Origin of the sequence: Candidatus Vicinibacter proximus, assembly GCA_016713905.1 — a bacterium.
GTDB lineage: Bacteria > Bacteroidota > Bacteroidia > Chitinophagales > Saprospiraceae > Vicinibacter > Vicinibacter proximus.
Window position 1 is genome coordinate 1,787,815 of the sequence record JADJOE010000003.1, and the last position, 230,686, is coordinate 2,018,500.

Consider the following 230,686-nt stretch of genomic DNA (forward strand, 5'->3'; position numbering starts at 1 on the left):
TAACCGTATAATTTCCTGCACTATTTATCGAAATACAATTTGTTGTCTGACCGGTATTCCAAATGTACGCATACGATCCAGCAGGTACACAAAGTGGAATGCTTTGGCCTACACAAATAAAATTACTTCCACTAATATTACATGCCGGTGGAATGATTATGATTACACTTTTATTGCAAGTGCTGCTACATCCTGCAGCATCAGTTACCACTACACTGTAATTACCTGCTGAATTTACGATGATACAATTTGTTGTCTGTCCGGTACTCCATAGATAATTAGATGCTCCTGCAGGTGCACAAAGCTCTGTGCTTTGTCCCTCACAAAGGATTGCATTTCCGCTGATGGTACAAACCGGAGCCGGAAGTATTGTTACAACTTTACTACAAATACTCATACACCCTAATGCATCTGTCACGGTTACAGAATAAGTCCCGGCCACACTTACAATGATGCAATTATTTGTTTGACCAGTATTCCACAAGTAACTTGCAGAACCAGCAGGAGAACAAAGTTCCGTAGATTGTCCCGTACAAATTACAGCATTGCCACTGATGGAACAAACGGGCAATGGAAGTTCATTAACAACAATACTGCAAGTGTTTATACACCCTGCCATACTTGTTACTGTAACTATAAAATTTCCAGCAACACTTACTGTGATACAATTAGTAGTTTCCCCTGTGCTCCACAAATAACTTGCAGAACCAGATGGCGCACAAAGTTCCGTGGACTGCCCTTCACAAAATGTTGCATTTCCACTGATATTGCAGGATGGTAATGGCAACAAACTTACAACCTTGTTACACACACTACTACAACCTGAGGCATCCGTAACTGTCACCAAAAAATTTCCGCCCAAACTAACAGGAATACAACTGGTAGTTTGTCCTGTGCTCCACAAATAACTTGCAGAACCAGAAGGGGAACAAAGTTCCGTGGATTGACCATCACAAATTACCGAATTTCCGCTTATTGTGCACACTGGTATTGGTATGGTGGTCACGGTCCTGCTACATGTGCTGCTGCATCCGTTTAAGTCTAAAACTGTAACGCTATAAACTCCAGCATCACGCACCAAAATACAATTCGTTACTGCCCCGGTATTCCAAAGATAACTTGCGGCTCCAGGAGGAGAACAAAGGTTGGTGGACTGTCCTTCACAAATGTCCGATAATCCATTAATGGAACAAACCGGAACTGGATTGGCAATAACTTGAATATGATTTGAAACAGAACTTCCGCATGAATTTATATTGGTTACAAAATAATCTCCTGATATTTTTACAGTTATGGCTAAAACCGTGGAACCGGTATTCCAGGTTCCACCGCAATTGCCTGTTAAAACCACACTATCTCCTACACAAAATGTAGAAGGACCATTTGCAGAAATATTTGATGCCGTAGGTTTGGTATCTATATTTACAACATTGGTATGTAACTCAATTGCACCTGCACGAGAAAGTCCTCTTCCTAACAGACTAGATCCTTGTAAAAGACTGATGGCTCCATTTCCTATTAAAGTTCCTCGAAACACAGAATTGTCACCTAATGAAAAAGCGCCATTTACCTGCCAGTAAACATTACAAATAGATGCAGAATTAATTAAAATAACTCTGGCAGAAACATTCGTAGAAAGTGCACCATCAATCTGGAAAATAAATAATGCATTTGGGTCACACTGACCATCCAAAATGAGATCCCCATTTATCACAGATGCAGCTCCTAAACAATAAATGTTCGGCATTAAAGTTTGATTGTTTCCTAATGTAGTGCCAATCACTGCACCACAAGGTAATCCGTCTAATTGCATATAAGCAGCATCGACATCCACTGCTGCCTGTGCAGTTACAGGATCAGCTACATGAATCTGGCCGGCGACAATTCCAGGAGGAAAACCTGAGAATGCACCTACATTAGTACCAATATCCCCTACTACTGTTGTTGTGCCATTGTTGTTAAAAGCACCTGCTGCAGTGAACAGTGCAAAAGTTGAAGTAGTTCCTAAATTTGGAGCCTGGGTGTATGCTGTACGCGGCAATAAGCTGAGAAGTGTTAGAATAAAAGCGTAGAGAATATAGTACTTCATTTTGAAAGAAATTGATGGATGAAACTATTTTCAACCACCCAAATTTCGTGAGATAAAAATCTAATTCTTTACACCTCTCAAAAATTCTGTTACATAATTAACAGAATTAAATAATCATTCAAATCTCAATATTTAAAAAAGGATTCCACCACTATTTCAATTTCAAAAATAAAAATAAAAAAATTCATATTACAAGCTTAAGCCATGAATTAAATATTATTTTCCACGCAGAAATAATTTGAAACAACAAAATATAAAAAATCAGGTCCTTAAAATTAATCTAAGGACCTGATGAAACCACTAAACATTTTATTTAAAATATACTCTAATTATTACTTATTTTTTACTGTCAAATTACTAAGCGCAGTACCTAATTCATCCATATCTCTGTTGAATTCGGATTTGAAGCTCTCCCATTTTTCTTTACTTTCAGCTTTATATTCATCCAATTTTCTTCTGGTATCGGTGTTTTTTTGCTCCAATTCAGCTATCTTCTTATTATACTCATCTTTGACAGCTTTCTTTTCATTGGCGATCCTGACTTTAAAATCTGATATCAACTGGTCATTCGTGGCGATACGGGTTTCGTTTTCCTTCTTATAATTTAAGATATCCTGTTGATACTCCTGATTGGCCTTTTCCAAATCCTTGTTGGCCTGATTGACTTCCTGCTGTGCAGTATTAACCTTTTCTGCGGGAGACGAGCACATCATAATTAGGCTTGAAATCAAAGCCACCGGCAATATATAAAACAATATTTTATTCATTTTTTAATAATTTTTAAAGTTAATTTTGGTCTCTCAAAGTGTAATGATTCTTTTACAGTTCGGCCATCATCTTCTGCCATTCTTCTTTGGACTTACCAAGCTTTATTTGTAACTTACCAATCATTTCTTCCATCTTACCTTCACCAAACATAAGATCATCGTCAGTCAGTTCAGCAAATTTTTGTTTTAGTTTCCCTTTTTGCTCGTTCCAATTTCCCTTTAACTCTGTTGAATTCATTTTCTAAATATTTATCTTGTGATTGAATTATCACTCCCCAAAGATGCACCATCATTAATTATAATAATTACATCCAAAAATTTATTATTTACATATTTTACTCAATTTCATATAAAACTTAATCCTTCAAAATCTAATTTATTTTCGAGGACAATGAAAATTTTACAAACTAGAAATAGGTATACTAAAAGAGCTACCTATTTTACAATAGGCAGCCCCTCTTGATTAACCCTTCAAATTATACTACCTTTCTTTATTTGGAATAATGTCTATAATTACTGTGCGATTATAGGCTCTTTCTTCTGGAAATTTGTTGCCAAATGGTGCAAACGTATCGTCCTCTCCCATACCCATGGCTTCAAAAATAACATCATTTCTTCCTTCCAATGCCTGACTTGCAGACAATATTGTTTTCACATCCAATGCCCTGGCCAGTGATAATTTTTGATTGTTGGCTTCCTCTCCAATGGCATCTGTGTGACCATGTATGATAACTTTAGCACCTACAGGTATTTTTTTTGCAACCACTTCGGTGAGATATTTTTCATAAATTGAAATTGCTTTTGACTCATTAAATTCATAAATCACACTATATCTAATGCCCTGTTCATTTTCATCCGGTTTCCAAAGGACCATATGAACCTTATTGCTTTGTGAAACAATCTTACCATCTTCCCTTATCCCTTTCATAGTTACCACAAAATCTCCCTCAGGTCTTTCTCCTAAAATGGTTTTACCCGGAATGGTAACCAGATCTTTGTGGTAAGGTCCAAAACTTTGAATTTTGCCCTTACTATCTTTTATTTCTATATTCCATGATGTAAAAGCTTGTGTAGCCCCTTCAACGTTAAATGAAACATAACTATCCAAAGGAGCCTCCTGGATGGAATTAATTTGAATAGGCCTCAACAACATTTCCTTACCACTTTGAAACTCCATCAAAAGTGCCGGAGAATTACTTTCAATGGATACTCTTTGATCCCCTTCACGAAGCAGATCAAGTTCCAAAGTTCCTCCGGGTTGTTCAGATGGTATTTTTGGTTTATCTCGCCCTTCTATGCTAATACGACTCGGATTTAAGGCAAATATATTCACCAAATACTCTTTTACAGATGACGCCATTAACTTACCATGATCAATTCCTTTGATGGAAGAACCAACCAAAATGATATCCGATGAAGGTTCTTTTTGCATTCTGTCTCCTAAGATATTTAGTACATTATAGTACACAACCATCTCACGGTCCGAACGTCCTGACAGTTTTTTAGGTTTAAAAACTTCAAGTTGATCTTCTTTAAAGTCTTTTACTTGATTTTTATTTAATAACACGTATCGATCTGAAATTTCTGTAGACTCTCCATCAAAATAAACATAGTTTAATACAGGAAAAGTCTCTCTCACTCTCCTGGAAACAGGAATATTTTCTGGGGAAATGATGGTGAATTTAAATACAGGATCTTCCATTAAGATAATTGCCGGAAGAGGAATTTTCTTTCCTCTTCCAAATTTTATTGCAGCGCCAACTCTTACCGTTGTCAAATTCCAGGTTTCAATTGATCTAGGAGATTGACCGAAGTAAGGTTGAAACGCAACAAATGGAGAAATCATAGATTGAATCTGATGATTCTGTGAACACATTGGAATGTCATATCCCGCTCCAATTTGCATAGATAATAAAGTCTTGTTTGTATTACTTAAATCCCCCTTTACATCTGGATTGGGCAGTTGATCCGGATAGGCAGGATTAATGCCTAATTTATAAGTAAAAGAATTATCTATTAAGAAAGCAATACGCGGCCCACCAAACAAATAGAAATTTGATTTAAAAGGAGCAAATTTCAAACTAGGTTCCACGGTGATATAACTCAACTTTGTACTCAAGTCCGCAGGACAATCACAGGGTGTGATTACCTGATCGAATTTGCCTTTTCGACTGTCGTACCCTGCCTGAAATCCAAAGCCAAACATTGAGCCGGGCGCCTGATATTCTACTAAAGGAGCCAGAAATAAACCTGCACCAAACCCATTGTGAAAGGCAACTGGTGAGGTAAATTCCGCATTCAACTCTTGCGTAGATCCTCTGTTAAAATTTAAATTTGCACCCGCTGCTGCGCCTATCCACCAGGAAGGTTTAGTGTATTCAAATGATTGTGCGGTTAAGTGTAATTGAAGTGTTGCCATAAACAAAACAATTATTAAAGTAATCTTCATAAGAGTTTGATAGTGCGACCCTGTATTGTAAGGTTTTGTATCTATCATTATAATATTTTTCATCTTTTTAAAATTTAAGGTCTGTTAATTGTATTCGTTCCGGTAAGAACTACTGCACCATTGATGCACAACATTCTTCCATCCACTGAAGCGCCAGTATTCATGGTTATAGAAGTTAACGCCAATACATTTCCTTGAAAAGCAGTACTGTTTCCTATTGTGGCGGAACTTCCTACTGCCCAGAAAATATTTCCGGCTTGAGCTCCTCCTGCAAGTATCACACTGCCACCAGCACCGCCAATAGTGGTAAGACTTGAAGCTATTTGAAAGATCCAAACAGCACTTGGATCGCCTTGAGCATCCAGTGTTAAATCACCGGAAGCAATTTGTAAGGAGGAGGTAGTTTTGTAAATGCCCGGCGCCAAGGTTAACCCTCCTTGATCACCTGATATGGTAACCGGTGGAGGTGAAGAAGCACCCTGAGCAAAATTATAGGCCGCTGTAAGATCAGCTTTCGCCTGAGTCAACAATGCAGCCACTCCTGGAGGTGAAACATCATCCGAACAATAAATTGCACCATTTACTACTATCGCAGGTGGAAATCCGGTAACTGATGATCGCACGCCCGGACTGATACCGACATCCAAATCATTTATGACACTGATACCTGCATTGTTACTAATTCCTACTCCAGCAATAATTCCAAATCTTTCTACGGATTTAAGGTTGACCAATGGTGGGTTGATAAAGGTTCTAGTGGTAAAACTCCAAACATAATCGTTTGTCATGGGAGTACCTGCAAGATTCTTCACACTATTCGTTAAAGTTACTGTATACAAAGTATTCAATTCCAAATCATTGGTAGGATTAAATGTCGCCACAGTTCCGGAATAGGATATGCTTCCAGGAATCAAATTATTCCCCTGCTTTACGAAATAAGTATTACTATTTATAGTTGTCGGATCCATCGGCATACTGAAATTTGCTGTGATCACTTTATTTAAAGCGACACCTACAGCAGTATTATTCGGGTCAGTGGAAATCACAGTTGGTGGAATCCCTGCTATGGTTGTAAAAGTCCAAACGTAATTATTTGCCAATGGAATTCCTGCCAAATTTTTAGCACCGGTAGTAATAGTTCCGGTATAAACAGTATTCGGCAACAATGCACCGGTTGGTGTAAATATTGCTGTCACCCCAGAATAAAAAATGGATCCTGTTACTGTGTTTGTACCTTCTTTCAAGGTGAAGGTATTTCCATTGATGGTCAATGGATCCATGGCCATATTAAAAGTAGCACCAATAGTTTTATTAAGGGCTACTGCGGTTGCTCCATTTGTTGGATCCGTGGAAATAACTGTAGGAGCTAAATTTAAAACAGTAGTGAATGACCAACTATAATTATTTACCATAGGAATTCCCGCAAGATTCTTTACTCCGTTGGTTATAGTTCCGGTATAAACAGTATTCGGCAACAATGCCCCGGTTGGTGTAAATGTGGCAGTGACTCCTGAATAAGAAATAGTTCCAGGAATTATGTTCACACCTTGTTTCAATATAAAAGTATTCACATTGATCGAAAGTGGATCCATGGCCATACTGAAAGTTGCTTTAACTATTTTATTTAATGCAACTCCTGTTTCATTATTGAATGGATCCGTTGAAACTACAGTTGGCGCTGGAACTGTGACAGTAGTAAAAGACCATACATAATTGTTCACCATGGTTACACCTGCGAGATTCTTAACTGCATTAGTTATGGTTACTGTATAAAGTGTGTTGGACTTTAATGAACTGGATGGCACAAAAGATGCCGTGGTTCCCTGGTACAAAACAACACCTTTTACAGAATTTACACCTTGCATCATAAAGAAACTGGTTGTGGTGATGCTTGAAGGATCCATAGCCATACTAAAGTTTGCAGTTACCACTTTATTAGTGGGCACATTAATTGCATTGTTGGTCGGATCAGTAGAAATTATAACAGGTGCTAAATTCAATACAGTGGTAAAGGACCAGACATAATCATTCAACAATGGTGTACCGACAATATTTTTTGCAAGAGTTTTAATAGTACCTGTATAAACTGTATTAGGTTTAAGTGCTTGAGTTGGTGTAAATGTTGCAATAGTTCCGGCATAGGTTACTGTGCCTGGAACCAAATTTACACCTTGCATCAAAATAAAACTCTCTGTTGTAATGGTCAAAGGATTCATTGGTGTGCTGAATCCTGCCCTAACTACTTTGTTGAGCACCACACCTGTTTCTCCATTTGCAGGATCTGTAAAAATAACAGTAGGTGCCAAAATAGAACCGGTGCTAAATATCCAAACATAATCGGATGACATATTTATTCCAGTCGAGCTCTTAACAGAAGCACTTATGGTTCCCGTATATGTGGTATTCGCAACAAGAGGTGAAGTTGGAGTAAATTTCGCGGTAACTCCTGTATAGCTGACCACACCTGAAATAATTGTAGTGCCTTGTCTCAAAATAAAACTTGAGCCATTAATGGTCGATGCATTCATCGATTCACTAAAAGTTGCGCTTACCACTTTAGATAAAACAACATTTGTTTCCTCATTTGAAGGATCTGTAGAAATTACAAAAGGGGAAATATTATTGATGGTCATAAATGTCCACACATAATCATTAACCAAAGGTATTCCTGAGACATTTGTAATGGATGAAGTTAATATTGCTGTATATGTTACATTTGGATCCAACAAGGTGGTTGGTTGAAAATTAACAGTTGTACCATTATAGGAAATTAAACCATCGATCTGGCTTATTCCATCGGTAATAATAAATGAACTTGCTGAAAAAGTCCCAGGATCCATGGACTCACTGAAAGTAGCTGAAATAATTTTATTCAGCACTACATTTTTTTCATTATTGAATGGATCAGTTACGATTACTATCGGGGATAAGGTAATTCCAGTGCTAAACGACCAAACATAATCCACTTGCAAGGCATTTCCTCTGACATCCTTTACACCTCTGGTCACTCTTCCTGTATAGGTGGTGTTGGGTTCTAAATCATTCACTGGATTAAAACTTGCAGTATTACCAGAATAGGTTATAACTCCTGCAATCTGCGATAAACCTGTGATGGATATAGTCCCTGAGTGCATAGTAGAGGGATTCATCTCCTCATTAAATGTAATTGTAATTAACTTATCCAGGGAAACACCGATTTCTCCATTTGTCGGATTGGTAGAAATTACCAATGGGCATACTCCCTTGATATCTACAAAATCATCCTTTTTGCACGAAGCCATCAAGGCTATCGATACTACAGCAAAAAAGGTAAACAACTTCTTCATTTTCATTAATTAAACATTAAAAGTGAACGAATTTCCACTTTGAAAAACAGATATATAATACAACATGATTCATGTTGAAAAAATAAATAATCAAAATATAACTATACCAAATTTATTTTTTCATCTGGAAGAAAATAATCCTTTAAATTCTAACCAGATCAATAGATAGAAAACCCAATAATTTCTTCTAAAATTTTATGCACATGCGATGTGTCAGAAATTAATTATTTTACATTTCGCTTATAACTGATAATTGCTGCGAATGCACTTTTTAAAACAGATCTCAATTGAATTCCAAAATTAATTTCAGATTTCGAAATACCTAAAATCAACACATTAAAAATTATTTTCCTCATGGGTTTCTTCTCCACCCACTTGATGACACAGGAAGATAATTCATCCAAAGCTAAATTGAGCACAACACCCTTAGCCTCCTTTTGCAAACTCTTTGAATTTGAAATTTCACACAGAGACCTTATAATTAAATCTCCAAGACTGACTTGCCCAATCATTTGGGTAAACTTTTCGTTTAGAATAGCCCCTTGTTCTGAATGCTTCAATTCCATAACTTCAATAGCAAGCTTTAGTTCAATTTCGTATGTATTAATTTTCATTATTCTGTCAAGTCGATTTTATGAATTAAAATACTTCCTATGATCCTCTTGATCCATCGGTAACCCAAAAAAGAAAAAACCACTGAAGAAATAAATATTACAAATGACATTATAAAAAAACCGAGATATAAACTATTCAATAATTCTCCTAAATAAATGGACAAGCCTATCGAAAGAAAAAATAAAGAACAGCATAATAACACAATATAAAAAAGCCTGGTGGTTATAAAACTGGCCAAGTCAATGCTCTTTCTTACTGCTTTCAATTGATAAAGCTTATAGGTTGTCTTTACATACTCTTCTGTATATCCAACCAAAGACTTAATTTCCTCTATCTTCAACCCCATAAGACAATTAATTTAAATGGATAATTTATTGGTTATTATTTCTTAATTTAAAAAATCTTGAACTAATAATAAACCTATCAAGATGATACCTTCTGATCATTAGATTTTGGGTTGTGGTTGGTTCCTTCAGGCTTTGAAACCCATGCTTCTGTTATATGGGTAGCACCCTCTTTTATAGACTCATATTTTTTGGATAACAAATTAATAAATTCATCTATTCGATTTTCCAAATCATCCGTTAATTCAACTTGTCTTTCAACAATTTTCCTCCTTGTCTTTGATCCCTTATGTGGTGCAAATAAAACACCTACTGTAACCCCAACAGCAACTCCGGCTGCAATTCCCAATAAAACTTTTCCCAGATTCATAATAGTATTTTTTGTGTTATAAATAAATTTTTACTCTACAAAATTGGTCTTTTATTTTCAATATAAATTACATCCAAATTTTTATTAATTACAAGTTTCACTGATAAATTTAGATTTCTATGATTTCATTCTTTATGCTACTTTTTTAGGAAATAAATTAAAAAGAAATAAAACAAAAAATCCCGTTTCTTTCGAAACAGGATTTAATTTTTCCAAGGTATTACTTCAACTCAAAATGCCATATCCTTAAAATATAAATGATACACCCGCATAAACTGCATTGGTCTTTATATGTGATTTATCCAATAAATAATAAGAATTATTGGCATCTGTTCTGCTGTCATCACTGATGTCAATCAAGCCAACCACGCCACGATATCCTAATCCAAGACGAATATTCTTGGCTGGATTCAATGCGAAGTCAACACCCGCACCATAAGCAAATCCAAGATCTCCACGCTTAACGGAAAGTACTCCGTCAGTAGATCCTGGTGTCCCGCCATCTGCAATAACTAATCTGCTACCAACACTTATGCCCACTTGTGGACCAGCTACGACATTTAAATTCACAAATTTATTCTTGCCTGTGTTTAAAGAAAGCATTAACGGAATATTTAGATACTTTAATCTAATATTACGCTCTACGTCCATCTCCTTATATTTCTGAGATAAAGAACTATAAATAATTTCCGCTTGAATGCCTATGAACCTTGAAAAACTAAAACCAAGAAAGGCTCCTACCCCATATCCCAATGTTACCTCCCCCTTGATGACGCCACCGGATGAATTATTGACATCCAATTTTGAAAATGTTGGCATTAATCGAACCCCTACAACTGCTCTTTGCGCTAATATCTTATCAGGCATACTAAATAAAAATGCAGTTAAAGTGCAAAAAGTAAATAATTTCATTTTAAAGTTAAACATAAATTTAAGATTGATTTTAATTAGGATACAAAGTTCTTACAGTATCCTCATTTATAATTACATTTGGCTGACTTAATGTTACAAACTTCACTTATTACGTGAACACATTAATAAATCAATCTTAAATATTTGATATGATAACGACAAAATTATAAGATGGAATAAGTACTATTTTAAAAAAAATTCAAATAACCATAATTAGATCAAAAATGGAACCTAAAAATGAAATTTAATTAAATAGAAATGATAAATCGGTGATTTTGTCTTCAACCTGCAACTTTTTATTTTTCCCTTTATTTTGAAGCAAAATTGAATTTTGCCTAGCAATAAAATATTTCTCTACAGTGATTCTTGCCATCAGATAACTGATGGTGGATTCTGCACCTTGATTTAAATTCACCTGAGTCTCTTCCAGTCCATCATAACACCCTCCTGTACAAGGATTGTACATTATCTGATGTAAATGATTATTACCCATAAACCAATTAAATGCTATTGCCATTTTATGCAAGTGTTCTTTTTTCTTATAAACCTGATAAAATTGGTCCAACCCAAGAATAGTATAAGCTACATCAATAGGTTGCTCTCCGTGTCGGGCGGTCTTCTTGTCTTTTACCAGCCATGTTTTATTGGAGATTACTTTTATCCCTCCATCGTCAAAAGTCATAGACAATAAAAAATCAAATGACTGCTTTGCAATTTCTTTATAGACTGGATCAGTGGTAACAGACCATGCGCAAAGCAAAGCCTCAGGTATGATGCTGTTCGCATAAGTAAGATAACCCTCATACCAATTCCATCCATTTTCTGCTTCATGACGAAACATCTGAACCAGACGATCTGCCAACTTTTTAATCAAATCAGAAAATTCAACAGATGGTTCCCGCTGAAGTGAATAAAACAATCCTTTTATAATAAATGACATCGATCTGGTCGAATGCATCTTTTCTGCCAATGGCAAAGCTTTAATTAAACATGCTTTTGCTTCATTTATCCATTCTACAGGAAGTACATCATAACAAGACATAAAATATCCCAATGCCCATATTGCTCTTCCGGTTGAATCAGAGCAATTGGTAGACTCATTTTGACTTGTAAAATTTCTTTCAATATCCACATAATTCAAAAAACTACCATCGCTTTGCTGACAGAATTGTATAAAATCTAAATATTTTCTAATCTCCAACAAGTCTTCAGCGTGTGGTGTCATTTTATAAAACATACACATTGCTATCAGTGCACGAGCATTATCATCCAGTGTATATCCACTGCTTAGATCCGGTTGATTGATCAATCCAAATTGGACAATGCCAAAATCATCTGTCATCCGCTTAATATGATTCAAACTTATCACAGGAAGGCGGTATTGCAAATTGATAAACTCTGCCTGATATCCTCCACGTTGTGACCCTGATTTAACTTGTGTATAAGAACTATTGATTTGACAGGCAGTTTCCATAAAAAGCATTGCATGAGAAATTGCAGCATTTTCCCAGGAAGTAGGTACAATTCTTTGAAGTGCGTTCAGACTAAAAGTAGTCCGAAGTGCCTCGTCACTCATCAATCGATTTACCGCATCAGAAAGCTGATGGCTGTTTTGAAAGTCGATCAGAATTCCAGTGTTTTCTCTTAACACTTCTTTAGCATGAGGTATCGGAGTGGAAATAATTGGACAACCACAACTCATTGCATAGGCGAATGTGCCACTTACGGCCTGATGCGGATCATTTGAGGTAAATAAATATATATCGGTTAGTTGTAAATATTCTAATAAATCTTCCAGAGGCAGAAAATAGTTAATAAACTTGACATAATTTTGAAGACCCAGTTTTTCTACTTTGGCCTCCAGCATGTTGCGGTATATTTCTCCATCACTAAGAATAACTCCTGGATGAGTTTTTCCAATGACAAGAAAAATTACCCCAGGATTTTCTTTAACAATTGTTGGCAATGCATCTAAAGTAGTCTCAATACTTTTTCCTGAACTCAATAAGCCAAATGTGGATAAAACCTTTTTGCCCTGAAGTCCATACTTCAATTTTAAGGATTCCTTATTCAGATGGGGTACAAGATGGGTTCCATGTTGAATAACTTCAACTTTATGCGTTTGTATGCCATAAGCGCTTTTGAGAATTTTAGCGGAATTTTTAGTCATCACCACTACTGAAGAACATGCTGAAGCCAACTGGGTTACACTATCCTTCATAAAAGCATCGGGATTAGGTAAAACTGTATGGAAAACCAAAATAGAAGGTTTCTCTACCATTTGAATAAATTGCAATAACACATTATCTTTTCCGGAAGGAAACAGCCCAAATTCATGCTGAATCAACAGCAGTTTTACATTCTTATCTTTATTAATCAGTTGAGCAAGATTAAAAAAATTAGCCTTTTCACTTGGATTTAAAATGTACTTCACCTCTTCAGGATAATTTCTAACTTCTAAATCGGATTGTAATGCACAAACCTTGAGCGAAAATGAATTACTAAATTTATTGTTGAGTGCTTTAATCAAATCCTGTGAATATGTTGCTATTCCACATTCTCTGGGTGGGTAGGAACTAATAAATAGGATTTCAGGAAGTGTTTGCTCCCTGAGTTCTTGTCTGCTCTCATTCATCAATCTAAGATTCGGATGTATGGACAATTCTGAACCATCATGAATTCTAATCAAGCTATTGGTATTCATATTAAATGGAGTTAAGTAAAAGTTCTTTTGTTAGTTCATCCAAACTTATGGTAGCACATGCAATTCTCTCATCTGCCGCACCATAATAAATATAAAGTGTATCGTCAAAAACTGCCGTACCTGTTGGAAAGCATACATTATTTATTTCACCCTTTAGTTCCCAGGACAGCTCAGGACTTATTAATGGATAGGGCAATCTGGCTATTTCTATGGTCGGATCGTTTAAATCCAAAAGGGCTGCACAAGCATTGTAAACGTATCCTTCCGTTGTATCATGCACTCCATGATAAATGATAAGCCAACCATGAAGCGTTTTAATTGGAGGGCATCCCCCGCCTATATAACTCAATTCATGATCATATTTTGGCGCAAGCACTATGTGTTTGTCCAGCTTTCGTAAATAATCTTCCCAATATTGCGGTGTCAATTCGTCCAGACTTACAACACTGAACAATTGAATGTCCGGTTTTATGCGATGCAGGAATGTAAATTTACCCTCGATTTTTTCTGGAAAAAGCACCAGATTTTTATCCCAAATTAAATTTAACTGTTCAGGATGTGACTGATGATTATTCTTTTCATTGTAACGGCAATACTTTTCATTTAACTTTAAATCTTTTGTCAATGACTTAAAAGTCTCATAATCGATTTGCGGAACCACAATCCCCTTCCTTTCAAAATGCACCAGATCAGCTGATGTGGCAATTGCCGCCAACGCATTGGTCCCATCATAGGCAGTATAACACAAATAATAAAGTTCGTCGATTTTAGCAAGTCGGGGATCTTCTAGGCCATGTGATTCATAATTTGTTTCCGGAACCATTAGTGGATGTTCTAATCGGTAATCGACTACGAGTGGATCCTTTAAACATGCATACCCTATGCTGGAAAAATTTCCATCCTCCACTGCCCTATATAACATATGGAGCTTCTCCTCACATTGGTAAACAGCAGGATTAAGAACACCATTCTGTTCAAAAGTTAATTGAGATTTTTCGAGAATAACGCCCCTTTTGGAAATTTTTATCATTTGAATAAATTAGGTTAAACGTAAATTTCTAAACGCAGCAGTTGATCCAATTTTATCTAAATAAAATTGAAAACATAAAATACAATCTTGCATCAAAGAAATCCTGTCTGGTTGGTTTTAGGAGGAGTGGCATAAAATTGAAAATAAGAATCAATCCTTACCCCAGACTAAAAATAACTACAACTTGTATATTGCCTATATCCATGAGAACATCAACTTAACCTATTAGGTTCAAAATACTTTAACCATCATCCGACATTAAGATTCTATACACGATACCAAAGACCAATTTATTCTAAAGTTCGAATCCTGCAAGTACAAAATCCAGCGCTCCATTCTGAACTGAATAAAAAATGGAAGGCAAAACTATTATATCTCACCTTCCAATCAAAAGACAATTTAAACCCGGTATCTAATTATAATTTTAAATTGCAGAAAAGCAAAATGCACCTATGTTGAACTCTTTTTAGACAAGAATAAAAAGGCAACGCCTCCAACCAGCAATACCACGCCAGCAATAGGTGACCATTGAACTTGGTGTTTCTTTTCTCCATCAATTTTAACTGGACCTATGTCCACGATTCTTTCAGTAGTCACATAATTAAAACTTGTATAAGCTATCATGATAACTCCCACAACAATTAAAATAATTCCTATCGATTTTGACGGCATATCTTTAAAGTTTATGATTTAATAGATCAATTTACAGGGATACAAAATCAGCCTACAATAAAATAATCAAAAGTATGATGATTACAATCAATGAACCTATGGACAGATACAATCCTCCTCCAGGTCTTATTTGATGCTTCATAGCTTTTAACTCATTCTTCAGATCTGACTTTTCCTGTGCATTTAGTGTAGATCTGTCCATGCCTCTGATCTCATTTAATCTTTTGACTAAAGCATCTTTCTCTGAAACTCCTGCAATCTCGGTGTGATTTACAAGTATAATTTTCTCAGTACTGTTGGCTTGTGCAAGATTTGGAAACACAGCAGTCACAGTCAATGATAAGAATAAAATAAACACATAATTTTTCATAATCCATTAATTTATTTGGAATAAATTTCCATGGGATAAAGATCTCACACTATTTCATAAAGAATTTACACAATTCCATTTTGTTGTTATATTAATCACATATTAAAAAAATAAATATTCGAATGAAAATAAGTTGGGCTTCGGATATCAAAAAAAGCCTGATAGTGAATTCACCTAATAAAAGAAATATATTCAGCAGTCCCTGAATAATGTTCTATATGTTTTCAAGATAATTCTTCCGTTGTTTTCCAAGCTTCTTAAAAAATGAAGGGGAAAGACCTGTGATTTTCTTAAATTGATTGGATAAATGCGCAACGCTGCTGTAATGCAACTTATAAGAAATCTCGGTCAAATTCAATTCATTATACAGTATAAGCTCTTTAACTCGCTCAATTTTATGCATTATTATAAACTGCTGTATGGTTATACCTTTCACTTCTGAGAAAACATTGGACAGATAAGTGTAATCATAATCCAACTTCTTGCTGATGTAATCTGAATAGGATTCTCTTGGAACTTCATCAGAATAATGGATCATTTCCACAATTACATTTGCAATTTTTTCAATTAATATAGCCCTCTTGTCTTCCAGTAATTCCAATCCGGATTTCATCAGATTATACTTAAGCTGCTGACGTTGCAACTCACTGATGTCTTCCAGTAATTCAACTGTACCCAGTTCAAGATTGATAAACTTTAAGTTTAACTTAAGCAATTCATCTTTCACCACCATTTTGCAGCGCAAACTGACCATGGATCTAATGTATAACATCATTCTTTGAAGAGCGATCGCCCCATTTGAACAAATATAACACAACTTAACTGAAAAACCTAATTTTTGCGTGTTTAAAATAATTTAAATCCTATAAATTAATATACTCAATTGTGAATGGCTCACCAATAAAAACTTTCATAAGTTATGAATTCACAACCAGTAAAATGCGAATTATTTCATATTCATTCAAACCATAATCCTTAGAATCGCTTCATGACATCATCAATAAATAATTGATCAGTTACTTTTCAGATTTCATCCAAGCTTTTGCAATCTTTAGAGGTGAATTCTGTTGCATAATCATATTCCTATAAAAGCAATTTAATTTCGGTTTTACACAGACCACAAAATTAAGTTCTACAATTGTTGATAAAACTCATGCATTCTGATGACCAAGGTCATATAATTGCAGAATGCCGGCTTCTGCCTTAGAGCTTTATTATTTGTTAACCCATTTTTAAACTTTAGAATATGAAATCCAAGTTGATCTATTTTCTCGCGTTTTTATCTATAGGCGCTTTTTATTGGGCTTGTACCCACGATGACGATGTGAATGCTCCAACCGGACCGAAAATAACAAGGGATTCCCTCATATTTTTACCAGGTTTGACAGCCGGAAATGCCAATGAGTGGAAGTTCGACAAGTCCCATTCGAGCGTGCTGTGGCAAACTAAATATGTAGGTGCTGCAGGACTTTTAACTGGCCGCTTTAACCAGTTTGGCATACACGAAGTAACGGATGTGAAAGCTGTAAAATATGCAGTAACGACACAACCATTGCCGGATACTTCCTGGGCCTTTTATGAAAATCAACCTTCAAAAACCTATTTCAATGGCTACGTCCAAATAAACACATCCAATACAGGGGAACCTGGTCGTGATGCAGGTTGTAATGTTGCCGGAATGGGAACTGTAGCCATCGAAGCCGGAACCCAGAATCTCAGCTATCCTAATTTAGCCAAGATCAAAACTAAAGAGGTGAAGTTTGACCCATCCAGTAATGGTTATCTCGTAACTTTAGATCTTACCTATCAGGGAAAATTGGCTGCACCTCTTACCAAAACCATTACTGGTAAAATGAGCTATATTCCAAAACAGAGGGTTCAATTTGGTACCGCTGCTGCTTATGATGTATTTGGCTTGCAATTAAGCTTCCAATTTAACTGTAGGGATTTTGGTATCGTTAGCACAAGTGTTTCTGATGTTATAGAAATTCAGTGCAATGCCAATTTTAACAATAAATAGTTTACCCAAAATCAAGTGTCATGAAACGATTAATTTATAATCTGGTATGGGTTCTGTTTCTTGGGTTGTTCCTGAATTCATGCTACAAAGATGTTATAAGTCCTGAAACAGACCCTGATGGCCCACCACAAGCGGTAAGTTTCAAAGAGGAGATTGCTCCTTTGGTTAAAACGAAATGTGGCTCAGACAAGGGTTGTCATGTTCCCGGTGATCACAAGCCTTATATGGATGATTTAAGTCTGACTTTTAGGAATCTGGTAAATGGTGGCTTTGTAAATACGCTTATACCGAAAGAAAGTACCCTATATATCCAAATCAACGGATCGATGGCGGAATACATTCCTTCAAAAGCGGACAGACAAAAGATTTACGACTGGATCAGAAACGGAGCACCTAATAACTAATTTCAAAAACAAAAGAAATGAAAGCTAATTCAATAATAAAATTCAACATGAGCTTCATCCTCTTTATGTTACTTGCTTGCACTGTTTGCTCAGTCGGTTTAGCGCAAGATGCAGAAGAGACTATGGACAAGCCGGCTAGAAAAGCCGTTAAAAACACTTTTGAAAGTGTTTGGCTCATTGACAATCAATCTGTGATGGTTCCAATAAAGGGTACGTTTGAATTTGATATTCAACACAGATTCGGTACAGTAAAAAATGGATTCGAAGATCTATATGGTCTTTTTGCTCCTTCTAATATTAGATTGGGAGTCAGCTATGTTCCAATAGATAATCTTAATTTAGGTATTGGTTTGACCAAATCCAACATGATTCTGGATGGAAGCGCCAAGTATGCCATCCTTAAACAAACTCAGGACAGTTGGGCCATGCCTGTAAGTGTTAGCTATTTTGGCAATTTATCGTATGACCTTAGAGAAGATGAGGATGGTACGCTTTATAAAAATGAAACTGACCGACTCAGATTTTTTAACCAACTGATTATAGCCCGCAAAATCACAGATAAATTTTCTGTTCAGGTGGCGCCAAGTATATCCTGGCAAAATTTTGTGTATGGTTTTTACAAAGTTACAGGAACAGACAGTTCCGGCTATGAAATCAAAGAGGTAGCGAATGAAATGAAACATGAACATATCGCCATCGCAGTAGGCGGCAGATACAAACTCACAGAAAGCATGTCGCTTATAGCTAACTATGATCAACCAATTACCAAGCATACTGCCAACAATCCAAATCCAAATATTTCCTTTGGTTTTGAATTTGGCACCAGTGGTCACGCATTTCAGATTTTCGCCGGAAACTATTATTACCTGAATCCTCAGAGAAATAATATTTTCAACGCAAACAGTCCACTTGAATATAAAAATGTGAACAACAATACCGTTAAGGGAGGAAATTTCCTGATTGGATTTAATATTACCAGATTGTTCAATTAAATCATCTATTCAGGTTAAACTGAATTATTACGAATCTTATTGATGCCCCGTAGAATTAATTTTCACGGGGCATTTTAAATTATTTAATATCTTTCCATTGGATATCAAATAACTTTATGAAATTTTCTATTCATTTAATTTTTGCTTTGATCATTTCTACATTTGGCTTGTCCTTTCTGAGCAGTTGTGGAAAAAATAATAAAAAAGAACAAACCCAAACCACTGAAAATTCAGGTACTAAAGTTAAGCCACCAAGCAGCAATCAGGACACTCTATACATTATTCCAAATTCCGCTGTCTTTTATAAACCGGATAGCATTCAGCTCCTAAAAATAAAATCACTGACAGAGCAATGGATTTTTGAAGGAAGTATGCATGAATATGAATTCCAGATTCGCAATGCCAAAATAGTACTTAAAAAAGATTGGCCTGAAATCCATATTTTGGACGAAACGGACAGTCGATTTCTGACCTTTCAATATACAAATGGAAGACTAGAAACCATTGACCTAAATCAATATAATGATCCATATGGGATGTTCCTCTATAATGGCCAAAAGCCTCCCGTTTTAGTGGACATGACAAATGTCGATCAGGCAATCTACTTTTATTTCAAGCAATAAATAAAAATTCAGCTTCATTAAATAAATGAAAAAAAAATAAGTTTTTAACTTTTGCTTGTTACCATAAATGTTTCTTGATCCTGAAATATAGAGAAATGAAAGAAATCCAGTCAAAGCCAATTCTCGCAATTATTTCTTTTATTACTCTATTAAGTCTGATTTCATTTAAGAGTTTATCATTTGACTTTCAGATAGAAGACTTTTTTCCAAAACACGATAAAGATGTAGAATTCTATTACAATTTTCAGGATAAATATAATGCCCGTATAGATGAAAATGCCCTAATCATTGCTTTGCAAAATAACAGTGGAATTTTTAATAAACTATTTCTTAAAAAAATAGATAGTCTCACCTTTCTGTTAAATAATTTACCCGACATCTTAAAAGTATACAGTATATCCAATACAAGTAATATTTACTACGTTGGAGAGAATTTAATCATAGAACCCCTTATCCATTTCAATACGCCAGATAAATATATTGAAGACTCCATTAGATTATTTAACGCACCTGAATACCGCAACTTATTCATTGGTAAAAATGGCCCGGTAATAGCCATCAGTGTATTCATTAATGATTATCTCAGCAAGGCCAAACAAATAGAACTCGTAACCCGTATAGATAGTTTAGTTGCCAGATTTAACTTTGATGAAGCCCACTCTGCATGCAAACTTAAAGTTGAAGCAGCATACACTCAGGAAATAAAAAAGAATCTGTTCAAATTCCTTTTCCTTTCCATTCTTTTGGTTTGCATTACCCTATACCTGATTTATAAATCTGCAATAGATACCATAATTCCATTGGGTATAATTTCTATATCTGTAGTGTGGATGTTGGGTGTAATATCTCTTTCAAAACATCCTATTGGTATTTTGTCCAGCCTATTGCCCCCCTTAATCGCGACCATAAGCCTTTCCAATATCATTTACTTGAGCACCAAATACCGAGAACTGATCCTTACCGGATTGTCCAAATCAGAAGCAACAAATCAAACCTTTCGTCAAATTGGTTTAGCGGCCATTCTTAGCTCCTCCACAAGTGCTCTGGGGTTCTATACGCTTTCTCTTTCTCCAATAAATCCTGTCGGAAGTTTTGGCCAATTTGCCGCTATTGGCATTTGCATTTCTTGCATTTTGACCATAACCATTTTGTATTTATTCTTTCAAAGTAGTTTTCAGAATAATTCCAACTCAATAATAAACACCTCCAGATTTTGGCATAGGATTTTGGATAAAACATTCACTAACCTTTTAAAATTCAGAATTACCGTCATTACTACACACTTAATTGCGCTTACAACAGCAATCTACTTCATGAGTAAGGTGGAAGTAAATGGCAGCTTAATCGGAGAAATTCCAAAACACCACCCGATACTTGCAGACAAAGATTTTATGGAACGCGAATTTGGAGGAATGCGTAGTTTTGAAATGGTACTGGACGCTGTGGATCCACAAAAGTCATTTGATCATATTGAAACCTTAACCAATGTCCAGGAAATTGAAAAATTTCTTAAAGACAGTTGTAATTTAGAATTTATCCTCTCGCCAATTCCCATGTATAAAGCAGCAAATAAAGCATTTTCAGGTGGCTCCTCTCAAAATTATATTCTCCCTTCAAAGCAAGATCAATTGGCTATTTATAAAGAAAAAATCAACCAAACCCAATATGGTGAAGATCTGATGAGATATCTGTCCGCCGATGGAAACACCCTTAGGATCAGTGGAAAAATGCCGGATATTAACCTCAAGGATTTTAAAGCTGTAGAAAAAAAAATCGAAAATTACTTTTCCGCAAATCATTTGAATTCAAAGATCAAATACACCCTAACCGGATCTTCTCAAATTTTGGATAAAATACCGGAATACCTGGTTAAGAATATTTTGCCTGGTTTAGTGATTGCATTGATATTACTTTCATGTATCTCTTTATTTTTATTTAGAAATTGGAAAATCATTCCTATTGTGACTTTTACCAACATCCTGCCCCTGGCTTTTGTGGCTGGTATAATGGGAATGTTTGGAATATTTTTAAAGACAGATACAGCCATTATCTTTTCAGTTTCTTTTGGCATGTCCGTGGATAATGCCATAAATTACATAAATCGCTACAGAACAGAAGTAAAGAAAAATCAATCTATAGAGGATGGTTTAAGGGCTGCATTCTTACAAATTGCCAAACCAATGGCCATAAATACTTTTGTCCTGGTGATTGGGTTTATGAGCCTGATGTTCTCTGACTTTGGGAGCATTTTTTATATTGGACTATTGATAACCTTGGTGTTGATTTTTGGACTTATATGTAATTTAAGCCTTCTTCCTGTTCTGGTATCCCTCCTTATTAAAGAAAAAGGAAAATATTAGATAGACATGAAAATCATCGGAACGAATGACCGCAATCATTTGTTGAAACAAATTGTGTTACTACATTGCACTATGTTTCTTGTAATTTCAACCGAAGGTGCTTGAATTCAAGGGTGTGTGTGTTCTAATCATTTTTTATTTTATCACTTAAATCAGAAATCGTGAGAAATTTAGTTTTCGCTTTCGCTTTTATCTTTACTGCATGGATCCTATCGACAAATGCAGTTTCAGCACAAAAGCCATGGGATGCACCTGCAAAATCTGCCTCCATGGCAAATCCGGTTAAAACCAGCCCGGCTTCCGTAGCTGCCGGCAAATCACTTTGGGTTAAACATTGTCAGTCTTGTCATGGTAAAACGGGCAAGGGGGATGGTTCAAAAGCCGCCCAGCTCAAAACCGAACCTGGCGATTTTACCACTGCAAGTTTTCAAGGTCAATCTGATGGGTCTATTTACTATAAAACCGTTACAGGTCGCGATGACATGCCGAGTTTTAAGAAAAAAATACCTGATCAGGATGATTTGTGGAATTTGGTCAATTTCGTAAGATCTCTAAAAAAATAATCATCTTAAACCTCCGTTTGAATCTTTCGATTCGAGCGGAGGTTTTTTTAATCCCCGACCCTACCTCATTTTGTAGTGTCTAAAGATCCGGGATTCATTCTTCAATTTCTATTTGTAGTTAGTTTATTGCTTGTTGTTCGCGCTGTGTCAGCTGCGAGCACGGTTATTCCACTTTAAATTTTGAACAATTATGACAAAAAATATGATCACAAGAAAAAGTTTTATCCTATGGGGGACTTCTGTAATTGCCTTTGCGTCTTTGTTCAAAACAAAACTGTTCAACAAAATGGAGACGCCCGGCACTTCAAAATTTCTAACCCAGGATGGCAGATTGGTTGAAGTAGAAAATAAACATGTAAAGAAAAGTGGCATCAAAATGCTCACCACAGAGCTGCTGCATTGGATTAAAAAATAGTTGACTTCTAAACAAATTTAAAATGAAGGACGAAAAAGATACTTCCAGACGAGATTTTATCGGACAGGGATTACTTACTGTTTTAGCTCTGTCGTCATGCGGAGAAAAAGCTAACCCATTTCATCCCGGCGACGAGGTAAAGCCATCCGGAGAAAAAGTAAAATTACTATCTGTCACAGGAGAGATCATAGAAGTAGATAAAGCATATTTAAAGCCTGTTCCGGATGTACCGCATCTGTCGAACGAAGAAGAAAGAATTGGAATTCCGGGTAAAAAATTTGCGATGGTCATCGACCTTTCCAGATGTAAAAACCTTAAAAAATGTCAAGAAGCATGTAACCATATGCATCATGTTCATCCAGGTCAAAGTTGGATAAAGGTTTATTCCATGCAAGATGCCGATCATTCTGCTCCTTATTGGCAACCAACCACGTGTATGCATTGTGACGAACCTCCTTGCGTAAAGGTATGTCCTGTGGACGCAACTTTCAAACGACAGGATGGGATTGTTCTCATCGATAGCGACAGGTGTGTAGGATGTAGATTTTGTATGGCCGCTTGCCCTTATTCCACAAGGGTTTTTAATTGGGAAGAACCAAAAATTCCATTAGAAATCGCCCAGCAACCTTACCATTGTGAGACAAGTGTTCCACAAAAAAAAGGAACAGTCGGGAAATGTGATTTTTGCCCCGACATGGTAAGAAAAGGTGAATTGCCTCATTGCGTTTCTTCTTGTCCAAACGGGGTGTTTTTCTTCGGTGATATGAACGAAGATTCTGTGACCAATGGCGCCGAAACATTTAAATTTTCTGAACTCATAAAAGATAAAGCCGGGTACAGACTTATGGAGGACTTAGGAACCAAACCAAGTGTTTACTACCTCCCACCGGTGAACAGGAACTTCCCTTATGAAGCAGGATTAGAAAATGAAGCTGCAAGGGAAAAAGAAATGACCAAACATTAAATTCCTACCTATGAACTCTACATCGATTGCTAAATCCGACAAAATAATTAAAGATCTACTTCCAAAAAAATTTGGAAGGATGGGTACGATTTGGGTAGCGTGTTTGCTCTTGATTTGTGCATTTGGAGCATATGCCTACTTTCTCCAATTGAAAGATGGACTTACTGTTACCGCTATGGGAGATTATGTTTCCTGGGGAATATACATATCCAATTTCGTTTTCTTTGTTGCCATAAGTTTGGTTGGTTCGCTAATAACTGCCATCTTCCGTTTGGCAAATATCCATTGGAGTACTCCAATAACTAGAATTGCCGAAATCATTGCGGTGTCTGCAATATTCTTCGCATCCTTGATCATCATTGTGGACATGGGTCGTCCGGAAAGACTCTTAAACTTGTTTTTGCACCCAAGACTACAATCGCCAATAGTTTGGGATGTCGTAGTTATCGGCACCTATTTTTTGATCAGTCTTTTACTACTTTACCTTCCCCTGTTGCCGGATCTGAAAATCATGATCAAAAATAAAAACACCGAACCAGGATGGCTTAACAAATTGTATCGCTTTCTTGGATCTTTTTGGCAAGGGTCCGCAGATCAAAAGAAAATAAACAATCATTCGATTACCATTCTGAGTATTATGATTATCCCCGTTGCCTTTTGTATCCACACCGTGACTTCATGGCTTTTTGCAACAACATACAGACCGGGATGGGACAGTACAAATTTCGGGGCTTATTTTGTATCCGGTGCTTTTCTGGTCGGTGCCGGTGGTGTAGTGACGGCGATGTATGTTTTTCGTAAAGTGTATAAGTTAGAAAAATACATTACAGACATGCATTTTGAAAGAATGGGCAAGGCTGTAGTTTTACTCGCCTTTTTATATCTTTATTTTAACATCAATGAATATCTTGTTCCGGCATTTAAAATGAAAAAGCCGGAAGAGGCGCACTTAACAGAACTCTTTACCGGACATTTTGCACCAATGTTCTGGTTTGCTATTATTGTCGGTATGCTCTTGCCAATAGCCATATTGATCACTAAACAGGGTCGAAAACCAACCTGGGTATTTGCTGCAGGTGTTATGGTGGTTGTGGGTGCATGGTTTAAAAGATATCTGATCGTTACGCCTACCCTACTACATCCTTTTTTACCGATGCAGGATGTGCCCGAGAAATTTATGTTCTATTTCCCTACCTGGCAAGAATGGGCCATAGCCATGGGATCCTTGGCCGGGGCCTTGTTGGTGATTACCATATTCGCCAGGATTTTCCCTATTATTCCTATTCATGAAACAATTACAGGAGAAGATGAAAACGCTGAACAACTTATTTAAATCATACTTACTGCCGGTAGTCATTTTTGCTTTTGCAATCCCTTCATGGGCTCAAAAAGATACTGCGGAAGTCGTAAAGAAAAAACCGTTTCTAAGTCTAAAGTATTTCAACATCCAAAATGAAATTCATTATTTGGTTTTTCAGGGAATGTTAAAATCAAAAACAAACCTGGAACCATTGGCTAAAAGAAATCTGACCGTCTTTCTAAATGATGAAACGGAGGCGTCAAATAAAATTGGAAGTTTTGTAACGGATTTTGAAGGAAGAGCAAACATCCAGATTCCAGTAGCGTTCGCAGACGCATGGAAACAATCCAATCAACATAAATTCATCGCCATCCTGGATTCAGTAGATGAAATGGGCGTTCTACAAACGGAAACCGAAATCACAAAATTCAAATTATTGTTGGACACGCTCAACGAAGAGGATGTTCGTAAAATTAAAATTTCCTGCCTCGAACTTACCGATACCTTGTGGACACCGGTAGCTGACGTGGAAGTACGCGTGGGGATAAAAAGATTGTCTTCCATTTTGCCGGTTGGGGAAGAAGCTACAGCAACGACCGATTCTTCAGGTACAGCCATCGTCGATTTCACCATTGATTCAATACCCGGTGACGCTCAGGGAATGATTTTCATTGCTGCAAAAATAGAGGACAATGATGTTTATGGAAATCTAAGCTATGAAATGAAAGTGCCATGGGGCAATGCAAGTTCCTACACCAATCCTTATGGTAAAAGATCCCTTTGGGCAACAGGAGACAAGGTGCCAATGTGGTTACTTACCTTGGCATGTGGCATTATATTCTCTGTTTGGGGTACATTGATTTATTTGGTTCTTCAACTCTTTAAAGTCCGAAAATTAGGCTTAAAGGCTTGATGGTTTTTGTAAATTAAGACGATCCTATAAAAGAATTTTCTTTATCCTAGAAATTTTTCAATTCAGTGATGAATTGAATGGAGGAGATTGATTTTTTTTCATATGTAGACAGAAAAGGATTTTCGCTTTTTTGAAAGTAATCTCCTTTTGTTTTCCTAAATGAATGGCAAGCTTCAATTTAGGGACATATTTCATTCAGCTTTTTATTAATTTGCCTAATTACTTCAATAAGCGTTAAAAATTGGTGGTGAATGAAGTATTTATTGACCCCAATTTAGAATTCCATAAAACGATTGGTTTATTTTAATCCTATATGATTGAGTACAAAAAGGCCTCTTGATCTCTTTCTATATAAGAGTCCAGGGATTCATATCTTTGTACTTTCCTCTTAGACGATAAACCAATTTATGAATTCAAAAAAGATATCCTTGAAGACATTTGGAGCGCTTGCTCTTTCCATTTACTGCATCCTATTTCCCCTTGCTTACCTTTTGGGTCAAAATAGTGATTTCTATGACATCCATGAGATTCAGGAAATTAAGATATATTTTGATTACGACAATTGGGATTACCGTCTGGATACTGCCAAAGCCGGAAAGGAAGACTACATTCTTGCAAAATCATGCCTTATAAACGGTATTTTGTTTGATAGTGTGGGTGTTAAATACAAGGGCAATAGTTCTTATAGAAATACCTATGTAAAAAACCCTCTCCACATTAAGTTGGACTGGATTTTGGATAAACAGGATTATCAAAATTATTCCAGTATAAAGCTGGGAAACAATTTTTCAGACCCTTCAGCGGTTCGTGAAGCTTTGTCTTACAATATACTTTCCAATTATATGGATTGCTCCAAAGCTAACTTTTCGAAGGTCTATATTAACGACAAATACATCGGCTTGTATACCAATGTGGAGGCTGTTAATAAGAAATTCTGTAGTGATCATTTTGGCAGTGCAGATCACGTATTTGTCAAAGGTAATCCGGATCGCCCCGGAGTAAATTCAACAAGCAATTTGGTGTTTAATACCTATGATAGCACTAAATATTATAGTTATTATGGAATGGAAAATGGATTTGGATGGGCCAAATTAATAGCGTTGATGGACACACTAAAAAATAATTCTACAGCACTCCCTAAAATCATGGATATCGACAGAGCAATATGGATGCATGCATTCAATAGTGTTTTTTCGAATTACGACAGTTATACCGGTTCATTCTCCCAAAATTACTATCTCTATGAAGACGACTATGGTCGCTTTCTTCCAATCATTTGGGATCTCAACATGAGTATAGGCGGCTTTCCCGGTGGCATAGGTGGAGGTGGCGGTACCACAACAGATAAAATCCCTTTTTTCAATGGGGAAACAAACGCAGCCAGACCATTGATTCAAAAAATATTACAGGTTCCTCAGTACAAAAGAATGTATACTGCCCACGTAAGAACATTCTGTAATGAATTTGTTGCCAATAAAGAATTTGAAGTAATTGCTAAAAAATATCAAACCATTGTGGATTCATTGGTTAAAACAGACCCAAATAGTCTGACCACTTATTCTGCTTTTCAAACTTCTTTGACTGCAGCTATTTCATCAGGTGGTGGGCCCGGTGGTGCGGTGCCCGGAATTTCAACTTTAATGAACGCCCGCCTCAACTATTTTAAAACAATATCTGAATTCAACGCGATTCCACCTGCTATTGTAAAAATTAATTGGGATAATGCTTCTCCGAAGATTGAGGATACTGTTTGGATTAACGTTACTTTAGATTCTAAGGCTGAGATTTATCTTGGTTTTAGAAGGAAGAAGAGCCGTCCTTTTGAAAAGAAAATATTATTTGATGATGGTCTTCACCACGATGGACTGGCAGGTGATGGGGTGTATGGGAATTTTGTGATTCCTGATTCCAGAAAAACTCAATATTATATTTATGCAGAAAATACCCAGGCAGGAATTTTCTCTCCTGAAAGAGCCGAATTCGAATACCACATTTTGGAAGCTAGTGAACCATACCCTCTTCTGCAAAAAGGAGAAGTTGTGATCAACGAACTAATGAGCAGCAACCAAAGCTATATCTTGGATATGAGTGATGATAAGTACGAAGATTGGGCGGAGTTATACAACAATACAAACCAGGAAATCGATCTTGGCGGTCTGTATTTCTCAGATGACTTTACCAAAAAAGATAAATGGGAATTTCCAAAAGGAACGGTAATTCCTGCAAAAGGACGACTGGTTATGTGGTTGGATGAAGACAGCTCGGAACCAACTGGACTTCATGCCAATTTTAAATTGTCGGCCGGTGGTGAGGAACTTATTTTATCCAGACCGGATGGAACCATCCTGGACAGTTTGAGCTTCGGGGCAATACCAACAGACAATTCATTGGAAAGATGCCCGGATGGAATCGGTACTTTTGCAATAACCGCAAAACCTACCTATGACAAAGTTAATTGCAATGTTTCCAGTAATGAAGATCAACAGGTGAATGTTCAGTGGAGTGTTTTTCCAAACCCTGCTTTGGATAATTTCAAGGTGCAATTTGATGAATATGTTTCTGGTATTGTTTTTATCCAGGATTTAAATGGAGTAATCAAATTCAGAAAGGAATTCTCTCTTGAAGAACAAATATCTATTTCTCTGAATGATATACCTTCAGGTATGTATTTAGTCCATATTAACCTGGATACCAATCAAAAGTTAGTAAAGAAAATAATTGTCTTGTAGCATTAAAATTTTCAACCACAAAGCAATTGCAAATTGTTTTATCCAATTCTTAAATTCTAAGATAGAAATCTTTGATGTTTAAGAATAAAAATAAATGTAGTATTTACCTCTTTAATGAATTAAAATAAATCTCCATCGGCTTGAAATAATAATCCTGCCAACCTTTAATATATTGGTCATCACTTTCTGGAAGATTTTTGTGTAATAATCTCAATACAGTTTGTCCATCTTCAGTCGGCTCAAGTTGTATTTCGATCAAGCTATCCGCTTGCCCTTCATCAAACTCTGTGGTTCTCCAGAATTGAATAATTTTTCTTCCTTGTTCAAGTTCCACATTCCTACCACTGATATATCCATCCCATGCAGTGAATTCATCACCTTCACGATCTGATACATTTGCCTCCGCCCCGGTCATTTCGGTGTGCGCTTTTGAATCCAGAAAAGACGTAAAAATTACTTCAGGCAAAACATTAAAAACATGAATTAATTCAAATTCCATATTAGATTTCCTGCATTTAAAAAACGAAAAATAACATAAGCCTACTTTACGACACTCAGGTCAATCAGGATCCAAAATATCCTGGTATCGGATTATATCCAAATTTACACTTACAGTTTAATGATCTTTTTCTTGAATACCTTATCCTTTAACTTTACCACAAGTATATACATTCCGGATTTTAGTTCAGACAAGTTTAAGTCAAAGCTTAAGACCTCCCCAGCCCAGGTTCCTCCCCTTGTCTGGTACATCAATTTACCCTGGAGATCATAAACTTGTATAAGCGCCAATTCATTTACATGATCTGAAACCGCATTCAACACAATTTGTATTTGTTCAGTAAATGGATTCGGACTAACTATAAATTGAACATCTTTCTTATCCACTTTCGTGCCTGTACTTGTTTTAGTTTCATCCACACAATTTGGACAGAAATAACTACTGTCTTCAAGACACAAAAAAGCTGTATACAAGCTCATTACTCTGGAATCGATGCTAAGGCTAATCGCATCACTAATTCTGGCAGGATTCTTCCCTCCTGCTGCTTCATAATATTTAATTTGATAATCTGCCCAAATCTGCTCTAATGTTTTGTCTGTCGCCACAAGGTAAGAAGAATCGATCTGTAAAAATTTATTGTAAACCTTGCCTTCTGACTCACCTGTTATATCTATGAAGAAAGGCAGCTCCCCTTTGTATTTTCCAACCTGAAAAATGAATTCATTCAATCCAATTTTATCGTATGTCACTGGATGATACCTGGAATACGTGTAGCCATTTAAGGGCTTTGGATAAATCTGTGGATTGGTCAGGACAGGTACTGAATTTGTCACAGCAATTCCAATGGTACCAATCAAGGATTGTTGCCCTCCTAAAAAAACATTACTGCTTCCCCTGCTTATCCTAGCAAGGTTAGTTAGAAAATACTGGTTATTGCAAAAATACTGGCTTCCATAATTACTGCAATTTACATTTACAGAGCTAACATCCGCTATATGAAATGGCACTCTTTCAAGTCCTTCGGATTTTAGCGCTTCAATAAGTAAATTTGCCGAACTGACATTGTGAAATCCCGCTCCTGATGTAATAAAAAGAATATTTCCACCGGCCCCTGAATTAATCATCCAATGCAAAGTTTCATTCATCAACAATGCTGAGGAAGAAATAGAAGAAATCTGGTTTGAAATATTATTAAATACTTCTTCTATTTTATCATCGGTGGCATTTAACCATTGCGTAGAATATAGTTGATATTGAAACCCCTTGGTGAAACTTACATTAAATTCATCCTTATCTCCAAGTTCTTTCTTTAGATTGGTAATGATGGAACTAAATACAGGAATTTTTCCTACAATATTTGACATGTCCAGATCAAGACAAATCATCAGACTGTGTGTAGGTTTTGATTCCAAAAAAGAATTTGGTTCTATTGCCAGCTGATAATACTGCTCACCGTTTCTTTCAAAAGTGGAAAAAATAACTGGCGATGGTTTTAATACCTGGACTATAAATTCCATATTCTCGCTATAGTCTTTAAACAAACTTATTCCATTATAGTAGATTGCTCCGCTTGGATCGGATTTCCGATATAAACTGACAGGTTCGCCCTTTGAATTGAAAACAGCCGGAGATGTGTAGCCAGCATGCTCAAAATATACAACTTTCAGCAAATCAACTTTACTGAACCCAACATTTAAATAATTACTTACCAGTTGGGAGGATAATTTATCCCGACCTATTGTCGAAGGTATGAGATAGGTGATTTTTATTTTCCTCGAACCCGTACCACTCATTGGAAATATTTTTAATAAATATTGAGTAGCAGATTCTTTAAAAAGCAAAGATGGGTCTCTTCTGCGTTTAACTATGTTTTCATATATGCCGGATGCAGTCCACTTATCATAGAGTTTGCCTTTACTTATTGTGTTTTCATCAAGCCACAACCAGGTATCGGTAACAATTGCACCTGCCGGCAAATCAAACCGATAGCTTATTTCCAATGAATCCGTAACTTTGAATCCCTGTCCTCGCGCAGAAATGGTAAGATACATGCTCTGCTCTGTATATAGCCCTTTCGAACGTACGACCAAAAATGCACTGTCAATACTTCCCGGCCGGACATAATTGGCAAAACGCACATCAGAAACTGTAAGTTGATTGTATGCGCTCAGTATAAACTGTGATCCAATAAAAAATAGGATGAATAAAACGATTTTTTTAGCTGGCTTCATAATAAGTAGGTTTAAATGCAAAACGTTTAAACTCTTAAAATGTGCATTACATTCTTCAAATTAGAGAATCAACTTATAAACTTTTCCCTGCAATTTAGTCAAATAAAAGCAGAATCCAAAATTAAAATAGTAATCATTACACAATTTTGTAGGCTTAATTTTTAATAAATTTAAGACATTCTCCGTTTCCTTTGATGAAATAAATTCCGGGTAATAAATTTAAAATTGGCACATTTTGGTTGGCATCAAAATTAAATAGCTTGTTTCCAAGTGAATTAAATAGTTCCAGTTTCTGATTCCCTGATTCTGATTTCACTATGAATTGATCTGATACTGGATTGGGAAAAATTTTCAATTTTCTAATCGGTTCTTTTCTATAGTTCTCGACTACCCCTACGTTCGCTTGAAATTCAATTGCACCAATACTCCTCGCACCTTTTGAGTATGGCTTTCCATAATAATCAAGGAGAGGCTCTGTTTGATTTTTACCTGCACCTATTGCAGGACTGGATTTAACTAAATTGAAATTCTGTTTTGGCCCATCCACAAAAATTACTGTGGACGATCCAAAATTTAATGGACTTTTATCCTTTATTAAATCCAAGGCAGGGGAATCCCAATAAGGACCATTAAACACGCCTTGAATTATGCTGTAATAGATATTCTTATCAAACACCACAGCATCTGCTGGCTGAGTCCCTCCATTAAAATAAGCAGATTGGTCAAATGCAAAAATATTATTCTCCACTATATTTCCGTAAAGTTGCGGATACAATATACTGGTAGTCAAAAAGCGCAAGGTTGCCTGCCCACATGAATAAAATGTATTGTTGATGACTTTGCATTCTCTTGCAGAGGACAAAGCAACTCCTCTATATCCACCAATAATAATATTCGAAAAGAATTTTAAATTCTTGACTTCAAATCTGTCTTCAGGACAATAAAATTGAGGACTGGTATCGCCTCCCAATTCAAATGCAACCCAACTGGGCTGCGACGCATTGATAAAAATATTGCGTTCCATTAAAATGTTTGAGGAACCGCCTTTAATGTGTCCTCCGGTAAGACAATTCTCCAATCGGTTACCACTTATTACTCCGTTGCGACAAGTGTTGTAGTCCATTGCGCCGCAAACAGGAAAATCTTTAAAAACATTGTTACTCACCACAAAACTATCCACCCCGGCCAACTTAAATGCTACGATTGCTGCGGCATCTGTGGTATTGGAAAAATAACAACTATCCACCTGAATAAACTTGGACTGGGTAATGCAACTGCCTCCATTGTCCACACTAAATAATCGCCCTTTGTTTATTGCGTTACCTCTGAAAACTAAATGTTGAAATCGCAAATATGCACAACTTACAAATTGCCATCCCCCCGAAATATCTATAACATCATTTTGGTATCTGGTTATAACAATCCAACGCATAGGACTACCCTTCAAATTTGTCACTAATTGGTAACCTGAATAAGATCCTTTATGTAAATAAACAGTATCCCCGGGTTTTATTGCACCAACATTCACCGCATCTTTTATGTTGGCATATTTTTGTCCTGGACCTAAATGTACTTGCGCAAAACATGCCCAGTAAGACAAAAACAAAATCCCAAAAGTCAAATGTATTTTTAAAGCCATATAGCAGATATTAGTTCAGCCAAAATTAATAAAAACTAAATTCCCATATAAACTTATGGTCAGTTCGTCCATTGTATGCTCATTAATTGCAGAACGACTTAAACACATGATAAAAAAACTGAAAACACGATTAAGTATTCCAAGATTACCAACCATGACAAAAAATCAACTCGTCATGGCAATCTTCTATGCAAAAGTATCCACCGTTTAGAAAATGAGCACAACCCCTTGGCAACGATAAGTTAACTTGAAAATGGGGTTTGTATGAAAATTGGCGGAGAGTTAGGGATTCGAACCCTAGATACCCTTTTGGGGTATACACACTTTCCAGGCGTGCTCCTTCGACCACTCGGACAACTCTCCAACATCATAGCTTTTTACAAAGCGGGCGCAAGATAAAGATTTTCTAGGATTTAGAGGATACCAATTCGGGGTAAAAGACGGCTTTTGCATTTTGGGTCGTAATTTTGCTTACTTCTTCCAAACTTATGTTCAAAATCTCGCCAATCCTGGTACCTATAACTGGTATATAAGCCGGCTCATTGCGTTTTCCTCTATAAGGCACTGGACTCAAGTAGGGCGCATCTGTTTCCAGTACAATTCTGTCCAGACCCAATTTTATTAACAATCCAGGTAAATCTGTTTTTTTATAGGTAACTACCCCTCCTATTCCAAGATAAAAACCCAACTGAATAAGCCGTTGAGCTTGCTCAAGGGTCCCGCTGAAGCAATGGAATACACCCGTAATCTTGCCATCCTGAAGCTTTTCCAAAATGCTTAGGGCTTCCTCAGTAGCCTCTCTGGTATGCACACTAACCGGCAACCCTGTTTCCCGACTCCATTTTAATTGGATGGTATAAGCATCTATTTGCCGATCAATACTTGTTTTGTCCCAATATAAATCGAGACCTATTTCCCCAATACCTTTGCAAGAGTTTTCTGCTAAAGCTTTTTCAATACAGCTTAATTCTTCAAGATAATTTTCTTTAACAGAACAAGGGTGCAAACCCATCATGATGTCACAATGATTTGGGTATTCACTTTTCATCCTGACAACTTGATCAATAGTATCTGCTTCTATGTTAGGTAACAGTATCTTTTCCAGACCTGATTCAACAGCTCTGTCCATCATCTCTTTTAAATCCTCTTGAAAATCTGAAAGATAAATATGTGTGTGCGTGTCAATCCAATAATTTCTCATAAAATGTTGTGTTGCTGTTCAATAATGTCCAAGATATTCCTGCAGTATAATCACCGCACTAATGCGATCTACAAGTCTCTTGTCTCTTCTTTTCATTTTAGGAGTTCCACTAAGTAGAATAGCCTCTTTCGCTTTGACAGAGGTGAAGGATTCTTCCTGAAAATCAAATTTTACTTGTGGTAACTTTTCGTGTAGATTTTTACAAAACGTTTTTACCTCTTGTGTTAAATGAGTTTCATTGCCATCGGTATGTAATGGTAACCCAAAGACAATTTTTTCTATTTGCTCCAACTTACAATAAGACAATAGGTACTCCTCTATATTCTCTGTATCAATAGTATCCAATGCACTAACAATCATTTGTAATGGATCAGTAACTGCGATGCCACAACGTTTTTTACCGTAATCAATGGATAGTATGCGTCCCATTATAAAATTTAAAACACAAAATTAGATACATTCATGCAGAACCGTTAAAATAACCTCGAAACTGTATAAAAAAAAGAACCCCCCTTAGGTCATTACCTAAGGGAGGGTCCCATCCCAAAAACAGTAAACTCTTTAGAACAAAACGAATTTAGCCTTATTGGATCACTACCATTCTCCTCGTAGCGGTATATCCTTCCGCATCCAACTGATAGTAGAGGACGCCGGTAACACCAAGCTGTGAGTGGTTAATCTGAATACTGTTGTAACCTTTTACAGCCTGAATGTCCGATTTAAGAACAGTTCTGCTGTTGAGATCATAAACAGTCAGTGTGGCTTTTGCAGCACGAGGCATGTCAAATCCGATCACTGTCAGATCAGAGAATGGGTTTGGTTGATTCTGATACAGAACCAGGCCATTCTGGTCGTTAGAACCTTGGCTGTTTCTGTAACCTAATCTGATATCCATACTTTCAAGTGAAGCATTGTAAGCTTCTGCCTGAGTAATGGTCGAATTTAATTGTAGCGTAGTTGATATTTGACCTTTGGAAAGAGCTTTGAATTTGAGCGAGAATAAGTTGTCGTAGTTCTGAAGGGCCGTGATTTCATTACTATTCCAACTGATTGCGAGCAATCCTTCTTCAATTCTGGACAAGCTCATATTCTCTTTTGTGAAACGACTTACTCCACTGATTACATCAACAAGCTCTAACTTTGTTGGATCAAATTGCAGTGTAAACTGATATCCATTGATGGCCTTTGCCTGAGACAACTGAATTGGAACAGTTAATTCCTCATTAGTCGAATAATTTCTTTCCGGAGTCACAAGCGATAACACATCATTAGATCTGGATTGTGTGCTTGATGCATTGGATGCAACAACAGATCCGTTCAAATCTCCAATCTTAATTCCTCTGAAATCAATGATCATACTTTGATTGAAAGGATTGATCACATAATTTCTTGGGAAGTTTTCATTCAAAACTTCTTCATCGGACTCAACGAATTTGTAGTTTTTATCTACGAACGCCCATGAATCATTTTTGCTGAATTTAGAGATCTGACCAAGGATCAATTTTCTTAATTCAATGATATCCGCAGAGGTTACAGTCTTGCTGTTATTTACATCAGCAGCAATGAACAAATACGGATCCTTTAATGGCTCAAGTCCAAGGATGTGTTTTTGAATTTTAATAATGTCCGCAGTCGATATGCCATTTCCATGATCATCGTTTTTAAACGGTGCAACTGTGTAAGTGGCGCCATTCAATTTCATGTCGATGAATGCATACCTTCCATCTTTGGTGGTGGTGTACTTAGGTAAATTACTTCCCTTAAGTTCTACTTCAACTTTATTGATAGGATCCTGAGAATTTCCGGTATTGGCAATAATCAAACCCGAAACATTACCTGAGGTAAGTGTACCTTTTTGACATGCTTTATTGTTATCCTGTACTTCAATAAATGTTCGGCAGAAAGCTTGCTGACCAGTAACTGCATCTGTCACCCAAATTTCTACAGCCTGCTGACCAAGATGTGAACAATTGTAGTTTCTGAATTTATCCGCAGTATCCTTAGAGAAACTCAAAACAATTCTATTGCCACATACTTGATAACTTCCACGATCCAAATCGCTTGCCCAAACCTGGATCATTGCAGTATCCACTACACCATCCTGATTGGTATCCATTGGCATCAAATCTATCGCCACACCATTCAAACAATATGGTGTTGGTTGTTTGCAGTTAATGATGCTGAATCTGCGCTCTCTAGCTACTTTATTTCCGCATTTGTCTTCCACCACAAATTTGATGGTGTGATTGCCTAACTTATATCTTCCGGAAGCATTAATTCTGTTTCCTATTCCTGAACTGACGATATCATAAATACCATTGTTGTCCAGATCAATCAGATATTCCCATGCAAGCTCACTTCCCGGTGTACAATCATCCGATAGATCAGCAGTCAGAACTGCAGGTCCATTGAAACAACTGTCTAATGTACAGAATGTGGTATCTGTAAATACGCCTGTAATCGTTGGATCAACTAAATTATTTACTTTAATGATCTGCTCATGTGTAGCTGTTACATATTCATATTGTCTGGTTGCAGAATTGTAAACAAACTGGCACCAATCAATAGCTTTCCATTTTCTAATGATTTTATAACACGCATCTGATCCATTGACAAATCTGAACACATGATCTTCCCAACTATAACCAAGTAAATCACATTTATCTTCATTAATGGCTTTCGGTCTTCCGGTTCTTTCAGGTGTAAGGATGTTTGGATCAAAACACATGTTGAATGTTGAATCCTTTGGCCAGATAATATCAGAATTTAATCTGAACGGACAATAGTTGAAGAAGGTAATTACCTGCTTACAAGTATCTACACCATTTGCATCTCTTACTTCCCAGTATCTTGTAATGGTTCCAACATTACACTGAGTTCTGTTGTCCACGTACCATTTACTCAAACTAAGATTACAATTGTCGTGGGCGAATCCATCATGTATATTAAATACAGTATCGACTCCACTAAAACAGTTTTTCTTAAACCTAATGGTTCTGGTATTGAAAATCAAAGCAGAGTCTGTTTGAATTTCTCCGAATACATTAAGGTTGTTGATGTCAAAATGATAATCACAAGATACCGTTAAATCAACCGGAGCTTTGCAAGTTGGTTTTAACTTATCCTGAACTTCTATATTTACCATGCAATCGTTATAATTGCCGGATTTATCTTTTACTCTGAAGACTACCAGAATAGATCTGCCTACATCTTCACAACAGAATTCTACAAATGGTCTGAATGGATCAGCTAATCGATCATTGTCGCATGGCCCATCATTCATCCGTCTGACCAACATGGAATCAATATGACAATCATCATAGGATCCATCGTCAAATGTTTTGGCATAAACATGCGCTCTTCCATCGACTGAAAGTGAAACCACCGTTTCTCTATCGCAGATCGCTACAGGAGCAGTTTTATCTAAAACTCTTACCAGAACTATACAAGAATCAACATTGTAACAATCATCATAAGCGCGGTATACAATATTATGTTCGCCAACAGGAAGCTTAACGGTTCCACCATTTTGATTCTTAAGTATTCCTCCAGGATATACAACATCCACACGTACTGGTCCGCCACAACTGTCAAACACAACTGCAGGTGGTAAGTATACTGTTCCTTCACACTTATAGTTACCATCCGTGGTAGCATCAATTGGATATGGACAATGAACATAAGGTGCTTCTCTGTCTACAATTTCAATTAATTGTATACAGGTACGCACGCGCTCACCACTACACCACCATTCACGGATTGACCACATACGCATGTACTTCTGAACACAACCAATCCTTCCAAGATCGATGTCTTCATAAGTTACCGCTATGTTGCAGTAAATATCTCTTACAGGCCAAAGTGCGATTGTATCAAGCACTAATGGACTGCGCAAAATAGTATCGTGGTACAATGGTACTCCAGTATAACTCGGATGGGGATGGCCTTTACTATCAAGTGGAATACGATTATATCTTAGATCTTTGCAATTTAAAGCTCTGCCTGTAGCCAATGATCTGTCTTCCGGACAAATAACTCTTGAAGTGTCGAATCTTTCAAGAAGTGTAGTATCTGTACAAATAGCAGACGTATTGTTATAAGCATCTCTAGCAATGTACTTTTTAATTACACGCTTAATGTAATTAGGATCGCAATTCAGTGGCTGAATAATTTCATCCAACAAAATCAACGTATCCCATGTGCATGCATCGTAGTGATACGGCGTAAATGTTGCCGCTGCAAAACATGGAATTGTATCTCTGCGACACTCAATTACCGGAGGTAATTTATCCTCCACTACCAGAGTGCCCCAACATTTGTTGCCTGAGATTAAATCCTTAATTTCAACCTCAACATGCTGACCGATCTCTGCATCGGTAACCACCGGAGAAGTTGGAATTGGTTTTTTGTACCTTAATACAGTTACCTGATATTGCGCACCAGGACACTGCGTTGCGGTGTCATTCAGAATCATTGCCGCTGTTACCAGTGCACGACAATTCTGATCTAAAGAAATTTGTGTAAGCCCATTACATGCCAATGAACATTGCGCCGAAACTGTCTGTTGGACAGAGGCGAATGTAAAGACAAACAAAGCTGCAATAAATATCCTCACGAGGTGAAGACGTGCAAAGCTTGATGTAGAAATGGGAGATGTAAAAATCGTTTTCTCCATGAGATCCTCTATTTAATGATTAATAAAAATTTTATACCAATTCACATAGCACACGGAGGTCACTCCGAATACACATGCGTTATTCGCAAAAAAATTTTTGTCCTGAATAAAAACTGTTTGGGTAGGTTGTCAAACAGAAATCATATCCCTGGACAAGGATCTAAAATCATTCGTTGGTAAAAAAAAATTGCTGAAATTCTAGCTTGCGCTAAAGAGAGGATCTACTATTACTGGGGTTGGATGTAATAACTACACAAAGGTAATTATTATATTTAAAAATCCTACTATTTGTGATTATTTTTTTTAATTAATTACAAATAGAAAAATCTTTAATACGTGGCAAAGATAACAACATTGTTTTTTAATAAAGAATACCAATATATAAGTATTTTTTCAAATATGTTATTTTTATAATGCATATTTATTTGATTAATAATCTTTTACAAATATAAATATCGAATAATTTAATGGATTTATAACTCAATAACCTCCCCTTAAAAATCCAAAGTAACTTTTGATTCCTTTAGAAAAAGTCATGAATTGGATATAACTTGATTTCAAAAATAACAAAATATACAAGTAATTTATCAATTAAAAATTTTCATCCAACAAGAAATAGATTTTCTTAAATAAGTGAAAAATATTTAATGTTAATTCCTCCAAATTATTTTTTTGATAAAAGCTGATTTGCTTTCAAAAAAATCCACAGACAGAATATCCAAGAAACTAAAGTGATCAGATATATGCTTTCAATGCCATGAAATAAAGTGGAATACGAAATCAATTTATTTTGCCATAGGGACAATGAAACAGGGCTTAAATTTTCGGACTGATTAATTTGTATAATGAGGATGGTTAGAAATCGGAGTAAATTTATTATCTGCAAAAAGAGTAAAGAAAAAAGAAAAAGTAAAATCCTTTTTATAAATAGTATAGGCACTGCAATACTTAAACAAAAAACAAGAATTGATGGCAATAACCAAAGATCCCAATTACTCAATTGAATTTTCTGGTTTTGAACCGGTAACTTTTCTCCGGATACTTTGGATTGCGATAAAATATTTTTCTCATTTAAAAGATTGAGTTGGGTATCATATTTGGAGTCCAGAAGAATGGGTGACAATTTCAGCTGATACATACCTACTACAATTTGACGGGGTTGTTGATCTGCGGTATGTAAATACAAATAAGTGTCTGCAAAAAAATGATCCAGCTTTTGATTTAAGATTCCATTGATGGACTCGATAGCGAGCCATTTAATTTTAGTAAACTTAATTCCGGGAATGAATAGAAAATAACTTATGGTCAATCCCAGTAAAAAAGTAATTATACTTCTATAGCTGAACTTTGGTTGAATCATAATTTGTATTCCGGATAAGCCAATGGATAAAAAGTGCCCCGGAGCTGACTAAAAAAATAAATTGCCAGAATTCTATGTGCAGAAAATCAAATATTTCCGGATAGTACAATTGGCTAAAAACCAAACTCAGGATGCGTACTAAATTGAGTATGGCTAAAACTAAAACAACAAACAAAATTCCCTTGATCTTATTTCGCATCCTAACTTTTGGAAATAATGCTATTGCAAGAGCACTTAAAAATATAGGTGCAATGGCATCGCATCCTTTGGAAATACTTACCACCGCATCACCACAATGAATGTTCATATCTTCAGCCCAGGAATCATACCCGAATAAATTAAGTAGCAAGGCACTGCTTCTGGCAAATAAACTGGAAATGGGCTGTTGGATCAATTGCTCATAGATGCCAGTGGAGGAAAATATAAAAAACATCATTAAAACCAGAACCATTACCAATGCATACTTAATGAGTTCATTCCTCAAGTACTTCTGCATTAGAGTTGGTGTAAAACCTGTCAATTGATGTGGCATAATAATTTTTATCTTTTACAAAAAAATAAGAAGGGCAATATGTGAATATTACCCTTCTTTATTTGTGTATTAAAATTATTCTTCCCTATTGCTGTATTGTATTCCCAGTTGGACAATGAAAGCCAAAACTATACTGGAGAGACTGAATCCCGGAACGTCTGCACCAGTAAGACTATATCCGAATCCAAAAATTGAAATGCCAAACCCAATCAATCCACTTAACCACACTATGGCCAGTGACTTCATGAAAAGTTTTCGGTCAAACACAATTCCTGATGAAAAGCCACCATCTGACTCCATCGACATACCATTGGATAGAACCAATTTTCTTCTGATCATAAATACACCGGCAATGGCAAATAAAACCAATCCCATAAGAATTAGTCCCCACTCACCCATGGTCGGCACCATGCTCAGACAACTGATTCCGAATTCTCCTATGGCAAAACCTGCGGCAGCTGGAGGGAAGGTAATGGTAATTGACTTCAACAAACATTTAGAACCGGTAGCATAAAATCCAATAAATTTAGCCCCAGAATTACCATTTATAGAAATAGGACCTGATGTTGTGCCATCATTAGCTACGGCAGTCGCTGTATACGTACTGAAATTATTGGATTCCGCGTAAAAGTAAAATGATCTGGTTCCAGGGGGTAAATTTATTGTTGTTGATGTACCATAAAATTGATATACATCGCCAGTATAGCCATGACTCCAGGTAGCCCAACCTTGCCCAATTCGACGGTGAGAACCCGGAGTACTGAAGGACAATCCGCTACCGCAAGGTGCCGGAGATGGTAAGCTACTGATGGCTGCCCCAAGAGCAGATGGATCCGGTGCAAATGGCTGCATGGCAAAACTCTTGAATAGTACCGGCGGAGCTCCGGTGCCCGGACCCGGATCAAAATATACGTTGGCAAAAGTTGCTGGTAAAAAGAAACCTAAGGTAAAAAAGAAGGACAGTACTGGCCACTTCTTAAGGTTTGATTGAATGAAATCCATTTGGTAAGTTTTTATGGTTATGAATAATTTTACTTCCAGGAGTTATTCACTACCATTCCCTACCTCTGAATCTTCAAAGGACTTTAGTTGGTTTCGGCACAAATGTATAAAATATTTTTTATATATAAAAAATATTTTTTATATGTGTATATGCTCCTTTGAGCCTGGGCAAGGTTCCAATCTTTCGTATTGAACTTTTGCTTGAGGACGCAACCGGGCAAGTTATGGTCGCCTTTGGTAGGTTATTCCCAAATGAACAATATATGCAATGAATAGGCTTGAAAGTCCAAATCCTGGCACGTCAGCACCAGTTAACTGATAACCAAAACCCAGAATTGCAAGATTAAACGCAAATATCCCTATAAGACCCACCGCAAGCCAAGACTTTAACATCAACTCTTTATGGAATGGTATCATTTGATTAATCGAATGATCCATTTCAGTAGCCATTCCATTCTCAAATACCAACTTCCTTCTAAACATAAATACACCTGCTATGGATAGTAGTCCTAGTCCTAACAATATTAACCCCCATTCGCTCATGGTTGGAATTGCCGGCATACAACTAATCGCAAACTCTGCAATGGCAAACCCACCAGCTGCAGGTGGATACGTAATTTTGATGGTCTTCAGTAAGCATTGTGAGCCAGTAACATAAAAACCAATAAATTTGGCACCGGCATATCCCTGAATCGTTATTGGTCCTGAGGAGGTTCCATCATCAGCAATAGCCTCCGCCGTGTAATTACTATATACATTGGGTTCCGTATAAAAATAAAATGCCCTTGTTCCTTGTGGTAGTAAGATGATGGCCGCCGTTTGATCAAAATAAGTATAAACATCTCCGCTATAACCATGACTCCAGGTTTCCCATCCCTGACCTACCTTAAGGTGCAATGCAGGTGTACTAAACCTCAGACTGTTTCCACATTGTGATGGAGAAGGAAGACTAGTGGTGGGGGTTAACAGTGCAGTTGGATCTGGCTCAAAAGTCCGCATGACGTACTTATTAAAAACTGCAGGAGGTGGTCCTGTTCCCGGCCCCGGATCAAAAACTACTCCGCCAAATAGACTATTTGAAAGAAATGCAAAAAAGAAAAATTGAGCTACAACGAAGGAGCTTCTCAGATGAAATTTACAAAACGCCATTTTATCGGTTTATGGTGATGAATATTTCTCTTAACAGATACTCATTACCATTCTCTGAATCCCAATTTAATCAGGAAACCCGGCTGGAACAGGCACAAATATATTATTAATTTTTATATGTATACTGATTTATTGGAAATATTTTTTTTAATAAGCTCAACTATCTATCACAAATCACTGTATTTCAGTATTTTATAGTTTAAATTAAAATTTAATAAAAAGCCTTTCCGTCTAATTGGAAAGGCTTTTTCAACTACTGGAATATTATTTCAAGAGAACAATCTTTCCTTTTTTTAAGATTTTACCTGCCTGGAGCCGGTACAAATAAACACCGGATCCGCCAAGCATCCCACTTTCTATTTCCCATGTATTAAGACCTTTTTCAATCGACCTCCATTTTCCATACACTACTTTTCCTTCTGTATTCATCAATTCCAAATAGGCATCTACGTTCAGTGATGATTCAAATTCAATTTTGCACCGATCTTTAAATGGATTTGGACGAATTCCCCATCTGTTAATTTCTGATGCACTATCCGCTGAAGAACCAAGGATTCTGATGGAAATAGGAGACGCAAGACTATTGACAAGAAATATTTCATTGTTTCTGTATTCAGTATCTCTCAACAATTCAGATAGCCTTGTGGAGATTTTATTCCGCCAAACTATCCTGAACACCCGCTGGCCTTTTTCAAGTCTTTTAGGCACGCCAAGGCTAAGACTAATTCGTAATTCACGGTCTTTGACATAATAAGAATCCTCCGAAAGGTCCACCCCTCTGCCATCACTGAGGAATTCAACTATCCTGTCAACTTCGGCATATCTTGGATCAAAACTCATATTTATCTGAAGTCCCTCCATAGTTAAATCATCATTGATCATAAAATCGGAATGACTCCTTTGGTTTTCTGGTAATAAATGATCTTCGACACCCAGCTCAAAATATCTTAACCTTGCACCCGCAACTTTTTCCTGGAATCCGGATGAACCACTGACATCCCCAACTTTTATCGACTTAAAGTTGACCGACTTATCCTTCATCAGATGATCGGTAATAAACTCTTCTTCGAACGGTTCACTTAAAGGAAAATCCAGGTCATTAAAGCTATAATCCTCAGCAAGGAATCTCCATGACTTATTGGTAGGAACCTCCTCTACCTTTCCAAGAATTAGTTTCCTTAACCAAACAATATCCCTTGTGGTTACAAATCCATCCTTATCGACGTCCGCTGCAATCCATTGTTCTGGTTTAGTAAAATTTGAAATACCCAGTATATGTTTCTGTAGATACAAAACATCTTGCGTGGATAATCCATCTGTCCAATTTCCAATTGTATATTCCGGCTTTAAATGAACAGGGGATCCCGGCTTTATCTGATCTTTCATATATTTTCCCTGCAAATCAGTGGACACCATTTGACCTGTGCTTTGCTCAAACATCTCTACCTTTTCCATTGGATTTCCTTTGACATCTCTCACAAGTCCTGTGACATGAATGGTTGTTTGGAAATTACTGTTGCAAAAATTATTCGGATCATCCACATCAACCAATGCATTACAACTTCCTGCATTTCCGGATGAATCAATCACAAATACTTCGAAGGTGTAAATAGAATCCACGTTCATTTTGTGAATGCTGCATGGAATATAACGACAAGTATCATTTAGGTTATTTTTGTTAAATGTGATTACCAATTTATGTCGTGGTGTACAATTATCTGAATAAAATTGAAGCAAATCACGGGCTATTACTTTAGCGCTATCATTGGATTGTATGTTGGCTGTATATCTTATGCATCCAATCGCAGGAGCTATCTTGTCTGCTAAATCGACAAAAACTGTATCTCTTCCAACATTATTACAAATATCAGTTGCTGTAAAAATAACTCGAGTCTTACCTAATGGATAAATACCACTGGCATTCGCTCCTCCGTTGTTAAAATCATTGGTAATACTTACTATATTATTGCAACTGGTAACGACAACTGGAGCCAAAACCAGAAATGGATTACATTCAGTAAGCGTTGAACAAAATGCAGTATCTCTTGGACCTTTAAGTCTTGCAGGTGCAAAATCCGAGACATTGATGACTTGGGTATCTCTTGCAATTGCACCATTGCACAATGATCTTGCTTGCCACAATCTTAATATTCTTCTACAGGAATCAGGTGGCCTATTTAAGGTGCTGTCTCTCCAAGTATATGCGATTGTGCCACAACTGTCTCTTGGATTTATCGGCCGCAATCCCAAAGAATCCGGATGATTAGAGCGGCAACCGCGCACCATGGTATCTCTTGCCCAAATAAAATCTCTGGCATCAAAAACATAATTATTTACAATTTCTATTCGTTGTCTGCAACTGCTATCTATCGTACCATTTCTAAAGTTCACCCTCCATTTCCTGATAAAAACACCTCGTCTGCAACTATCCAAGCTACCTGAATCAGAAAATGTTATTCCATTTGTGGCCGTATCCACACAGACTCCTGAAATCGTTAGTCTTCCTGTGAGATTTAGATTATTTTTATTCTGGGTGCAACTTAATGTGATGTTGGCAGGACAATTAATGGAAAAAACATTCTTGTTTTGAATCTCCACTTCTATCATGCAGAAATTCGAATTCCCATTAACATCAATGACTTTTACAACAATCATCTCCCTCATTCCGGCATCTGCACAACAGAAATAAATTTGATCCCTGAATATAGTATCCTGTGGTCTGTTACAACGATTCGTCATTCGTCTGACCAATACTGTATCCACTGCACAGTTGTCTGTGAAAAAACCTATCTTAGAAAAGTAAGCCGCGTTCAAAGTAGATTGTCCTGTTCCATCCAGAGAAAAAATCAACTTTGGTGGACAAATCAGAGTCGGTGGAATATTGTCTACTACCGTAACATAAGAAATACAAGTATCCGAGTTTCCACATGGATCAATGGCTATGTATTGCATCGTATGCTTTCCGGTAGATAATTCCACACTTTGCCCTGGCCTTGCAAGAAAAAATGAATCTATTCTCACCGCGTAAATTATCATAAAAGACGGACTGCATGCATCCGTGGCAGTGACTGTTGGTATTTGATATAGATTTAAACATTTATTTGCTTCTGTAAACAAAGTAACATCCGCGGGACAAATAATTTCCGGTCTTGTAGTATCTGCGATAGTAATGAGCTGAGTTTCCATGCTTGTCATACGTGTGCACCAATTCATTACAAACCAGCGGCGTTGAATTTTTATCATCCCTCCACAAACCGGTATGGTGTCATCCAAATGGGAAGGGAGCAAATCACAAAACGCATCAATGGGTTCTCCAAAAATCGTTGGAACTTCCAAAGTGGAAATATCCGGATTGGGACAATACAAAGTGTCATCTTCAGGAAACACTACATCAATCAAGGATGGTTTTTTGAAATAAACATCTTTTGCACAAGTGGTTTTGTTTCCGTAATCGTCTGTAACGGTATACAACAAATGGCTAATTCCTGAATACTGTAAATCACATTGTAATCTTTCAAATCTTAAATCGTAGAGAATGGAAAGATTTGCATCGCAGTTGTCACTTGCAAAAATCATGGTATCATAACGTAATTCAAACGGATCATAAGTACACAAAACAGTATCTGTTCTACACACCAAAACAGGCATAAGTTTATCTTCTACTTTCAACTCACTCCAACAACTCATACCATTAGTAGTGTCCAAAACAGTTGCAGTCCGCTTTTTTTCCTATATCAGAACAACTTACATAATTAAGTCCTGTCTCATTCACATAAACTTTAAATTTTCCATAAGAAGGCAGTTTATCTGTAATCAACATTTGTGCAGTAAGATATGCTCTGCCGCTCTGATCCACAGAAATCTGCACCAAACCATGACACGGCAAGTTAAAACTCTGAGCATTAAGTTCAACCATTGGCTGCGCTTCAACTCTGTCAGATGAAGGCCAATCCTCAGGAACAGCCTTCATCTCATTACAGAATTGGAATACCAATAATAACAACATCACTTTAGAGGCATTCTTTCTAATGTGACTGGTCCATTTTGGGATGGGTTGATTTATATTTTGTAGATTTTTCATGATCTATGAATTGCAGATATAGTTTTAGAATTATTGTACGACTATCTTTAAAATTTTCTTTGATTGTGCTGTTCGCATTACCAAAAAATAAACACCCGGATGTGACAAAACTTGTGGATCAATCTCTACACTGGTCACTCCATGTATACTGACACTTTTAAATTGATGAATTGATTTTCCTGAAACATCAAAACATTCCAGATTCAATTCTTCCAATCTTTCACTGGAAACCTTAATCAGATACCTACCGTGTGTTGGATTTGGACCAGCTTCCAGAATTTCCAATCCTTGTTCTACGTTGCTTTTATTAGCCGCCTGAAGGACAATATTGTACTCCTTATTTTCTGGTCCATAAATTTCATTTTGGAAATTTTGCGATAAGCTGATTGCTTCAGGACAAATAATTTTAAGCTTGGGTATTTTAAACTCAAATAATATTTCTCCGCTTTTTACGTGAACCGCTTCTTTCAAATTTATGGAAAGCAATATTTCATTTCCCTGCACATGGAGAAAATCTTCAGACCAATTGACGCCTAAAAAATTATTCAACAAGGAAATATTTTCTTGACAATTGTTTTCAAACTGCATGGACAATTGCATCCCATTTATAAATCCTTCTGAACCGGATCTAATAATCAATTTTTGATCTGCAAACTGATAAAGTAATATCTTGGTGTTAAACGCATTTGCTATCCCTTTCTTTTGAAACAGGGATTGATTCAAATCCCCCAATTTAATTCCGATAAAATCAATCTTCCTGCTGGCTTCCATTGCAGGAACAATCATCCATTTATGTTGTTTGTACTCTTCCCATGGGAAAGCCGGATAACTAAATCTGTAATTTTTGTCTATACACAAATAAGATAAATTATTCGGCAATGAGTAAATCCTACCTAAAATTAAATTCCTTAGTACCGAAAGATCCTTTGCTGTTATTGAACCACTTTGATCTACATCTGCAGCCAATAAATCATAGGGATTACTTATTGGATGGATACCGAGTATATGTTGCTGAATCCTTAGAATATCTGCTGTGCTGATTCCTTCCAGATAATTTACATCCCCATAACTTTCCATTCCGACGGATATACCTTTTGGTATATCCGGAAAGCTATATTGGCCCATTTCATCAGTAATGCATTCTGATATAGTGTTGCCATACTGAAGACGCACTTTAGTTTCCGGAATATTCATTCCATAATAACTGCGGACCAATCCAGATACGTTGAGATGGTTAAAAGTTTGTGGACACAGGCTATCCGGATCAGTAACTGCAATATATGTTGTGGCAAAGCTTGAATTATTGCATTCATCCCACACATAAATATTGATGATGTTCTGTCCAATATCATCACAAGTATATATTCTTAAGGTATCGCTTGGATCGGCAGAATATGAAAACCTGAGTCTATCTGAAGCCGTACAATTATCTTCACTTTTTTTGTTTAGCAAGCTTGCTGGAATACTCACCATAACTCCGGCTGCCATTCTCAATAGAGAAGTACTTAATCCATGTAAGAGTAAAACGCTTGGCTTCTTACCATCTTTTATTTCCACCCGCACTAATTTTGTATTTTCATTATGGCATGAATCCACTGCCTTGAAATAAATGCTGTGCGGGCCTATTGGCATGACACCACTGGCATTAGGACCAACTCCTACTTGGTCGATTTTTCCATCACTCCCAAAATCTATTTCATAACTTAAGGATATTGCAGTATTTACTCCACAATCAATAGCAGACACATCTGGAAGCTGAACAAAACTTGGCGTACACTTATCCGAAAAACTGTAAATCAAAGTGTCATTAAAACTCAAAATTTCCGGTGGAATGGTATCCATTATTTTGATTTCCTGAACATAACTGTAATACCCATTTGATGGAATTCTTGGATTAGGGGTTAAGTACGGATTGTAGACACACCAGTTTATTACTTCCCATGTTCTGAGAACTTTTCCACATACGCCCCCTCTGGTAAAATCATAAAGTTCATCTGTCTTTTTGACCAAAACCTGATCGCATTTATCTTCATTAATGATGGGGACTCCTGCTTTTATGGTATCTGGTTTGATTCTGCATGCATAGACAATCGTATGCGCTGGCCACTTGAGTTGATTTGTATCCAGTCCATTAAAGTTTGAATTTTTCAGGAGTGTAACCGTTTGACTACATTCGGACTTTAAACCCAAACCATCTGTTGCTATATATTTTCGCACTATTGTGCCGGAACCACATCCATTCAGGTTCCTGATGATTTGAGAATCCAATCTGACCGCCGAGCAATTATCCGAATAAATGGGACGCTGTTTGGCAAATAAGGAGTCCGTGTCAAAACCGCAACTCACCGTAAGGTTTGAAGGACACAATAAATTGGGACCAATTTTATCTGCAACACTGACCATAACCATACAATCCCTAAAATGTCCTATATAGAGACTATCGGATACAGGCCCTGCTCCAGGATAAACATCATATACTCTTAAGATTACTGGAATTGGCGAAAATCCAATATCCATGCAACAGAATAATATCTCATCATCAAACCGGTAATTCGGATTCTTCCCTAAGGTGCAAGAAAACCCAACCGGAGGGTTCATTCTCTTTATTTTAAAATATACATGCCCACAATCATCTGTTGAACCACCATCCAGACTAACGGCCGGAACGAGTCCCTGACCAGTACTGTTTAGATTAATGACCATTTCCGGCGTACAAATTACATTAGGAGGGGTAGCATCAAAAACAGTAATCTTCATGGTATCTCTTCCTACTGAGCCACAGTTGTCTGTAATTTGATAAATCACCGAATAAACACCAGTTTGAAACCTCATTAAGCCTCCATTTGAATTGAGGTTTCCAAAAACCGTGAGGGTCATACTGGATTGAATCGGCATACATGAGGTATTGATGTTTGCAGCAGGTAAAAGAATGAGGCTGTCACAACTTCCAGGCGTATGTATGCTTACCGTAATGTCGGCAGGTGCCGTAACCGTAATGGCCATTGGCAAATAGAGAGAAGGTGCACTAGAGCCATCCCGGGCTGTTAATCCAGAGGATAAGAATAACAAGGTACCCAGGACGACTCCTTGGGAAAGTTGAAAAAATCTGGATTTAGGAATCCAGGCTAAAGAGTTTGCCGTGCACATAATAGAATATTTGCTAAATCCTAAATAAATCAATTAAGGGAACAGCATGTTGCCGTTCATTCATCGCCGCCTTGCCAAATGATCCATTTATAGAATGAAAACTTCAGCGTCAGAACAGCGACATTATATTATTGTCTTTAGGAAGGGACTTGAATTAGAAGGTGGGATGGGTGATCTTCTATTATTCAATCATATTGCAAAAATATGTAATATGTAAGTAACTACATAATAATTACTTAAAAAAATATTACATTTTTATTTTCTATATATAAAATAGTCTGAATAGTGTATTCATAGTGAATCAGTTAGGGTAAATGATTGACTTTGATATTTAGGAGTCTCATCTATGTGGTGTCGAACTCAAATTATTCCATAAAAAAAGCCCCCCATTTCGCTCTCCTTGCAGAGAGTTGATGAGAGGCCATCCCAAAAACCGATTTTACTTAGACAGGAGACCTCCTCTATTTCTAGAGGAGGCACCTGCTTTGTCTTATCGTCTCATGAAGACTTTAGTCAGTTGATTACTCAACTACTAACATCCTCTTTGTTGCGGTGTGGTTTGTTGCATCCAACTGATAGTACAACAGTCCTGTAGCATTCAAATCGCCTTTGCTGATCTGGTAGCTGTTCAAGCCTTTTTGTCCTTTCAACTCGTATACTCTTACTACTTTTCCAGTAACATCGTATACGGTCAGTTTTACTGCACTTGCTTCAGGTAAACGGTATCTTACTACAGTTTCTTTAGAGAATGGATTTGGCTCGTTTTGATACAACTCAAATACTCCACCTTCCACAACTCCTCTGTCGGTGCGTACACCCATTTTTACCTCTTTCACTTCTTCTGATGCATTGTAAGCTTGTGCTTTGGTCACATCACTTGTGATTGCAAACATCTGGCTTACTTTTCCATTTCTGGTTGCTTTGAATACCAAGGTAAACAATTCTGCATCTTTTCCGAAGCTTTCTCCCTTGTTAGAGTTCCAGCTCGTTGTGATGATTCCTTCGTTTAATCTGTTGGTTCCAAAGTTTGCTTCTGTTGCTTTCAACACGCCTCCTTCAATTCCTTCGAAAATCAAGCTTGACTTGTCATACTTCAAGGTGAACTGGTAACCGCTGATGTTGTTGAAATCGCTTGACTTGAAGCTTACTTTGTAGCTTTCTCCAGCTACTACGCTCTTCTCATCCACTTCAATATTCAACACGCCATTGGTTCTGCTTTGTGTTCTGCTTGCATTGCTTGCAGTTGCATCATTGGTAACATCTCCCATTTTAACCGCTACAAAGTCTACTACTTTGTTGTTGTCAAGCATCAAGCTACTTGTTCTTGGTGCATTCCATGGGTTGTTTTTATCAGGGAAATCATAACCGCTTGGTACAAATGTCCAGGATTTTACTTTGCTGAACTCGCTGGTCAAACCAAGGATCAACTTACGTAATTCTGACATATCCGCTGCTGTTACACTTCCGCTGTTGTTTACGTCTGCTGCAATCAATTTGTATGGGCTATTCAATGGGGACTGACCTAAGATATGTTTTTGAATCTTAACGATATCTTGTGTAGATACTCCATTGCTGTGCTCATCGTTTCTGTTTGGACTAACCATGTAGTTTACATTTAACTTCAGATCTCCGAAGCTGTATGGGCTTCCTACTCTCTGAGCCATCATGTTGCCATTGTTGTACAATTGCATGTCTACAGGGTTTGCTACATCACCACCTTCTGTCTTAAGATTTCCAGTGATCTTTCCGAAAGATCCTGTGTTAGGACAGATGTCTTGATTGTCTTGTACGATAACTACTGTCTTGCAGTAATCTTTGTTTCCTTCTTCGTCTTCTACCCACATTTCTACTTCGATTCTTAACTCATCGTTTTGTCCCTGAGCTACGAAATCTGCACAACATACGTTGATGAATGTTTTGGTATCGTCTCCGTCAAAGTAGAACTTCAAGTTCTCTTTTGCAGTACAGTTGTCATAACTTCCGTGATCCAGATCTTTTGCCCAGATCTCAACGCAACCTGAAGCCGGCATAGGTACTGTGATTACTCCTGTCAAGCAGTATGGTGTTGGTGCTTTGCAGTCTTTGATTTCAAATAAGCTTTCGCATACACCTACGTTTCCGCAACCATCTTCTACAAACCATTTGATTTTGTGGATACCTATTGGATAAGTTCCGCTTGCATCGAATGGATTGTGATCGTCATCTGCAAATGGATTGTGGCTGTATTCAACAGTGTCTCCAGCTGCATATTGTTTTCTGGTCAAGGTTCCTACTCGGAAGTCATAGCCTCCGTGTACTCCTTTTCCATCATTGAACGCGTCAATTTTGTATTCCCAGAACAACCAATCCAATGGGCTACAGTTGTCTGTTGCATCTGCTGTAAGTGAAATGTGTCCAACACAGATTCCCAATGCTGGGTCTATCACTGCCGGCTCACATGGACCTACGTTGCATGTTACTACAGGTCTGTCCTGATCTCTTACTTTGATCACTTGTAATGCCTCCCATCTTCCAAAGTTTGGATCGATGAATGGATCGTACTGACACCAGTCAATTACTACCCATCTTCTCAATACTTTGAAACATGCATCTGGCTCTATGTTGAAGATCTCATCGAAATATTCAATAGACAATAATGCACAGTTGTCGTCTGCATTGTTGATTACCTGTGGTCTTCCTAATTGTGGATTGTCAGGGCTGATGTCTGCGCCACATCCGTCGATCGTTACCGGTGTCTGTGTACATACCCCATTTGGCCACATTAAGTCTGTATATCTTGGATCGTTACAAGTTACATCGTCCACATAGAATGGATCGCAGTCTACAAACCAGATGGTCTGGATTGCAGTCACGTTGATGTTGTTTGGTCCTTGTGTAGATACAATTCTTTGGATTACTCCTTGTCCGCACTCTCTAAGGTCATTTACGGTGATGGTTGGGTTGCTTCCGCAGCCGCTTAACACATATCCGTCAAATCCCCATACTAACTCATATTTTCTGTCCCAATGTGCTGTGTCGAAATACTGATAGTAGTATTCGCATGCTTGATTTGGTGCAGGTTTTGGTACTGCGTTAGTCTGTACATATCCAGGATATCCTGTATAGTCGTTTCTTTCGCAGAATTTGTAACATACTAAGTCTTTTGTTACTACTTTCTTTCTGTCAGATAGGTTAGTTACAACTCTACCGAAAGTTGCATCGTTAGGATCTGTAAGTTTGGTAATGTCAAACCAGAACCAGCAGCTTACTACGATATTTGGTGGTGCTACTACTGTAGGTACACTCTTGTTCTGTACTTCCACCTCAATCATACAATCGCTGAATCTTCCGTTCAACACGCTGCTTGTGCTGGTCATTCTGATTGGTGTAACCGGGCCTGGGCCTGGATCCACATCAAATACCCTCAACACAACCATTACTTTTGTTCCTACATCTGCACAGCAGAAATAAGTGCAATCGTCAAAGTAAACCTGATTTCCAGCTAAGATGCTGTTATCATCTCCGTTTACTCCGTTACAAGCTACTACGTTGTTAGAGTTGCTACCGTTGTTGGTTCCCAACAACTCAGCCATTCTGATCACTTTGAAGTAGATGTGTGGTTGACAGTTGTCAAATGATCCTTCGTCAAATGATTCTGCACAAACTTTTGCAAGATTTGATCCAGGAGTTTGATTTCCGTTGATGCTTACTGTGGTTACTGAACGACAGATAGCTTGTGGTGGAACACGATCAACTACGTTCAACACAACTCTTTTCTTAGTTATGTTTCCGCAGCAATCAACTGCATTGATGTAACCGATTTGGATTCCTTCAGGCATGTTTACTACTACATAACCAGAAGTCTCATCACCAAGAACTATTCCTTGTTCAACTTCTACTGTATAATGTACTTCATTAGAACAGTTGTCTATGATCCAGGCTGGTGGAACTTCCCAACGACCAACACATGCATAAGACTCCATGTTCACTCTTGCAGAATCCGGATAAAGAACTTGTGGTCCTTCAGTATCTGTAACTTTTATGATTTGGTTATGACCACCTAATACGCTGGTACACCAGTCCATTACAGTCCATTGTCTCAATACTTTGTAACATCCTACAGGACCTGCATCACAACCAGGAGTTGCAAGGTTGAAAACGATGTCTTTGTAAGTAACGCTCAAGTTAAAGCACTCAGCTCCACCTGGTTTTCCAGTTCCAATCCACATGATGTGGCGGTTAGGTCCCCAGCACAATGGGTTTGTTTGCGACCATTGTCTGTGTGATGGATAGTATACAGGATCAGGATTTGGATGTCCAAACCATGGGCTGTTTACATCATCGATACAGTTCCATCCCAATACTCTTGGTAATCTTCTGTTTGGATATTGGTCAGGTTGATTAGGATTAGCTAACCAGAATGCAGAATCCAAAATATATCCATCCACGCACTCAGGGAAATCCGCCATGTGTGGAGTTACATTTTTGTTTCTGTCTATCTTCTCATCGCAAGCCAACATTGGAAGATCCAAGTTGTCATAATTTCCTGGAACAGTAACTTCGAATAAGTCACCTAATCCTAATGTAATAGTCTGAACGCAGGTTGCTCTGTTACCAGAACCATCTACTGCAGTCCAGGTTCTCAAGATTCTCTTTGAATAACCAAGTGCACAATTTCCATTGGTGCTGTTGTCTCTGTAAGAAAGACTTGCACCACCGCAATTCTCAACTACTGAAGGCGTACCTGTATTAGCAGGGATCGGATCAATGGCACAAGAGAAAGTTGCATTGGCTGGACAAGTAAGTCTTGGAGCAATTTTATCTTCAACTGTTGCATGTCCCCAGCAGCTGTTGCCGGTCACAGGGTCACGTACAGTGATTTTCAATTCTCTACCGATATCAGTTCCGTTGATCTGAGTACCTCTAAGATTAGGATTGCGATCTATAAGACCACCTCCTGTCCAGTATCTTACTTCTACGATGTAATCATCATAACATGCATAAGGACCTCCTTCAAGGACCATATCTGCATTGATGGTAGCAGAACAATTCTCATCCAAACTGATTTGGATCTCATCGTTACAAGCTAAAGCTCTTGTTGGATTGGCATAAGCGTTTACACATACCTGAAATTCACAGGTTGCCACATTACCAGCCGCATCCGTAGCTCTATAGCATATTCTGGTACAACCAATAGGGAAGAAACATCCCGGGCCATAAGGAACGCCACATGTCTGGGTTATTGGCACTCTTGTAGACGAAGCTAAGTTATAACCTATAACTCCAATCCAGTTAGCACCTCCAAATCCAAATGAACTATTGATGAAAGGAGCAGCGAACTGTCCTCCGGTATAGGTAGCACCATTTATTGGTGTATTGATGTTAGCATCACCCATTGCTCTACCAGCACAACCTGTAAATAAGGAGGCGTTGGTTCCTCCGGTACCGGCAGCGTGGATATAAATACCTCTTCTCTCACCTGCAGCCATGGTTAAGCAACCCACTACGGTTGTCTCAGTTTGTATAGGCGCGCATCTCTTAATGGTATCTGAACGAGTGCCGGTCAAGAGATTGAAACTGTCAATGGTATTGGTGAACTGGCCACCAGATGTAGGCGTTCTGGTAGCACACTGAGTCCAGGCACCAGGAGTAGCCACTACAGGTACGTGACTACCTGGAGCAGTTGTATAATAGATTGTGTGGGGAACGTTAGCAAAAGCTCTTTCGCCCAACAATTGAAGATTCAAAATACTACCTGAAGTGTTGATTAAGTCAAACATCACACCCCAGCTTCCAGCTCCGCCGGTGATCGACCAATAAGATGCAGGTGGTAAACACACAGTTGCAGTGTTTCTGTTCCCAAAATAAGCACCGGCAGGACAATTGTCCATCGCCATAAATGCAGGTGCATCCCAAGAAACCTCACATTCACCCGGACCTGCATTTAAATTCACCAACCCACCTTTAGGACATGCTGGCATAAATACTGGTGGTTCAAGATCTTGGATATTAACAATTTGTGAATCCATAGCCTCTATTCCAGTAACTGCATCACACGCTCTCCAAACAATAATATGTCTTCCAACTCCAAGAACAGGAAGAACATTTGTTCCGGTAATGGAGTTGGTACAACCACTAAGAACAGCAGTTGGTACTTCCACTCTAAAGTTAATTGCAACACCGAAAATTCCTGATAGACATCCTGGAGCGGTAGTTATATCTACATCTCCGTCTACAGTCTCAGTGTTGTATGCAGGAATAGCAAATCTCAAGTTTGCAGCGGCACCTGAAGTATTAAAGGTACCAACTTGTGTTCCTGAGATAGATAATGTATGCGTAAGTCCAAAGTTTGCATCACCGTTGTGGTTAACGACCAAATTGGCTGGACCACAACTAATGTCATAAATATTATTTGGAGTTGGATTACTATTACCAGCAGGTGCAACCGGTGCTGGAACATTTCTGTTCGTCTGAGTACAAGTCGTACTGAAAAGTGTAGAACCCGTCGTTACACCTGCAGAAGCGTCGGCAGTAACAGGCACAAATCCAGCACAGATTGTAGAAGGCTTAGGAACATTTACAGTACAAGTACCTGGAGCCAAAGGTAAAGAAATGGACTCAGGTCCAAACTTTGACTGATAAATAGCCAATTCCCCAACTGCAAAATCTACTGGAGCGCTAATGGTTACTGAGCTAATGAAGCAACCCAATTGAGCCCAAAAAGATACACCAGCGGCTCCAGCTGAGCCATTTGCACTAAAAGTGGTATCCCTTCCAGTATTCGCTCTTACTGTAATGGTAAAAGCTGCAAAAGGATTTGGTTCTGTATAGAATAAAAATGCACGGGTATTCGCCGGCATAGTCATGACCATGCTTGTAGATCCGTTAGTATAATAAACTGGACCTGTATACCCATGACTCCAACTAGCCCAAGAACTTGGAACAGTTCTCTTGTTGAGAGTAATGTTAGTGGTTAAAGCATTTCCACAAGTCGGTGCTGCTATACTGTTTAAGTTAGTAAAGTCAGCCCTAACCTCTTGAAATCTTGCCATTGGATAACCTGATACAGTAAGTGGCGGTGCAGCCGTACCTAGTAGGCGTACACCTATTCCGGCATTGGAAAAACCCCACTGACAAAATACCAGTAACACCAATAGAGCTGCTGAGCTCTTCCTGATGTAATTTGTAATGTCTTTCATTCGATTAATAAGTTACTTTGGTTAAAAAATGAGATTAAAGTTTTAATTTGTAATTGTTTTGATATTCATGAGATAATGAATATGGGATGAAGAATTATTGCTTGATTACACTAACAAGTGATTGGTATTCTGGTGTATTCAGTACAGCCTTGACGGTACCGTCAACATCCAATGCGTTTCCGTTCTGTTTTACAAGGTTGGAATAATAGTTTACATCAATGTTGCTGATCAATACAGAATAAGTATCCATATTGACATCAGGACGATTAGTCAAAGCATCAATCATCCTTTTGTACAAACTTACGGTAATCATAAGTTGTGAACCAGGGCCTGCTTGTTTAGCCTGAGGCAATAATAAATCGAGCTCTGCCTGCAGGTCATTTATTGCAACATTAGCAGATTTAAGGGATGGAAGGTTATATGCCTGAGCTGATAACTGGTTATGACCCAGAAAAGCAGCACCAAACAAAAACACAGTCAAAATAGCTAATTTCGAAACAAATCCTGACAAAGAAAATTTCGTTTTTTTCATGAGATTTAGTTTTGGTTTAAAAGTTTTAATATGTTTAATAAATTATTCCTAAACTATTAATAAACCAAAACTCCCCTTCCTTATAAAAGGAAAAGGACACCAATGATAAAAAAGAAAATTTTTGACAACTTAATGCCAAATCAATTTCTTTTCAGTACATTTTAAGACAGATTATTCGGAAGGATTTGCTTCGCCTTGAGAAGAATCGAGTCTTGATTTTGGTTTATAACATAAAACACACATCATGTGTCTTACCAACGACAAAGATAGAAGGACATCAATAGATTAATATAACCATTTATGAGTAATTATAATATGATATATATATTTATATTGTATATAATTGTCCTTCATACTTTAAGATTGAAATAAAATTAACAACTTGACAATAAGATCATAAATAAAATTTAATTTTTTTAAAACTTATGAACCTTTTGTAACGCATGATAAATGATAAACTCAAAAGGTACTTATTGCCATCAAAAGGAGATCCCAGAATATTAATTTCTAGAATTTTCAATTTTAATTAACTGAACATGAGCATTGTTATTGGCCACAACCAATATTGGAGTCCTAAAATAAGTTTTTTCCAACAATACCATATTTTTTGCATCGCCTGGCAGGAAAAGTCCGCTTTGACTTGGGCCAAGAGGTTTAAAGGACCCATCTTTTTGCCCTTTCAAATAAACTCCAACACCAGCATCTGCATTACCAGTCTCCACTTCAGATACCTTCAGATTACCAGCTAACAAGATATCCTTTGTCCCATCTCCATCAAGATCCCTATATATTATACCATTTACAGGTGATATCTGGGCCTCATTAGGAAGTTTGCGAATTGAAAATTTGTTCCCTTCGTTTATTAAAAAAATACTTTCAAATATTTGGGCTTCATAATGTAAGGCGTTTTTTAACATGGATCCATATACCTCTTCAAGTGTAGATTTACCAAATTCATCATATGTCTTAAATTTGTCCAATATGGCTGGCATTTGTTCGCTACTGCATTGTCTTCCTCGAACCGGAAAAAGTCGACCATCTTTTTTATACTGCCCCAACACAATGTCCGATTTACCATTATTGTCAAAATCACCTGCATAAACCTGAAAAGGTCGGTTTAGATTAGTTTTGTATTTATAATTAGTGCCCAAATTGCCAATGATAAAATCAGTATCCCCATCATCGTCCAAATCAGCAGCCTCAATTTTGTTCCACCATCCAGTAGTTTGTTGTAAATTATAATCTTGAGTTCTATCGTTGAGTACTCCCTTTTCATTTATAAAAAAAGTGATGTTCATCCATTCTCCCACCACCATCAAATCTATCAGTCCATCTTTATTGATGTCTGTCCATACTGCATCTGTGACCATACCACAATTGCCTAATTGTTTTGACCATTCTGCGGTCTTATCAAAAAAATGACCTTTGTTGTTTTCTAAAAGATATGATATCCCAGGAAATGGATATTTGCCGGGCAACAATCTTCCACCAACAAATAAGTCTAGGTCACCATCCCCATCAAAATCAGCTGCTTTTACACAGGAGCCAGATCCTTTTATCTCGGGGAGTATAGAGACCTTTTTAAATTGGCCTTTCCCATCATTTTCGTAAACTCTATCTTGGTACATCAAAGGATCATCCCATTCATTGCCCCCACTTACCACATAAAGATCCTGATCTCCATCTTGATCTTTGTCAAAAAAAAGTGCCCCTACATCTTCATATTTACTGTCTGACTGAGCACCTTCAATTATTTTCTCAGAAAATAACCCGCTTGAATTTTGGATGTACAATACCCCATTTTGGCCAGCAGCACCGCCAATATAGAAATCCTCTGCGCCATCGGCATCAACGTCTGCAGCTGCTATGCATGGTCCAAATTGAGACATTTTGTGTGGCAACAAAATTTGCCGTTTTCTAAAATCATCGTAATCATTTTCCCTATGGATAAAGTTTACACCCAGTTGATTGGTTATATCCGTAAAAAGATGATTGTCCGCAGAATTTCCAAAATTTTTCTTTACTCCGGTGGAGATATAGTTGACGGTGAGAATCTGATCTATTTCAGGATTGCTAATTTCCTGAAAAGTTCCATCAGACCATCTGATACGAAGGGTTTCAATTTTAGAGTCTGCACCCAATCCAAAATATAATCCTTCATCCACTACTGTTTGATACCCTCTAGTAGTGATATATTCTAACCATTGTGAACCCGATTCAGTCTTTAATTCAAGCATTGCATTAAACTTAAATGCGCTTTTGGGAGCTTTCAGCACCACTTTTAGAAAATGATAATTGGATCTTTCAATTGCATTATTCTTGTATACCAAAGCCGGATCATCAATATTATTGACCACTAAATCAGCATCCCCATCATTGTCCAAATCTCCATATGCTGCTCCCGAAGAAAATCCTGAAAAATTCAAATTCGATTCAGAAGATTTATCTAAAAAAGTTAAATCACCTTTACCCTCATAGTAAAAATTAGGAATCCTGGTAGATCCCATGGATTGATTTTGTTGCCTCAAAAACCTCATAATTGACTCAGTGGCTTCACCCTTACTTTGCATCTCAGTCGCATGTTTAATCATGGGTTTGAAAAAATCTTTATTCAAAAAATCTCTATAATATCCATTTGAAATAAATATATCCTTATTTCCATCAAGGTTAAAATCGTTCAGAAGGATACTCCAACTCCAATCTGTATTATGGATGCCACTCATCTGCCCAATTTCTCTAAATGTTTTATTTCCATTATTCAACTGAAGCATATTTCGCATATATGCAAAATGATAACCCATATTAAAATATCTCCAAAAACGCTCTATGTCCATAGAGGCCATGTTCACTTTCTCACGGTAATTATCTTCTGCAAGCATGTCTAAAACACATAAATCCAAAAGCCCATCATTGTTAATGTCCGCTGCATCCAATCCCATACTGCTCAAACTCGTGTGATTCAAAGCTTGATAGACAATATTCTTAAAAGTGCCATTCCCAAGGTTTTCAAAAAAATAATCTGGTTGCTCATGGTCCACAGAAATATAAATATCCGGCAAACCATCTCCTGTAAGATCAGACGTAACTACACCAAGTGTCCAACCATAAGTTAAAACTCCTGCATCGTTAGTAATATCTTTAAATTTTCCCCCATCATTTCGGTATAAATGACAGGAATACTGAGGTACCGGATTTTTAAAATATTTGTAATGTACTGCTTCGCCTGCTATTCTGTTCTCCGGATGATTACCTACAAATAAATCCAAATCACCGTCCAAATCAAAATCAAAAAAACTAGCCGTAATACTATATCCATTATCATTTATTCCATATTCCTTAGCTTGTTCTAAAAAACCTAGTTTCTTGTTATTTATAAATAATAAGTTTTCTCTTTTTTCCGGTTCATTGGGATAAAATGACCGACATAAATATAAATCCTGATATCCATCATCGTTAAGATCTGCCACAGCCCCTCCTGTAAACCATCCATTGTACTTTGCAATCCCAGAACTTTGAGTGATGTCTTCAAATTTAAGTCCTCCTTTATTCAAATAAAGTTTATTTCCGACCAAATTGCCTGTCAAAAGAATGTCCGTAAGCATATCATTATTCATGTCAAATAAAAGTACACCACCTCCATTAAAAACATTGATGTACTCCATAGGACTTGGAAGAATAGAAGGATCCAATTTATTTACAAAATCAATTCCAGTAACTTCTTTTTTTAACAACTCAAACGGTATCAAAGATGGATCGGCAGCATTTCTATTTTGCTTAAAGTTTTGACATGAGCTGATTAGTAAAAGTAGAATAGGTAAAAAATATTTTAATTTACACATAGTTTGCTTTTAAAGTACTTGCCAGTTACAAATTATTTCAAATTTTTAAAAAACAAAGCTGCATTATTATTGATTCCAACCAGTATACAGGGCTTATTATTAACCTTAATTGCTTTTAAATCTTTTACATCAAAAGGAATAAAAAAACCAGATTCTTGAGGACCTAAGGCTCTAGAAACTAAATTGTTTCTATCTCCTAAAAATAATAATCCAACCGATGCATCAGCTCTCGTGGTTTCAATTTCAGCATTAAAAAGATTTCCCCCAATCATTAAATCTTTATAACCGTCCAAATTAAAATCTTCTGATACAATTGCCTGTATAGTTGAAAATTGGGCCAGATTGGGGAGGAATATGATTTGAAATTTTCCACCTTCATTTTTTAATATCACACTCTGAAACATAGTCGCTTCATACTTAAGTCCCTTATCCAATCCCTCTCCATATATTTGCTTAACATTGGCTTCAGAAAAAGAAGAATAATTTGCAAATTTTTTCTCAATATCAGGGACTTGTTCTGAAGAGCACTGCTTTCCACGCACTGGAACAATATCTTCTCCATTGTATTTTGCTAACACAATATCATAGGTTCCACTGTTGTCATAATCATCACAATAAACCATAAAGGGTTTTTCAGGACTAGCATGAAATTTATAATTTAATCCAAGATTTCCCAATACAAAATCAATATCCCCATCACTATCAAAATCAGTTGATATAATTTTATTCCACCACCCGGTAGTTTGCTCCAATCCATATTTCTTAGGGTCCGCTTTAATCAATTTATTTTTTTGATTCTCAAAAATCGTAACCGGCATCCACTCACCAACAATTACTAAATCCTTTAAATTATCTCCATTAACATCTTCCCAGACTGCCGAACTTACCATCCCAATTTCTTTTAGCTCAACGGCTTTATCCTCTGTAACATCCTTAAATCTCCCACTACCGGTATTTTCTAAGAAATAACTTCTTGGTGGATATGGATATTTATCTGGAATGGTGCGTCCACCTCTGAATAAATCAATATCTCCATCTCTATCAAAATCACAAGAAACCACACAAGAGCCGCTTGAAGAAATTAATGGTAATCGTGAAATATCTTTAGTAAAATTTGCATGTCCATCGTTGAGATATAATCTGTCCTGATATATTGGATGGCCTTCCACAAACTCTGTACCGCCACTCACTACATACAAATCCAAATCTTTGTCTCCATCAGCGTCAAAGAAAATACTTTGCATATCTTCATAATCCTTATCCTTTTCAAAAATGGGAACAACCTTTGCAATAAAATGCCCTGAGGCATCCTGGGTATAAAGTTGCCCTGGTTGACCGTGAGCTCCACCAATATAAAAATCTTCTCTATCATCTCCATCAACATCAGCCACAGAAATAAATGGACCCAATTTACTTAATGAATGTGGAAGCAGAACCTGTTTTTGATAATCATCAAATAGATTTTCTCTATGGATAAAATTTGGGGAAATAAATTCTCCTGTACTTTCAGCAAATACCGGATTGTATTGTGGCACTTCTGTGGCTAGCTTTTGGCCAGTTTGATAAACTATTTCCATAAGTTTATTTACTGGAATATTAAATTCCTCTACTGTAGTGTAGTCAGGCCACTCCACTAACAACCTGTCTATCTTCTGAATATTTCCTAAACCAAAATGTGCAATTGGTTCACTAGACGATAAATATCCTCTAGAAGTTTTAATTTGTACATATTGTTGTTGATCACCATAAAAAATACTGACTTTTGCCCCTAAACCAAAAGTGTTTTTTGGATCTCCAATGCATTTAACTCTCAGATAATTCTGCGTCTGGTTGATATTATTCTGATATAAAAAGGCAGGGTCATCCACATTATTCACCACCAGATCCAAATCTCCATCATTATCCAAGTCGCAAAATGCTGCACCGTTGGAAAAACTTGGTTGATCCACTCCCCATGTTTTAATCATTTTTTTAAAAGTAAGATCTTTCTGATTTTTATAAATGTAGTTGGCTAGTTTAACGGATGGCAATTTACCCAATACCTCTTCGGTACTTTTAACTACATTGTTGTTTTTCTTTAAGTAATCTGCAATCTCCTTATTAGTATCACGATCATAAACATCTCTTCGATAACCATTGGTGATATAAATATCTTTAAATCCATCATTGTCCAAATCGTTAATTAATGCCGCCCAAGACCAGTCTGTTTTATCTACACCTGCCAATTGACTAATATCGGTAAAAAAACCGTTGCCAAAATTATATTGTAAAGCATTGTGCATATATTGATCCTGAAATCCCAATGCCTTTAGTTTTGCGAAAAATTCTGGTTGCATTGCAGGCATTGTTGTCTTTGATCTTTTGTAATCATCCGGACGCATTTCTACATTTAGTATTTCTTCAAACCCATCATTGTTAATATCCCCAAAATCAACCCCCATGGAATAAAAAGGAACATGATTGGTAAGTGATTTAATCATCTCCTTAAAAGTACCATTTCCATAATTAATATACAAATAGTCGTTTTCAGTAAAATCATTGGCAATATATAAATCCTGATAACCGTCTTTATTTAAATCACCTGCAACCGCACCTAAACCATAGCCATAATTTGGAATAAATCCTGCTTCATAACTGACATCAGTAAAAGTCAAATCTCCATTATTTCTAAACAACTTGTCAGATACCAATGGATCAAATGCTGTACCATTCAACATTGCCTTTTTCTTACTCACTATCTCATCCTCAAAAATACCCCACTTTTCAGGTCTATTATCAACGTACAAATCAAGATCACCATCATTATCATAATCAAAAAAAGTTGAAGTTATAGAATAACCATTGTCTGCTAATCCATACTTTTCAGCTTGGTCTTCAAAAACAAATGAACCCTTATTGATCAAAAGTAAATTCTTGTTCTCAGGAGTATTATGAAATCCCCCTGCAAATATAAAGATCCATCAAACCATCACAATTGATGTCAACTGTTGAAACCCCATTGTGCCATCCTTTAAAATTCTGTATCCCAGAACGTCCAGAAACATCTTCGAACTTAAAATTTTTTAAATTTTTATATATCCTATCGGGTACTTGATTCCCAGTAAAATAAATATCCTGCCATCCATCGTTGTCAAAATCTGCAATCGCTACACCCGCTCCATTGTAGATGTAATTAAATGTATAAAGATGTTCTGTTGGGGTCTCCTTAATTGTGTTGTTAAAATCGATTCCTGATTGTTTAGATTCAATAAAAGTATACAATTTTCCATCAAATTCCTTAGTTTCCTTTTTACAGGCCACCATCAAAAAAATCAAAACAAGCAATTGGATTCGACAAGAATTTATTAAATGCATAATTAACTTTTATTCTACTTAAGTAAATAAATAATCTCAGAATCTTTATTCCGTTTTAGTAAAATATTTTCTTAACACAGCCTCTGCTTCTGGTGTCATTTCTGAAACTACCGCTTCTTTTGGAGATCCATCTTCGCCAAGATAAAACTGCACAAATTTTAACACCTCTCCTGTGCGAAAATAATTGGTATCAACAACGTTCCCTTTATGGTCTTTCCAAACAAAATTGCTAAATGAAAATCCAGGTTTTTTGGGTAATTCGGCCATTTCTGCAACATTTAATTTTCTTAAACCAATTGGTTCATAAACACCCGGAGGGGTAGGAACCATCAGACTGTCTAAATTAGAAGCATCGGATTTGGATGCAACATCTTGCTTGGAATTACATGATGTGTTTAAACTCAAACATAAAAAAATAGGTATAGATAAAATGGATAATAATGGTCGCCCCAATTTATAAATGATACTGTTGAAAAAATTGATTTTAATAAAATTATTCATGGTAAATATTATTCTATTTGACAATAAAATTAGATTGTAGTAATTCATTATTATTCGCCGTCAATATCACATCAGCCCCTTTAAATTTTAACAACTTCATTTTGCGTACATCCTTATTCAGGAAAAATCCTGATTGCATGGGGTGAACAAACTTTAATTCTCCCCCTTTTGGACCAACATAATACCCCCTATTCCTGCATCACTTCTTGTGGTCTCTACCTCACGGTCGTGATAGTTTCCGCCGTAGGCAATGTCCTGAATGCCGTCTTTGTTAAAATCATACAAAACAAAATCATTCACAGGCGCAATTTGTACTTCTGCCGGAAATGCCCTGAAACTAAATTTGCCTCCTTCGTTGATAAATACACCACTTTCAAACATTTCCACTTTTCGGATCTGCACCTGGTCCAACTTCCCATCCAATACTTTTTCTATGGGTTCTACGGCAAAGGACTCATAATTCTTATATTTCTCTGCAATGAATGGCATCTGCTCACTGCTGCATTGCCTGCCCCGTACCGGATAAACTTTTCCATCTTTATCGTAAGATCCCAAATAAGTATCCCAACTTCCATTTTTATCAAAATCTCCCAAATAAGCAAAAATGGCTTGTCCACAGAAGCTTTGAACTTGGTATTCCAACCAAGATTTCCGGCTAATAAATCTGCATCTCCATCCTGGTCAATGTCCGAAACAGACAAAACATTCCACCAACCACCTGTATTTTTTAATCCCCATTTTTCAGATTGATCCTGCAATTTGCCATTGACATTGAGTAATATTTTTACCGACATCCATTCGCCTGCAAGGGCCAAATCCATCGCGCCATCTTTATTAAAATCGGCTGCCACAGCAGCGCTAACATTACCAAATTCTCCGGCCATTTCAGGACATACCGTTGAGGTTACTTCCTTAAATCTGCCGCCTTCATTCAACAGCACATGGCTACCCAGTAGTTTACCATACTTCCCTGGAACCAATCTTGCTCCCAAAAACAAATCCATATCCTTATCTGCATCCAGATCAAACACAGCGACGGCTCCTATACTCTTGCGCAGAGCCGGTAACCTGTCTGTAGCATCTGTAAATTGACCGGCACCCTGGTTGAGGTACAGGTGCGTCTGGTAGGCAGCAGACTGATCAGGAAATTCATTGCCTCCTCCCGCCACCAGCAAATCCTGATCGCCATCTCCCTCAGCATCAAAAAATACAGCGGCGACTTCATCGCAACTTTTATTTTTTTCCATCGGAGTTCCTGGAACCTGATCAAACAATGCCCGCTGATTGGCAACCAATAATTTTCCACCGGACCCTACTGAACCTCCAAGATAAAAATCTTCATTCCCATCTCCATTTACATCTGCCACCGCCAGCGCAGGCCCCAGGCTGGACAGTTTGTGGGGAATGAGTATCTCTCGCCTGTAATCATCGTAATCATTCTCGGTGTGACGAATGTCTTTTGTCAACTGATCCGTGACTTCCACGGTAAATGGAGCTTTGGATTCAGGACCCAGGGCTACTTTAGAACGTAATTCAGCCTCTTTTTCTTTGAATACCAGCAGCTGATCAACCTTGACCTTGTATTTTTTGATGGTGGCTCCTGAAGGCCACCTGATGAGAAGACTATCTATCAGGGTGTTTTGCGCCAGGCCAAAATGCAGGACCGGCTCACTGGTAGACATGTATCCCCTTACATTGGTGAGTTCAGCCAATTGCATTTTTCCCTGCGTATAAATTACGGCTCGTGCTCCAAAACTTTTCAGATTCTGACCATTTCCTTCCAGTTTTATCCGTAAATAATGTCTGTCATCGAACTTTTCAGCATTGTTTTTATAAATAAAGGCCGGATCGTTCATATTATTCATGATGAGATCCAGATCCCCATCATTGTCGAGATCTGCATAGGATGCTCCCTGAGAAAAACCAACCTGATCCATCCCCCAACTGCGGGTCACATTTCCAAATTGAAGATTGCCTTCATTGCGGTACATGTAATTCTGAATTTTTACCGAAGGTGCCTGTCCAATCAGATCTAGTACCTTGGTTCGAATCAGAGGTTTTAGTTTTGGATTATTCAAACTGTCATGATAAGACAGGAATTTTTTACTAAAATCTTTATTGCGGATATCCCTGAGATAGCCATTGGATATAAAAAGATCCTTCTCTGCATCGTTGTCAAAATCGCTGAAAAAAGCGGTCCAGCTCCAATCGGTTTTGGAAACACCCGCCAATTGAGCGATCTCGCTAAAAGACCCATTTCCGTTGCTTAATTGCAGTGCATTGAACATGTACTGATAATGATTTCCGTCTTTTACCATCTGCCAGAATCGCTTAGGATTCATACTGGCCATATTGGTTTTGTTGCGGTAATGATCTTCCGCCACCATGTCGGCCGTTACCACATCCAGCCATCCGTCATTGTTGAAATCGGCCACATCTGATCCCATGCTGAATTGGCTCATGTGTTGCAAGCCAAGCTTGGCCAAATCGCGGAAAGTACCGTTCTGCATATTGATGTACAGATTGTCCGGAAAATCATAATCATTGGCCATGTAAATGTCCGGATACCCGTCATTTGAAATATCTCCAATCGCTGTACTGAGCGTAAATGCAATGTTTAAAAGGCCGGCTTCCTTCGTGATGTCTGTGAAGTGATTGTTTCCGGTATTCTGGTACAGGTGTGAGCTGTATTGATTGTCCATCGGGACATCGCGTTTTTTGGTATTCATTGATGACCATCGGCTGATTGATCACCAGGACGTCGAGATCTCCGTCCACATCATAATCAAAAAAGGCTGCATGTATGGAATAGCCCGAATCGTCCAGCCCGTAAGCCTTTGCCTCCTCCTTGAAACTCAGATTTTTTTGGTTGACGTAGAGTTTATTTCTTCGAAGCTCAGGGTCTTCCTTAAGGTGGCAGGAAATGTAAATGTCATCATATCCATCTGCGTTGACATCTGCTATGGTAACACCGGCGGACCATTCGGCCCCTCCTTCAATTCCGGCAGAGGCACTGATGTCCTCAAACTTAAAATTTCCCTTATTCAGGTACAATTTGTCTTTGCCTTGATTGGAAACAAAAAACAAATCAAGCAGATCGTCATTGTTTACATCCAGAACCGCACATCCGGCACCATTGTAGATGGATTCAAAAAATACACAATTGTAATGTTCATCTTCCACCAAATCATTGGAGAAACTTACTCCGGTCTCTTCAGGTTTCAGCAAGGTGAATAAACCATCTACATTGGCCATGGATGCTGCAGAATCCGGTGTGGATAGATTCATTGCTTCCTTTTTACCACAGGAAAACAGCAGTAAAAGCAGACTTGACAGACTGATGATGTGTAGGAATTTCATGTATTTCCCGGATTGGTTTATGCATTTTAAGCTCTGTTGGTCAAATAGAGCTTTAAAATAGCCCGCAAAGTTAAGCATTCAGGCGCTTAAATGAGTGTATTTGTATAAAATTAACGTTCATATTGTGCATTATACACATATGTTAATTTTAATATATTTAAAGAATTTATAAAGAAAACATTAGTTTTAAATGAGCCGATGACACGATTTAGTATTGGCGATTGATATAGCTCAGTTTTATATATTTTTAGGTAATTTATCAAAATCATAAGACTAAACTAACTAAACCCTAGACTTCTCATTCCCACCTAAAACCAATAAAAAAAATAAAACTTCACAATTGCCCTATGAACTCTGGTCGAATAGCGCATTTTAAAAAAATGAAGCAGTATAAAATAGCACTTACCCATCTCGCCTTTGAATGGAATCTCATGCTTGGAAAGTGACTTAAAATTATTTCTATTCACTTCATCCACTATGAGAAACTGTCATTTTATTGACACTTATCGCAAATTTTAGATATCTTCAAGGGTTCATTTCTTTCAACTAAAAGCTTTCGCTTTTGTTGTAGATGCATTGTTCACCAATAAAATAATATCCTATGTCTTTTGTCCTCGCTGATTTGCCTTATCCACCGCAATCCCTCGAACCTCATATAGATGCCAGAACCATGGAAATACACCATGGAAAGCACCATGCTGCATATACCAATAATCTCAACAATGCCATAAAGGATACTCCATTGGAGCAAATGTCCATTGAAGAAATCCTTAAAAACCTGGACATGAGCAACATGCCTGTTCGCAACAATGGTGGGGGATTTTATAACCATAATCTGTTCTGGAACATGATGTCCCCAAGAGGTGGCGGTTCTCCAAGAGGCGTAGTGGCAGATGCCATCGATGCCAACTTTGGCAGCTTCGAAACCTTCAAAGAAAAATTTACCCAGGCAGCCATTACAAGATTTGGTTCCGGATGGGCCTGGCTTTGCGTGCATCCCGGAGGAAAGTTGGAAATTTGCTCTACCCCAAATCAGGACAATCCCCTGATGCCCAATACAGGCTGTGGTGGTGTTCCGGTACTTGCGCTTGATGTCTGGGAACATGCCTACTACCTGCATTACCAAAACAGACGACCTGACTATGTACAGGGCTTTTTCAATGTGGTCAACTGGGAAGAAGTAGAATCCAGATATCTTGCCGGAAAATAAAGATCTTAAACCTGTTTTTGAACTTTGTACCGCAAGTGTACAGGCGGTTGAATTGGCCGCTGTTCATCAGCTCAAGGCCATAGAACTTTGTACCGATCTGCATTGCGGTGGCGTTACCCCTTCTATGGGATTGGTTCGATTTGCCAGAGAAAAATTCTCCGGCGAACTGGCAATTTTAATCCGTACCCGACCAGGTGATTTTGTTTATTCTCCCTCAGAAAAAAGGATCATGCTGGACGATGTAAGAAAATATGTGGATTTGGGCGTGGATGCATTTGTGGTGGGCGGGCTGACTGCTGAAGGTCTTATAGACGAGCCTTTCCTGGAAGATATAATGACAGTGTCATGTGGATTGAATCTTTGCTTTCATAAAGCCTTTGATGAGCTGACGGATCCAATGAAGGGTCTGAACACCTTGATTGATTTTCAATGGGACAGAGTGCTTACTTCAGGAGGCGCCGCCAATGCAAGTCTGGGAATTCCTCAATTAAAAAAACTAATTGATCTTGCTGAAAACAAAATATGCGTGATGCCCGGAGGAGGCATTCGCAGTACCAATGTCCTAGAAATTATAGAATCCACCGGATGTTCAAGAATTCATGCAGCTTTGCGAAAAGAAACCATTTCGAATCCGAGCATTCAATATCAACCACTGAATGCAGACCTTCCAGATCAGGAAGAACTCCTTAGATTTTTAAAATACTTTTGATTTTTAAAAATAGAAAACTGCATTTGGCTTCAGCTTAATTAATTTTCTGCATTTCTTAAATCCCTTTTCGAGGCCTCTCACCTCTTGTCGGCTTTTCTAAAACAAAAAGTAATTTTTTAAATCCGATGTTCAGGAATCCTGTTAATTTTACTCCATGGCCTGGCCATTGATTCATCGTTACTTTTAATTTTATTCTACTATTTATTTCATAAAATTATCATGATTGATGAATATTGAATTTTTTAAAACGTGTTCTCTGCATGAAACTCAATAAATCCTTTGTATTTAAAACACTTTTGATGGGCATTTCTTTATTAATTGCCAATCCCTCCAGTTATGGACAAAACATAAATCCTAACTTTGATTCAACACTTGCAAAAACACTTGGAGGGGATGACTTTGGCATGAAAAAATATATTCTGGTCATGCTGAAAACCGGTAGCAACAATCTGGCAGACAAAGTCACCAGAGACAGCCTGTTCAAATTACACCTGAAAAATATTGGACGGCTGGCTGATTCCGGAAAGCTAATCGTCGCCGGTCCGCTTGGTAAAAATGAACGATCCTACCGAGGGATTTTTATTTTAAATGTCACATCCTTGGAAGAAGCTCAGGAATTGTTGCAAACAGACCCTGCCGTGGAGCAGAAACTTTTGGAAGCCGAGCTTTTCCATTGGTATGGTTCTGCAGCGTTACCGGAATACCTAAAGTCCCATAAAAAAATAGAAAAATATTCGCCCGGGTAATTCCAATTTATCTTTTGATAAATCGTTTTACCCAAAGAATTTTCTTGGTTTTTTCTTTCTTGGACATCACAAGTTTGACCAATAAAAATTTAATAATCTTAATTTCGGAAAAGCAATAATCATTCGATGACTACACTTGTTCACACCTCTGCCGACCATGTAGACTTCCTCGAACTTGTAAAAGAATTAGATGCTGAACTAAAAATCCGGGATGGTGAAGAACACTCGTTTTATGCACCGCACAATAAGCTGGATAAAATCATTTTTGTCACCATCGCCTATCATCAAAATAAGGCCGTTGGCTGCGGGGCCTTAAAGGAATTCTCTGGTGACTGCCTGGAAGTAAAAAGAATGTATGTGCGTCCGGAAAACCGTAGAAGTGGAATTGCGGGCAATATTTTGAATGAACTGGAAAATCAAACTGCAATGCTTGGTTATTCCAGATGTGTTTTGGAAACCGGAAAAAATCAACCGGAAGCGATCCGACTTTATGAAAAGAAAGGTTATAAAATAATTCCAAATTATGGACCCTATCAAAATATATCCAACAGTGTGTGTTTTGAAAAAAAAAAATTAATCCTATAATGCAAAGCACTGTTTAAAAAATGGAATACAAAGTAGATGATATCTGCCTCAATGTTCAAATTATAAGCATACTTATTAAATCCCCAAAAAAAATGAAACTTTTCAGAAACGGATTTCTCAAAGTTGATGCAATCAAAAAATCGTACTAAACTACCCGAAAAACATCCCGCATACTGAGTACTTTTGCACGTATGAATAAAATAATTTTGTTTTGCATTCTAGGCATCCTGACTTGTTCCTCCTGTGCCTGGTTTTGCAAAAAATCAAAATGTCCGCCCACAGATCAAAGTACTTTGATTCTCAATGACAGTCTTGCTTTACTTGACAAAATAGAGCAATTGGACACCGCACATTTACCTGAATTTATCATTCGCGTAAATGTACATTACATCGACTCCAGAAATGGAATGTTTTATCGAGGGAAAAAAGAAGATGAAAAACCAGTCAATGGAAATGTGTGGGCACACAGATTAATCAACCATGCCAATTCAATTCTTGAAAATCTTGAAGAAAGTGGGACCAGTAAAAATTCATTTGTTGGCAACAGTCGCATCCGATTAAAAATTTATTCGGATCCTTCAAATCCACTGGACAGCAACGGCGGCATTTGGTATTGGACCAGTAGACGAATGAATAAATCAATGTACAATGAGGATGTACTCAACATTGTGATTGAAGATTATGGCCAACCCAAAGATTTTAAATTAAATGGTTATGCCTGTGGAATGAATTTCTGCAATGAAATCGTACTGCAGGATGCCTATGACAATGCAGCGAATGGAGGTAGATTTGGCTGGTGGTCGTTTGCCAGTTTGCTGTGCCATGAATTGGGTCATGTCATGGGGCTTTGTCATTCTTTCTATTGCGGAAACGAATGCAAAGATGTGGACATTGACATTGCAAAGGAGTGTAAAATAAATCCCTGTTTTTCGGATTGCGGTGGACCAAATGTGGGTTTCTGCGACAATTGGAAATCAGGTAGTAAAAATATGATGGGGTACAATCCAAACCAATCGTCCTTAAGCCCTTGCCAATGGAAAATTGCCTACCGAAATCTGTGCTTTACAAAGGCAAGTTTCGTAGTCCGGCGCAAGGAAATTAAAAATTAGATATTGGATGTGTGAGTCCTTAAAAGGATTCGATCACCGCAGCTATTCCCTGCCCTCCTCCTACACAGGCTGTAACGATTCCAAATGACTGCTTCCTTGATTTAAGCTCATGCAGCAAGGTCATGGTCAGTCTTGCACCGCTGCATCCCAGTGGGTGTCCTAGCGCTATTGCCCCGCCATTTACATTGACAATGGAAGGATCCAAACCTGCTTCCCGGATTACGGCAAGGGATTGGGATGCAAAAGCTTCATTTAATTCGATCAATGAAATTTCAGCTAAACTTTTTCCGGCAGCAAGCAATGCTTTTGGAATGGCTGCGCAAGGTCCGATTCCCATGTACAATGGATCCACACCGGCAACACTGCAAGCTATGATCCTGCCGACCGGTTGTAAACCTAATGAGTTCATCATCCGCTCGCTCATCACCAATACAAATCCCGCACCATCACTGGTTTGTGAAGCGTTGCCGGCTGTAACGGTGCCGTGGTTGGCAAACACAGGTTTCAAAGCCGACAAAGCCTCCAGAGTAGTTTCTTTACGGATGCCTTCATCTTCCTTTACTATAAAATTGGTTTCGGTGCGCTTATTATCCTTCACGGAAATTTCAGTCAAACTTACCGGCGTAATTTCTTCCGCAAAGAAACCTCTTTCACGTGCTAAAGAGGACAATTGATGTGATCGCAAAGCAAATTCATCCTGAGCCTCTCTACTGATGTTGTATTTTTTTGCCACAGCTTCTGCTGTGAGTCCCATTCCAATGATGTAGTCCGGATGTTTGTCTGCCACTTCATAATTGAGGGCCAGTTTATATCCTTCCATAGGTATCTGGCTCATGTTTTCCACTCCGCCTGCAATGAAGCATTCGCCCATGCCGGCACGGATTTTTGCGGTGGCAATCGCAATGGTCTCCAGACCGGAAGCACAATATCGATTGACCGTCATACCGGGAACCTTTTCTCCCAATGCCCTAAGCGAGATTTGCCTGCCGATCTGCAGCCCCTGTTCACCTTCAGGATTGGCGCAGCCTACAATTAAATCATCCACCAATGTATGGTCTAGTTGCGGCACTTTCTTAAGTAAATCCTGAATGACCATCACAGCCAGATCATCTGAACGTAAAAATCTGAATCCACCTTTCTTCGCTTTTGCAACGGCAGACCTGGTGTAGGCAACGATATAAGCTTCCTGCATGAGTTCGATTTAATAAAAACAAAAATAACACATTCTGATTTGGAAAAAGTCAAATTCATTCCGGCGATCCGGATGGCTTAAGCCTTAAAAACGGAGTTTGAATAAATTTCCAAAGTTTCACCGGCCAGTTCTTGTCCATACATGGGCGCTCCAGGACCAGATAAAAAATAAATGAAATCATGAGTATGTAAATAAAGAGCAACAAACCCAACCAACAATAATCCAAAATAAAATAGTTGAAATAATTCCGTCTGGTGAGTTCTGAACCCAGCCCCATGGTAATTTGATTATGCAACAAATAAATGGAATAACACATTCCACCCATTACACTGATGTTAATGTTTGAAAAAACGAACTTATAACCTTCCTGCATCAAGACGTTATAGAACAATACGAAGAGGAAAAACAATTGTGCTGTGCTTAAGAGTATTTTAGTAAAAGGATGAATGTCATTTAAATAAGTAATGTCGGTAATCATCATCAGTAAAAAAGCTACAAGCGTGACCAAATCAGGTCGCCAATGGGTATTCCATTCATCGATGAAGGATATTTTTATTTTTTCCGCATAACAAAGTGCGACCAGTATACCCAAGGAGAAAAAATGAAAATATTCATAAAGACTAAAAAAATCAGGTTTAATGAATTTAGTCAAAATGGAAAAAAATAATGTGATCAGTATCAACATCACTTTTCTGTTGGTAAATTTTTTAAAGAAAATATAAAACAAAATGGGTGCAAGAATGTAAAACTGAATTTCAATTTCAAGACTCCAGGTCACATTGTTCACCAATGGTTGTACATCTCTGGTGTGAAAAAAATTATGCCCATAAAACAAGGAATAATAAAAACTGGGACAAAATTCTTCAAAAGTCTTTTTCTCAAGAACAGAGACCTGAAACCACACGATAAGCAGAAGACTAATAATGTATGGCGGTTCAAGCCTGGTAAGTCTTCTGTAGAAATAGGATCCAATAGACACTTTTTTCCCTTCTCCAAGATAATACTTTGCAAAAGGCAAAGCAAGAATAAAGGCACTGATTACAAAAAATATTTCTACCCCAAAATAACCTCGTAAAAAAAACTCATGAAGCCACCCATAAGACTCCTTATCGTCTTTATAATCAAATCTCAGCTCTGAAAAGAGAAAACCATCCAAATGAAAAAACACTACCATTGCAATGGCTAAAAACCTAAGTCCATCAATTTCAGTTATTACATTACCTGAATTGGTGATTCTACGTAAAAAACTTAAATTCATGGACCGGACTTAAATTTAAGGTCCAAAAATAACCCATTAAGCCTATAATTTACCTAAGGCTCAAAATACTTTGTAATTAAATTAAATCACCGGAGGAAGAAAATATATCAGGATCAAACCAAAATGAAAGAGAAATAATCTTATTTCATTTTAGGTTCTTCCAGTTTCTTGTACACCATGGAAAAAATATCCTTGGACTGATCTGCAAAAAGAAAGCCCTGCACACTGTCAAAAATGAATACGAAGCCCTCGGATTTAGCAATTTCATTGATGACATCGTTGATCCTTTTCAAGAGTGGGGCTAATAATTCATCCCTGCGCTTGGTGAGTGACTCCTGAGCACTTTGCTGATATTTGCCTATGGCATTCTGTTCCACTTCCAGGTTACTTTCCATTTCCTTTTGCTTCACAGGCGTAAGGTTTCCTCCTTGCATTTGTTCGCGATAGATTTTTAGTCCTTCCTGAAATTTGGTTACCATCTGCTCCCCGGTTGCGGAAAGAGATTTCTCATACGTGGCTAATTGTTCGGCTATTTTTTTGGATTCACTCAAACTATCCAACAAGATTTTGGTATTGAGGTGTCCTATTTTTTGGGCTGATATAGAAAAGGCATAGCAAGCCATGATCAGCGTCAACAGATGTCTAATCTTCATAAAAATTCCAGCTAAGAATTATTGGTTGGTGTTGTTATTGTCCGGAATGTTTTTGCGTTCTGCTTCACGCATTCCTTCCCTGATCTCGTTGTTTATGGAGTTTTTGGCATTGTTAAACTCTCTGATGCCGGCTCCTAGGCCCCTCATGAGTTCTGGTATTTTCTTACCTCCAAACAAAAGCAATACCACGAAAACGACCGCCACCATTTCCCATCCACCCAAATTTCCTAAAAATAAAAATGTCATAACTATTAATTTAAAAGTCAAAGATACTACTTCTTTAATCCAATTTCCTTTAAGCGTTCATCCAAATAGGCTCCTGCCGTGATCGGATCATAATGGCAAGGGTTATCAGGACTCACACAAGACGGCAGGCAGGAGAGATCCATTTCACTCCTTGGATGCAGGAAAAATGGAATAGAAAGTCGAGGAACATGCCACAGATGCCTCGGAGGATTAACCACCCTGTGCGTTGTTGAAATCAAAACATTGTTGGTCAGTCTTTGTAACATATCCCCAACATTTACTACGATCTCATTCTCCCCGGGAATGACCTCCAACCACGCTCCCTGTAAATTTAATACCTGCAATCCCCCAGCAGAAGCGCCCACCAGGAGGGTGATCAGGTTAATGTCTTCGTGTTGCTCTGCCCTGATCGCTGATGCAGGTTCCTGTAAAATGGGCGGATAATGTATTGCCCTGAGTATACTGTTACCCTTATTGATCTTTGCCGCAAAATAATTTTCTTCCAGACCCAGATAAATCGCAATAGCCCTGAGTAAATGGGCTCCTGCTTGCTCAAATGACCGGTAAAGCCGGTCTCCCAAAACCGCAAATTGAGGGGTATCCTCAGTTTTAACATTGTCGGGATATTCGGATTTTAGGGGATCGTCTTGTTCCACAGTCTGACCAATTTGAAAAAATTCTTTCAGATCTGCTACATTAGAATGCTTGGCATGCTCTTTTCCAAAGGAGGTGTATCCTCTTTGTCCGGCCAATCCGGGAATTTCATATTTCTTTTTTATCTCAGTGGGTAAAGAGAAAAACCTTTCCGCCTCTGCATAAAATTCCTTCACCAGTTGAGGATCCACCCCATGATTTTTAATGCCAACAAAACCAATGTGCTTGAAGGAATTCCCCAATTCCTGCACAAAACTATCCCTTTCCGAAGGATTGTCCCCCAAGAATTGACTAAGGTCTACTAAAGGTATGGCTCGACTCATCTCATTTAATTTACCGGAAACCTGCAAAAACCGGACCTCTTTTTAACGCAATAATTAGAATATTAGTTCGCTACCGGACCACAGGCTCAGAGAACGGTTCTGACCAGCACAATTTGCCAATAATTGAGTTTTATCCCCAGGAAGTCCTCAGACTTGATCGAAATCAAATTCAATAGTTTGCTGCTCCTTCCAGATCTTACTTCCGATGAAATCATTTTGGATTTAACCCATATTGTGCATGGACAGTCATACTGATTTTACAAAATAAGGCTGTTTGTAGCCTATGCGCCGTTAACTATAAATACCACCGAGAGATGGCTGAAAATTTACCTTGGAAACTAAATAGATCAAATGGATGTGAAATATTTAATTTTCTGGTTTTTCTAGGTTGACTGTCTTTGGCTTGCAATAAAAAGACTCTAGTATATTGTCCTGACTTCATGGAAAAGTAAAATTCAGAATTTATAAAAATGGATTTCCATTTTTACCAAAATAAAAAACAAACAAAAATTATCTACCAGATAATTTCCCTTACACTTTATAAATAAATTTTCAAAGTTACAATTAGTACCCCTTACACTTAAATGGACAAAACTGCTCAACTCTAAAAAGGATTTAATGTTTCCCACAGCGGATCTTCATTTATTGTTGATGGCAAAAAAAAATAAATTTTAATACAGGTCCTAAAATGACTAGACTTGTGGCGGCATATGTATAAGATCAGGTAGCATCCCATCTTCCCATAGCTTATCTTCATAAGACTCTTTTATTAACTTATTCCGGTTCTAAAAAGATCATTTCTATATTGTCGGTTGCTTTTAGCCGCTTAACTTTTGGCTGGTATTGCCAATGTATACTTCTGGTTGATTGGCAGGATTAATCATTGCTCCATTGGCAGCAGGTATTCCCATAACCCTGGGCTTCATCGGTTTGCGCAGAATGCCCAGGGGTGGATGCGCTTTTCTTCATATCGCAGGATTACTTTTGGCTTTGTTGGCCTTGCTGCATTAATTCCCTTACTTATCTTTATTTTGGCCTATACTTAAAAGGCTATTCATATAGACTAAGCTACCATTTTTAGTTTCAAAATCAATGCATTATTCCATTCCTGCTGATTTTAAAAAGTCAAAAATCCTCGTATTTAAATTTTAACAAAAAAATATTTTTTGAGGTCTAAAGAGAATACTTACCTTTAAGCAGACAATTTATTTTTTAAACCTTCAAAAATTATTACATGAAAAAACTCAGTTTTTTACTTCTTGCCTTTGGATTATTTCTAGGTTCATGCAGCAAGCAATCGTATGTGAGTTGCCCAAGCTTTAAAGACGGTCATAAATCTTTAGCTTGGAATAACTACAATTCTTCCCCTAAAAAGAAAAAGAGTAAAAATTCTGCCAGTCATTTGGTTAAAAAATCTCAGTCAGACTGGGCCATTGAAAAGGAAGTATTTTCAGTCGATCCTATTGCTGCCAGACAAAACATTGAACCACTTTATGCTTCTATCGAGCCTTCAGTACTTTATACACCAAATCTTAATTTGTTGAATGAAAAACCTGTTGCGCCTGTAAGTCATAAAGCTGCTAAAAAACCAATCAGAGAATCAAGAATTGCCGGTAAAACCCAGTCTGATCAACAACAAGTGTTAACTCAGGCAAAAAAAGAGACTGAGAAATCTCCAGCAGAAGCTCCTTCCGGTGGCAAAAGCCAATTGATCGCGTTGTTGTTGTGCTTTTTCCTTGGAGGACTTGGTATCCACAGATTTTACTTAGGCTACACTACCATAGGAATCATCCAATTGTTAACCGCTGGTGGTTGTGGAATATGGGCTTTAATTGACCTTATCCGTATCATTACCGGAGACCTTAAACCTAAGGATGGGGATTATTCTGAAAAGCTGTAATTAAGTTCTTTTGATGTTTTCTAAACGAAAGGGATCCTTGCTGTTGTTTTTTTTGGTAGCAATGATCCCTTTTGTTTTTATCCTTTTACCAGCCGATTTTTTTGATCAGGGTCAAAGTCTTTGTTTGTCTGTTCTCCTCTTTGACACCAAATGCTATGGTTGTGGAATGACAAAAGCCTTGCAACACTTGATACACCTTGAGGTCAGTAAAGCTCTTTCCTACAATATGATATCCTTAGTTGTACTTCCCGCTTTATTCTTTTTGTGGGGGGAATATCTTTTAAAAAATTACCGTCTTCTTTTTTCTCCAAAAAAGTCCTGAGCACCTTTTTGTATCAAATCCTATCCTATCGGATAATTGTGGCTGTTAAGACGTTTTGCTTTGTTCCTGCCAAATTATTATACGATCTTCACACAACAATTTGATCTGCATGCAAAAAATCCATAACTATGTGAATGGTCAGTACATTGACCCCGTAAATGCAAAGTGGCTGGACAACACCAACCCGGCGACTGGACATGTAATATCACAGATTCCGGACAGCGACCAAAAAGACGTAGCCTTAGCGGTCCAGGCAGCAAAAGAAGCTGTTGATGCCTGGTCCAATTCTTCCGGACAGTTAAGGTTTAAAATTCTGAACAGAATAGCTGACTTGATAGAAGAAAAAAATGAAGAACTCGCTATTGCAGAAACCAATGATACCGGCAAACCGCTCAATCTTTCCAGCAACATTGAAATTCCGCGTGCAGCCTCCAATTTCAGATTTTTTGCCACCGCTGCCATGCAGTTTGCCTCCGAAAGCCACGCCACACCGGATTCCATAAACTACACCTTAAGACAACCCATAGGTGTGGTAGGATGTATATCTCCATGGAACCTTCCTCTGTATTTATTTACCTGGAAGATTGCTCCTGCGCTTGCTGCGGGGAATTGTGTGATCGCCAAACCTTCAGAATTAAGTCCTACTACAGCTTGTATGTTGGGGGAAATTGCAAACGAAGCCGGACTGCCAAAAGGTGTTTTAAACATTCTACATGGACTTGGACCAAAATTGGGTGATGCCATTGTTAGAGATCCGGAGATTAAGGCAATTTCATTTACCGGGGGCACAAAAACAGGACAGACTATATCCTCCATTGCAGGGCCAATGTTTAAAAAACTTAGCCTTGAGCTAGGGGGTAAAAATCCTTGTTTGGTTTTTGAAGATTGTGATTACGCTAAAACCCTTAGTGAAGTGGCACGTTTGGCATTTTCCAATCAGGGACAGATTTGTCTTTGTGGATCAAGAATCCTGATTCACCAAAGCATCTATGACAAATTCAAAACAGATTTAGTCAATCGGGTTTCGCACTTAAAAATTGGTGATCCCATGGAAGATGGTACCCAAATTGGATCTGTTATTTCTGCAGCTCACCGCGATAAAATCATGTCCTATATCGCACTCGCTAAAGAGGAAGGTGGACAACTACTCACAGGTGGAAATGCGGTCTATCCGGAAGGCAGATGCAGACATGGATTTTTTGTAGAGCCCACTATTTTTGAAAACCTTGGGCCGTCGTGCCGGATCAACCAGGAAGAAGTTTTTGGACCTGTAATCACCTTGCAAAGTTTCAACAATGAAGAAGAAGCATTAACACTGGCAAATGATAGTGCATATGGGCTAGCTGCTACTGTTTGGACAAAAGATCTGAGCAGAGCTCACAGAATGGCTCAACGGCTCAATACAGGAATCGTTTGGATTAATTGCTGGCTCAATCGTGACCTCAGGACTGCATTTGGAGGAATGAATCAAAGTGGTGTTGGTCGTGAAGGGGGCTGGGAAGCCATGCGATTCTTTACCGAACCTAAAAATGTGTGCATTAAATACCTTTGAGCACTTCATAGAAGATGTACGCTCATTCATGGTGTCCGAAGAGGGAATCATCTAAAAACTAAGGACAAAACAGCGGATTGTCTTACCTTTACTTTTGAATGAAAACCTTATTTCATCTGGGAAAATATGTAGTGTGGCTGGGCCAGGTATTCAAAAAACCTGAGAACGCCACGATGTATTGGCGTGAGACACTTCGCCAAATGATCAACATAGGTATTGGATCCCTCATTATCATTGCCATCATTTCCGTATTTATCGGGGCGGTAACTGCAGTCCAGTTTTCCTACCAAATGGAAGGCTCACTGATCCCAAGATATTATATCGGTTATATCGTGCGGGATATGACGATTATGGAATTGGCACCAACTTTTAGTTGTATGGTATTGGCCGGAAAGGTTGGTTCCAATCTGGCTTCCGAAATCGGTGGTATGCGGCAAAAAGAACACATTGATGCCATGGAGATCATGGGGGTAAATACTGCAGCCTATTTGGTCCAACCTAAAATAATTGCATCGATCATAGTGATTCCGATGTTAGTCTGTGTCGGTGCATTCATCAGCATTATTGGTGGTTATTTAGCCAGTGTACCTACAGGTTTGTTCAGCAATGAAGAATACGTTCAGGGCCTGAGATCCTTTTTTGTTCCCTACAACGTCACAATGATGTTTGTTAAAGCCGTCACCTTTTCATTTCTTCTTACTACCATTTCATGTTATCAGGGATACTTTGTGAAAGGGGGCAGCATTGAGTTGGGGAATGCCAGTACACAAGCTGTCGTTTATTCCAACATACTGATTTTGTTGTCAGATTATATTATTGCAATGTTAATGACCACATGATCAGAGCAGAAAATATTTACAAAAATTTTGGAACCCAGGAGGTTTTAAAAAATATCAGCTGCACCTTCGAACAAGGGAAAACCAATCTGATTATCGGAAGGTCAGGTGCCGGAAAAACAGTTTTTCTTAAAATCCTTATTGGCTTAGTAACGCCCACTCAGGGACATGTTTATTTTAATGATGTCGATTTTTATTCTCTCAATAAAAAACAAACCCGTGAATTAAGAATGCAAATAGGTATGTTGTTTCAAGGTTCTGCATTGTTTGATTCCATGACGGTGGAGGAAAATATTCGTTTTCCGATGGACATGTTTACTACCAAAACAGCTAAAGAAAAACTAATGCAGGTAGATCATTGTCTGGAACGTGTGAATCTACAAGGAAACAATAAAAAGTATCCGTCCGAATTATCCGGCGGAATGCAAAAAAGAGTGGGTATTGCAAGAGCTATTGTACTGAATCCAAAATATCTTTTTTGTGATGAACCAAACAGCGGGTTGGATCCTAAAACCAGCATTGTAATTGATGATTTAATTATGGACATCACGCATGAAATGAACATAATTACGGTGATTAATACGCACGACATGAACAGTGTAATGCAAATCGGTGAAAAAATTGTCTTCTTTCATGAAGGCAGACTGGAATGGACAGGAACCAAAGATGAAGTTTTAGCCAGTACAAATGAGATCCTCGAAGGCTTTATTTTTGCTTCTCCTTTTCTACAAAAACTTAGGGCACAAATTAAAATTTAAACTTTTATATTAGAATTGAGAAATGGCACAAACAGATAAACAAATGACGACCACAAAAAAAACAAAATGGTGGATTTGGGCATTGATTGCCGCCATAATTTTACTCATAACGGCAGCAATATTAAAAAACAAATCAAAGCCTAAAGGAACGGAGGTAGTAGTTGAAAAAGTAGAGCTTAGGGATATCACTGAAACCGTTTCTGCAAGTGGAAAGATATATCCCGAGAAAGAAATAAAAATCTCGTCTGATGTGTCCGGAGAAATTGTTGAGCTCTATGTGGAAGAAGGAGATTCTGTGAAAGCAGGCCAGATCATTGCACGCATCAATCCTGATGTTTATTTATCAGCAGTGGAAAGATCTTCTGCAGGAGTTAATGCAGCAAGATCACAAGCAGGTGCAAGCAAAGTTAACATTAATGCTGCCGAAGCACAGAAAGATCAGGTCAAAGCTCAGGTTGAAAATGCACAAAAAGTTTTTGCGAGGAATAAAAAATTATTCAGCGATGGCATTATTTCTCAGGCCGACCTTGAAGCTTCGGAAGCACAATTAAAAAATCTGGAATCCAGTCTGAGATCAGCAGAATCAAACATTGAGGCCATTAAAAAACAATCTCAAGGCTCATCCTATCAAGTAAAAGATGCAGAGGCTGTATTGAAAGAACAAAAAACCAATTTAGGAAGGACCACGATTAAGGCGCCCGCTGGTGGCATTATTTCTAAACTCAATGTGGAAAAAGGGGAACGTGTGGTAGGTACTATGCAAATGAGCGGTACAGAAATGATGCGCATTGCTGATCTAAACGCAATGGAAGTCCAGGTTGAAGTAAGCGAAAATGATATAGTCAGAGTGAATATCGGTGATGAGGCAGATATTGAAGTCGATGCATATCAAAATAAAAAATTCACGGGAAGGGTAACTGAAGTATCCAACAGTGCTTCAAACTTAGGAACCGGCATTGGCGGTTCAATCTCTACAGATCAGGTCACCAAATTTATAGTGAAGGTCAGGATAGAAAAGGAATCTTATGCAGATTTGGTTGCAGGTAACAGTGCTGCTCCATTCAAACCAGGAATGTCTGCAACCGTAGAAATTAAAACCAGTAAAGTGGAAAATGTTTTAAGCATTCCTATTCAGGCGGTAGTTGCCTATGACCCCGACGCAGAATTGAAAAAGAAAAAAGAAAAGGAAAAAGCAGCAGGAGAAAGTATCGCCAAAACAGAAAAAAAAGTTGCCATTAAAGAAAATCCATTCATCGAAGCAGTATTTATACTTATGGGTGATACGGTCCACAGAGTGGATGTTAAAACCGGCATCCAGGATCAGAATTTTATTGAAATAATCAGTGGACTGAAAGAAGGGGATGAAGTGGTAACCGGACCCTATGTGGCTATTTCCAGAGAACTAAAATCTGGTAACAAAGCACATAGAAAGAAGGAAGAGAGCGATGAAAAGAAAAAGAAATAATGTAATCTTTCCTTCCAAAGCGCAACCTGTTGTCAAGAAATTTCGATAAGCTCAGTGGAATGAAAATACTTTCTTAGGAAAATAAAAAAAAATCCCTCTACCTGCAATTATACAATGAACACGCGGGCATAATTCTTTATAAGAAACAATGAAATTTACACTTATTTTTCTCGCTCTTCTTTTAAGCAGTCATTCCGTCCGGACACAAAACATCTGGAATATTCTCAGCCAGGTAAAGTATAAAAAAATAGTGGATGCCAATCTAGGATTTGAGGTAGATTATCCAATCTTCAGCGCTGAATTAAAATCTTATGAGGGTAAGGAGATTGTGGTAAAAGGCTTCATTATTCCGCGGGATGGTTATAAAAGCCACACTGAATTTGTGCTCTCGGCATTGCCGGTAAAGTCATGCTATTTTTGTGGCGGTGCCGGGCCAGAGACAGTCATAGAGGTAATTGCCAAAAACGGGATTCCATTCACTGCGGATAAAATTGAACTGAAAGGAACACTGAAACTAAATACCCAGGATTTAAACCGGCTGATGTTTCAACTGACGAATGCAGAGCGGACACAATGAGAAATTGATTGAATTAATGTCTGAAATTAAATATTTTATAAATATTATATTTATTTAATATGATTTGGTATTTCTCCATTACAAACGGCATTTTTGTCTGTATGATTTGAACTAAATCAATATCTTTGCGGTTCTTAAGGGCGAACCAGTAATGAAAGAATTGAATTTAGAAAAAGAGGAGTTTATTTCAAAAGTCAAGTTGGCTTTAAAGACTCTAAGAGAATATCAAAAACCCGATAATAAAAAAGCCATCATCCAGATATTGAATTCGTTTGGACCTTTTTTTGGTATATGGGTGGCCATTTATTTTTTATGGGATTACAGCATTGTCTTGTCTGTGCTATTGGCAATATTGAATGCATTTTTTCTAGTGCGGATTTTTATCATTCAACACGATTGCGGACACAACAGTTTTGTGGAATCTACAAGTTGGCGCAAACGAATAGGTTATTTCTGTAGTTTAGTGAGTTCCGTGCCTTATAGCTATTGGGCAAAATCTCACCATTTTCACCACATGAACAACGGTATGCTCGAGGTAAGAGATATTGGTGATATTGACACGCTAACGGTAAAAGAATTTGCCTCCTTGACCAAATTCCAAAGACTTAAATATCGATTATACCGCTCTGGGATCGTCATGTTTTTCTTTGGACCGCTTTACTATATTTTTATTCATAATAGATTACCATTGGTAAATCTTGAAGAATTCAAAAAGTACAAGCCAGGTTTGTTTTTGAATAATGTAATTTATGCAGCCATCATGGTTGGCTTGTGTTTCATACTCGACTGGAAGAAATTTCTTACCGTGCACATGCTCATACTTTCCTTGTTCGCCATAATTGCCATTTGGTTTTTTTATATCCAGCATCAGCATGAGCATGGTTATAAAGAATGGAGAAATCGGTGGGAGTTTATGTATGCAGCCATCAAAGGAAGCAGTTATTATAAATTGCCTAAAATATTACATTGGTTTACCGGAAATATAGCCATTCACCACATCCATCACTTAAATCCGGCAATTCCTAATTATAATCTTCAAAAATGTGAGAAGGCCATTCCGTGGTTTCATAAATACACTACGGAGATCACGGTATGGGAAAGCTTTAAATTAGCGACCCACAAATTATGGGACGAAAATACCCAGCGGATGATCACCTTCCGGGAATATTACCGTATGGAAAAAATGGGATTGATAGGCGCATAGTTATTATTTTTTATTATCTAGTTTTTACAAGTAACTGAATCAAGAAGTTGGTCTTACCATTTAATAGTTGAAGGTAATATCCTTTGGACTGATTAACTTTGCAGCCTGTGGCAGACAATACATCCTTGGAATCCCTCTTTTTGAATGATCCCAATGCGCAAAAGCTTTACCGGCTAATCAAAGAAGAGGGACGTAGAAAAATTTGGATTCAGGGCCTTTCCGGTTCAAGGGACAGCTTTTTGCTTTTTTCCAGCCTCCGTCAGTTTAAGTGTACTCAATTGGTCATTGCCAACGACAAAGAAGAAGCAGCTTATCTTCAAAATGACCTGGAACAATTTTGCAAAGAAAGAGAATTGAGTTTCTTTCCGGACTCCTTCAAAAGACCAATGAGTTTTGAAGACCTTGATCCATTTCAGGTTCAACAAAGGATTGAAGCAGTTGCAAAAATCAGATCCGATAATTCCCATCTCATCATCAGTTATCCCGAAGCTTTATTTGAAAAAATATTGGCACCATCCCGATTTGAAGCATCGCGGGTTGATTTTATTCAAGGCGAACTTCTGGATGTTGACGAAGTAATTGACAAACTGGTAAAATACGGATTTGTGCGCGCGGATTTCGTTTTTGAGCCGGGACAATTTTCCATTCGCGGCGGAATTATAGATATATTTTCCTTTGCCAGTGATCATCCCTACCGCATAGAACTGAACGATATTGAAATCGAGAGCATCCGCAGTTTTGACACGCAAACTCAGATGTCCATACAGAAACTTGGACGTTTCAGCATCATACCAAATTTGAATACTGAATTTGAAAATGCTGAGAAAAAAAGCTTGCTGGAGATTCTCCCGGAGCAATCCATCCTTTGGATTAAAGACGAACAAACGCTGATGGATAAACTCCAAACCTGCTTTGAATCTGCTGAAAAATTTGGAGAAAAAATGATTCACTACGAAGAAGAAAGAACGGTCAACATGATCAGAGACCGTGCTTTTGTTTACCCGGGTGAAATTGCAAAAGAGCTGAAGAATTTTCCTTTGGTATATTTTGATACCAAACCCACAGAGGTCACCGACTTGACAGAACTCCGTCTGAATACAAAACCACAACCGAGCATCAATAAAAATTTTAACATCCTCATTGAGATCATTAAAGATTTTAATGAAAAAAATATCATTCCTTACATCTGCACTTCGAATGTCCAGCAAATCGAAAGATTCTATCGGATTTTTGAAGATCTTAAGGCCGACATACAATTTCAACCTGCACTGATATCCATTCGCGAAGGGTTTATAGATGCTGATTTAAAATTGGCATGTTTTACAGATCATCAGATTTTTTCCAGATTTCATGGATTCAAACTAAAACAGGGATTTTCTGCTGAACAAGCCGTTTCACTTAAGGTCTTGCGCGAATTACAACCGGGAGACTTTGTTTCGCATTTGGACCATGGCATTGGCAGATTTGCCGGACTGGAAAAAATAAATGTGAATGGACAAATGCAGGAAGCAGTAAGATTGATTTACCGCAATCACGATATCCTGTATGTCAGCATCCATTCTCTGCATAAGATCAGCAAATACGTTGGACAGGAAGGTACCGAACCCATGTTGCACAAATTAGGTTCAGACCAATGGAAAATCCTCAAACAAAAGACCAAGGCAAAGGTCAAGGAAATCGCCAAAGAACTGATCAAGCTATATGCTGCCCGAAAGGCTTCTAAAGGATTTGCTTTTGCTCCGGATAATTATTTACAGACAGAATTAGAGGCCTCATTTATTTATGAAGATACTCCCGATCAGAGTAAGGCAACCCAGGATGTAAAAAATGATATGGAAAAGCCCTACCCCATGGACAGATTGATCTGCGGTGATGTAGGTTTTGGAAAAACTGAGGTAGCCATAAGAGCCGCATTTAAGTGTATTCAGGATGGAAAACAAGTTGCCATTTTAGTTCCCACGACCATACTTGCTTTACAGCATTACCGAACGATCAGTGAACGTTTAAAAGAATTCCCGGTAGACGTTGATTACGTTTCTCGTTTTCGCAGTGCAAAAGAAAAAACTGCCATTCTAAAAAAATTAAAAGAAGGAAGTCTCGATTTAATCATTGGCACACACAGTCTGCTGAATAAAAAAACAGAATTCAAGGATCTCGGCTTACTCATCATTGACGAAGAGCAAAAATTCGGAGTAGCATCCAAAGAAAAATTAAGACAATTTAAAGTGAATGTGGACACACTTACGCTTACCGCAACACCAATTCCAAGGACTCTTCAATTTTCTTTAATGGCTGCACGAGATTTGAGTGTCATAAACACTCCGCCACCTAACAGGCAACCAATCCATACAGAACGCAGGGTCTTCAATGATGAATTGATCAAAGATGCCATACTCAATGAAATCTATCGTGGCGGGCAGGTTTTCTTTGTACACAACAGAGTTAAGAATCTTGCTGAAGTCGGTGAATTGATCAGAAAATTATGTCCGGATGTGGAAGTGGCCATTGCCCATGGTCAGATGGATGCGGAGAAACTGGAAAAAGTACTGGTAGATTTTATTGAACATAAATACGATGTATTGGTCTGCACCAACATTATTGAAACCGGGCTGGATATTCCAAATGCAAATACTATTATCATCAACAATGCGCAAAATTTTGGTCTGAGCGATTTGCATCAGCTTCGTGGTCGTGTGGGAAGATCCAATAGAAAAGCCTACTGCTATTTATTTGCGCCACCTTCTTCTGCACTGACACTGGAAGCAAAAAAACGATTAAAAACCCTGGAGGAATTTTCTGATTTGGGAAGTGGTTTCAATATTTCGATGAGAGATCTTGACATAAGGGGTGCAGGTAATTTATTGGGCGGTGAACAAAGCGGATTTATCAGCGACATTGGTTATGAAACTTATCAACGAATTCTTGAAGAAGCAATTTTTGAATTGAAGGAAGGCGAATACAAATCCCTGTTTGAAGAAGAAGGCAAACCTCAGAAAACTTATGTCCGTGATACCAGTATTGATTCAGACATAGAAATGTTTATTCCCGATTCTTATGTGACTAATGTGCAGGAAAGACTAAATCTATATCAGCAACTGGACAAGCTTGAAAAGGAAGAAGATATTGAAAAATTTTCTGTTGCACTGAAAGACCGTTTTGGACCCATTCCATCCTTTGTGGAAGAACTTTTTGAAGGTCTGCGTACAAGATGGATCGCAAAGGAAATGGGATTCGAAAGGATCATTCTGAAGAAGAAAAAACTTCAGGCATATTTTATTTCTAATCCACAATCCAGCTATTTTGAATCGCCCTATTTTAAAAGTTTACTCAAGATAATCAGTACGGATCATTCCTCAGAACCTTTTATTTTGAAACAATCCAATCAACTGTTGATCCTGATCAGAGAAAATGTAAAAACGCTGAGACAAGCTAAAACCCTTTTGGTCAAATTGCACGACCAAATCAAGCAACATGAAGAATAGTTTACAATCCGGTTTAGACTATGGCCAAACCAAATTCAGCTCATAGTTTGAACAAAATGTCTTCATATTTGTCTTTAGGTCTAAAGGCTAATTATGGAAAATACCACAGCAAAACCGGCAATCATGCTATACACGGAGCAGACACCAAATCCTGAATCTTTAAAATTTGTTTGCAACAGGATCCTTTATAAGGGGATTGCTGAATTCAGGGACAGGGAAGTTGCCAAAGAATGGTCTCCGATGGCCGATGCGTTGTATACCTTAGACTTTGTAAAAGCGGTTTATATTTCCAATAATTTTGTCACCATTACCAAGAATCCGGATTTCGACTGGCATGAAATCATGGTATCGACCAAAGAATTCATCAAGAAGATTATTGAATCAGAAGCCGAACTTGTAAAGGAGGGATTTGCAGAATATCAGCAAGCAGCACACGATGCCGGTGACACCCAGGATTACAGTGCAGAAGACCAGGACATCGTTAAAAAAATAAAGGAAATTATCGAACATTACGTAAAACCTGCTGTCGAAATGGATGGTGGAAATATTGAATTCAAATCTTACAATGCCGGAGTAGTGACAGTAATGATGCAGGGTTCGTGCAGTGGATGTCCTTCTTCAACCGTTACTTTAAAATCAGGTATTGAGGGATTGATGAAGCGAATGCTGCCAATGGTAAAAGAAGTGGTAGCAGAAGCGCATTAATTTATTACTTGTATTTACCCGAGAGGAACTCTTCCTAACGATAGCTGGAATTTATTTTAGACAGTATGGCATTTCCCGGACATAAATCTTCTTTATTCAATTGATTCAATGGTCGATCAGAGGTATTTAGCAACGTATGCAGATCCTTACTGGTTTGGTCTATATAGATAAGCCCGGTCAGAATTTCATTTTTCAATTTTGCATCGTAGATCTTTTTGTATGCAGATAATTTATCTGTAGGATCCCAGCTTTTGTCCAGTTTGTTAAGGCCAATAAAACTTTCGTCGTGCAGTTGGATATATTGCACACTACCGTCTGGTTGTGCGTGGGTGATTTCATCCCGCTCCGGCACCAAATCAAGGGAAGCAGTTGCTTCCATATGTTCCCGTGTGTAGTCATAAGATTTGGTACTTCCTGCGTTGTTGTTAAAAGTAACACATGGAGAGATCACATCAATCAAGGCGAAACCGGGATGTTTCAATCCAGCTTTGATCAAGGGAACCAATTGGCTTTTGTCCCCGGAAAAACTACGTGCGACAAAAGTTGCCCCCAATTCCAAACCCAATCCAACAAGATCAATGGATTGAAACTGATTTTCAGCACCGGATTTATTCACCGAACCAGCATCTGCGGTAGCCGAATCCTGGCCTTTGGTTAATCCATAGCAACCATTGTTCATGACGATGTACAGGATATTCAGATTTCTTCTGATGGCATGAACAAACTGGCCCATTCCAATGGATGCAGAGTCTCCATCCCCGGATACACCAAGATAAATGAGCTCTTTATTGGCCATAACCGCACCTGTAGCCACAGAAGGCATACGACCATGTACGGAATTGAATCCATGGGAATTACCTAAAAAGTAGGTAGGGGTTTTTGAGGAACAACCGATCCCGGATAATTTTGCCAGTCTGTGCGGCTCAATGGCAGACTCATAACAAGCCTGAATGATGGCACCGGATATGGAATCATGACCACATCCTGCACACAGTGTAGATATAGCTCCCTCATATTCTTTTCTAGCATATCCAATCTCATTTAAAGGAAGATCCGGATGTCTGAAATTTGGTTTTGCGTAAGTCATTTTTTATTTTAAAATCTACCGTTTTTTAAAAGTTGATTTTTGTCAAATCATTCCTTGTTTATCATTTCCCCATTAACTAATTAGCTAATTAACTCATTAGCTAATTAACTCATTAACCAATTGCTCTTTTATCTTTCCATAAATAAACTTCGCAGTAATCGGCATTCCATTAAATTGCAGTACTTTCTTTAATTTCTTTGGGTGGACATCCCCTTCCATGATGAGCATTGATCGCATTTGTGCATCACGGTTTTGTTCGATGACAAATACCTCTTCATGTCGCTCAATAAAATCCATCAAATCCTGGTGAAATGGAAAAGATTTTATGCGGACTGCATTCATTCTGATTCCATCTTCCTGCAAAAGGTCAAGAGTTTCGATGGCAGAATAAGATGAAGTGCCAAAAAACAAAATTGCTTTTTTGTTTGCAGGATCGTTTCGTACAATTTCAGGTGCCGGAACTTCTTGTTTGATAGTCTCCCATTTTTTAAGTAGGCGATTCATATTTCTGGCATAGACATCGCCATCTTCGGTATATCGGGCGTATTCATCTCTTGAGGAACCTCTTGTAAAGAACGAGCCTTTGGTGGGGTGTGTTCCGGGAATGGTTCTGTATGGAATGCCATCGTTGTCCACATCCAGATACCTGCCAAAAGTCTTGATTTGTTCAAGCTCTTCTGCGTTCAGGACTTTTCCGCGATCATATGCCTTGTGGTCATCCCAATGAAAAGGATCACACAGATGGTCGTTCATACCCAGATCAAGGTCGGTCATGATAATGACCGTTGTTTGAAATCGTTCTGCCATATCAAAACTCATGACCGTCATGTCAAAACACTCTGTGGGCGTAGATGGGAACAGCAGGATGTGTTTTGTATCTCCATGGGATGCATAAGCAGAAGAAAGCAAATCCGATTGTTGGGTTCTGGTAGGCATACCTGTAGATGGGCCGGATCTTTGTACATCGACCAGCACAGCAGGAATTTCTGCAAAATAAGAGAGTCCAAGAAATTCAGACATGAGCGACACTCCCGGTCCACTGGTAGCTGTAAATGCTCTGGAACCATTCCAATTAGCACCCAAGACCATTCCTATCGCAGCCAATTCATCTTCGGCCTGTATGATTGCAAATTTTTTCTTTCCGGTTCCTTCTTCGATCCTGTATTTATTGCACCATTTTTCAAATGCATTCATCACACTGGTTGATGGCGTAATAGGATACCAGGAACCCACTGTAGCACCTGCATACATTGCTGCAAGTCCACAGGCATTATTACCATCCACCAGAATTTTATCTTTATTCAAGTCTCTGGATTCCAAACGTAAAGGAAGTGGGCAATTAAAATGTTCCCGGGCATAATCCACACCCAAATGGAGCGCCTGAAGATTTCCCGGAATCAGTTTTTCTTTTTTGGCGAACTGATCCTTTATCAATTGTTCAATCACGCCAAGGTCCATATCCAACAAAGCTGCCAAAGCACCCACGTAGACGACATTCTTCATCAGAAGATGTTGTCTTGGATCGTTGAAATGGTCTACACATAATTTCATCATCGGGATGCCGATGTAGTGTATGTCCTCCCGAATAAATTGCTCACGCAGTGCTTTGGTAGAATCATACATCAGATAACCACCTTCCTTAACATTCGCAACATCCTGTGCCATGCTTTGGGCATTCACTGCAACCATAATGTCTATTCCTTCTTTTCTACCCAGGTATCCTTGCTCACTCACTCTTACCTCATACCAGGTTGGTAATCCCTGGATGTTGGAAGGAAAAATATTTTTTGGGGTAACCGGAATGCCCATCCTGAAGATGGCTTTGGCAAACATATTATTTGAACTTGCAGAGCCAGTACCATTTACATTGGCAAAACGGACCACCAGATCATTCACTTTTGGTGCGTTCATCATAGTTGACATGCTTTAGGAGCGTGATATAAATATTTCTGCATATCCCATGCAGAAGTTGGACATCGTTCTGCACAAAGTCCACAATGCAAACAAACATCTTCATCTTTTACCATCACCCTCATGGTAGGTAAAATATTGGAAACATATAGATCCTGATTGAGATCAAGTGAAGGTGCATTCAGTCTTGTTCTAAGATCTTCCTCTTCTCCATTTTCAACAAAACTGATACAAGCTGTGGGACAAATGTCCACACATGCATCACATTCGATGCACTTACTTTCGGTAAAAATGGTCTGAACGTCGCAATTGAGACAGCGTTGAGCTTCTTTGAATGCCAGTTGCACATCAAATCCTAGTTCGACTTCCATCAATCTGTCCTTAAGAGCTTTTGTCTTGTCTGCGTGAGGAACTTTAAATCTAAGGTCGTCAGCCGTCTGATTGTCATAGGACCACTCGTGAATTCCCATCTTTTGTCTGATCAGATTGGTCATTGGAGAAGGCCTTTCTGTAAGAGATTTTTGTTCGCAATACAAATCGATGGAGATTGCTGCCTGATGTCCATGTGCAACCGCAGTGATTACATTCTTGGGTCCAAAAGCCGCATCTCCCCCGAAGAAAACTTTGGTTAATGTAGATTGAAAGGTAAGGGTATCCACCACTGGAAGGCCCCATTTATCAAAAGCTATTCCTAAATCTCTTTCAATCCAAGGAAAGCTATTCTCCTGACCAATGGCTAAAAGCACATCGTCCGCTTCCATGAACACAATCTCTCCGGTATTTACCAATTGCCTTTTTCCATTCTCGTACTTGGCTTCCACCACCTCAAATTCCATCCCTTTTAATTTGCCGTTTTCGACAACAAATGCTTTCGGGGAATGTAAATTGTAAAATGGAATATCCTCATGCTGTGCATCTTCAATTTCCCATGGAGAGGCTTTCATTTCCCCAAACGGGCTTCGTACTACCACACGTACATCTTCTCCACCCAATCTTCTGGAAGTACGGCAACAATCCATTGCAGTGTTTCCACCGCCAATGACCAGTACTTTCCTTCCAATCTTCTTGGTATGCTCAAAAGCTACGCTGGCCAGCCAATCAATGCCTATGTGAATATTTTCGGCTGCTTCCTGGCGTCCAGGCAAATCCGGTAAATCTTTTCCACGTGGTGCTCCGGTCCCCACAAATACTGCATCATAATCATCCCTCAGCACTTCCTTCAAACTGGAAACGTAGGTATTAAACTGGGTGTGAATGCCCATGTTGAGAATGTAATTCACTTCTTCGTTGAGGACCTCTTCAGGAAGTCTGAAAGACGGAATTTGGCTTCTCATAAATCCTCCACCGGCAGGTTGTTCGTCGTATAGATGTATTTCATAACCCAAGGGAGCAAGATCTCTGGCCACGGTCAAGGATGCAGGACCCCCTCCGATGAGCGCTATTTTTTTACCATTGGGAGCCGTTGGGCCGGGAATCAGGCTGGTTACGTCATCCTTGAAGTCAGCGGCTACTCTTTTAAGCCTGCAGATAGCTACCGGCTCTTCTTCAATTCGCCCCCGACGACAGGCAGGCTCACATGGGCGGTCGCAAGTTCTGCCCAAGACACCGGGAAAAACATTAGACACCCAATTGATCATGTATGCATCGGTATATCGGCCTGCGGCGATGAGTCGGATGTATTCGGGTACCGGCGTATGAGCAGGGCAGGCATATTGGCAATCCACTACTTTGTGGAAATACTCCGGATCATGAATATTGGTAGGATTCAAATTACATATTTTACCCCGCAAAAATATATGTTTTATCCTTACTGACCTAAGAATAGAAGACCAATATGTACATTTGATTGAGTTGGTTTGGCCTTAAGCTGATTTTTATCAATTTTTGGGTTTGAAATAAAATGTAGATTCTCATTCGGGGCTAAAAAGAAAGCTTCGGAAATAAACCACGCTTTGTTCTCATTTAATTGAAAATACAGAGTATAAAGAAATTTCGATATTGTTGATGCAGCAACCTTCCTTGTCAATCGTGTATTTGAAATTATTCAATACTTTTGAACCATGAATCTCTATGAATTTTTTTGTCTTTTTCATCCAATAACTCAGGATGAATTTCAAATCATGGAAGACCAATTTGTTTACATTCATTCCAAAAAAGGAACTTTTCTCACACGGAGTGGAGAAATTCAAAAAAATCTCTATTTCGTGCAATCCGGATATCAGATGTCTTATTTTGAGACAGAAGAAAAATCTACCGTCATGGCCTTTACCTATGCTCCCGGACTTTGTGCCATACCGGATTCATTTTTCAATGAGACCCCTGCGCGTTATGACTTATGTTGTCTGACGGACAGTGAGTTTAGCGTGATCAGTCGAGATAAACTTGAAAAAATTTTTGATCGTTCACAAAACATTGAGCGATTGTTTAGAAAAATGACTGAACAAATACTTTGCGGATTAATTGAGCGTCACCTGGAGCGCAATACTTTAAATATGGAGGAACGATTTCTGAAATTTTGTAAGAGAAGTCCTCACCTGCTTAATGTCATCCCGCATAAATATTTAGCATCCTACTTAGGCATTGACCCCACCAACTTCAGCAAATTATTCAACAGTGTCAAGATCTAAACTTGGTATAAACCAAGATGCATTCCATTTCTTATGCAGAATTTTGCAAAAAAAAGATGCAGCCCAATTGGTTAAATAAGAATGAATACCCATTTGACGAAAAATATTTCAATGTAAATGGTCAACAAATGCATTACGTAGATGAAGGAGAAGGAGTCCCTGTTGTATTTGTTCATGGCACTCCATCCTGGAGTTTTGATTTTCGAAATCAAATCAAGTTTCTCTCCAAAAACTATCGCTGCATTGCACCGGACCACATTGGATTTGGACTATCAAGCAAACCACCAAACTACCATTATGAAACAATCCATCATGCAGACACGCTGGGTGCATTTATACAACATCTAAATCCAGGACCATTTCATTTGGTGGTGCATGATTTTGGAGGACCTATTGGATTGAACTTCGCAATCAACCATCCTGAATGGATTAAATCAGTAACAGTTTTGAACTCCTGGTTGTGGAACAGTGAGAAGGATCCTGACTTCCAACGTTTTTCCAAAATATTAAAAAGTCCATTGCTCCCTTTTTTATACAAGTATTTAAATTTTTCACCCTCATATTTACTGCCAAATTCTTTTGGGGATAAAAAGTTATCCAGTGCATTGCATGGGCAATATACCGGTCCATTTAAAAAATGGAGTGAACGAAAAGGCCCGTTGGCTTTTGCTCATTCTTTGTTGAATGACCAAAAATGGTTTGATGAATTATGGACTCGTGCAGGCCAAATTTCCGGTTTACCTTCGTTGTTTATCTGGGGTATGAAGGATCCATTCATTAAACCAAGTTATCTTGAAAAATTTCTACAAAAATTTAAGCATGCAGAAGTTGTCAAGCTACCAGCTTGTGGTCACTTTCCGCAAGAGGAAGAAGCAGAAAAAGTGAGTCAAACCATGTTTGACTTTTATTCCAAATTATAAGATACCCCATCAGTTGACTTCAAAAAAAATCGCAGCAAACACTTTATGAATATACATTTAGAATTCAAAATTTATCTGTAGAATTCTAAGCTAAAAAAGTGGCTGAAAAATTAATCCTAATTATTGGAGTGGAACAATGCATTTATTTTGTCCACCAATTCGCCTGCAATTCTTTCTTGTGCTTCCAAAGTTGAGGCGCCAATATGAGCGCTGGTGCAAATTTTCGGATGATGGATCAATGCTTCTTTAATATGAGGTTCATTTTGAAACACATCCAGGCCCGCAGCGGAAACTATTCCTGAATCCAATGCATGGAGCAAGGCTTCTTCGTCGATATTTTCACCTCTGGAAGTGTTGACTACGAAACATCCCTTCTTCATGATTGCAAATTCATCCTTTCCAAGCAGAGCTGATCCGGTAAAAGGTGCATGTAAACTTACGTAATCAGCCAGAGGTAAACCCACTTCCCGTGTGACCATCTGAAGTTGGATTTCAACTTCCTGAGTTCCCAATTTAATTTTTAAAATTGCCTTTTCGACATATGGATCATTAACGATCACAGTCATTCCCATTGCGGTGGCCATCTTAGCCAACTCAGATCCAATTCTTCCAAAACCTAAGAGCAACAATGTTTTTCCTTGTAGTTCAGAGCAAGAGGACCATTTCTTTTTCAATGCAGAAAATTGATCTCCTCCTGAAAATTGTCTGTTTGAATCCTGCAATCCCCTGGTAATGGAAAGCAAATGAGCCATGGCTAGTTCGGCGACTGAGCGCGAGGAAGCAGCCGGTGTATTTATTACTGCAATTCCTTTTTCTCTTGCATGACTCACATCAATGTTGTCCATGCCCACTCCACCACGTGCGATAAATTTCAATCCAGGACAAATATCTATAAGTTCCTTACGGACTTTTGTCGCTGAGCGTACGATGATGCCCTGGTAATCCTGTAATTTTTGAGATAATTCCTCCTGTGGGATTTTTTGAGTATCTACTTCAAAGCCGAGCGATTTCAAAGCGTTGACCCCACTCTCTTCCATTCCATCATTGATCAGTATTTTCCAGCTCATGGTGTAAAATTAAAAAAGGAACCCAAATCTGGATTCCTTTTCGTTTGCGTATATTTTAAAAACTATTTTTTATTTCTCTTGGCTTTTGCCTGATCTACTACTTTTTGCATTGCTTGTTCCAGGGCAATTGCGATATCTGTATGCCCGGCCTGCACTGCAAAATCTCTTGCCGTCTTGCCTTCTTTACTTTCGTTCATCACATTAGCACCTGCTGCGAGAATTAAATCCACACATTCTTTATTACCGCCTTTAGCAGCATACATCAATGCATCCTGTCCGTCGACAAGGGTTTTGGCAGAAGCGCCTTTCTTAAGCAGTACGCTGACCATTTCTGCATCTGCTCTCACTGCAGCGTAAGACAATGGAGTCAGTCTCTGGCCTTCGCTTACAAAGGCAGCATTAACGTCCACATCAGATTTCTGAACGGTACGGATATCCTTCTTTTCTATGGCAGTCTGATAATTATTCTGTGCGGCAAGAAAAGAAACGGAAACAAAAACGGCTAAGCAAGAAAAAAGTAATTTTGACAACATGATTTTTATATTTTTTGATAAAAAGTCTGACCTACTGAGATAAGACCCCACAATATTAAGAAATGCTGCTTATTGTAACTACTCTTTAGGTTTTTTTCTTTTTGGAAACTGGTGTTGCACCCATCGAGGCTGATAAAATTTCACCAAATTATATTTTGTAAATTGAAAATAAATAATTCAACTTAAAAATATAAACTCAATAATAATATAATTTCAAAATAAGGTATTGAAAATTATTTAACTGATTTTGTTCCAGCTCAAACCATCTTCTTCAGTGCTCAACAGTTTTCTCAACAATTGATTGGCCGGATGAGATAATAATGGGTCTCTTTCCAGAACAGCTTCGGCCAGTTTCCTCGCCGCAATGAGAATATGGTTGTCCCTTACCACATCTGACACTTTCAGCTCCACCAGTCCGCTTTGTCTGGTACCACTCAGGTCCCCGGGGCCTCTTAGCCGCAGATCTTCTTCAGCAATCTTGAATCCGTCATTAGTTTGACACATAATGTCCATGCGGGCTTTGGATTCTACCCCCAACCGGTCTGCCGTCATCAGGATGCAATAGGATTGTTCCGCTCCACGCCCTACCCTACCTCTGAGCTGGTGCAATTGAGACAATCCAAAACGCTCTGCATTTTCGATGACCATTACGCTGGCATTTGGCACATTTACCCCTACTTCGATCACGGTAGTAGCGACCATGATGTGAGATCTGCCTTCAGCAAATCTGCGCATTTCCATATCCTTGTCTGCGGGCTTAAGTTTGCCGTGGACGACACTGATCCGGTACTGAGGCAAAGGGAAGAAAGTCAGGAGTTTTTCATATCCCATCTGAAGATTTTCAAGATCCACCTTTTCAGATTCTTCAATGAGGGGATACACAATGTAAATCTGACGCCCTTTTGCAATTTCTTCCCGCATGAATCTGATCAGCTCACTTCGGTGAATGTCCTTAATCTGCCTGGTGTAAATCTCCTTACGGTTTGGTGGCAGTTCGTCTATCACTGAAACTTCCAGGTCCCCATAGATGGTCATGGCCAAAGTTCGGGGAATGGGGGTCGCGGTCATGACCAGAATATGGGGCGGTAGGTCTTTGGATTTGGCCCATAGTTTGGATCGTTGCGCCACACCAAACCGATGTTGTTCATCGATGACCACCAACCCAAGATTATTAAATTTTACCTTGTCCTCTATTAAGGCGTGGGTTCCAATGGCAAAGGCAATTTGGCCGGATTCCAGTCCTTCCAGGGCTTCTCGCCTGTCCTTGCCTTTAACGGTGGAAGTCAGCAGACAAATTCTTATAGACAAGCCATCCAGCAGGTCTTTGAAAGATTTAAAGTGCTGGTTGGCCAATACTTCAGTGGGCGCCATGATGCAAGCCTGAAATCCATTCCCTGCGGCGATCAGCATGATCATTAATGCAACAATGGTTTTACCGCTTCCTACATCCCCTTGCAGTAACCGATTCATTTGTTTTCCGGACTTGAGATCGTGGTGGATTTCACGGATGACACGTTTTTGGGCTTCTGTTAATTGAAAAGGCAATTTTTCCTGATAAAACTGATCAAAAAGTTCACCCAATAATTGAAATTTAAATCCACCTCCCACCAGGTGACGCTGGATTTTGGCCGAGATGATTTTGAGTTGAAAACTGAGGAGCTCTTCAAATCTGAATCGCTCCTGTGCTTTTCTGATTTGGTCCTGATGAGTGGGAAAATGAATCAGTCGAAGACTTTCCTGCCTTCCCAAAAGTTTGAATTTGGTGCGAACGTATTCAGGAAGATTTTCTTCAACGGCTTGAAGGTCAAATGATGCAAAAGCCGACTCTACAATTCTTTTGATGCCCTTACTGTCCAGGCCGGCAGCAGCCAATGCTTCTCCACTGGAATAGACCGGTTCGAAGCGAGCAGCATTAGGCTTGATCTGGGTGGGGTCATATTCCTCAAACTCGGGATGAGAAATACTAAAACCATAGGCTGATTTCTGTACTTTGCCATAAATCTGGTAAGTCTTTCCGGCTAAAAAATGATCCTCCACCCATTTTTGTGACCTGAACCAAACCAATTCAAGAGTTCCGGTAGCATCTTTGACAGCAGCCACCAAGGGTTTACCTCTTCCCTGACCACGATCCCCCATTCGCACCGCCTGAACCCTCAATTGAACCCATTGTCCGTCGAATTCAATGTCTTTGATCTGGTGTATCTGAGTTTTATCAATATAGCGGAATGGGAAATAGAAAAGCAGGCCTTGTACATCCTGAATGTTTAGCTGTTTGCGCAGGAGTGCGCCCCTTTGAGGGCCTACCCCTTTCAGATATTCAATCGCACTGTCGGGTTTAAGAAAACTCATTTTATTTCTGCGTGCAAAATAAGCTTAAGCCTCAGACAAATTACAAATTTCGGGCATGAATTTGATTATTCCCTACCTTTACGCATCCAATAACAATACCCTTTAGAGAAATTCGTTAAATCCGTTATCATGGAAACCATAAGACAAAAACAGGTTGCTGAGTTGATTCGAAGGAATTTCAGTATGGTACTTTCTTCTGAGGGAAAGTACATTTATGAAGACGCTATGGTTACGGTTACCGGTGTTAAGATGAGTCCGGACATGAGTCTTGCTAAAATTTATGTATCCATATACAATTATGAGAACAAACAGGAGGTGATCCTGATGATGGAAGAGCACTATGCACGTTTAAAACAGGCGATGCATCAAAGGTTGAAGAAACAGCTTCGATTGATGCCTGAGTTTCGTTTTTACCTGGATGAAACGCTGGACGAAGTATATCGTCTGGAGGCACTGTTTAAGAAACTCCATGAAGAAAAGCAATTCGGAGAGGAGTAGGATTAATTGCTACGGTGATTTATAAAATTAGTTACATTTAGTAATCTGCTTTATTCTTATACATCATTTCAAAATGAAATTTTTTCCAAGAAAGGATTGGTATGGAATTAAAGGCTTTTACCTTAAAAAAAATAACTTACACTGCCATGCCCTTAACTTATATTTCAATTTTCGATTCATATCCATGTTGAAAAATTGAAGGAGTAGTCATTATCCAGGCATTGTCAACAGAACTTTGTGTAATGATTAAAATCTGAAAATTCTATCAAGAAAAATGAATTACTTAGAAAAAAAATGATCCCCATAATTGGGGATCACACATACTACCCTAAATTTAGAAAAATGATTAGTTAGTTCTTCAAACAAGTCTTTGAAAATTGACTTGAGATATTTCTTTGTTGTTCATCCAGAAATTATAAACGTTTAAGTATTCCAAAACTCCACAACAACTGATTGTATTTGTCGGCGTTTGGACCGAATCCATTTTGGTTCAGCATTCTTTTAAACTGGACATTTGTAAATACATTCATGTCCGGTCTTAAAGCATAGGTTAATCTCGAACCCAAAATTAAATTAGCAAATGAATTGTCACTAAAACTATCATCCTGGGTAAGTCCATGAATGTAAGATTTGTTATCCAGCAAAGATTCTTTTGGAATATTTGAGATGCCCTGGGTTGAATTTTTATCGGCAGTTTCTTTTACAAAATCAAAACGGGTATCCACACAAGCTGTAATGGACATTCCTCCCGAAGAACTCAGTTCCCAAGGTCCTGACTTCATCCACTTAAGATGGATGAGTACCGGAAGATCGATGAGTGAATAATTAGCCTGAACAAATCGCTTTTGGAAGTAGCCTGTTACCAGATTTCCATAAATATTTTTGATACCCGGTTTGTTGCTTAGAAATGCATAAGTGACTCCTGTTTCCAGCAGCCACCTTTGATGATCGAAGAGGACTGATAATCCTCCGACATAAGCCGAGCCAATCGAATTCCTGGATGCCAGGTTCAAATGGACATCTTTGGGTGTCGCAATAAAATTTATGCCTCCTCCTGCTGATCCCTGAATCCAATAAGTGGTGGATAGATCTTTCGAGGTTTTTATCATTTTCGGGATCTCAACGCTGAGTGGTAAGCTAAGGAATGAAATACCTGCTGGATTTAATTTTTCCGGCAAGAGATCGAGCTGGATACCTTCCCGTGGAATTATGTTTTCCTTCGGTTCAGCGTCTGGGGATTCTATTGGTGTATTAGAATTATGATCTTGCAGCGGTCGTGCTTCTGTTTCTACTTCTGTTGCAGGCTTTGATTTGGAAGATTCTTCCATGTTGCCGGTTGAAGAAAGTGGAACGGAATTTTTGGTTTCCAAACTTGTTTTTACGTTTGCAGGGTTAGAATTTGTTTTTGCCAAATCCATCGTTTTGGTGTCCCCATTTGCGGACATTTTTTTCTTAGGAAGGCTGCTTGTTTTTCCGTTGAATGATTTGGTAATTTTAGAAATGGAATTCTTCTCCGCGACAGAATTATTGCCTGATTCTTTTACTGCAATACTTGCGGATTGATTTGAAAGTAAAGATTCCAAATTTGATGGAGCATCGGAATTCAACGCAATTTTATTTTTATCCGAACGGTAATTGATCACTTCCGGAACAACAATTCCATTGACAGTCCAAATAAGAAGTAAAATGATGACCGCTTCCAACACCCTGGTGGTAAGAATTCTACGTCGTCGTTCCCTGAAAATGATTTGTTTCTGATGGTAGGCTTGCCATTCAGCACCCGGAATGTGTTTCTCTGCAGCCTTTAATTTTTCACGTATGGATTGATCAAAATTTTGATTGGCTTTATCGGCCTCCTGCAACCGGCTTTTCATTGCAGACCAATCAGGTTTTACATCTTTTGGTGTGTATTGATTTAAACTTTCTTTGATCCACTGATCAAACTGGTTATTTTCCATGGTCCACATTTAAGAGTTCTCTAAGTTTTTGCCTTGCTTTGACCAGGTTTGATCGTGATGTACTTTCTGTGATGCCAAGGATGTCCGATATTTCTTTATGTGAATAACCTTCGATGATGTAGAGGTTAAACACGGATCTGTAGGTAAGAGATAGTTTTTGTACGGCCTTCATTACTTCCTCCAGGGTGAGTGCATCAATTGGACTGGAAGAACCATGGTTCATGTGTTGTGCTTCATCCAGATCGGCTGTTTGACGCCTGCTTTTAGATCTGTAATAATCTATGCTGGTATTCACCACAATGCGTCTCATCCAGGCAGTCAGTGAAGTATTCGGTTCATAAGAACCTATGTTGGTGAAGATCTTGAAAAACCCATCGTGCAATATGTCGAGTGCATCGTCCTGATTGGCAGCATATCGCATACAGACGACCAGCAAATTTCTGTAGTTGTCTTCATAGATTTTTTGCTGAGCCCTCTTCCTTTCTGATACAGGCTTGTATCAGTTCGGATTCAGAAGATAATATGCTTAGGCTAATGTCCATAAAGTATGGCTAAAATAATTTAACAGGATAACGCAGGATGTAAACATTTCGCTGCCTAAGGTAACACAAATAGAGTGTTAAATATTTTCATCCTCAAGGAAATTAATCCTTCAAAAGAATTTTGAGGGTAGGTTAAATCCACTTTTAACAGTGCTGAATTCAATTTTGAACAATTATTCAAACATATTGAGAACCAGTTGCAAGAATTTATGTTTGGTAAATGAGATTATTATTAGATTTTGGTTGACAGGGAGACAGAGTTCAGAAGGATTTAATTCAAAATCCAGGAGAGAAAGTAGATTGAAAAAGGCCTGACGAATTTCAAATTCGCCAGGCTTTTTCGTTAAAAGACAACAAACCAATAATTTAAACATATCACATTATTTGCATATAAAATTTGTTTGGATTCCAACGGAAGGTATTCGGGCTTGCGCTTTTGATTGATTACTTTTGCCTTTCCAAATTTGAATTTAGCGTGCAGAGAGTGATACATTCGATTTTACATGAAGCTCTGGCCTTAAGGCTCCTGACACTGGGCATCTATCCCGGTAAAAAAATCGAATTGATTCGCCAGGCGCCTTTCAGGGGTGCGTGTTATGTACAGGTAGATGACTCTGTGTATGTGCTAAGAAAGGAAGAATGGGATGCTATTGTATTTCAGGAAATCAACCCTAAAGATGGCATCTCCTAAAATTGCATTTGTCGGCAATCCCAATTGTGGAAAATCCAGTTTGTTCAATTTGCTCACTGGATTGAATCAAAAGGTTGGAAATTTTCCGGGTGTAACGGTGGATGGTAAAAATGCACATTACAAAAGTGCGATCGGACATAGCCTCGAACTCATTGATCTTCCGGGCGCTTATAGTCTTTATCCGATCTCGATGGACGAATCCATCCTTTCCAGGGCATTGATTTACACATCCGATCCAAATCATCCGGATGCCGTGATTTATGTAGCAGACATCCGTTTTTTGGACAAGCAACTGATGTTGCTGACCCAGGTGCTGGACCTTGGATTACCTGTTTTAATTTGTCTGACCAACACAGATCTTTATCCAACTCCCATGGCCGATGCCTGGGTTCGCTTATTGGAAGAAAAGACACGTTGTACAGTGATTCCCATCAGCAACCGTACAAAACAAAATATTGAATTGGTCCGCGCGCAGGTAGATTCCTATGCGCAAAATCCCATCTACGGAAATAAAGCAGATTCGTTTTACAAGTTGGATCAGGAATCCATATCCATGCTGCCAATTCTGGAAACCAATAAAAGCGAGAAAGACAATTATGTGACCTATCTGAAATCCCACCCATCTTTAAATGGTGATCAAAAAACACCCTTGTTTACCGTTTCAGAATCCATACAACGCCAGATACAAGAGACCCTGAGTCGTTACCGATTAATCGAAGAATGGAATAGCCGGATCCAACAAGCTAACACCGACCAAACGGGTAGCTCCAAAACCCGCATCAGCTTCACCAAAAAAATAGATGCTGTGCTGACCCATCCCTGGTGGGGCATGTTCATTTTTTTGGCGGTGGTCTTTCTGATGTTTCAAATGATTTTCAGTTTTGCCAGTTTTCCGATGGATGCCATTGATTATACATTTGCGTTAATGGCAGACCAGCTGGATCAATTCTTACCTGAAGCCTGGTGGTCTGATTTGTTGATTCAGGGCATCTTACCGGGACTTGCGGGCGTGCTGGTTTTTATTCCACAGATAGCGTTGCTTTTTATGGTTTTGTCCTTGCTGGAAGAAGTGGGATATATGGCCAGAGTGGTTTACCTGCTCGATCATATTCTGGTAAAATTCGGACTGAACGGCAGATCCGTTATGGGATTGATCTCCGGAGGCGCCTGTGCGATTCCCGCCATCATGTCGACCCGCAGCATCAGCAACCCGCGAGAACGGCTCATGACTTCATTTGTCATTCCGTTGATTCCTTGTTCGGCGAGGATTCCTGTGTATGCTGCATTGATTGGATTTATCGTACCCACACAATATTATTTCGGGATCCTGAATCTTCAGGGACTCGTCTTTATGGGTTTGTATTTTATTGGGATAGGCATGGCGCTGATCACTGCGTGGATCATTCATAAATTCAGCAGGCGAGAAGAAAAAAGTATTCTTGCCATGCCGCTGCCGACTTATCAGTGGCCACAATTGACACAGGTAGTCCTGGTGGTGCTGGACAAGATAAAGAGTTTTGTGATAGAAGCAGGAAAAGTGATTTTCATGATCTCCATCGTACTGTGGTTTCTGGCAAGTTTTTCCTTTCCCGGCGAACAAGAAAGGACAAGATCAGAAGCCAGTGCGGAAGCCTTGAAATTAAATATGTCGGCAGATGAAACAGATCATTATGTGGCAGCACAGATGTTGGAACATTCCTTTGCCGGCAAGATTGGAAAAAGTATTGAACCCGTTATAGCCCCGCTTGGATTTGACTGGAAGATAGGGATAGCACTGATTACTTCATTTGCTGCGAGGGAAGTATTTGTAGGGACCATGAGTACCATCTACAGTTTGGGGCCGGACTCAGATGTCAGCACCCTCAGAGATAAAATGGCCCTGGAAAAAGCACCGGACGGCTCTAAGTTTTACAGTCCGAAAAGATCCCTTTCGCTGGTGTTGTTTTATGCTTTTGCCATGCAATGCATGAGCACATTGGCAGTAATGAAACGGGAAACAGGCAAGTGGAAGTGGGCGCTGATTCAATTCTTTTACATGGGGGCGCTGGCCTACCTCAGCAGTCTGCTGGTATTCCAATTTTTATAGACCTTCTTAAAACGAGGGCTCTACTTTGTAGACAATGTATTTAGTCTCCCCGATGAAGAAAATTTTTACATATTTTTCCTTGTAAAACAAGGTCACTTTTTGCCCACTTTCAGAGGCTTTTCGGACCTGATCAGCAACATAGCCATCACTTACCGAAAATATCCAAACGTTGTCCACCGGACGATTGGTACCCGTGGCGCCACCAAAGAAACCAAAATTCAATTCCCCCTCAAAGGTTTTAAACACATATCCCTTGCGGCTTATCTTGGTCACGTAACCCGTCCTTGAACCATCGCTGTAATTGGCCAAGAGGATGAAGGCAATAAACGCAATAAACATTACAAGGGCGAAGATCATCAGCCTCCTGAACCATTTTACTGTGGTTTTTCCCGCTTGTTTCAAATTTTCTTTTACACTCAGTTCGTCCATAATGCAAAGCTAGTTAGAAATAATAATTGGTTTTGAATCGATTTGCACCTTAATCAACATAGATTTGTGTAACAAAATTCCATTTTGGATTATAATAATTCTAATACCACCATTGCAGCCATCGCCACACCGGAAGGGGTCGGCGCTGTCGGACTGATCCGGCTTTCAGGACCGGAAGCAATTAACATTGCAGACCGGATTTTTAAAGGAAAGAAATTATCCCAACAGAAAAGTCATTCTGCTCATCTGGGAAAGATCCTTGACGAACAATCAAACACGCTGGATGAAGTGCTGGCGACCGTGTTTGTGGGTCCCCATTCCTATACCGGGGAACATGTGGTGGAGTTTTCCTGTCATGGATCTTCCTATCTGCTCAAAGAGATACTGGAACTCCTCCTGCGTCAGGGTGCCGTAATGGCCAAGCCGGGAGAATTCACCCAGCGGGCATTTCTTAATGGCAAGCTGGATCTTTCTCAGGCCGAGGCTGTGGCAGATCTGATCGCTTCAGAATCACAAGCGGCGCATCGTCTTGCCATGAGTCAATTGAAAGGCGGCATAAAAAACGAAATCGGAGAACTCAGATCGCAGCTTTTAAATTTTGCCAGTCTGATCGAATTGGAGCTGGATTTTGCCGAAGAGGATGTGGAGTTTGCAGACCGAACTCAATTCAAAAAATTGTTGCATGCTGCATTGGATAAAATAGATACGCTGAACCAAAGTTTTGTGTTGGGCAATGCTGTAAAAAATGGGATCAGCACCGTTATTGCCGGCAGGCCAAACGCAGGTAAATCTACTTTGCTCAATGCCTTACTCGAAGAAGAACGTGCAATCGTCTCAGACATCGCCGGAACAACCAGAGATACCATTGAAGAAAAAATGAACATCAACGGAGTGCTCTTTCGTTTTATAGACACTGCAGGGATCAGAGAAGCACAAGATCAAATTGAAGCGATGGGTGTGCAACGCACCATGGTAAAGATCGATGAATCCACTGTGTTGATTTATGTCTTTGATGTGGTCAAAACTTCCAAAGAAGAGATGTGGCAGGAAGTACACAGCCTCCTTCGTCCTGATCAAAAATTACTTGTTGTAGCGAATAAAATGGATCTGAATCCCTACATCGATTATGAACATTTTATCCATAACGAAATACACAAAGAAAACATCATCGCCTGTTCAGCAAAAAATCTGATGAACATTCCATATCTGAAAGAAAAACTTTATGAACTTGCGATCGGGGATCAAAAAATTCAAAACAACAGCATTGCCATCAATGCCCGGCATCGCCAGGCTCTTGAAGCTGCAGCAATAAATTTGAAAGAAGTACTCGCCGGCCTCGACAGCCATCTGGAAACAGACTTGCTGGCGCAATCTATCCGACAAGCACTATACCACCTTGCAGAGATCAGCGGGCAGATATCCAATGATGAGATCCTTGGAAATATTTTTGGGAAGTTTTGTATCGGAAAGTAATTTACTTTCTTTTGTTTGTTAAGTGCCTGTTTTTGTTGAGTTTCAGTACACTTTTCTTTCTCTTTTTTGTTGCCCAACTCTACTTTTTTACTTATATTTGTTGCCCAGTTGTTGCCCAATTGGCTATTTTGTTGCCCACATATCAGTTTGATGGAAGTCAGGCGAAATAATGCACCAAGTAGCACCACCCAGCAACATACTGCAACAAGTAGCAACAAATGAGTAGTACAATTAAACTTCCTAAATTCTGTAATCATTGTGGTAAGGCTTTCATAGCCCAAAAGACCACAACGAAGTATTGTGGCCATAAATGCAACAGTGCAGCCTACAAGAAAACCAAACGAGAAGAAAAAGTAAACGCAGAATTTAAGAACCAACAAAGCAAAATTGTTTCCGCTTCTCCAGTAGTTGCTACTGAAACCCTATCCAACCCGATAGCAGGTAATCACACTAATTTAAGAGAGAAAGAATTTTTAAGCATACTGGAAGTTGCTACCCTTTTGGGTGCAAGCAGATGGACCATTCAACGGATGATAAAAAGTAATCGTTTGCCGGTGGCAAAGCTGGGCAGTCGTACCATCATCAAAAGGGCTTCAATTGATAATTTATTTAACTGATAAGAAAATGAAAGTAACATTAAGACAACGGCTCAAAGGCGATAAAATAAGCCTTTATTTAGAGTACTACTCCAATGGCAAACGCCAATATGAGTATTTGAATTTGTACCTAACACCCGACCCCGAAAAAGGGAAGCTCACCAATGCAGTAAAAGAAGAAAATAAAAAGATACTGGCATTGGCTGAAACCATCCGCAGTAAAAGGCATTTGGAGATACAAAACAGCACTTATGATTTCCACGATAAGGAGAAGCTAAAAACTTACTTCATTATGTATATGGAGGCATTGGCTGAAAAGAGAAAAGACAGCAAAGGGAATTATGGCAATTGGGATAGTACCATAAAGCACTTGAAAAGTATTGCCCAAGAGATATACAATTCAATCAAATCAATAAAGCCTTTGTTGATGGCTTCAGGGATTACCTATTGAAAGAAGCCAGTACCAAAACCAAAAAGGCAATTTCAACCAATACCAAATACAGTTACTTCAATAAGTTCAGAGCAGCACTCAAACAAGCTGTGAGGGATGGCATACTAAAAACCAACCCTGCCGAAATGGTAGATGGCTTGCCACAAGGCGAACCAGTAAGAGAGTTTTTAACCCTTGATGAATTAAAGACCTTAGCCAAAACCGAATGTAAAAACGAGTTGATGAAAAAGGCTTTTATTTTTGCTTGTCTTACAGGCTTGCGTTTTAGCGATATTCAGAAATTGAAATGGAGTGAAATGCAACAATCCACCGAGTTAGGGCATTACATCCGTTTCGTACAGCAAAAAACAAAAGGATCTGAAACATTGCCCATATCTGATGAAGCCTATAATTTATTAGGAGAAAAAGGAAAGCCAGCCGACCCGGTATTTCCTGATTTGATTTACTCCGATAGTCGCAATGCTGATTTGTACAGATGGATGATAAAGGCAGGTATTGAAAAGCACATCACTTTCCACTGTGCAAGGCACACATACGCCACGTTGCAGCTTACTTTGGGTACTGATATTTTCACAGTATCAAAGTTGCTTGGACACAGGCATTTAAAAACAACACAGATTTATGCTAATGTAATTGATGAAAAGAAAACAGTAGCAGCTAACAAAATAAATATTGGCTTATAATGGAAATAAAAATATTGAATAGCATTTTGTTCAAAGAACTTATGCCCTGGACTTTTGATGCCAAAGGCACAAAAGCCATCAACGAGAAAATAAAAAAGGTAGGCAGCAAAGAACCCACCACAGAAGCCGAGTTGGTGCAACAGCTTCAAATATTGTTGGCTGATTATTCCGACCTCTCCAAATGGCTTACAAAGCAAAATACAAAGGGTACAAGCACTTTGAAAAACCATTGCTACGCAATAGATTTTCCAGCTTACAGCGATGCAGTAAGCAAGTTTTATAATGCCGTTATCAGCCTTGAAACACTTCGTGTTTACAATGCTTTTAATACCAAAATGCAGAAGTACAGCAAAAAGGTGGATATAGTGTACCACACCACCATTGCATTAAAGAACATCAAAGCACTTACAGTAAACACAGTTAAGGAGATTAAGGAAAGAGGATTTGAGGAAGCACCTACCGAGCAAAGCTCGTTACCTCATTTTGTATTGCAGTTATTAAGGCAACACCTCACTATTTTATTTTTTGATATACAGGAGTTGAGCAAAGCCAGTATTGACAGCCCCACCAGTATTGAAGATTTTTATTTGTTGGATTTGAATTTACCAAAGGCACAGATAAACGAGTTAGTGAAAGTTGAAATTGAAACAGAGAAAACCGAGAAGCCAACAACCAAAGAGAAACTATCATTTGGCTTTAAAGGAACGGAAGCAAAACTGAAATCAGTAATAACATTGCTAAACAATCAAGTTGAGTTCTTGAATGAGAGTAAATGTAGTACCGAGGATTTGGTAACGATACTCACATCAAAAGCACTTACTACCAAAATGCACAAAGTGTATTTCGGTTGCGAAACAGTGCAGCTTAGATACATCATTGATAAACTTAGTGCCAGCTTCAATAATCTAACACCATCAGCACTTGAAAAATCAGGTTTGTTTTATACAAAAACCAATAAGCCATTAAAGGCTCAAAACTTGTATTCAAATAAAATTGACAACCTAAAAATCAACCAACCATTGACAATATAATCAACCAAATGAAATAAAAAATAGTGAGATTAGGGAGTTATCTCAATGAGATATAACACTCTAATCCTTTGCCCCTGCTGCATTGTAGAGTTTTGTTCCATCAATTTTAAAAATATAAAAAGATGGCAACAGAAAATTTAATTCTCGACAAGCTCACAGAAATTGCAAACAAATTAGATGAGCAAAACTTACTGCAAAAAACAGTATTAAACTTCAATGAGGCTTGCACATTCCTTGATGTAAGCCCCTCACATTTGTACAAACTCACAAGTACAAAGAGTATTCCCCATTTCTGTCCCCAGGAAAGAAACTCTATTTCAAGCGTTCCGAGTTAGACGAATGGTTGCAGCGTAACCGTCAATCATCAACCGATGAAATTGATGCTATGGCTACCGAGTACATACTCAAGAATAAACGCAAATAGAATTTTTTAACCGATAAGAAAGAAAAGAAATGGCATCAAGTACCATATTTAAAAACTTTACTATCCCGGTAGAAAAAAAATCTCTACTGCTGATAGGTAAAGACATTATTTCCGACAAGTACAAAACGGAAGTAGAAGAAATCCGCAATCTTATTGCACAAGGCAATAAGGCAGAAGCCGACAACAAAAAGAAACAGTTATTAGCTTTTACGCCTTCGGCTGTATTCAGCGAAAAAAGGCAAATGCCTTTTCTTGAAATGTACAGTGGCTTTGTGCATTTAGATTTTGACAAACTCACACTGGAGCAATTGCAAACTGCGTTTGCAATCATTAGCAAAATCTCCTACACATCACTTTGCTTCATCAGTCCAAGTGGCAACGGCTTAAAAGTATTTGTTGAGGTAAGCACCGAACTGGAACACCACGACATTGCTTATTTGCAAGTGCAGAAGTATTATGAAGATGCCACAGGACTAAAGGCAGACCCAAGCTGCAAAGATGTTACAAGGCTTTGTTTTATGAGCCACGACCCCAACGCTTACAGGACCATCCAAAACGAGAAATTCATTGTGGCTTTGCCCCAATTCATTCAAGAACAACAATCGCAAACGCCTACGGCTATTGCTCCAGTTGTTCCAATAGAAAAGGCAGAACCCGAAGACCTCAACATTACATTTTTATTCAATCAACAAATTCAATTCACAAACCAAAAAGCATCATACACCGATGGAAACAGAAATAATTTTATTTATCTGCTTGCTTCTAATTGCAACAGAGTTGGTTTATCGCAATCCGATACTGAAATACTATGTACACAGCATTTTGATTTATCTGAAAGAGAAATTAAGACTGCCGTAAATAGTGCCTATTCACACCACACCCAAGAACACAAAAAGTTTGAACCCAAGCAAAAGGCAACGGATCAAGAGGAAACACAGCCCGAAGAACAAATGCCTACTTTGCCCGATGCAGTGTTTGACACAATACCAGAGTTTTTAAAACACATTACACAAGTAGCCACCACCAAAGAAGAAAGGGATATTTTATTGTTAGGTTCATTGGTTACGTTAAGTGTGGCATTTCCTAAACTCATTGGTAAGTATGGCGACAATCCAGTAAATACAAACCTGTTCATTTTCATTTCTGCCAAAGCATCAGCAGGGAAAGGCATTTTAATTCATTGCCGAAAATTAGTTGAACCCATACACTTAGCATTGAGAAACCAAGCCAAGATAATGAAGCAACAGTTTGAGGTGGATATGCAAGAGTACAACGCAAACAAGGGTAAAGATGCCAACACCGAAAAGCCACAGAAACCACCTCAAAAAATGTTGTTCATTCCTGCCAATAACAGTGCAACAGGCTTTTTAGAAATATTGGGCGATAGCGATAAAAGAGGGCTAATTTTTGAAACAGAGGGCGATACCCTTGCCAAAGCATTTAAAAGCGATTACGGAGACTTTAGCGATGGTTTTCGCAATGCTTTTCAACACGAACCTATCTCATATTATCGCAGAACAGACAAGGAATATGTAGAAATTGACAGACCTTGTTTATCAGCTTTACTTTCAGGTACTCCCAAGCAAATTACAACCCTCATTCCAAATGCTGAAAATGGTTTGTTCAGCCGTTTTATGTTCTATGTAATGAATATGAAATTGATTTGGAAAGATGTGTTTGCCTCCAAAACTGAAAACGGTTTAGATGTGCATTTTGAAAAGCTGGGCAATGAGTTTTTCAGTTTGTACCAAACTTTACAAGCCAACCCCGATGTACACTTTTCTTTGACCCCATCACAGCAATTGCAGTTCAATCAATTCTTTGAGAAAATGCAAACCCTGTATGTCAATATCCAAGAAGAAGAGATTATCAGTTCAGTAAGGCGTTTGGGCTTAATTGCCTTCCGTATAATGATGATTTTTTCAGCACTCCGCATTATGGAAGATGGAGAAATTACCACAAGCCTTTATTGTAACGATACCGACTTTCAAAACACATTGGATATGATTACCATACTGGTAAAGCATAGCAGTTATGTGTATTCTCAAATAGCCCAGGAAACCTATAAGCCAAAACCTAAGCACAAGAAAGAGCAGTTTTTAGAAAACCTGCCTTACCATTTCAACCGCCAAACCTATGTAGCTACAGCACTAAGTTTGGGCATTACCGACAAGTCAGCACAACGCTACATCAAGGAGTTTAAAGATGCTGATATTATCCAGTACGATGGTCACGACCAGTACACCAACCCCAACGCCAAAAATCCTCAATAGTTCCTATTTGAGGATTTAAGGATATGAGGAAGCGGTAATCTGCCTTTCCTCAAATCCTCATTTCCCCACTTTCTCAAACCTTTTTGAAGTACTACTTTTTTTAGTAACTCTTTGCTTTTGTTTTCTTATATTTGCCAATATTTGTCAAGACAATATTATTATAATGGCAACACAGTTTGGTGAACGAATAAGAGAACTAAGAACGAAGCAAAATATGTTGCTGCGGCAACTTGCTTCTCTGTTAGATGTGGACACTTCTATTATTAGCAAAGTAGAACGTGGCGATAGGCAATTAAAGAAAGAGCAAATCCCATTATTAGCCCAAATACTCAAAGCTGATGTAGAAGAACTGCAAACCCTTTGGCTTGCCGACCAAATTTATGCTGTGGTAAAAGATGAGAAATTTGCCAATGAAGCTATGCAAGTTGCAGACAAAAAAATAAACTTAAAGAAGAAGAAAAAATAGTGAAGAAAATAAAACCTATAACAGTCCACACAGCAAGAACTATTATGTTCATGGAATTAGAGAAAGTTATGAATTTCTCAATTCAGAATGATAATTATATTGAATCCATGAATAACAATGTTTTTGGCAAAAAATCGCAAGACGGAATAAAGAAGACTAGCGGCTTTTTGTTGCAACTTTATAAATTCGATTTGTCTTCAAATAAATTTAAAGCGTTTAAATATTTTTGGTCAAATGCTGATGAAAGCGAAAAAGCTGTACTTGCAATTGTATTTGCAAGTACAAATGACTACTTGTTAAAAGAAAGTATTTCTGCAATCTCACAAAAAAAAATAGGTGAAAAAGTTGATATAGAAAGTATAGAAGAGAACATTGAAAAATATCATCCTAATCGTTTTACTAAAAACACACTTCGTTCCGTTGCACAAAATATTGCAAGCTCTTGGAAACAGGCAGGTTTCATAACAGGTAAAATTAAAAATATCAGAAGCGAGCCTTTAATTACATACAGAATTGTATCTTTTGCTATGCTGTTGGCTTATTTGGATGGTCTAAGAGGTGACTTTATTTTAAACGCTAATACATTACTTGCTTTATGTTCAAACGAAAGCAAAATAAGAGAGCTATCAATTGAAGCCTCAAAAAGAGATTTAATGCAATACCAATATGCTGGAAACATTACTTCTATTTCTTTCGATTACTTACTAACTAAAATTGAAATTGATGCAATCTAAAATAGACCAATTAATAAGTGCTTATGAATCTGTGGTTAATGAACCATGGGCATCATCACTATCTGGCCAAGAACGAATTTGGTTCTTGGTTTATGACCCATTAGAACAGCGTAAAGTTGACCTTAGAATTGGTGACTTTGAAACAACTACTATCAAAGCACAAAAAAGATGGATTAGTATTTCCCTAAAAAGCTGTTTTCCGCTTTGGATGTCAAAGCATGATTACAAGGAAGAATATTTCAATGATCCTGATAGTTTGGTAGACCAGCTTGAAGCAGAATTTAAGCAGTTTGCTATTGATTTTTTAATTGCCGAGTTTGAAAAGCATGGTACGGACGATAATACATTAATTGCCGTTAGGGATATTTCATCTTTGTTTGGATTCAATCGTATGTCTGATGTCCTTTCCGGTTGTTCAAATTCTTTCAAGGGTAGAATGCTTCTGTTCTTTCCTGGTGAATACGATAAAAATCAATACAGGCTTTTAGATGCAAGAGACGGATGGAATTATTTAGCAAGACCAATTACAGCATAATAAATTAATATGAAAAATAAAGAACTTTTTACCCTAAATCCAGACGAGAATAACCTCGTAAATGATGGTGTTGTAGAAATCAATACAGCAAAAGACGATAAAGGTCTTACTATTATTAGGCACGAGCTTAAAACATTTGTATGCGAGGGTGAATATCAAAAAGGTATTTATCGCATTTTTAGATACATTCTAAAACATATTGATGAACCAAGGCAGCCAGCAGTTTGGGTTAGTGGTTTTTTTGGTAGTGGTAAATCCCATTTGGTAAAAATGTTGGGCTATCTATGGGAAGATTTTAAGTTTCCTAATGGAGACTCTGCAAAAAAAATAAAAGCATTACCGCAGGATGTAAACGATTTATTTATTGAATTAGAACGTAAGCAAAACATTTATGGCAAACTTTCTATTTCTGGTACTTTAAAAGATTTTCCATCTGCCGATATTCGTTACTCTTTCCTTCAGTTATTTTTAAATGAATTAGGATTGCCTCAGCAATACCACCATTTCAAATTTATCTATTGGACCAAGCAAGAGGGTATTTATGACCAGTTAAAAACAATTGTTGAGGCTCAAGGAAAAGACTTCAAAAAAGAATACGAAAATCTATTTGTTTCTTCAACTATTGCAAAAGCTATTTTGGATTTAAAACCAGGCTTTGCAGAAAATGAAGCAAAGGTCAAAGAGAATTTTAAAGCCAACTTCAAACGTATTGAGAGCATTAACAGGGAACAATTAATTGATACCATCAAAACAGAAATATTACCATTATTCTATGGCGATAAAATTCCACTTACTTTAATTGTACTTGATGAAGTACAACAGTTCATTGGTTCTGAGGGAAACAAGAGTATTGATGTTCAAAATTTAGCTCAGGATTTATGCAGCAATTTTGACTCTAAATTTTTACTCATTGGTACTGGTCAAAATTCACTTTCTGAAACAAGTCTTTTGCAGCGTTTGCAAGACCGCTTCACAGTTAAAGTTTCACTTTTCTGATGCCGATGTTGAAACAGTAACCCGTAAAACTGTTTTAGAAAAAAACCTACTGCCATAAGTTTAATTGATAAAAAACTAGAGGCTTCATTAGGAGAAATTTCAAGAAATCTTTCAGGTACAGATTATGGATATGTTACAAGTGATAAAACAACCCTTGTAGCTGATTATCCAATGTTGCCTTCTACACGTAAGTTTTGGAAAAAGGTTCTGCAAGTAATTGATACAGCTGGCACATCAGGACAGCTTAGAAGTCAGTTAAGGATTGTAGATGAAAGTTTAAAAAAGGTTGCCGACAAAGATTTAGGTTTTGTTGTTCCAGCCGATTTGATTTTTGAGCAAAAACAATCGCAGTTATTACAAAATGCCTTGTTGCTTAACGAAACAAATAATTTAATTGTTGGGCGTAAATCGCAAGGTGGTGACAGTGCATTAGAAGGTAGAATTTTAAGTGTTGTATTTTTGATTGACCAACTTCCCAAAGACACATCAGGCAAAAGATTAAAGTCCGATGAAAATACAATTGCAGAGTTATTATTGGATAACCTAAATGAAGCTTCCGATAAATTTAGAACCAAAATAAAAGAACTCACAGCAAAACTTGCAGAAGAGAAAATACTAATGCCAGTTGGCGATGAATATAAACTTCAAACAAAAGTAGGTCAAGAGTGGGAACAAGAATACACCATTCAAGCACAAAAACTAGGTGGATCAGGCGATGATTTAATTCAAGGTTTACGCAAAGAAAAAATCATTAAATTTTTTAAAGAAAAAACCAACACAATCAATGTAACACAAGGGCTCTCCAAACTAAATCGTGAATTTGATTTGTGGGATAAAACCACCATGCCAAGCACCGAACACAAATTAAATTTATGGATTAGAGATGGTTGGTACGAAAACGAAAGCACTGTTGTTGACGAAATAAGAGCAGCCGGTAGTGATTCGCCTTTGGCTTATGTATTTGTGAAAAAATTCAGAGACCCGGAATTACGCTTAGAAATTATAAAATTTCTTGCGGCTGGCTTTACACTTGATGCCATGGGCTTGCCTTCTTCACCCGAAGCAGAACAAGCTAAAAAAAGCATGGAAACACGAAGAGGACTTGCGAAAATTGCTATTGAAGATATTGTTGAACGAATTTGCAAAGAATCCGCAGTTATTTTAGCAGGTGGTAACATCATTCAAAAAGGTAATATTCGTGAAAATATAGAAGAAGCTTTAAGTGGTATTGCCGATAGACAATTTCCTGAATTTAAAAGTAAAGCAGATTTTGCAAATTGGGGCCAGGCACTTACAAAAGCCATTGCTACCAATCCTGATGCATTAAACTCAATTGGTTATAGTGGCGATGTGGTAGCCCATCCTGTTTCAGCCGAAATTCTACGTTTCATTGGCAACTCAAGCAATCAAGGAAAAGAAATTAGAAATATTTTCATGAAATCGCCTTATGGTTGGAGTCAAGATGCTATCGACACCATCTTAATTATGCTAAAAAACACCCAGCATATTTCTTGCGATGAACCTTCGCTTATTGTAGCAAAAATAAACAATGCTACCTTTAAAAAAGAAGTACACATACTAGCAGCAAGAGATAAAATTGCTATCAAAAGTTTGTTTCAAAAAAGCAGGTATTTCCTGTCCTTCCAACCAAGAGTTGTTTCCATTTTCAAATACCTATTTAGAAAAATTAAAACAACTGGCTGCCAATATTAGTGGCGATGCACCAAAGCCCGAACCCATCAATATAGATTTATTAAAGGAAATTGAGAACAAACAAGGAAACGAAAGATTACTCGAAATTCTTGAACAGCAAAGCACCCTGCAAAACTATTATGACGATTGGTTGGCAAAAAGACAAGTTAGTAACATCAAGGCTACCCTTTGGCACTTATTAAGTGAACTTTCTGCCCAAGCCCCAGACCATGCTGATTTTGAACCATTAAAAATAGAAATTCAAGCAATTAAAGACAATCGTTTGTTGTTGCAGCAGCCCGATTTAATTCAGCCCAAATTAGATGAAATAGCAGAAAAGCTAAAGGCTCGTTTAAATCAGTCGAAAGAAAAATTCATTGCATTGTACGATGCAAAAATGAAAATACTGCAAGCCGATGAATATTTTGGGAAGTTAACCCCAGAGCAAAAACATAGCATTTTATTAAAACATCAGTTGCTCACAAAAACAGAAATTAAAGCTTTGGATGCCAATTCGCTATTACTCGAATTGCAGAAATCACCACTCTACAATTGGGATACAAAAATTGCAGCTCTGTCAAGTCAGTTTCAAGCAGCAAGAGAAGAGGCCATTAAACTTTTAGCACCACAGGCAACTACTTTCAGTTTACCAAAAGTTACTATTACCAATCAAGCAGATATTGATAATTACATTACCGACTTGAAAACAGAATTAGAAGAATTACTTAAAAAATCTAGCTCTATAATTTTAAAATAATGGCAGTACTAACCCCACAGCAACGAAATACGCTAGAAACAGCGGTTAAGCAAGCCCGTAAATTTGCCGAGGTGGGTGCTTTTAATGCACTAAAGGCTATGGCGGTAAACAATCCTGAGCCTTTTTCGCACATGGCTGCCGAACAGCGTTCGCTAAGGAATAACCTGCGTAGCAAAGCCCGCTTATTAGGCGATGAATTACCTGCAAGTGGTGCTCAAAGAATTGATAATTTATCATACGAATTAGCTTATGAAACTTGGCACAAAATGTTGTTTGCAAAGTTTTTAGAAGCCAATAATTTGTTAATTCATACAGCTTCTGGTGTAGCTGTTACTATGGAAGATTGCGAAGAACTGGCAAGCGATGAAAATTTTATAGATAAATGGGATGCTGCTGCCAATTATGCTTCTAAAATGTTACCTGCTATTTTTAGAACAGACGACCCCTTAATGCAAGTAAACTTTGCAACAGACGAAAGCATAAAACTAGAAGCTATTATTGATGCCTTAGAAACTGAAATATTTACTGCCGATGATGCCTTAGGTTGGGTTTACCAGTTTTGGCAAAGCGAAGCAAAAGCAGTAATAAATGCCAGTGGTGATAAGATTGATGGAGCTAAACTTCCAGCTGTTACTCAATTATTTACCGAGCCTTATATGGTTCATTTTTTAATTGACAATACATTAGGTGCTTGGTGGGTAAACAGAAATCCTGGGGTCAAACCTCCAGTAAAATTTGAATATCTCCGCTTACTAGAAGATGGTACACCTGCTGCCGGAAACTTTGAAGGATGGCCTAATAAAACAGCCGAAATAACTTCTTTAGACCCCTGCATGGGTTCTGGTCATTTTGTGGCATCCCTATTTCCTGTCTTTGCTGCTTTAAGAATGTACGAAGAAGGTTTAAGCAAAGAAGATGCTACCGATAAAGTAATAACTGAAAACTTACATGGCTTAGAACTAGATGCAAGATGTACCCAAATTGCCGCATTTAATTTGGCATTAACCGCTTGGAAGTTTTGCGGACATTACAAAGAATTGCCCGAAATGAATTTGGCTTGCAGTGGCATTGCCCCAAAAGGAAAAGTTGAGGATTGGGTAAAGTTGGTAGGCAAAGTAAACCCTGATGAAAAAGGCAGAATGGAAAACGGAATGAGAATGTTATATGAACATTTTCAGTTAGCACCAGAATTAGGAAGCTTACTAGACCCTACTACAATAAAAGCTGATGTTTTTACTGCAAGCTTTAATGACTTGCAACCTGTACTTAAAAAAGCTCTAGAAAACGAAGCAGATACAGAACAGTTGGAAAGAGGTGTGATGGCCGCAGGGATAGCAAAAGCGGGTCAGCTACTTGCTAATACTTATACTCTAGTAATTACCAATGTTCCTTATTTGGGCAGAAAACTAATGAACGATTTTATGCTTGAATATACCGAAAAATATTTCAGTGAATCGAAACAGGATCTTGCAACCGTTTTTATAGAACGTATCAAAAGTCTTTTAAACAGAAATTATACAATTGCTGTTGTTTCGCCACATAATTGGTTTACTATTAAAACTTATTTGAATTTTAGAAAACTATTTATTAGTAACTTCAAAATCAATTTTACTACACATTTAGGTGCTGGTGCTTTCAGTCAAATAACAGGGGAAGTTGTAAATGTGATTCTATTAATTGGGTCAAAAAATTCAAAACCAAACAACGATAATCTATTCGGCTCAATTGACGTAAGTAAATCACTTTCTTTAAATGAAAAAAAAGATGGGTTGAAGGGTGAAACTACAATGTTGTTACAAGATAATTTAAAAAACAATCCAGATTGCAGAATAATTCTAGAGCTATTAGGTAATAGCCCATTGTTATCTAAAAAAGCGGACTCAATACAAGGTCTTGTCACAGGTGACAATTTTTACCTCAGCAGAAATTTTTGGGAAGTTAAGTTAAACTCATTTGATAAAACCTGGAAATTAGTTCAGAGTGCTAATTCAAATCACAAAATTTTTGATGGTTTTGACAGAATAATAAATTATCAGAATAAGGGCAAACTGTTAGCAAGAAACCAAGGTTTAAAAGCATGGGGTAAATCAGGAATTTCAATTAATGTTACCAGCAAACTTTTTAGCTCATTATATTTTGGAGCAGCTTTTACTTCTGATATTGCAATAATTCAACCTAAAAATGCAAATGATATTTTGGCAATTTTTGAATATTGTGCTAATGAGTCTTTCTATAATGAAGTAAGAAAAATTGATAAAAAGTTGGGGGTTACAAACGCTACCTTAGTTAAAGTTCCTTTTGATTTAGAACACTGGCAAAAAGTAGCAGCCGAAAAATATCCAAATGGTCTTCCAAAACCATACAGCGATGACCCAACACAATGGTTGTTTCATGGGCATCCCATAAAAACAGACAATCCTTTACAAGTTGCTATTGCTAGGTTACTTGGCTATCGTTGGCCAGCTGAAAGTGACACAGAAATGGAACTAGCAGACGAAGCCAAAACATTAATTGAAGCAGTAAAAGCATTCGACCCTTTAAGTGATGATGACGGTATTTTTTGTATTCCATCTGTAAATGCAGAACAAGCAGGTGCTGACAGGGTAAGAACATTTTTACAATCAGTATTTACTGGAGAATGGAACAACAATACCATTGCCGATTTATTAGACAAAGAGGGAGCAACTGCATCTAACCTTGAAGATTATTTACGCAAAGAGTTTTTTATTCAGCATTGTAAAGTTTTCCAAAACCGTCCATTTATTTGGCACATTTGGGATGGCCGTAACGATGGTTTTTCGGCATTGGTAAACTACCATAAGCTAGATAAAGAAAACCTTTCAAAACTAATTTATACCTACTTAGGCGATTGGATTCGTATGTGCGAAGCCAAAAAACGCAACGAAGAAAGCGGAGCAGAAGGTTTATTAAGTGCAGCACTAAAATTAAAAGATAAACTGGAAGCTATTCTTCATGGAGAAGCACCTTACGATATTTTTGTTCGTTGGAAATCTTTAGCAGAGCAGCCCATTGGTTGGGAACCCGATTTAAACGATGGAGTACGCTTAAATATTAGACCATTTATAGAAGCAGATGTACTTCGCAAAAAGCCAAACATTAAATGGGGTATAGATAGAGGTAAAAATCCACCAAACAGCCATTGGGGCGAAATACGTGACAATGATTTACATAAAACCATAGCAGAAAAAAGAGCTGCAAGAGAAAATATTAAGAAATAAAAATGGCAAATAGTATTTACGATAAAGTAAGGCAAGCATTAAAGCAGGCAGAAAACCACAACAGTAATTTGATGGTTAAGCCCGAAGTAATTCTTTGGCCCGACCCAGAAAATCAATTCACAGATGTGATTGAAATACTGCAAAATGAAATGCCACAATTGCTTTTATACGGTAGTTATGAGCCTGCAAAAAAACAAGGTCCATCCATTTGGTTAAAATGTATGGTGGCCAAAATGCTACCCGAAGCAAATTGGGCAGATGGTGTTATTCCAATTATTTATTTACCAGGTGTAGCAAAAAGCGATTTACGCAATGTAGAAGAAGCTGGCTTAGATTTTCAACCATTAATAGAATATCAATACACTGGTGTTTTATTTATGCAAGAAAATGGGCGTGAGTGGTCAATATTAGCATTTGTAGAAAACCCGCTTAATGGCTTAGGGATAAAGGTTGCAAAAGACACCGCAACCAAAGAGTCACTAAAAAAATCACTCCCATCAATTTTTCAAGACACCGAAATTTTAAAAGGCAAAACACAATTAGATGCCGCTTTTTTAAACAACCTTTTGTTCCCCGATTTAATTCCTAATTTGCTTAAATGGATGTGCAAAGGAGACAGTTTTTTGCAACAAATGGAAAAAGGAAGAAGCGAAGTATTTAAAAATTTATGCAAAAACCAATACGATTTTGAACCCGACTACAAAGACATAAAAGCTACTTCTGAAAAACTTGGGGCACAGCGTGGCAATTGGAAATATGTTTGGCAATTGTACGCCAATGCACCAAAAAAATACCCCGAAATAGAAGCACTACTTCGATTATCAAAACCAACAGACTTAGGCAGTGGCATGTTTGCTTATCCCGAAGAAAGTTGGCCTCAAGTAAACGAAACAGCCGAAGAAACACTCCTTGCTGAATTGGTAAAACTAGCTTCACTTCAACCCAAAGAAGCAACAAGTAAATTAATAGCACTGCACGAAACAAACAAAAAACGTCTAACTTGGGTATGGCACGAATTAGGTAAATCGCAACTTGCCCATTCCTTGCAGTTTTTAGTGCAAATGGCAAAAATTTGTACCGAAGCATTCCCCTCATCATCAATTGAAGAACTAAAAAAATACTATACATCAGAGGGCTTGCAGGCAGATCAATACATGAGAAAGGCTTTTGCAGCTGTAAAAAGCGATAAAGATAAAAAAGCAATTAGGGCCATTATTCAATTGGTTTATCAACCTTGGCTTGAAATAGTAACCAATCAATTTCAATCGTTAGTAAAAACAGATGCCACCATATTTTCAAATCAAAAGGCAGCAGAGGAAACTGAAAAATATGTATTGTTTGTTGATGCTTTTAGATACGAATTAGCACAAGAGTTCTATGAACGATTAATAAAATTAAAGTATCAAGTTACTCTCAAAAGCAATTGGTCTGCAATTCCATCACTAACTCCAACGGCAAAACCAAATGTTTCTCCAATTGCAATTTCCGTATCGGAAACAAGCAATATAGAAGAATTTAGACCTCAACTAGCAAATGGTAAAGATTTGCAAACAGCAGCTTTTCGAGAGCAATTAGTAACCAATGGTTTTAAGCTCATTACAAAACCAAATGATATTGATGCTAAAGGTAAATCATGGCAAGAGATTGGTGATATTGATACCAAAGGCCATGAAGAACAAGCAGACATGGTAAAACGTGTAGAAGAATTGTTTGAACAAATTCAAGAAGCTTTAGATGTTGCTTTTGAAAAGGGTGTAAAGCGTATAAAAATTGTTACAGACCACGGTTGGTTATTAATGCCAGGTGGTTTACCTAAAACACAATTAAATGCAGGTTTGGCAGAAACCCGTTGGGGTCGTTGTGCTTTAATTAAAGATGGTGCAACAACCGACCTATTGCATCTACCTTGGCGTTGGAATCCAAATATTTTTATTGCCTATGCACCCGGCATTAACTTCTTCAAAATAAATGAAGAATATGCACACGGTGGTATTTCTATTCATGAATGTTTAGTTCCGGAATTGATAATTGAAAATCCAAATGTTGATGATATAGATGCAGATATTAAAACGGTGAAATGGGTAAATCTAAAATGTTCCATCCAAACAAATGATGTGCCTGATGGATATAAAATTGATATAAGAACAAAATACAATGATGCATCAACTAGCGTAATTGACCGTTCAAATAGAGATAAAAAAATTATTGGCAATTCAGTAACGCTTTTAATTGATGATGCCTTTGAATACCAATCTGCAACCATAGTTCTTATGGACGAAAACGAGAGAATATTAAACAAAAAAGCCAACAACCATTGGGGGTTAAAAATAATATAATATGGAATTAGATAAAATTGACCAAATTTCAGCAAAAAGCTTTCGAAGGCTTTATTGTGCGAAAAGATTTACTAGAGAAATTTTCGCAAAACCTACCCAGTTCAACTTATGTAATAGAGTTTTTACTTGGGCGTTATTGTTCTACTACCGATGAAAAGGAAATTCAAGAAGGACTTGAAATTGTAAAAAAAGGCAATTACAAGACAGAACAGTTCGTACATGTGAAGAAGAATATTTTAAATCTAAAGCCAGAGAAAAGGGTTCTATCAAATTAATTGATATAATTACTGCAAAGCTAGATACTGCAACTGATAGTTATGTAGCAATTTTGCCTAGCTTACAACTCAACAAAGTTCGTATTTCATCCGAATTAGTTAGTGCAAACGATAGAATGTTAACAGGTGGCTTTTATGCTGAAATAGAATTGGAATATGATGCAGTAATTGCCCAAGAAAACTCAGGAAGACCTTTTGGTGTAGTGAGCCTTAGACCCATTCAGTTATCACAAAGAAATGTTTTAGAAGTACTTTATAAAGGGAGAGAAAATTATACGCTTGAAGAATGGAAAGATTTCTTAATTCGTTCCATTGGTATGGAACCTAGTACCCTAACAGAAAAAGCAAAAAATGTTTTGTTTGTTAGAATGATTCCATTTGTTGAAAGAAATTACAACATTGTAGAATTAGGTCCAAGAGGCACAGGAAAGTCCCATTTATATCAGCAAATATCTCCATACTCACATCTAGTTTCTGGTGGCAAAGCAACAGTAGCTAAAATGTTTGTAAACATGGGTAATGGCGAACGTGGTTTAGTATGCAAATATGATGTTGTTTGTTTCGATGAAGTTTCAGGAATTTCATTTGACCAAAAAGATGGCGTAAACATTATGAAAGGCTACATGGAGAGTGGCGAATTTAGCAGAGGTAAAGAGCCTATAAGAGCTGATGGTGGCATTGCAATGGTAGGTAATTTTGATGTAGATGTAGAACATCAACAAAGAGTAAGTCATTTATTTGGCCCAATGCCAAAGGAAATGAGAGACGATACCGCATTCATGGATCGTATTCATGCTTTTGTTCCTGGTTGGGATTTTCCTAAATTAAATAAAACCTACTTCACTGAACATTTTGGAATGGTAAGTGATTTTCTTGCAGAATGCTGGACAAGACTAAGAGATATAAACCGAGTTTCAACAGTACTTCCAAGGGTAGATTATGGTGGTGCATTAAGTGGTAGAGATACAACAGCAGTAAATAAAACATTAAATGGTCTGCTAAAATTAATGCAACCAAATCCAGAAGCACCAATTTCAGATGAACTTTTAGAATGGGCAATAAAAATTTCATTAGAATATCGCAGACGAGTAAAAGAGCAACAGAAACGTGTTGGTTCAGCCGAGTTCAGAAACACTCACTTTAGTTATAGAATTGGTGAAGATGGTATTGAAACTTTTGTTACCACACCCGAAATACACAGTGAAAACACAATTAGTGAAGACCCATTGCCACGGGGGCAAATATGGGCACTAAATGCAGGTGGTCAAGAAGAAACAACAGGGCTGTATAAAATAGAAATCAATTCAAACCCAGGTTCTGGAGTTAAAATTCTCAATAGGCCAACTCCACCACAATTTCAAGAAAGTGTTCGTTTTGCAGAACAAAACATATATAGCAAAGCAAAAGAATTACTTGGCGACAGAGACCCAAGGTCAACAGAATTTTCATTGCAATTAAGAGCCTTTGATGCTTCTAAAAGTGGCAACGGAATGGGCATGGCAGTATTAATGGCTATGTGCAGTTCCATTCTTGAAAAAAGCACAAAAGGCGGTTTAGTTATAGTTGGTCAACTAAACTTAGGTGGTTCATTAGATATGGTTTATAATGCTGTAAATCTTGCCGAAATATCAGTTGAGAAAGGTGCAACAACTTTGCTAATACCCTTAAATGCCAGAAAGCAACTAAATGAGCTTTCAGATGAAATGATTACCAAAATCAACATTCAATATTATACAGATTTAAAGGATTGTTTGATTAAAACATTAATGGATTAATTAATAACAGAATAAAATGGCACTATACATAAACCAAACAGGCAAACTAAAAGAGGTAAAAGAAAAGCCCTTCAAACTGGAAAAGGATATTCAAAAAGTCTTTGAGGCAAACTTGTATGCCATTATGGGTTTGGAATTGGTAAAGAGTGAGTTTACCATTAAAAACAAGCGTATAGATACGTTGGCTTATGATGCACAGGCTTGTGCCTTTATCATTATCGAATACAAGAGAGATAAAAATATCAGTGTAGTTGACCAGGGCTTTACTTACCTAAGCCTAATGCTTGAAAATAAAGCAGATTTCATTGTGAGTATAACGAAAGTTTAAAACGCAATCTTAAAAGAGAAGATGTAGACTGGAGTCAAACAAGGGTAGCATTTGTTTCACCGAGCTTTACAGAAAACCAAATACAGGCAACAAACTTTAAAGACATTGCTATTGAATTATGGGAAGTAAAGCAGTTCGAGAATGACACCCTTGCCATCAACCCAATTAAAAAGTCTGTTGCAGCTGAAAGCATAAAGCCCATCACTCAGCAAACCCAATCACTAAAGAATATAACTGCCGAAATCAAAGTATATACAGAACAAGATCATATTGAAAAAGCCTCTGACCTCACAGCAGAGTTGTACGAAAAATTCAAAGCAGCTATCCTCAATCTTACTGATGGAATTGAAGTAAAGCCTCAAAAGTTTTACATCGCTTTCAAGAAAGGAAAAAACGTAACAGACATTGCAATCTTAAAAAAATCACTAAAGCTTTTCATAAATGTTAAAGCTGGACTGTTAGACGACCCCAAGAAATTAGCACAAGATGTTTCCAATATTGGGCATTGGGGAAATGGTGATTATCAAATTCAAGTGGAAGACGATAAAGACCTTGAGTATATAATGAGTTTAGTAAAGCAAGCAATACAATAATGACATAAAACTTTTTTGATGCAAGAGATTCAATTAAATATCATCCCATTTTCACCAACTGTTACAAAGTTGGAAGTAGGTTTATTCAAAGAAAAAACTGAAGGCTACGCCTCTTTGCATAAAGGCGAATATCCAAAAGAATTGTGGGAGCAATATGAAAGTGAGTTAAAAGAAATTAGTCACCTGTACTGCAACTTTTCTACTACAGAAAATGCTGATTATACAACCACAGTAGATATAAAGAAGAACAGCAATTTTGGTTTGCATTACTTCCGTTTTCTTATCTATAATTATTTGCAAGACAAAGTAGATGTCTTGTTTCCAAATTTTGTAAATGATGTAGAAGTATGGCAACACGATAAAAACAAAAGCACCACAAAATTTAATCTATACAACAAATTCACCCTTAAAGTGCAGTATGCAAGGGTATCTAATACATTTGAATTAGTAGTGTCTTACGATGGCACAGCAAAGCTGTACGCCAAATCAATGCAAGACATTGGCAACATAGACACCGATAAAATTACTTGGGTAAACAGCAATGGCAAATTATTCCGTTGGATAAAGATGCCACCGGAAGAAAAGCAAGATTTAGATAAAATATTTCCACTGCTCAATAACCCACTAAAAAAAGAGTTTGAAATACCATTCGATAAACCTGATTTCAGCAACCGCTATCCAAAGTATTTAGGATTTATAAATGCTTTCTACAATACTGTATTAAATACCAAAGGCTTTAAAAACATTATACCATTAAGCAAAGATGGTTTTTGGAAAGTGAATGAAGACCAAACTTTTAGAACCAAACACAATTCTAACGAATTGTTATTTGGCAAAAACACACTTTCCATCAATCCATTGGCAGGTATGAAAAATGGTCCGTATAAAAAATCACCGCACAATAATGTTAAATTCTTTTTCATTTACCATCCCGAAGACAAAGCCATAGCAGTTGCAAATATTTACCGCTATTTCAACAAAGGCTTTTTCAAAAAGAATGATGAAGGCCAAGAATACAGAGCATTTCCAGACATCTACACTTACATCAAACAACCTCTTCTATTAGATATTGCAAGCAATATTGAAATACAAGACAAAACAAATATTGTTGCTGAGGTTGATGCAGCCATAAAGAATACAGTAAGAACACCCAATACGCAATATGTGGCCATTTACATTAGCCCAATTGCCAAAACAGAAGAAAACACCGACCTGCTAAATGTGTACTATAAGGTAAAAGAAATCCTCATAAAACACGACATCAGCTCACAGGTTATCTTCAATCAAAACTTAGCAAGAGAAGATTTTAATTTATACTTACCCAATATTGAAATTGCATTGTTGGCAAAGCTGGGCGGTGTTCCCTGGCGTTTAAATTGTTCAACAGTCAATGAGTTGATAGTTGGAGTTGGTGCATTTTACAGCCACAGCAATAAAACTAAATACGTGGGTTCGGCTTTCTGTTTTAATAACGAAGGCATATTTGAAGGCTTTGACTGTTTCGGTGCAGATGAAACGTTGATGTTGGCAGGAAGCATTCGTAATGCTGTTACTACTTATGTGGAGCAAAAGAAAGATGCAAAAAGGCTAATCATTCACTTCTACAAGAAAATGTCCGAGCAGGAATTAGAACCAATCTTGGATGTGCTGCATCATTTAGAATTGGACATTCCTGTAATAGTAGTTTCAATCAACAAAACAGAAAGCAAGGAGTTATTGGCATTTGATATTAAAGACCCTAAAAACTTAATGCCATTAAGCGGCACTATTTTGCAAATAGGAAAAAGAGATTATCTCCTGTGCAACAACACACGTTATGCAGCAAATAGTCCAGTAAGAAATAAAGAATATCATTTCCCAATCAAACTGCACATATCAAGTACCCACCCGGAAGAGTTTGATGACATTGCTGTAGTAAAAGATTTGATGGATCAAGTGTATCAGTTCAGCCGTATGTATTGGAAAAGCATCAGCCAACAAAGTTTACCAGTTACAACCCTCTATCCCGAAATGGTAGCAGAAATGTATCCCCACTTTGAGAACGAACACTTATCCGATTTTGGTAAAAATAATTTGTGGTTTCTATAAAATAAAAAGCAATGTAAAATGAGCAGAACAATAAATACCCAGCATTTCAATAATATTTTCATCAATGCAGATACAGTGCACAGGTGTGTATTTACTTTGCTCCATAATCTTAAAAACGTAATTATATGGACTCATTAAACGACTTCTTAATTCAAAAACCAAGACCACTCCCTGTTATTGTTGCAGTAGACAGAAGTGGCAGTATGGGAACAAATGGTAAAATAGATGCCTTAAACATCGCACTAAAAGACTTTATTAATTCAATAAAGGACGAAGACAGCAACAAGGCAGAAATACACATTTCTTTATTCAGCTTCGGGGGTGAAAGTGCAACTTGTGATATCCCGTTAACACCAATTAGCCAAGTAAACACACCGGCTTATCAGGCACAAGGCAGGACCCCTATGGGTGGTGCGTTTACAATGTTAAAAGAACTAATAGAAGACAAAGTACAAATTCCATCAAGATCTTATAAACCAACAATTGTTTTGTTAACTGATGGTATTCCGACCGATGATTTTCTTTCTCCAATGAATGAACTTATTAATGATGGTCGGTCTTCAAAAGCCTTCCGTATTGCTATGGCAATTGGTGATGACGCTGACCATAATATGCTATCAAAATTTGTAAGCTCACCTGAATATTTGGTTTTGGGTGAAAGTGCAAGAGATATAAGGAAGTTTTTCAGGTTCGTAACAATGTCTGTTACCCAGCGAATGAAAAGTCAAACACCGGATATGCAGCAAATACCACAAATGCCTGATGACGAAACTCTTGATTTCTAATGGAGTTGAAAACTACAATCATACAAGCAAGTATCCGTGGCGATAAACATGAAACTATTCCCAATCAAGACTATATAAATGTCTTTGAGAATGATGAATTTCTGATAACCACAGTTTCAGATGGATTAGGTTCATCTAAAAATTCGTTAGAAGGAGCACAAATTGCTTGTAAGAGTGTAATTGATGAAATACAAAATTTTCAACTTTCGTCTGAACTTCAATTCCTCAGTAATAAGATAAAAGAAAGGTGGAAAAAGGAAATAGAATCAATTTCCAGCATTATAAGTGATTATCGAACTACCAACTCCTTTATAGCTGTTTTCAAAAAGGAAAAGAAAATAATTGTTGGTCAGATAGGTGATGTTCTGGTTTCGCTTAGAATGGATGGTTTATTCCGCTATTTAGAATCAACAAGTAAAGATTTCTCTAATGAGACTGTTTGCCTTGGTTCTGGTAGAGATGAAAATTTCAAACTGGCCTTATTTGAATTTGGGCACACATTTGATTTTTTGATTGCAACTGATGGCATTGCTGACGAATTACAAACAGAAAAAATTGAAACATTGCATGACTATTTTAAAAACAAATTTCAAAATATTGAAGAATCAAGAAGAAATGATGCTTTAAAATGTGATTTAGAAGAATTCCTAACCGAAAAAAACAATGATGATAAATCAATGATTTTCATCTGGTCAAATAAAAATTAAATGAACGTAGTAGATTCAAAAAATATTAGTTACGAAGTGCTTGAAAAACTTGGAGAAGGTTCTCAAGGTGTAACCTATTTGCTAAAAGATAAAAAGCATATTGTTAAACTCTTCAACCAAAGTTTTGATGACAATTCAACCAAATCCAAAATCAATTTCCTAATAAATTTAGGGTTAGATAAAAAAGTGTTTGCAGTTCCATTAAGACAAATTACACAACCAAAGAATGGTTATGTATCTGAATTTGCATCTGGAATGATTCCGTTGTCATCATTAAAACTTGGAACCGTAAATACAAATCTTGCAGAATGGTATTTGTCATCAGGAGGTTTATTAAAAAGATACAATGTTCTTATTCGTTTAGCAGCATTATTGAGAGCATTACACAGTAAGGGTCTCGCCTATTGTGATTTATCACCTAACAATGTTTTTATATCTGAAAGGCCTGAATCAGATAATGTTTTTTTGATTGATTTAGACAATCTCAGGTATAAAACAAGTATAGTAAATAACATCTACACCCCTTTTTATGGTGCACCTGAAGTTATTTCTAATAATGCTCCAAATACAACCATGTCCGACTGTTTTTCATTTGCTGTTTTGGCTTATGAACTGCTCACATTAAACCACCCTCTAATTGGAGATTATGTTTCTGAAGGTGAACCGGAATTGGAAGAAGAAGCCTTAAAAGGTAAATTACCCTGGGTTGACCATTCTGAAGACAACACGAATGAAAGGGCTACCGGCTTGCCTTCAGAAAAGGTAATGCCGGAAAAACTACTAAATCTTTTCAGGAAGAATTTTGAAGAAGGGCTAAATAATTCTCTTGAAAGACCAAGTATGGCAGAATGGTTTGACATGCTAAATCTTGCATTAAATGAGCTTCTGAGATGTAGTAACATCAATTGCAATCTTAGATACCCATACAACAATTCAAAAAAATGTAATTTCTGTGGTCAAGCACCTCAAAAAGTGACTCGTATTCAAATGAGAAGATGGGAGGAAATTGAATATTATGATGAGAAAACACACGAAGTAAAACAGCAGTTCTGCTTACAACCGGAAGTTTATGATGAAATTTTAATTGATGAAAACACACCAAAGGAAATTGCTGCCTTCAATTTTCTTTTAACCGAAATAGAGCCATTAGCTCCCCTTTTAAAAATTGAGTACTTGAAGGAAAAAGATGAATTGAAAATTTTACTTACACCATTAAATGGTGTAAAGTTCAATATAAGTCCCCGCAATGGGTTGTCTGAAGGTGGCAAAACCATTCTTCTTGACACTCCTAAGAAAATAAGGGTAGTTGATGCTACCCAACAGGACAAACAAAAATATATGCTTCACTTGAAAGACTTAAACACTCCACAAAGGGTGCTAACAATAGATTAATATGGCGGATTTAAAAGACATACTGAATAATTTTCCTGAAGAAACACTTCAAAACACCATTAATGGAAAAATCCTCAATGGTGCTATAAATTGGGAGAAAAAGCCAATTCTCTTGAAAGCTGAACAAATTGAATCCAACCAAATTTTATTCAGCCTTAACACAGCCCCACTGCGTGTATCATTCACAAGTAAAGCTATTGGCGACAATGAAACTGACAAAGCATCCATTGCTCAAAGCTTATTCTGGATTACTAATGTAAAAGATGAAAGCATTGAGATAAAATATCTTCCCTGTGGCACTAGCCAAACTTTCAACGAATCTCTTGAAATTGGTTTTGGCGACAATATAATCTTGGCAAATAAGAATGTTAAGATTGAGAAGTTATCTGAAAATCTTAATAATGATTTTGTATTCCAATCCGAAAGATCTGATTTTATTTTTGTTCAAACCTATCCCGGCAATACAGATTTAAGCTTCACAATACACGGTCTTCGCAAACGAGTTGATATTTTGGTGAAAGAGAATAAATGGATTGTTCAGAAAATAACCAATAAGCCATTTGCCAAAAAATACGCAGACTTTTCAATCCTGAATGTAGCTCAATACCCGTCAATAAAATTTGTAGAAGCTTCAAAAGCAAAAGAAGCTTACGAAACTATTAAAGCAGAAGAAGCAAAGGGAAATACACTTATTGCATTATGGCAAACGTATTCTGCAATTGAATTAGAAAGGGCAAACCAACTCAAGGAAAAGGTTGGTGAATTAAGTTTCACCCGTATTAGATTTCTTCCAGATGGAATTACGAAAGTTCGAATTGGTAATTTGACGGAAGAACTGAAATTAGCAATTAACGAAAGTAAGGATGATTTATTAAACACTTCACTAGAACTTACAATAGAAAAGGAAGGTGAAGTAAAGCAGGCAGAAAATAAGCGGTTCTTAATGAAATCAATAAGTAATGATTTTTCTTTTGAACTATATGATGAACTAAGTTCTATTCCTGAAACAGGTAAATTCCTTATCTCTCTAATAGGCGATGAGATTGTAAACAAAAGAAGGGAAAGGGCATTAAAGAGTCTTAGAGAGGATAGGAAATTTATTACCAGAAATCTGCTTTTTGCAATCGAGGGTGCTTCTGATGCTATGTTAGCAAAAAAGAGGAATGAAAAAGCCTTAACAGAAAGAACCAGAAAGTTTTTGAAAGACAAATTTGGTATAGATGATTTAACGGCAAATCAGAAAGAAGCTGTTGAGATTGCTATTAATACCCCTGATATTGCAATAGTTCAGGGTCCTCCAGGAACAGGTAAATCTACAGTGGTTGCCGCCATTTGCGATAGACTTATTGAAATTGCCGAAAAGAGCAGAAAGAATTACAATGGCAAGCTTATTTTAGTTTCTGCCTTCCAAAATGATACTGTTGAACACATTGCTTCAAAAATTTACACCTTAGGTTTACCAACAATAAAAATTGGGAAAGAGACACTAGGCAATATTAGAGCTGAGGATAAACTTATAGAGGAAATGAAATTGCAAATTTACACATCTCTTCAAAGGCTTAAAATCAAAGGCACAAATCACAGAATTTCTAAAAAGTTAACTGACATTAAATCAATTTATATTTCTGAAAGGAATGATCAGAAATTAAAACAAGCTATTGAAACTATAATTGCCACTATAGATATAAGCGATCAACTTTGGAATGATTGGAAAGAAATTAATGGCGACCGGAGCTTTAATGAATCCACGAATTTTAAGAATATAAAACTTGTAAAAGGGATTCGGGCAGAATTTGAATCATACAATGACGATGGGTTTTATAAAATTCAGCACTTGTTAAAATCCGACATTCCCTTTACGGAAGAAGAAAAATCATTTTTAGAAGCTTGCCCAGTTGACAATCCTGATAAGGCAATACTTAAACGTCTAAGCGAAATTCAGGAAGGCTATTTGGAGAGAATTAATTCATCTGCAAATACCATTGTTTCAGGTAACAATATTTCAATATTAAGTTGGCTTGAAAATGCGATAATATTCTTTAAGCAGAAAGAAGAATCTTCATACGAAGATCAGGATACTTTTTTTACCGCAAACCTTGAAGTATTAAGAGATGAACTTGATGGGAATGCTGAGTATATTAGGAATACTATTAAAGATTATGGAGAAAGCCTTGCGGCAACCAATCAAGTTGCAGGTGGGCGTGAAATGAGTACATATTCAAGTATTGATAATGTTATACTTGAAGAAGCAGCCCGTTCAAATCCATTGGATCTTCTTATTCCAATGGCTAAAGCCACAGAAAGAATCATTATGGTTGGCGACCAGAATCAATTGCCGCATCTATTAGAGGATGATATCGCAGATGAAACATCAACAAAACTGTCAGATAAGTTTATAGCGGCTGAGACTAGAAAAAAATTAGAAGAATCATTGTTTGGTGTTATTTTCAAGAATCTACATACTGCTAATCCGAGAAGGACAATTACACTTACCGAGCAGTTTCGTATGCACCCTTTTATTGGCGATTTCATCAGTAGGGTTTATTACAAAAACGAACTGAAAGCAGGTATTCCAAATCAAGCAGAACTTAAAAAACACAAGTTAGAGTTGCCCTGGGCAAAAGATAAAGTTGCTGTATTCTGTGACCTTAGAAAAATAAAGGCATGGAAGAAAGCGGTAAAAGTAAATCACGAAATGCCGAAGCCCAGCGAATAGTTAAAATATTAGATGAATTAAAAACAGACCCAAATTTCGAAAATTTAAGTATCGGTATCATCACTTTCTATGCAAAGCAGGTTAATGAATTATTTAAAGAAGCCAGTAAGAAGGGATATGCTGAGCTAAAGTCTGATGGTAATTATGAAATTGCCTTACAATACCGTGAAACTGCTGACGGTCGTGAAAAACTGAGAATTGGCTCTGTCGATTCATTTCAAGGGAAAGAATTTGACATCGTTATTCTAAGTACAGTCCGTTCCAATGCTATTAATCGCAACCATGATAATTTCAAAAAAGTATTTGGCTTTTTAACCTTAGAAAACAGGCTTAATGTAGCCTTTTCCCGTGCTCAAAAGTTGCTCATTGTTGTGGGTGATGGAGAGATGTTCGCTGATGACTTTGCTAAAACCTATGTAGAAGGTCTTTTTGAATTTTATACAAATCTCTCAATTGATAATGAATATGGCAATAGAATACAATAACATATATTTTCATATTAAACGCAGGCCTTCAAGAAAGTCTATGATGGTATGTATTCCGTTTTATATGTATCGGATTGAGACGAATGAGTTTGAACACGGTTTAAATTTCTTCCAAAAGATTGTTCTGAAATTTAAGGCTAGACCAGGTATTAAAGATGAAGCTATTGCTGAATATACAGGGCTGGATTCAAAGCTAATCGGGATTGTAACAGGAGAACTGCAAGCAAAGCAACTTATTAATGAACATGGTTCATTAAGCGTAAAAGGAAAAGAAAAGTTAATGGAAGTTGACGGTCTGGTGATTAATTCTGGCAAGAAGAAAATTGGTTATGTATTCAAATATGTTAACCAAGATAAGCTTTACCCGTACTACATTAATCAAGTTGTCCCAGCAGATTTAATAGAAGATTCAAAGGGGCAGCATCCAAAAATTGTAACCGGCACAAAAGGTGATGGTGAGGATTTCACAGACCTTCCTTTTTTCTTAGATGAAGCCATTAAAACTAAATCTAACTATAATCGACCTTCAGAAAGGGAAGTATTACAACTTATTCAAAATAGTAACAGAAAAGGAATTAATCAGGAAGAAGATGAAGCTAAAAATGAGAAGTTATCTAATCAGCTAAGCGTTCGATTTTTAAATGACCAACCTGAAGTTATTTGGGCTTGCTCTTATGTGTATTTACACCAGCATGAAGATGAGACCTATGAGCCTGATTGGAGAATGCTTGACCCGTTTGGTTTTGGCGATAACGTTGCACTAAAGTTTTATATCAATAATCCGGTAAATAAACATTTATTAGAAAGTATTCATAACAGATTCGCTGATGCAAAAACATTAGGTGGTAAAGTACTTGCGGATTATCAGGAACAGTTAAACAAGCTAATAGAAGAAAAGTTGCTATCCGATTTTTCAATAGGTTTCAATAGCCTAGATAAAAATTTGCAATTGTATCTTGAGACAATTATAAAGAACCTAATTCTTATTGAAAACAATAATTTCAATGACTTGGATGGTAGTGTTTCCTTCTCTCTAAATCTACAAAATGCTTTAGAAAATATCTTAAAGCAAGACAAAGAGAAAAGAGCTTCATTTTATGAAATCGTTTATGCGGAATTAGATATTGATTCTTCCAAAAAGAGGAATAGTCTTATTGGGATTTACCGCCAGAGATTGTTTTCAAATAACACTCAAGTGCCTCAGCCGTTATTAAACGCAAGTAGAGGCAATTTGGCTAAAGGCAATTCCCTGTTATCCTATTTAGTGTCATTCGTTCTTACTTACAATTTCGATAACAAATCTGTTCTATTTAAAATCCTGAATGATAGAATTGAACTTTTTATTGAAGTGGCTCAACTTAGAAATGAAAAAGGCCACGGACAAACTTCAAACGAAAAGGCCTTGAAGCCCCTTTCTAAAGAAGAAGTAGAAAAATATTATGGCTTCATAAAATCATTTATAAACGACTGCATTAAATTCAATTGATATGGGAAAGAATAAAAATAGGAATAAGAATATTCCGCAAAATAACCAACCAGCTAAACAAACTCCTACAGCACCTGTAAAACCAATGCTTACAGATGAGCAGAAAATTGAGATTGAGTTTAAGCAAGAGGAACTTCAATCTGTAGATCCAGTTGAACAATTAACTCCTGAATCTGAGTCTAAATTGAAAGAATCTGAAACAAAGGATGACTTGTCAAAATATTGGACCTTTGTAAAAGATATCAATAAACGCCTCGAATCTCTATTGGTGTCAACTAAGGATGAAAAAGATAAGACAAGTAAATTAAAAGAAGAGTTAGAATCTTCAAAAAAGGAAGCCGATGGTATAAAAGCTGATTTAAAGAAGAAGCTAGAAGACTATAACAAAAAGGACAAAGAGCTTACAGAAAGGGAATTTGCTCTTGACAATGGCGAATATACTTCTGTTATTAGAAGGCTTCTTGATACAATTAAAGACACCGAACAAAAGGTGTTTACTGATACTGAAAATTTATTGAAGGAACTGTCTGCGTTTCATAAGAAAAATATTGAGGATTTTTCAGAACATATCAGTCTTAATGCTGATTTTGAAAAGCAACAGGCAGAACTTAAAAGAGAAAAGAAAAAGTTTGAAGTTGAAAAACAAATTTTCAAAGATGATTTGCAGGATGAGTTTGAAACCAAGTATTCTGAGCAGTTAACAATAAAAACCGCAGAACTAGAAAGATTACAGCGTAAAGCAAATACAATTGAGCAGGAGAATGCGAATTTAAAACAGCTTTTTGAAGACTTGCAAAATGCCTTTGAATCAACAGAGCCACAAGAAATTTTAATGCAACATTCTTTTCTGACTAAAGAATTGGAAAATCTGAAAAAGGAAATAAATGAAAGACCAGAACAATTTGAATTAGATACTAAACAAGCAAAAATTGAGGAGCTTCAGGCAAAAGTAACAGAGTATCAATCAAAGATTAATGAAGGGGAATTACTTGAACTCAAACGTATTTTAAGCAATATGGATTCTTATGTTATAGAAATTAACGCTTACAAGAATCAAATAGAAAGTGCAAAAGTTCGGGAAGCTTCATTGAAAAAGACCATTGACGACTTATCAGTAACCATTGATCAACTTAAAGGCGAATCGACTAAAAAGGCGGATGCCTTTGAATTTGCCAAAAATTGCGATTCTGATGCCAGAAACCTTGGTTTCAATCATCTTCAAAACAAAAAGGATGCTCCTGCTAATTTGGTTGACCTATCCAGCTATGTTCAGCAATGGATGGCATTCAAGTCGGATAAACCATTTTATTATTCACTAGAAACAATCAGAATATTTCTTGCGGGTTTGCACATGTCACCAATTAGTATTTTGCAAGGAATAAGCGGAACAGGAAAAACAAGCTTGCCAAGAGAGTTTGCGAAGGCTTTGGTTTCTGACGGATATTATGTAGGTGTAGATGATGACAACCAAAATAAAGCTCCCTACAGGATATGTGCTGTTCAATCAGGTTGGAGAGACAACATGGACTTGATGGGCTATTACAATTCTTTTGAGCACAAATACAAAGAGACCGATTTCTTTAAAGCTCTATACACAGCTAATCAGCCAAAATATGCTGACACCTTATTCCTGATCATCCTCGATGAAATGAATCTTTCAAGGCCTGAGCACTATTTTGCTGATTTCCTATCACTGTTAGAACAATCTCCATCTGAACGTTATATTGGTCTTACAAACACGCCTAATGAAGTTTTACCGGCACTAATTAAAGGAGGTAAACTCAAGATTCCGGAAAATGTAAGATTTATTGGAACTGCAAATCATGATGAAACTACTTTAGAGTTTGCACCTAAAACCTATGACCGTTCCAATTTGATGGAAATGCCAAAGAACCATCCAGATAAAAAAGACTTTAAAACAACTGATGGTAGCTTCAATGTAAAATACAGTTGGCTGAACAAAAAATTCGAAGAGGCTGAGCAAAAGCAGAAAGACTCATTCAATAAGTTCCATACTTTCATAAATTCAGATGATATGAAATTGCTCTTAATGGATAAAGGAATCGGGATTGGAAATCGTCTTGAATTTCAGGCAGAGAAGTTTATTAGCGTTTTTGTTGAATCAGGTAAGGAAAAAGAAAAAGATGTTGCAAAAGCAATTGACCATTTAATATCAAGCCGTCTTTTTAGGTCCTTGAAAAATAGATACGATTTAGATAAAGCAAACATGACAAAATTCAAGGATGATTATGTAAAACTATTTAATACTTCATTTAAGCTTCAGCCAAGTTTTGCAATTGAGTTATTAACAACAGAAATAAGTAAGAAGTAATGAATCTATATGACAGATATATAGATAAAATTGTCTTGGAAAAAGACCTGCCAAATCAAATTGATTTTGGTAGATATTGTATTATGGATAATGACGGAGGTTTTAAGGATATTACTTATTCAAACTTTCAAACAAATAAAGCAATCAGCCAGGAATTACTTTTAGCGAAAAATAAAAGCATACAGGAAATATTCATTGATATTTCAATTGACATAGACAAAGCAGGAAATGATAATTTTAATGTAATACCATTAATCCGTAGAATCAAAAATAAATTAGGATTAAATGAGTTTGAAAAACAACTTTATGAAAAGGTTTTTCACCTCGAAGAGATATTCAGAGTGCCGCATTATTTGCTTGAAAGAGAGATAGAGAAAGTGAATGTATCCAGAGCAAAGAGGATACCTTCTAAAAGTTATCAATACCTGGCGTCACATACAGAAGATTGGATTCATAAAAGCATTGTAAGTTTTAAACCAAGCAGAATTCTTAATGAAGAATTGGAGTTGAATTTTGATATTTATGAAAATCAACTGACGGTTGCTTTTCTTGAAAGATGCTTGGTTTATCTTAATTCAAGGATGAAGGAAATCCAGGATATCAAATCTTTTCTATCTGAATATGAAAAACTACTTAAAAACAGAAACGACCAAAAGGGATGGTATAAAAAGATAAATAGAAATCTGAGTTTGATTGGTGCTGTTTATGAAGATGACCATTTTCATGGCAAAAGCAAAGATGGATCAACATTAACTGAAACAGAGGAAACTTTGAATCAAATCAATAAAAGGCTTTTGCTACTTCGCAAAAGTGACCTTTTCGACTTGGTAAACAAACGAGCCACACAATCTATTTCGCTTCGCAATACGAATGTATTAGTAAATCACAAACATTACAGGTATATAAAATCTTTATGGATTGAACTTGAGAAGGTGAAGCCAGAAAAAAGCGATTCGGAAAAAATCAAATTTGAACAAGATGTTTTTAAAGGACTTAGAGCTTATGGTAAAAGTCTATTTACATATATCTTAAAAAACAATTTGGAATACGAACTTAATGGGAATTATAAAAATCTAAGTGGTCAACATTTGCTTTTAAGCAAAGTAAATTTCATAGAAACAGACAAAGGAGCTTTTCTACTTACGATTGGTAATTACCAAATCAAAATTGTCATTATTGGCAATGAACCTATTGTTGATGATAATCTTTACTCATCACTAAAAAGCAAGAATACTTTCGTCTTGTATTTTGCTGAGCAAACAATAATAGGTAATTCAAAGCTAATTCAAATAAATCCATTAGACCCTGATAGTATTGAACGCTTAGGTACTTTGGTCAGAAAGTTCCTTTTGATGGCATATTTAGATAATATCTTCAACGAGTATGAATTTAAACACCTTCTAAAAGATTATATAAAATATATACCAACTCAATTCATAGATTTTATCAGCTATAGTTACAAGTTTCATTCATTCCCCAAAACAAAACTATCATTTGAAGAAGTAAAAAAAGCTATTGAGAACGACTCAGTATTTAAATCCAAATGCAGACCTGACCAGGATAACATCTTAAAAGCAATTTCTGATTTGCTTGAGGAAATAGAATTGAATGCGATTCGGCTAAAGGACGATTATTTGAACTGTTTCAATTGTGGTGAAAAACTACATTCATTCCACATTGAAAAACTAAATTACCTCAAATGTACATCCTGCCAATGTTTGATTGATAGTTCAAATAATGAAAAATAATTCTGAAAATAGATGATTCAAAATATAATACAATAGCAATTGATGAATTTGGCATGGATGCTTTAACCTTTAACCAAGCGGATTTATGAGTATCAATAAAAACGCTTATCTAAGATACCAGATACTTGATAAATGCTTTAGCAACAAGTACAAAATTTATTTTATCGAGGATTTACTGGATGAAGTGAATAAGGCATTGGAAGACTTCAATGGTTCCGGTTCTAAAATAGAAAGAAGGCAACTTTTTGATGACATCAAATTTATGGAAAGTGAAGCAGGTTGGTCAATTCCATTAGAAAGAATTAAAGATGGTAAAAAGGTAAAATATCGCTATAGTGAAGATAACTTCAGCATCAAAAATCAAAAGATAAGTGATGAAGAATTAGATGCTATTAATGCTGCATTGATGGTTCTATTGCGTTTCAGAGGGCTTCCTCAGTTTGAATGGATTAACGAATTGGTTCCTAAACTACAATCGCTATTTCAGCAAGATGAAACAATTGAAGTGATAAGCTTTGACCAAAATGAATTTCTCATAGGTTTAGAGCATTTACCAATGCTTTATAAAAGCATTATAAAGGAAACAACTCTTGTAATTGAATACCAATCATTCAAAGACACAAATCCTAAATTGTTAAAAATTCATCCCTATTGTTTGAAACAATTCAATAAAAGATGGTTTCTATTTGGCCTTAACAATACAGACAAACTACTCTATAATTTACCATTAGACAGAATTAAAAACATTAAACCTGATTCAACTAAATTCAAGAAAAATACTGGCACAAATTTCAAGGAATACTTTGAAGACATTGTTGGAGTTAGTTTTCAAGCAAATAGTAAACCGATTAAAATAAAGATGCAACTGGATAACGAAATTGCTCCCTACATATTGACCAAACCGCTGCACGGTTCGCAAAAGAAGATTGAGTCAAATGACAAAGGTCTTATTATTCAAATAGAAGTTATCCCTAACCATGAATTGAAGCAACTTCTTCTGTCATATGGAGACGGTCTTGAAATACTTTCACCAAAATCATTCAGAGTCGAAATTTTTAACACTATTACCCGAATGAACAAAAAATATAATAAAACAGAAACCCTATCATGAATCATAATATATCCCCAAATAAAAATGGTATAGGTGTAACAATTGATAAAATAAATTTAGCTAGCGATTTATCTGCTACTTTAATAATTCAAATTCAGGATTTACTTAGTAAGTATAAAGTTGTCGTCTTTAAAGACCAACACTTAACTGATGAACAATTAAGTGATTTTGCTTTTCGTTTTGGACCTCCATTTGTACCTGATAATAAATTTCCTGTATTAGGCAGCAAGGATTCTAGTAATCCGATTGTGATAGTTGGAAATCAAGCACATGAATATTCTAATTCATATTTGGGGCATCAAGAAGTACTGCCGCATTCAGATCACCAGTGGTTAAAATGTCCATCATCAGCATCTTTGCTATACGCATTGGATATTCATCTAAATTCTGCACCAACTGTATGGTTCGATATGGTACAGGCATACAATATGCTTGATTCTGAAACCAAATCGATTATTGAAGAAATAAATTCAATTACGTATAATCCTTTTTATAGACCATTTGGTTCTGTTTCAGCGAAATATGTTGATAGAAACATTGATATTCCTCCGGGGGATACCTTCCCTCATCCTTTGGTTAGAACGCATCCTCTTACTAAAGAAAAAATTCTTTACTTGAATATTGCATATGAGTTAGATTTTGTTGGTGTTCCTTATAAAGTTGGAAATGAATTGTTTTCAAAATTGAATGACCATATAATTAACCTTAGTTACAAATACGAACATCATTGGCATAATGGTGATTTGGTATTCTGGGACAATCGGTCTACGATACATTACAGACCGTCATTTGATTCCAGTATTAGAAGGGTTTTAAAGCGTGTAACGATTGGCGGTGAAATGCCTTATTGATAAAAACTAAATAGTTTAATAACATGAAATTGAATAACGAAGGTTTACATCCTCAGGACATAAATGTCATTTCTAATAACCTTTTAGATATGCTGGTAGATATTGCCAGACAGATAATCGAGACTAGGCCTGAGAATGAAAATTTCCAAGTAAATCCTGATGATCCAAATGAACATGTAAGTAACTGGCATCAATTTGGTATAATTACGCACACAAAAGTTGTATTAGATGCATACATAACTACTATATCCGAGTATTTTATCGATTGGCAAGTTGAAGATAAAATCAAAAGTAAACTAGCTGTAAAAATTGATAATATAGCGAAATATGACTTAATTAAAATTGGCATTATTTTGCATGATATTGGAAAATTTGCAAGAAACTTCAAAAGTGAAGGTGGCAAATTCGAGCATAATTTTTATGGCCATGAAGCAATTTCTGAAAATTTAATTATTTATGAAGACTCCTTCATTCATAAATTACTAAAAAACTCCTTTGGTTTAACCATTCCTCAGATAGCTTATATAGGGCGTATTGCAGGGTTGCATTTTGAGTTAGGTAAATCTCGTGATGCAGCAAGAAGAGCGTCACATGGTTATTCAATAAGCTTCTCTGAAAGTAAAGAATGCGAAAAGGTATGTTTAGATATTGCATCCAAATTTCATGATTTCAAGGAAGAAATTGGTATACTTTTTCTCTGTGATAGCTTGGGCAAAACCGATATTAGGATTAGGGTAGAAAAGGACGAAGAGATTGACCTGCATATAGCCTTTATTATTCAAGCATTAGAGGAAAGGAAAATAAACCCGCTTTTAATTAATGCTATAAAACAACTTCCGGTTAATGTAGCAATTACTAAAAAATATCTTCAAACAATATAAAAATGGCAATCAATAAAAAATCAAATATTATATTAATTGGTTGTGGCCCACATGCCAGGCGGGTTTACCTTCCTGCTTTGCATAGAATCAGCAATATTAAATTAGAATTAATAATTGACTTAGAAAGCCAAGGTTCGGAAGTTCTTAAGGCTGCAAAAAATTTTGAACAAACTGAGTTATGGTTAATTCAACCATTTACAGATTTTATGCCTGCTGAATTAGCAAAGAGACTTTCAAATTTTGTTCGAGAAAAAGAAATATCTGGTGTAATAATAGCCACTGAACCACTAGTACATAAAGCTTATGCCGAATGGGCATTACAAAATGGTTTAAATATTCTTATGGATAAACCAATAACAACCAGGGTAAACGCTATAAGTGACCTTTCAAATGCGGAAGGGATACTGGATGATTATTTTATCTTACTAGATAAATACAAAAAATTACAGTTTGAAAAATAAACTGTATTTATGATTAATTCACATCGCAGATTTCATAAAGGATTTCAGTTTGTCATTGACAAAATTCGTGAGGTTGGTGAAAAAACTAACTGTCCTATTACTTTTATTCAAGCTTATCATTCTGATGGCCAATGGCGATTGCCAAATGAAATAGTTTCCCAAGTATATCACCCATATTGTTCAGGTTACGGCAAAGCTTCACACAGTGGATATCATATTTTTGATACAATATACCAGTTTTATAAAGCAGCAAATGTTCATGAAAAATTCGCTGACACAATGGAAATTGTTAGTTCTTTGATTCAACCCAATGGCTTTTTTACTCAATTTAATGAAAACGATTACTTAAACATTTTTGGCGAAAAATATAATTTAGTAAATCAACTGAATGATGAACAGCTTAAACAAATATGCAGTGACTTTGGGGAAATTGATCTTTCATCAATTATTACGTTAAAGAAGAATGAAGAACCGATTGCTAATTTTAATGTGAATCTTATACACAATGGTTTTGCAGGGAGAACATGGCTTAAACCTGGGGATGATTTGTATAAAGGGAATGGGCGAATTAAACACGAAAGTTACAATATCCAACAAGGCCCATTTCAAAATATACAAATCCACGCTTATCAGGCCTGCGATAAACATGATGAAATAAACGGAGTAGAAGATTATTTAGGTGGTAAAAATCACTTCGAGATTTATATTTTCCAGAATCCTTTAGTAGCTACTACTTCAAAGCAACCCCAAGTTTATAATCTTAGAGATATTCTAGATTGCCAGAACTCTGAAGATAAATCGATGATTACGATGGAATGGGTGAAATTTAAAGTTGTGGAAGAATTTGCAGACTATTTAGCAGGATCAAGAACCAAGGATTCAATCACTTCTCAGATTGAAGACCATCTTATTCCAGTGCAAATTATGAGTGGGATTTATTCTTCTAATATTTTAAGAAAAAGGGGCGAAAATAATATAGTCAAATCGAATTTTGGTCTTGTAAAAGCATGCTGCAAATGAAAACAATACTAATTCAATCTGATGTAAAAGGTGCTGAGGAGTTTCGTAATTATTTAAAAGGAACTTTTGCTGATTTCAATGTAGTAACTTCAATAAAGGAAGTAGAATTATCTGAAATAGAAGTTGTAATTATTTGGCTTAATATACCGCCATTCCTAAAAAGTTTGCCTAATTTGAAATTGATACTCTCCTGTGGTAGCGGAGTAGAACACATTATTGACTCTCCATATCTTTCCCCTGTAGTACCTCTTGTTAGACTCGTTGATGACTATTTGATAAATCGTGTTTCAAATTACGTTGTTGAGCAAATTTTAGAAAAATACTTCCCTAATACCAATATTGTAAATATTACTGAAGACCAGCCAGAAATATTTAAAACAATTCATCAAAATAAAATTAGGGTAGGGATTTTGGGCTTGGGGCTATTAGGTTCTGCAAGTGCAACTAAACTTATAAATTTCGGCTTTGAGGTATCTGGTTGGGTTAGCACAAAGAAGGAAAGAGTAATTGATGATGTATTTATTGGAGAGGCTGAACTTTGCAATTTTGCAAAGAAATGCAATGTTTTAGTATGTCAATTGCCATTAACGAGTGAAACAAAAGGGATTTTAAACACACACCTTTTCAATTTTTTACCTGACGCATCTTTTTTAATTAATGTTGGCAGGGGTGGCCATCTGGTAGAGTCTGATCTTATTCTTGCTTTAGAAAACAAAAAGCTATCAGGTGCATGCCTTGATGTTTTAGAAGTGGAACCTATACCATTGAACCATCCATTTAATAAATATCCCAATATAAAAGTTACTCCTCATGTCGCTGGATATATAGGGCCAGATACCCAAGCACCTTATGCTTCAAAGGTGATTAAAGACTTTTTCAACAACGATATAATCAAGGGGGTAGTAAATTATAATACCTTTTATTAAAACTGTTTATGGGTTCAAAAATATATATTAAACCGAAAATTATTCTTCACTGTCAATATGTTTATGGCATAGGGCATTTCGTTAGAGCACTTGAACTGGCAAGTGGTTTAAGTAAATATTTTGAAGTATACATCATCAATGGTGGCGAAAGTGTACCCAATTTCGACTTGCCAGAAACAGTGAAATACATACAATTACCAGCTATATATAAAGAGGAAAATTCAGACTTCTTATTATCAGTAGATTCATCATTTACCATTGAGGAATGTTTTATTCTTCGCAAAAATATTATTCAAGAAACGGTATTGAATGTTATACCTGACATTCTAATTACGGAGCATTTCCCCTTTGGTTTACTTTTCGAAAACGAAGTGATTGAACTGATTAAAGAAGTAAAAAAATCTAATCCATTATCCAAAGTAGTATCAAGCGTTCGGGACATTATAGAATCAAATGGAGGAGGAGAAAAAGATGAGTATATATCTGAACTGATAAATAAATGGTATGACTTAATCCTTGTTCATGGTGATGAAAGAATGGCAGATTTAACATTTAGTTTTTCGAAAGTTGCAAAAGTAGCAGTCCCAATTTTTCATACAGGCTATATTGTAAGAGAAATACCAAACAAGGAAATTTCAGCTGATTACCCTCTTGTCCTGGTATCGGTTGCTGCTGGTCGTCTTGGCAATGAATTACTGGATGCCATAATTGATAGTCATTTATTAATTAAGGAAAAGATAAAACACAAGCTCGTACTTTTTTCCGGTGCGTTTCAAAAAGATTTCAGTAGTTTAAAAGACAAGGTTTATTCTATTGCTTCGTTGGATATAAATATTCATTGTTTTGATGGCAATGAATATTTAAAATATCTATCAACTGCTTCCCTAGTTATTTCACTCGGTGGCTACAATTCCATAATTGAGTCAATAGCTGCAAAAAAAACAATGTTAGTCTACCAAAGAGGATTTTCTGGAGTTAATAAAGAGCAGGATTTAAGAATTACACTATTTGAAAAATACGGCAGCTTGTCCATATTAAAACCAGAGGATCTGGACAAAGAGAGCTTGTCAAATATTATAGTAAGAATGATTGAGGATATAAAATCAACTAAAATTGAATTAAACTTTGACGGTGTTAAGAACTCGATAAATGCCTTACTTAAACTTAACAACGACTATAAATCTATTTAGATGATAAACTCAAATAGCACAAACATAAACATACTATTATATCATCAAATTGGTGATGCTCCTGATTCTAAAACAAATCCTAATTGTTTTTGCAGCGTTAAAGAATTTTCTAATCAAATGTTTTTTCTTAAAAATTCTAATTACAAAGTGATATCCTTAAATGAAGCAATGGATATGATTTTAAAAATAAATAATATCGATGCAAATTATGTTGTTTTAACGTTTGATGATGGCTGTGAAAAGTTTTATGATGTCACTTTTCCAGTTTTAGAAAAATTCAATTTCCCTTCAACAATATATCCATTAGCCGGATTTTTGGGTAAACATGCCATAATAAACGGTCATGAATATAAAAGTCTTAAAATTCTTTCACAAAGTATGCTTTTAGAACTAAATCAACTGGGTGTTGAAATTGGTGCTCATACAATGAATCATGTTAAGTTGGCTCAGGTAGATAATGACAAAGCGATTACTGAAGTTAAAAAAAGTAAGGATACACTAGAGCAAGTTATAGGCAATAAAATCAATTCGTTCTCTTTTCCACACGGGGATTACAATAGTGATGTTATCGATATACTTTCTCAAACTGGTTTTACTAATGCCTTGACATGCATTAATGGTTATGCAAATAATGCAACATCAGCTTTTGAAATACCAAGAAAGTACATAACTTATTTTGACACGTTGGAAAAATTCAAATCTAAACTTAATTGAAATGAAAGACAATATTCCATATCCCATTTTTGAAAAAATCTCCATAGAGATTAACTCATACTGTAATAGATCATGTTCATTTTGTACCAGAACACTGGACAATCGAGAAAAGGTCCGCATGCCTGAAGAATTGGTTCATAAAGTGCTATATGAACTGGCAGCAATCAAGTATAATGGTCGTATTGCTTTTCATTTTTTTAATGAAGTTTTTACAGATAATCGAATATTTTCATTTTTTGAGAAGTGCAAAGAATTAGGTTTAAATAATTACTTAGTAACTAATGGAGATTTTTTAAAAAAGCACATTGTTGAACGCTTGAAAACATACAATATAAAGGAGTTTGCCCTTTCAATTTATGACTGGAAAACCGAAGAAGAGTTTCAAGAAAAATGTAATTACTTCTTGGAAGAACTCAAGTTACGTGACCATAATTGGGAATTTTACATTATCAAAGGCGGGGATAATTTTGGAAATAGAGCTGGTTATGTTTCTCATAAAGAAGAAACTTTGTCATTACCTCTTACTGCTGCTTGCTCTAAAATTGAAAATAAAATTGACATTAGATATGACGGCTCTGTTGTAATATGTTGCTTAGATTATTATGCAATACATAAGATAGGCGACATTAATAAGGATAATATAATTGATATATGGTATGGGGATATTAGACAAAAGCAAATTAGTGACCTGAGAAAAGGGTTGAGGAAGAACTACAATTTGTGTTCAAAGTGTTCAGATTATATTGTTGAAGTTAAAAAATAGTCGTTCAAATGAAAGTTGTAAACAAATTAATAGAAATTCTGAAAAATATATTTTTCATACCAAGAAACTTGGCTATTATCACTAGGCAGTCGAATAGTATAATTAAATTGGAAAATAAATTAGAAGCAATAAATCAGAAGTTAAATGAATTGGACATACAATCAATTTTACAAAAGTTAGATACACTTTCACAAAATCAAGCAAATGCGGCAAACATCAAAACCAAAGCTCCAATTAATTTGGAGTTAAACGAATTAGTTTCCAAAATACAAGAAGGGTTTGAAAATCATTTTTTGCAGCTTGAATCACTACTCTTTATTTATAATTCTTTGCCTAATCTGAAGTTTTTACCTGCTACTAGAGGCTGGGCTGGGTCCCCGGATTTTCTTGCAAAGATTGTTGAGTTGATTCTAAAAGAAAAACCTCTTTTTGTTTTGGAAGCAGGCAGCGGTGTGTCATCAGTAATAATAGGATTAGCTTTAAAACTAAATAATTACGGTGAATCAATCTCCTTAGAACACGATATTACTTATGCAAATATTACAAGTGAAAATATGGGCATAAACGAATTAGAAATGAAATCTGTGGTGAAGCATTCTCCTCTCATAGAATACGATAACTTAGAGCAAAAATGGAAATGGTATGATATAAATGAACTAAAGTTTTCAAATAAAATTGATATGTTAATTGTCGATGGCCCACCTAGGATAACGCAAGAATTAGCACGTTATCCTGCAATCCCTATACTGCATGAATACTTCTCGGATAGATTTACGATTTTTCTAGATGATTCAAAAAGAGATGATGAAGCAATTATCATACAAAAATGGATTGTGTTCCTTGAAACAAATAAATACAAAGTGAAAATTGAAAACTTTATAAATTATGAAAAGGGTATGACTATTTTACAAGTTTATCGCTGTTGATTCAATTATTACTAAATCAGTTTATGTAAAAAATTATTTCCGATGTGGCGAGCAACGTTCTCATCAATATAAATTCATTTATTAATAGCTAAAAATACATACAAAACTAAATTTCCCCCCGACCCACCGCACAGAAAAGACGGCTTAGTGCTTTGCCAACACACAAGGCAAACGCTTCAAAGCACTCTATGGTATTGCAGTCAGTTTTTAACTGTCATATTTTTTGTGGCTATGCTCCCCAAGCATTTGGCACATTGCCTGTTACGCTTTGCTCCACAGCCAAAGAGCCAAGCCAACACACAGCATAGCAACAAAAAAACGCTACACTCCAACCACCACCACCGTTCCGCTTATGCCAGTATAAAAACTGCCTGAAGCTAAATAACATAATGTGGCATTATGTGTTCGCTACGCACAGCCTTTTGCCATCGCTTATGCAAGCATCCAACCGCACAGGCTGTCACATAATAACATTATGTTAAATAGCCAATACCATAGCCATTTTGATAAAATGGAAGCCGTCTTTTCTCCCACCGCACAGCCCCCCAAAGCCACACACCCCAACCACCCTTTTCAGCGGTGCAGAAAAAAATAAAGCATTAGTTGTTGATGGCAATGTGCAATAAAAGGTTCATTCATTCCAGTTCCATTTCGTTACAGCGTTTCGCTTCGCTACACTACCTTCCACTACATTACACTTCCATTCATTTCACCATTTATTTTGCACCGCACAGCAAGAGTATTCCCTCATTCCATATTGCAAAACCAACCCTTTGCTTTCCGTGTCTTGGCTTTTGCTTTGCCTACGCTACAATGTTTTTGTGTTGAAATAATTTACAAAAACGCTATCACACACAAGCAAAAGCTACAAGCCACTCCAAGCACCTCCGCACTTTTTGCAACATTCCATTCAGTCATACACTTGCTTTTTTCCCTACGCTACCACAGTATGGTATGCTTTATTTTTCTGCGACATATAGCCCCAATCCAACGCACTAAAGACATTTCGTTTTTTGATTATTGATTTTGATTTAAGCCAATCGGTTTTTATCAGTGGAATTTTTATTGAAATCCTGAATACAGTTTTGAAAAGAGGATAAAAAAATAAAAATAAAAAGTGCAGCAAAATTAGGTGGCTCACACAAGCCCACGCTGATAAAAAAACCAAAAGACTACGGCATAATGAAAGGCAAATAATCTTTTATTTTTTATTGGTATTTGCCTTTCACCCTTCGGGACTTATTCCGTTTCCTTTTGGTTTTTTAGCCACGCCACCTATCAGAATGCTTTCTTTTTTTTTTTCTGGTTTTTTTTCTTTGTCAAATTATATATGTGTTGCGGAGCGTAAGCGAAGCACAGCACAGGCAAGGGCAAAAGCAGATACAAACTTAAAAGCAAGTATTATGCACAGTCCAAAAATTCACACATTCAATCCAAAAAATCAAACAAGCGATTTTGATGTTTACATTTTATGCAAAGGTTTAAATAGTGGCAAACCACTTGAAAAACCTTGCCCCAATTGCTTTGTAATTTCCTGCAAAAATTCAGATGATATGGATTTTTACAAAACCCTTTCTTTCGGCTTATGGAAGGCAAAGCATTTTCATCAGTTCCTTACTGGTTCAGTTATTCCATTTATCCGAATAAGTGATTTTAAAAGCACCATTAAGGCACAAGCCGAAGCAGTCAGCAAAAATAAATATGCCTTTGTGCAAGATGTTCATAAAGTAAAGCTGATAGAACGAAAAGAAAAGCAGATGTACGAAACATTAGCACTCTTAGCCGATGTAAAAAAAGCAATGATGTACAGGCATTTTAAAAGGTAGCCGTATTGGCTGCCATAACCTGGGAAATGCTTTTGCACCATAAAAATTTATATGCAAAAATAGCAAGGGGGGCAGACGCACAAAGCCAACACTAAAAAACCAAAAGACTACGGCATAAACACAGACCCACCGCACAAGGCTATCATTTATTCCGTTTCCTTTTGGTTTTTTATCCCCTTGCTGTGAGAAGCATATCACTTATTTCATTATGCAAAATCATCCACGTATTTCAGCAGGCAGCAGTTAGGCATTTGTCCTTTTACTCCGCAGGTTCTTCATCAGCACTTGCAGCTTTCACCTTTTGCTTATCAGCGTTACATCCGCAGGTCTCGGTTAGCCCATCAGCCAGTTTTTGGCATCAAGGTTTATCAGCTTCCTTGTGGTTGTTTCGTTTGGTGCTATCCATCAGGTGTTCGTGAGCTTTCAGCATTGCCCTTTTAGGGCTTTGCTATTGCTTTAAAACAAGAAGCCCCACCACAAGGGCAGGGCTTCTATTTAACCGATAAGAAAGAATATTTATGAAATTACATACCACTAACTGCTACCAAAGAAAGTGCATTGTATGACCCGTTTTTCAGTGGGTACATTGTGCCGTTTACTTCTTGATAAAATTCAATACCCAATGCAAGGAAAAGAGGATGTGTACTTGCAGCGGTAACGGTATTGGTAAGCGTTAATGCAGTAGTAGCAACAGCATCCCAAGGAAGTATCGCAGATGCATTACTATCAATAACATAAGTTTCATTTTCAAAATCAACATCCACACCAGCAGAAATAATTTTGTAGTGTGTAGTACCACCAGGTGCAGCAATCATATTGGAAGGAATATAAGAAGGAATATCTACACCCAAAACACCAGTAGGACGGTCAATATTGCTTGTATATGGTGCATAAATGGTAGTCCCTAACTTGCCGTTAATATTGAACTCAAAGCCCAACAACAATTCAGCTTCACCATCAATTACATTTCTTTCACCACGAGGATTAACCGCATCCATCTGAATAACCTTAATCATTTTTTGCGTTAAGCGACTAACCATTCTGCTATCAGACGCATTTTGAAGCAATGCTCTTAAAGAAGTACGCAAAATTTTCCCAGCCTTACCGGCTCTGCCAAATTCTGCACCATTTTCACGAGTACGTTGAAAGTTTGGATCATTGGCAATACGGTCAGCAGATACACCGCCTTTTTCACGAGCCAAATAACCGTCTTTAGATTTGTAAAAAGTGATACCACCGATAGTGCCATCCAATTTTATAATGCCTTTTTGTTGTGCCATTGTATTAAATATTTAATGCGTTAATAAATCAATTTGATACAAAACTAAACCACTATATAAGCCATTACAAACCTGCCCTTCCGCTATTTCCGTTATTACCACATTATTCCAACAAACACACTTTTACCGCTCATAAATAAGTAATATCTTTGCAATAGATACATCCTATCCGAAGTATGGATAGTGTATGAAATAAGTATTGTAATGATGAACAGACTGTGTATTTATCCGAAAGACATTCAGATAATCACAGGCAAAAGCGACAGATATGGTAGATACCTTATTAAGAGGATTAAAGAGTACTTCAACAAAGAGCAACACCAAGTTGTTACCGTTGAAGAGTTCTGCCAGTATATGGGCTTACAATTGGAAGCAGTTGTTAGTCAATTAAGATAGTGTAAAAACTTATCTTCGCCTTTTGCTTATGATAAGGACAAACACACTCTACACTAAACTAAATATTTTCTTTTCTTTGTGCTGTACTTGCACTTGTTTTAGTGGGTTTTGTTGCCCAGTTGTTGCCCAAATAAATACGCAACCCCTGAAACGCCTTATTGATAAGGCTTTACATTTTAACTTAACAATTTGTATCGGAAAGTAACTGCAGAAAAGGGAACGGCAGCCGCAAGGCTGCTGAAATTTTTCCTAATATTGGCACGAAGCACAAACAAATAATTACCGATCCTTTCATACTATGTAAGTAAAGTTAATTATTTTTGGAATAGATATGTACACCTCTTATTAAACAAATCTCAATGCAGGTAGACAGACTTGTGCCTTGATATGGCCGTTATATATGAGTTATTGGCTATTTCAAAAATTGACAAATGAATATGCGATACATTATTATATTGCTTTGCATAATAAAAACAAGCAAAACAAACGTCTAAATTATTGCGATTGAAAACACGAGATTAAATTATGCATATCCTAAGATTGAAAATAAATTAAAGATTATTGTAGAGAATGAAAAATGCGAATCCATATTTCTTAGAACAGATAATGGTAAGATAATGAATTCGTATGACTTAGGAAATCGTTGTCAATATACATTTATCCCAGATTCAATTGGACTTGCTACTTTGACTATCTATAAAGTTAAACATTTTGATACCATTAAGATTGGCGAGCAAAAATACTGAATCAAAAAATGGCCAGAACAAAGAGCAATGATTGGAAACATCGAATCAGGAAGTATGACAAGAGGAATTTTTCTAGCTCAAAGAGGAATTATCATACTGATTGAGTTTTATGACATACAAGGATGAATCAAATTAAATTCATACAAAATAGAAGTTTTACGAAATAACAAATTATTTCTACAATTAATAAATTTTGGCGATAATTTTGAAAAACAGAATTATGATAAATTAGAATCCATAAAAAATGGTGATATCATAATCTTTAGTGAAATCAAACTGCGAATGCCAGGAGAGTCTAATGAAACTAAATTAAAAGAAGTTAAAATTGAAATAAAAAAACAGTCCATAACATGGCATAAACGCTACACAGCAAAGCATCAAAAATCATTCACTTTTAATTTTTTACGGTAATGAAAAATTAATTCCTTACTTTTGGCTGCAAAGGTTTGGCGGTGCAGCGTTTATGCCAAATTCGTTATCGGATATGCTTATGCGAAATTTCTTTTACCAAACAAACTGATTGAAACAAACAGAATGAATAATATCATGACTCTTTATTTAACCCTTTGCGCAATTGTTTCATTTGCACAGAATCAGGCAATTGATTCCCTTCAGCAGGCATTAAAAAATTATGATGCAAAAAAACTCGAACTGCACAATGACCTTTTGCCTGATGAAAGCGACACATTAAAGGTAGACATTTTGAATAAAATCAGTTGGGAATGCATAATGGTTTCTGACTACTTAAATGCTAAAAAATATGCTGATGATGCGCTCGCTATTTCGCAGCTTATTGGTTTTAAAAAGGGCATTGCCAATGCTTATAACACCATTGGAATTATCTACAATAAACTCGGCAATTTCCCAGAGGGGATTAAGAACTATTTTGCTGCATTGAAAATTCGCGAAGAAATAGGAGATAAGAAAGGTGTTTCTGCGTCTTATAACAACATCGGAAATATATATTTTGAACAGGGTAATTACTCGGAAGCGCTGAAGCATTATTCTGCTTCGTTAAAAACTAAGGAAGAAACCGGTGATCAAAAAGGCATTGCGATTTCTTTTAATAACATTGGTAATATATTAAAGAAGCAGGGCAATTATTCAGAAGCCCTGAAGAATTACTTTGCGTCTTCAAAAATAAAGGAAGATGTCGGGGACAAAAAAGGCATTGCGACTTCATACAACAACATTGGAGTAACTTATCTGGACCAAGGAAATTACGAAGAAGCGATCAAATATCACCTCGCTGCTTTGAAATTATTTGATGAGATCGGAGACAAAGAGGCAATTGCAACAAGCTTTATAAATATTGGAAGCATTAAAATTAAAATTCAAGAGGCAAGAGAAGGAAAGGCCTGGTTGTTAAAAGGCTTAAAACTTGGAAAAGAAATTGCTGCTCTACCGATATTAAGAGATAGCTATGAAGGACTTGCTCTAGCTGACAGTGCACTTGGTAATTTTAAAGACGCTTATGAAAATCATAAGAAATATATTCTATACCGAGATAGTTTAAATAATGAAGAAGCCATCAAGAAGTCACTTCAAACAAAGATGCAGTTTGAGTTTGATAAAAAGGAAGCCGAAACAAAAGCTCACACCGATTCTGAGTTAAAAAGACAAAAGCTACTGCGCAATGTTTTTTTGGTAGGTTTTATCATAGTGCTGCTATTTGCAGGAGTTTTTTTCCGTCAGCGTAATAAAACAAAGAAAGAAAAGCAAAGAGCAGAAGAAGAGAAAAAGCGAAGCGAAGATTTATTGCTAAATATTCTTCCCAGTGAAGTGGCCGTTGAAATTAAAACCTCAGGCACAGCCAAAGCAAAAGCATTTACCATGGTTACCGTCATGTTCACCGACTTCAAGGATTTTACCAAGGTGAGCGAAAAAATAAGCGCTGAACTGTTAGTGGACGAAATACATGCCTGCTTTAGTGCCTTTGATACTATCTTAAGTAAATACAACATTGAAAAAATAAAAACCATTGGCGATGCTTACCTCTGTGCAAGCGGTTTGCCAGTTAGCAATTACACTCATGCTTTGGATATGTTGAATGCTGCTTTTGAAATTCGCAATTATATGTTGCAGCGCAAAAAGGAAAAGGAAGCCAAAGGAGAAATTTCTTTTGAATTAAGAATAGGTATTCACACAGGTCCTGTTGTGGCGGGTGTGGTAGGCGTTAAGAAATATGCTTACGACATCTGGGGTGATACGGTTAACATTGCAGCCCGTATGGAACAAAGCTCAGAAGTAGGAAAAATAAACATTAGCGGTAGTACCTATGAATTGGTGAAAGACAAATTCAAATGCGAGCACCGCGGAAAAATTCAGGCGAAGAATAAGGGGGAGATTAATATGTATTTTGTAGAGGGAATGATTTGAAAGGAGCACATCCTATAACATGGGCTTGGCGCGATTTGCTTTCGTTGAGCGCGTGGCGTGAGTGCGGTTCCCTTAAGTAATAAATTCCCTGGAAGCTAAAAAAACGAAATGGAGGAATAGGGATGGAATGATCTTTTTATTCAATTGTTGCTTTTTTAATTAACTTTCCTGAAGTAAATTCAACAAAAGCAAACAGCCCCAAGCTATAAATCTTTACCAGCAAGGCTATGACGACAACGACTAACAACAATATGATAAGAAACATTTAAGACATTGCACCTTTGTTAGCTGACCATTATGTGGACATTGAAATTGAAGCAACGACTTTTGAAGTGAACAATAAATTGGTTGCTGAAAATGAACAACGACGTGGACTTTACCACAAGTATTCAGGACTGCTTCACGACAGTTGGTTTATTAAGGCAAATATCACCTCTGATAAATTTTCAAATACGCTCAATGACTTTACAACTCTCGTTTTTTCAGACGTAATCGTTGACAAGAAAAAAATAAAAATTGACCACGAAAAACTAGTTTTTCCAATACAAGTTGACCTTGAGACAATTAACTTGTGATTCAACACAGTGAACGAGGACGTTATCATTCTACATATAGCATAACTGCAACATTATACCTCAATAAATACAGAATACAACTATGAATACTATTTCATGGTATCTTCTTAACACAGCTTGTCTCTTTTAAAGCACAAATCTTTTGGAAGAAAAAAGTTTGACCCATACATGAACGCTTTTGGACCAAAATAAATAAAATACAAAACCATGAAAAAGTTGCAATATTTGTGAATTAATCCAAAGAGTTCAATAATTTATTAAACCATTCAATTATGATCGGCTTTTTTACTATTTTGGCTAACATTCCTGACATATATCCTAATAGCCATATTCGCTCAGACAACATCTTCTGGTGGAGATCAGTTTGGCCGTGCATATTCTGCTTTTGTATTAATTTCAGCTTATGCTGTATTTAGCCTGTTGTTAACGATAAAAATTGCAGCAAATGGAGGTTTTAACTGGATTTCCGATAGTACATTAAAACGAAACGTTATCGTTGCATTAATATGGCTTGGCATGATGTCAATTGCTATGTGTACGCTTGGGAAAACGGAATACCATAAATATTATCATATAACAGGTTTCGCCCGTTCGTTTTCCTTCTTTATATCTTATGGTGCCATTTGGTTGCCATTATTGATACTCATACCTTATTTCATTTTTTTAAAACCAGAATGGCGGGAAACATGGTCGCCAATTTTGTTTAAAGTCTCTTTGGCAATTGGTTGTCTATTAGGGTTTTTATGGATTTTGACACCCAAAATAATGTCAGATTTAATATCAAAATCTTATAAAAAATTAGATGAACGAGAGTTGGCATTCAATTCTGCAATGCGTAACATTGAAAAGTATCAAGACGTAATGTCTCTCTTATATTATATTAGTAAAACTTACGATGAACAAATACGTAATGCGGCATTGGCTAAAATAAAAGCCAACAAAAATATGGAAGATGAATTGATAGGCACATTGGAACGCAGTAGCCCTTATAGAGTGTTCGATTTTTTGGATGAGAACAAAGTAGAACATCCTGAACGGTTTATTGAACCAATAGTTAAAAGTTTTTCTGTGATGATTGCGGATATGGAAGAAGGCATTAAGAACCCATACGATAATGGGGCCTTTGATGTAGGGCCCTTGCTCCGAGTTTTGGAGGAACAATTCAATGGCAGCATAGAGGTATTTAAACCGAATGTACTAAAATTGTATGAAGTTATGAAAACGCCCCCTGCTAAAAATCGCGTATATGTTGATACAGAGCAATGTAACGAAGTACTTTATGCATATCGAGAAGAAGTAAAAAACTGGTTAGCCAGGCACAAATAAGTTCTAGTTATTAGTAAAGTCAATGGCTCTTTAAACAAGGCTAAGAGTGATTTTATGATGAATATAATTGATTTCCGTACTGGATTTTACCAACTTAACATTCAGCCGTTGCCAAATCCTGAGATACCAAATGATTTTCTATTACTTGCTTTCATTTACCTGCGGCACTCCAAGATCTGCTGACATCTTCTAAAATTCAGTTAAACAGAGCACCTTTTCGCCATCTTCACTTTGTTTTCCTTCGGGAAAATCATCCCTGTGCAAGCTTAGGTATCCAATTCTGTTTTTTAATAATTGGGGCTCAAGGAGTCACAGAAAAATTAATAAATTCGGATTCACTTTACTATAAAGATTCATTTTTCTTTCCAGATTGACTTTTTTTAAGACTTTCAGAACTTAATTATTTTCTCGAACTTACATGGGAAACAAAAAAAAGTTGCCCCTCTTACTCATAAAACTGCCCGGCATAATCTCATAAAATGTATTTTTTGGAATAATGAATAAAAAAGATGGTATTTTCACCGTATGCAGGTAGCCAGAAATAAACAAAAAACATAAGAATAAATTCAAGCTACCTAAAAACTAGTTTTAAAAGTTCCCATGAAAATATTAATCAGGATATATGAAAAAAATAAATAAAATATTCTGCTGGACAATATTAACATTGTTCTTTCAGTTTGCTGCTTATTCCCAGAATTGCAATACCCTCAATATTCAATTGCAATCGGAAATTGCATCTACTTGTTCCAATATGACCATGACCATGATGCATGATGAACTTAATCGTCCCTATTTGTTTGTAGCAAATAAAGAGGCGGGGTTAAAAATTTATGACATATCTGTTATAGCAACGCCATCTCTTGTGGCCACTGTTCCTACATCTCTATACGACGCGCTTGATGTGATGAGTGTTTCTCAAAACGGAAATTATCTATACCTCGCATTAGGTAATTCTTTTACAAATCCCCAAAAATCGGGAATGGCCATTGTGGATGTTAGCAATCCAAGTTCACCATTGGTAACTGATTTTGAAAAACTAAATTCATCTCCAGTCGGCGGTGCAGGCATTGTCAAAGTAGAAGGAAACTACGCATATTTAGGCGCAATGAATAACGGACTAGTCATTTTGGATGTAACAAATAAAAATAATATCCGCCTGGTCTCTCAGTTTATACCAAGCCTAAATTATCCTCCCATTAGAAATCCAGATCCTAAAAAATACAATGCAAGAGGAATGGAAGTAAGGAACAGCATTGTATACTTATGTTATGATGCAGGCGGAATCCGAATTATAAATTGCACCAATAAACTATCGCCAGTAGAAACGGGACACTGGTGCAATCCCGTCATGTACACTCCACTTGACCATCCGAAAGCATACAACAATTGCGTGTTGGATGATTCGCTTCTTTATGTCGCTGTAGATTATGCAGGAATGGAAGTTCTGGATATTTCCGACACCAGCAATATTCAATTGCTCGGTTGGTGGAATCCATATAATGCTCCGAACAATAACTGGTTTACCAGTCCAAGCCATTGCAATGAAATAAAATTTGAAAAGAATTGTAAACTAATTTTTATGTCTTGTGGAAAAAGTGATATGCAAGTGATTGATGTTTCCAACCCTGCATTACCCGACTCCTGTAATTTTTATGGGGGTGTTTCAAATAATATTGGTACTTGGGGAATTGGGATGTGGCAAAATGAGATTTATCTTTCCTATATCTGTGCAGTTGTTCCATTTTCCTCTAACTGGACGGGTGTAAAAATTCTTACCTATAATTCTTGTTCGTCAGGTATAGACAAACAGGAAGCTGAAAATAAATTGACTATTTTTCCCAATCCATTTTCTACACATTCAGTTTTAAAATCAGAACATTTTTTAGAAAATGTAACGCTTACCATGGACAATGTTTTTGGGGAGACCGTTAGACAAATAAAAAACATATCGGGACACACAGTTACTCTATCTCGTGATAATCTTCCGTGCGGGTTATATTTTGTTAGGTTGGCACAAAACAACAGAATAATCATTACAAAAAAAATATTGATTACTGACTGATAGGCATGTATAATGGAAATTAATATTCCGAGGGTAAATCTTTAATCCGGTGATTCGCTATATTATTTTTTTTGGTCTAGAAATTTCCTGCCCACTGCAAGCGGGGCTTAACAATATAGTTTAGAATTATTAATAGTTCTTCCATAATTATGGTGGTCAAATTTTCATATTGATGGATTAACAAATTAAGCAATTTCTTCTACCCGATTGTTTTGGCAATAACCTTGTGTAGATTCGTTAATACTATTATTTTAAATTAGTCCACATCTCATTATTCGGATTCACCTTTTTATATTCTAAAAATGGTACTATCCCTCTAACCAAGTACTAATTCTATGGGTATTATCATAAAATTGAATTTTAAACCTCAAATATGTTAATTTTCTTATACGACAAAAATTGCTTTATGCTTAGATTCAGGAATAGCAAATTAATGTTTCAAAATCAATCCTTCAGAAAAATATTTAGTTAAAATTATTCCTGGGATTCAATTTAATTCAAATTAGCAGGATTGGACAAGTGCTTAATAAACCCTTACCCATACTTTTGCATCAAAGTAAAAATTATGATAACCAAATTGTGCAAAAGTATAATTCTGTCTTTTTATTTTTTTATAAGTTCTATTTCATTGAGGTCACAAGATTTGCATTTATGTGGACAGCACGAAGCCACCACAAAATGGTTTGAAATAAATCCGGATTTAAAAAGCAATTATGAACGGGCCGTTCAAAACATTCAAAGAGCTGTAAATTCAAAAATAAATACAAATCAGGATGGACCAACCTCAGAAACCATTACCATTCCGGTGGTATTTCATATTCTACATCTGGGTGGTCCTGAGAATATTAGTGACGAACAAATTTATGATCAAGTAAGAATACTGAATCGTGATTATCAGAAACTTAATGCAGATACTGCCCAGGTTGTTTCTGCATTCAAGGATAAAATAGCCAACGTTGGATTTAAATTTGTGCTGGCGGGTATAGACCCTGAAGGAAATTGCACCAATGGCATCACCAGACATTTTACCAGTAAAACTTTCTGGAATGCCGACAGCCTGCAAGATTTTACTTATACCTGGCCGCCGGAGAAATATTTAAACTTTTACATTGTAAAATCTATAAACATTGCACCTGCCTATACTTTTTTACCCGGAATCGGCATCCCTAATTATGCCGATGCTATTGTGAGTGAATCCTGGTTAGTAGGTAGTATCGGGACGGCAACGACGGCGAATTCAAGAGCTCTTACCCATGAAGTCGGACATTGGTTTGGTTTGCCCCATATCTGGGGTGTAAGCAATGCCCCTGGAGTGGCATGTGGAGATGACTATGTGGAAGATACGCCAATAACCAAGGGCTTTGTAAGCTGCAATGTCAACAATTCGACAATTTGTGATCCAACCGTACAGGAAAATGTTCAAAATTATATGGATTATGCACCATGTAAACTGATGTTTACCACTGGGCAGTCCGAATATATGCACGAGACGATTGAATTGGGCTTAAACGGCAGGAATCAATTGGTGAGCATGTCCAACATAAATTTTACTGGCGTAAATGGCAATCAACCCTGCATAATTAAAGCAGAATTTGCTGCTTCCTATAATGCAATCTGCAAGGGTGAGACGATTACTTTTTCCAATCAAAGTCAGACAGGGGCAGACAGTGCTCAAATTACATGGATCATAGAAGGCGGGAACCCTTCAGTTTCTAATGATCCAGTCATTGATGTAAGATTTCCGGATACCGGAATTTTTGAAATAAAACTTTTATTAAGAGGAACACAAAAAATGGACAGCATTTCAAAATTCGTTAAGGTATCGGATGGAGAAAAGGGCTTGACTACTCCACAAATGTATTCTTTTGAGAATGGAAGTTTGCCAAATGAATTTAGTGCTTATAATCTAGAAGCATCAGGAATTCAATGGGAGGTGATTAAGACTGCAGGCGCAGCCAATTCGCAGGCATGTGTTTTTTTAAATCATGCCAGCGGGAATTTTTCAGACCATAGATCCTATCTTGAAACACCTTACTATGATCTTTCACAAAACAATAAACCGAGTATGTCCTTTTACTATGCCTATGCTAAAAAGTACCCCAATCAAGCCGATTCATTCAGGTTAGAATATACCTTGGACTGTGGCAGAACGTGGAATCTATATCAGGGAATACACAGCACACAGATAATGTCCAATTTAACCGGGGGGATTAATGCATCTGCGTTTTATCCTAAAACATCAAAGGATTGGCGTAAACTAAACCTAACCAATAATTTTGAATCTTTATTTAAAAATCAGCCAAGCGTTAAATTCAGATTTTATTTCAAAAGTGATCCAAGAGCAAGTGGTTCAAACAATATTTTTATAGATGAAATCAATATTAATGATGAATCCATTACAGGCATATCTTATCAAGAAAATAAAAATTCCATTCATATCTACCCCAACCCATCCAATTCACTTGTATATGTGGATGTATATGGTGAGAACTTAAATGAATCTGAAATAGAAATTGTAAATCTCACAAACTACACTTTAGAAAAAATAAAACCCACGTATACTCCGGAAGGAAAAATCAGCCTTATTCTAAATACATCGGGAAATATGATGCCAGGTATTTATTTCATACGTATTAAAAAAGCAGGCGGTGCTGAAATTTCCAGAAAAATTGTTATCCTGGATAAATGATTTATCTAATTAAAACCAGCACTCAAATCATGCAAGTGACAAAATAGTCCAATTTACTACCACAATATTTTAGATGGTGACTTACCAAAAAATTGCTTAAATGCTTTGCTGAAGGAGTGGATATCACTGTATCCAACTTCAGTAGCCAAATTTGCCAAAGGCATGGGTTGTCTTTTTAAAAGATCATTGGCCTTCTGCATTCTTTTTTGTTTAATGTATTGATATGGACTTTGACCATAAGTATTTTTAAACAACCTAAAAAAATGGTATTGAGATAAATTAGATTCCAATGCTATTTGCGAAATATCTATGTCCGTGGTAAAATATTGGTCAATATATGATTTGCCTTTTGCCAACTTCTTCAACAAATCTCTCTTCGTTGCAGATTTAACACATCTTATAGATTGTAATTGTTTCACTACAGGTATGTAGTCAGCAAGAATATTTTCAGAAAGCTTATAGAAAAATTCTTTATTAAATTGATAATCACCATTTGGATTTCTTAGAAGGATTGCATCCAGATTTAATAATTCTTTTCCCAAGTGGGTTTGATTGGATTGAAATTGATGTTCCAAAAAGTCTGGTGAATTAAAAAAATCGTCCAAGGACAAATCCGCCATGTTAGAATCCGGTGCTTTATGGATGGCAACAACTTCCGAAAGCACATCGCGAGCAATGTCGATACAAATACCTTTAACATGTGCTTTGCTGTCAATGCTCACTTTACCTTCACAATGGTAATTGCATAATAGATATTCGCCCTGGTGCAACAGATAATCCCGTTCCTTAAGTCTATACAGTTCATCCCCCTGCATGACGTATTTGATAGAAAAATTCCTGAATGGCAGTTTTGATTCAAAATTTTTGCAAGAAGAATACATTACAATATTGCCATCGTGATTTTGGCCATTGCTCCTTACGCCATTGTCATCCACAGTAACATACATAATAAAATTATTAAGCCTAAAAGTAAGAATTCGTCAACAAGAAGTAAATATTTTTCGACCAATTCTTCCAAACAGCCGATAAATAAATTCCGCTGAATACTACCGAATTCCTCATTATAACCATACAGGACCCCATTAACTCTTGACCCTATTCTGTTCACTTTCAGACCCCGTGCTTTTATGCTGTGGTTTTTCAGTGCTGGATTTACCAAAACGATAAGAAAAAGACAAAGAAACAGATCTTGTATCTAATCTACTGTTCCAATCCGCAGTTGTATTTCTAAGGTTATTTATTATGCCATCAGCCCTTCTGGTGTACAAAATATCACTCACCCCTAATTTAAGGCTACCCTTCTCTTTTAATATCTTTTTCTGAAGGGAAAAGTTCAAAGTACCAAAACTTTTGATAAGCAGTTGTGCATAAACAATGTCACTCTGATAATCACCACGGATGTCGGCGTTCCAACCCTTGTTGAATTGAAAACTATTGTTCATTGAAACTACATAATAAGTCCCCTCTGCACTCAGTTGTTGAGCATACAAATCACTCTTGAAAATCTGATGTCCCAACTCCAGATACATATTTATCCGATACCATTTGTAAAGTGATCTGGAGGCGTCTATAGACAATGAAATGGCATCATTGGTGGAGATATTTCCCGGACGACTGTAATAGATGCTGTCTTTAATTTCAAGAGTCTCGTTGATCCCATCCGTCGTAATGGAATAATTGAGGGAGGTGTTTATGAAATTTTTATAAGAATAAGACAAGGAAAAATTGCTTGAATAAGTCGGTAAAAGATTAGGGTTTCCGCTGTAAAAAGTAAACTTATCCAAGGGGCTGATAAATGGGTTCAGGTCTTGAAAAAAAGGTCTGTCAATTCTACGGCCAAATGAAAATCCCCAATTATGATGCCCGGATGCATCAGCTTGCCAGGAAGCATAAAAAGTGGGAAAAAGATTTGCATAAGTTCTTGTAAAACTGGTATCGGTTTTTTCAACATTCCCCAATTGATTCCCTTTTAAGCTGGTTGTTTCAGCCCGCAATCCAAACTGCATCCCTACACGATTGAAATTTCTGGAGTAATTAAGATACGCAGCATGAATCCATTCCTTGTAAAGGAACCTGTTGCTCAAATTGTAGTCCGGAACAGTAACATTCTTTATGGTATTTGAATATATGGCTTCGTTGTCGGTTTCCGTGAAGGCAGATTTTACGCCAAGTTCCAGTTTAGATAACTTACTTATGGGTTTACTAAAATCAAACTTAACTGCATAGATTTTTATATCAGAAGGGATATTCCCATTGATTTGATCTTGATAATCCAGCATGCCAGATGAATTGTAAAGATAGTTTTTGAAAAGCTGTTCGCTAAGGGAATGGTAGGTCACATAATCTGCATCCATGGATAAGGAAGTACCAAACGTGTCCAACTGTTGTTTATAATAGATGTTGAATGTGGCATTGTCAAAATTGCTCTCTGTAGTGTTTTCCGCAACAACGCGTTGGATTAAAGCGGATTGGTCATCCCTTACATAAGCCACATTATTTGTTTGATCACCGGTAGGATTGAAAAGACCTCTTGCTGATATACCTAAAGTTGCATTATTGGTTACATAATAATCAAGTCCAATTTTAGCATTGGCGGACCGGCCATCTTTGACAATAAATGAATTTTGTGCAAAGGATGAGGTATGCATGTTCAAATCATTTCTGTAATATCTGTTGATGTTCAAATCCTGAAAACTATTTCTTACTCCTGCATTGATATTTGCAAAAACGCTGATTTTATTTTGATTAAAATTAAGATTAAGACTGTTATTGCTTCTGGTGTATTGGCCTTGCTGTACACTCAAAACTGTATTGCCATGGAATCCTAAAATTTTGGTTCTTTTGGTAATGATATTGATTACTCCGGAATTTCCGGCCGCTTCATATTTTGCAGGAGGGTTGGTCATGATTTCTATTTGCTTAAATGAGCTTGCGGGTAGTGATTTCAGATAATTTTCCAGCTCCTGACCTGAGAGGTAGCTAGGTTTGTTATCTATAAAAACAGCAACTCCGGACTTCCCCTTTAACCTGATGCCTCCATTTTGGTCCAGGGTAATCCCCGGTGTGAGTTCCAGTAGTTCAAGCGCATTGCCAGCGGTAGCGGATAAGATTCCATCTACATTAACTACTATCCGGTCGATTTTTCGTTCAATGAAGGGTACTTTTGCGGTAACGGCAACTTCTTCCAATGGATGAAAATCCGCAATTAATATAATGTCCTTTAATTCAATTTGGCTTTGATTCCCATTGACCTGTAAATTTTGCCTATGGGGTTTAAAGCCAATCATACGGACATGCAAAACATAGCTTCCTTCAAGGTACTGAACTTAATTCAAAACTGCCATCCAGGTCAGTGTAATCGGATAGGATTGAAGAATCCTTCTGTTCGATGGATAGGGATACCAATGCAAGGTCTATGGACTTGGAATCTGCATCCACAATTTTCCCACTGATGGAATAAGAGTTTTGAGCCGAAATTGCACAGGAAGTTATCTGTAAAAAAATTAAACAAATTTTAAGTTTAAATATCATAATTAAAATTTAAAGATTGGAAACGGCAGGATTTAAAAATATTCGGGATACATCGACTCAGGTTCCATATCATCCGAGCCTACAAGGAATAAGGAAGCCACCAATATATAATACCCCACGAATCTTGATTTATTGTACATTCAAACATGCAAAGGTAGCTCCAGTCTGTAGATCAAGTTTATCCAAAACTGCTAAAAATATATACGATTACCTAATCTAATCTTTTACAATGTTTTGCTATAAAATTAAGCAATTCAATAATCTAATCTTCTACAGGTTACATTGAGATAAAATATTAGCTTAAAAAAAACAGGCAGATCTTTCAACTTATTTAATAAGATCAGCTAAAAAATCTAGTTCTATTTAAGCTTCATCAAATCTCTGAGCTTCTTAATTGCAGTTGTTCTGGTATTTACATCCAACCGCATATAGGCATTGTTGATGTGACGTTTCAAAGTGTTGATGGAAATAAACAATTCCTGACTAATTTGTTGGTTAGTTTTTCCACCATATATCAATTGCAGCACCTCAAATTCTCTTTGTGAAAGAGGGCTATGAATAGACAAATTAATTCTATCCAGGTTCAAATCCACGTTCTTTAGATTATTGAATCCCGCGAAATTAGCCAGGGAAATCTCAAGTGTTGTCAGTAAGGTTTTCTCATGGAACGGTTTTACCAGATATCCTGAAGGCTGAACCTGTTTGGCACGATCAAGGGTATTCTTATCTGAGTAAGAGCTCAAGAATACAAAAGGGATACCCAATTTTTGATGAATGTACCCTGCCAAATCTATTCCATCCTGATTTCCATCGAGATTGATATCCAATAAAACAATATCCGGTTTGGCCACATTCAATTTGAGCAATCCTTCCTCATAATCATAAGCGATTCCAGCCACTTCGTAATCGTTGTTGTTCAGATACATGGCGAGGTTTTCCGCGATGAGGGGTTCATCTTCTACAATGAGTACGCGTACTTTATAATTGATTTCCTCCATTGCTATCTTCTGGTAAATTGAATCTGTACTTGCGTTCCCTGAAATCTATTCAAATCCATTTTTCCCTTTAACTTTTGAACAAATGCCCGGATCATTTTATATCCAAAACTGCTGTTGCTGGCTATATCTATTCCATCCGGAATGCCGATTCCATCGTCAGAAATTCCCAGATGAATTTTTTCATGTGATTCTTTCAAACTAACCTGAATGTTACCACCTCCGACATTATAAAATGCATATTTCAAAGCATTGGTCACCAATTCATTAATGATCATGCCTATCGAGACTACCGTATCCATATGCAATTGTATAGGATCCACATCTACATGAATTTTGACCTCTTCACCATCTTTTTGATAAGCTGTTCTCAAATGATCCACCAGATTTTGAATATAGTTAGGCATGTCTACCATATTTAAACCAGAAGATGCATATAAATTTTGATGTATAAATGCCATGGATTGAACGCGATGTTTGCTTTCCATCAATAGATTCTGGTAACCGTTATCCTGTGCGTAATTGGATTGCAAATCCAGCAAACTTGAAATCACTTGCAGATTGTTTTTAACCCGATGGTGAACTTCCTTATTTACAAATTCCAAATCTTTGGTTTGTCGAAGGATTATGGCATTTTTTTCCTTTTGCTTTCTAAGTAAAAATAAAACCATCAAAGACAACCCCGCCAGAAGCAAGATACCAAACCATAAAATGGTTTGAAAATTCCGTTCATCCACAAGGGTTGCTTTCCTTAAATCATTCTCACGAACCAGAGATTGACTCAATGCCCTTTCTTGTTGAAGTTGCTGACTTTGTAACGCTTGCTCCCGAGTTACGGCTTCATGCAATTGATGTTCTTGTTTTAAGGTATAGTCTTTAAGTTGATTCTCTCTTCTTAGTCCATCCCGTAGCAACAATTCCCGTCTGATTCGTTCCTCTTTAAGTTGATTCTGTAATTTAAGATAATCTATTTCCCGATCCCGGATATTTACTTCGGAATTTAATTCAATTGCTTGAGCCAGGTTTTTATTCTCCTTACTGGAATAACTGTTGCTGTTATGATTCAAGTATTTGGTTAATTCATAAGCTTTGTGCACATTACCCTTTCTGTAATAAGCTTCTGCAAGATTTGACTTTATGTAATAATCTATGAACGGAGTAAACCCTTGATGCGATAATGCTTCAGCCTTCTCATATTCCACCAGTGAAGCTTCTTCTGATTTTACAGCCATGGCATAATTTCCTTTCAATACGTGTAGGCGGACTTTAAAAAAATCTTCCTTTGGTTTGTCCTCGGCCTTTTCCACATCTTGTAATATGTTCTGTAGATTGGCGTAGTCCTTACATATGTAATAGAAATTTGCCAGCTCAAGTCTGGCTTCATATATGGCAGGAATATTTTTTTTCATTTGGGCCAAATCAATACTTTGGTTTATAAAAAAAAGAGCAGAGTCCAATCGTTCAAGAGAAAGGTAAATTCTGCCAAGAGCCAAAGTATTTTTCTGCATTGCAGAAATTTTGTTCAATTTGGAGAACAATGAGAGGGATCGCCGATAAAAGTGTATTGCCTTTTCAGGTTTACTGATTTTATCAAAAACCTGGGCCAAATCTTCCTGCAATTCAGCCATCAACTCTTCCTCATGATTAGATTTCGCCAGTTCCAAGGCAGATCTGATCTTGGTGGTGGAACTAAAAAATCGTCCATTTTTAAAATCAATTCCGGCCAATAATTTCAAAGCCAGAGCTTCGGTATACGGATCCGATTTCTTGACCAGTGAGTCCAGCAATTGTGCAGCCTTTTCCGTGTTGCCCAATTCAATCATGGCCTGTGCTTTATACACTTGGCATAAATTTGCAAGAGTATCGAATTTACTTTGATGATAATTGAATCTCCAGTTTTCTATTACATCCAGTACATTGTCCGGCTTATTATCCAATAGCTCAGACAAATCCATAACTAACCGGTCCCGATCAAGCGGAGAAAATTGTTCCTGAGCTTTCAGGGAAAGAGAGAATAGACAATAAATGATTAGAAAGACTCGCAAGATGGTTTCCATATTTTTTACGCGTTCAAAGATAGGATTTGGCGGTTGGAAAGCAATAACCCTTTAGGGTGAATTTAAATTGAATAAATGAAATCACCCTTATGGGTGAAAGACAAGTAATGGCTTGCTCATAAATTTGTTCAACAAATTATTAAATATGAAAGGAATAATTACCATCGGAATTTTACTTATTGCCATTCTACAATCCAACAGTCAGAGACGATTTGATGTACAATTTATGGTAGATGGGAGAATGCGGGAGAGCATTATTGTGTTACCCAGTACTGCACCTCCTTCCGGAGGATATCCAGTTGTATTTATGTTGCATGGCACAAGCGGGGATGGATTGAAATTTTATAATATATCCGGATGGAAAGAACTAGGAGAAGAAGAAAATTTTATTACGGTTTTTCCTTCCGCTTTAAGTTGGTGCTTTGTAGAGGATGGAATAGAGAAGCATCTTACGAGATGGGTAAATGGTACTGTTTTGGATCATCCTTGCTCCGGTCCTCCACAAGAATATGTGGACGATGTTAATTTTTTAAAAGTGCTTGCAAAGCGGATTGCAGATACCTTTCCTGTTAATCAAAAAATGATATTCAGTTCAGGATTTTCCAATGGCTGCTCAATGATTCATAAACTGGCAATTGATGCCGGTGATGTATTTGCGGCAGTTGCAGGAACGAGTTCACCACTGGCTGCCGGAGATTCCAGTTGGCCAGTTAACAGAATTCCTGTTTGGTTTATGCTGGGTACGCTGGATGATGGTTTTATAGTTCCTCCATTTACTGAGCTTCCTTTCGGTGGTGATTCCATTTTGAGTTATTTGAAATACCCACTGAACAGAGCATTGGTTTGTCAGGGACTAAGTAATGAATTTACTAAAACTGAAAAGGACAGTTCCCACACCTATAGGTTTACAAAAAATTTACCCGGTGAAATTTCCAAACCTTATTTTTTCACCTTATTAAAAGGTATGACGCATGAATATCCTAATGGTGAGAATTATCCTGTGAGTGCGCCAAGAATTTTTTGGGAATTTTTTAAGAACTCAGTAACTGTAAACACAGAACACCCCAGGAACATTTCAAATAAAATTCTTGCCCTTCCAAATCCTTCAAATGATCTAATAGAAATTTCCATTCCTGAACATTATGTAACCTTTCCATGGGGTGTATTTGATGCTTATGGCAGACTGCGCTTGACTGGACATCAAACACAAGGTCAGGTGATACAATTTCGGAAATCGGATTTAGGCGTTGGTCTTTATATTTTTCAAGCAAGTATAAAGGATAAAACAATTTCTCAAAAAATTATTTTCCAATAAATATTTCCAATATCAGGTAGTTAGATCGCCTTCCGTTGAATCACAATTTAACTGGCATTTATTTAATAATAATATTTGATTTCACATAATTTAAAAGAAATGAAACAACATTTAAAAATAATCTTGACTTTTATCTTATTAGTACACTCCTATAATTTTTATGCTCAACAAAGGATCGATGCAACAACGTTCATCAATGAAGAATTACGTGAATTTGTAATCTTCAGGCCTTCCGGTAACATACCTTCGGGAGGTTACCCATTGGTTTTTATGCTCCATGGTAGCAATCAGAGCGGACCACAATTCTATAATATATCAGGATGGAAGGAAGTCGCCGAGAAAGAAAAATTTCTCGTAGTTTTTCCCACTGCTTCGATCTATTGCACCACTGAAGGGGTTCAAACAAAATGGAGTCATGGAAATACCCTTTCTATACTTTGTCCAGGTGATACCCTAAGAGATGATATTCCTTTTTTTTATAAAATGTTGGATACGATTTCAGCTATCATACCAATAAATACAAAAAAAATATATGCTTCCGGGTTTTCAGGTGGTGGCACGATGGTCCCGAAATTAACTATTGAAATGCCAGGTGTATTTGCAGCAGTTGGGTGCGGAAGTGGTAATCTTGATGAAAGAGATATTAAACCAATGAACCCAAAAGTTCCTACTTGGGCTATAAGAGGTACTCATGATCACAATTTTATAGATAGGTTGGGAAGACCCTGTCCATTTAACGACACGGCAGTTGCAGTAAATTCGAATAACCTTTCCAGCCACCTTATTGCCATGGGTTTGAGCTGGAATTATTCCAAAGACTCAAATGCCTACTATATCCACTATACTTTTACAGATCCCCTGCCGGGTGAAACAAAGGCCTTCTTCAGATGGAGTATCTTTTATGGCTTAGAACATGAATACTTCAATGGTACCAACTACCTTAATCAATTGCCAAATCCACCAATTGAAGCGGAATTGTTTTGGGAATTTTTTAAAACTGTCTCCCTGATCAATTCAACAGAAAATAGCCAGCAACAATCAGGAATCACCATTTATCCAAACCCCTCTTCTGAATCGATTACTATTATCAATTCGGGAGACGCAGATGGGAATCCACAGATGCTGAGATTATACAACATGAACGGGCAGCTACTTTATCAAAAATTTGTTATGTCTAATGAAGAAGTTGTCATTAATAAATCCTTCGTCGGTAGCGGAATTTTCATCCTTCAAATGGTTTCCGGGAGTAAGAAAATAGTACATAAAATCATTTTTAATTAAAATAATTCTATAATTTGCAATGCATATATTAGATTTTATTCCAAGTCAAAGAAATTCGATTTTCGGTCCCGCCTGGTTGATGCAATTATATAAACCAGTATATCCAATGATGTTCCCCTGTGAATACAAACTCATTCCAAGTTATTGATTCATTTTTGGTTCCAAATTGTTATGTAAAATTTCTGGATATCAGTTTTTCTTGTATGTCAATATTTGATGGTGGTTCCTTGTGTTTGTAAATATTCCTCCAAACAAATATACACAAATGCTTTCTTCAGATCAGCTTGAATTTTAGTTGGAGGTGATCAGATTAGATATAGCAGGCATACTACAACTAAATAGAAGACACAAATATTTAATCCAAGAATTCCAAATTCTTTAGACTCCATTAGGTTTACCAGCTAATTGCATTAGTAAGACCGGTTACCACCATATTGATAAAATCCAATTTTTACTTATTTTTACCACCAAAGCGGAATTATAAACTCTTTGGCAAAAACCAGATAGCATTATAAAATGTATGATATCATTGTAAATACCTAAAAACAACATAATGAAACAAACTAAAAAGCGAGCATCTTTGACCCGACAAGCAATCCTTCTTTTTATCTTCATTGCCATCTTTTCGTGTCAAGAATACACAACGATGACCAAAGATGATAAAGCAAGAATTGAGTTGGATGTACGCCAGACATTAAGTAATTATTACGACGACATCAGAAAATCAGGACTGACTGCAGAATTTAATTACCTCGACCATTCACCGGATTTCTTTTGGGTTCCTCCAGGGTATTCAAGTTGTATATCTTACGACAGTGTTGTTCATGTTTTAGAAGAGAATGCACCCAAATTTAAATCCATTGATAATTCTTTTGAATCTTTAAGAATTGTTCCATTGAGTAATGACATTGCAACATACACGGGACGACAACATTCAATGATGACTGACTCAAATGGAAAAATAATGACCTTCCAACTTGTGGAAACAGGTGTTTTGATCAAACGGAAAGCTGGATGGAAACTATTAAGTGGTCAAACTACCATTTTAAATCAAAAATAAAATAATATCTGAAGTGTTAAAAAATGGTGACCAATGTATTGTTGTGGGCGGAACACATAAGGGAAGTCAGGCATCATACAAGACTTAAGAACCAGCAAGACAGGACACATTACATTAACCGTTTTACAAAAGGATGGTACGCGCTTTAAAACACTTGGTAAAAATGTAGTGCTATCGCAATGAGGCATTTTAATTCAATACAGTCACCATTAAAATTTTACCAAGCAAAGGGAATTTAAAAGAAATTGCATTTAAGTTGACTATAAAGTAAATATTTAGTCTGAAAAAGGAAAATCTTACTTCAAATGCAAGAATATAAAACCAAGTAATTACAAAGTAAAACTGAGTCTCATGCTGTCTGACATATGTGAATCAGTGCCCATTTTAGTTATTTCATTTATTCTATCCTTAAAAACATATATTCCTTGAAATCCGAATAATTTAACCAGGTAAAATTGTAGGATATAGTCCACATAAAATTACGAATATTTTATAGAATTGCAAATGGTTTCTCTGGTTGTTTTCCAGCTATTCTACTAAGTTAACAAAGGATTTAGAATCCATTTAAGTTAAGCGCTCCTTTAACTAAATCCATAAAATATATCCTATTAAAAATTTTCAATAAGCATAACCATTTAGTATACTTAAGAATTCTCTCCATTTACCTGAAATTATTAAATTTGTACTAAAGATAATCTCGAAAATGAATGTCCATGAATACAGAATCGATAACCACATGAACTACTACACCATATGTTATTCAGACTTTCCTTTCTTTCTGAATAAGATAAATGCATTTCTTGATCTGTGTATACACAATGATACTTTCTTTATTCCGGATCATCATAATGATTCATTTCGCATGTGTGTATTCATCCAGCAGTCTATACTATTTATAACCAAGTGACTCTTGTATGGAATTAGAAAAGCCTTTGGTAGACCGTGAATACACGCTGGAAAAGTTTCCCGGAAAAGGAGGCTGGACATATGCAGTCATACCGGAAATTCTGCAAAACAAACATTCCCCTTTTGGTTGGGTTAAAGTAAAAGGTCGAATTGACCACTTTGAGATCAAGAATTACAAATTAATGCCAATGGGTAACGGTAGCCTTTTTTTACCTGTCAAAGCTGAAATAAGGAAATTAATTGGAAAAAAAGCAGGCGACCGGGTTAAAGTTATTTTATATGCAGATCATGCGCCAACAGAAATACCGGAAGAATTTTTAACTTGCTTAAAGGAAGAAAAGAATGCTTACGAAACCTTCTTAACTTATACGGACGGACAAAGAAAAGAATTCATAGATTGGATTTATTCCGCTAAAACAGACGACACCAAAGTCGCGAGAATCCTGGAAACTCTGAACAAACTCAATAAAAAAGAAAAACTGCGAGACAATAAATGAGCACATAGTAAGTTCAGCAGGTACAAAAATATTACTTCAGCCTATTTGTACAATAATAGAATATTAACTTTGACCCCAATAAATAAAATCTCATGAGCAAAATTATCTTCGACAGCGGAATTTCATTGGATGGATTTTTCGCAGGGGACAACAGAAGTCCAGACAATCCTATGGGGGGCGTTTCAGGGGAAATTCACAAATGGATGTTTAAACAAAAAGCTTTTTGGAAACACATTAAAATGGAAGGTGGCGAAGAATATGGCGCAGACAGTAAGCTCATTGAAGATGTTTTCGCAAGAACAGGTTCCTACATTATGGGAAAAAGAATGTTTGAAGAAGGGGAAGTCCATTGGCCGGAAGATTTATATCAGGCCGATGTTTATGTGTTGACACATGAAAAACGGGAACCCTGGATTCAAAAAGGAACAACAGTCTTTTATTTCATTAATGATGGTATATATAGTGCATTGGAAAAAGCAAGAAAATCAGCCAATGGCAAAGTTATAAGAATACAGGGAGGTGCAAATATTATTCAACAATTCCTCAATGCCGGGCTTGTGGACGAGTTTTTCATTCACATCGCTCCCGTTTTTCTTGGAAGCGGTATTCGTCTTTTTGACTGTATAAAAAAAGACATTTATGATATTCAAATTGCAGAGGTAATCCCATCCAATTATACCACTCACCTGAGATATAAATTAACAAGAAAATAAAAACAAACAGCCCCAAAAGTGGACCACTAAAAGGAGGATCTATTTGATATATACACATAAAACATGAATAATATTATTACTTATTTAGCATTAACCATATTGAATCTAACCTTGTGTCCTAACAAAATTGAAAAGAAAATAAACGGTATGGAGATGATCGCGAATGACAGTTTGATTTTAAAAAAAGCTTATTCCGAAGTAAATGGATTGAGCATGTATTATGAAATATACGGACAAGGCAAACCCATTGTATTAATCCACGGGGGTGGCTCAACCATACAGACAAGTTTTGAAAAAATCATTCCATTGCTTGCTCAAAAAAGAATGGTAATTGCCATGGAATTACAAGCTCATGGAAGAACCAATGACCGAAACGCTGACCTTACATTTGAACAAGATGCGGACGATGTGGCTGCCCTTCTCAAAAATTTAAATATTGACCAATCTGATTTTCTCGGTTTCAGCAATGGAGGAACAACTGCAATGCAAATTGCCATTCGTCATCCTTCTTTAGTGGATAAACTGATTTTAGCTTCAGCACTTGCCAAAAGAAATGGCGTACCGGAATGGTTTTGGGATTTTATGTCACAAGCTAAATTGGAAAATATGCCTGAACAACTAAAAGAAAGTTACAAAAAAGTGGCAAAAGACCCGAACGGACTAAAAGTTATGCATGACAGAGATGCTAAAAGAATGGTAAATTTCAAAAACATTCCGGACGAGCAAATTAAATCTATCCAAGCATCTACTTTAATTATCATAGCTGACAAAGACATAATCACACCAGAACACGCCATAGAATTGCATAGACAAATTGCCAATTCTGAATTAGCCATCATTCCAGGTTCACACGGGCAATATATCGGAGAGGTAACAACCATAACTCCTGACTTTAAAGAAAGCGATCTGGTCTTTCCCATGATTGAAAAATTTCTGACTAAAACAACAGAAAAGAAGAAGAATTAAGATCTTATGTCAAAAAGAGAAATCGCAGAAAACTTTCTGATGCTTGCTTCAAAAGGAGAATCACACAAAGCTTTTGAATTATTCGTAGCCGACAATTTTATACACCATAATGCATACTTTAAAGGAGACAGACTTACTTTAATGACTGCCATGGAAGAAAATGCGTTAAAAAATCCCAACAAGATTTTTGAAATCCAAAGATCTTTGGAGGATGGAAATTTAGTTGCTGTTCATTCTCGTGTGCAATTGAAACATGGCAATATAGAAATCGCGGTTATTCATATTTTTAAATTTGACCAAGACAAAATCGCAGAACTTTGGGACTTCGGACAAGCTGTTCCTGCCGACATCGTAAACGAAAATGGGATGTTTTAAACTACTTAAATTACATAAAGACAACAAAAACGTAATGCGGAAATTTAACGATATAGCTTAATGTTTCAATTCATAAAGGGGTATACGGATCAAAATCCAAATGGAGGTTAATCCTTTGAATATGTTGTTTCCAAAATCCTTGGTAAAGTACTCACGCATCCAGGAGAAATAGCCTTTTAATCCATTATAATTTAAACTGAAATAAAAGAGAATAAACTCATTGTAGATAAAAATTACCAATGACCACCATAACAAAATACAAAATATTTTCACAAAGTGTTAGAATTTTAAAATCTATACCGTTCAAATTATAAAAATGAACACCCAGGTTAATTGCATTAAATAGAAACACCTAGCCTGTCCTACATTTTTCATAGTACGAAATGGATAAAAAAAGTATACTCTCCTTATTTAAATCATTCAGATTTTTACTTAACTTTACCTCTGTATCCGAAGTTTAAGCTCATTGGCTAAACTATCGGGTACTATACTAAAAAGTTATACGAAAGGCAAAAAATACCGATAACGGCAGTCACAAATGACCAACCATGCGTACATATATTTTCCTTCTGATGAAAAGGAAAGGTATTTTATCAAAAGCATTTGGAGACTACAGGAATATAATATTCTTGAAATGAAAGAAACAATATTGCCTAAAGGGACAGTTGAAATAATCTTTAATCTTTCAGACAGTATCACTTACATTAACCATGCCTTGGATATTAAGAAGACATTGCCTTACTGCTTTATTAACGGCATCAATTTTAAGCCATTCAATCTAATTAAAAGCGGACAACAATTATTTTTAGGCATTCAATTAAATGCCATAGGGCTAAAAGGGTTGTTTAATGTAACAGTGCAGGAATTCAACAATAACGTTGTGGAGAGTTCGGAGGTTTGCAAATCACTCAATACATTATTCCATCAATTGAGTTTGATGAAAACATTTAAAGAACAAGTGGAAACTATAAGAAATTGGCTACACCAGAAAATTTCAAAATCAAAACATTATAAAGGTATAGATCATTTTCACAACTTGTTTTATAAACAAAAATTAAATGAACTTAAAGTAAAGGAATTCTGCCACAGTATACCAATTTCAGACCGTCAATTAAGGCGTCTGTCAACGGAGTGGTTGGGAATGAATTTGGAAACATTTTTACTCTACAATAAATATCTTTTCTCTTTGCATTTACTGCACACTTCAGATTTATCCCTTACACAAATTGGACTGGAGGCGGGGTATTATGACCAATCTCATTTTATCAGAGAATTTAAATCTTATACTGACCTCACACCCAAAGAATATCAGAAATCCATTAAAGGACTGCCAGGACATATTATCAGATAATTTAAAAAATGTCCGAATTATACAATTTTTAACAGGCATCTCTTTCCAATATTTGCTATAATTATTAACCGTCCATAAAATACTTCTGGCAAATGGAAGATAAACATTATTACAAAAATTCAGTGGCTTGGATTACAATAGTATCCGGTGTAGTTGGATTTATCAGCTACCTATTAGTCGCTGGTTCCGTGGGTTTCAACTTTGAATTTTTTTCTAATCCTATCCTGATTTTTTCCCTACCGGGTGTGGATATCGGAATGCTCAGATGGAGCATGATTGCAGACATTTTCGGATATTATTTATTGCTATTGCCTGTGTTGTTTTTTATTCATGAATGGCTTTCGGGTAAAACACCATGGCGAAATCTGATTACCTTTTGCGGAACATCATATATACTGGCAGGGGCCATTGGCGCATCGATTCTTGCTGCTACATGGCCTTCATTACTGTCAAAGTTCCACATTTCTTCCACCGACCAACAAGAGACCATCAAATTGATATTTGAATCTTTTTCAGTAATGGTTGGAAACGGTATATGGAATCTGTTTGATACAATTGTATGTGGTGTTTGGATGACAGGTATAGGAATTTTAATCAAGAAAGAGAATTCCTATATGGGATGGTTTACGATGTTGGTAGGTATAATTTCATTATTGGATGGTTTAGGAAATATCCTGGAAATAAAATCCATATCTGATACCGCCCTTAACCTGTATCTTGTTCTTGCCCCCCTTTGGGCTATTATTATTGGCCTTTTGATTTTAAATAAAAAAATATTTATATCCTATAAATAATCTTGTAAAATGAATATTCAAAAAGAAACCAAACTTCTGTTAATGATTATGGCTGTTGGCTATAGCATTAATTTTCTCTTTGGATTAACAGGCTCCTTCTTTTCTCAAAACAGTTATCCCCAAATGACTCTATGGCAAGTTGGCGACTCTATGGCCATAATGGCCAGTGTGTTGGCAAACAGGTATATTGGAAGTAGGGGCCAAAATATTGCTGCGGCCGGTTTTACGCTGTTTGGAATCGCTTATGGTGTATCCTTCGCATCCAGTGCAATCAATGCCGTTAACGAAGAAAAAATGGCTACAATTATCTTGCCCTTAGTTCCTGCATTGTTTCTAATAAGTTTCTGTAAAATTTTCCCAGTATGGTTGCGTGTTGGTTCCCTTTTGGTTTGTGTGCCGTTTTTCTTTATGTATAAAAATGTAATTCAGGGAACCTATAGCTATGATAACCTTTCCAATACATTGGCATATTCAGGTATACAATTAATTGGCGTATTCTGGAGCATTTACATTTTTAAAGACTATAATAAACAAATCACCTTATGAAAAGACTTTTGAAAATATTCGCTTATATTTTTTGTGTAATATTATTGCTGTTTGCATTACTACTCATTTATGTAAAAAACATGTTACCTGCCGTTGGTAATCCTCCTGAAATAAAAGTTGAAATGAGTCCAGAAAACATCGAACGCGGATACTATTTGGCAAATCATGTTATGGTGTGTATGGATTGTCATTCAAAAAGGGATTGGACATTATTTTCAGGTCCAATTATTGCAGGGACTGAAGGGCAAGGGGGGGAAGTCTTTGATCAGAAAACCGGGTTTCCAGGTAAATATATTTCAAGCAATATTACCCCTTACAACCTAGGTAAATGGTCTGATGGAGAAATTTTCAGAGCTATAACAACAGGTGTTTCAAAAGATGGAAGAGCTTTATTTTCAATTATGCCCTATCATAATTTCGGTCAATTGGATGTGGATGATATCGCTGCTGTAATTGCATATATCAGAAGTATAGAACCCATAAAAAATGAACCTGAAAAATCAAGCTCAGACTTTCCGATGAATTTCATTATAAACACCCTTCCAAAGAAATCGGAGTTTAAAAAAATTCCATCAAAATCTGATGTCGTTAGCTATGGAAAGTATATGGTTACTTCTGCAGGATGCATGGATTGCCACACCAAACAAGAAAAAGGCAAATTTGTTGGAGAAGTATTTGCTGGAGGATTCGAATTTATGTTACCAGATGGTTCCGGTTCTATTGTAAGATCTTCTAATCTAACACCCGACAAGACAACAGGAATCGGAAATTGGACAAAGGAACAATTTATAACTCGATTTAAAATGTATTCAGATAGTTCTTACAAACATATAATTGTGAAATCGGGCGAATTTCAAACGCCAATGCCATGGACAATGTATACTGGCATGACAACAGATGACTTAGCGGCCATTTATGAATATCTACACAATTTAAAACCAGTAGAGAACTCAATAGTTAAATTTTCTATGTCGAAATAATGTTAGCCATTCTTTGCCACAAAGCTGACATAAAATGATCTATTAATTTCCAGGAGTTGAACAAATTCTATTTCCATATTATATCATTTCAACCATTTTATGACGCACGCAATACAGTTTAATTTGGTTTTGCATTGGGATGTTCGGCAAAAATAAAATGCTTTGCCACCTTACAATGGAATTCAAGAATGTTAGGACCAATGACCCTGCATGCATGGTTAGTGAGGATGAAGCAAAAAAACTGACTGTGTAGATACATTCGGAAATATTTAGAAAAAGTATACGAATTTACTTTTACGAATAGAGGTATACGGAATCTGTTAACAATCTCACCTCACAAATATTGAAATTTTATTCTATTTGTGATTAATTGTTTAAACCCTATTTAAGTTTCTGAATGTCAACTCCAATTCCAAATACCTTAAATTATGGATATAACAATTCGTGGTTACCTGCCGGGAACAGTTAGATAGATCTTTATGCTAGCCACAGATAGTCAAATTTCAATACTTGGATGGTAACCAATAAGTGTTGATTCATCAGAGTCCTTGTTTTTATAGGTCTTTTACCAAAATCACGAAATCCGAATGCTTAAAATGAGCCAAATAAAACACAGTAATTGTTGGATTTAGAAATAATAAAATGGTATTTTCACCTTCCTTCTTTAACAGCAAATATATGGAGACAATCAAACTTACGACACTGCTTTTGGCATTAGCTTTTTTCGGACTGACAGGTTGTAAGCAAAAAGGAACGACTGAAATTCGGGAAGACTTTAAAACATTATATGAGCGCTTCCATGTGGAGGGTTCTTTCGTACTTTACGACCCTCAGAACGACAAGTATATTTATTACAACCAAGGCCAGTTCAAACAAACATTTTCCCCTGCTTCGACTTTTAAAATTTGTAATTCGCTTATCGGGCTTGAAACAGGCGTTATAAAAGATAAGGACTTCGTAATTCCGTGGGACAGTGTGGTTAGGAATCCTGTGTGGGACAAAGACCACGACCTGAAGTCAGCTTTCGCAAACTCTACGGTCTGGTATTATCAGGAATTGGCTAGAAGGGTTGGTGGACAACAAATGCTTCACTGGCTGGAGAAAGCAAACTATGGCAATGTAGACACCTCAGGTGGTATTGACCAGTTTTGGCTCACAGGTGGACTACGGATCTCGCCGGAGCAACAGATTGATTTTCTAAAACGACTTCACGATAATGAACTTCCATTTTCTCAGCGTTCGAGCGACATTGTGAAAAACATAATGATCATCAAGGACACAATGGATTATATCATAAGAGGAAAAACCGGCTGGGGAGGATACGGCAATAAGGATATTGGGTGGTATGTTGGCTACCTTGAAACAAAAGATAGGGTTTACTATTTTTCAAACTGTGTTCAAGTTGAGACTGAAAAATTAAATGATGTAAATCGTGCAATTGATTTTGATTTGTCACGCAAGGAAATTGTTCATGAAATACTGAAAGAAATGAAACTTACACCTAAATAAATAATTCTCTGTTAAAACTAAATAAATATTTAGTTTTAACAGGGAATGGTTTAGCAATGCAGCTCATATGTCAGGATCGCTGGCTCTATCCACAAATTGCAATTACTGCTTAGAACTTTGAATGCTCATTTAAGAAAAATAAAACAAGTGTAGCTAAAAACCGATAAGAGTAATCAATTAAAAACCAGACCATGAAAATCAAATACAAAATTTTATCTGTACTAAACATGCAATTTTTATCTCCCTGTTGACCGCCAGTAAGGAATCCGCAAACGAAGTCCAGGAACCTGTGGAAAAGCCTGATGAAGTGGAATATTTTCTATTAAGACCAAACTAGAAAAATCTTTCGGTCATTCATTTGCAATGAGAAATGGGGATGACTTAAAAATATCCGGCGCCGTTATCATGGACGACAAAAGGGATATAGTGGTTCACGGTGATATGGTGTAGCAAATGAAAAATTGCTACAGCGAACTGGAAAAAATATTAAAACATTATGGCTATACTTTTGATGATGTTGTAGCTGAGAACGTCTATTCGATAAACATGGTTGACTTCATCAAAGTATCGGGCATTAGGAATTCCATTTACAAAAAGTAATTTCCGACCGGTACCTGACTCTAAGTAAAAGGTTTAGCCATTTCAGGACAGCTTATTGAAATCGATATGAAGGCTCATAAAACAAATTGAAGGAAGTAATGTAAACGGATAGAAAAAAGATTCGATTCGTAAAACTAAATATGAAAAAATAATAATTCTCTTAAGTTTTTGTTTGAGTGTTCAAATATTGGTTGGGCAAACTTTAGATATTGATTCCGTATATCAAACATTTTCAGCAGAAATAGATGAAAGCAAACGATTAAAATCCTTAAACTTATTTCTTGGCGACCCGGAAACCAAAGGCTCTATGGTGGACCTCCAACATGCCCAACGAATATTGGTACTATTCCTAAAAAATAAGGACAAAATCATCGAAGCATTTGGCATTGTCTCAGATCGGAATGGATTACATTTCATTTGGAAATACTGTAAAGGGCTTAGAGTATAGATTGAAGTCGATAGAGGTTGCTGAAAAAGCAAACAATCTGGAAATGTTAAAGGATTTAAAGCTTCATCTTCGATTGTATTTTTACGAACAAGGAGACTTTGAGAGAACGATAGCGTTAAGCTTTTAAGGGTATGACATTGCCCCATTAAAGACAACAATGAAATTATGCAGCTCCGGTCTTATTGGTTGTTGGGAGATTCGTATAATGAACTTAACGAACTAGATTTTACTTTAATGTATGCCTAAACGGCTTACGACATCTGCTTCCGAATCAAATATTATGATTATATCCACTGGATATATGAGTCTTTGGCCAGAATTCAGGGTAAACTTGGAAACAAAGCTCTTGTCGTAGCTTATTTTGATTTAACCATTAAAGAAGCAATCAAGAAAAAAATCCACAACCAGAGAAAGTCAGTATTACTCATCACTGGCTCAATATTATATCGTCTGCAAAATTGCTTTTGGATATTTACAGGACTACAACTGTGACAGTCCCTTTGAATATTCTGAAATTTACAGAAAAGCCAATGACAGTTTGTTTAGTGCCACAAAAATTAAACAGGCGACCCAGATGAATTTTACAGAAGATATCCGCCAGTTGTAATTGGCAGAAACAAAATTAAAAGAAGCTGAAGAGCAAACATACAATATCCAATTGGATTTGCAATCCATCGGCATCATTACTTATATTATAATTTTGTCATTGCTCAGCCGCAATATTATTACCAATACAAGACTTATTTATTACTTTTGAGTAATTAATTTATTATTGGTTTTTGAGTTTTTAAATTTATTGAAGAGTAATAAAGTAAACTTTTTTTAAAAATGATGACGACTGATTGTTATTCGACAAAATCTGGGATTCATCTAAAAAATTTGGAAGATACCAGTTTTGGGAACCCCGTTATTCACTAAAGTTGTCTTAAATTCCATTATATTGCATTGTTCTTTTTGTCTTGGTACAAATAAGCACCAAAAAAATCAAGGCTTTTTTCATTTCGTAACACTAAATCTTATTAACCAGAAATTAAAAATTTATACGAAATTTAGGACTATTTTGACATCTACTCGACAATACAAGAATTGAATTTATAATTAGACCTACAGAACATGGAAAATTTACCCTCTTACGTAAGCATAGTTTTCGCACTGACTACTATATGGACAGTAGGATTCTTTTACAAAGCGGCTAATAACTCCAAAACTACATTATTCATTTTAGTCATTTGGTTGGTATTCCAGACTGTTATCGGACTTTCAGACTTTTATATCGTAACAGACACCATACCACCACGATTTCTGTTATTAGTGCTACCGCCGATACTTTTTACCGGCGGACTATTTTACACGACACAAGGCAGACTTTACATGGATAATTTGGATCTAAAAAGTTTAAGCATTTTGCATGTAATCAGAATACCGGTTGAAATGGTTTTGTACTGGCTTTTCGCATATAAGACTGTTCCAGAATTGATGACCTTTGAGGGTAGAAATTTTGATATTCTATCTGGATTGACTGCGCCATTTATTTTTTATTTCGGTTTTAAAACAAAGCAATTAGGTAGAAAAGTAATTTTGATTTGGAATTTCATCTGTCTTGGACTTCTGTTAAATATTGTAACGAATGCCATCCTGTCCGCTCCATTTACCTTTCAAAAATTTGCTTTCGACCAACCCAACATTGCCGTATTGTATTTCCCATTTAACTGGCTTCCATCTATAATAGTTCCATTGGTTTTATTTTCACATTTAGTGACCATTAGACAATTATTCATAGATAGAATTAGTCAAAAAGCGGTTAATTTATAGTTGTCCCGACATTATTCTCTGTTTACCATGGCGCAGCCTTGCAGAGAGGAATTTGACAATTATGCATTGTCTTTAGCTCAAGTTGCTTCGATGTTAAGAACAATTAAGAGAACGTAAAATTCAGATGCATTTTTTAGTTTAAAGCTTATTGCATTAAAACTTCACTGTATAGAGACCAAAATATTTATCTTTGAAGATGAAATCCATTTTAGTATAATTATGGATATGGACAAGTATAAAGAAACATTTGAAACCTGGAACAAGCTTGCAGAATTATACCAGGATAAGTTTATGGACTTAGAGCTATATAATGAAAGCTATGACTTATTTTGCAATACAATAACTCAAACAAACGCCAAAATATTAGATATTGGGTGTGGGCCCGGGAATATCAGTAAGTATCTTTTATCCAAACGACCGGACTTTGATATTTTCGGCATCGACATCGCACCAAATATGATAGCACTTGCCAAAAAAAATAACCCTACAGCCAGTTTCGCCATAATGGACAGCAGAGAAATCGATCAAATCGAAACAAAATTTGATGGCATAATTTGTGGTTTCTGTCTGCCATATTTATCTCCGGACGATTGCAAAAATTTTATTTTTGATGCTGCCAACTTACTCTACAACGAAGGACTTTTGTATATCAGTTTTGTAGAAGGAGAATCCGAAAAATCAGGCTATCAGGAAGGTAGTACCGGAGACAGAACGTATTTTTATTTCCATAATTTAGAGGATTTAATAAATCAATTAGCTGAACATAATTTTAGGTTAAACAAAATGTTTAAAATAAAATATGAAAAATCACCTACCCAAATCGAAATACACACCGTATTAATTGCTCATAAACAATAATCAAAAAGAATTAAATGTACAATTTAACCTACTTTAAAGAAAAAGAAAAGCAAACACTTGTAAAATTCATGGAGGATAATCGTTTTGCCTTTATGACCGGGAGTTTTTTATCAGGCATACAGGTTGCCACACAGATCCCTGTTTTATTGGAAGAAAGAAATGGCGAACTGTATTTGCAAGGACACATCATGCGTAACACGGATCACCATAAGGCTTTCGTTGAAAATCCAAACGCATTGCTTGTATTTACCGGACCAAATTGTTATGTAAGTGCTAGCTGGTATAGTAATCCTCAGGTTGGTTCTACCTGGAATTATATGAGTGTTCATGTCGGTGGTCAGGTTTCTTTTATGACCAATGAAGAGTTGATACAGTTTATGCGAAAACTGACACTAAAAATGGAAAAAGGGAATAAACAATCACTCACTTTCATCGACAATCTTCCTGAACAATATGTAGATAAAATGATGCCTGCCATCGTTGGGTTTGAAATTAGAGCAGAGAAAATGGAAAATGTATTTAAACTCAGTCAAAACCGGGATGAAAAAAGTTATCTCAACATTATTTCGAAACTCGAAGAACAAGGTGGGAGCAGCGCTTTGATTGCCGAAGAAATGATAAAAAGAAAGGCAGAACTATTTCCTACCGGTGTAAAATGGGATGCTGCCAAATTTGATTCGTGAGCTTTTAAAAAGAAGATCCTCTAATAAAATAAAAATTCAGACAATTGCTTCCTTTTACGAAGAGGCTTAATTTAAAAGAAAGAAGGAGTACAACTTCCAAAATCTGATCAAAAATAAAGTTAAAAATAAGGACGAAAAAGAATTCGCAAATAATCGAAAGGATTATTGTACTTCCAATTCATGATAATATAACTTTGAACAAAAGATCAAGACTCATGTTGAATATAATTAATTAAAATTGTCAAAAAGACTTTAGAAACAATATCCCCCCTCCTTGTTACATAAAACTAAAATATAGTATCTTTGAGTGGTAGATTCAATTCAATAAGTTATTTGATTTAAAAAATAAAAAACCAATTTTCAGCCTCAAAGTGAACAATATTGCTAAAAGATTTTGGAGTATTAACTGAGGGGTTGGCCACTCCATAAAAAAGGACTTTGGTAGATTTCACAACCGGACTTATGATTTTTAATCTCTCAAACTAAACAAGAAATTATTGGATAACTTATAAAGATTTAAATTATTTATAATCATTCAAACCAAAATTATGCAAACCATACTAGGATCAGGAGGAGCAATCGGCATACCATTAGCCAAAGAATTAAAGAAGTACACCGATAAAATTCGATTGGTTAGCAGAAATCCAAAAAAGGTAAACGAAACTGATGAACTTTACCCAATCGATGTAAATGATTTGAATCAAATAGACCAGGCAATAGCCGGAAGTGAAGTAGTGTATGTGGTGATAGGATTCGAATACAAATTAAGCGTTTGGCAAAAAATCTGGCCGCCGTTTATGGAGGCTGTAATCCATGCTTGCAAAAAGCATAATGCCAAACTTGTTTTTTTCGACAATGTATACATGTATGACAAATCTGCAATTCCCCATATGACAGAGACTTCAGCAATTCAGGCATCAAGCAGAAAGGGAGAAGTCAGACAGCAACTGCATGAAATGATCATGAAGGAAGTGGAAAACAAAACACTTACAGCTCTTATTGCCAGATCGGCTGATTTTTATGGCCCCGACAATAGAAGCAGTGCCCTAAACTTGATGGTAGTTGATAATTTTATGAAGGGGAAAAAAGCACAGGCGTTTGGTAATATCGACAAAATTCATTCGTACACATTTACACCAGATGCGGCCAAGGCAACGGCTATACTTGGAAACACCATAGATGCCTATAATCAAGTGTGGCACGTTCCGACAACCAAGGAGAAATTAACAAATCGTCAATGGATTCAATTGATTGCCAATGAGCTTAAAGTAGAAGCTAAAATACAAACTGTGCCTGTATGGTTGCTAAAAATACTTGGTTTGTTTATCCCAATAATGAGGGAGTTTCCAGAGATGAATTATCAATATGAACAAGACTATTTTTTCGACAGTACTAAATTTGAAAACAAATTTGGCATGACTGCAACTGCTCCTAAGGATGGCATCCGCATTCTTATTGAAAGTATTAAAGCACAAAACGCCGGCAGTTAAAGTCAAAAATATTATTGACTTGAACTTTAACTTTAGTTTTAATAGTTGGGGATAATTTCGAAAAGTAGTGTTGTGACCAAAAAATAAATTAAACGGTCTGATGCATAATGTAAAACATTTTTTAGGAAAGAATGAATGGAGATAAGATTAGCATTTTCTCCATTAATTTATTCTAAGTAAAAAGTATAATGAATACCAATGCGCTTAAACGGAAGGGATGTACATGCATAAAAGATATTCACATGAATTTAAATAATTTTGCCATCCTCCATTTGGATAATTCGCTGGGTGCGTTTGGCAAATTCATAATCGTGTGTAACAATCAGCAGCGATTGATTAAATAGAGAACTTAACTCCTGAAATATTTCGAATACAATCTCACTGTTTTTTTTATCCAAATTACCAGTAGGCTCATCCCCCATAATGATAACAGGATCATTGATCAGAGCGCGAGCAATGGCCACTCTTTGCTTCTGTCCGCCTGACAACTGATTTGGTCTTTTTAGTGCTTCATTTTCAATACCCAGCACTTTTAATTTTTCATAAGCACGATGTTCCACCTCCTTTTCTGAATGAATGCCCAATTTGAGTCCGGGTAACATTACATTTTGGAGGACTGAAAACTCGTTTAGCAAATAATGAAACTGGAAAATAAACCCAATTTTTTCATTTCTAACTCTTGCCAATTCGCCTTCACTTTTATTGCGCATGAGTGTGCCGTCGATAAACAATTCACCTTCGTAATCGGTATCCATGGTAGAAAGGATGTACAGCAAGGTGGATTTACCACAACCAGATTTACCTATTATGGAAACGAACTCACCCTTATTTATGCCAAATGTGATACCCTTCAACACTTGAACTGATAACGGGTCATGAAAATATTTGGAAATCTCGTGGGTCTTTAATATTATTGATGACATACTATTTACCTCTAATGATAATTACCGGATCTATTCTGCTGGCTTTTCGCGAAGGGAAGTAACCAGCAAAATAGGTGGTTAGAAGGGAAAACACTGCACCTATGATATAAAATTTAGGGTCATAATCAATAGGATATGTTTTCACTGCAGGCAAAGATGCTGTATTAAAGGGTATTAAATCAATGAGTGCAGACAACCCTAATCCAAGTAACAACCCAAACAATCCTCCTACGATTCCAATTGAAGAAGCGATGGCGGTGAAGATCAGATTTACATCCTTGCCGGAGAATCCGGTTGCTTTTAAAATTGCTATGGAATCCATCTTCTCATAAATCATCATGTTCAGTATATTAAAAATACCAAAACCAGCTACTATCAGCAAGGTAATGCCTACAGCATAAGAAATTAAGGTTCTAATAAAGCTCCCTGTTTCAAACTGCGCATTTGCTGTTTGAATATCAATGGCGTCTAATTCAAATAATTTTTCATACTCCTTTGCAATGGCCGGAGCGGTTAAAATGTCCTTTACTTTTATCTGAATATCCGTGATAAAATTTGAAGACTCCCCAAGTAATTTCTGTGTAGTCTTCAGCGAACAATAACTTTGGATGTTATCAAATTCACGAATCCCTGATTGAAAATTACCAACCACTTTTAACTTTACCTGTTCTCCTTTTGAAGTGGTCACCTGAACAATATCTCCTATTTGAACCAACATTTTTTCTGCCACACCTTTTCCTAAAATAATACTGTTAGGTATGTTCTTTAAATCCATAAAATTTCCAGCCACTACATAATCTTTAAATAAAAATAGTTTATTTTCTTCTTCTACTTCAATACCATTAATGACACCTGTTAGATCAACCGAACCCACATTATAAAAAACCTGCGCAGTAATTTTGGGAGCAACACCCAGTACTCTTTCATCTTTATGCAAGGCAGCTAAGATGGCTCCGCTACTGTGTATTTCCAATCGTTGATTTCTTGGCTTAATGGAACGGATAAAATTATGAAATTCATTAAAGGAAAGTGACCTGTCTATCGGCTGCAGCGCCGATGGCTTGATCTCATTAAATAAAAGTATATGCGGTGTTCTATTCAGGATTAATCCATCCAACAATCCGTTCAATCCAGACATAAAACTGAGCAAACCAATAAACATGGTAATGCTGAAGGTAACGCCAATTGCGGCAACCAAAGTTTGTCTCCATCTTGCCATCAACAATGAAAGGGAAATTCTGGCTATAAGCTTATATTTCATTGTTGCGGTTCAATTAATTCATCTTCTGGGGTGACCCCTGATAATATTTCAGCTTTTTGATAATCTTTTAAACCTACTTTTACCACTACTCTATCGCCGTTGCTTTTAATAACTAATGAATCGTTAACCAGATAATTTCTTGGAATCAGAATTGCATTCACTTTTGTTGCAAGCACAATGTTTGCTTCAAAAGAGATATTAGGATACAATAATTCAGGACCATGAATAAATTCAGCCTCCACTAAAAATGTCTTGCTGCGTTCATTCATTATGGGGTAAATTTTTGTCACCCTGGCTTCATAAACCTCTCCTTTATAACTATCCAGGCTTATTTGAACGCGCAAATCTTTTCGCATTTTAATAATATCGTATTCATCCACCTGCATTTCCAGGATAAAACTGTGTGCATCACCAATTACACATATGGCTGTCTGAGGTCCAACGACCTCACCTATATTTTTATTTATACTGTATACCACGCCATCAATTTCACTCCGCAGGATGAATTCATTCTTAAGACTACTCGATATCTGAAGATTTTTCTTGGCCTGAGATGAAGTAAAACTTAGCTGACGCTTAAGATCCTTGTATCTTAAAATGGAAGAATGGTAGGTAGTCATTGAATTCTGATACGCCAGTTCCTTTTGTTCCAATTCGGCCTTTGACCCAATCTCTTGCTGCCAAAGAGATTTTTGCCTAAAGTAAATAAGGGAATCATTTTTCATTTTGTTGAATGAAAAGTCGATCAACATTTTTGCCTCATTTAATTTACCCTGGTTGGCTTGAAAATCCGTAAAAGAAGCATTGAGTGCCGCATTTTCCTTATTCAACCGTTGAATTTCACTGGAGATAGCTAAAATTGGTGACCCTTTTTTTACGGTATCCCCTTCTGAAACAAATATGCCATTTATTACACCACTGACTGTGGCGAATGCCTGATACTGATTTTTACTCTTCACTACTCCGGATGCATAGATAGACTCAGAGATCGATTCTACAGTAGGCTTTACTTTTTGAATTTTATGGAAACAAGAAGAAAAGGAAATGGAAATAAAAATAATTACTGAAATAAACCGCATAATACAAAGATCTCTTAAAACAAATAATTTTCAAAATGACATCTATCAATTCTATTTCTGACATCCATCATAATGATAACCAGATCATTAAAACATAAAAATGGGGTAGATTGTTCCAGGAACTTCATCCAGACTTAAGTTGAATTGCTTGTGCTGGTATTGTTTAAGATTTTCAAATATTAAACCTCATCGCAATAAATAGAGCAAACTATAAATTACGATTTCACAAATGGGGAGTTATTCTTTTTCTCCACTATTAATTTTAACGCCATTATTTTATGATAATAGCATGTGGATATCTTTACTTACTTGAATCCACTTTCTGCAAACATACCAAAATCAATGGATCATTTTTCAGTAATTGAATTCTGCATTTAGACGAATCACAATTCTGTATTTCGAACTATTTGAATTAAAAACTTTAACAAAAATTAAACCATCATCCAAACTGACTTACTTAAGCAAAAGGAATCGATATGGAGCCATTGTCTATTATACGGAATGGTCAATGAAAAATTGAATTTTCGGATTAGTATAGATTATTTCTATAACAAATCTACTATTCAGGTGTTGTATGTAGAACATCCAAATAAAAAGTAAAATTATTTAAATCCAACTGTTTTAAAAGTATCTCGAAAAACAAACGAATGAAGACAACCGATGTGTAAAGATGTCAAATACCAGCTAATTTCAAATTAAAGGAAATAGCTAATGTTGTTTCCTTTGTAGAATAATTAAATCCAAATAATATGGCCACAACATATAAAGAAGTCTTTCTGCCTCTGGAAGGTGTAGGAAGTGAACATTGTGCCATGATTGTAGATAAAGGCTTAAGCAAACTGCCTGGCCTTTCAGGACATAGAGTAGAGCTGAACAACCAGCGAGCAGTTATCCAGCCAAACCATGCAGAAGTTATTTTGGAGGCGGTCCATGTGATCACAGGATTGGGGTATGGGGTCACCACCCTTAAAAAAACTTTCCCGGTTCTGGAAATGAGTTGTGCTTCCTGTGCTGTGAGTGTGGAAAGCATCTTGAAATCACATCAAGGCGTTCTGAAAGCTGCAGTAAATTATGCTACAGCTACCGTGGACGTGGAGTATATTCCAGGTGTAACAGAGCCTAAAGACCTTAAAAAAGCTGTACAGGAGGCTGGCTATGATTTATGGATAGAGGAAAATAAAAACGAAACGGACACGCTTGAAAATTTGCATAAGGAAAAATATGCACTCCTCAAAAGGAAAGCATACCTGGCTCTGTTACTCTCTGCCCCATTGGTCGTCATCGGCATGTTCTTTATGGAAATGCCTTATGCCAATGAAATCATGTGGGCGCTCAGTACGCCGGTAGTTTTGTGGTTAGGAAGTGATTTTTTTAAAAATGCATGGAAACAAGCCAGGAACAGGTCTACCAATATGGATACCCTGGTTGCCTTAAGCACCGGAGTAGCTTACCTTTTTAGTGTTTTCAATACTTTGTTTCCTTATTTCTGGCACGCACAAGGTTTACATGCCCATGTTTACTTCGAAGCAGCAGCAGTGGTTATTGCTTTTATATTATTGGGTAAGCTTTTAGAGGAAAAAGCCAAAGGAAATACATCATCCGCCATCAAGAAATTGATCGGTTTACAAGCTAAATCGGTATCTGTGATTCAGGCAGATGGTCAGCAAATGGAAATCCCTATTGACCAGGTTCAGATCGGGGATATTATTTTGGTGAAACCTGGTGAAAAAATTGCAGTGGACGGAACAGTTTTAACCGGCAATTCCTACGTAGATGAGAGCATGTTGAGCGGAGAGCCTTTGCCTGTTTTGAAAAAAGAACAGGAAAAAGTTTTTGCCGGCACCATCAATCAAAAAGGTAGTTTTCAATTTAAAGCAGAAAAAGTAGGCGCAGATACCTTGCTTTCACAAATTATTAAATTGGTGCAAGATGCCCAAGGAAGTAAAGCGCCTGTGCAAAAATTGGTAGATAAAATTGCCGGCATTTTTGTACCGGTTGTAATCCTTATTGCCATTGCGGCATTCATCGTCTGGAATATCTTTGGTGGTGAAAATGGTTTCACCCAGGGATTATTGGCCCTGGTCACTGTATTGGTCATTGCTTGTCCCTGTGCTTTAGGATTGGCAACACCTACAGCCATTATTGTCGGTGTTGGTAAAGGAGCAGAAAAAGGAATTTTGATAAAAGATGCAGAAAGTCTGGAGCAAGCAGAAAAAGTAAATGCAATTCTTCTCGATAAAACAGGAACGATAACAGAAGGTAAGCCAAAAGTGTCCAATGAGTTTTGGACTGTTGACGATGTACATTTGAAACAAATATTATTCAGCATTGAAAAACATTCCGAACATCCGCTGGCAGATGCCGTCGTGATTTTCTTGAACAGCTATACGCCATTGCCTATTATCCATTTTGAAAGTCTTACCGGCAAAGGTGTAATCGCAACCCTGGAAGAAGAAACGTACATCATCGGAAATAAAAAATTAATCCTTGAAAAAAATATTTCCATTGAGGATAATATTTCTGAATTGGCTGAACGGTGGGGGCAAGAGGCAAAAACGGTTATTTGGTTTGCGGACAGAACCAAAGTATTGGCTATATTGGCTATTGCTGACGAAATTAAACCTACTTCTAAAGATGCAATTAATGAATTACAAAACCAAGGCATCGAAATATTTATGCTTACCGGCGATAACGAAGCAACTGCAAAAGCAGTAGCAGAAAAGGTAGGCATTCTGCATTACAAAGCTGAAATTCTACCTGATCAAAAAGCAGAATTTGCAAAACAACTTCAACTTAAAGGGAAGGTGGTTGCGATGGTGGGCGATGGTATCAACGACAGTGCTGCTTTGGCACAATCGAATGTAAGCATTGCAATGGGTAAGGGCAGCGATATCGCAATGGACGTAGCAAAAATTACCATCATTTCTTCGGATTTAAAAAAAATATCCGAAGCCATCCTTTTGTCAAAAGCAACTGTTGCTACCATTAAACAAAATCTTTTTTGGGCCTTTATTTATAACTTAATAGGTATTCCTATTGCAGCCGGTATTCTTTACCCCGTTAATGGATTTTTACTTAATCCGATGATTGCGGGCGCAGCAATGGCATTAAGCAGCGTCAGTGTAGTCAGCAACAGTCTGCGTCTAAAATGGAAAAAGATGTAATTATAATTATTGGCCATTCCATAATAAATCAATCCTTCAAACTGAACCAAGATTATTAAATTTTGTTACCCCCATATTAATAGAAATACAATGAATCAGGATCATATAAACTTACAGTTTAAAACCAACATTAACTGCAGTGGGTGTATTGCAAAAGTAACTCCTTTCCTCAATGATGCTGAGGGTATCTCCCATTGGGAGGTAGATACAAATAATAAAGACAAAATTCTGTCTGTAGAATCAGATGGAATTACGGAAGCAGAAGTAATGAAAAAAGTACAAGAAGCTGGATTTAAAATTGAATTGCTACATCAGTAGAAACATATAGATTTTCTGCATTTGGAGATCCTAATATTAATTCATTGCTGCATTCCATTTGCTTCCATATTTTCTAGCACAAAATTAATTCAGGAAAATTTAGCTCTTACATCATACAGTCCTTGCATTATTAAAGGGACAAAAAGGGTAAAATTCTATACCCTAATCTCAAAATGCATTGGTTGGAATAACTTTAAACTTTCCTATCGATAGCACTACTTTTTTTCTAACGGTCGCCAAAAAGTAAATCCCATAACAGCAAAAGGAATAGATTAAAATAGTCGTTGAATTCTCCTTCAATTTACTATTTTTATCCCTAGATTTTGGCTTTAATTCCGACCAAAAAAATTAGGTACACTTTTACGCGAAAAATATTATTAAAGATGAAACAAACAAGTTTAAAGTTATTGATTACCAGCTTATTGATTTTAGTGAACTGCATAGCTTATGGACAAGGATGCAGTGATGCGGGATTCTGTACGATAAACAGTTTTCAACCGAACAACGCTGCAAACATTTCTGAATTTAACAACCAAATAAAATTTGGCTTAACATTTGGTGGTGCGGATCAGTCTATCTCTATTCTTGGCAATTACCTTGAGTACTCCAGACAGATGAAGGACAAGTTTGTCGTTCATGCAAAAATTACCTCATTGTCGCAAAGTGGTAATGAAATTTCAACTTTTGGTCTTTCTGACATCTATCTCAATGGCGACTACAAGGCAAACAAAAATTTTAAACTATCGGCTGGGATTAAAATTCCACTTGCAAATGGAAATACAGAAAAAGACAATCTCCCACTTCCAATGGACTATCAATCCAGTTTAGGTACTTTGGATATCGTATTGGGAATTGGCTATGAAATAAAAAAAATTCAAATCGTTGCAGGATTTCAACAACCCCTAACGCAAAATAAAAATTCTTTTACAGCAGAAAACTATCCACAAAATTCAAAGTTGAGAAAATTTCAATCCACCAATAATTATAAACGAAGTGGGGATATTTTATTGAGGGTCTCTTACCCGATTAAACTTGGACAAAAGTTTATGCTAACACCAAGCCTGTTGCCTATTTATCATATAGCAAACGATAAGTATACTGATCTTCAAAACATAGAAAGAGATATAGAAGGCTCTCAGGGATTAACCTTAAACGGTAACGTCTATTTTGATTTTAATCTTAATCGTAAACACGCTCTGCAACTCAATGCCGGAATACCATTTGTAGTTAGAGAGACAAGACCGGATGGATTGACCAGAGGATTTGTGGTGAATTTGGAATACCATTATAAATTTTAAGCTGCAATCTTCTGCAGGAATAAGGATATTCTACCACAAATTCTGTATATATTCATTAGCAAAATTCAGAGAATAAACAACACTGCTTGCTTTGAACCATTAGAAACCAAGTTGAAATAAATAAAATTTAAAAAGATGGAACATTTATCTTTATTAGCAAAATTGATCCTGGGAAGTTGTAGTCTTTCCCTGATCTGTTTAGCCATTTTACATATTGTAAGTGCAGAGTTTAAACCAAGTTGGCGAATGGTAAGTGAATATGCACTTGGAAAACATAAATGGCTGCTCACCTCATTTTTTATTTTATGGAGCATAGGTTCTATTTTAACAAGTATTCATCTTTGGAATTTTGTTACTTCAAAACTTGCCTATACAGGACTAATATTGATTTTTATTTCGGGTATTGGCGCATTCATGGGTGGATTATTTGATGTGAAACATAAACTGCATGGATTCTCTTTTCTAATGGGTGTGCCCACACTACCTGTGGGTGCTATACTGGTAAGCTACAACTTACTAAACCTGGGATATGGCACTTCTTCCCAATCCTTCATTCTATGGTCTGCGCATGCTACATGGATGAGTTTAGTGTTAATGGCTATATCCATGATCGTAATGATGACGGGATTCAAAAAATCCGGAATTCCCATGGGCCCAAATATTGAACCACCCAAAGTTGTACCGGAAGGAGTAATAGCACTTGCCGGCTATGCAAACAGAATTTTAGTTATCTGTTATATCGGTTGGTTAATCGTAATCTCGAGCATAAATCTTACCTCCTCAGCGAATTTGTAATCCTATTCACCTATGCCAAAAAAACACAATAACCTGGCTCTTGGAATTTCTGAACCGGAAAAGGTAGATGAATTTATGAATCATCTAAATCATCCTTTGGCAGATGTGGTTCAGTATTTAAGAAAAGTTATTTTGAGTACCGATGTAAGTATTGGCGAAGGAATTTATTGGAACGCGCCGACTTTTTACTATACAGGCAAAATGGAGCCCTTTGAACCAAAAGAATACAAAAGATACCTTGTCGGGTTTGTTTTCAACAAACAAGATTGCATAAGATTGGTATTTCTCAGAGGTGGGCAAATAGAAGATGAATCGGGATTGCTCGAAGGAGATTATAAAGATGGCAGACGATTAGCCACATTTAAAAATTTAGAGGAAGCTAAACACAAAGAATCAGCACTGAAAAACATCCTTTCGAAATTGCTCGATAAAATGCAATAAACTTGGGCGACATACTTCGAGTCAGGTAAATTTTATGGGGATTAAGTAGAAATTAAACATCCAAACAGCCTTGATTTTTTTTGGTTCTTTTTTGTATTAAGACAAAAAAGTACGATAACAATAGAATGAAATTTAGTACAACTTTAGTTAATATCGAGGTCACATAAAACTGGTTTCTCCCCAAATTTCTGATTGATTTCCTGGTTAAAATAAATAACCCATCAACTTGAAAAATAATTTATAAAAAAAAAAATTTGCAACTAAGAGATTCCTGCGTAATTAAAAAATGTTAGAGCTTGTTCTTCATTCTATCCAGGGCCTTCAGAACTTCATCCCTGTTCTTTGCAGACTTTATAAAATCAGGAAGTTTTTCCACCATGGTCATTTTAAATCTATCCGTCGTGCGTTCTCTTAAGGTTGCCCTGACGTAGTTTTCAATTTCCAGTAAATGTTTTTGGTTATAAGCCCAAATAATTTCACCCTTCACACTTCCAGAATACCACAGCGGCAAACCAAAAGCAGGGTCTAGGATTCCGGAAGGATTGTATTTTAATTGATAGGACTCCCAGTTTTCACTGATGCGATTGAGCGTATTACAATTTCCGCAAGTAACGTTCACATATTTGGGAATACTTTTTCGCTCAGCAATGTCCATAACCAGCCATTCCAGACAATGACGACATTTTGCCTTGCTTGAAACTATATAGCGCATGCGGTCTTTGCCTGCTTCGGAAAAATGACAAGCAGTACATTTCAACATTGCATTTTTAAAATCAAAGACTTGCCCCACAGAAACTATCGCCCTACCTTGACATTTGGGACAATGCACTGCAAACTCATTCATTAAATCATAGAGTCTTATTGGCTCTGATTCATATCTTTCCATATTTCGAAATTAAGACAATAAGAAGATCCTGTTTTGAAATTTATCGCGATATAATGAAAATAAAATTCTATGTTCCACCAATTTTCTTTTTTCCTATTGTCAACAAAATTTATATTACTCGCTGATTATTTACTGCCATAAATTTTTACGATTTCTCATTGATGCCCAGTAAAGTTTTTATGGTTTCAAAAACAGTGGGCTCATTGGGATCAGGTGCCTCGTAATAATAATCACCCGGCTCATCTTTTGTTCTGTATTGATTAGGCAAATGGTATTGTCCAAAATAAAGCATGGCGTATATCTCGTCAAAAAGTATGACATGCTCTACAGACTTCCGTTCAATATAAATATTGGATTTCCTTAACCAGGGATGAAAGTTATCTTCGTCTGAATAATCCAGATATTCCAAAGAAAATGAAAATACCTTTTTGTGCAATGCAAAATTATCTATAATCCATTCCTTCACCTGCCGATGTTCCAGATCCATCTGCAACAACAATATTGCCTTCAACATCTCCAGGGCTTTTCTGCAATCCAGCTCATTATCTGCATAAGTAATAAATTCGTCCACCTCAGATTCATAAATGGTTCTAAGGGCACTGATACCGCCATAAGATTTTTCGCCATTGTATCTTTCGTCCAGCAACACATCGATCGATAGAATTATTTTGTCATCAGTCATTTTGTTTAGTGTTATTGTTGATCAATTCAGGAGCATACGAAATTAGGACAAATTATTAAATTAGACAGGAGAATTTTCTGAACTGAGTGAATAAAAAATTTCATCCAAATAAATCAAAGAAAAATAGGCTGACTTTCACTGAATCTGATGCATTAATCTTCTCTTTTAAACAAGCATTATGGGTTCCTAACTATATTAGCGCAATGGAGCTTTCAAAAACATTCATGAATTCGTAAGAGATGGAGGATATCAGTCAACTTGATTCAATGTTCCAATATTTTGAAAAGTACCACCGACTTTCCACGGAGGAAAAAAAAGTAATTGCCGGCATATGTGGAATAGTTCATTTGACAAAAAACAAGGAGCTGCAGGCAATTGGCCATACCTGCAAAACGATTTATTTTATTCATAAAGGAATGGCTCGTATTTATTATTATAAAGACGGAACGGACATCACAGAAAGTTTTTCTTTTGAAAACGACATCATTGCCAGAGTAGAAAGTCTTTTTACCGGAAATCCGAGTCGCAAAGCCATACAGGTCCTTGAGGATTCCGAAATCATCGCCATTGATGCAGTTAAATTGTTCAATCTTTATGACAACTACCCTGGAATTGAACGTTTGTTCCGAAAAATCTTTGAAGCCGGTCATGTCGATACGGTCAATCGAATAGAAGGAATTCAGTTCCACACTGCCGAGGAAAGATATAAGGCTTTGCTGGAAGAAGCACCGGATTTGTTGAAACGAGTACCCCTAAAACACATCGCCTCATACCTTGGTATCACTCAGGTGAGCCTTAGCCGCATCAGAGGTCAGAAGTAACCAATTGCTGACTAGGCACCGGTTATTTTAAGAAGCTTCCATTCTTCGAGGGTACAACTATGCAATCTTATTTCCTTGTTAAATTTCTCTCTTCCGCAATTACTTATCATATGTAAAAGGATTTGGTTTGAGTCCTCCTGAAATTTGCATTTGTAAAACCTGGATCAATTGTCACAAACAATAAGACCACAGGGGTTACAGATAAAAATAATGGCAAGCCAATCGATTCAATTAGGATTAAAAGAAAACTGGAAACAATTTTCTTTACTGGTACTCATCAATGCCTTTGTTGGTGGAATGGTGGGTATGGAGCGAAGCATATTGCCTCGTATTGCAGAGATAGAATTCCACATTGCGGCCAAAACAGCCATCCTTTCATTTATCATCGTCTTTGGCATTGTTAAGGCGATTACCAATTATTACACCGGCACTTTAGCGAACAGGTTTGGAAGAAAAAAATTATTGGTGGCCGGTTGGATTATTGGACTTCCGATTCCATTTATTTTAATGTTCGCGCCATCATGGTCGTGGATCATTGCAGCCAATGTATTACTGGGCATCAACCAGGGTCTCACCTGGTCCAGCACGGTCGTGATGAAAATTGATCTGGTGGGAGAAAAGCAAAGAGGATTCGCCATGGGCCTGAATGAATTTGCGGGATACATTGCGGTGGCTTTGGTAGCTTTTTTAACCGGTTGGATTGCGAGTGAATATGGAATAAGACCCTATCCATTTTACACAGGAATTGTGTTGGTTATTTTCGGTTTGCTGGGAAGCTTATTTTTGATAAAGGACACCCGCCACCATGTTGCTCAGGAGACGATTAACAACTCCATCCCACGGCTTCAACATATTTTTTGGGACACCACCTGGAAGGACAAAAATTTAGGATCTGTCACGCAGGCCGGATTGATCAACAACCTCAATGATGGAATGGCCTGGGGTATATTCCCAATCCTTCTTGCCACCAAGGGATTCTCGATTGCAGAAATTGGAATTGTCACCGCTATATATCCGGCCGTGTGGGGCATCGGTCAATTATTTACCGGCAGAATGGCGGATAAATTTTGCAAGAAGGACATGCTGTATGTTGGGATGCTTCTGCAAGCAGTGGCATTGATAGTTTTGGTATGGGCCGAGACCATGAGCCACTTCATTACCCTCTCTGCTATTTTGGGTTGGGGAACTGCCATGGTGTATCCTACTTTTCTGGCCACCGTCGCAGAAAATACGCATCCTCAGGATCGGGCCAAAAGCATCGGAATTTTCAGACTTTGGAGAGATCTGGGTTATGCGATAGGCGCCATACTCACAGGCATCCTTGCGGATTGGTACAGTATAAATTCTGCTATTTTATTTATCGGATTCCTCACTTTTATTTCATCCCTTATCATTCAATTTAGAATGCAATGCAAACCAAGCGATCCAACAAAAATATGGGATTGGATGAAACTAAAATTATTGCCCAATGGAAAATAAAAAAGATTGTCTGACACTTTCTGAAGTGAAAGCCCTTATCCATCAATCCCCTAAAAATATAATCCTCCTGGATGTAAGAAATCCGGAAGAATTCACCGAAAAACATATTCCCGGCTCCATCAATATTCCACTGACTGAACTCGAAAATCACCTGACAGAATGGTCCACCAAAAATACCCTCGTAACTATTTGTGGGAAAGGAGGAGGCAGATCTGCTTCAGCTGCTGAAATACTAAAGTCATCAGGATTTCTCAACTCCTTTTATCTCTGTGGAGGAACTTTTGGTTGGTATGAAAATAAAATTAAAGTGGATTGAAAATAAAATGGCTCAGCGGAACGCACTCAACTCATCCCCAACCCTTCTCTTAAAAGAGAAGGGGGATTCAATGATAGAAGAGTTTTGGGAAGGCTCAGCGGGACATTCAACTCACCCCCAACCCCTCTCTTAAAAGAGAGGGGGACTCAAAGGGACTTATTCCATTTTACTGAAGGTCAGTTTTTTCAGAGAACTTTCAGTCAAACATTAGCTAATTAACTCATTAGCCCATTTCCTCATTAGCTCCTTTCCTCCTTGGCTCAATTTCTAAAAAGGATTTTTTAAAGGCTTCGTTTTTAAGATAGGTTTCATCGGTCAGGGTTTTCAAAAATGCCACCAGATCTGCTTTGTCTGTTGCGTTTAATTTTAACCCGCCCGGCTGTAGATTGTACTGAAGTAAAATATCGACTGAGTTGGATGGCTTTACTCCGGTGTTGTAATGGTCAATGACTTCTTCCAAAGTTTTAAATCTGCCATCATGCATGTATGGAAAAGATTGTGCAATATTTCTGAGCGAAGGCACTTTAAATTTTCCTTTATCGGCCAATGCGCCTGTTACTTTCATTCTACCCTCATCTGCAATTCCTGATTCGGTGTCAAGACCATTGTTCATAAACTCATCATTGGTAAAATTATGATTGCCATGACAATGAAAACACTCTGCTCCTTTCACTGAACTGCCGGGATTAAATTCTGAAAAAATAAAACTCTACCTCTCTCCTCTTCTGCCGTCAACTGAATTTCTCCACGCTTCCAACGATCATACTTTGAATTGTTGGAAATGATGGTAAACTCAAATTGCTCAATAGCCAGGCCTATCCTTTCGGGAGTAATCACCTCGTCTCCGAAAGCCCGAATGAACTGGTTGGTGTACTTTTTATCTTTACTCAATTTTTGCACCACATTCTGCAGAGATTCATTCATCTCCAAAGGATCCTGTATGGGTTTCAGAGCCTGATCACGAACAGATGGAGAGCGACCATCCCAAAACATCCCGTTGTAATGCCAGGCAAGATTAAATATGGGCATCGCCTGTCTTTTTCCGGGCAACTTCTCTACGCCAATACTGAATTTTAGTGAATCGGAAAATGAATCCGACTGACGATGGCAATCTGCACAGGCTTGTGTACCATTTTTGGACAATGCCTTTTCATAAAAAAGCATTCTTCCCAATTGAACTCCTGCCTTGGTCAAAGGATTGTCTGCAGGCAAATCTGGATTTGGAAAACCAGCGTAATTTATTTCGTAAGGAGTGGTGTCCAGTTGCACCACTTCATCAGAATTGCAGGTCATAAAAAAGACCAGAGCAAAAGTTATAAGTATTAATACGGAATAGTTTTTCATAAAATACAATTTACTAATACCTGAATTCAGGATTTGAAATAAAAGTAAAATCAGTCAGGCTGTTTAAAAAAGCCAATAGATCTTTTCGTTCCTCAGGACTTAACACGAATGATTTTAGTAAAGAATTTTTATTTACATGTGGCTTCCCTCCGGATGCATAATGGTCGATCACCTGGTCCAGACTTTTCAAACTACCATCGTGCATGTATGGTGCTGTTAATCCAACATTGCGCAAAGAAGGCACTTTAAACATTGCTCTGTCTTGTTCCAGCTGTGTAAAACGCATCCGCCCGCTGTCCGGATAATTTATATACAATCCATTGTTCTGATAGCTTTGATTGGTAAACAGAAAACCGTTGTGACATTGAATGCAATTTAATCGGTCGCTTTGAAAAAGTAAAAATCCGCGCGCCACTTCCGGTCGATAAGCTTCCGGCAATTTCTGAAAATACCATTGATCAAATAATGAATTACCACTGAGAAGGGTTCGCTCAAATGCTGCAATGGATCTGGTGATCACAAACGGATCCGGCTTACGGCCATACGTCTCCATCGATAGATCAACGTACATTTGATTATTATTCAATCGCTCTGCAATTCTTACGATGTTAAAATCAAATTCGTTGTGTTCCTGTATTGGCACCGCAATTTGCATCTCAAGACTCGGGACCGATCCTTCCCTGAGCAATTTATCCTGATAGACCACATTGGCAAGGCTTGGCGAATTTCTGGTTCCCAATCTGTTTTCGATTCCTACACTGAAGGCAACCGTATCCGAGAATGAATTTGCAGCAAGATGGCAGGAGGCGCAACTTTTGGTACTGTCCTTTGACAAAACAGGATCGTAAAAAAGCAGCTTACCCAACCGAATCCTTTCCTTGGTTAGAATATTATCCTGAGGAATTTTAGGAGCAGGAAACCCAACCGGAATTTTTAATAAAAAACCACCTTCATCGTCCACTACAAATTTGTCCTGATGACAGTTTGTCAATACAAAAACCACCAAAAATAATATTGATATTCTAAGCATTTCTGCTTCCGTTAACGGGGATTCTCATCCCTCAGTTATTGATTAAAATCTCTACTTTGATATCAAAATTTTATTTCTTGCTACCAGTCTTCCTTTTTCAAAAAATGAAATAAAATAAACACCCTCTGCAAGCCGTTCGGTACTCAAGGATACATTTCCCTTTGCCGGTAAATTATTCATATTCATTACCGCCACACCAAGAGAATTGCTTAGCAGCAGATTCATAGTTTGTTCGCCGGGCAAAGTATAAAAAACATTCAGATGATCCTGTGCAGGATTTGGAAGACAGCTGATCAGAGACGAATTTTCGACTACATCTTTGGTTGAAACAGATTGAGGCAGCTGAATAAATTTGGCAAGTGCAGCATTGGATAAAACCTTTGCATTCAAGCTGCTGCTGCCGTGCTGAATCAGATTGCCCTTCATGGCAATGTCCTTAAAAAGCTGAGCATAATCTAAAGTCATATCCACATGCAAATTTCCATCTTTGGCACTCAAATATCCTTCTACCTCTGCTTTAGTGTACAGCGCATCTCCGAGACTGTGAATTTCGAAAACAGTTTCAGGAATCCCGTCATTGTCGTTGTCAATCATGCCTTCCAAAGCAATGAATCTGTATCCTGAAGTCCATCCCCAATGCATGGAAGGATCCTGAAATGCCAATGGATGTCCACTGAAATAAGTGGCAGGATCCAAATGGTTCACAGAAGCCGGAACTCCAAAATGAAGAATCATTTTTTTAGCAGCCTGCATCGGATATTCTCCCAATTTATATTCTACACCGGGCTTACCTGCATTCACCAAAATATAGGTATCCGGCAATGGCATTGCAGCGTCATCCTCCTTTTTGAATTCAATTTCTGAAATATAAAATTCAGCGCGGGACAAGATCACTTTTTTACCATTCCAAATGGGAAAAACAGTTTTGTTGAGTATCAGATCCTCGCTGTTGGCTTTGTGCTTAAATGTCGCCACCACCATGTTGTTTTGAGCATCTGCCCATGAAATAAACAAGCAGAAAAATAAAATTGTATAAATGTATTTCATAATAATTTAAATTTTATCAATTTGAAATTTGGAAATTTTTTTGAAAATAAACGGCCTCTGAAATAGTTGACCTGTTAAAATGAATTGCGCTCATTTACTTATAAGTCAATTCTTTTTAGAAGTTGGAAACAATTGGTACTCCCTAACAACGAAAGGTCTGTGTCATCAGCAAAATGCTCCTCATCAGCGGTGGATCAGTATGGGTCAACCATGGATTGACCGTTGCTTTATAATTGAAAGCAGCACTCAAAATTTCACCAACCGAAGGTGCGCCCAAATCGAGCACAAACTTGCCATGGGGTTGTACTTTTTTGCCGGCAAGTTGGGACTCTACTGAAATTTTACAGTATTTATGATTATCTGAACAACAAGGTTTGCGAGAAATGGAAGATTCTCCTGTTGGTTTATTATTCGATATTTTCTGATTGCAGCCTGTTTTGGTCTCTCCAAAACACGCCTTGATTTTGCTTGATTTCTTTTTGCAACAGCTGTCGGGCCTCCCAAAAATACTGACCAACCTACCTTTTTTCTGACACAGGTGCTCAAAAAACACAACCCCCGTCGAAGAAATCAACAGGTTGATTGCTATAAATAAATGTAAAACACGAAGCAAATCGTTCAATTATTGACCAAGTAAAGGTAAAGCATTTTTAGCATCCCAAAAAACAATAAAATTACAGACCAAAATACCTGTTTGAAAACCTCAAAACCTTCTTTCAGCATAGGGTTTTGAGATGTTGGGAGTGGTGATTTTTTGGTTTGGGGATTTATTGATACAGAAGGACTCATCGGGACATATTCAACTCACCCCAACCCCTCTCTTAAAAGAGAGGGGGGATTCAATGACAGGAGAGTTTTGGGAAGGCTCAGCGGGACGCATTCAACTCACCCCCCAACCCCTCTCTTAAAAGAGAGGGGGGATTCAATAGGACTTGATCAATTTACTGTAGGTCAGTTTTTTTTTGAATCGTTCAGTCACACATTAGCTCATTAACTCATTTTCATATTCTCACATTCAATCATTCTCTAATTTCCACATTTTCTAATTCTCTAATTCTCTTCGCTGTCGCACGATACTCTGCTTACAGCAGAGATCGTTCAGTCACATTTGCTAATTAGCTAATTAACTCATTAGCACATTATTTCGGCCATCTTCCCGGCGTATACGGCGCCTTGTTCATTTCGAGTTCTTTTTCCAACTCGCTGATCTGTGCGTCTACCATTTTCATTTCTTCCAGTACTTTGCTGAATTGTCGCGATGCGATGTCGTAATTTGTTTTGCAGCTTTTAGGAATGGAAGAGGTAATGTTCCAGACGGTATATTCCAAAATTCCTACCCGGTCATTGACCGTGGTAGCTGTTTCAAATTCACGCTTTGCTCTGGTGGCGTCGCCATTGAAAGTAAGATTGATGGCATTCAATTTTTTCTGGATGGCGGTTGCCTTTTCCAATAAATTTTTTGGGGAGGCGGGCATGTCGAGCATGGCAGATTTTGCATGTGCGATCCTGGAATTCATTTCATTAAAAATATCGCCTGCAGCGCTGGTTGCTTTGCGCAGGTCTGCTACTTTCTGACAGAAAGCAATGTTGTCTTTCATGTCTTTGGAAGGCAGTGATCCCTGATTCAATAAATTTAATTTGAAATCAACAGGACCTGCGATTGGCGTCAACACACCATCGACGTATTTTTGAAGCAGGAGTTTGTACGTTCCCGGCATCACCAAGTGTCCTACTTCTTCTTCTCCAAACAATTGATCTGGTGCCGGAACATAACGACCTACAACCGGCGCCGGTGTGGCAGTCCGGCCATCCCAACTGATTCTCTTCAATCCTTTTTTTGCAGCAGTTTTTAAATGCCTGACTACATTTCCACTTTGATCCATAATGGTGAATAATAAATATGGATCTTGCTGTTCGTCTTCTGCACGCAAACTGTCTAACGTAGGATAATATATTTTTTCTCCTTTATCTGATTTGGCTTTTTCTGCTTCTTTGCGAAGTTCTTTCAAAGTCTTGATGTCGTCTTTGACATAATAAGTAAAGACAACGCCCGGTTTTGGATTCGGTGTGCTGAAATAAGAAGATCCCATGTGCCCTTTGTCGCGAAGACCCAGCGGCAATCTTTCTACATACAGCAATCCATCTTTAATTGGATAGATGACTGCTTCCTTGTTGAAATCTTCTTTCTTGACATTGCGCAGACAAGAATAATCATCGAGGATGTAAAATCCACGACCGAAAGTTCCCAACACCACATCGTTCTCACGTCGCTGCAATTCAATATCCCTTACTGCAACCGTAGGCAATCCTGATTTTAATTGTATCCAGGTCGCAGCACCGTTGTTGGAAAAAAAACATCCGAACTCTGTGCCCACAAAAAGTAAATTAGGATCTACATGATCTTCTGCAATGGAGTACACAGAACCCCTTGCAGGTAGATTGCTTTGAATGGACTTCCATGTTTTTCCTGCGTCGGTGGTTTTTAAAACATAAGGTTTGAAGTCTCCGTAACGATGATGATTGAAACAAACATAAGCGGTGTTTTTATCATGCAGGGAGGCGATGATCTGATGCACATAAGATTGCGCAGGCACGCCCGGTAAATTGTCAAATTTTGTCCAGTTTTTTCCACCGTCTGTGGTGAGTTGGATGAGACCATCGTCAGTTCCCACCCATATCATTTCAGGGTTCAGTTTTGATTCCGCGATGCTGGTCAACTGGCCGTAGATATCCGTACTTCCATTTTTCGCGATGGCATCGACCGACCAAACCTTGCCCATGACTTCTATTTTATTCCGGTCGATCTGACGACTCAAATCAGGACTGATCACCTGCCAGGATTCTCCGCGGTCATCGGTACGAAATAATTTATTGGCACCAAAATACAATCTTGTATTGGAATGTTGACTGATGAACAAAGGTGCATCCCAGTTCCAGCGGTAAGGAGCTTCTCCTTCGCCTTCCACAGGTTTGATGGACAGATATTCTCCATTCTTGCGATCGTAGCGCACAAGGCCACCATATTGAGATTGCGCATAGACGATGTTAGGATCTTTAGGATCCACCTGCGTTTCAAAACCATCGCCGGTGGAGGTCACATACCAGTCCGCATTTGTAATACCGTTGGCAGAGGTAGATCTGCTCGGTCCGCCGAGACTTAGGTTGTCCTGCGTACCGCCATGCACATGATAGAAGGGCAGATCATTGTCTGTGGATACTTTGTAAAATTGCGTCACCGGAAGATTGGATTTAAATTCCCAGCTGCGCGCCTGGTCGTAGGTCTCATACACACCTCCATCGCAACCCACCAACAAGTGATTGCCATTCGTAGGGTCTACCCAAATGCAATGGTTGTCTATGTGTTTGTTGATTTCTCCTAGATTGGAAACAGATTTTCCACCATCGGTAGAAACTTTGTAATAAGTATCGGTGATGTAAATTTTATTGACGTCTATGGGGTCGCACACGATCTCCTGATAATAATTTCCGGAAGTGAAAAAAGGATTTCTTTTCTCCCAACTGGAACCCTTGTCCGAAGAGCGATAAATACCACCTTTGTCATCCTTGGCTTCTACAACGGTGTACAGGACATCCGGATTTACAGGACTGATGGCGAGGCCCATTCTTCCCACATCTCCTGAAGGAAGTCCACCTTCCAGTTTTTTCCAGTTCGCTCCCCCATCCGTAGATTTATAGATGGCCGATTCAGGCCCTCCGCCTATGTAGGTAAAGACTTTTCTCATGCGCTGGTGGAAGGCGGCGTAGAGAATTTTTGGATTTCTCGGATCCATGACCAGATCATTACAACCAGTATAAGCACTGACTGATTTAACACAGGTCCAGGTATTGCCACCGTCGGTAGACTTGTACACACCCCGATCTCCTCCTTCACTCCATACAGGACCATAGGCGGCAACATATACTATATTCGCATCGGTAGGATCTACTACAATTTCTGCGATGTGTTCAGAATTTTTGAGGCCCATATTCTTCCAGGATTTTCCGCCATCCTCACTTTTATACACACCGTCACCGTAGGCGACGGATCGCTGATTGTTGTTTTCACCGGTGCCTACCCATACGGTAGAGGCGTTGTTGGGATCCAGACTGACACAGCCGATGGAATAAGAACCCTCCCCATCAAAAATCGGACTAAAAGTCAATCCTTTGTTGGTTGTTTTCCACACGCCGCCGGAGGAAGACGCTACATAATACTCGCTGTGATTTTTAGGGTTGACCGCAAAATCAGATATCCGACCGGAGGTGACCGCAGGGCCTATGGACCGGAAGGCAATCCCGGAGAAAGCCCCTGAATTCATAGGGTCCACGGGTTTCACCTCTTCCTTTTTCTGAGCGAGGAGGCTTACCGAACAACAAGCAAACAGAATCAAACTGTACAAAATGGATCTAAGCATGTGCGTATATTTTTTGAAATTAGAGGCTAAAAGTAAGGCAAATACGTAACATTTCGTAGATGAGATATTTTTTAACATTTTAAGGGACATAAGACTGCCCGTCAACCGACATAGGTGGCCCTTTGGTCAATCTATAAAGCAGCCTCCTAACTAGAATTATAGTAATTCGATTTCATTTTGAATGTACGTCCATTTATGCATGCTGTTGTAGAACAATTCAATAAACATAGAAAAAATATTTATCTAAATATTCAGGATACAAAAACGCAATTTACTCATTATATTGACCTGTCATTTATCTCAAAAAGATAAATGGACCTATGGAAAATGAGGAGCCTCTACATAGCATATGGATTACACTATACATACTCTGGGTGGTTCTAAAATTCGGAAGAATTAAAAATAAAGTTTTTGTCTGAATGAAACTGAATGGAAAAATGAGATGCTGCTTTTGATTATCTTTTAAAAAACACAAATGGAAAATGAAAAATAACCGAAATAAAGTTGCGCCAATCATGCTAAAATGGGGAGGCTATACGAAATAGAGTTTCGTGTATATACGAGTTACAAGCAACCCTAACATACAGAGACTGCTAAGAATAAATTAAAAACTAAATAAAACTAAATGAAATAACAACAATGATTTTGGGGGCAGAGGGTCGGAATGATACGTTTTGCTAAATGGTACCACGTCTAGGACATACGCTAGCTGGGAAGGACAATACCAATTTCCAAATTTTCCTGCAAAGGAATTAATGAGGAAAGAGTTATCAACAGCGTAACAACTGTTGAAGCCCTGAAGTTGGGTCTGCGGATGAATTTTCTAAGCATATTTATTGTGTTTATGAATTTACAGACAAAGATAGCAATTTCTATACCTGAATTGAGTAGCGTTGCCTCCCTCCAAAGAGGGTCAAAGCTTCGACAGAGCATGTGCATTTTTAACCTGCTACATACTATTTTATAGTATCTGCCCCCTCATTTTAAATTTGATAAAATGGAATTAGAAACGTGGTTTAAAACAAAGAAGTATCCTCATATAGGTTTACCAATTACAATTAAGGATTATAATTGGGTAAAGGAGTATCTTGATAATCCTGAAAAGGTTAGAATACATAGTTTTCTGCCGTTAATACATAAAGTAATCCTAAAAAGAAGATTTAGAGCAGACAAAGAAGTTCAAGAAAGAAACCCAAGTGGTAAAAGAAAAAGGAAACTTGCCAAACCAAAAGACCGCCATATTTTCTTTGCTTCTCACCTAGACTCATTAATTCTATCTAAATACAATGAAATCTTAGCGAATGCTTATGAGAAGTTTCTCGAGAATCTTAATTTTAATGAATCAGTAGTTGCATACCGCAAAATTCCAATTTCAAAGGGTTCAAAGAAAAATAAATGCAATATTGATTTTGCTAAAACTACATATGAATTTATCCAAAAGAACAATACAAATAAGCTTACTACTATTGTTTCAGACGTTACCGATTTTTTCCCAAGTCTGAATCATAAAATCTTAAAAAAGCAATGGACTAAGGTTTTGAAAGAAACCACCCTACCTCTAGACCACTATAATGTCTTTAAGGCTCTAACAAATATAAAGTACATTAAAGGCGACCAGTTGTTTGAAAGTTACGGCAACACAATGATTGTAAAAAAGGGAATCCCGAATTCTTCAAATAAAACCGAACATGTAAGAAAGCATATAAAGAACAGTAAATATTTCAAAGAAAAAGGAGCAAGTCATTACTGCGATAAAAAGGAGTTTCTAAAAAACAACCTGAATCTTGTTATTTCAAAAAACAATACAATGGGAATCCCTCAAGGCAGCCCAATTAGTGCAACATTGGCAAATATCTACATGCTAGATTTTGACCAAGAAATCTTTGATAAAGTTTCTTCAATTGGTGGTTTTTATCAAAGATACAGCGATGATTTAATAATTATTTGCGAGCAAGAATATGAAAATGAAATAATAAAATTAATCAGAGATAAAATTGAAACCCTTGTTGATTTGAAAATTGAACCAAGTAAGACAAAGGTTTTTCGATTCGAGGAAGTAAAAGGAAGATTTACAGGATATGAGATAGATGAAAATACCAGAACACCAAATTTCAATAAGACACTTGAGTATTTGGGATTCTCGTTTGACGGACAAAGAGTTTTGATAAAAACTTCAGGATTTTCAAAATTTTATAGGTCAATGAAAAGCACATTCAAAAAATCAACTTCGTTGGCTATTCACAGTAAAAATCCTGACAAGAGTTTATTCAAGTCAAGACTTTACAAACGTTTTACTCACAGAGGGGCAAAAAGAAAACTTATTTATAGACCGTCAAAGGGTGATAGGACAGTTTACGAAAAAACAAACGAATACTATTGGGGTAATTATTTGAGCTACATTAACAAAGCGAATGACTCAATGAAATCAATAAATGGAGACAATTTTGTTAAAAGACAAAGCAGAAAGTTTTGGAAGAAATTTAATGACTTAATGAAATTCCATGAAGCAAGACTCTAATAACAGCGACAATTTAATTAAACAAATCACGAAAAACAGAAGGGCAGCATGTAACAGGCGTTTGGCTCAATGGCGTGTGAAGTGGTTAATTGAACATTCTACCTCGCATCAGCTTTTGTGGTGTATTGACAGTTTTGTGCTCCGAAATCCGCCACTGCGCCAAGCGTCAAAACGTTGAACAATAATTAGACGACAACAATGAAGATATTAAGCCCTCGAAAAATAAACCTCCCCCCCCTTTCAATTATGTTAAGTACTCAAGGGTCTTTTGACTTCACCGACCCAATTCATGGTGTAACAATGACAAAGAGTATCACGACTCTTTCCATGGGACAAATGGGCCCGAATAATCCGACTGTAGGTTTTCCCAATCGCCCCACTGAAGAACAGCTCAGAGTTTTCGGCGGAATGCAAGCGCTAATGAAATCATGTGTTGATAATGCTGAAGACATTAAAGAGAGAATTCATAGAATAGTTTTAAGCCGAATAATTCCAAATTCTGAAGACGAAAGAGTTGGACTTATGAAAATGGACTTAATGGCTCTTAAGCAATGGTTTATGAACGATGTTCGTTCATCAAAGATTTATCAGGGTTTTTCTGAATTCAATTCGACAAAAAAACTCAAGTCATTTAGTAAAGCCTTTAATAGCTTTATCCTCGACAGAAATAAATATACTCACGGACGACTTTGCTTTAATTCTCCATCGTTCGATTATATTCTCGAGTATATTGAAACTCCCGTACAGGAAAAAAGGTACGCGCATTTAGACATTGAAATTTTAAAATCCTATAACGCATGTTATAAAGAAATCTTGAAAGTAATTACTGAATATAATGTAGCTTATCAAAATAAACGAACAACCAAATAGAATTAATCCTCAACTCTAAAGTAAATGCCTATACCAGAACAAACAATGTTTGGTCCCCGACCCGACAAAACAGGAATAACATATGGTGAGGTTCGACAAATTAAAGACGACGAATCAAAGATTAAGTACTTGAAATTACGTCTTGATACATTTCTTATAAGCCAAATAGACAAAGTTTCTCTACGTGACGAGAACGGACATCCAAATATTTGGAGTCCTTTTCCACTTTTAGCCATGACTTTTCTCGCTATAGAAACCATTGGACATGTCATTTGTGACGTCGAAAAAATTAAAGCAGATAAATCAAATGAGCATTCAAAAAATATAGTTACACCGGTTTATTATCAAATTGACAAAAGTCTTTCGTATAATCCTTCCAAGACCTTCAAAGACGCTTTTGAGAAACTTCACGGCAAAGGCAGTAAAAAATACCTAAACAAATATTCTGACGTAATTCATAAATACCAAAGAAATACTTTTAATCACGGTTATCAGGCTCGCGGTGTGTTTATTCATCATGGTGAACCAAAGGCCTGGACACTAAATGAAGATCAAGGTACCATTGTAATTAATCCTTACTTATTCTGGGACGATTTTAAAAAGGCATATGACAATATCTTTATAAAAATTTCAAATGGACAAGAAAAAGATTGGCGACAAAATGCTTTAAAATACTTTCAGCGACTTTTAGACTAAACTACTGCACCTAACAGCAAATAAACGTAAGCGGGCGGACAAGGGAATAAACACATTTGCATCTTTATTTAAACATTTGTAAATGTAGACACAAGAAGCTCCGAAAGTCCTCCTAAGTCTAATTGCAAAAACGATAATGACAATTAAACCATAAAATTATACTAAATATGAAATTTAAAGTAGAAGAGTCCTTTAAAATTAGACACAAGCTTCTTGAGTATTTATTTAATGAACAAGAGAAATTATCTAAAACAGATTTCAACAAACGATTCGGCTCTATAGATTTGCATACTAAATTAAATATTCCCATCGAAAAAATTCACCGCTATCATGAAATCTTAAAAAAGGACGATGAGATAGACTGCTGTGAAACCGATGGTCAACATAAAATGTTCATCAAAGAAAAGGGTCGTTACGCTTATCTTGAAAAAAAATATCTAAAACAAGGTTGGTTTGAACTATGGGAACATTGGTTCCAACCTCTGAAAGTTATAGTTCCATTTATTGCAGTATCAGTTTCTGTCTTTGCCATTATTTACAACAAAAAACAATCGAATAAAGTGGAAGCATTAGGCAAAAAAATAGACCAAATAGAACTCCGTATAGAAGCCAAAAATAAGTAAAAGAAAAATAATGTTTCTTTAAGTATATTATGTAATTAATTAACTTTTTAATATAATAAAATTTAAAAATTATGAATCCAGCAGATACAAACATTAAAGCAAAGCTTCCGATTTTCTTAGAAGATAATCCAAGAGCGACTATGTCTGTTCAAGAATACAATCAACTTAAAGCTACAATGTCTCCTTCTAATTTTAAGTTTAAAATCGGGGATACAGTTACTACAGGTGATAGTGGCGATTATATTATTACCGACATACAATTTAAGGTGTTTGAAGAAGAAGCCGATGGTCACCTTAAATATGGTTTTGATTTAGCCCTTGTTGGTACTCCTTTTGCTTATAACGCTGAGGTTTTAGTGTATTTAAAGATGAAGTAACGTTAGCAAACATATGAGTGTTAAAAAAAAACTACATCTACTGCAGAATATAGTAAATCTACCCATTTTTTTTTAACTCATCAAAAGAAATTGAATACTTAGATGCTATTTTTGCCAATCTAACTCTAGTGTCTATTATAGTAAATAATTTCCTTGATTAGAAATTCTAGCAATGTGATTATCACTCCTACAACTTAATTTTGACAACCTCAACAATCACATTGAAAACTATGATTAACATTGTACTGATCGTTAATAGCCGTCAAACTCAGTGGGTTATAAAAAATTACTCTGTACCAAGCGGCTACTGCGTCATTACTTGGACGTTATAGTCGATATTAGTACGACTGTTCAAAAGACAAACGCCTAACCTAAAATTAAAACATTAAAACAAAAACAAACCATTTTTATAGGTGACAAAAGACATAGAACAGATACTACAAAAGGACAGCATCTTAACCTACTTGCAGACCAACGCTATGTCTTTTATTTTTCCCCCACTGCACCTAAAAAAGTTAAATTGTGCCAACACACAAACCAAAGCTTGCAAAAGAGCCAATTCTCCCATCAACCAGAGAACTATAATGACCGTTTAAAACCCGAAAAATCGTATCTTAGCCGACCGAAAATTGAACCGGAATAGATGGCAGAAAAGGAAGCTAAGGCAAGAATTAAGATCAATAAACTACTGGAGGAATCCGGGTGGAGCTTCTTTGATACAGACAAAGGTAAGGCGACCATCAAACTTGAATCTTCCATCAGGATGGACGATTTAGGTGAAGACTTCGAAAATTCCAAAAATGGCTACATTGACTTTTTACTGGTCGACGAAAACCAAAACCCGATCATTGTTTTAGAAGCAAAAAAGGAAAGTTTGAACCCGCTTGTAGGGAAGGAACAAGCGAGAAGTTATGCCAAATCTCAAAAGGTTAAATTCATCATTCTCTCAAACGGCACCCTCCACTATTTATGGAATACCGAAACCGGAAACCCTGAACAAATTCAAGTGTTTCCCACTTTGGAATCCATCAAACAGTATTATCAATTTAATCCCGACCCAAGTAATTTGGTTAACGAAGAAGTAAAGGACGACTATGTCGTACTCACGCAACTTCCTAACTACAAACAAATACCGGAGTTTCAAGATTTACCTGCCGGGGCTGATGCACAGGCTGGCGAACAGAAAAAGAAAGATTTAATTTTCAACCTGAAACTTCGTTTTCTTCGCTACTACCAAGTGGAGGCCATTAAAGCCGTTCAGCAATGGGTAAGCCAAGGTAAAAAAAGATTCTTGCTGGAAATGGCCACAGGAACCGGAAAAACTTTGACCGCCGCCGCCCTCATCAAACTCTTTTACAGAACGGGAAACGCAAGACGTATTTTATTTTTGGTAGACCGCTTGGAATTGGAAGAACAGGTAAGAAAAGATTTCACCAACTATTTGAAAAACGACCTTACCACAGTTGTTTACAAAGAGAAAAAGAACGATTGGCGAAAAGCGGAGATTGTCGTTACGACCATTCAATCACTTATGGTCAACAACAAATACAAATCGCTGTTTTCTCCGACCGACTTTGATTTAATTATATCAGATGAATCCCACCGACTGTTGGGTGGTGGAAACAGCAGAGCGTTGTTTGAATATTTCCTGGGTTACAAATTAGGTTTGACCGCTACTCCAAAAGATTATTTAAAACATTTGGACACCGATAATTTTGACGACCCCAGAGAATTGGAACGTAGAATGTTGCTGGACACTTACACCACCTTCGGTTGTGAAAGTGGTGTCCCAACTTATCGCTATACGCTTTTAGACGGTGCAAGAGACGGATATTTACGTCAGCCGATTGTGGTAGATGCAAGAACAGATGTAACCACCAAACTGTTATCGGAGCAAGGCTATGGTATCATGGTAACGGTTGCCAGCAGTGAACAAGAAGACATTTTAGAAGAAGTAAAATATAAGCAGAATCATTTCGAACGGAAGTTTTTCAGCGAAGAAACCAACCGCGTCTTTTGCAAAACATTTATTGAAAACGGACTTAAAGACCCTATCAGCGGTGAGTTTGGAAAAAGTTTGGTCTTTGTTGTTTCACAAAATCACGCAGCTAAATTGGCCCAGCTGCTCAATGAATATGCTCACCAATTATTTCCAGGAAAGTATCAAAGCGACTTTGCCGTTCAGGTAACTTCCAATGTGCAGAACAGCCAGCAAATGACGGTTGATTTCAGCAATGACAAATTATTGGGCTTTAGCCATTTTGCAAAAGCCAACGAAATGCTGGAATCCTACAAAACAAGCAAAGCCAGAGTCTGCGTAACCGTTGGAATGATGACCACAGGATGGGATTGTCCCAATATTTTAAACCTTGGTCTGATGCGCCCGATTTTTTCGCCCACAGAATTTATTCAGATTAAAGGAAGGGGTACCCGCATCCACAAGTTTGAACACAAATTCAAGAACGATCTTGGAGAAGATGAAATCATTTCCATCGACAAAGCTGCTTTTAAAATTTTTGACTTCTTTGCCACCTGCGAATATTTTGAAGAAAAATATCAATACGACCAGGTATTGAAACTACCTGTAAATGCTGATAAGGGAGATCCTCTACCTGTAGTGGACGACCAAACCATTAAACCAAAACGAGACGGCTACGAGTACAAAGAAGATGACAGAATCACTTCCTGGAACGAACAGCAAGTTGACTTGAAAGGCATGAAAGTGGACCGAATGTTTTTTCAAACTTTTGATGAAACGGTGAAGCAAGATTCCGAAATTGTACAATTGGTAGACGAAGGAAATTTTGACAGTGCTGAAGCAATTCTAAAAGAAAAATACGAAAACAAACCCTCTGAATTTTACACGCTGGAAAAACTGAGAAAATCGCTGCAAATAGATCGAAAGATTTCCTGGAGAGAACTTTTGGAGTTGATGTTTTTCGGTAACCAAATAAAAGGCAAAGACGATTTGCTCAGCGATGAATTTGACAAGTTCATCAGCACCAACAATGTTGCAGACATTCAAGATTTACAGGGATTGCGCTATTTCTTTTACGCTTACATCACTGACCCAAGTGTCAGACAAATTATAGACCAACAAGATTTTACGGAACTCTATCACAACCCGGCTTTTAATGTTGAAGACTTTAACCGCGTACCTGATGACATGAAAAGCAAACTACCCTACTATGTTAAAACGTATGTGCCGTTGCAAAAATTCGTCTGAATCACGGATTAAACTGATTTAAAGATTACGCAGATTATGGATAAATTGCAACATAAAGAGATTACAGAAAAAATAATTGGAGCTTCGTTTGAGGTTCACAAATTTCTTGGTAATGGATTTCAAGAAGTTATTTATCAGCGGGCATTGGCTTATGAAATGAGAAAATCCGGACTTGAATTTGCAAGAGAAATTGAACAAGATATTTTTTATAAAGAACTTGAAGAACCTATAGGAACTAGAAGGGCAGATTTCGTCGTGGAAGGCAAGGTACTTGTGGAACTTAAAGCACTCACTAAGCTAGAAGATGTGCATTTGGCCCAAGCGCTAAACTATTTAAAAGCCTATCGGTTAGAAATTGGATTACTGATTAATTTTGGTTCCAAAAGTCTAGAATTTAAACGACTCATACTCTCTCTAAAATAAGAAAAAAAATAATCCGTGAAATCCAATAATCCGTAAAATCCGCGATTCTGACAATATTATCCTAAAAATCCTAATCCAGACAAAAATAACGAAATGCTAGACGCTACCACAAAGAAAAATATTGACGATTGCCGCGATGTATTGGTAGGTAAAGTGCCCGACCCGAAAAGCCAAATTGAGCAAATTACACTGGCGCTTATCTATAAGTTCATGGACGATATGGATAAAGAAGCCGTGGAGAAATTTAAAGGCAAAGCAAAATTCTTTACAGGCGATTATGCCAAATACGGTTGGCGTAAATTATTTGACCCATCGTTGAGCGGACAAGATATGCTGTCATTGTACAGTGAAGCATTGGAAAAGCTCAATACCAATCCCAATATTCCAGAACTGTTCCGCAACATTTTTAAAAATGCTTATTTGCCTTACCGTGACCCAAGCACCTTAAAACTGTTTTTAAAATACATCAACGAGTTTGAGTACAGCCATAGCGAAAAGTTGGGTGATGCTTTTGAATACTTGTTGAGTGTAATGGGAAGCCAAGGAGATGCAGGGCAGTTTAGAACGCCCCGACACATAATTGATTTTGTAACAGCATGTGTAAACCCACAGAAAAACGAAACCGTGCTTGACCCAGCTTGCGGTACTGCTGGTTTCTTATTGAGTGCATACAAACACATACTCAACCAAAACACCGACAAACGCCAAGGCGACAAACTAAAGCCAGAGGATAGAAAAAAACTGGCTACCAATTTTGTGGGTTACGACATTAGCCCTGATATGGTACGCTTGAGTTTAGCGAATATGTATTTACACGGATTCGCTACACCCCTCATACATGAGTATGATACATTGAGCAGCGAAGATCGATGGCAAGAAACCTTTGATGTGATCTTAGCGAATCCACCCTTTATGACACCAAAGGGAGGCATACGTCCACACAAAAAATTTGGCGTACAAGCCAACAAAGCAGAAGTATTGTTTACCGATTACATTGCTGAACACTTAAACAGCAACGGACGAGCAGGCATTGTAGTTCCAAACGGAATTGTAGCCACCAGCCAAACCGCTTACAAGCAATTGCGGAAAATGTTGGTACAGGATAGTTTGATATCCGTAATTAGTTTGCCAGCAGGAGTTTTTCAACCCTACAGCGGAGTGAAAACTTCGGTATTGATTTTGGATAAACGCTTGGCGAAAAAAAGCCAACACATTTTGTTTTTAAAAATTGAAAACGATGGATTTGATTTAGGCGCACAACGCAGAGAGATTGATAAAAACGATTTGCCTGTGGCGTTGCTAATATTAGAAGAATACAAAAAACGTCTGAATCACGGATTTTACGGATTAACTGATTCAGCAGATTTATTAGCAGAAATTCAAAAAACGGTACCATTAAAATCCGAGGAATCCAACAATCAGCGAAAATCCGTGATTCAGACAATTGCCACTTTGGTTGAGAAAGAAACTGTTTTAGGAAATAAAGATGTTGTATTAAGTGCAGAAAGGTATTTTGTAAATGAAATTAAACTAACAAAATATGAAGTTGTAACTCTTGGCGAAGTATGTAATATTTTCAATGGTTCAACACCCTTAAGAAGTAATAATGAATATTGGGACAACGGAAACATTCCTTGGTTTACTGTTGATGATATTAGAGAACAAGGCCGTAGAATTAAATACACAAGACAATTAGTAACTGAAAAAGCCCTTGTAAAGACAAATATTAAATTACTCCCGATTAAAACAGTTCTACTTTGTTGTACGGCCTCTGTTGGTGAATTTGCTTTTACAGAAATTCCGCTAACCTGTAATCAACAATTTAACGGTTTAGTTATCAAAGAAGAATTTGAAAACAAACTTCTACCTGAATTTCTGTTTATTTTAAGCTCAACTTTCAAAAGTGAATTAATAAGATTAAGTGGTCAAACTACTTTTAATTTTATTGCAGTTGGCACTTTGAAACAACTTGAAATCCCCCTCCCCCCGATAGAAATCCAACAACAAATAGTAGCCGAAATAGAAGGCTACCAAAAAATAATAGACGGAGCCAAACAAGTAGTCAACAACTACAAACCTACCATAACTATCAACCCTGATTGGGAAATGGTGGAGTTGGGGCAATTGTGCGACGTTAGAGATGGAACCCACGAATCACCAAAGTATGTTTTAGAAAACGGTATCCCATTTATAACTCAAAAGAACATTACCAAAGAAGGACTTTCATTTGATGATATTCAATTCATTGCAAGAGAAGACCACCAAAAAATAATCAAGCGTTCAAATGTTGAGTTTGGGGATATTATTATTTCAATGATTGGTGCAAACAGAGGAATGAGTTGCGTAATTGATGACAATCGAGAATTCAGCATTAAAAATGTTGGATTAATTAAACCACTCGGAAAAATAAATCATTCTTATTTGTTGTATTATCTGAAATCGACAACAGCACAAGAATACATTAGTTTAATGTCAAGCGGTGGAGCACAACAATTTATTGGGCTAACAACTTTAAGACAATTTCCAATTCCAGTTCCTGATGTATTTGAACAAACGGAAATTGTAAAAACGATTGAGGAAGAAATGCAATTGGTAAATGCCAACAAACGCTTAATAGAAATATTTGAGCAAAAAATAAAAACAAAAATTGGGGAGGTTTGGGGAGTGAAAACAATTACGAATTAGAAATTACGAATTAGGAATTAGGAATTAGGAATTAGGAATTACGAATTACGAATTACGAATTACGAATTAGAAATTACGGATTACGAATTAGAAATTACGAATTACGAATTAGAAATTACGAATTAGAAATTACGAATTACGAATTAGAAATTATGAATTACGAATTAGAAATTACGGATTACGAATTAGAAATTACGGATTACGAATTAGAAATTACGAATTACGAATTAGAAATTACGAATTAGGAATTAGAAATTACGAATTACGAATTAGAAATTATGAATTACGAATTAGAAATTACGGATTACGAATTAGGAATTACGAAATAGAAATTACGAATTACGAAATGAAAACGAATAGCATCATACAAGAAAAAAGTTTTGCCTTTGCTATTAGAATAATAAAAGCCTATAATTTTTTGATTAGTGAAAAGAAAGAATTTGTACTATCAAAACAAATGCTACGCAGTGGAACTTCTATTGGAGCAAATGTCGAAGAAGCTATTGGTGGACAGTCTACTTTTGCGGACTCAAAAAAATGCTACACTTATAACACTTTAAACTGCATTACATGAGATGATACCATGCATTTTATAAAATTTTGAATATAAAAAATGGTATATTCACAAGCTGATGTTATACTCAATGCTAAACGACCCGTGACATCTTAGCCTGTAACCAAAAAATAATTAATAACTTTGGACAACTATGCAAAAGACTTTTACAAATCAAATTTACATTGAGAAATCGCCTGAACAGGTTATGGACTTTCTACTACATCCACAGAACTGGAAAAAATTCTCAACAGGAGTTATTGCCGTTAACTATTCGGGGGACAAACTGACTTTGAACTCCACCGGAAGTTTCACACGAAAACAAGGACCCAACACCGCAGTAGAAGAATTTAAAGTGGCAGAACTTATTTATGGAAAGAAACTAACTTTAGAGGTAACGACAAATTTGTTTTTTGCCCATGATGCGTCCGAATATCAAGCAGAGAACAATGGGACTCAAGCAACTTTCAACGAAACATTGACAGCACGAGGGTTTATGGGCAATGTATTCTTATTCCTATTGGCCGGAGTAATAAATAAATCCTTGAAGGCTGACTATGCAAGACTTAAAAAAGTGATTGAAACAAGCTGACATGATCCATAAGCTCCAAAACAATTTGGGTTCTACGAACATAAGAAGTACAGCCGGCAACAAGGGGTTTGCGACAGCGGCGGTTCTCCCGAAACAAGTTAAGGATAGGCTGTCCTTCACTGACACTTTTGTACAAGGTGGATATTCAGTTCTCCTGTTGAAGTTTAGTGCTCAAACACACCTCCATCACACCCCTCAAGTAAGTTTGCAGTCAGACTTTAATTACCTTTCTAACATTAACAAACCGTGGAGAAAATGAACAGGCATAAATTCTTAATACCAGTTTTAATTTGGACCATTTTCCTTGGATCGACTGCTTGCCTAAACCATAAAGGCGAAAAGTCACTGACTGACAAATCCATTGACGACAGTTCTTCACCTGCAAGTCAACCAACAAACTCTGCTGTAACAGATAGTTTGAACCAGCAGATTGATAAACTGAAAAATTATTACACCCAAGCCATTGCTGAATTTATTAAAGCAGCTTATAAAAAAGATAAGACCACATTTGACACATTGTATTTTATAAAGCATGTTTATGGTCAACCTGATGACTTTCCTGACATAGATTTACCGGAGACAATTGAAAAAACTCAAATCCGACTTATAGACCCGGAAATCGGACAAAAAATGGGGGCTGAAAGAAAATCACTTGTTTATGTGAACATGATGGGCTGGATTGACAATGATAAAGCAGAATTCATTTTTGTGATATTCAAAAATGGTGGAGAACATCAGTATGATTATTATATAAATTTTGACATCAAGCCATTAACCAATTATTTAGAGCTGGATAAAATAGAGTTTGAAAATTATTTACACCTTGAGAAACAAAAACCAAAACGAATTACCATTTATGCAGACGGCAAATATGTTGGGGATAAATAATCAAATAAATTTTTGTCCAATTTTCGGGTTAAAGAATTCCAAGCATGTTAAATCACGAACCTTTATCAAGCTTGCATGGAGTTGATGGATCCACTGTTAAATGAAGCATTGTCCTTTATATCTATTATGTTGCTTGAAGACTTTTTTCGTCCAAAATCGACAACTTCTTTTAGTTGCAAAACGTTTTTCACTATTATAGATAAATAAATAAACCGAAAATTTATGAATGATATTATTTGCCCAAATTGTAAAAAGGTTTTTAAAGTGGATGAGGCGGGATTTGCGGATATACTCAAACAAGTGAGAGATCATCAATTCGATGAAGAATTACAAAAGCGATTATTACTTGCCGAAAGAGATAAAGAAAATGCTGTCAAACTGGCCGAAGCCAATCTTAAGAATATTTTACAAGAAGACCTTGCCAAAAAAGATAAGGTAATTTTAGAGCTAAGAGCCCAGAATGAGCGTGAACTTTCTTTGCAGCTATCCATGAAAGAAGCCGAAATTGCTGAAATGAGATCAAAAATTCAGCATGCAGAAATTGAGAAAAAACTCACAGTAACGGAAGCTATCCAAAAAATTGAAAAAGAAAGAGACGAACTGGCCAATAATCTGAAAAATAAGGAAACAGAAAAGCAATTACTCGAAAAATCACTTATCGAAAAATTTAATGCTGAACTCAGGACAAAGGAAGACATCATCAAGTTGAAGGACGAAGAAATTGCTCTTAGAAAAGACATGAAGCTAAAACTATCTACCAAAATGATAGGCGAAACACTTGAACAACATTGTGAAACTGAATTTAACAAACTTCGTGCAACAGCCTTCCCGAAGGCCTATTTCGAAAAAGACAACGATTCCAGGTCCGGCAGTAAGGGTGATTTTATCTACCGAGAAACGGATGAGACCGGTAATGAAATCATTTCCATCATGTTCGAAATGAAAAATGAGGGAGACGAAACCGCTACTAAAAAAAGAAATGAAGATTTTTTAAAAGAACTGGACAAAGACCGTACTGAAAAAAAATGCGAATATGCTGTACTGGTTTCACTTTTAGAATCAGAAAGCGAACTCTATAACTCCGGTATTGTCGATGTTTCTCATAAATATCCCAAAATGTATGTGGTACGACCTCAATTTTTTATTCCCATTATTACCCTCCTTCGGAATGCTGCCATGACCTCATTAAAGTATAAGGCAGAACTTGCCTTGGTAAAAAACCAAAATATTGACATTACTCATTTTGAAGACAAAATGAATGCATTTAAAGAAGGTTTTGCAAGGAATTATGAATTGGCAAGTCGTAAATTTAAGGAGGCCATTGATGAAATAGATAAAACTATTATTCACCTCCAGAAAACGAAAGACGCCTTGCTGTCTTCTGAAAATAATCTCCGTCTGGCAAATGATAAAGCGGAAGACTTAACCATCAAAAAATTAACGCACGGGAATCCAACCATGAAATTAAAGTTTGATGAACTAAATAAAAATATTGAGTAAAATAAAGGTCTCTCATCCTGAAATAGCTTGTCCATAAAAAACTTCCCGGATGAAATTGAAAATGAAAAGATGAATATAATCTGACCCCAACATCCTAACCCCCTGGTCCATCCCCCTAAGATACGATCAACTTATTGGATCCATATTTTCTATTCCCGCCATTGGTTTACCACACCAATTTTTATTTCTCTTTGCCTTTTTCCCCGGACTTTTACCCCTGTTTTGGCGATTTTCGGATACAAACCGCATCCTTTATACTCGATTATTAAAAAAAAAATGACTACATAATTGTTTCTTGTTTAGGAAACTTATATCTTTGTCTTAAATGGATGTAAAACCTAGATTTACAATCAAATTTCTTCAGGAGGCAAAGGAGTTTCTTGATCATTTAGAAGATAAACCAAGGGATAAAATAATTTATAACATCTGGAAGTCACGAAATATGATTGACGATGAGCTATTTAAGAAACTCAACGGTGAAATTTGGGAATTTAGAACAAACTATAACAAGCTGGCTTATAGGTTATTTGCATTTTGGGATAAATCAGAAAATAAAGTGGTGATCGCAACTCATGGAATTATAAAAAAATCAAACAAAACACCGCTTAAAGAACTAGAAAGAGCAGAAAAATCCGAAGTGAATATTTTAAAACAAAAAAATCATGAAAACATATAGCTTAGATGAATTAACCAATCAATACATTGGTAAAAAAGGTACTTCTAGACGTGATCAATTTGAACAAGAATTAAGAATGGACTTATTGGGACAAGCAATAAAACAAGCTAGGTTAGCGAAAAACTTAACTCAAGAACAATTGGGAGAACTTGTGGGCGTGCAAAAAGCACAAATATCCAAAATTGAAAACTCAGCTACGGATGCCCGATTTGAAACCGTACTGAAAGTTTTTAAGGCATTGCATGCGAAAGTAAACTTTAGCGTTGAAATAAATAAAAAGAAACTTTTACTAACTAATTAAAGTGTTAAGCGCATGATCGAATAAGCGCTTCTGACATATTTTTCTAAATGGCTGTTTAGTCCTATCATAAATTGTCTATAAGAACTGTTCGGGATATAAATTAAAGTAAAAAAAGGGGAGAAAATCTGACCCCAACATCCTAATCCACAGGTCCACCCCATTAAGATACGATCAACTAATTGTTGAAATTATTTCCAGCATTATGGCCCTTTCAATAGAATATAGGTTGAAATTTTTTGAATTGATTGTTAAAACATTTCAAGAGTCTGATGAGGAGAAATTAGAGAGGGCAACAGCAGCAATGATTGAGGACTATCATCATGATGAAGATTTAACAGCTCTAACTGATTTAGAAATGGAAAACTTTTAAGAAACGAGGGGAAATTTGTCTTCTTATATTTGATCCAGCTGTTGGATCAGAAATACACAAAACCAGACCCTGCATCATCGTAAATGTAGATCCACCCGCTAAGTTACATATGATCCGTATCAGAGCTTCCCGCCAAATCCCAAATAAATAAATTTCAAAAAATAAATTAAAAAATATTTGGAAAATAAAATGAACCCATTTATTTTAGTGCTTTGAATTCGAACACGCCCTTTTCTAAACTAAAATGAGACTTATGTAAAAAAATAACCTGTCAGTTCACACAACACCTTAATTTGCATTTTTCTAATTATCAATCATTTCTGCTTATGGGCGGAGTGGATATCCTGTAATGTCTTAGGGGTATTACCATATTGAATTTATACTATGGTAAACCCCGACCGAAAATATTTGAAATAATATTTTGCTAAGCAAGATCAGATCAGGAATATTATCTACTTCTGTAACATGCAGGAAGATCGAAAAAAGAACATGTTTTTAAAACCCTAATTGATTAAACCCTAAAATTATTACGCACATGAAGGATCTAATTTAAAAAACGAACTTCAGATTTTGTGAGCTCTACGTGTACTTCTATTAAGAAGTCAGATTCGCTTTAAAAAAAGTCTATATTATTAAACCCTAAATAACAAAAAAATAAAATTTATGAGAACAATTAGTATTTTTATCAAAATTATTGAACTAAAATTAACAAAACAATTTTTTACTCCAACAAATGCTTTCATTCCGACTCTAGGAAAATCTTTAATCACTGCATTAATGATACTATTCACCACACAATGCAAGAATGAATTAAGCGAAATGAGTGAACCAAAAACACCACTAACTTTAAGTTTGAACACAAGTTGCTGGAATAGTACGCAAAGCAATACCGCAGTAACGGGGTCCTTCCAACCAGGGACTTATACCATTGTAAATAATTGCATCCGTTTTACAAACCATGAGGAATTCAATAAGACTGAAATATTTTTAAATAATGCCACTGCCATTGAAATCGAATCCTGGTACAATTCACTGCCTGTGCTAACCTCAGAAAAGGCATATCAGGATTTTATGGATCAATATAACTGTATAGACAACCAATCCATAAGTGAAATAAATGGTTTACTCAGTTCTTCCGGAAATACAATTCGATACCACTGGATAAATGAAGATGAATTAAGTATATCTCCAAAGTTCATGACCTACTCGGGTTACAGAAATATGGATGGTAATTTTATGATAGGAGATCAGATTGAAGCAGAATCTGAAGGAATCAGAATTACGATTTTTGACGGAGATTGGAATAAACTCACGCAAATCAGAACTACTCCAGGTTACCCCTCTGACACGGTGAATTACGAGGGTGATACTGCATTTATTATAGACCCAGTTCTCACTTCAAGAATTTCATGTGACATTAATTGTTGCTCAAAAAATTTATCAAGTACTCATTACTTTGGACCAAGTAACAGAAGAAGATTAAAAGTTGAACTGGAATGGATTGAAATGACATCCAATAGGAAACCACCAGGCTCAAACTTAACATATTCAACTCCTAAAATAGAATTTAGATTGAATAAATTGGAATTAGATAAAAAAGATGATTTAGGTATTTGGAGTTGCGTAAAGAAGCATCTAACTTTCAATTTAGAATGTGATTGGTTTATTAACTATGTGTCAAAAGTTGAACATGACCAGTCGGGTTTTGTGGTAAAAGGTAGCGTAAAGGCTTGCAAAGTCACCGGAGCCCTAACCACTTTTATATCCGAAGAAGTTGGACCATTTAACTTTACTCCAAAAGACATGGTGTGTCCTTATAAAATTAAATTTACAACTACCATATTTGAAGAATTCAACCAAGCGCCAGAAGCGAGTCCTGCTCTTGAATGTTTTAAAGAAAATAACCCCTGTTTCTGTAATATTTGTCCATCCGGATATTCATGGGATAAGGCCAATTGTTTTTCCACATTCTGCTCTAAATTGCCGTTTATTTGGAATAATGGGTATTATTACAAATCTTATCCTAATGGACCTAACGGAGGAATTTGTCCTTATGGAGGCTCTTTTGATGGTGCCAATTGTTACTTGGGGCCTGTTCCATCAGGATATGAAGGCAAGGCCTTCGTTTACAACAATTGCTATTATGTAGCTCCAAAATGTCCTTAATATTAAAAAATAAATAGAATGGATTCTACACCAACGATAAAAACAATTTTAATTTTCGGCTTGCTCCTTTGGTCAATTAATTTATTTGGTCAAAAAACAAGAACTTTATTTGTATACGGAGGCCCCAGTATAACCAATGTTCAAGAAATAATAAACGGTGAAAAACATTTTTTTGCTTCGCCGGAAAGACCTTATTATTCTTTACGATATCATTTTGGAATTTGTGTTGAAGAAAATATTTTCTCAAAAAAATATTTAGGCTTCAAATACGGATTAAACTTTGATAAAAGGGCTTCATCTCATACCTCCTTTAACAAATACAATGAGGATTTCTATGGGTTTATTGGCATTCCACTACAAATCACTTATAAGCCATTAAAGGATCGGGATATTCAGTTTGAGGCCGGGGTAAGTTTTCAGTATTTAGTATATTCGAAATATCTTTTTATGAAGCCATTTAAAAACTTTGAAATTGATTATACAGTAGGCATTCAAATCCATTTATTGAATAATCTGTATTTTGGAGCTCGACTTTTAGAACCACTTTTTCTTTTAAGAGAGAAAGGTAATGTTATAAATATAGATCCCAGTGTTCCCAAAGAGCGGCGACTGTATAAGACCCATGCCATGCAGTTTTCATTAAGTTACAAATTCACAATGAGATGAAAAAAAACATACTGTTCTGCACCATACTCATTTTATATTTTCTATTGAATAAAAACATATTATTTGCTCAATCAAATACTGTTTTGTTAAATTTTTCACTGAATAATTATAAGCTTGACAGATTCAACCTTCCTGAGCTAAATGCTGCATTTATTTCTGGAACTGGATTTAATCTTGGCTTTGCCTATGAAAAACCTATATGCAAAAAATCTTCCATTTTGCTGGGATTTGAATTTTCGAATAGAAAATATGATAATACTATTGGCAGAGTTAAATAATAATTTTAATGATAATTATGTTTCCTTTCCATTGAGCGTTAACTATTACATAATCAGATTTATAGCTATTCAAGCAGGAATGCAATTTGATCATTTAATATTCAAGCAAAAATTTATTTATTATAAAGATGCTCCAAATGATCAAGTATCAGGATACACTAAATACGACATTGGCTTAAATACTGGAATTCGAATTCAATGGTATAATTTTGAAATAAACGGCAGTTTCAATTATGGACTTAGAAATATTTATTGTGTGAAATTTTTTGACCCAGTTACAGGGAAATTACTTGATGACTTTGCAAAAAGCCATATATTTAAATTCGGAGTCAGTTATTTGTTTAGATAAATATTCACATCTGATCATCAAGTGACCGGTCTTGCTAGATGATACTAATGGAGTACGTATATTAGATTTATCGGAAGTAGTTAAAATCCAATTTTAAATTTTGATAAATTTGGAAATCAATTTTAAAAATCATAAAACTAAAATAAAGCAAGACATATTTAAAGTTAAGTTATTTTACAATTAAAATCTGCTGATCGAGTTGGTGTCCATAGCAGCTTATTTTAGTATAAGCAATAATTTGAAATAATGGGTAATACTCCCTATCTTTTCCAAATGGACCCAACAGGGGAATTTGCCCTTATGGAGGAAACTTTGATGGAGCAAATTGCCACTTAGGACCTGTACCATATGGATTTGAAAGAAAAGCTTTTGTATAGAATAATTGCTATTATGTTGCCCCGAAGTGTCCATAAAAAAAATAAAAGTCTCGATGATGCATCCAATCTATTCTTTCAGATTACTTATGATGGCAAGTTATTTGTTGTGTATGAGTGATTTAATGGGCCAAAAGAAAAGGAACGTAGAATTATTTGCCGGTCCTAATCTGACCAATGTGCAACATATAGAGAATGGTGTTAAATTATATTATACCACTCCGGAAAGGCCTTTTTATACCATTCAATATCACTTTGGTGTTACGCTCAATGAAGGTATTTTTTCAAAGGAAGATTGGAGTTTAAGCTATGGATTGTCCTTCGAAAAGAGAGCCTCTGCGCATACCGGATTTAATAAATATATTGACGAGAGTTATGGGTTTTTAGGAATCCCAATTATTCTCAATTATAAACCTTTAAAAAATCGAGATATCCGTCTTGAAATTGGAACAAATATTCAATCTCTGGTTTACAATTCCATATATGCATATACAAAGGCCTTCAAAAACATTCAAATTGATTATGTAGTTGGCATTCAATACAGGCTCTGGAATAAAACCCATATAGGAACTCGCT

176 protein-coding genes, 1 tRNA gene and 8 pseudogenes (2 of these 185 running past the window's edge) are annotated in these 230,686 nt (G+C 36.9%); 116 read left to right on the top strand and 69 right to left on the bottom strand.

Annotation, left to right across the window (positions count from 1 at the left end):
* The 14 genes from IPJ83_15690 to IPJ83_15755 form a co-directional block, all read right to left on the bottom strand.
* Positions 1-2,089 carry the 5' end (the start) of a DUF3494 domain-containing protein gene (locus tag IPJ83_15690; GenBank protein MBK7881981.1) on the bottom strand. The gene continues 4,598 nt to the left of window position 1, outside the view, so the window shows 2,089 of its 6,687 coding nt (coding positions 1-2,089); it begins with the start codon at positions 2,087-2,089; its stop codon lies beyond the left edge, outside the window.
* Between the two features lie 332 nt (positions 2,090-2,421).
* Positions 2,422-2,856 carry a hypothetical protein gene (locus tag IPJ83_15695; GenBank protein ID MBK7881982.1) on the bottom strand — a complete coding sequence of 145 codons (435 nt, stop codon included), beginning with the start codon at positions 2,854-2,856 and terminating at the stop codon, positions 2,422-2,424.
* Between the two features lie 52 nt (positions 2,857-2,908).
* Positions 2,909-3,094, bottom strand: coding sequence for a CsbD family protein (locus IPJ83_15700; protein ID MBK7881983.1), 186 nt, complete (start codon positions 3,092-3,094; stop codon positions 2,909-2,911).
* 243 nt (positions 3,095-3,337) lie between these two features.
* A complete protein-coding gene (locus IPJ83_15705) occupies positions 3,338-5,368 on the bottom strand; it encodes an OmpA family protein (GenBank protein ID MBK7881984.1) in 2,031 nt (676 codons plus the stop codon).
* Positions 5,369-5,379: 11 nt separating this feature from the next.
* Positions 5,380-8,631 (bottom strand): Ig-like domain-containing protein, encoded by a 3,252-nt coding sequence (locus IPJ83_15710; protein ID MBK7881985.1) that lies wholly within the window; start codon positions 8,629-8,631, stop codon positions 5,380-5,382.
* 224 nt (positions 8,632-8,855) lie between these two features.
* Positions 8,856-9,245 carry a hypothetical protein gene (locus IPJ83_15715; GenBank protein ID MBK7881986.1) on the bottom strand — a complete coding sequence of 130 codons (390 nt, stop codon included), beginning with the start codon at positions 9,243-9,245 and terminating at the stop codon, positions 8,856-8,858.
* Positions 9,245-9,592: a hypothetical protein gene (locus tag IPJ83_15720; GenBank protein ID MBK7881987.1), complete on the bottom strand. Its 348-nt coding sequence runs from the start codon at positions 9,590-9,592 to the stop codon at positions 9,245-9,247. Before IPJ83_15720 ends, IPJ83_15715 begins: the two co-directional genes overlap by 1 nt.
* Before the next feature lie 77 nt (positions 9,593-9,669).
* The gene (locus IPJ83_15725) at positions 9,670-9,963 is read right to left on the bottom strand and encodes a YtxH domain-containing protein (GenBank protein MBK7881988.1); all 294 of its coding nucleotides are present in this window, start codon (positions 9,961-9,963) and stop codon (positions 9,670-9,672) included.
* A 243-nt stretch (positions 9,964-10,206) separates the two neighbouring features.
* The gene (locus tag IPJ83_15730) at positions 10,207-10,887 is read right to left on the bottom strand and encodes a PorT family protein (protein ID MBK7881989.1); all 681 of its coding nucleotides are present in this window, start codon (positions 10,885-10,887) and stop codon (positions 10,207-10,209) included.
* A 229-nt stretch (positions 10,888-11,116) separates the two neighbouring features.
* Positions 11,117-13,576: a glycosyltransferase gene (locus IPJ83_15735; protein MBK7881990.1), complete on the bottom strand. Its 2,460-nt coding sequence runs from the start codon at positions 13,574-13,576 to the stop codon at positions 11,117-11,119.
* A 1-nt stretch (position 13,577) separates the two neighbouring features.
* Positions 13,578-14,606, bottom strand: coding sequence for a pesticidal protein Cry7Aa (locus tag IPJ83_15740; protein MBK7881991.1), 1,029 nt, complete (start codon positions 14,604-14,606; stop codon positions 13,578-13,580).
* A 450-nt stretch (positions 14,607-15,056) separates the two neighbouring features.
* Positions 15,057-15,278 carry a hypothetical protein gene (locus IPJ83_15745; GenBank protein MBK7881992.1) on the bottom strand — a complete coding sequence of 74 codons (222 nt, stop codon included), beginning with the start codon at positions 15,276-15,278 and terminating at the stop codon, positions 15,057-15,059.
* A gap of 52 nt (positions 15,279-15,330) precedes the next feature.
* A complete protein-coding gene (locus tag IPJ83_15750; GenBank protein MBK7881993.1) occupies positions 15,331-15,648 on the bottom strand; it encodes a hypothetical protein in 318 nt (105 codons plus the stop codon).
* Between the two features lie 214 nt (positions 15,649-15,862).
* Positions 15,863-16,423 (bottom strand): AraC family transcriptional regulator, encoded by a 561-nt coding sequence (locus IPJ83_15755; GenBank protein ID MBK7881994.1) that lies wholly within the window; start codon positions 16,421-16,423, stop codon positions 15,863-15,865.
* Positions 16,424-16,894: 471 nt separating this feature from the next.
* Between IPJ83_15755 and IPJ83_15760 the strand changes: the two genes are divergently transcribed.
* The 11 genes from IPJ83_15760 (at position 16,895) to IPJ83_15810 (ending at position 28,931) form a co-directional block, all read left to right on the top strand.
* Positions 16,895-17,668, top strand: a complete 774-nt coding sequence (locus IPJ83_15760; protein ID MBK7881995.1) for a YceI family protein — start codon at positions 16,895-16,897, stop codon at positions 17,666-17,668.
* A 20-nt stretch (positions 17,669-17,688) separates the two neighbouring features.
* On the top strand, positions 17,689-18,072 hold the full coding sequence (locus IPJ83_15765; GenBank protein MBK7881996.1) for a hypothetical protein: 384 nt from the start codon (positions 17,689-17,691) through the stop codon (positions 18,070-18,072).
* Positions 18,073-18,089: 17 nt separating this feature from the next.
* Positions 18,090-19,064 carry a hypothetical protein gene (locus IPJ83_15770; GenBank protein ID MBK7881997.1) on the top strand — a complete coding sequence of 325 codons (975 nt, stop codon included), beginning with the start codon at positions 18,090-18,092 and terminating at the stop codon, positions 19,062-19,064.
* 116 nt (positions 19,065-19,180) lie between these two features.
* On the top strand, positions 19,181-19,687 hold the full coding sequence (locus IPJ83_15775; protein MBK7881998.1) for a hypothetical protein: 507 nt from the start codon (positions 19,181-19,183) through the stop codon (positions 19,685-19,687).
* Positions 19,688-19,782: 95 nt separating this feature from the next.
* Positions 19,783-22,047, top strand: coding sequence for an MMPL family transporter (locus IPJ83_15780; GenBank protein MBK7881999.1), 2,265 nt, complete (start codon positions 19,783-19,785; stop codon positions 22,045-22,047).
* A 269-nt stretch (positions 22,048-22,316) separates the two neighbouring features.
* Positions 22,317-22,610 carry a cytochrome c gene (locus IPJ83_15785; GenBank protein ID MBK7882000.1) on the top strand — a complete coding sequence of 98 codons (294 nt, stop codon included), beginning with the start codon at positions 22,317-22,319 and terminating at the stop codon, positions 22,608-22,610.
* Between the two features lie 202 nt (positions 22,611-22,812).
* On the top strand, positions 22,813-23,025 hold the full coding sequence (locus tag IPJ83_15790) for a hypothetical protein (GenBank protein ID MBK7882001.1): 213 nt from the start codon (positions 22,813-22,815) through the stop codon (positions 23,023-23,025).
* Between the two features lie 22 nt (positions 23,026-23,047).
* Positions 23,048-23,989, top strand: coding sequence for a 4Fe-4S dicluster domain-containing protein (locus IPJ83_15795; protein ID MBK7882002.1), 942 nt, complete (start codon positions 23,048-23,050; stop codon positions 23,987-23,989).
* 10 nt (positions 23,990-23,999) lie between these two features.
* Positions 24,000-25,322: a polysulfide reductase NrfD gene (nrfD, locus tag IPJ83_15800; GenBank protein ID MBK7882003.1), complete on the top strand. Its 1,323-nt coding sequence runs from the start codon at positions 24,000-24,002 to the stop codon at positions 25,320-25,322.
* Complete coding sequence (locus IPJ83_15805; protein MBK7882004.1) at positions 25,276-26,202, top strand: hypothetical protein; 927 nt, start codon at positions 25,276-25,278, stop codon at positions 26,200-26,202. The genes nrfD and IPJ83_15805 overlap by 47 nt, the downstream gene beginning before the upstream one ends.
* A 407-nt stretch (positions 26,203-26,609) precedes the next feature.
* On the top strand, positions 26,610-28,931 hold the full coding sequence (locus IPJ83_15810) for a CotH kinase family protein (protein ID MBK7882005.1): 2,322 nt from the start codon (positions 26,610-26,612) through the stop codon (positions 28,929-28,931).
* A gap of 103 nt (positions 28,932-29,034) precedes the next feature.
* Here IPJ83_15810 and IPJ83_15815 read toward each other — a convergent pair whose 3' ends face one another.
* From IPJ83_15815 to IPJ83_15935, 25 genes and pseudogenes are all read right to left on the bottom strand, one after another.
* A complete protein-coding gene (locus IPJ83_15815; protein ID MBK7882006.1) occupies positions 29,035-29,430 on the bottom strand; it encodes an SRPBCC domain-containing protein in 396 nt (131 codons plus the stop codon).
* Between the two features lie 110 nt (positions 29,431-29,540).
* Entirely contained in the window at positions 29,541-31,661 is a 2,121-nt protein-coding gene (locus tag IPJ83_15820; GenBank protein ID MBK7882007.1) for a T9SS type A sorting domain-containing protein, read from the bottom strand.
* Between the two features lie 154 nt (positions 31,662-31,815).
* Positions 31,816-33,300 (bottom strand): T9SS type A sorting domain-containing protein, encoded by a 1,485-nt coding sequence (locus IPJ83_15825; protein ID MBK7882008.1) that lies wholly within the window; start codon positions 33,298-33,300, stop codon positions 31,816-31,818.
* Positions 33,301-33,572: 272 nt separating this feature from the next.
* Positions 33,573-33,663, bottom strand: a tRNA-Ser gene (locus IPJ83_15830).
* A 43-nt stretch (positions 33,664-33,706) separates the two neighbouring features.
* Positions 33,707-34,501 (bottom strand): TatD family hydrolase, encoded by a 795-nt coding sequence (locus IPJ83_15835; protein ID MBK7882009.1) that lies wholly within the window; start codon positions 34,499-34,501, stop codon positions 33,707-33,709.
* Positions 34,502-34,519: 18 nt separating this feature from the next.
* Positions 34,520-34,930 (bottom strand): Holliday junction resolvase RuvX, encoded by a 411-nt coding sequence (ruvX, locus tag IPJ83_15840; GenBank protein MBK7882010.1) that lies wholly within the window; start codon positions 34,928-34,930, stop codon positions 34,520-34,522.
* Positions 34,931-35,084: 154 nt separating this feature from the next.
* Positions 35,085-39,176, bottom strand: a complete 4,092-nt coding sequence (locus IPJ83_15845) for a hypothetical protein (GenBank protein ID MBK7882011.1) — start codon at positions 39,174-39,176, stop codon at positions 35,085-35,087.
* 664 nt (positions 39,177-39,840) lie between these two features.
* Entirely contained in the window at positions 39,841-40,536 is a 696-nt protein-coding gene (locus IPJ83_15850; GenBank protein MBK7882012.1) for a hypothetical protein, read from the bottom strand.
* Positions 40,511-41,068 (bottom strand): archaeosortase/exosortase family protein, encoded by a 558-nt coding sequence (locus tag IPJ83_15855; protein MBK7882013.1) that lies wholly within the window; start codon positions 41,066-41,068, stop codon positions 40,511-40,513. The genes IPJ83_15850 and IPJ83_15855 overlap by 26 nt, the downstream gene beginning before the upstream one ends.
* A gap of 75 nt (positions 41,069-41,143) precedes the next feature.
* Positions 41,144-42,070: an IPTL-CTERM sorting domain-containing protein gene (locus tag IPJ83_15860; protein MBK7882014.1), complete on the bottom strand. Its 927-nt coding sequence runs from the start codon at positions 42,068-42,070 to the stop codon at positions 41,144-41,146.
* 222 nt (positions 42,071-42,292) lie between these two features.
* Positions 42,293-43,219, bottom strand: a complete 927-nt coding sequence (locus IPJ83_15865) for an IPTL-CTERM sorting domain-containing protein (protein MBK7882015.1) — start codon at positions 43,217-43,219, stop codon at positions 42,293-42,295.
* A 264-nt stretch (positions 43,220-43,483) separates the two neighbouring features.
* A complete protein-coding gene (locus IPJ83_15870; protein MBK7882016.1) occupies positions 43,484-46,924 on the bottom strand; it encodes a T9SS type A sorting domain-containing protein in 3,441 nt (1,146 codons plus the stop codon).
* On the bottom strand, positions 46,911-47,300 hold the full coding sequence (locus IPJ83_15875) for a hypothetical protein (GenBank protein MBK7882017.1): 390 nt from the start codon (positions 47,298-47,300) through the stop codon (positions 46,911-46,913). The genes IPJ83_15870 and IPJ83_15875 overlap by 14 nt, the downstream gene beginning before the upstream one ends.
* A 30-nt stretch (positions 47,301-47,330) precedes the next feature.
* Positions 47,331-50,447 (bottom strand): T9SS type A sorting domain-containing protein, encoded by a 3,117-nt coding sequence (locus IPJ83_15880; protein MBK7882018.1) that lies wholly within the window; start codon positions 50,445-50,447, stop codon positions 47,331-47,333.
* A gap of 521 nt (positions 50,448-50,968) precedes the next feature.
* Complete coding sequence (locus IPJ83_15885) at positions 50,969-57,625, bottom strand: HYR domain-containing protein (protein MBK7882019.1); 6,657 nt, start codon at positions 57,623-57,625, stop codon at positions 50,969-50,971.
* Between the two features lie 94 nt (positions 57,626-57,719).
* Positions 57,720-58,157, bottom strand: coding sequence for a hypothetical protein (locus IPJ83_15890; protein ID MBK7882020.1), 438 nt, complete (start codon positions 58,155-58,157; stop codon positions 57,720-57,722).
* Between the two features lie 500 nt (positions 58,158-58,657).
* Entirely contained in the window at positions 58,658-61,996 is a 3,339-nt protein-coding gene (locus IPJ83_15895) for a CRTAC1 family protein (protein MBK7882021.1), read from the bottom strand.
* Positions 61,997-62,028: 32 nt separating this feature from the next.
* The gene (locus IPJ83_15900; protein ID MBK7882022.1) at positions 62,029-64,899 is read right to left on the bottom strand and encodes a VCBS repeat-containing protein; all 2,871 of its coding nucleotides are present in this window, start codon (positions 64,897-64,899) and stop codon (positions 62,029-62,031) included.
* Between the two features lie 25 nt (positions 64,900-64,924).
* Positions 64,925-65,350 (bottom strand): VCBS repeat-containing protein, encoded by a 426-nt coding sequence (locus IPJ83_15905; protein MBK7882023.1) that lies wholly within the window; start codon positions 65,348-65,350, stop codon positions 64,925-64,927.
* A 45-nt stretch (positions 65,351-65,395) separates the two neighbouring features.
* The gene (locus tag IPJ83_15910; protein MBK7882024.1) at positions 65,396-65,851 is read right to left on the bottom strand and encodes a hypothetical protein; all 456 of its coding nucleotides are present in this window, start codon (positions 65,849-65,851) and stop codon (positions 65,396-65,398) included.
* A gap of 153 nt (positions 65,852-66,004) precedes the next feature.
* The gene (locus IPJ83_15915; GenBank protein MBK7882025.1) at positions 66,005-66,340 is read right to left on the bottom strand and encodes a hypothetical protein; all 336 of its coding nucleotides are present in this window, start codon (positions 66,338-66,340) and stop codon (positions 66,005-66,007) included.
* Complete coding sequence (locus IPJ83_15920) at positions 66,292-66,855, bottom strand: VCBS repeat-containing protein (protein ID MBK7882026.1); 564 nt, start codon at positions 66,853-66,855, stop codon at positions 66,292-66,294. The genes IPJ83_15915 and IPJ83_15920 overlap by 49 nt, the downstream gene beginning before the upstream one ends.
* Positions 66,844-67,098, bottom strand: a pseudogene (locus IPJ83_15925) (VCBS repeat-containing protein). Before IPJ83_15925 ends, IPJ83_15920 begins: the two are co-directional and overlap by 12 nt.
* 618 nt (positions 67,099-67,716) lie before the next feature.
* Positions 67,717-68,361, bottom strand: a pseudogene (locus IPJ83_15930) (VCBS repeat-containing protein).
* A gap of 61 nt (positions 68,362-68,422) precedes the next feature.
* Positions 68,423-69,211 (bottom strand): VCBS repeat-containing protein, encoded by a 789-nt coding sequence (locus IPJ83_15935; GenBank protein ID MBK7882027.1) that lies wholly within the window; start codon positions 69,209-69,211, stop codon positions 68,423-68,425.
* A gap of 601 nt (positions 69,212-69,812) precedes the next feature.
* Between IPJ83_15935 and IPJ83_15940 the strand changes: the two genes are divergently transcribed.
* From IPJ83_15940 to IPJ83_15960, 5 genes are all read left to right on the top strand, one after another.
* The gene (locus tag IPJ83_15940) at positions 69,813-70,421 is read left to right on the top strand and encodes a superoxide dismutase (GenBank protein MBK7882028.1); all 609 of its coding nucleotides are present in this window, start codon (positions 69,813-69,815) and stop codon (positions 70,419-70,421) included.
* Positions 70,408-71,130, top strand: a complete 723-nt coding sequence (locus IPJ83_15945; protein MBK7882029.1) for a copper homeostasis protein CutC — start codon at positions 70,408-70,410, stop codon at positions 71,128-71,130. The genes IPJ83_15940 and IPJ83_15945 overlap by 14 nt, the downstream gene beginning before the upstream one ends.
* Positions 71,131-71,390: 260 nt before the next feature.
* A complete protein-coding gene (locus IPJ83_15950; GenBank protein MBK7882030.1) occupies positions 71,391-71,876 on the top strand; it encodes a hypothetical protein in 486 nt (161 codons plus the stop codon).
* A 126-nt stretch (positions 71,877-72,002) separates the two neighbouring features.
* Positions 72,003-72,461 carry a GNAT family N-acetyltransferase gene (locus IPJ83_15955; GenBank protein MBK7882031.1) on the top strand — a complete coding sequence of 153 codons (459 nt, stop codon included), beginning with the start codon at positions 72,003-72,005 and terminating at the stop codon, positions 72,459-72,461.
* Between the two features lie 191 nt (positions 72,462-72,652).
* Positions 72,653-73,570: a hypothetical protein gene (locus IPJ83_15960; protein MBK7882032.1), complete on the top strand. Its 918-nt coding sequence runs from the start codon at positions 72,653-72,655 to the stop codon at positions 73,568-73,570.
* A gap of 19 nt (positions 73,571-73,589) precedes the next feature.
* On the opposite strand, the gene IPJ83_15965 is transcribed toward IPJ83_15960, so the two are convergent.
* From IPJ83_15965 to IPJ83_15985, 5 genes are all read right to left on the bottom strand, one after another.
* Positions 73,590-74,762: a thiolase family protein gene (locus IPJ83_15965; protein MBK7882033.1), complete on the bottom strand. Its 1,173-nt coding sequence runs from the start codon at positions 74,760-74,762 to the stop codon at positions 73,590-73,592.
* 55 nt (positions 74,763-74,817) lie between these two features.
* On the bottom strand, positions 74,818-76,020 hold the full coding sequence (locus IPJ83_15970; GenBank protein MBK7882034.1) for an acyltransferase: 1,203 nt from the start codon (positions 76,018-76,020) through the stop codon (positions 74,818-74,820).
* A 140-nt stretch (positions 76,021-76,160) separates the two neighbouring features.
* Positions 76,161-76,673 carry an OmpH family outer membrane protein gene (locus tag IPJ83_15975; protein MBK7882035.1) on the bottom strand — a complete coding sequence of 171 codons (513 nt, stop codon included), beginning with the start codon at positions 76,671-76,673 and terminating at the stop codon, positions 76,161-76,163.
* Positions 76,674-76,691: 18 nt separating this feature from the next.
* Entirely contained in the window at positions 76,692-76,919 is a 228-nt protein-coding gene (locus IPJ83_15980; protein MBK7882036.1) for a twin-arginine translocase TatA/TatE family subunit, read from the bottom strand.
* A gap of 26 nt (positions 76,920-76,945) precedes the next feature.
* Positions 76,946-77,896 (bottom strand): isopenicillin N synthase family oxygenase, encoded by a 951-nt coding sequence (locus IPJ83_15985; protein MBK7882037.1) that lies wholly within the window; start codon positions 77,894-77,896, stop codon positions 76,946-76,948.
* A gap of 1,234 nt (positions 77,897-79,130) precedes the next feature.
* Between IPJ83_15985 and IPJ83_15990 the strand changes: the two genes are divergently transcribed.
* The 10 genes from IPJ83_15990 to IPJ83_16035 all read left to right on the top strand — a co-directional run bounded on the left by IPJ83_15990 (position 79,131) and on the right by IPJ83_16035 (position 90,697).
* Entirely contained in the window at positions 79,131-79,796 is a 666-nt protein-coding gene (locus IPJ83_15990) for a TM2 domain-containing protein (protein MBK7882038.1), read from the top strand.
* A 13-nt stretch (positions 79,797-79,809) separates the two neighbouring features.
* Entirely contained in the window at positions 79,810-80,118 is a 309-nt protein-coding gene (locus IPJ83_15995; GenBank protein ID MBK7882039.1) for a DUF2752 domain-containing protein, read from the top strand.
* A 109-nt stretch (positions 80,119-80,227) separates the two neighbouring features.
* On the top strand, positions 80,228-81,670 hold the full coding sequence (locus IPJ83_16000; protein MBK7882040.1) for an aldehyde dehydrogenase: 1,443 nt from the start codon (positions 80,228-80,230) through the stop codon (positions 81,668-81,670).
* 98 nt (positions 81,671-81,768) lie between these two features.
* Positions 81,769-82,509 (top strand): ABC transporter permease, encoded by a 741-nt coding sequence (locus tag IPJ83_16005; protein MBK7882041.1) that lies wholly within the window; start codon positions 81,769-81,771, stop codon positions 82,507-82,509.
* Positions 82,506-83,264, top strand: coding sequence for an ATP-binding cassette domain-containing protein (locus IPJ83_16010; GenBank protein MBK7882042.1), 759 nt, complete (start codon positions 82,506-82,508; stop codon positions 83,262-83,264). Before IPJ83_16005 ends, IPJ83_16010 begins: the two co-directional genes overlap by 4 nt.
* A 43-nt stretch (positions 83,265-83,307) precedes the next feature.
* Positions 83,308-84,729 carry an efflux RND transporter periplasmic adaptor subunit gene (locus IPJ83_16015; protein ID MBK7882043.1) on the top strand — a complete coding sequence of 474 codons (1,422 nt, stop codon included), beginning with the start codon at positions 83,308-83,310 and terminating at the stop codon, positions 84,727-84,729.
* Positions 84,730-84,877: 148 nt separating this feature from the next.
* Positions 84,878-85,306: a hypothetical protein gene (locus tag IPJ83_16020; protein ID MBK7882044.1), complete on the top strand. Its 429-nt coding sequence runs from the start codon at positions 84,878-84,880 to the stop codon at positions 85,304-85,306.
* Positions 85,307-85,457: 151 nt separating this feature from the next.
* A complete protein-coding gene (locus IPJ83_16025; protein ID MBK7882045.1) occupies positions 85,458-86,510 on the top strand; it encodes a fatty acid desaturase in 1,053 nt (350 codons plus the stop codon).
* Between the two features lie 98 nt (positions 86,511-86,608).
* Positions 86,609-89,992, top strand: a complete 3,384-nt coding sequence (gene mfd, locus IPJ83_16030) for a transcription-repair coupling factor (GenBank protein MBK7882046.1) — start codon at positions 86,609-86,611, stop codon at positions 89,990-89,992.
* Between the two features lie 93 nt (positions 89,993-90,085).
* On the top strand, positions 90,086-90,697 hold the full coding sequence (locus IPJ83_16035) for a NifU family protein (GenBank protein ID MBK7882047.1): 612 nt from the start codon (positions 90,086-90,088) through the stop codon (positions 90,695-90,697).
* Between the two features lie 34 nt (positions 90,698-90,731).
* Here IPJ83_16035 and IPJ83_16040 read toward each other — a convergent pair whose 3' ends face one another.
* The 3 genes from IPJ83_16040 to IPJ83_16050 form a co-directional block, all read right to left on the bottom strand.
* Entirely contained in the window at positions 90,732-91,784 is a 1,053-nt protein-coding gene (locus IPJ83_16040; protein ID MBK7882048.1) for a 2-oxoacid:ferredoxin oxidoreductase subunit beta, read from the bottom strand.
* Between the two features lie 96 nt (positions 91,785-91,880).
* Positions 91,881-93,695: a 2-oxoacid:acceptor oxidoreductase subunit alpha gene (locus tag IPJ83_16045; protein MBK7882049.1), complete on the bottom strand. Its 1,815-nt coding sequence runs from the start codon at positions 93,693-93,695 to the stop codon at positions 91,881-91,883.
* On the bottom strand, positions 93,695-95,464 hold the full coding sequence (locus IPJ83_16050) for an FAD-dependent oxidoreductase (protein ID MBK7882050.1): 1,770 nt from the start codon (positions 95,462-95,464) through the stop codon (positions 93,695-93,697). The genes IPJ83_16045 and IPJ83_16050 overlap by 1 nt, the downstream gene beginning before the upstream one ends.
* A gap of 291 nt (positions 95,465-95,755) precedes the next feature.
* Between IPJ83_16050 and IPJ83_16055 the strand changes: the two genes are divergently transcribed.
* The gene (locus IPJ83_16055; protein MBK7882051.1) at positions 95,756-96,322 is read left to right on the top strand and encodes a Crp/Fnr family transcriptional regulator; all 567 of its coding nucleotides are present in this window, start codon (positions 95,756-95,758) and stop codon (positions 96,320-96,322) included.
* A gap of 56 nt (positions 96,323-96,378) precedes the next feature.
* Complete coding sequence (locus IPJ83_16060; GenBank protein ID MBK7882052.1) at positions 96,379-97,242, top strand: alpha/beta fold hydrolase; 864 nt, start codon at positions 96,379-96,381, stop codon at positions 97,240-97,242.
* A 116-nt stretch (positions 97,243-97,358) separates the two neighbouring features.
* On the opposite strand, the gene IPJ83_16065 is transcribed toward IPJ83_16060, so the two are convergent.
* The 3 genes from IPJ83_16065 to recG all read right to left on the bottom strand — a co-directional run bounded on the left by IPJ83_16065 (position 97,359) and on the right by recG (position 101,191).
* A complete protein-coding gene (locus IPJ83_16065) occupies positions 97,359-98,309 on the bottom strand; it encodes a 3-phosphoglycerate dehydrogenase (protein MBK7882053.1) in 951 nt (316 codons plus the stop codon).
* A gap of 62 nt (positions 98,310-98,371) precedes the next feature.
* Complete coding sequence (locus IPJ83_16070; GenBank protein MBK7882054.1) at positions 98,372-98,842, bottom strand: ankyrin repeat domain-containing protein; 471 nt, start codon at positions 98,840-98,842, stop codon at positions 98,372-98,374.
* A gap of 237 nt (positions 98,843-99,079) precedes the next feature.
* Positions 99,080-101,191, bottom strand: coding sequence for an ATP-dependent DNA helicase RecG (gene recG / locus IPJ83_16075; GenBank protein ID MBK7882055.1), 2,112 nt, complete (start codon positions 101,189-101,191; stop codon positions 99,080-99,082).
* A gap of 129 nt (positions 101,192-101,320) precedes the next feature.
* Between recG and rbfA the strand changes: the two genes are divergently transcribed.
* A complete protein-coding gene (rbfA, locus tag IPJ83_16080; GenBank protein MBK7882056.1) occupies positions 101,321-101,689 on the top strand; it encodes a 30S ribosome-binding factor RbfA in 369 nt (122 codons plus the stop codon).
* 413 nt (positions 101,690-102,102) lie between these two features.
* On the opposite strand, the gene IPJ83_16085 is transcribed toward rbfA, so the two are convergent.
* Together IPJ83_16085 and IPJ83_16090 are read right to left on the bottom strand one after the other, a co-directional pair.
* Positions 102,103-103,647, bottom strand: coding sequence for a hypothetical protein (locus IPJ83_16085; GenBank protein ID MBK7882057.1), 1,545 nt, complete (start codon positions 103,645-103,647; stop codon positions 102,103-102,105).
* Positions 103,637-104,189: pseudogene (locus IPJ83_16090) on the bottom strand (RNA polymerase sigma factor). The gene IPJ83_16085 and the pseudogene IPJ83_16090 overlap by 11 nt, the downstream one beginning before the upstream one ends.
* A 475-nt stretch (positions 104,190-104,664) precedes the next feature.
* Between IPJ83_16090 and IPJ83_16095 the strand changes: the two are divergent.
* Together IPJ83_16095 and feoB are read left to right on the top strand one after the other, a co-directional pair.
* Positions 104,665-104,880 carry a ferrous iron transport protein A gene (locus IPJ83_16095; protein ID MBK7882058.1) on the top strand — a complete coding sequence of 72 codons (216 nt, stop codon included), beginning with the start codon at positions 104,665-104,667 and terminating at the stop codon, positions 104,878-104,880.
* A complete protein-coding gene (feoB, locus tag IPJ83_16100; protein MBK7882059.1) occupies positions 104,867-106,966 on the top strand; it encodes a ferrous iron transport protein B in 2,100 nt (699 codons plus the stop codon). Before IPJ83_16095 ends, feoB begins: the two co-directional genes overlap by 14 nt.
* Before the next feature lie 6 nt (positions 106,967-106,972).
* Here feoB and IPJ83_16105 read toward each other — a convergent pair whose 3' ends face one another.
* Complete coding sequence (locus tag IPJ83_16105; protein ID MBK7882060.1) at positions 106,973-107,395, bottom strand: hypothetical protein; 423 nt, start codon at positions 107,393-107,395, stop codon at positions 106,973-106,975.
* A gap of 111 nt (positions 107,396-107,506) precedes the next feature.
* On the opposite strand from IPJ83_16105, the gene mnmE reads away from it, so the two are divergent.
* From mnmE to IPJ83_16270, 33 genes and pseudogenes are all read left to right on the top strand, one after another.
* Positions 107,507-108,868, top strand: coding sequence for a tRNA uridine-5-carboxymethylaminomethyl(34) synthesis GTPase MnmE (gene mnmE / locus IPJ83_16110; protein ID MBK7882061.1), 1,362 nt, complete (start codon positions 107,507-107,509; stop codon positions 108,866-108,868).
* 218 nt (positions 108,869-109,086) lie between these two features.
* Positions 109,087-109,485: a helix-turn-helix domain-containing protein gene (locus tag IPJ83_16115; protein MBK7882062.1), complete on the top strand. Its 399-nt coding sequence runs from the start codon at positions 109,087-109,089 to the stop codon at positions 109,483-109,485.
* 7 nt (positions 109,486-109,492) lie between these two features.
* Positions 109,493-110,598: pseudogene (locus IPJ83_16120) on the top strand (site-specific integrase).
* On the top strand, positions 110,598-111,629 hold the full coding sequence (locus tag IPJ83_16125) for a hypothetical protein (GenBank protein ID MBK7882063.1): 1,032 nt from the start codon (positions 110,598-110,600) through the stop codon (positions 111,627-111,629). Before IPJ83_16120 ends, IPJ83_16125 begins: the two are co-directional and overlap by 1 nt.
* A 453-nt stretch (positions 111,630-112,082) precedes the next feature.
* The gene (locus IPJ83_16130; GenBank protein MBK7882064.1) at positions 112,083-114,326 is read left to right on the top strand and encodes a DUF3987 domain-containing protein; all 2,244 of its coding nucleotides are present in this window, start codon (positions 112,083-112,085) and stop codon (positions 114,324-114,326) included.
* 163 nt (positions 114,327-114,489) lie between these two features.
* Positions 114,490-114,792, top strand: coding sequence for a helix-turn-helix transcriptional regulator (locus IPJ83_16135; protein ID MBK7882065.1), 303 nt, complete (start codon positions 114,490-114,492; stop codon positions 114,790-114,792).
* On the top strand, positions 114,789-115,526 hold the full coding sequence (locus IPJ83_16140) for a hypothetical protein (protein MBK7882066.1): 738 nt from the start codon (positions 114,789-114,791) through the stop codon (positions 115,524-115,526). The genes IPJ83_16135 and IPJ83_16140 overlap by 4 nt, the downstream gene beginning before the upstream one ends.
* Entirely contained in the window at positions 115,516-116,061 is a 546-nt protein-coding gene (locus IPJ83_16145) for a DUF1788 domain-containing protein (protein MBK7882067.1), read from the top strand. The genes IPJ83_16140 and IPJ83_16145 overlap by 11 nt, the downstream gene beginning before the upstream one ends.
* A 9-nt stretch (positions 116,062-116,070) precedes the next feature.
* Positions 116,071-119,506: pseudogene (gene brxC / locus IPJ83_16150) on the top strand (BREX system P-loop protein BrxC).
* Positions 119,506-122,745: a type II restriction endonuclease subunit M gene (locus IPJ83_16155; protein ID MBK7882068.1), complete on the top strand. Its 3,240-nt coding sequence runs from the start codon at positions 119,506-119,508 to the stop codon at positions 122,743-122,745. The pseudogene brxC and the gene IPJ83_16155 overlap by 1 nt, the downstream one beginning before the upstream one ends.
* A 2-nt stretch (positions 122,746-122,747) precedes the next feature.
* Positions 122,748-125,081: a BREX-1 system phosphatase PglZ type B gene (pglZ, locus tag IPJ83_16160; protein MBK7882069.1), complete on the top strand. Its 2,334-nt coding sequence runs from the start codon at positions 122,748-122,750 to the stop codon at positions 125,079-125,081.
* A gap of 1 nt (position 125,082) precedes the next feature.
* Positions 125,083-127,131: pseudogene (brxL, locus tag IPJ83_16165) on the top strand (BREX system Lon protease-like protein BrxL).
* Positions 127,132-127,147: 16 nt separating this feature from the next.
* Positions 127,148-128,052: pseudogene (locus tag IPJ83_16170) on the top strand (hypothetical protein).
* 18 nt (positions 128,053-128,070) lie between these two features.
* Positions 128,071-130,140, top strand: coding sequence for a hypothetical protein (locus IPJ83_16175; protein MBK7882070.1), 2,070 nt, complete (start codon positions 128,071-128,073; stop codon positions 130,138-130,140).
* A 125-nt stretch (positions 130,141-130,265) separates the two neighbouring features.
* Positions 130,266-130,925, top strand: coding sequence for a VWA domain-containing protein (locus tag IPJ83_16180; GenBank protein ID MBK7882071.1), 660 nt, complete (start codon positions 130,266-130,268; stop codon positions 130,923-130,925).
* A complete protein-coding gene (locus IPJ83_16185) occupies positions 130,925-131,632 on the top strand; it encodes a protein phosphatase 2C domain-containing protein (GenBank protein MBK7882072.1) in 708 nt (235 codons plus the stop codon). Before IPJ83_16180 ends, IPJ83_16185 begins: the two co-directional genes overlap by 1 nt.
* Entirely contained in the window at positions 131,633-133,024 is a 1,392-nt protein-coding gene (locus tag IPJ83_16190; GenBank protein MBK7882073.1) for a protein kinase, read from the top strand.
* A gap of 1 nt (position 133,025) precedes the next feature.
* Positions 133,026-135,740: an AAA family ATPase gene (locus IPJ83_16195; GenBank protein ID MBK7882074.1), complete on the top strand. Its 2,715-nt coding sequence runs from the start codon at positions 133,026-133,028 to the stop codon at positions 135,738-135,740.
* Positions 135,689-136,225 carry a hypothetical protein gene (locus IPJ83_16200; protein MBK7882075.1) on the top strand — a complete coding sequence of 179 codons (537 nt, stop codon included), beginning with the start codon at positions 135,689-135,691 and terminating at the stop codon, positions 136,223-136,225. The genes IPJ83_16195 and IPJ83_16200 overlap by 52 nt, the downstream gene beginning before the upstream one ends.
* Positions 136,206-137,711 carry a hypothetical protein gene (locus IPJ83_16205; GenBank protein ID MBK7882076.1) on the top strand — a complete coding sequence of 502 codons (1,506 nt, stop codon included), beginning with the start codon at positions 136,206-136,208 and terminating at the stop codon, positions 137,709-137,711. The genes IPJ83_16200 and IPJ83_16205 overlap by 20 nt, the downstream gene beginning before the upstream one ends.
* A 1-nt stretch (position 137,712) precedes the next feature.
* Positions 137,713-140,043 (top strand): hypothetical protein, encoded by a 2,331-nt coding sequence (locus IPJ83_16210; protein MBK7882077.1) that lies wholly within the window; start codon positions 137,713-137,715, stop codon positions 140,041-140,043.
* Positions 140,043-141,791 carry a DUF2357 domain-containing protein gene (locus tag IPJ83_16215; GenBank protein ID MBK7882078.1) on the top strand — a complete coding sequence of 583 codons (1,749 nt, stop codon included), beginning with the start codon at positions 140,043-140,045 and terminating at the stop codon, positions 141,789-141,791. Before IPJ83_16210 ends, IPJ83_16215 begins: the two co-directional genes overlap by 1 nt.
* An 85-nt stretch (positions 141,792-141,876) precedes the next feature.
* On the top strand, positions 141,877-142,902 hold the full coding sequence (locus IPJ83_16220; GenBank protein ID MBK7882079.1) for a WYL domain-containing protein: 1,026 nt from the start codon (positions 141,877-141,879) through the stop codon (positions 142,900-142,902).
* Positions 142,899-143,753 carry a TauD/TfdA family dioxygenase gene (locus IPJ83_16225; protein MBK7882080.1) on the top strand — a complete coding sequence of 285 codons (855 nt, stop codon included), beginning with the start codon at positions 142,899-142,901 and terminating at the stop codon, positions 143,751-143,753. Before IPJ83_16220 ends, IPJ83_16225 begins: the two co-directional genes overlap by 4 nt.
* 23 nt (positions 143,754-143,776) lie before the next feature.
* Positions 143,777-144,634 carry a hypothetical protein gene (locus IPJ83_16230; protein MBK7882081.1) on the top strand — a complete coding sequence of 286 codons (858 nt, stop codon included), beginning with the start codon at positions 143,777-143,779 and terminating at the stop codon, positions 144,632-144,634.
* 2 nt (positions 144,635-144,636) lie between these two features.
* The gene (locus IPJ83_16235) at positions 144,637-145,095 is read left to right on the top strand and encodes a Gfo/Idh/MocA family oxidoreductase (protein ID MBK7882082.1); all 459 of its coding nucleotides are present in this window, start codon (positions 144,637-144,639) and stop codon (positions 145,093-145,095) included.
* Between the two features lie 9 nt (positions 145,096-145,104).
* Positions 145,105-146,115, top strand: coding sequence for a hypothetical protein (locus IPJ83_16240; protein MBK7882083.1), 1,011 nt, complete (start codon positions 145,105-145,107; stop codon positions 146,113-146,115).
* Positions 146,112-147,041 carry a glyoxylate/hydroxypyruvate reductase A gene (locus tag IPJ83_16245; GenBank protein MBK7882084.1) on the top strand — a complete coding sequence of 310 codons (930 nt, stop codon included), beginning with the start codon at positions 146,112-146,114 and terminating at the stop codon, positions 147,039-147,041. The genes IPJ83_16240 and IPJ83_16245 overlap by 4 nt, the downstream gene beginning before the upstream one ends.
* 8 nt (positions 147,042-147,049) lie before the next feature.
* Complete coding sequence (locus IPJ83_16250) at positions 147,050-148,231, top strand: hypothetical protein (protein ID MBK7882085.1); 1,182 nt, start codon at positions 147,050-147,052, stop codon at positions 148,229-148,231.
* The gene (locus IPJ83_16255; protein ID MBK7882086.1) at positions 148,232-148,945 is read left to right on the top strand and encodes a polysaccharide deacetylase family protein; all 714 of its coding nucleotides are present in this window, start codon (positions 148,232-148,234) and stop codon (positions 148,943-148,945) included.
* A 1-nt stretch (position 148,946) separates the two neighbouring features.
* On the top strand, positions 148,947-149,708 hold the full coding sequence (locus IPJ83_16260; GenBank protein ID MBK7882087.1) for an SPASM domain-containing protein: 762 nt from the start codon (positions 148,947-148,949) through the stop codon (positions 149,706-149,708).
* Positions 149,709-149,716: 8 nt separating this feature from the next.
* Positions 149,717-150,634, top strand: a complete 918-nt coding sequence (locus IPJ83_16265; GenBank protein ID MBK7882088.1) for a class I SAM-dependent methyltransferase — start codon at positions 149,717-149,719, stop codon at positions 150,632-150,634.
* Between the two features lie 1,403 nt (positions 150,635-152,037).
* Entirely contained in the window at positions 152,038-152,460 is a 423-nt protein-coding gene (locus IPJ83_16270; protein ID MBK7882089.1) for a hypothetical protein, read from the top strand.
* Between the two features lie 524 nt (positions 152,461-152,984).
* Here the strand turns inward: IPJ83_16270 and IPJ83_16275 are convergent.
* A complete protein-coding gene (locus IPJ83_16275; GenBank protein MBK7882090.1) occupies positions 152,985-153,740 on the bottom strand; it encodes a hypothetical protein in 756 nt (251 codons plus the stop codon).
* 207 nt (positions 153,741-153,947) lie between these two features.
* Here IPJ83_16275 and IPJ83_16280 point away from each other — a divergent pair, with 207 nt between their 5' ends.
* The 6 genes from IPJ83_16280 (at position 153,948) to IPJ83_16305 (ending at position 163,913) form a co-directional block, all read left to right on the top strand.
* Positions 153,948-154,136 carry a hypothetical protein gene (locus tag IPJ83_16280; GenBank protein ID MBK7882091.1) on the top strand — a complete coding sequence of 63 codons (189 nt, stop codon included), beginning with the start codon at positions 153,948-153,950 and terminating at the stop codon, positions 154,134-154,136.
* A 1,178-nt stretch (positions 154,137-155,314) separates the two neighbouring features.
* On the top strand, positions 155,315-157,261 hold the full coding sequence (locus IPJ83_16285) for a tetratricopeptide repeat protein (GenBank protein MBK7882092.1): 1,947 nt from the start codon (positions 155,315-155,317) through the stop codon (positions 157,259-157,261).
* A 281-nt stretch (positions 157,262-157,542) separates the two neighbouring features.
* Positions 157,543-157,836, top strand: a complete 294-nt coding sequence (locus IPJ83_16290; protein MBK7882093.1) for a hypothetical protein — start codon at positions 157,543-157,545, stop codon at positions 157,834-157,836.
* A gap of 420 nt (positions 157,837-158,256) precedes the next feature.
* On the top strand, positions 158,257-159,162 hold the full coding sequence (locus IPJ83_16295; GenBank protein ID MBK7882094.1) for a hypothetical protein: 906 nt from the start codon (positions 158,257-158,259) through the stop codon (positions 159,160-159,162).
* 622 nt (positions 159,163-159,784) lie between these two features.
* Complete coding sequence (locus tag IPJ83_16300; protein ID MBK7882095.1) at positions 159,785-161,224, top strand: T9SS type A sorting domain-containing protein; 1,440 nt, start codon at positions 159,785-159,787, stop codon at positions 161,222-161,224.
* 565 nt (positions 161,225-161,789) lie between these two features.
* Positions 161,790-163,913 carry a T9SS type A sorting domain-containing protein gene (locus IPJ83_16305; protein MBK7882096.1) on the top strand — a complete coding sequence of 708 codons (2,124 nt, stop codon included), beginning with the start codon at positions 161,790-161,792 and terminating at the stop codon, positions 163,911-163,913.
* Positions 163,914-163,969: 56 nt separating this feature from the next.
* Here the strand turns inward: IPJ83_16305 and IPJ83_16310 are convergent, their stop codons facing one another.
* From IPJ83_16310 to IPJ83_16330, 5 genes are all read right to left on the bottom strand, one after another.
* Entirely contained in the window at positions 163,970-164,860 is an 891-nt protein-coding gene (locus IPJ83_16310) for a helix-turn-helix domain-containing protein (GenBank protein MBK7882097.1), read from the bottom strand.
* Positions 164,861-164,995: 135 nt separating this feature from the next.
* Positions 164,996-167,200 carry an outer membrane beta-barrel protein gene (locus IPJ83_16315; GenBank protein MBK7882098.1) on the bottom strand — a complete coding sequence of 735 codons (2,205 nt, stop codon included), beginning with the start codon at positions 167,198-167,200 and terminating at the stop codon, positions 164,996-164,998.
* Between the two features lie 25 nt (positions 167,201-167,225).
* Positions 167,226-167,444 (bottom strand): hypothetical protein, encoded by a 219-nt coding sequence (locus IPJ83_16320; GenBank protein MBK7882099.1) that lies wholly within the window; start codon positions 167,442-167,444, stop codon positions 167,226-167,228.
* Between the two features lie 359 nt (positions 167,445-167,803).
* On the bottom strand, positions 167,804-168,442 hold the full coding sequence (locus IPJ83_16325; GenBank protein MBK7882100.1) for a response regulator transcription factor: 639 nt from the start codon (positions 168,440-168,442) through the stop codon (positions 167,804-167,806).
* A gap of 2 nt (positions 168,443-168,444) precedes the next feature.
* Positions 168,445-170,496, bottom strand: a complete 2,052-nt coding sequence (locus IPJ83_16330) for a hypothetical protein (protein MBK7882101.1) — start codon at positions 170,494-170,496, stop codon at positions 168,445-168,447.
* 145 nt (positions 170,497-170,641) lie between these two features.
* Here IPJ83_16330 and IPJ83_16335 point away from each other — a divergent pair, with 145 nt between their 5' ends.
* The 17 genes from IPJ83_16335 to IPJ83_16415 all read left to right on the top strand — a co-directional run bounded on the left by IPJ83_16335 (position 170,642) and on the right by IPJ83_16415 (position 188,680).
* Complete coding sequence (locus IPJ83_16335) at positions 170,642-171,811, top strand: T9SS type A sorting domain-containing protein (protein MBK7882102.1); 1,170 nt, start codon at positions 170,642-170,644, stop codon at positions 171,809-171,811.
* A 99-nt stretch (positions 171,812-171,910) separates the two neighbouring features.
* Positions 171,911-173,092 (top strand): T9SS type A sorting domain-containing protein, encoded by a 1,182-nt coding sequence (locus IPJ83_16340; GenBank protein MBK7882103.1) that lies wholly within the window; start codon positions 171,911-171,913, stop codon positions 173,090-173,092.
* 553 nt (positions 173,093-173,645) lie between these two features.
* Positions 173,646-174,152: a nuclear transport factor 2 family protein gene (locus tag IPJ83_16345; protein MBK7882104.1), complete on the top strand. Its 507-nt coding sequence runs from the start codon at positions 173,646-173,648 to the stop codon at positions 174,150-174,152.
* Positions 174,153-175,066: 914 nt separating this feature from the next.
* Positions 175,067-175,555: a DUF1905 domain-containing protein gene (locus tag IPJ83_16350; protein ID MBK7882105.1), complete on the top strand. Its 489-nt coding sequence runs from the start codon at positions 175,067-175,069 to the stop codon at positions 175,553-175,555.
* Positions 175,556-175,647: 92 nt separating this feature from the next.
* On the top strand, positions 175,648-176,268 hold the full coding sequence (locus IPJ83_16355) for a dihydrofolate reductase family protein (GenBank protein ID MBK7882106.1): 621 nt from the start codon (positions 175,648-175,650) through the stop codon (positions 176,266-176,268).
* A 153-nt stretch (positions 176,269-176,421) separates the two neighbouring features.
* Positions 176,422-177,234: an alpha/beta hydrolase gene (locus tag IPJ83_16360; GenBank protein MBK7882107.1), complete on the top strand. Its 813-nt coding sequence runs from the start codon at positions 176,422-176,424 to the stop codon at positions 177,232-177,234.
* A 6-nt stretch (positions 177,235-177,240) separates the two neighbouring features.
* Entirely contained in the window at positions 177,241-177,609 is a 369-nt protein-coding gene (locus IPJ83_16365) for a nuclear transport factor 2 family protein (GenBank protein MBK7882108.1), read from the top strand.
* Positions 177,610-178,243: 634 nt separating this feature from the next.
* Positions 178,244-178,960: a helix-turn-helix transcriptional regulator gene (locus IPJ83_16370; GenBank protein MBK7882109.1), complete on the top strand. Its 717-nt coding sequence runs from the start codon at positions 178,244-178,246 to the stop codon at positions 178,958-178,960.
* A gap of 92 nt (positions 178,961-179,052) precedes the next feature.
* On the top strand, positions 179,053-179,754 hold the full coding sequence (locus IPJ83_16375) for a hypothetical protein (GenBank protein MBK7882110.1): 702 nt from the start codon (positions 179,053-179,055) through the stop codon (positions 179,752-179,754).
* A gap of 9 nt (positions 179,755-179,763) precedes the next feature.
* Positions 179,764-180,300: a hypothetical protein gene (locus tag IPJ83_16380; GenBank protein MBK7882111.1), complete on the top strand. Its 537-nt coding sequence runs from the start codon at positions 179,764-179,766 to the stop codon at positions 180,298-180,300.
* A complete protein-coding gene (locus IPJ83_16385; GenBank protein MBK7882112.1) occupies positions 180,297-181,280 on the top strand; it encodes a c-type cytochrome in 984 nt (327 codons plus the stop codon). The genes IPJ83_16380 and IPJ83_16385 overlap by 4 nt, the downstream gene beginning before the upstream one ends.
* Before the next feature lie 678 nt (positions 181,281-181,958).
* Entirely contained in the window at positions 181,959-182,789 is an 831-nt protein-coding gene (gene blaOXA, locus IPJ83_16390; protein ID MBK7882113.1) for a class D beta-lactamase, read from the top strand.
* 772 nt (positions 182,790-183,561) lie between these two features.
* Positions 183,562-183,837: a hypothetical protein gene (locus IPJ83_16395; protein MBK7882114.1), complete on the top strand. Its 276-nt coding sequence runs from the start codon at positions 183,562-183,564 to the stop codon at positions 183,835-183,837.
* Between the two features lie 1,113 nt (positions 183,838-184,950).
* A complete protein-coding gene (locus IPJ83_16400) occupies positions 184,951-185,649 on the top strand; it encodes a hypothetical protein (protein MBK7882115.1) in 699 nt (232 codons plus the stop codon).
* Positions 185,650-185,874: 225 nt separating this feature from the next.
* Positions 185,875-186,507 (top strand): class I SAM-dependent methyltransferase, encoded by a 633-nt coding sequence (locus IPJ83_16405; GenBank protein MBK7882116.1) that lies wholly within the window; start codon positions 185,875-185,877, stop codon positions 186,505-186,507.
* A 14-nt stretch (positions 186,508-186,521) separates the two neighbouring features.
* Entirely contained in the window at positions 186,522-187,190 is a 669-nt protein-coding gene (locus IPJ83_16410; protein MBK7882117.1) for an FMN-binding negative transcriptional regulator, read from the top strand.
* Between the two features lie 548 nt (positions 187,191-187,738).
* A complete protein-coding gene (locus tag IPJ83_16415; protein MBK7882118.1) occupies positions 187,739-188,680 on the top strand; it encodes an NAD-dependent epimerase/dehydratase family protein in 942 nt (313 codons plus the stop codon).
* Positions 188,681-188,928: 248 nt separating this feature from the next.
* On the opposite strand, the gene IPJ83_16420 is transcribed toward IPJ83_16415, so the two are convergent.
* The 3 genes from IPJ83_16420 to IPJ83_16430 are packed head-to-tail and all read right to left on the bottom strand — an operon-like array spanning position 188,929 to position 191,943.
* Positions 188,929-189,603, bottom strand: a complete 675-nt coding sequence (locus IPJ83_16420; GenBank protein ID MBK7882119.1) for an ABC transporter ATP-binding protein — start codon at positions 189,601-189,603, stop codon at positions 188,929-188,931.
* A gap of 1 nt (position 189,604) precedes the next feature.
* Positions 189,605-190,864, bottom strand: a complete 1,260-nt coding sequence (locus IPJ83_16425) for an ABC transporter permease (protein ID MBK7882120.1) — start codon at positions 190,862-190,864, stop codon at positions 189,605-189,607.
* Complete coding sequence (locus IPJ83_16430; GenBank protein MBK7882121.1) at positions 190,861-191,943, bottom strand: efflux RND transporter periplasmic adaptor subunit; 1,083 nt, start codon at positions 191,941-191,943, stop codon at positions 190,861-190,863. Before IPJ83_16430 ends, IPJ83_16425 begins: the two co-directional genes overlap by 4 nt.
* Positions 191,944-192,692: 749 nt before the next feature.
* Between IPJ83_16430 and IPJ83_16435 the strand changes: the two genes are divergently transcribed.
* From IPJ83_16435 to IPJ83_16455, 5 genes are all read left to right on the top strand, one after another.
* Positions 192,693-195,107, top strand: coding sequence for a copper-translocating P-type ATPase (locus IPJ83_16435; protein MBK7882122.1), 2,415 nt, complete (start codon positions 192,693-192,695; stop codon positions 195,105-195,107).
* A 90-nt stretch (positions 195,108-195,197) separates the two neighbouring features.
* Positions 195,198-195,425, top strand: coding sequence for a heavy-metal-associated domain-containing protein (locus IPJ83_16440; protein ID MBK7882123.1), 228 nt, complete (start codon positions 195,198-195,200; stop codon positions 195,423-195,425).
* A 383-nt stretch (positions 195,426-195,808) separates the two neighbouring features.
* On the top strand, positions 195,809-196,723 hold the full coding sequence (locus IPJ83_16445) for a hypothetical protein (protein MBK7882124.1): 915 nt from the start codon (positions 195,809-195,811) through the stop codon (positions 196,721-196,723).
* Positions 196,724-196,858: 135 nt separating this feature from the next.
* Entirely contained in the window at positions 196,859-197,518 is a 660-nt protein-coding gene (locus IPJ83_16450; protein MBK7882125.1) for a DUF998 domain-containing protein, read from the top strand.
* Between the two features lie 12 nt (positions 197,519-197,530).
* Positions 197,531-197,959, top strand: coding sequence for a DUF1801 domain-containing protein (locus IPJ83_16455; protein ID MBK7882126.1), 429 nt, complete (start codon positions 197,531-197,533; stop codon positions 197,957-197,959).
* A gap of 289 nt (positions 197,960-198,248) precedes the next feature.
* Here the strand turns inward: IPJ83_16455 and IPJ83_16460 are convergent, their stop codons facing one another.
* Together IPJ83_16460 and IPJ83_16465 are read right to left on the bottom strand one after the other, a co-directional pair.
* Positions 198,249-198,845, bottom strand: a complete 597-nt coding sequence (locus IPJ83_16460; GenBank protein MBK7882127.1) for a hypothetical protein — start codon at positions 198,843-198,845, stop codon at positions 198,249-198,251.
* Positions 198,846-198,990: 145 nt separating this feature from the next.
* Positions 198,991-199,527 (bottom strand): hypothetical protein, encoded by a 537-nt coding sequence (locus tag IPJ83_16465; protein ID MBK7882128.1) that lies wholly within the window; start codon positions 199,525-199,527, stop codon positions 198,991-198,993.
* A gap of 239 nt (positions 199,528-199,766) precedes the next feature.
* Between IPJ83_16465 and IPJ83_16470 the strand changes: the two genes are divergently transcribed.
* The 3 genes from IPJ83_16470 (at position 199,767) to IPJ83_16480 (ending at position 202,143) form a co-directional block, all read left to right on the top strand.
* Entirely contained in the window at positions 199,767-200,348 is a 582-nt protein-coding gene (locus IPJ83_16470) for a Crp/Fnr family transcriptional regulator (GenBank protein MBK7882129.1), read from the top strand.
* Between the two features lie 210 nt (positions 200,349-200,558).
* Positions 200,559-201,827 carry an MFS transporter gene (locus tag IPJ83_16475; GenBank protein ID MBK7882130.1) on the top strand — a complete coding sequence of 423 codons (1,269 nt, stop codon included), beginning with the start codon at positions 200,559-200,561 and terminating at the stop codon, positions 201,825-201,827.
* Positions 201,817-202,143 (top strand): rhodanese-like domain-containing protein, encoded by a 327-nt coding sequence (locus IPJ83_16480; GenBank protein MBK7882131.1) that lies wholly within the window; start codon positions 201,817-201,819, stop codon positions 202,141-202,143. Before IPJ83_16475 ends, IPJ83_16480 begins: the two co-directional genes overlap by 11 nt.
* Positions 202,144-202,366: 223 nt before the next feature.
* On the opposite strand, the pseudogene IPJ83_16485 reads toward IPJ83_16480, so the two are convergent.
* The 5 genes and pseudogenes from IPJ83_16485 to IPJ83_16505 form a co-directional block, all read right to left on the bottom strand.
* A pseudogene (locus IPJ83_16485) lies at positions 202,367-203,487 on the bottom strand (cytochrome-c peroxidase).
* Positions 203,488-203,500: 13 nt separating this feature from the next.
* Positions 203,501-204,517, bottom strand: coding sequence for a c-type cytochrome (locus IPJ83_16490; protein ID MBK7882132.1), 1,017 nt, complete (start codon positions 204,515-204,517; stop codon positions 203,501-203,503).
* Positions 204,518-204,568: 51 nt separating this feature from the next.
* The gene (locus IPJ83_16495) at positions 204,569-205,564 is read right to left on the bottom strand and encodes a T9SS type A sorting domain-containing protein (protein ID MBK7882133.1); all 996 of its coding nucleotides are present in this window, start codon (positions 205,562-205,564) and stop codon (positions 204,569-204,571) included.
* A gap of 142 nt (positions 205,565-205,706) precedes the next feature.
* Positions 205,707-206,177: a hypothetical protein gene (locus tag IPJ83_16500; GenBank protein ID MBK7882134.1), complete on the bottom strand. Its 471-nt coding sequence runs from the start codon at positions 206,175-206,177 to the stop codon at positions 205,707-205,709.
* A gap of 526 nt (positions 206,178-206,703) precedes the next feature.
* Positions 206,704-209,979, bottom strand: a complete 3,276-nt coding sequence (locus IPJ83_16505) for a glycosyl hydrolase (protein MBK7882135.1) — start codon at positions 209,977-209,979, stop codon at positions 206,704-206,706.
* Positions 209,980-210,976: 997 nt separating this feature from the next.
* Between IPJ83_16505 and IPJ83_16510 the strand changes: the two genes are divergently transcribed.
* From IPJ83_16510 to IPJ83_16610, 21 genes are all read left to right on the top strand, one after another.
* Positions 210,977-212,497, top strand: coding sequence for a hypothetical protein (locus IPJ83_16510; GenBank protein MBK7882136.1), 1,521 nt, complete (start codon positions 210,977-210,979; stop codon positions 212,495-212,497).
* Between the two features lie 198 nt (positions 212,498-212,695).
* A complete protein-coding gene (locus IPJ83_16515; GenBank protein MBK7882137.1) occupies positions 212,696-213,367 on the top strand; it encodes a hypothetical protein in 672 nt (223 codons plus the stop codon).
* A 24-nt stretch (positions 213,368-213,391) separates the two neighbouring features.
* A complete protein-coding gene (locus IPJ83_16520) occupies positions 213,392-214,063 on the top strand; it encodes a hypothetical protein (GenBank protein ID MBK7882138.1) in 672 nt (223 codons plus the stop codon).
* Positions 214,064-214,230: 167 nt separating this feature from the next.
* Positions 214,231-214,686, top strand: a complete 456-nt coding sequence (locus IPJ83_16525; protein ID MBK7882139.1) for a hypothetical protein — start codon at positions 214,231-214,233, stop codon at positions 214,684-214,686.
* Between the two features lie 71 nt (positions 214,687-214,757).
* Positions 214,758-215,063, top strand: a complete 306-nt coding sequence (locus IPJ83_16530) for a hypothetical protein (GenBank protein ID MBK7882140.1) — start codon at positions 214,758-214,760, stop codon at positions 215,061-215,063.
* A 643-nt stretch (positions 215,064-215,706) separates the two neighbouring features.
* Entirely contained in the window at positions 215,707-218,289 is a 2,583-nt protein-coding gene (locus tag IPJ83_16535) for a DEAD/DEAH box helicase family protein (GenBank protein ID MBK7882141.1), read from the top strand.
* Positions 218,290-218,325: 36 nt separating this feature from the next.
* The gene (locus IPJ83_16540) at positions 218,326-218,712 is read left to right on the top strand and encodes a GxxExxY protein (protein ID MBK7882142.1); all 387 of its coding nucleotides are present in this window, start codon (positions 218,326-218,328) and stop codon (positions 218,710-218,712) included.
* 93 nt (positions 218,713-218,805) lie between these two features.
* Positions 218,806-221,397, top strand: coding sequence for an N-6 DNA methylase (locus IPJ83_16545; protein MBK7882143.1), 2,592 nt, complete (start codon positions 218,806-218,808; stop codon positions 221,395-221,397).
* 346 nt (positions 221,398-221,743) lie between these two features.
* Entirely contained in the window at positions 221,744-221,971 is a 228-nt protein-coding gene (locus IPJ83_16550) for a four helix bundle protein (GenBank protein MBK7882144.1), read from the top strand.
* Positions 221,972-222,104: 133 nt separating this feature from the next.
* On the top strand, positions 222,105-222,542 hold the full coding sequence (locus tag IPJ83_16555) for an SRPBCC family protein (GenBank protein MBK7882145.1): 438 nt from the start codon (positions 222,105-222,107) through the stop codon (positions 222,540-222,542).
* 255 nt (positions 222,543-222,797) lie between these two features.
* Positions 222,798-223,430 carry a hypothetical protein gene (locus tag IPJ83_16560; GenBank protein ID MBK7882146.1) on the top strand — a complete coding sequence of 211 codons (633 nt, stop codon included), beginning with the start codon at positions 222,798-222,800 and terminating at the stop codon, positions 223,428-223,430.
* 222 nt (positions 223,431-223,652) lie between these two features.
* A complete protein-coding gene (locus IPJ83_16565; GenBank protein MBK7882147.1) occupies positions 223,653-224,930 on the top strand; it encodes a DUF2130 domain-containing protein in 1,278 nt (425 codons plus the stop codon).
* A gap of 325 nt (positions 224,931-225,255) precedes the next feature.
* The gene (locus IPJ83_16570) at positions 225,256-225,606 is read left to right on the top strand and encodes a type II toxin-antitoxin system RelE/ParE family toxin (GenBank protein ID MBK7882148.1); all 351 of its coding nucleotides are present in this window, start codon (positions 225,256-225,258) and stop codon (positions 225,604-225,606) included.
* Positions 225,593-225,907 carry a helix-turn-helix transcriptional regulator gene (locus IPJ83_16575; GenBank protein ID MBK7882149.1) on the top strand — a complete coding sequence of 105 codons (315 nt, stop codon included), beginning with the start codon at positions 225,593-225,595 and terminating at the stop codon, positions 225,905-225,907. Before IPJ83_16570 ends, IPJ83_16575 begins: the two co-directional genes overlap by 14 nt.
* Before the next feature lie 202 nt (positions 225,908-226,109).
* Positions 226,110-226,277 (top strand): hypothetical protein, encoded by a 168-nt coding sequence (locus IPJ83_16580; GenBank protein ID MBK7882150.1) that lies wholly within the window; start codon positions 226,110-226,112, stop codon positions 226,275-226,277.
* A 13-nt stretch (positions 226,278-226,290) separates the two neighbouring features.
* Entirely contained in the window at positions 226,291-226,428 is a 138-nt protein-coding gene (locus tag IPJ83_16585; protein MBK7882151.1) for a hypothetical protein, read from the top strand.
* 512 nt (positions 226,429-226,940) lie between these two features.
* Complete coding sequence (locus IPJ83_16590; protein MBK7882152.1) at positions 226,941-228,443, top strand: hypothetical protein; 1,503 nt, start codon at positions 226,941-226,943, stop codon at positions 228,441-228,443.
* 18 nt (positions 228,444-228,461) lie between these two features.
* Positions 228,462-229,109 (top strand): hypothetical protein, encoded by a 648-nt coding sequence (locus IPJ83_16595; GenBank protein MBK7882153.1) that lies wholly within the window; start codon positions 228,462-228,464, stop codon positions 229,107-229,109.
* Positions 229,106-229,387 carry a hypothetical protein gene (locus tag IPJ83_16600; protein ID MBK7882154.1) on the top strand — a complete coding sequence of 94 codons (282 nt, stop codon included), beginning with the start codon at positions 229,106-229,108 and terminating at the stop codon, positions 229,385-229,387. Before IPJ83_16595 ends, IPJ83_16600 begins: the two co-directional genes overlap by 4 nt.
* On the top strand, positions 229,359-229,736 hold the full coding sequence (locus IPJ83_16605; protein MBK7882155.1) for an outer membrane beta-barrel protein: 378 nt from the start codon (positions 229,359-229,361) through the stop codon (positions 229,734-229,736). Before IPJ83_16600 ends, IPJ83_16605 begins: the two co-directional genes overlap by 29 nt.
* 430 nt (positions 229,737-230,166) lie before the next feature.
* Positions 230,167-230,686, top strand: partial view of a hypothetical protein gene (locus IPJ83_16610; GenBank protein MBK7882156.1) — the 5' portion only. Its footprint extends 131 nt past the window's final position; only the first 520 of its 651 coding nucleotides appear in the window; the start codon lies at positions 230,167-230,169; its stop codon lies beyond the right edge, outside the window.

Excerpts from the sequence above, each read along its gene's own strand:
- IPJ83_15695 (MBK7881982.1), bottom strand. The coding sequence starts at position 2,856 with ATGAATAAAATATTGTTTTATATATTGCCGGTGGCTTTGATTTCAAGC.
- IPJ83_15700 (MBK7881983.1), bottom strand. The coding sequence starts at position 3,094 with ATGAATTCAACAGAGTTAAAGGGAAATTGGAACGAGCAAAAAGGGAAA.
- IPJ83_15705 (MBK7881984.1), bottom strand. The coding sequence starts at position 5,368 with ATGAAAAATATTATAATGATAGATACAAAACCTTACAATACAGGGTCG.
- IPJ83_15710 (MBK7881985.1), bottom strand. The coding sequence starts at position 8,631 with ATGAAGAAGTTGTTTACCTTTTTTGCTGTAGTATCGATAGCCTTGATG.
- IPJ83_15715 (MBK7881986.1), bottom strand. The coding sequence starts at position 9,245 with ATGAAAATTAATACATACGAAATTGAACTAAAGCTTGCTATTGAAGTT.
- IPJ83_15720 (MBK7881987.1), bottom strand. The coding sequence starts at position 9,592 with ATGGGGTTGAAGATAGAGGAAATTAAGTCTTTGGTTGGATATACAGAA.
- IPJ83_15730 (MBK7881989.1), bottom strand. The coding sequence starts at position 10,887 with ATGTTTAACTTTAAAATGAAATTATTTACTTTTTGCACTTTAACTGCA.
- IPJ83_15735 (MBK7881990.1), bottom strand. The coding sequence starts at position 13,576 with ATGAATACCAATAGCTTGATTAGAATTCATGATGGTTCAGAATTGTCC.
- IPJ83_15740 (MBK7881991.1), bottom strand. The coding sequence starts at position 14,606 with ATGATAAAAATTTCCAAAAGGGGCGTTATTCTCGAAAAATCTCAATTA.
- IPJ83_15745 (MBK7881992.1), bottom strand. The coding sequence starts at position 15,278 with ATGCCGTCAAAATCGATAGGAATTATTTTAATTGTTGTGGGAGTTATC.
- IPJ83_15750 (MBK7881993.1), bottom strand. The coding sequence starts at position 15,648 with ATGAAAAATTATGTGTTTATTTTATTCTTATCATTGACTGTGACTGCT.
- IPJ83_15755 (MBK7881994.1), bottom strand. The coding sequence starts at position 16,423 with ATGATGTTATACATTAGATCCATGGTCAGTTTGCGCTGCAAAATGGTG.
- IPJ83_15760 (MBK7881995.1), top strand. The coding sequence starts at position 16,895 with ATGAAATCCAAGTTGATCTATTTTCTCGCGTTTTTATCTATAGGCGCT.
- IPJ83_15765 (MBK7881996.1), top strand. The coding sequence starts at position 17,689 with ATGAAACGATTAATTTATAATCTGGTATGGGTTCTGTTTCTTGGGTTG.
- IPJ83_15770 (MBK7881997.1), top strand. The coding sequence starts at position 18,090 with ATGAAAGCTAATTCAATAATAAAATTCAACATGAGCTTCATCCTCTTT.
- IPJ83_15775 (MBK7881998.1), top strand. The coding sequence starts at position 19,181 with ATGAAATTTTCTATTCATTTAATTTTTGCTTTGATCATTTCTACATTT.
- IPJ83_15780 (MBK7881999.1), top strand. The coding sequence starts at position 19,783 with ATGAAAGAAATCCAGTCAAAGCCAATTCTCGCAATTATTTCTTTTATT.
- IPJ83_15785 (MBK7882000.1), top strand. The coding sequence starts at position 22,317 with ATGGCAAATCCGGTTAAAACCAGCCCGGCTTCCGTAGCTGCCGGCAAA.
- IPJ83_15790 (MBK7882001.1), top strand. The coding sequence starts at position 22,813 with ATGATCACAAGAAAAAGTTTTATCCTATGGGGGACTTCTGTAATTGCC.
- IPJ83_15795 (MBK7882002.1), top strand. The coding sequence starts at position 23,048 with ATGAAGGACGAAAAAGATACTTCCAGACGAGATTTTATCGGACAGGGA.
- nrfD (MBK7882003.1), top strand. The coding sequence starts at position 24,000 with ATGAACTCTACATCGATTGCTAAATCCGACAAAATAATTAAAGATCTA.
- IPJ83_15805 (MBK7882004.1), top strand. The coding sequence starts at position 25,276 with ATGAAACAATTACAGGAGAAGATGAAAACGCTGAACAACTTATTTAAA.
- IPJ83_15810 (MBK7882005.1), top strand. The coding sequence starts at position 26,610 with ATGAATTCAAAAAAGATATCCTTGAAGACATTTGGAGCGCTTGCTCTT.
- IPJ83_15815 (MBK7882006.1), bottom strand. The coding sequence starts at position 29,430 with ATGGAATTTGAATTAATTCATGTTTTTAATGTTTTGCCTGAAGTAATT.
- IPJ83_15820 (MBK7882007.1), bottom strand. The coding sequence starts at position 31,661 with ATGAAGCCAGCTAAAAAAATCGTTTTATTCATCCTATTTTTTATTGGA.
- IPJ83_15825 (MBK7882008.1), bottom strand. The coding sequence starts at position 33,300 with ATGGCTTTAAAAATACATTTGACTTTTGGGATTTTGTTTTTGTCTTAC.
- IPJ83_15835 (MBK7882009.1), bottom strand. The coding sequence starts at position 34,501 with ATGAGAAATTATTGGATTGACACGCACACACATATTTATCTTTCAGAT.
- ruvX (MBK7882010.1), bottom strand. The coding sequence starts at position 34,930 with ATGGGACGCATACTATCCATTGATTACGGTAAAAAACGTTGTGGCATC.
- IPJ83_15845 (MBK7882011.1), bottom strand. The coding sequence starts at position 39,176 with ATGGAGAAAACGATTTTTACATCTCCCATTTCTACATCAAGCTTTGCA.
- IPJ83_15850 (MBK7882012.1), bottom strand. The coding sequence starts at position 40,536 with ATGATTCAACCAAAGTTCAGCTATAGAAGTATAATTACTTTTTTACTG.
- IPJ83_15855 (MBK7882013.1), bottom strand. The coding sequence starts at position 41,068 with ATGCCACATCAATTGACAGGTTTTACACCAACTCTAATGCAGAAGTAC.
- IPJ83_15860 (MBK7882014.1), bottom strand. The coding sequence starts at position 42,070 with ATGGATTTCATTCAATCAAACCTTAAGAAGTGGCCAGTACTGTCCTTC.
- IPJ83_15865 (MBK7882015.1), bottom strand. The coding sequence starts at position 43,219 with ATGGCGTTTTGTAAATTTCATCTGAGAAGCTCCTTCGTTGTAGCTCAA.
- IPJ83_15875 (MBK7882017.1), bottom strand. The coding sequence starts at position 47,300 with ATGAAAAATCTACAAAATATAAATCAACCCATCCCAAAATGGACCAGT.
- IPJ83_15880 (MBK7882018.1), bottom strand. The coding sequence starts at position 50,447 with ATGTGCACGGCAAACTCTTTAGCCTGGATTCCTAAATCCAGATTTTTT.
- IPJ83_15885 (MBK7882019.1), bottom strand. The coding sequence starts at position 57,625 with ATGAAAGACATTACAAATTACATCAGGAAGAGCTCAGCAGCTCTATTG.
- IPJ83_15890 (MBK7882020.1), bottom strand. The coding sequence starts at position 58,157 with ATGAAAAAAACGAAATTTTCTTTGTCAGGATTTGTTTCGAAATTAGCT.
- IPJ83_15895 (MBK7882021.1), bottom strand. The coding sequence starts at position 61,996 with ATGTGTAAATTAAAATATTTTTTACCTATTCTACTTTTACTAATCAGC.
- IPJ83_15905 (MBK7882023.1), bottom strand. The coding sequence starts at position 65,350 with ATGCATTTAATAAATTCTTGTCGAATCCAATTGCTTGTTTTGATTTTT.
- IPJ83_15910 (MBK7882024.1), bottom strand. The coding sequence starts at position 65,851 with ATGAATAATTTTATTAAAATCAATTTTTTCAACAGTATCATTTATAAA.
- IPJ83_15915 (MBK7882025.1), bottom strand. The coding sequence starts at position 66,340 with ATGCCATTCATTGCAGAGAAATATAAGAATTATGAGTCCTTTGCCGTA.
- IPJ83_15920 (MBK7882026.1), bottom strand. The coding sequence starts at position 66,855 with ATGGATTTGTTTTTGGGAGCAAGATTGGTTCCAGGGAAGTATGGTAAA.
- IPJ83_15935 (MBK7882027.1), bottom strand. The coding sequence starts at position 69,211 with ATGAAATTCCTACACATCATCAGTCTGTCAAGTCTGCTTTTACTGCTG.
- IPJ83_15940 (MBK7882028.1), top strand. The coding sequence starts at position 69,813 with ATGTCTTTTGTCCTCGCTGATTTGCCTTATCCACCGCAATCCCTCGAA.
- IPJ83_15950 (MBK7882030.1), top strand. The coding sequence starts at position 71,391 with ATGAAACTCAATAAATCCTTTGTATTTAAAACACTTTTGATGGGCATT.
- IPJ83_15955 (MBK7882031.1), top strand. The coding sequence starts at position 72,003 with ATGACTACACTTGTTCACACCTCTGCCGACCATGTAGACTTCCTCGAA.
- IPJ83_15960 (MBK7882032.1), top strand. The coding sequence starts at position 72,653 with ATGAATAAAATAATTTTGTTTTGCATTCTAGGCATCCTGACTTGTTCC.
- IPJ83_15965 (MBK7882033.1), bottom strand. The coding sequence starts at position 74,762 with ATGCAGGAAGCTTATATCGTTGCCTACACCAGGTCTGCCGTTGCAAAA.
- IPJ83_15970 (MBK7882034.1), bottom strand. The coding sequence starts at position 76,020 with ATGAATTTAAGTTTTTTACGTAGAATCACCAATTCAGGTAATGTAATA.
- IPJ83_15975 (MBK7882035.1), bottom strand. The coding sequence starts at position 76,673 with ATGAAGATTAGACATCTGTTGACGCTGATCATGGCTTGCTATGCCTTT.
- IPJ83_15980 (MBK7882036.1), bottom strand. The coding sequence starts at position 76,919 with ATGACATTTTTATTTTTAGGAAATTTGGGTGGATGGGAAATGGTGGCG.
- IPJ83_15985 (MBK7882037.1), bottom strand. The coding sequence starts at position 77,896 with ATGAGTCGAGCCATACCTTTAGTAGACCTTAGTCAATTCTTGGGGGAC.
- IPJ83_15990 (MBK7882038.1), top strand. The coding sequence starts at position 79,131 with ATGAAAAAACTCAGTTTTTTACTTCTTGCCTTTGGATTATTTCTAGGT.
- IPJ83_15995 (MBK7882039.1), top strand. The coding sequence starts at position 79,810 with ATGTTTTCTAAACGAAAGGGATCCTTGCTGTTGTTTTTTTTGGTAGCA.
- IPJ83_16000 (MBK7882040.1), top strand. The coding sequence starts at position 80,228 with ATGCAAAAAATCCATAACTATGTGAATGGTCAGTACATTGACCCCGTA.
- IPJ83_16005 (MBK7882041.1), top strand. The coding sequence starts at position 81,769 with ATGAAAACCTTATTTCATCTGGGAAAATATGTAGTGTGGCTGGGCCAG.
- IPJ83_16010 (MBK7882042.1), top strand. The coding sequence starts at position 82,506 with ATGATCAGAGCAGAAAATATTTACAAAAATTTTGGAACCCAGGAGGTT.
- IPJ83_16015 (MBK7882043.1), top strand. The coding sequence starts at position 83,308 with ATGACGACCACAAAAAAAACAAAATGGTGGATTTGGGCATTGATTGCC.
- IPJ83_16020 (MBK7882044.1), top strand. The coding sequence starts at position 84,878 with ATGAAATTTACACTTATTTTTCTCGCTCTTCTTTTAAGCAGTCATTCC.
- IPJ83_16025 (MBK7882045.1), top strand. The coding sequence starts at position 85,458 with ATGAAAGAATTGAATTTAGAAAAAGAGGAGTTTATTTCAAAAGTCAAG.
- IPJ83_16035 (MBK7882047.1), top strand. The coding sequence starts at position 90,086 with ATGGAAAATACCACAGCAAAACCGGCAATCATGCTATACACGGAGCAG.
- IPJ83_16040 (MBK7882048.1), bottom strand. The coding sequence starts at position 91,784 with ATGACTTACGCAAAACCAAATTTCAGACATCCGGATCTTCCTTTAAAT.
- IPJ83_16045 (MBK7882049.1), bottom strand. The coding sequence starts at position 93,695 with ATGAACGCACCAAAAGTGAATGATCTGGTGGTCCGTTTTGCCAATGTA.
- IPJ83_16055 (MBK7882051.1), top strand. The coding sequence starts at position 95,756 with ATGAATCTCTATGAATTTTTTTGTCTTTTTCATCCAATAACTCAGGAT.
- IPJ83_16060 (MBK7882052.1), top strand. The coding sequence starts at position 96,379 with ATGCAGCCCAATTGGTTAAATAAGAATGAATACCCATTTGACGAAAAA.
- IPJ83_16065 (MBK7882053.1), bottom strand. The coding sequence starts at position 98,309 with ATGAGCTGGAAAATACTGATCAATGATGGAATGGAAGAGAGTGGGGTC.
- IPJ83_16070 (MBK7882054.1), bottom strand. The coding sequence starts at position 98,842 with ATGTTGTCAAAATTACTTTTTTCTTGCTTAGCCGTTTTTGTTTCCGTT.
- recG (MBK7882055.1), bottom strand. The coding sequence starts at position 101,191 with ATGAGTTTTCTTAAACCCGACAGTGCGATTGAATATCTGAAAGGGGTA.
- rbfA (MBK7882056.1), top strand. The coding sequence starts at position 101,321 with ATGGAAACCATAAGACAAAAACAGGTTGCTGAGTTGATTCGAAGGAAT.
- IPJ83_16085 (MBK7882057.1), bottom strand. The coding sequence starts at position 103,647 with ATGGAAAATAACCAGTTTGATCAGTGGATCAAAGAAAGTTTAAATCAA.
- feoB (MBK7882059.1), top strand. The coding sequence starts at position 104,867 with ATGGCATCTCCTAAAATTGCATTTGTCGGCAATCCCAATTGTGGAAAA.
- IPJ83_16105 (MBK7882060.1), bottom strand. The coding sequence starts at position 107,395 with ATGGACGAACTGAGTGTAAAAGAAAATTTGAAACAAGCGGGAAAAACC.
- IPJ83_16115 (MBK7882062.1), top strand. The coding sequence starts at position 109,087 with ATGAGTAGTACAATTAAACTTCCTAAATTCTGTAATCATTGTGGTAAG.
- IPJ83_16125 (MBK7882063.1), top strand. The coding sequence starts at position 110,598 with ATGGAAATAAAAATATTGAATAGCATTTTGTTCAAAGAACTTATGCCC.
- IPJ83_16130 (MBK7882064.1), top strand. The coding sequence starts at position 112,083 with ATGGCATCAAGTACCATATTTAAAAACTTTACTATCCCGGTAGAAAAA.
- IPJ83_16135 (MBK7882065.1), top strand. The coding sequence starts at position 114,490 with ATGGCAACACAGTTTGGTGAACGAATAAGAGAACTAAGAACGAAGCAA.
- IPJ83_16145 (MBK7882067.1), top strand. The coding sequence starts at position 115,516 with ATGCAATCTAAAATAGACCAATTAATAAGTGCTTATGAATCTGTGGTT.
- IPJ83_16155 (MBK7882068.1), top strand. The coding sequence starts at position 119,506 with ATGGCAGTACTAACCCCACAGCAACGAAATACGCTAGAAACAGCGGTT.
- pglZ (MBK7882069.1), top strand. The coding sequence starts at position 122,748 with ATGGCAAATAGTATTTACGATAAAGTAAGGCAAGCATTAAAGCAGGCA.
- IPJ83_16175 (MBK7882070.1), top strand. The coding sequence starts at position 128,071 with ATGCAAGAGATTCAATTAAATATCATCCCATTTTCACCAACTGTTACA.
- IPJ83_16180 (MBK7882071.1), top strand. The coding sequence starts at position 130,266 with ATGGACTCATTAAACGACTTCTTAATTCAAAAACCAAGACCACTCCCT.
- IPJ83_16185 (MBK7882072.1), top strand. The coding sequence starts at position 130,925 with ATGGAGTTGAAAACTACAATCATACAAGCAAGTATCCGTGGCGATAAA.
- IPJ83_16190 (MBK7882073.1), top strand. The coding sequence starts at position 131,633 with ATGAACGTAGTAGATTCAAAAAATATTAGTTACGAAGTGCTTGAAAAA.
- IPJ83_16195 (MBK7882074.1), top strand. The coding sequence starts at position 133,026 with ATGGCGGATTTAAAAGACATACTGAATAATTTTCCTGAAGAAACACTT.
- IPJ83_16200 (MBK7882075.1), top strand. The coding sequence starts at position 135,689 with ATGGAAGAAAGCGGTAAAAGTAAATCACGAAATGCCGAAGCCCAGCGA.
- IPJ83_16205 (MBK7882076.1), top strand. The coding sequence starts at position 136,206 with ATGGCAATAGAATACAATAACATATATTTTCATATTAAACGCAGGCCT.
- IPJ83_16210 (MBK7882077.1), top strand. The coding sequence starts at position 137,713 with ATGGGAAAGAATAAAAATAGGAATAAGAATATTCCGCAAAATAACCAA.
- IPJ83_16215 (MBK7882078.1), top strand. The coding sequence starts at position 140,043 with ATGAATCTATATGACAGATATATAGATAAAATTGTCTTGGAAAAAGAC.
- IPJ83_16220 (MBK7882079.1), top strand. The coding sequence starts at position 141,877 with ATGAGTATCAATAAAAACGCTTATCTAAGATACCAGATACTTGATAAA.
- IPJ83_16225 (MBK7882080.1), top strand. The coding sequence starts at position 142,899 with ATGAATCATAATATATCCCCAAATAAAAATGGTATAGGTGTAACAATT.
- IPJ83_16230 (MBK7882081.1), top strand. The coding sequence starts at position 143,777 with ATGAAATTGAATAACGAAGGTTTACATCCTCAGGACATAAATGTCATT.
- IPJ83_16235 (MBK7882082.1), top strand. The coding sequence starts at position 144,637 with ATGGCAATCAATAAAAAATCAAATATTATATTAATTGGTTGTGGCCCA.
- IPJ83_16240 (MBK7882083.1), top strand. The coding sequence starts at position 145,105 with ATGATTAATTCACATCGCAGATTTCATAAAGGATTTCAGTTTGTCATT.
- IPJ83_16245 (MBK7882084.1), top strand. The coding sequence starts at position 146,112 with ATGAAAACAATACTAATTCAATCTGATGTAAAAGGTGCTGAGGAGTTT.
- IPJ83_16250 (MBK7882085.1), top strand. The coding sequence starts at position 147,050 with ATGGGTTCAAAAATATATATTAAACCGAAAATTATTCTTCACTGTCAA.
- IPJ83_16255 (MBK7882086.1), top strand. The coding sequence starts at position 148,232 with ATGATAAACTCAAATAGCACAAACATAAACATACTATTATATCATCAA.
- IPJ83_16260 (MBK7882087.1), top strand. The coding sequence starts at position 148,947 with ATGAAAGACAATATTCCATATCCCATTTTTGAAAAAATCTCCATAGAG.
- IPJ83_16265 (MBK7882088.1), top strand. The coding sequence starts at position 149,717 with ATGAAAGTTGTAAACAAATTAATAGAAATTCTGAAAAATATATTTTTC.
- IPJ83_16270 (MBK7882089.1), top strand. The coding sequence starts at position 152,038 with ATGCACAGTCCAAAAATTCACACATTCAATCCAAAAAATCAAACAAGC.
- IPJ83_16275 (MBK7882090.1), bottom strand. The coding sequence starts at position 153,740 with ATGGCACAACAAAAAGGCATTATAAAATTGGATGGCACTATCGGTGGT.
- IPJ83_16280 (MBK7882091.1), top strand. The coding sequence starts at position 153,948 with ATGAACAGACTGTGTATTTATCCGAAAGACATTCAGATAATCACAGGC.
- IPJ83_16300 (MBK7882095.1), top strand. The coding sequence starts at position 159,785 with ATGAAAAAAATAAATAAAATATTCTGCTGGACAATATTAACATTGTTC.
- IPJ83_16305 (MBK7882096.1), top strand. The coding sequence starts at position 161,790 with ATGATAACCAAATTGTGCAAAAGTATAATTCTGTCTTTTTATTTTTTT.
- IPJ83_16310 (MBK7882097.1), bottom strand. The coding sequence starts at position 164,860 with ATGTATGTTACTGTGGATGACAATGGCGTAAGGAGCAATGGCCAAAAT.
- IPJ83_16315 (MBK7882098.1), bottom strand. The coding sequence starts at position 167,200 with ATGATTGGCTTTAAACCCCATAGGCAAAATTTACAGGTCAATGGGAAT.
- IPJ83_16320 (MBK7882099.1), bottom strand. The coding sequence starts at position 167,444 with ATGATATTTAAACTTAAAATTTGTTTAATTTTTTTACAGATAACTTCC.
- IPJ83_16325 (MBK7882100.1), bottom strand. The coding sequence starts at position 168,442 with ATGGAGGAAATCAATTATAAAGTACGCGTACTCATTGTAGAAGATGAA.
- IPJ83_16330 (MBK7882101.1), bottom strand. The coding sequence starts at position 170,496 with ATGGAAACCATCTTGCGAGTCTTTCTAATCATTTATTGTCTATTCTCT.
- IPJ83_16335 (MBK7882102.1), top strand. The coding sequence starts at position 170,642 with ATGAAAGGAATAATTACCATCGGAATTTTACTTATTGCCATTCTACAA.
- IPJ83_16340 (MBK7882103.1), top strand. The coding sequence starts at position 171,911 with ATGAAACAACATTTAAAAATAATCTTGACTTTTATCTTATTAGTACAC.
- IPJ83_16345 (MBK7882104.1), top strand. The coding sequence starts at position 173,646 with ATGAAACAAACTAAAAAGCGAGCATCTTTGACCCGACAAGCAATCCTT.
- IPJ83_16350 (MBK7882105.1), top strand. The coding sequence starts at position 175,067 with ATGGAATTAGAAAAGCCTTTGGTAGACCGTGAATACACGCTGGAAAAG.
- IPJ83_16355 (MBK7882106.1), top strand. The coding sequence starts at position 175,648 with ATGAGCAAAATTATCTTCGACAGCGGAATTTCATTGGATGGATTTTTC.
- IPJ83_16360 (MBK7882107.1), top strand. The coding sequence starts at position 176,422 with ATGATCGCGAATGACAGTTTGATTTTAAAAAAAGCTTATTCCGAAGTA.
- IPJ83_16365 (MBK7882108.1), top strand. The coding sequence starts at position 177,241 with ATGTCAAAAAGAGAAATCGCAGAAAACTTTCTGATGCTTGCTTCAAAA.
- IPJ83_16370 (MBK7882109.1), top strand. The coding sequence starts at position 178,244 with ATGAAAGAAACAATATTGCCTAAAGGGACAGTTGAAATAATCTTTAAT.
- IPJ83_16375 (MBK7882110.1), top strand. The coding sequence starts at position 179,053 with ATGGAAGATAAACATTATTACAAAAATTCAGTGGCTTGGATTACAATA.
- IPJ83_16380 (MBK7882111.1), top strand. The coding sequence starts at position 179,764 with ATGAATATTCAAAAAGAAACCAAACTTCTGTTAATGATTATGGCTGTT.
- IPJ83_16385 (MBK7882112.1), top strand. The coding sequence starts at position 180,297 with ATGAAAAGACTTTTGAAAATATTCGCTTATATTTTTTGTGTAATATTA.
- blaOXA (MBK7882113.1), top strand. The coding sequence starts at position 181,959 with ATGGAGACAATCAAACTTACGACACTGCTTTTGGCATTAGCTTTTTTC.
- IPJ83_16400 (MBK7882115.1), top strand. The coding sequence starts at position 184,951 with ATGGAAAATTTACCCTCTTACGTAAGCATAGTTTTCGCACTGACTACT.
- IPJ83_16405 (MBK7882116.1), top strand. The coding sequence starts at position 185,875 with ATGGACAAGTATAAAGAAACATTTGAAACCTGGAACAAGCTTGCAGAA.
- IPJ83_16410 (MBK7882117.1), top strand. The coding sequence starts at position 186,522 with ATGTACAATTTAACCTACTTTAAAGAAAAAGAAAAGCAAACACTTGTA.
- IPJ83_16415 (MBK7882118.1), top strand. The coding sequence starts at position 187,739 with ATGCAAACCATACTAGGATCAGGAGGAGCAATCGGCATACCATTAGCC.
- IPJ83_16420 (MBK7882119.1), bottom strand. The coding sequence starts at position 189,603 with ATGTCATCAATAATATTAAAGACCCACGAGATTTCCAAATATTTTCAT.
- IPJ83_16425 (MBK7882120.1), bottom strand. The coding sequence starts at position 190,864 with ATGAAATATAAGCTTATAGCCAGAATTTCCCTTTCATTGTTGATGGCA.
- IPJ83_16430 (MBK7882121.1), bottom strand. The coding sequence starts at position 191,943 with ATGCGGTTTATTTCAGTAATTATTTTTATTTCCATTTCCTTTTCTTCT.
- IPJ83_16435 (MBK7882122.1), top strand. The coding sequence starts at position 192,693 with ATGGCCACAACATATAAAGAAGTCTTTCTGCCTCTGGAAGGTGTAGGA.
- IPJ83_16440 (MBK7882123.1), top strand. The coding sequence starts at position 195,198 with ATGAATCAGGATCATATAAACTTACAGTTTAAAACCAACATTAACTGC.
- IPJ83_16445 (MBK7882124.1), top strand. The coding sequence starts at position 195,809 with ATGAAACAAACAAGTTTAAAGTTATTGATTACCAGCTTATTGATTTTA.
- IPJ83_16450 (MBK7882125.1), top strand. The coding sequence starts at position 196,859 with ATGGAACATTTATCTTTATTAGCAAAATTGATCCTGGGAAGTTGTAGT.
- IPJ83_16455 (MBK7882126.1), top strand. The coding sequence starts at position 197,531 with ATGCCAAAAAAACACAATAACCTGGCTCTTGGAATTTCTGAACCGGAA.
- IPJ83_16460 (MBK7882127.1), bottom strand. The coding sequence starts at position 198,845 with ATGGAAAGATATGAATCAGAGCCAATAAGACTCTATGATTTAATGAAT.
- IPJ83_16465 (MBK7882128.1), bottom strand. The coding sequence starts at position 199,527 with ATGACTGATGACAAAATAATTCTATCGATCGATGTGTTGCTGGACGAA.
- IPJ83_16470 (MBK7882129.1), top strand. The coding sequence starts at position 199,767 with ATGGAGGATATCAGTCAACTTGATTCAATGTTCCAATATTTTGAAAAG.
- IPJ83_16475 (MBK7882130.1), top strand. The coding sequence starts at position 200,559 with ATGGCAAGCCAATCGATTCAATTAGGATTAAAAGAAAACTGGAAACAA.
- IPJ83_16480 (MBK7882131.1), top strand. The coding sequence starts at position 201,817 with ATGGAAAATAAAAAAGATTGTCTGACACTTTCTGAAGTGAAAGCCCTT.
- IPJ83_16490 (MBK7882132.1), bottom strand. The coding sequence starts at position 204,517 with ATGCTTAGAATATCAATATTATTTTTGGTGGTTTTTGTATTGACAAAC.
- IPJ83_16495 (MBK7882133.1), bottom strand. The coding sequence starts at position 205,564 with ATGAAATACATTTATACAATTTTATTTTTCTGCTTGTTTATTTCATGG.
- IPJ83_16505 (MBK7882135.1), bottom strand. The coding sequence starts at position 209,979 with ATGCTTAGATCCATTTTGTACAGTTTGATTCTGTTTGCTTGTTGTTCG.
- IPJ83_16510 (MBK7882136.1), top strand. The coding sequence starts at position 210,977 with ATGGAATTAGAAACGTGGTTTAAAACAAAGAAGTATCCTCATATAGGT.
- IPJ83_16515 (MBK7882137.1), top strand. The coding sequence starts at position 212,696 with ATGAAGATATTAAGCCCTCGAAAAATAAACCTCCCCCCCCTTTCAATT.
- IPJ83_16520 (MBK7882138.1), top strand. The coding sequence starts at position 213,392 with ATGCCTATACCAGAACAAACAATGTTTGGTCCCCGACCCGACAAAACA.
- IPJ83_16525 (MBK7882139.1), top strand. The coding sequence starts at position 214,231 with ATGAAATTTAAAGTAGAAGAGTCCTTTAAAATTAGACACAAGCTTCTT.
- IPJ83_16530 (MBK7882140.1), top strand. The coding sequence starts at position 214,758 with ATGAATCCAGCAGATACAAACATTAAAGCAAAGCTTCCGATTTTCTTA.
- IPJ83_16535 (MBK7882141.1), top strand. The coding sequence starts at position 215,707 with ATGGCAGAAAAGGAAGCTAAGGCAAGAATTAAGATCAATAAACTACTG.
- IPJ83_16540 (MBK7882142.1), top strand. The coding sequence starts at position 218,326 with ATGGATAAATTGCAACATAAAGAGATTACAGAAAAAATAATTGGAGCT.
- IPJ83_16545 (MBK7882143.1), top strand. The coding sequence starts at position 218,806 with ATGCTAGACGCTACCACAAAGAAAAATATTGACGATTGCCGCGATGTA.
- IPJ83_16550 (MBK7882144.1), top strand. The coding sequence starts at position 221,744 with ATGAAAACGAATAGCATCATACAAGAAAAAAGTTTTGCCTTTGCTATT.
- IPJ83_16555 (MBK7882145.1), top strand. The coding sequence starts at position 222,105 with ATGCAAAAGACTTTTACAAATCAAATTTACATTGAGAAATCGCCTGAA.
- IPJ83_16560 (MBK7882146.1), top strand. The coding sequence starts at position 222,798 with ATGAACAGGCATAAATTCTTAATACCAGTTTTAATTTGGACCATTTTC.
- IPJ83_16565 (MBK7882147.1), top strand. The coding sequence starts at position 223,653 with ATGAATGATATTATTTGCCCAAATTGTAAAAAGGTTTTTAAAGTGGAT.
- IPJ83_16570 (MBK7882148.1), top strand. The coding sequence starts at position 225,256 with ATGGATGTAAAACCTAGATTTACAATCAAATTTCTTCAGGAGGCAAAG.
- IPJ83_16575 (MBK7882149.1), top strand. The coding sequence starts at position 225,593 with ATGAAAACATATAGCTTAGATGAATTAACCAATCAATACATTGGTAAA.
- IPJ83_16580 (MBK7882150.1), top strand. The coding sequence starts at position 226,110 with ATGGCCCTTTCAATAGAATATAGGTTGAAATTTTTTGAATTGATTGTT.
- IPJ83_16590 (MBK7882152.1), top strand. The coding sequence starts at position 226,941 with ATGAGAACAATTAGTATTTTTATCAAAATTATTGAACTAAAATTAACA.
- IPJ83_16595 (MBK7882153.1), top strand. The coding sequence starts at position 228,462 with ATGGATTCTACACCAACGATAAAAACAATTTTAATTTTCGGCTTGCTC.
- IPJ83_16600 (MBK7882154.1), top strand. The coding sequence starts at position 229,106 with ATGAAAAAAAACATACTGTTCTGCACCATACTCATTTTATATTTTCTA.
- IPJ83_16605 (MBK7882155.1), top strand. The coding sequence starts at position 229,359 with ATGATAATACTATTGGCAGAGTTAAATAATAATTTTAATGATAATTAT.